General features: G+C 69.2%; 221 protein-coding genes, 1 other RNA gene, 4 pseudogenes and 2 riboswitches (2 of these 228 cut by a window edge). Of the genes and pseudogenes, 72 read left to right on the top strand and 154 right to left on the bottom strand.

Annotation, left to right across the window (positions count from 1 at the left end; translation table 11 throughout):
* A protein-coding gene (locus BM127_RS00315; protein WP_091192937.1) for a TetR/AcrR family transcriptional regulator crosses the window boundary here: on the top strand, nt 1-103 show its end. Its footprint begins 524 nt before the window's first position; the window shows 103 of its 627 coding nt (coding positions 525-627); its start codon lies off the left edge, out of view; it ends in the stop codon at nt 101-103.
* Here the strand turns inward: BM127_RS00315 and BM127_RS00320 are convergent.
* From BM127_RS00320 to BM127_RS00330, 3 genes are all read right to left on the bottom strand, one after another.
* Complete coding sequence (locus tag BM127_RS00320) at nt 87-1,112, bottom strand: DUF3048 domain-containing protein (protein WP_157829629.1); 1,026 nt, start codon at nt 1,110-1,112, stop codon at nt 87-89. The two genes, BM127_RS00315 and BM127_RS00320, sit on opposite strands and share 17 nt — an antisense overlap.
* A 139-nt stretch (nt 1,113-1,251) precedes the next feature.
* Nucleotides 1,252-1,779, bottom strand: a complete 528-nt coding sequence (locus BM127_RS00325) for a C40 family peptidase (RefSeq protein ID WP_091192941.1) — start codon at nt 1,777-1,779, stop codon at nt 1,252-1,254.
* A 5-nt stretch (nt 1,780-1,784) separates the two neighbouring features.
* Nucleotides 1,785-1,980, bottom strand: a riboswitch (cyclic di-AMP (ydaO/yuaA leader).
* 108 nt (nt 1,981-2,088) lie between these two features.
* Nucleotides 2,089-2,856 (bottom strand): SDR family NAD(P)-dependent oxidoreductase, encoded by a 768-nt coding sequence (locus BM127_RS00330; protein WP_091192944.1) that lies wholly within the window; start codon nt 2,854-2,856, stop codon nt 2,089-2,091.
* Nucleotides 2,857-2,942: 86 nt separating this feature from the next.
* Between BM127_RS00330 and BM127_RS00335 the strand changes: the two genes are divergently transcribed.
* Nucleotides 2,943-4,007: a phosphatase PAP2 family protein gene (locus BM127_RS00335; protein ID WP_091192946.1), complete on the top strand. Its 1,065-nt coding sequence runs from the start codon at nt 2,943-2,945 to the stop codon at nt 4,005-4,007.
* Between the two features lie 12 nt (nt 4,008-4,019).
* Here BM127_RS00335 and BM127_RS00340 read toward each other — a convergent pair whose 3' ends face one another.
* Nucleotides 4,020-4,436, bottom strand: a complete 417-nt coding sequence (locus tag BM127_RS00340) for an HIT family protein (RefSeq protein ID WP_091192949.1) — start codon at nt 4,434-4,436, stop codon at nt 4,020-4,022.
* A gap of 16 nt (nt 4,437-4,452) precedes the next feature.
* Nucleotides 4,453-6,885, bottom strand: coding sequence for an excinuclease ABC subunit UvrA (uvrA, locus tag BM127_RS00345; RefSeq protein ID WP_091192951.1), 2,433 nt, complete (start codon nt 6,883-6,885; stop codon nt 4,453-4,455).
* A gap of 116 nt (nt 6,886-7,001) precedes the next feature.
* Between uvrA and BM127_RS00350 the strand changes: the two genes are divergently transcribed.
* Together BM127_RS00350 and BM127_RS00355 are read left to right on the top strand one after the other, a co-directional pair.
* Entirely contained in the window at nt 7,002-8,408 is a 1,407-nt protein-coding gene (locus tag BM127_RS00350; protein WP_091192954.1) for a hypothetical protein, read from the top strand.
* Between the two features lie 9 nt (nt 8,409-8,417).
* Complete coding sequence (locus BM127_RS00355; RefSeq protein WP_091192957.1) at nt 8,418-9,290, top strand: cobalamin-binding protein; 873 nt, start codon at nt 8,418-8,420, stop codon at nt 9,288-9,290.
* A 7-nt stretch (nt 9,291-9,297) separates the two neighbouring features.
* On the opposite strand, the gene BM127_RS00360 is transcribed toward BM127_RS00355, so the two are convergent.
* From BM127_RS00360 to BM127_RS00370, 3 genes are read right to left on the bottom strand one after another with little or no spacing between them, the layout of a single operon-like run.
* Nucleotides 9,298-9,762, bottom strand: coding sequence for a GNAT family N-acetyltransferase (locus BM127_RS00360; RefSeq protein WP_139227526.1), 465 nt, complete (start codon nt 9,760-9,762; stop codon nt 9,298-9,300).
* Between the two features lie 5 nt (nt 9,763-9,767).
* Nucleotides 9,768-10,409, bottom strand: a complete 642-nt coding sequence (locus BM127_RS00365; RefSeq protein WP_091192962.1) for a response regulator — start codon at nt 10,407-10,409, stop codon at nt 9,768-9,770.
* Complete coding sequence (locus BM127_RS00370; protein WP_157829630.1) at nt 10,406-11,560, bottom strand: sensor histidine kinase; 1,155 nt, start codon at nt 11,558-11,560, stop codon at nt 10,406-10,408. Before BM127_RS00370 ends, BM127_RS00365 begins: the two co-directional genes overlap by 4 nt.
* A gap of 207 nt (nt 11,561-11,767) precedes the next feature.
* On the opposite strand from BM127_RS00370, the gene BM127_RS00375 reads away from it, so the two are divergent.
* Nucleotides 11,768-12,610 (top strand): CPBP family intramembrane glutamic endopeptidase, encoded by an 843-nt coding sequence (locus tag BM127_RS00375; protein WP_091192965.1) that lies wholly within the window; start codon nt 11,768-11,770, stop codon nt 12,608-12,610.
* 93 nt (nt 12,611-12,703) lie between these two features.
* Nucleotides 12,704-13,876, top strand: a complete 1,173-nt coding sequence (locus BM127_RS00380) for a glycoside hydrolase family 6 protein (protein ID WP_157829631.1) — start codon at nt 12,704-12,706, stop codon at nt 13,874-13,876.
* Nucleotides 13,877-13,942: 66 nt separating this feature from the next.
* On the opposite strand, the gene ssrA is transcribed toward BM127_RS00380, so the two are convergent.
* From ssrA to BM127_RS00445, 13 genes are all read right to left on the bottom strand, one after another.
* Nucleotides 13,943-14,313, bottom strand: a transfer-messenger RNA (tmRNA) gene (gene ssrA, locus BM127_RS00385).
* A gap of 76 nt (nt 14,314-14,389) precedes the next feature.
* On the bottom strand, nt 14,390-15,691 hold the full coding sequence (locus tag BM127_RS00390) for a hemolysin family protein (RefSeq protein ID WP_091192970.1): 1,302 nt from the start codon (nt 15,689-15,691) through the stop codon (nt 14,390-14,392).
* Nucleotides 15,692-15,726: 35 nt separating this feature from the next.
* Nucleotides 15,727-16,593: an amidohydrolase family protein gene (locus BM127_RS00395; protein ID WP_091192973.1), complete on the bottom strand. Its 867-nt coding sequence runs from the start codon at nt 16,591-16,593 to the stop codon at nt 15,727-15,729.
* Nucleotides 16,593-17,072, bottom strand: coding sequence for an SsrA-binding protein SmpB (gene smpB, locus BM127_RS00400; protein ID WP_091192975.1), 480 nt, complete (start codon nt 17,070-17,072; stop codon nt 16,593-16,595). The genes BM127_RS00395 and smpB overlap by 1 nt, the downstream gene beginning before the upstream one ends.
* A 27-nt stretch (nt 17,073-17,099) precedes the next feature.
* Nucleotides 17,100-18,332, bottom strand: coding sequence for a M23 family metallopeptidase (locus BM127_RS00405; RefSeq protein ID WP_091192978.1), 1,233 nt, complete (start codon nt 18,330-18,332; stop codon nt 17,100-17,102).
* Nucleotides 18,333-18,419: 87 nt separating this feature from the next.
* Nucleotides 18,420-19,331 (bottom strand): permease-like cell division protein FtsX, encoded by a 912-nt coding sequence (ftsX, locus tag BM127_RS00410; protein ID WP_091192980.1) that lies wholly within the window; start codon nt 19,329-19,331, stop codon nt 18,420-18,422.
* A 56-nt stretch (nt 19,332-19,387) separates the two neighbouring features.
* Nucleotides 19,388-20,077, bottom strand: coding sequence for a cell division ATP-binding protein FtsE (gene ftsE / locus BM127_RS00415; RefSeq protein WP_091192983.1), 690 nt, complete (start codon nt 20,075-20,077; stop codon nt 19,388-19,390).
* A gap of 59 nt (nt 20,078-20,136) precedes the next feature.
* Nucleotides 20,137-21,252 carry a peptide chain release factor 2 gene (prfB, locus tag BM127_RS00420; RefSeq protein WP_091192985.1) on the bottom strand — a complete coding sequence of 372 codons (1,116 nt, stop codon included), beginning with the start codon at nt 21,250-21,252 and terminating at the stop codon, nt 20,137-20,139.
* 108 nt (nt 21,253-21,360) lie between these two features.
* Nucleotides 21,361-22,143, bottom strand: a complete 783-nt coding sequence (locus BM127_RS00425) for a hypothetical protein (RefSeq protein WP_091192987.1) — start codon at nt 22,141-22,143, stop codon at nt 21,361-21,363.
* 60 nt (nt 22,144-22,203) lie between these two features.
* Nucleotides 22,204-23,949 (bottom strand): malto-oligosyltrehalose trehalohydrolase, encoded by a 1,746-nt coding sequence (gene treZ, locus BM127_RS00430; RefSeq protein ID WP_091192990.1) that lies wholly within the window; start codon nt 23,947-23,949, stop codon nt 22,204-22,206.
* Nucleotides 23,949-26,240, bottom strand: coding sequence for a malto-oligosyltrehalose synthase (gene treY, locus BM127_RS00435; RefSeq protein ID WP_091192992.1), 2,292 nt, complete (start codon nt 26,238-26,240; stop codon nt 23,949-23,951). Before treY ends, treZ begins: the two co-directional genes overlap by 1 nt.
* On the bottom strand, nt 26,237-28,414 hold the full coding sequence (glgX, locus tag BM127_RS00440; RefSeq protein WP_091195232.1) for a glycogen debranching protein GlgX: 2,178 nt from the start codon (nt 28,412-28,414) through the stop codon (nt 26,237-26,239). Before glgX ends, treY begins: the two co-directional genes overlap by 4 nt.
* Nucleotides 28,415-28,576: 162 nt before the next feature.
* Entirely contained in the window at nt 28,577-28,759 is a 183-nt protein-coding gene (locus BM127_RS00445; RefSeq protein ID WP_091192995.1) for a hypothetical protein, read from the bottom strand.
* 101 nt (nt 28,760-28,860) lie between these two features.
* Between BM127_RS00445 and BM127_RS00450 the strand changes: the two genes are divergently transcribed.
* Entirely contained in the window at nt 28,861-29,778 is a 918-nt protein-coding gene (locus BM127_RS00450) for a LysR family transcriptional regulator (RefSeq protein ID WP_091192998.1), read from the top strand.
* Nucleotides 29,779-29,808: 30 nt separating this feature from the next.
* Here BM127_RS00450 and BM127_RS00455 read toward each other — a convergent pair whose 3' ends face one another.
* From BM127_RS00455 to BM127_RS00500, 11 genes are all read right to left on the bottom strand, one after another.
* Nucleotides 29,809-30,243 (bottom strand): TadE/TadG family type IV pilus assembly protein, encoded by a 435-nt coding sequence (locus BM127_RS00455; RefSeq protein WP_091193001.1) that lies wholly within the window; start codon nt 30,241-30,243, stop codon nt 29,809-29,811.
* Complete coding sequence (locus BM127_RS00460; protein ID WP_091193003.1) at nt 30,240-30,731, bottom strand: hypothetical protein; 492 nt, start codon at nt 30,729-30,731, stop codon at nt 30,240-30,242. The genes BM127_RS00455 and BM127_RS00460 overlap by 4 nt, the downstream gene beginning before the upstream one ends.
* Nucleotides 30,728-31,129, bottom strand: coding sequence for a TadE/TadG family type IV pilus assembly protein (locus BM127_RS00465; RefSeq protein WP_091193006.1), 402 nt, complete (start codon nt 31,127-31,129; stop codon nt 30,728-30,730). The genes BM127_RS00460 and BM127_RS00465 overlap by 4 nt, the downstream gene beginning before the upstream one ends.
* Before the next feature lie 9 nt (nt 31,130-31,138).
* Nucleotides 31,139-31,333, bottom strand: coding sequence for a hypothetical protein (locus BM127_RS00470; RefSeq protein WP_091193008.1), 195 nt, complete (start codon nt 31,331-31,333; stop codon nt 31,139-31,141).
* Between the two features lie 53 nt (nt 31,334-31,386).
* On the bottom strand, nt 31,387-32,319 hold the full coding sequence (locus tag BM127_RS00475) for a type II secretion system F family protein (RefSeq protein WP_231263165.1): 933 nt from the start codon (nt 32,317-32,319) through the stop codon (nt 31,387-31,389).
* A 5-nt stretch (nt 32,320-32,324) separates the two neighbouring features.
* Nucleotides 32,325-33,179, bottom strand: a complete 855-nt coding sequence (locus tag BM127_RS00480; protein WP_091193013.1) for a type II secretion system F family protein — start codon at nt 33,177-33,179, stop codon at nt 32,325-32,327.
* Nucleotides 33,179-34,471 (bottom strand): TadA family conjugal transfer-associated ATPase, encoded by a 1,293-nt coding sequence (locus BM127_RS00485; protein ID WP_091193017.1) that lies wholly within the window; start codon nt 34,469-34,471, stop codon nt 33,179-33,181. Before BM127_RS00485 ends, BM127_RS00480 begins: the two co-directional genes overlap by 1 nt.
* A gap of 129 nt (nt 34,472-34,600) precedes the next feature.
* On the bottom strand, nt 34,601-35,290 hold the full coding sequence (locus tag BM127_RS00490; RefSeq protein ID WP_175507291.1) for a response regulator transcription factor: 690 nt from the start codon (nt 35,288-35,290) through the stop codon (nt 34,601-34,603).
* Nucleotides 35,291-35,312: 22 nt separating this feature from the next.
* Nucleotides 35,313-35,459 carry a hypothetical protein gene (locus BM127_RS22050; protein ID WP_157829632.1) on the bottom strand — a complete coding sequence of 49 codons (147 nt, stop codon included), beginning with the start codon at nt 35,457-35,459 and terminating at the stop codon, nt 35,313-35,315.
* A 105-nt stretch (nt 35,460-35,564) separates the two neighbouring features.
* Complete coding sequence (gene ligD / locus BM127_RS00495) at nt 35,565-36,467, bottom strand: non-homologous end-joining DNA ligase (protein ID WP_091193022.1); 903 nt, start codon at nt 36,465-36,467, stop codon at nt 35,565-35,567.
* Nucleotide 36,468: 1 nt separating this feature from the next.
* Nucleotides 36,469-37,401, bottom strand: coding sequence for an ATP-dependent DNA ligase (locus tag BM127_RS00500; RefSeq protein ID WP_091193024.1), 933 nt, complete (start codon nt 37,399-37,401; stop codon nt 36,469-36,471).
* Nucleotides 37,402-37,417: 16 nt separating this feature from the next.
* Between BM127_RS00500 and ku the strand changes: the two genes are divergently transcribed.
* Nucleotides 37,418-38,359: a non-homologous end joining protein Ku gene (gene ku, locus BM127_RS00505; protein WP_091193027.1), complete on the top strand. Its 942-nt coding sequence runs from the start codon at nt 37,418-37,420 to the stop codon at nt 38,357-38,359.
* Nucleotides 38,360-38,522: 163 nt separating this feature from the next.
* Here ku and BM127_RS00510 read toward each other — a convergent pair whose 3' ends face one another.
* Genes BM127_RS00510 through BM127_RS00520 form a run of 3 tightly spaced genes read right to left on the bottom strand, consistent with a single transcriptional unit; the run spans nt 38,523 to nt 42,468 of the window.
* Nucleotides 38,523-39,968 carry a carboxyl transferase domain-containing protein gene (locus BM127_RS00510; protein ID WP_091193030.1) on the bottom strand — a complete coding sequence of 482 codons (1,446 nt, stop codon included), beginning with the start codon at nt 39,966-39,968 and terminating at the stop codon, nt 38,523-38,525.
* The gene (locus BM127_RS00515) at nt 39,965-41,140 is read right to left on the bottom strand and encodes a CaiB/BaiF CoA transferase family protein (RefSeq protein ID WP_091195235.1); all 1,176 of its coding nucleotides are present in this window, start codon (nt 41,138-41,140) and stop codon (nt 39,965-39,967) included. Before BM127_RS00515 ends, BM127_RS00510 begins: the two co-directional genes overlap by 4 nt.
* A gap of 8 nt (nt 41,141-41,148) precedes the next feature.
* Entirely contained in the window at nt 41,149-42,468 is a 1,320-nt protein-coding gene (locus tag BM127_RS00520; protein ID WP_091193031.1) for an SLC13 family permease, read from the bottom strand.
* A gap of 117 nt (nt 42,469-42,585) precedes the next feature.
* On the opposite strand from BM127_RS00520, the gene BM127_RS00525 reads away from it, so the two are divergent.
* Nucleotides 42,586-43,287: a FadR/GntR family transcriptional regulator gene (locus BM127_RS00525; RefSeq protein WP_091193033.1), complete on the top strand. Its 702-nt coding sequence runs from the start codon at nt 42,586-42,588 to the stop codon at nt 43,285-43,287.
* The gene (locus BM127_RS00530) at nt 43,284-44,054 is read left to right on the top strand and encodes a sulfite exporter TauE/SafE family protein (RefSeq protein ID WP_091193034.1); all 771 of its coding nucleotides are present in this window, start codon (nt 43,284-43,286) and stop codon (nt 44,052-44,054) included. Before BM127_RS00525 ends, BM127_RS00530 begins: the two co-directional genes overlap by 4 nt.
* Nucleotides 44,055-44,072: 18 nt before the next feature.
* Here the strand turns inward: BM127_RS00530 and BM127_RS00535 are convergent, their stop codons facing one another.
* Nucleotides 44,073-48,944, bottom strand: a complete 4,872-nt coding sequence (locus BM127_RS00535; RefSeq protein ID WP_091193036.1) for an NAD-glutamate dehydrogenase — start codon at nt 48,942-48,944, stop codon at nt 44,073-44,075.
* A gap of 75 nt (nt 48,945-49,019) precedes the next feature.
* Here BM127_RS00535 and BM127_RS00540 point away from each other — a divergent pair, with 75 nt between their 5' ends.
* On the top strand, nt 49,020-49,487 hold the full coding sequence (locus BM127_RS00540) for a DUF2505 domain-containing protein (RefSeq protein WP_157829633.1): 468 nt from the start codon (nt 49,020-49,022) through the stop codon (nt 49,485-49,487).
* On the opposite strand, the gene BM127_RS00545 is transcribed toward BM127_RS00540, so the two are convergent.
* Nucleotides 49,484-50,194, bottom strand: coding sequence for a DUF4386 domain-containing protein (locus BM127_RS00545; protein ID WP_091193039.1), 711 nt, complete (start codon nt 50,192-50,194; stop codon nt 49,484-49,486). The genes BM127_RS00540 and BM127_RS00545 overlap by 4 nt on opposite strands.
* Nucleotides 50,195-50,300: 106 nt before the next feature.
* Between BM127_RS00545 and BM127_RS00550 the strand changes: the two genes are divergently transcribed.
* Entirely contained in the window at nt 50,301-50,990 is a 690-nt protein-coding gene (locus BM127_RS00550; protein ID WP_198554448.1) for a TetR/AcrR family transcriptional regulator C-terminal domain-containing protein, read from the top strand.
* On the opposite strand, the gene BM127_RS22940 is transcribed toward BM127_RS00550, so the two are convergent.
* From BM127_RS22940 to BM127_RS00565, 4 genes are read right to left on the bottom strand one after another with little or no spacing between them, the layout of a single operon-like run.
* The gene (locus BM127_RS22940) at nt 50,968-51,090 is read right to left on the bottom strand and encodes a hypothetical protein (protein WP_269212861.1); all 123 of its coding nucleotides are present in this window, start codon (nt 51,088-51,090) and stop codon (nt 50,968-50,970) included. The genes BM127_RS00550 and BM127_RS22940 overlap by 23 nt on opposite strands.
* A 3-nt stretch (nt 51,091-51,093) precedes the next feature.
* Entirely contained in the window at nt 51,094-52,722 is a 1,629-nt protein-coding gene (gene pruA, locus BM127_RS00555) for an L-glutamate gamma-semialdehyde dehydrogenase (protein WP_091193042.1), read from the bottom strand.
* Nucleotides 52,723-52,754: 32 nt separating this feature from the next.
* Nucleotides 52,755-53,099 carry a DUF6912 family protein gene (locus BM127_RS00560; protein WP_091193044.1) on the bottom strand — a complete coding sequence of 115 codons (345 nt, stop codon included), beginning with the start codon at nt 53,097-53,099 and terminating at the stop codon, nt 52,755-52,757.
* Entirely contained in the window at nt 53,096-54,547 is a 1,452-nt protein-coding gene (locus tag BM127_RS00565) for a WS/DGAT/MGAT family O-acyltransferase (RefSeq protein WP_091193045.1), read from the bottom strand. Before BM127_RS00565 ends, BM127_RS00560 begins: the two co-directional genes overlap by 4 nt.
* 109 nt (nt 54,548-54,656) lie before the next feature.
* On the opposite strand from BM127_RS00565, the gene BM127_RS00570 reads away from it, so the two are divergent.
* On the top strand, nt 54,657-55,079 hold the full coding sequence (locus tag BM127_RS00570; RefSeq protein ID WP_231263150.1) for a hypothetical protein: 423 nt from the start codon (nt 54,657-54,659) through the stop codon (nt 55,077-55,079).
* A 2-nt stretch (nt 55,080-55,081) separates the two neighbouring features.
* Nucleotides 55,082-56,419 carry a hypothetical protein gene (locus tag BM127_RS00575; protein WP_231263149.1) on the top strand — a complete coding sequence of 446 codons (1,338 nt, stop codon included), beginning with the start codon at nt 55,082-55,084 and terminating at the stop codon, nt 56,417-56,419.
* A gap of 7 nt (nt 56,420-56,426) precedes the next feature.
* Here the strand turns inward: BM127_RS00575 and BM127_RS00580 are convergent, their stop codons facing one another.
* The 3 genes from BM127_RS00580 to BM127_RS00590 all read right to left on the bottom strand — a co-directional run bounded on the left by BM127_RS00580 (nt 56,427) and on the right by BM127_RS00590 (nt 59,280).
* The gene (locus BM127_RS00580) at nt 56,427-57,281 is read right to left on the bottom strand and encodes a calcium-binding protein (RefSeq protein ID WP_139227528.1); all 855 of its coding nucleotides are present in this window, start codon (nt 57,279-57,281) and stop codon (nt 56,427-56,429) included.
* A 71-nt stretch (nt 57,282-57,352) separates the two neighbouring features.
* Nucleotides 57,353-58,597 carry a CpaE/TadZ family protein gene (locus tag BM127_RS00585; protein ID WP_091193048.1) on the bottom strand — a complete coding sequence of 415 codons (1,245 nt, stop codon included), beginning with the start codon at nt 58,595-58,597 and terminating at the stop codon, nt 57,353-57,355.
* Nucleotides 58,598-58,602: 5 nt separating this feature from the next.
* On the bottom strand, nt 58,603-59,280 hold the full coding sequence (locus tag BM127_RS00590) for a CpaB family protein (protein WP_139227530.1): 678 nt from the start codon (nt 59,278-59,280) through the stop codon (nt 58,603-58,605).
* 112 nt (nt 59,281-59,392) lie between these two features.
* Between BM127_RS00590 and BM127_RS00595 the strand changes: the two genes are divergently transcribed.
* A complete protein-coding gene (locus BM127_RS00595) occupies nt 59,393-59,638 on the top strand; it encodes a helix-turn-helix domain-containing protein (protein WP_091193051.1) in 246 nt (81 codons plus the stop codon).
* A gap of 10 nt (nt 59,639-59,648) precedes the next feature.
* Here BM127_RS00595 and BM127_RS00600 read toward each other — a convergent pair whose 3' ends face one another.
* The 3 genes from BM127_RS00600 to sigE are packed head-to-tail and all read right to left on the bottom strand — an operon-like array spanning nt 59,649 to nt 62,292.
* Complete coding sequence (locus BM127_RS00600; RefSeq protein WP_091193053.1) at nt 59,649-61,184, bottom strand: trypsin-like peptidase domain-containing protein; 1,536 nt, start codon at nt 61,182-61,184, stop codon at nt 59,649-59,651.
* A complete protein-coding gene (locus BM127_RS00605; protein WP_091193055.1) occupies nt 61,181-61,705 on the bottom strand; it encodes a hypothetical protein in 525 nt (174 codons plus the stop codon). The genes BM127_RS00600 and BM127_RS00605 overlap by 4 nt, the downstream gene beginning before the upstream one ends.
* Nucleotides 61,705-62,292 (bottom strand): RNA polymerase sigma factor SigE, encoded by a 588-nt coding sequence (sigE, locus tag BM127_RS00610; RefSeq protein WP_231263148.1) that lies wholly within the window; start codon nt 62,290-62,292, stop codon nt 61,705-61,707. The genes BM127_RS00605 and sigE overlap by 1 nt, the downstream gene beginning before the upstream one ends.
* Before the next feature lie 241 nt (nt 62,293-62,533).
* Here sigE and BM127_RS00615 point away from each other — a divergent pair, with 241 nt between their 5' ends.
* The gene (locus BM127_RS00615) at nt 62,534-63,193 is read left to right on the top strand and encodes an O-methyltransferase (RefSeq protein WP_231263147.1); all 660 of its coding nucleotides are present in this window, start codon (nt 62,534-62,536) and stop codon (nt 63,191-63,193) included.
* 2 nt (nt 63,194-63,195) lie between these two features.
* On the opposite strand, the gene BM127_RS00620 is transcribed toward BM127_RS00615, so the two are convergent.
* The 3 genes from BM127_RS00620 to BM127_RS00630 are packed head-to-tail and all read right to left on the bottom strand — an operon-like array spanning nt 63,196 to nt 65,250.
* On the bottom strand, nt 63,196-63,528 hold the full coding sequence (locus BM127_RS00620; protein ID WP_091193058.1) for a hypothetical protein: 333 nt from the start codon (nt 63,526-63,528) through the stop codon (nt 63,196-63,198).
* A gap of 16 nt (nt 63,529-63,544) precedes the next feature.
* A complete protein-coding gene (locus tag BM127_RS00625) occupies nt 63,545-65,080 on the bottom strand; it encodes a leucyl aminopeptidase family protein (RefSeq protein WP_091193060.1) in 1,536 nt (511 codons plus the stop codon).
* A 2-nt stretch (nt 65,081-65,082) separates the two neighbouring features.
* Nucleotides 65,083-65,250, bottom strand: a complete 168-nt coding sequence (locus BM127_RS00630; RefSeq protein WP_175507292.1) for a DUF3117 domain-containing protein — start codon at nt 65,248-65,250, stop codon at nt 65,083-65,085.
* 188 nt (nt 65,251-65,438) lie between these two features.
* On the opposite strand from BM127_RS00630, the gene BM127_RS00635 reads away from it, so the two are divergent.
* On the top strand, nt 65,439-66,242 hold the full coding sequence (locus BM127_RS00635; protein WP_091195246.1) for an enoyl-CoA hydratase/isomerase family protein: 804 nt from the start codon (nt 65,439-65,441) through the stop codon (nt 66,240-66,242).
* A gap of 9 nt (nt 66,243-66,251) precedes the next feature.
* Here the strand turns inward: BM127_RS00635 and BM127_RS00640 are convergent, their stop codons facing one another.
* The 7 genes from BM127_RS00640 to BM127_RS00670 form a co-directional block, all read right to left on the bottom strand.
* Nucleotides 66,252-66,995, bottom strand: coding sequence for a M14 family zinc carboxypeptidase (locus BM127_RS00640; RefSeq protein WP_091193063.1), 744 nt, complete (start codon nt 66,993-66,995; stop codon nt 66,252-66,254).
* A complete protein-coding gene (locus BM127_RS00645; RefSeq protein WP_091193064.1) occupies nt 66,995-67,417 on the bottom strand; it encodes a hypothetical protein in 423 nt (140 codons plus the stop codon). Before BM127_RS00645 ends, BM127_RS00640 begins: the two co-directional genes overlap by 1 nt.
* A 15-nt stretch (nt 67,418-67,432) precedes the next feature.
* Nucleotides 67,433-67,726: a DivIVA domain-containing protein gene (locus BM127_RS00650; RefSeq protein ID WP_231263146.1), complete on the bottom strand. Its 294-nt coding sequence runs from the start codon at nt 67,724-67,726 to the stop codon at nt 67,433-67,435.
* A complete protein-coding gene (locus BM127_RS00655) occupies nt 67,726-68,484 on the bottom strand; it encodes an LOG family protein (RefSeq protein ID WP_091193065.1) in 759 nt (252 codons plus the stop codon). Before BM127_RS00655 ends, BM127_RS00650 begins: the two co-directional genes overlap by 1 nt.
* Nucleotides 68,481-69,539, bottom strand: coding sequence for a succinyl-diaminopimelate desuccinylase (gene dapE / locus BM127_RS00660; RefSeq protein ID WP_091195251.1), 1,059 nt, complete (start codon nt 69,537-69,539; stop codon nt 68,481-68,483). Before dapE ends, BM127_RS00655 begins: the two co-directional genes overlap by 4 nt.
* A gap of 13 nt (nt 69,540-69,552) precedes the next feature.
* Nucleotides 69,553-72,774 (bottom strand): isoleucine--tRNA ligase, encoded by a 3,222-nt coding sequence (gene ileS / locus BM127_RS00665; RefSeq protein WP_091193067.1) that lies wholly within the window; start codon nt 72,772-72,774, stop codon nt 69,553-69,555.
* Between the two features lie 424 nt (nt 72,775-73,198).
* On the bottom strand, nt 73,199-74,233 hold the full coding sequence (locus BM127_RS00670; RefSeq protein ID WP_139227532.1) for a hypothetical protein: 1,035 nt from the start codon (nt 74,231-74,233) through the stop codon (nt 73,199-73,201).
* Nucleotides 74,234-74,426: 193 nt separating this feature from the next.
* On the opposite strand from BM127_RS00670, the gene BM127_RS00675 reads away from it, so the two are divergent.
* The 3 genes from BM127_RS00675 to BM127_RS00685 are packed head-to-tail and all read left to right on the top strand — an operon-like array spanning nt 74,427 to nt 76,922.
* Entirely contained in the window at nt 74,427-74,966 is a 540-nt protein-coding gene (locus tag BM127_RS00675) for a DinB family protein (protein ID WP_091193070.1), read from the top strand.
* 35 nt (nt 74,967-75,001) lie between these two features.
* Nucleotides 75,002-75,943: a 2,3,4,5-tetrahydropyridine-2,6-dicarboxylate N-succinyltransferase gene (dapD, locus tag BM127_RS00680; RefSeq protein ID WP_091193071.1), complete on the top strand. Its 942-nt coding sequence runs from the start codon at nt 75,002-75,004 to the stop codon at nt 75,941-75,943.
* A 10-nt stretch (nt 75,944-75,953) separates the two neighbouring features.
* A complete protein-coding gene (locus BM127_RS00685) occupies nt 75,954-76,922 on the top strand; it encodes a VldE C-terminal domain-containing protein (protein ID WP_372476562.1) in 969 nt (322 codons plus the stop codon).
* Nucleotides 76,923-76,940: 18 nt separating this feature from the next.
* Here BM127_RS00685 and BM127_RS22945 read toward each other — a convergent pair whose 3' ends face one another.
* The 3 genes from BM127_RS22945 to fdxA form a co-directional block, all read right to left on the bottom strand.
* Nucleotides 76,941-77,066 (bottom strand): hypothetical protein, encoded by a 126-nt coding sequence (locus BM127_RS22945; RefSeq protein ID WP_269212860.1) that lies wholly within the window; start codon nt 77,064-77,066, stop codon nt 76,941-76,943.
* Between the two features lie 86 nt (nt 77,067-77,152).
* Nucleotides 77,153-78,286 (bottom strand): succinyldiaminopimelate transaminase, encoded by a 1,134-nt coding sequence (dapC, locus tag BM127_RS00690; protein ID WP_091193073.1) that lies wholly within the window; start codon nt 78,284-78,286, stop codon nt 77,153-77,155.
* The gene (gene fdxA, locus BM127_RS22460; protein WP_091193074.1) at nt 78,283-78,609 is read right to left on the bottom strand and encodes a ferredoxin; all 327 of its coding nucleotides are present in this window, start codon (nt 78,607-78,609) and stop codon (nt 78,283-78,285) included. Before fdxA ends, dapC begins: the two co-directional genes overlap by 4 nt.
* Nucleotides 78,610-78,663: 54 nt before the next feature.
* Here fdxA and BM127_RS00700 point away from each other — a divergent pair, with 54 nt between their 5' ends.
* Nucleotides 78,664-79,578: a GNAT family N-acetyltransferase gene (locus BM127_RS00700; RefSeq protein ID WP_091193076.1), complete on the top strand. Its 915-nt coding sequence runs from the start codon at nt 78,664-78,666 to the stop codon at nt 79,576-79,578.
* On the opposite strand, the gene BM127_RS00705 is transcribed toward BM127_RS00700, so the two are convergent.
* The 5 genes from BM127_RS00705 to BM127_RS22055 all read right to left on the bottom strand — a co-directional run bounded on the left by BM127_RS00705 (nt 79,560) and on the right by BM127_RS22055 (nt 83,969).
* Nucleotides 79,560-80,531, bottom strand: a complete 972-nt coding sequence (locus BM127_RS00705) for a DUF389 domain-containing protein (protein WP_091193077.1) — start codon at nt 80,529-80,531, stop codon at nt 79,560-79,562. The genes BM127_RS00700 and BM127_RS00705 overlap by 19 nt on opposite strands.
* Before the next feature lie 134 nt (nt 80,532-80,665).
* Nucleotides 80,666-82,420 (bottom strand): VanW family protein, encoded by a 1,755-nt coding sequence (locus BM127_RS00710; protein WP_091193079.1) that lies wholly within the window; start codon nt 82,418-82,420, stop codon nt 80,666-80,668.
* A 9-nt stretch (nt 82,421-82,429) separates the two neighbouring features.
* Nucleotides 82,430-82,783, bottom strand: coding sequence for a hypothetical protein (locus BM127_RS00715; protein ID WP_091193080.1), 354 nt, complete (start codon nt 82,781-82,783; stop codon nt 82,430-82,432).
* Nucleotides 82,780-83,682 (bottom strand): N-acetyl-1-D-myo-inositol-2-amino-2-deoxy-alpha-D-glucopyranoside deacetylase, encoded by a 903-nt coding sequence (mshB, locus tag BM127_RS00720; RefSeq protein ID WP_175507294.1) that lies wholly within the window; start codon nt 83,680-83,682, stop codon nt 82,780-82,782. The genes BM127_RS00715 and mshB overlap by 4 nt, the downstream gene beginning before the upstream one ends.
* 5 nt (nt 83,683-83,687) lie before the next feature.
* Entirely contained in the window at nt 83,688-83,969 is a 282-nt protein-coding gene (locus tag BM127_RS22055) for a hypothetical protein (RefSeq protein WP_231263145.1), read from the bottom strand.
* 109 nt (nt 83,970-84,078) lie between these two features.
* Between BM127_RS22055 and BM127_RS00730 the strand changes: the two genes are divergently transcribed.
* Nucleotides 84,079-85,182 (top strand): hypothetical protein, encoded by a 1,104-nt coding sequence (locus tag BM127_RS00730; protein WP_091193082.1) that lies wholly within the window; start codon nt 84,079-84,081, stop codon nt 85,180-85,182.
* Nucleotides 85,183-85,197: 15 nt separating this feature from the next.
* Here BM127_RS00730 and BM127_RS00735 read toward each other — a convergent pair whose 3' ends face one another.
* The 7 genes from BM127_RS00735 to BM127_RS00765 are packed head-to-tail and all read right to left on the bottom strand — an operon-like array spanning nt 85,198 to nt 93,500.
* Nucleotides 85,198-86,244 (bottom strand): family 43 glycosylhydrolase, encoded by a 1,047-nt coding sequence (locus BM127_RS00735; protein WP_091193084.1) that lies wholly within the window; start codon nt 86,242-86,244, stop codon nt 85,198-85,200.
* Nucleotides 86,245-86,262: 18 nt separating this feature from the next.
* The gene (locus BM127_RS00740; RefSeq protein WP_091193086.1) at nt 86,263-87,549 is read right to left on the bottom strand and encodes a cytochrome P450; all 1,287 of its coding nucleotides are present in this window, start codon (nt 87,547-87,549) and stop codon (nt 86,263-86,265) included.
* A 28-nt stretch (nt 87,550-87,577) separates the two neighbouring features.
* Nucleotides 87,578-88,186 carry a hypothetical protein gene (locus tag BM127_RS00745; protein WP_091193087.1) on the bottom strand — a complete coding sequence of 203 codons (609 nt, stop codon included), beginning with the start codon at nt 88,184-88,186 and terminating at the stop codon, nt 87,578-87,580.
* The gene (locus BM127_RS00750) at nt 88,183-89,745 is read right to left on the bottom strand and encodes a peptide ligase PGM1-related protein (protein ID WP_091193089.1); all 1,563 of its coding nucleotides are present in this window, start codon (nt 89,743-89,745) and stop codon (nt 88,183-88,185) included. Before BM127_RS00750 ends, BM127_RS00745 begins: the two co-directional genes overlap by 4 nt.
* Nucleotides 89,746-89,749: 4 nt before the next feature.
* Nucleotides 89,750-90,886, bottom strand: a complete 1,137-nt coding sequence (locus BM127_RS00755) for an adenylate/guanylate cyclase domain-containing protein (RefSeq protein ID WP_091193090.1) — start codon at nt 90,884-90,886, stop codon at nt 89,750-89,752.
* Nucleotides 90,883-91,260: a response regulator gene (locus tag BM127_RS00760; protein ID WP_091193092.1), complete on the bottom strand. Its 378-nt coding sequence runs from the start codon at nt 91,258-91,260 to the stop codon at nt 90,883-90,885. The genes BM127_RS00755 and BM127_RS00760 overlap by 4 nt, the downstream gene beginning before the upstream one ends.
* Entirely contained in the window at nt 91,257-93,500 is a 2,244-nt protein-coding gene (locus tag BM127_RS00765; RefSeq protein WP_198554449.1) for a hybrid sensor histidine kinase/response regulator, read from the bottom strand. Before BM127_RS00765 ends, BM127_RS00760 begins: the two co-directional genes overlap by 4 nt.
* A gap of 103 nt (nt 93,501-93,603) precedes the next feature.
* Here BM127_RS00765 and BM127_RS00770 point away from each other — a divergent pair, with 103 nt between their 5' ends.
* Together BM127_RS00770 and BM127_RS00775 are read left to right on the top strand one after the other, a co-directional pair.
* Nucleotides 93,604-93,939, top strand: a complete 336-nt coding sequence (locus BM127_RS00770; RefSeq protein WP_198554450.1) for a DUF3054 domain-containing protein — start codon at nt 93,604-93,606, stop codon at nt 93,937-93,939.
* Nucleotides 93,923-95,125 (top strand): MFS transporter, encoded by a 1,203-nt coding sequence (locus BM127_RS00775; protein WP_091195265.1) that lies wholly within the window; start codon nt 93,923-93,925, stop codon nt 95,123-95,125. The genes BM127_RS00770 and BM127_RS00775 overlap by 17 nt, the downstream gene beginning before the upstream one ends.
* Before the next feature lie 4 nt (nt 95,126-95,129).
* On the opposite strand, the gene BM127_RS00780 is transcribed toward BM127_RS00775, so the two are convergent.
* From BM127_RS00780 to BM127_RS00790, 3 genes are read right to left on the bottom strand one after another with little or no spacing between them, the layout of a single operon-like run.
* Complete coding sequence (locus BM127_RS00780; RefSeq protein WP_231263144.1) at nt 95,130-95,891, bottom strand: FAD:protein FMN transferase; 762 nt, start codon at nt 95,889-95,891, stop codon at nt 95,130-95,132.
* Nucleotides 95,888-96,406, bottom strand: coding sequence for an FMN-binding protein (locus BM127_RS00785; protein ID WP_091193095.1), 519 nt, complete (start codon nt 96,404-96,406; stop codon nt 95,888-95,890). The genes BM127_RS00780 and BM127_RS00785 overlap by 4 nt, the downstream gene beginning before the upstream one ends.
* A gap of 4 nt (nt 96,407-96,410) precedes the next feature.
* A complete protein-coding gene (locus BM127_RS00790) occupies nt 96,411-97,820 on the bottom strand; it encodes a ferredoxin reductase family protein (protein WP_091193096.1) in 1,410 nt (469 codons plus the stop codon).
* 94 nt (nt 97,821-97,914) lie between these two features.
* Between BM127_RS00790 and BM127_RS00795 the strand changes: the two genes are divergently transcribed.
* From BM127_RS00795 to BM127_RS00810, 4 genes are all read left to right on the top strand, one after another.
* Nucleotides 97,915-98,829: a carbohydrate kinase family protein gene (locus tag BM127_RS00795; RefSeq protein ID WP_091193098.1), complete on the top strand. Its 915-nt coding sequence runs from the start codon at nt 97,915-97,917 to the stop codon at nt 98,827-98,829.
* Nucleotides 98,829-99,731, top strand: coding sequence for a pseudouridine-5'-phosphate glycosidase (locus tag BM127_RS00800; protein WP_091193100.1), 903 nt, complete (start codon nt 98,829-98,831; stop codon nt 99,729-99,731). Before BM127_RS00795 ends, BM127_RS00800 begins: the two co-directional genes overlap by 1 nt.
* 65 nt (nt 99,732-99,796) lie before the next feature.
* Nucleotides 99,797-100,018: riboswitch (cobalamin riboswitch) on the top strand.
* A 138-nt stretch (nt 100,019-100,156) separates the two neighbouring features.
* Complete coding sequence (locus BM127_RS00805; protein WP_198554452.1) at nt 100,157-102,553, top strand: ribonucleoside-diphosphate reductase subunit alpha; 2,397 nt, start codon at nt 100,157-100,159, stop codon at nt 102,551-102,553.
* The gene (locus BM127_RS00810) at nt 102,550-103,557 is read left to right on the top strand and encodes a ribonucleotide-diphosphate reductase subunit beta (RefSeq protein ID WP_217642302.1); all 1,008 of its coding nucleotides are present in this window, start codon (nt 102,550-102,552) and stop codon (nt 103,555-103,557) included. Before BM127_RS00805 ends, BM127_RS00810 begins: the two co-directional genes overlap by 4 nt.
* A gap of 51 nt (nt 103,558-103,608) precedes the next feature.
* Here the strand turns inward: BM127_RS00810 and BM127_RS00815 are convergent, their stop codons facing one another.
* Nucleotides 103,609-103,986, bottom strand: coding sequence for a YccF domain-containing protein (locus BM127_RS00815; RefSeq protein ID WP_091193102.1), 378 nt, complete (start codon nt 103,984-103,986; stop codon nt 103,609-103,611).
* Nucleotides 103,987-104,074: 88 nt separating this feature from the next.
* On the opposite strand from BM127_RS00815, the gene BM127_RS00820 reads away from it, so the two are divergent.
* Together BM127_RS00820 and BM127_RS00825 are read left to right on the top strand one after the other, a co-directional pair.
* Nucleotides 104,075-104,491, top strand: a complete 417-nt coding sequence (locus BM127_RS00820) for a VOC family protein (protein ID WP_091193104.1) — start codon at nt 104,075-104,077, stop codon at nt 104,489-104,491.
* The gene (locus tag BM127_RS00825; RefSeq protein WP_091193106.1) at nt 104,488-104,787 is read left to right on the top strand and encodes a hypothetical protein; all 300 of its coding nucleotides are present in this window, start codon (nt 104,488-104,490) and stop codon (nt 104,785-104,787) included. Before BM127_RS00820 ends, BM127_RS00825 begins: the two co-directional genes overlap by 4 nt.
* 4 nt (nt 104,788-104,791) lie before the next feature.
* On the opposite strand, the gene BM127_RS00830 is transcribed toward BM127_RS00825, so the two are convergent.
* Together BM127_RS00830 and BM127_RS00835 are read right to left on the bottom strand one after the other, a co-directional pair.
* A complete protein-coding gene (locus BM127_RS00830; protein WP_175507295.1) occupies nt 104,792-105,646 on the bottom strand; it encodes an alpha/beta fold hydrolase in 855 nt (284 codons plus the stop codon).
* A gap of 144 nt (nt 105,647-105,790) precedes the next feature.
* Nucleotides 105,791-106,900 (bottom strand): sugar phosphate isomerase/epimerase family protein, encoded by a 1,110-nt coding sequence (locus BM127_RS00835; protein ID WP_091193107.1) that lies wholly within the window; start codon nt 106,898-106,900, stop codon nt 105,791-105,793.
* A gap of 591 nt (nt 106,901-107,491) precedes the next feature.
* Here BM127_RS00835 and BM127_RS00840 point away from each other — a divergent pair.
* The 11 genes and pseudogenes from BM127_RS00840 to BM127_RS00890 all read left to right on the top strand — a co-directional run.
* A complete protein-coding gene (locus BM127_RS00840) occupies nt 107,492-108,931 on the top strand; it encodes an IS30 family transposase (protein WP_091193109.1) in 1,440 nt (479 codons plus the stop codon).
* A gap of 250 nt (nt 108,932-109,181) precedes the next feature.
* Nucleotides 109,182-110,432 carry a tyrosine-type recombinase/integrase gene (locus BM127_RS00845; protein ID WP_091193110.1) on the top strand — a complete coding sequence of 417 codons (1,251 nt, stop codon included), beginning with the start codon at nt 109,182-109,184 and terminating at the stop codon, nt 110,430-110,432.
* A 400-nt stretch (nt 110,433-110,832) separates the two neighbouring features.
* Nucleotides 110,833-111,507 (top strand): sigma-70 family RNA polymerase sigma factor, encoded by a 675-nt coding sequence (locus BM127_RS00850; RefSeq protein ID WP_091193112.1) that lies wholly within the window; start codon nt 110,833-110,835, stop codon nt 111,505-111,507.
* A 409-nt stretch (nt 111,508-111,916) separates the two neighbouring features.
* Nucleotides 111,917-112,594 (top strand): zeta toxin family protein, encoded by a 678-nt coding sequence (locus BM127_RS22060; protein WP_157829635.1) that lies wholly within the window; start codon nt 111,917-111,919, stop codon nt 112,592-112,594.
* Nucleotides 112,595-112,701: 107 nt separating this feature from the next.
* On the top strand, nt 112,702-113,262 hold the full coding sequence (locus BM127_RS00860) for a hypothetical protein (RefSeq protein WP_091193114.1): 561 nt from the start codon (nt 112,702-112,704) through the stop codon (nt 113,260-113,262).
* Nucleotides 113,263-113,425: 163 nt separating this feature from the next.
* Nucleotides 113,426-113,701 (top strand): DUF2604 domain-containing protein, encoded by a 276-nt coding sequence (locus BM127_RS00865; RefSeq protein ID WP_091193116.1) that lies wholly within the window; start codon nt 113,426-113,428, stop codon nt 113,699-113,701.
* Nucleotides 113,702-113,754: 53 nt separating this feature from the next.
* A complete protein-coding gene (locus BM127_RS00870) occupies nt 113,755-114,582 on the top strand; it encodes a putative metal-binding protein (protein ID WP_091193117.1) in 828 nt (275 codons plus the stop codon).
* Nucleotides 114,579-115,073, top strand: coding sequence for a Mov34/MPN/PAD-1 family protein (locus tag BM127_RS00875; RefSeq protein WP_139227534.1), 495 nt, complete (start codon nt 114,579-114,581; stop codon nt 115,071-115,073). Before BM127_RS00870 ends, BM127_RS00875 begins: the two co-directional genes overlap by 4 nt.
* A gap of 2 nt (nt 115,074-115,075) precedes the next feature.
* Nucleotides 115,076-116,842: a ThiF family adenylyltransferase gene (locus tag BM127_RS00880; protein WP_091193121.1), complete on the top strand. Its 1,767-nt coding sequence runs from the start codon at nt 115,076-115,078 to the stop codon at nt 116,840-116,842.
* 297 nt (nt 116,843-117,139) lie between these two features.
* A complete protein-coding gene (locus BM127_RS00885; RefSeq protein ID WP_091193123.1) occupies nt 117,140-117,808 on the top strand; it encodes a hypothetical protein in 669 nt (222 codons plus the stop codon).
* A 241-nt stretch (nt 117,809-118,049) separates the two neighbouring features.
* Nucleotides 118,050-118,328 (top strand): annotated as a pseudogene (locus tag BM127_RS00890) (integrase core domain-containing protein); the annotation flags it as partial.
* A gap of 120 nt (nt 118,329-118,448) precedes the next feature.
* On the opposite strand, the gene BM127_RS22660 reads toward BM127_RS00890, so the two are convergent.
* The 7 genes and pseudogenes from BM127_RS22660 to BM127_RS00920 form a co-directional block, all read right to left on the bottom strand.
* Nucleotides 118,449-118,973 (bottom strand): DUF4872 domain-containing protein, encoded by a 525-nt coding sequence (locus tag BM127_RS22660; protein ID WP_231263143.1) that lies wholly within the window; start codon nt 118,971-118,973, stop codon nt 118,449-118,451.
* Nucleotides 118,974-119,130: 157 nt separating this feature from the next.
* Nucleotides 119,131-119,542 (bottom strand): annotated as a pseudogene (locus BM127_RS23110) (BtrH N-terminal domain-containing protein); the annotation flags it as partial.
* Nucleotides 119,543-119,675: 133 nt separating this feature from the next.
* The gene (locus BM127_RS00900) at nt 119,676-120,272 is read right to left on the bottom strand and encodes a TetR/AcrR family transcriptional regulator (protein ID WP_198554454.1); all 597 of its coding nucleotides are present in this window, start codon (nt 120,270-120,272) and stop codon (nt 119,676-119,678) included.
* A gap of 81 nt (nt 120,273-120,353) precedes the next feature.
* A complete protein-coding gene (locus BM127_RS00905) occupies nt 120,354-121,037 on the bottom strand; it encodes a lysophospholipid acyltransferase family protein (RefSeq protein ID WP_231263142.1) in 684 nt (227 codons plus the stop codon).
* Between the two features lie 146 nt (nt 121,038-121,183).
* Nucleotides 121,184-122,386, bottom strand: coding sequence for an NAD(P)/FAD-dependent oxidoreductase (locus BM127_RS00910; RefSeq protein WP_091193128.1), 1,203 nt, complete (start codon nt 122,384-122,386; stop codon nt 121,184-121,186).
* Nucleotides 122,383-123,789 carry a cytochrome P450 gene (locus tag BM127_RS00915; RefSeq protein WP_091193129.1) on the bottom strand — a complete coding sequence of 469 codons (1,407 nt, stop codon included), beginning with the start codon at nt 123,787-123,789 and terminating at the stop codon, nt 122,383-122,385. Before BM127_RS00915 ends, BM127_RS00910 begins: the two co-directional genes overlap by 4 nt.
* Nucleotides 123,790-123,806: 17 nt before the next feature.
* On the bottom strand, nt 123,807-124,127 hold the full coding sequence (locus BM127_RS00920) for a 2Fe-2S iron-sulfur cluster-binding protein (RefSeq protein ID WP_091193131.1): 321 nt from the start codon (nt 124,125-124,127) through the stop codon (nt 123,807-123,809).
* A gap of 125 nt (nt 124,128-124,252) precedes the next feature.
* Here BM127_RS00920 and BM127_RS00925 point away from each other — a divergent pair, with 125 nt between their 5' ends.
* Nucleotides 124,253-125,263: an AraC family transcriptional regulator gene (locus tag BM127_RS00925; protein WP_091193132.1), complete on the top strand. Its 1,011-nt coding sequence runs from the start codon at nt 124,253-124,255 to the stop codon at nt 125,261-125,263.
* Nucleotides 125,264-125,274: 11 nt separating this feature from the next.
* Here BM127_RS00925 and BM127_RS00930 read toward each other — a convergent pair whose 3' ends face one another.
* The gene (locus BM127_RS00930; RefSeq protein WP_231263141.1) at nt 125,275-126,036 is read right to left on the bottom strand and encodes a transglutaminase-like domain-containing protein; all 762 of its coding nucleotides are present in this window, start codon (nt 126,034-126,036) and stop codon (nt 125,275-125,277) included.
* A 64-nt stretch (nt 126,037-126,100) separates the two neighbouring features.
* Nucleotides 126,101-126,772: a TetR/AcrR family transcriptional regulator gene (locus BM127_RS00935; protein WP_231263140.1), complete on the bottom strand. Its 672-nt coding sequence runs from the start codon at nt 126,770-126,772 to the stop codon at nt 126,101-126,103.
* A 96-nt stretch (nt 126,773-126,868) separates the two neighbouring features.
* Between BM127_RS00935 and BM127_RS00940 the strand changes: the two genes are divergently transcribed.
* Nucleotides 126,869-128,026 (top strand): acyl-CoA dehydrogenase family protein, encoded by a 1,158-nt coding sequence (locus tag BM127_RS00940; RefSeq protein WP_091193134.1) that lies wholly within the window; start codon nt 126,869-126,871, stop codon nt 128,024-128,026.
* Nucleotides 128,027-128,126: 100 nt separating this feature from the next.
* On the opposite strand, the gene BM127_RS22675 is transcribed toward BM127_RS00940, so the two are convergent.
* The 5 genes from BM127_RS22675 to BM127_RS22950 all read right to left on the bottom strand — a co-directional run bounded on the left by BM127_RS22675 (nt 128,127) and on the right by BM127_RS22950 (nt 129,648).
* Nucleotides 128,127-128,429, bottom strand: a complete 303-nt coding sequence (locus BM127_RS22675; protein WP_269800910.1) for a VOC family protein — start codon at nt 128,427-128,429, stop codon at nt 128,127-128,129.
* Nucleotides 128,366-128,533 (bottom strand): VOC family protein, encoded by a 168-nt coding sequence (locus tag BM127_RS23115; RefSeq protein ID WP_198554457.1) that lies wholly within the window; start codon nt 128,531-128,533, stop codon nt 128,366-128,368. The genes BM127_RS22675 and BM127_RS23115 overlap by 64 nt, the downstream gene beginning before the upstream one ends.
* Nucleotides 128,534-128,560: 27 nt before the next feature.
* Complete coding sequence (locus BM127_RS00950; RefSeq protein ID WP_091193136.1) at nt 128,561-129,046, bottom strand: luciferase domain-containing protein; 486 nt, start codon at nt 129,044-129,046, stop codon at nt 128,561-128,563.
* Nucleotides 129,043-129,273, bottom strand: a complete 231-nt coding sequence (locus tag BM127_RS00955; protein WP_217642303.1) for a hypothetical protein — start codon at nt 129,271-129,273, stop codon at nt 129,043-129,045. The genes BM127_RS00950 and BM127_RS00955 overlap by 4 nt, the downstream gene beginning before the upstream one ends.
* A gap of 246 nt (nt 129,274-129,519) precedes the next feature.
* A complete protein-coding gene (locus BM127_RS22950) occupies nt 129,520-129,648 on the bottom strand; it encodes a hypothetical protein (RefSeq protein WP_269212857.1) in 129 nt (42 codons plus the stop codon).
* Between BM127_RS22950 and BM127_RS23120 the strand changes: the two genes are divergently transcribed.
* A complete protein-coding gene (locus BM127_RS23120; RefSeq protein ID WP_157829637.1) occupies nt 129,601-129,729 on the top strand; it encodes a winged helix-turn-helix transcriptional regulator in 129 nt (42 codons plus the stop codon). The two genes, BM127_RS22950 and BM127_RS23120, sit on opposite strands and share 48 nt — an antisense overlap.
* A gap of 101 nt (nt 129,730-129,830) precedes the next feature.
* Nucleotides 129,831-130,002, top strand: a pseudogene (locus tag BM127_RS21725) (IS3 family transposase); the annotation flags it as partial.
* 77 nt (nt 130,003-130,079) lie between these two features.
* Here BM127_RS21725 and BM127_RS00965 read toward each other — a convergent pair.
* The 30 genes from BM127_RS00965 to BM127_RS01110 all read right to left on the bottom strand — a co-directional run bounded on the left by BM127_RS00965 (nt 130,080) and on the right by BM127_RS01110 (nt 162,695).
* Nucleotides 130,080-130,532 carry a MaoC family dehydratase gene (locus BM127_RS00965; RefSeq protein WP_091193139.1) on the bottom strand — a complete coding sequence of 151 codons (453 nt, stop codon included), beginning with the start codon at nt 130,530-130,532 and terminating at the stop codon, nt 130,080-130,082.
* 265 nt (nt 130,533-130,797) lie between these two features.
* Nucleotides 130,798-131,634, bottom strand: coding sequence for a TIGR03084 family metal-binding protein (locus tag BM127_RS00970; protein ID WP_217642304.1), 837 nt, complete (start codon nt 131,632-131,634; stop codon nt 130,798-130,800).
* Nucleotides 131,635-131,675: 41 nt separating this feature from the next.
* Nucleotides 131,676-132,452 (bottom strand): enoyl-CoA hydratase/isomerase family protein, encoded by a 777-nt coding sequence (locus BM127_RS00975; protein WP_091193141.1) that lies wholly within the window; start codon nt 132,450-132,452, stop codon nt 131,676-131,678.
* Between the two features lie 9 nt (nt 132,453-132,461).
* Nucleotides 132,462-133,616, bottom strand: a complete 1,155-nt coding sequence (locus BM127_RS00980) for an acyl-CoA dehydrogenase family protein (RefSeq protein ID WP_091195286.1) — start codon at nt 133,614-133,616, stop codon at nt 132,462-132,464.
* Between the two features lie 62 nt (nt 133,617-133,678).
* Entirely contained in the window at nt 133,679-135,661 is a 1,983-nt protein-coding gene (locus BM127_RS00985; protein WP_091193145.1) for an acetyl/propionyl/methylcrotonyl-CoA carboxylase subunit alpha, read from the bottom strand.
* A 19-nt stretch (nt 135,662-135,680) separates the two neighbouring features.
* Entirely contained in the window at nt 135,681-137,279 is a 1,599-nt protein-coding gene (locus BM127_RS00990) for an acyl-CoA carboxylase subunit beta (protein WP_372476560.1), read from the bottom strand.
* Between the two features lie 9 nt (nt 137,280-137,288).
* Nucleotides 137,289-137,987, bottom strand: coding sequence for a TetR/AcrR family transcriptional regulator (locus BM127_RS00995; protein WP_091193148.1), 699 nt, complete (start codon nt 137,985-137,987; stop codon nt 137,289-137,291).
* A complete protein-coding gene (locus tag BM127_RS01000; RefSeq protein WP_091193150.1) occupies nt 137,980-138,285 on the bottom strand; it encodes an AtuA-related protein in 306 nt (101 codons plus the stop codon). The genes BM127_RS00995 and BM127_RS01000 overlap by 8 nt, the downstream gene beginning before the upstream one ends.
* Nucleotides 138,282-139,646, bottom strand: coding sequence for an acyclic terpene utilization AtuA family protein (locus BM127_RS01005; RefSeq protein ID WP_091193153.1), 1,365 nt, complete (start codon nt 139,644-139,646; stop codon nt 138,282-138,284). Before BM127_RS01005 ends, BM127_RS01000 begins: the two co-directional genes overlap by 4 nt.
* Nucleotides 139,643-140,704 (bottom strand): phosphate acyltransferase, encoded by a 1,062-nt coding sequence (locus tag BM127_RS01010; protein ID WP_091193157.1) that lies wholly within the window; start codon nt 140,702-140,704, stop codon nt 139,643-139,645. The genes BM127_RS01005 and BM127_RS01010 overlap by 4 nt, the downstream gene beginning before the upstream one ends.
* Complete coding sequence (locus BM127_RS01015; RefSeq protein ID WP_101228981.1) at nt 140,688-142,361, bottom strand: AMP-binding protein; 1,674 nt, start codon at nt 142,359-142,361, stop codon at nt 140,688-140,690. The genes BM127_RS01010 and BM127_RS01015 overlap by 17 nt, the downstream gene beginning before the upstream one ends.
* Nucleotides 142,362-142,734: 373 nt before the next feature.
* Nucleotides 142,735-143,220 (bottom strand): MaoC/PaaZ C-terminal domain-containing protein, encoded by a 486-nt coding sequence (locus tag BM127_RS01020; RefSeq protein ID WP_269800911.1) that lies wholly within the window; start codon nt 143,218-143,220, stop codon nt 142,735-142,737.
* Nucleotides 143,221-143,263: 43 nt separating this feature from the next.
* The gene (locus BM127_RS01025; RefSeq protein ID WP_091193162.1) at nt 143,264-144,004 is read right to left on the bottom strand and encodes an SDR family NAD(P)-dependent oxidoreductase; all 741 of its coding nucleotides are present in this window, start codon (nt 144,002-144,004) and stop codon (nt 143,264-143,266) included.
* 2 nt (nt 144,005-144,006) lie between these two features.
* Entirely contained in the window at nt 144,007-145,104 is a 1,098-nt protein-coding gene (locus BM127_RS01030; RefSeq protein ID WP_091193164.1) for a BtrH N-terminal domain-containing protein, read from the bottom strand.
* 26 nt (nt 145,105-145,130) lie between these two features.
* Nucleotides 145,131-146,360 carry an acyl-CoA dehydrogenase family protein gene (locus BM127_RS01035; RefSeq protein WP_091193167.1) on the bottom strand — a complete coding sequence of 410 codons (1,230 nt, stop codon included), beginning with the start codon at nt 146,358-146,360 and terminating at the stop codon, nt 145,131-145,133.
* A 73-nt stretch (nt 146,361-146,433) separates the two neighbouring features.
* Nucleotides 146,434-147,207, bottom strand: coding sequence for a 3-oxoacyl-ACP reductase FabG (gene fabG, locus BM127_RS01040; protein ID WP_091193170.1), 774 nt, complete (start codon nt 147,205-147,207; stop codon nt 146,434-146,436).
* 124 nt (nt 147,208-147,331) lie between these two features.
* Nucleotides 147,332-148,381, bottom strand: coding sequence for a phosphotransferase family protein (locus BM127_RS01045; RefSeq protein ID WP_091193172.1), 1,050 nt, complete (start codon nt 148,379-148,381; stop codon nt 147,332-147,334).
* 134 nt (nt 148,382-148,515) lie between these two features.
* Nucleotides 148,516-149,631 (bottom strand): acyl-CoA dehydrogenase family protein, encoded by a 1,116-nt coding sequence (locus tag BM127_RS01050; protein ID WP_091193176.1) that lies wholly within the window; start codon nt 149,629-149,631, stop codon nt 148,516-148,518.
* Entirely contained in the window at nt 149,628-150,821 is a 1,194-nt protein-coding gene (locus BM127_RS01055) for an acyl-CoA dehydrogenase family protein (protein WP_091193179.1), read from the bottom strand. The genes BM127_RS01050 and BM127_RS01055 overlap by 4 nt, the downstream gene beginning before the upstream one ends.
* Entirely contained in the window at nt 150,818-151,867 is a 1,050-nt protein-coding gene (locus BM127_RS01060) for an MBL fold metallo-hydrolase (RefSeq protein WP_091193181.1), read from the bottom strand. Before BM127_RS01060 ends, BM127_RS01055 begins: the two co-directional genes overlap by 4 nt.
* Nucleotides 151,868-151,917: 50 nt before the next feature.
* Nucleotides 151,918-153,147 carry a phenylacetate--CoA ligase family protein gene (locus BM127_RS01065; protein WP_091193183.1) on the bottom strand — a complete coding sequence of 410 codons (1,230 nt, stop codon included), beginning with the start codon at nt 153,145-153,147 and terminating at the stop codon, nt 151,918-151,920.
* Nucleotides 153,144-153,938 carry an ABC transporter ATP-binding protein gene (locus tag BM127_RS01070; RefSeq protein WP_091193186.1) on the bottom strand — a complete coding sequence of 265 codons (795 nt, stop codon included), beginning with the start codon at nt 153,936-153,938 and terminating at the stop codon, nt 153,144-153,146. The genes BM127_RS01065 and BM127_RS01070 overlap by 4 nt, the downstream gene beginning before the upstream one ends.
* A gap of 27 nt (nt 153,939-153,965) precedes the next feature.
* Nucleotides 153,966-155,291: an ABC transporter substrate-binding protein gene (locus BM127_RS01075; RefSeq protein WP_139227536.1), complete on the bottom strand. Its 1,326-nt coding sequence runs from the start codon at nt 155,289-155,291 to the stop codon at nt 153,966-153,968.
* Nucleotides 155,273-156,331: a branched-chain amino acid ABC transporter permease gene (locus BM127_RS01080; protein ID WP_091193191.1), complete on the bottom strand. Its 1,059-nt coding sequence runs from the start codon at nt 156,329-156,331 to the stop codon at nt 155,273-155,275. The genes BM127_RS01075 and BM127_RS01080 overlap by 19 nt, the downstream gene beginning before the upstream one ends.
* 2 nt (nt 156,332-156,333) lie before the next feature.
* Nucleotides 156,334-157,218 (bottom strand): branched-chain amino acid ABC transporter permease, encoded by an 885-nt coding sequence (locus BM127_RS01085; protein WP_091193192.1) that lies wholly within the window; start codon nt 157,216-157,218, stop codon nt 156,334-156,336.
* Nucleotides 157,218-159,149, bottom strand: coding sequence for an AMP-dependent synthetase/ligase (locus tag BM127_RS01090; protein ID WP_091193195.1), 1,932 nt, complete (start codon nt 159,147-159,149; stop codon nt 157,218-157,220). The genes BM127_RS01085 and BM127_RS01090 overlap by 1 nt, the downstream gene beginning before the upstream one ends.
* Entirely contained in the window at nt 159,146-159,937 is a 792-nt protein-coding gene (locus tag BM127_RS01095; protein WP_091193197.1) for an ABC transporter ATP-binding protein, read from the bottom strand. Before BM127_RS01095 ends, BM127_RS01090 begins: the two co-directional genes overlap by 4 nt.
* 328 nt (nt 159,938-160,265) lie before the next feature.
* The gene (locus tag BM127_RS01100; protein WP_091193199.1) at nt 160,266-161,450 is read right to left on the bottom strand and encodes an acyl-CoA dehydrogenase family protein; all 1,185 of its coding nucleotides are present in this window, start codon (nt 161,448-161,450) and stop codon (nt 160,266-160,268) included.
* A gap of 16 nt (nt 161,451-161,466) precedes the next feature.
* Nucleotides 161,467-161,886, bottom strand: coding sequence for a Zn-ribbon domain-containing OB-fold protein (locus tag BM127_RS22070; RefSeq protein ID WP_175507297.1), 420 nt, complete (start codon nt 161,884-161,886; stop codon nt 161,467-161,469).
* Between the two features lie 26 nt (nt 161,887-161,912).
* Entirely contained in the window at nt 161,913-162,695 is a 783-nt protein-coding gene (locus BM127_RS01110; protein ID WP_232786086.1) for an enoyl-CoA hydratase/isomerase family protein, read from the bottom strand.
* Nucleotides 162,696-162,885: 190 nt separating this feature from the next.
* On the opposite strand from BM127_RS01110, the gene BM127_RS01115 reads away from it, so the two are divergent.
* Genes BM127_RS01115 through BM127_RS01125 form a run of 3 tightly spaced genes read left to right on the top strand, consistent with a single transcriptional unit; the run spans nt 162,886 to nt 165,502 of the window.
* Nucleotides 162,886-163,815: an LLM class flavin-dependent oxidoreductase gene (locus BM127_RS01115; protein ID WP_091193205.1), complete on the top strand. Its 930-nt coding sequence runs from the start codon at nt 162,886-162,888 to the stop codon at nt 163,813-163,815.
* Nucleotides 163,812-164,714 (top strand): CoA transferase subunit A, encoded by a 903-nt coding sequence (locus BM127_RS01120; RefSeq protein ID WP_091193207.1) that lies wholly within the window; start codon nt 163,812-163,814, stop codon nt 164,712-164,714. Before BM127_RS01115 ends, BM127_RS01120 begins: the two co-directional genes overlap by 4 nt.
* A complete protein-coding gene (locus BM127_RS01125) occupies nt 164,711-165,502 on the top strand; it encodes a CoA-transferase subunit beta (protein WP_091193209.1) in 792 nt (263 codons plus the stop codon). Before BM127_RS01120 ends, BM127_RS01125 begins: the two co-directional genes overlap by 4 nt.
* A 95-nt stretch (nt 165,503-165,597) precedes the next feature.
* Here BM127_RS01125 and BM127_RS01130 read toward each other — a convergent pair whose 3' ends face one another.
* The 9 genes from BM127_RS01130 to BM127_RS01170 form a co-directional block, all read right to left on the bottom strand.
* Nucleotides 165,598-166,785, bottom strand: coding sequence for an acyl-CoA dehydrogenase family protein (locus tag BM127_RS01130; protein ID WP_091193212.1), 1,188 nt, complete (start codon nt 166,783-166,785; stop codon nt 165,598-165,600).
* 17 nt (nt 166,786-166,802) lie between these two features.
* A complete protein-coding gene (locus tag BM127_RS01135; protein ID WP_091193215.1) occupies nt 166,803-167,276 on the bottom strand; it encodes a Zn-ribbon domain-containing OB-fold protein in 474 nt (157 codons plus the stop codon).
* A 2-nt stretch (nt 167,277-167,278) separates the two neighbouring features.
* Nucleotides 167,279-168,043 (bottom strand): enoyl-CoA hydratase/isomerase family protein, encoded by a 765-nt coding sequence (locus tag BM127_RS01140; protein ID WP_157829642.1) that lies wholly within the window; start codon nt 168,041-168,043, stop codon nt 167,279-167,281.
* The gene (locus tag BM127_RS01145) at nt 168,040-169,242 is read right to left on the bottom strand and encodes a thiolase family protein (protein WP_139227540.1); all 1,203 of its coding nucleotides are present in this window, start codon (nt 169,240-169,242) and stop codon (nt 168,040-168,042) included. The genes BM127_RS01140 and BM127_RS01145 overlap by 4 nt, the downstream gene beginning before the upstream one ends.
* Nucleotides 169,239-170,195 carry a beta-ketoacyl-[acyl-carrier-protein] synthase family protein gene (locus tag BM127_RS01150; RefSeq protein ID WP_139227542.1) on the bottom strand — a complete coding sequence of 319 codons (957 nt, stop codon included), beginning with the start codon at nt 170,193-170,195 and terminating at the stop codon, nt 169,239-169,241. The genes BM127_RS01145 and BM127_RS01150 overlap by 4 nt, the downstream gene beginning before the upstream one ends.
* Before the next feature lie 62 nt (nt 170,196-170,257).
* Nucleotides 170,258-171,262, bottom strand: a complete 1,005-nt coding sequence (locus BM127_RS01155) for an LLM class flavin-dependent oxidoreductase (RefSeq protein ID WP_198554459.1) — start codon at nt 171,260-171,262, stop codon at nt 170,258-170,260.
* A 60-nt stretch (nt 171,263-171,322) separates the two neighbouring features.
* Nucleotides 171,323-172,369: an NAD(P)H-dependent flavin oxidoreductase gene (locus BM127_RS01160; protein WP_091193225.1), complete on the bottom strand. Its 1,047-nt coding sequence runs from the start codon at nt 172,367-172,369 to the stop codon at nt 171,323-171,325.
* 25 nt (nt 172,370-172,394) lie between these two features.
* Nucleotides 172,395-173,543 carry a thiolase C-terminal domain-containing protein gene (locus tag BM127_RS01165; RefSeq protein ID WP_091193228.1) on the bottom strand — a complete coding sequence of 383 codons (1,149 nt, stop codon included), beginning with the start codon at nt 173,541-173,543 and terminating at the stop codon, nt 172,395-172,397.
* 86 nt (nt 173,544-173,629) lie between these two features.
* Nucleotides 173,630-174,421, bottom strand: coding sequence for an NUDIX hydrolase (locus BM127_RS01170; RefSeq protein ID WP_139227544.1), 792 nt, complete (start codon nt 174,419-174,421; stop codon nt 173,630-173,632).
* A 114-nt stretch (nt 174,422-174,535) separates the two neighbouring features.
* On the opposite strand from BM127_RS01170, the gene BM127_RS01175 reads away from it, so the two are divergent.
* Genes BM127_RS01175 through BM127_RS01205 form a run of 7 tightly spaced genes read left to right on the top strand, consistent with a single transcriptional unit; the run spans nt 174,536 to nt 181,581 of the window.
* On the top strand, nt 174,536-175,696 hold the full coding sequence (locus tag BM127_RS01175; protein WP_091193233.1) for a thiolase family protein: 1,161 nt from the start codon (nt 174,536-174,538) through the stop codon (nt 175,694-175,696).
* Nucleotides 175,693-176,856, top strand: a complete 1,164-nt coding sequence (locus tag BM127_RS01180; RefSeq protein WP_091193235.1) for a thiolase family protein — start codon at nt 175,693-175,695, stop codon at nt 176,854-176,856. Before BM127_RS01175 ends, BM127_RS01180 begins: the two co-directional genes overlap by 4 nt.
* Nucleotides 176,857-176,859: 3 nt before the next feature.
* Nucleotides 176,860-177,951, top strand: a complete 1,092-nt coding sequence (locus BM127_RS01185; protein ID WP_091193238.1) for a hypothetical protein — start codon at nt 176,860-176,862, stop codon at nt 177,949-177,951.
* Entirely contained in the window at nt 177,948-179,111 is a 1,164-nt protein-coding gene (locus BM127_RS01190; RefSeq protein ID WP_231263135.1) for an acyl-CoA dehydrogenase family protein, read from the top strand. Before BM127_RS01185 ends, BM127_RS01190 begins: the two co-directional genes overlap by 4 nt.
* Nucleotides 179,111-180,175, top strand: a complete 1,065-nt coding sequence (locus BM127_RS01195; protein ID WP_091193242.1) for a CaiB/BaiF CoA transferase family protein — start codon at nt 179,111-179,113, stop codon at nt 180,173-180,175. The genes BM127_RS01190 and BM127_RS01195 overlap by 1 nt, the downstream gene beginning before the upstream one ends.
* A complete protein-coding gene (locus tag BM127_RS01200; RefSeq protein WP_091193245.1) occupies nt 180,172-180,798 on the top strand; it encodes a TetR/AcrR family transcriptional regulator in 627 nt (208 codons plus the stop codon). The genes BM127_RS01195 and BM127_RS01200 overlap by 4 nt, the downstream gene beginning before the upstream one ends.
* Before the next feature lie 21 nt (nt 180,799-180,819).
* Nucleotides 180,820-181,581, top strand: a complete 762-nt coding sequence (locus tag BM127_RS01205; RefSeq protein WP_091193247.1) for an SDR family NAD(P)-dependent oxidoreductase — start codon at nt 180,820-180,822, stop codon at nt 181,579-181,581.
* Between the two features lie 24 nt (nt 181,582-181,605).
* Here the strand turns inward: BM127_RS01205 and BM127_RS01210 are convergent, their stop codons facing one another.
* On the bottom strand, nt 181,606-181,974 hold the full coding sequence (locus BM127_RS01210) for an AMP-binding enzyme (protein WP_091193249.1): 369 nt from the start codon (nt 181,972-181,974) through the stop codon (nt 181,606-181,608).
* A gap of 26 nt (nt 181,975-182,000) precedes the next feature.
* Here BM127_RS01210 and BM127_RS01215 point away from each other — a divergent pair, with 26 nt between their 5' ends.
* Nucleotides 182,001-182,678, top strand: coding sequence for a TetR/AcrR family transcriptional regulator (locus tag BM127_RS01215; protein WP_091193251.1), 678 nt, complete (start codon nt 182,001-182,003; stop codon nt 182,676-182,678).
* 18 nt (nt 182,679-182,696) lie between these two features.
* On the opposite strand, the gene BM127_RS01220 is transcribed toward BM127_RS01215, so the two are convergent.
* From BM127_RS01220 to BM127_RS01255, 8 genes are all read right to left on the bottom strand, one after another.
* The gene (locus BM127_RS01220; protein WP_091193254.1) at nt 182,697-183,761 is read right to left on the bottom strand and encodes an MBL fold metallo-hydrolase; all 1,065 of its coding nucleotides are present in this window, start codon (nt 183,759-183,761) and stop codon (nt 182,697-182,699) included.
* Nucleotides 183,758-184,927: an acyl-CoA dehydrogenase family protein gene (locus BM127_RS01225; protein WP_091193257.1), complete on the bottom strand. Its 1,170-nt coding sequence runs from the start codon at nt 184,925-184,927 to the stop codon at nt 183,758-183,760. The genes BM127_RS01220 and BM127_RS01225 overlap by 4 nt, the downstream gene beginning before the upstream one ends.
* Nucleotides 184,924-185,721: an enoyl-CoA hydratase-related protein gene (locus BM127_RS01230; RefSeq protein ID WP_198554461.1), complete on the bottom strand. Its 798-nt coding sequence runs from the start codon at nt 185,719-185,721 to the stop codon at nt 184,924-184,926. Before BM127_RS01230 ends, BM127_RS01225 begins: the two co-directional genes overlap by 4 nt.
* The gene (locus tag BM127_RS01235) at nt 185,714-187,312 is read right to left on the bottom strand and encodes a class I adenylate-forming enzyme family protein (protein ID WP_091193259.1); all 1,599 of its coding nucleotides are present in this window, start codon (nt 187,310-187,312) and stop codon (nt 185,714-185,716) included. Before BM127_RS01235 ends, BM127_RS01230 begins: the two co-directional genes overlap by 8 nt.
* On the bottom strand, nt 187,302-189,356 hold the full coding sequence (locus BM127_RS01240) for an acetyl/propionyl/methylcrotonyl-CoA carboxylase subunit alpha (RefSeq protein WP_091193262.1): 2,055 nt from the start codon (nt 189,354-189,356) through the stop codon (nt 187,302-187,304). The genes BM127_RS01235 and BM127_RS01240 overlap by 11 nt, the downstream gene beginning before the upstream one ends.
* Complete coding sequence (locus tag BM127_RS01245) at nt 189,335-190,915, bottom strand: acyl-CoA carboxylase subunit beta (RefSeq protein WP_091193264.1); 1,581 nt, start codon at nt 190,913-190,915, stop codon at nt 189,335-189,337. Before BM127_RS01245 ends, BM127_RS01240 begins: the two co-directional genes overlap by 22 nt.
* Nucleotides 190,912-192,726 carry an acyclic terpene utilization AtuA family protein gene (locus tag BM127_RS01250; RefSeq protein WP_091193267.1) on the bottom strand — a complete coding sequence of 605 codons (1,815 nt, stop codon included), beginning with the start codon at nt 192,724-192,726 and terminating at the stop codon, nt 190,912-190,914. The genes BM127_RS01245 and BM127_RS01250 overlap by 4 nt, the downstream gene beginning before the upstream one ends.
* A gap of 1,437 nt (nt 192,727-194,163) precedes the next feature.
* Complete coding sequence (locus BM127_RS01255) at nt 194,164-194,646, bottom strand: MarR family winged helix-turn-helix transcriptional regulator (RefSeq protein ID WP_091193269.1); 483 nt, start codon at nt 194,644-194,646, stop codon at nt 194,164-194,166.
* A gap of 184 nt (nt 194,647-194,830) precedes the next feature.
* Between BM127_RS01255 and BM127_RS01260 the strand changes: the two genes are divergently transcribed.
* The 5 genes from BM127_RS01260 to BM127_RS01285 all read left to right on the top strand — a co-directional run bounded on the left by BM127_RS01260 (nt 194,831) and on the right by BM127_RS01285 (nt 202,712).
* Nucleotides 194,831-195,433: a TetR/AcrR family transcriptional regulator gene (locus BM127_RS01260; protein WP_129478245.1), complete on the top strand. Its 603-nt coding sequence runs from the start codon at nt 194,831-194,833 to the stop codon at nt 195,431-195,433.
* Nucleotides 195,434-195,470: 37 nt separating this feature from the next.
* Entirely contained in the window at nt 195,471-197,810 is a 2,340-nt protein-coding gene (locus BM127_RS01265; protein WP_091193275.1) for an MMPL family transporter, read from the top strand.
* 1,946 nt (nt 197,811-199,756) lie between these two features.
* On the top strand, nt 199,757-200,356 hold the full coding sequence (locus BM127_RS01275) for a TetR/AcrR family transcriptional regulator (protein ID WP_175507298.1): 600 nt from the start codon (nt 199,757-199,759) through the stop codon (nt 200,354-200,356).
* A gap of 208 nt (nt 200,357-200,564) precedes the next feature.
* Nucleotides 200,565-201,023, top strand: a complete 459-nt coding sequence (locus tag BM127_RS01280; protein ID WP_157829643.1) for a MarR family winged helix-turn-helix transcriptional regulator — start codon at nt 200,565-200,567, stop codon at nt 201,021-201,023.
* Nucleotides 201,024-201,077: 54 nt separating this feature from the next.
* Nucleotides 201,078-202,712 (top strand): MDR family MFS transporter, encoded by a 1,635-nt coding sequence (locus BM127_RS01285; RefSeq protein ID WP_091193284.1) that lies wholly within the window; start codon nt 201,078-201,080, stop codon nt 202,710-202,712.
* On the opposite strand, the gene BM127_RS01290 is transcribed toward BM127_RS01285, so the two are convergent.
* Both BM127_RS01290 and BM127_RS01295 read right to left on the bottom strand, forming a co-directional pair.
* Nucleotides 202,709-203,203, bottom strand: coding sequence for a peroxiredoxin (locus BM127_RS01290; protein WP_091193287.1), 495 nt, complete (start codon nt 203,201-203,203; stop codon nt 202,709-202,711). The genes BM127_RS01285 and BM127_RS01290 overlap by 4 nt on opposite strands.
* Before the next feature lie 55 nt (nt 203,204-203,258).
* The gene (locus BM127_RS01295) at nt 203,259-203,684 is read right to left on the bottom strand and encodes a DoxX family protein (protein WP_091195306.1); all 426 of its coding nucleotides are present in this window, start codon (nt 203,682-203,684) and stop codon (nt 203,259-203,261) included.
* A 207-nt stretch (nt 203,685-203,891) separates the two neighbouring features.
* On the opposite strand from BM127_RS01295, the gene BM127_RS01300 reads away from it, so the two are divergent.
* Complete coding sequence (locus BM127_RS01300) at nt 203,892-204,263, top strand: winged helix-turn-helix transcriptional regulator (protein WP_198554462.1); 372 nt, start codon at nt 203,892-203,894, stop codon at nt 204,261-204,263.
* Between the two features lie 153 nt (nt 204,264-204,416).
* Here BM127_RS01300 and BM127_RS01305 read toward each other — a convergent pair whose 3' ends face one another.
* The 3 genes and pseudogenes from BM127_RS01305 to BM127_RS22680 all read right to left on the bottom strand — a co-directional run.
* Nucleotides 204,417-204,905, bottom strand: coding sequence for a PaaI family thioesterase (locus BM127_RS01305; protein WP_091193289.1), 489 nt, complete (start codon nt 204,903-204,905; stop codon nt 204,417-204,419).
* Entirely contained in the window at nt 204,902-205,528 is a 627-nt protein-coding gene (locus tag BM127_RS01310) for a TetR/AcrR family transcriptional regulator (RefSeq protein ID WP_091195313.1), read from the bottom strand. Before BM127_RS01310 ends, BM127_RS01305 begins: the two co-directional genes overlap by 4 nt.
* A gap of 1,634 nt (nt 205,529-207,162) precedes the next feature.
* Nucleotides 207,163-207,333 (bottom strand): annotated as a pseudogene (locus BM127_RS22680) (IS30 family transposase); the annotation flags it as partial.
* A 1,459-nt stretch (nt 207,334-208,792) separates the two neighbouring features.
* On the opposite strand from BM127_RS22680, the gene BM127_RS01320 reads away from it, so the two are divergent.
* From BM127_RS01320 to BM127_RS01335, 4 genes are all read left to right on the top strand, one after another.
* The gene (locus tag BM127_RS01320; RefSeq protein WP_091193292.1) at nt 208,793-209,023 is read left to right on the top strand and encodes a helix-turn-helix transcriptional regulator; all 231 of its coding nucleotides are present in this window, start codon (nt 208,793-208,795) and stop codon (nt 209,021-209,023) included.
* A gap of 58 nt (nt 209,024-209,081) precedes the next feature.
* Entirely contained in the window at nt 209,082-210,203 is a 1,122-nt protein-coding gene (locus tag BM127_RS01325; protein ID WP_091193293.1) for a tyrosine-type recombinase/integrase, read from the top strand.
* A 163-nt stretch (nt 210,204-210,366) separates the two neighbouring features.
* Entirely contained in the window at nt 210,367-210,588 is a 222-nt protein-coding gene (locus BM127_RS01330) for a hypothetical protein (protein WP_091193296.1), read from the top strand.
* A 17-nt stretch (nt 210,589-210,605) separates the two neighbouring features.
* A complete protein-coding gene (locus tag BM127_RS01335) occupies nt 210,606-211,790 on the top strand; it encodes an IS110 family RNA-guided transposase (protein ID WP_231263133.1) in 1,185 nt (394 codons plus the stop codon).
* A gap of 349 nt (nt 211,791-212,139) precedes the next feature.
* Here the strand turns inward: BM127_RS01335 and BM127_RS01340 are convergent, their stop codons facing one another.
* The gene (locus BM127_RS01340) at nt 212,140-212,418 is read right to left on the bottom strand and encodes a hypothetical protein (RefSeq protein ID WP_091193301.1); all 279 of its coding nucleotides are present in this window, start codon (nt 212,416-212,418) and stop codon (nt 212,140-212,142) included.
* 96 nt (nt 212,419-212,514) lie between these two features.
* Here BM127_RS01340 and BM127_RS21735 point away from each other — a divergent pair, with 96 nt between their 5' ends.
* The gene (locus BM127_RS21735; RefSeq protein WP_139227546.1) at nt 212,515-212,832 is read left to right on the top strand and encodes a hypothetical protein; all 318 of its coding nucleotides are present in this window, start codon (nt 212,515-212,517) and stop codon (nt 212,830-212,832) included.
* Nucleotides 212,813-213,673, top strand: coding sequence for a hypothetical protein (locus tag BM127_RS21740; protein ID WP_139227548.1), 861 nt, complete (start codon nt 212,813-212,815; stop codon nt 213,671-213,673). Before BM127_RS21735 ends, BM127_RS21740 begins: the two co-directional genes overlap by 20 nt.
* Before the next feature lie 441 nt (nt 213,674-214,114).
* On the opposite strand, the gene BM127_RS01345 is transcribed toward BM127_RS21740, so the two are convergent.
* From BM127_RS01345 to ychF, 5 genes are all read right to left on the bottom strand, one after another.
* A complete protein-coding gene (locus BM127_RS01345) occupies nt 214,115-215,128 on the bottom strand; it encodes a DUF4238 domain-containing protein (RefSeq protein ID WP_091193304.1) in 1,014 nt (337 codons plus the stop codon).
* Nucleotides 215,129-215,143: 15 nt separating this feature from the next.
* Entirely contained in the window at nt 215,144-215,569 is a 426-nt protein-coding gene (locus tag BM127_RS01350; RefSeq protein ID WP_198554464.1) for a type II CBASS E2 protein, read from the bottom strand.
* Nucleotides 215,550-216,701: a nucleotidyltransferase domain-containing protein gene (locus tag BM127_RS01355; protein WP_091193307.1), complete on the bottom strand. Its 1,152-nt coding sequence runs from the start codon at nt 216,699-216,701 to the stop codon at nt 215,550-215,552. Before BM127_RS01355 ends, BM127_RS01350 begins: the two co-directional genes overlap by 20 nt.
* 36 nt (nt 216,702-216,737) lie before the next feature.
* Nucleotides 216,738-218,027 carry an SAVED domain-containing protein gene (locus BM127_RS01360; protein WP_139227550.1) on the bottom strand — a complete coding sequence of 430 codons (1,290 nt, stop codon included), beginning with the start codon at nt 218,025-218,027 and terminating at the stop codon, nt 216,738-216,740.
* Nucleotides 218,028-218,408: 381 nt separating this feature from the next.
* Nucleotides 218,409-219,485 (bottom strand): redox-regulated ATPase YchF, encoded by a 1,077-nt coding sequence (gene ychF / locus BM127_RS01365; protein ID WP_091193311.1) that lies wholly within the window; start codon nt 219,483-219,485, stop codon nt 218,409-218,411.
* Nucleotides 219,486-219,788: 303 nt separating this feature from the next.
* On the opposite strand from ychF, the gene BM127_RS01370 reads away from it, so the two are divergent.
* Both BM127_RS01370 and BM127_RS01375 read left to right on the top strand, forming a co-directional pair.
* Nucleotides 219,789-220,292: a PH domain-containing protein gene (locus BM127_RS01370; protein WP_091193313.1), complete on the top strand. Its 504-nt coding sequence runs from the start codon at nt 219,789-219,791 to the stop codon at nt 220,290-220,292.
* Nucleotides 220,289-221,776: a PH domain-containing protein gene (locus BM127_RS01375; RefSeq protein WP_091193316.1), complete on the top strand. Its 1,488-nt coding sequence runs from the start codon at nt 220,289-220,291 to the stop codon at nt 221,774-221,776. The genes BM127_RS01370 and BM127_RS01375 overlap by 4 nt, the downstream gene beginning before the upstream one ends.
* Here the strand turns inward: BM127_RS01375 and BM127_RS01380 are convergent.
* Nucleotides 221,773-223,578, bottom strand: a complete 1,806-nt coding sequence (locus BM127_RS01380) for an acyl-CoA dehydrogenase (protein WP_091193318.1) — start codon at nt 223,576-223,578, stop codon at nt 221,773-221,775. The two genes, BM127_RS01375 and BM127_RS01380, sit on opposite strands and share 4 nt — an antisense overlap.
* A gap of 98 nt (nt 223,579-223,676) precedes the next feature.
* The gene (locus BM127_RS01385; RefSeq protein ID WP_091193321.1) at nt 223,677-224,489 is read right to left on the bottom strand and encodes a M57 family metalloprotease; all 813 of its coding nucleotides are present in this window, start codon (nt 224,487-224,489) and stop codon (nt 223,677-223,679) included.
* A 218-nt stretch (nt 224,490-224,707) separates the two neighbouring features.
* Between BM127_RS01385 and BM127_RS01390 the strand changes: the two genes are divergently transcribed.
* Nucleotides 224,708-225,493, top strand: coding sequence for an exodeoxyribonuclease III (locus BM127_RS01390; RefSeq protein WP_091193323.1), 786 nt, complete (start codon nt 224,708-224,710; stop codon nt 225,491-225,493).
* On the opposite strand, the gene BM127_RS01395 is transcribed toward BM127_RS01390, so the two are convergent.
* Entirely contained in the window at nt 225,490-226,809 is a 1,320-nt protein-coding gene (locus BM127_RS01395) for an MFS transporter (RefSeq protein ID WP_231263132.1), read from the bottom strand. The two genes, BM127_RS01390 and BM127_RS01395, sit on opposite strands and share 4 nt — an antisense overlap.
* A gap of 52 nt (nt 226,810-226,861) precedes the next feature.
* Between BM127_RS01395 and BM127_RS01400 the strand changes: the two genes are divergently transcribed.
* On the top strand, nt 226,862-227,877 hold the 5' portion of the coding sequence (locus BM127_RS01400) for a DNA recombination protein RmuC (protein WP_091193328.1). Its footprint extends 106 nt past the window's final position; only the first 1,016 of its 1,122 coding nucleotides appear in the window; the start codon lies at nt 226,862-226,864; its stop codon lies off the right edge, out of view.

A 227,877-nucleotide genomic window follows, 5' to 3' on the forward strand; every position in this document is an offset into this window, starting at 1 on the left:
CCCGGCGTCCGCGGCGCTCCGGGTGGAGACCGCGATCGGCTTCATCCTGGCCGGCCTCCAGCACCAGCTGGAGAGCGGCGCGGGGCCTACTTCGCGAACGTGAGGTCGCCGTTGACGGCCGGGACCAGCTCGACCCACACGTGACCGGCCGGCACGGCGAGGTCGCCGTCCTTGGTCGACAGCTCGATGGCGCCGGTCAGCCCGTCCTTGGTCCAGGTGCCCCGGATCACGCGGCCGCCGTGGAAGAGCAGCGCGGCGCCCTTGCCCTCGAACTTGGTCTCGGGAACGGGGTAACCAGCCGGGTCGCGGTAGCCGGCGTCGCCCACCTTGACCCGCAGCACCAGCACGGAGTCGGCCGGGAACCGGTCGCCCTCGGCGGCGTAGGAGTCGGTGTTGACGTAGCCGCCGTCCTGGAACTGCCACGAGGTCGAGTGCGCGCCGAAGTCGGCGGTCAGGGTGCTCGCCTTGCCGCCCCTGGGCAGGTCGGCCTCGGTGCCCCACGGCAGATAGGCCGGCGGCTCCTCCTCGACCTTGAGCCGCTTGGAGATCTCGCCGAGGCGGGCGAAGAGGTTGTAGGGGGCAGACCGCGAGGTCTCGCGGTAGACACCCGCATCGCCCTCCGTGATCCACGGGATCCCGGCACCGTCGATCCGGTTGATCGTGACCGGCGCAGCGCCACTCGTCACGACGGTCGCACCCTCCGGCACGATGCCGATGTCGCTGGCGCGCATGGAGCGCACCGGGCCGATGTTGGCCGGGACCTTGGAGTAGTAGAACGCCGCAAGGCGCGTGTATCCGCCCTCGACGAGCTCCTCGACGACCAGGTCCGCCGAGCCGAGCCCGACCTGCGGGGCGCTCGAGGAGGTGTTGTCGACCTTCGTGACGATGACCGGGTGCTTCGGGGCATTGCCCGTGCGCTCGAGACCCGTCAGCGGCCAGTAGGTCGGCTCGGGCGGCGCCTCGGTCGTCTCGGAGGAGGTGGGTTCGGACGGAGCGGCCTCGGCGGGCGTCTCCTCGTCGTCCCCGCCACCGCAGCCGGCGAGGAGCAGCGAGGCCGCGACGAGCGCGGCGACGACTGCCTTGGACGAGGACGGGTGAAGACGGTGACGCACGGGGAGCTCCGATCCAGCGGGGGTGTCGAGCGGTGGTTCTGGCACAAAGTGTGGGGGCGCGCCTTCGACGATCCGCGAAGGCGCGCCACAGGGTAGATCAGCAGGAACTGCCTACCAATCCGAGCCTGTCACCCCCTTCTCAGGCCCGGCGCAACGTGCCGCCGAACCAGCTGGACGTCCACGGCACGGCCACCCGGACCCGCTGGCCCGAGCCGGGCGAGTGCACCATGACGGCGTGCCCGCGCGACCAGCGCAGGAAGATCGCCGCGTGGTAGACGCCGCCGCTGCCGTAGAAGAACATCAGGTCGCCGGCGCGCATGTCGGACTTGGCGATCCGGCGGGTGAAACCGGCCTGGGCGCCCGACGTACGCGGCACGGAGAAGCCGGCGCGGCGGTAGCTGTACTGGATGAGGCCCGAGCAGTCGAAGCGGTCGGGCCCCGCCGCCCCGTAGGCGTAGGCGTCACCGCGCTGGCGCAGGGCGGTGTCACGGGCACTGAGCACCCGGGCGCTGACCTTGCGGGCAGCGGTGGCCTTGCTGGTGACGCCGGCCGTGCCGGTGGCGCCGTCCGCGGCGGTGGCCGGCGGGGCGGTCATCGTGGTGGCGCTGAGGCCGAGACCGGCCAGGGCGAGCGCGCAGGCTCGCGCCGTACGAGAAGTCGCAGGCATGGAGGTGTTCCTTTCCCACGCCTGTGAGGTGAGCTGTCGGGTTGGGACTGGAAAGTGCCCCGCCGCCCTGCGGCGACTTCACCCCGAGCCGACGCGTGCACACGTGCACGGACCGGCGTGGAACCTGTGGGTCCCCCACTCCTGCCCTCGTATGTTCTCGGGGGTCCGCTCCGGTCGGGCAGGACTCGGCGTTGTCCGGTGCGGGTGGGTCTCTCGACCGCCGACCAAGGTAGGCACGTCCACGGGGCAGGGCAAAACGCATCACGGCCCCGACCCGCATGTCTGCAGGTCAGGGCCGTGATCTGGGTCTCATCCGAGCTTGCGCCCACCGTCGACGTAGAGCGTCTGGCCTGTGATGAAGGACGCATCGTCGCTGCACAGGAAGGCGGCCGCAGCAGCGATGTCCTCGGGCTGCCCGACACGTCGTACGGGCGTGGCCTCGGCGTTGACGCGCTGCAGCTCCTCGGGCTCCATCTTGAGACGCCGCGCGGTGGCGTCGGTCATCTCGGTGACGATGAAGCCGGGGGCGATCGCGTTGGCGGTGATGCCGAACGGGCCGAGCTCGATGCCGAGCGTGCGGGTCAGCCCCTGGATGCCCATCTTGGCCGCGGAGTAGTTGGCCTGGCCGCGGTTGCCCAGCGCGGAGACGCTGGAGAGGTTGAGGATCTTGCCGTACTTCTGCTCCACGAACCGCGACTGGGCTGCCTTGGTCATGTTGAAGACGCCCTTGAGGTGGACGCCCATCACCATGTCCCAGTCCTCCTCGGTCATCTTGAAGAGCAGGTTGTCGCGGGTGACACCGGCGTTGTTGACGAGGATGTGGATCCCACCGAGCTCGTCGACGACGCGCTGCACGGCCGCCTCCGCGGCTGAGCCGTCCACGACGTCGCAGCCCACGCCGATCGCCCTCGCCCCGTCCGCCAGCTCGAGCCGGGAGGCGGCGTCCTGGGCGGCGGACTCGTCGAGGTCGAGGATCGCGACGGACGAACCCTCGGTGGCGAAGCGCTGGGCGATGCCGAAGCCGATGCCTCGCGCTGCTCCGGTGATGACGGCGACGCGGCGGTCGAAACGACCCATGGGGACTCCTTGAGATCGGGGTGTGCGAGGTCCAGGTGGAACGGTCCACCGAGGCTACCGGTGCCGATTGTCGCTACGGTGTGCGGATGGGTCGGGGGGAGTTCCGCGCCGCGGCCGTCGTGGCGGCCGTGATGGCCGTCCTGGCGGCGCTGGTCGCATGGACCCACCACCTGCCGCTGCGCGATCCTGACGGCGCGTCCCTGCCGACCTGGTTCCGGCTGCCGGTGATCGTGGCCTCGGCGGTCGCGCTGGACGTCGCCACCCGCTGGGTCCTGCTCGTACGTCGTGGAGGCACCGCACCCGCCGATGCCCTCCGCGCGGTGGTGGTCGAGCGCTGGAACCGCGACCAGATCCGGTTCACCGTGAGCGGGCTGGTGACCTGGTACGTCGCCTACGTCGCCTTCCGCAACCTCAAGAGCTACGTCCCGTTCGTGACCGACCGGTTGGCCGATCCCGAGCTGGCCCGGATCGACCGGTTCCTGTGGTTCGGCCACGACCCGGCCGTCCTCCTGCACGACGTGCTCGGCACGTCGTGGGCCAACTGGCTGATGGCGGCGGTCTACCTGATCTGGATCGGCCTGGTGCCGGCCACCCTGGCCATCGCACTGGTGTGGACCCGGAGGTCGACGGCCGGCGCCTGGTACGTCACCGCCATCTCCCTCGACTGGTGCCTGGGCGCTGCCCTCTACTACGCCGTTCCGTCGCTCGGCCCGACGTACTCCCGTCCCGAGTGGTTCGCCTCGCTGCCCCACACGCCCAACACCTCGGTGCGCGACACCCTGCTGGCCGACCGGATCGAGGTCCTCTCCGGCCCCTGGGACACCAACACCGTGCAGACGATTGCCGCCTTCGCGTCGCTGCACGTGGCCGTGATGGTCACGATCTGCCTGGTCGCCGAGGCGATGCGGCTGCCGATCGCGGTCCGGGCGGCCGCGTGGACGTTCCTCGGGCTCACCAGCGTGGCCACGATCTACCTCGGGTGGCACTTCTTCGTGGACGTCCTCGCCGGGGTGCTCGTCGGCGCGGCAGCCGTCGTGCTCGCGGCGAAGGCGACCGGCAATCCCCTGCGGCGACGCGACGAGCCGTGGACGTTCCGCACGTTGCCCGAGGTGTCGTCGGAGTCCGACCCGGTCCCGGGCCGCAGCGGCTGACACCCCTTCGACTCACCCGGCGCCGAGGGCCGCCCTCAGGCGCTCGGCGTACGTCGCTGCCTCGGCGTCGGCGTACTTCGTGCGGGGCCAGAAGAAGCCGCGCAGCCCGTCGCCCTTGGTGCGCGGCACCACGTGGAGGTGCAGGTGAGGCACGGACTGGCTGACGGTGTTGTTGATCGCGACGAACGAGCCCTGTGCCCCGAGCCCGTCCTTGACCGCCGTGGCGAGTCGCTGCGCGGCGGCGAGGAACCCGTCGCGCAGCCCGGCCGGGAGGTCGGGCAGCGTCTCGACGTGCTCGCGCGGCACCAGCAGCACGTGTCCCTTGAAGACCGGACGGGTGTCGAGGAAGGCGACGAGGTCGTCGGTCTCGAGGACGACGTGGCCGGGGATCTCGCCGGAGATGATCTGGCAGAAGACGCAGTCGACCATGGCGTCAGTGTGCCCGTCAGGCCAGGTGGCGGGCCAGGTAGGGGGCGGTGGCGCTGCCGGGCGCGGCAGCGACGTCGCTCGGGGTCCCCGTGGCCACCACCCGGCCACCCTGGTCCCCACCGCCGGGCCCCAGGTCGATGACCCAGTCGGCCGTGGCGACGGTGTCCAGGTCGTGCTCGACGAGCACCACGGTGTTGCCGGCGTCGACGAGGCGGTGCAGCTGGCGCAGCAGCAGGGCGATGTCGGCCGGGTGGAGGCCCGCGGTGGGCTCGTCGAGCAGGTAGAGCGCGTGCCCTCGTCGCGCCCGTTGCAGCTCGGTCGCGAGCTTGATCCGCTGCGCCTCGCCGCCGCTGAGCTCGGTGGCCGGCTGGCCCAGGCGCAGGTAGCCGAGACCGACCTCGCGCAAGGTCTGGAGGCTGCGGGCGGCGGCCGGCACGTCGGCCAGGACATCGGCCGCCTGCTCCACCGTGAGGCCCAGCACGTCGGCGATGGTCAGGTCGTGCCAGGTGATCTCGAGGGTCTCGGCGTTGTAGCGCGCGCCGTGGCACGTCGGGCAGGGCGCGTACGTCCCGGGCAGGAAGAGCAGCTCGACCGAGACGAATCCCTCGCCCTGGCAGGTCTCGCAGCGGCCCTCGGCGACGTTGAAGGAGAACCGGCCGACGCCGTAGCCGCGGTCCCGAGCCTCGGGCGTGGCGGCGAACACCTTGCGGACCGCGTCGAAGAGGCCGGTGTAGGTCGCGAGGTTGGACCGCGGCGTGCGACCGATCGGACGCTGGTCCACGCGCACCAGGCGGTCGAAGGACTCCAGTCCCGTCACGTCGTCGACGTCGATCTCCAGCTCGGTCTCCTCGGCGTCGTCGGGGGCCTGGCCGAGGTGTCGTCGCACCAGCTCGGCCAGCACCTGGGTGACCAGCGTGGACTTGCCCGAGCCGGAGACACCGGTGACCGCGGTGAGGACGCAGAGCGGGAGGTCGACCGAGAGGTCGGACAGGTTGTGCCGGCTGACGCCGCGCAGGTGGAGCCACCCGTGAGGCGTACGACCGTGGCGCTCCAGCGGCGCGACCCGCCCGAAGAGGTGCGCCCCGGTGACCGACTCCTCGACCTGCTCGAGCCCGTCGACCGGGCCGGAGTAGAGCACCTGTCCCCCGGCCTCGCCCGCGCCCGGACCGATGTCGACGATCCAGTCGGCACGGCGTACGACGTCGAGGTCGTGCTCGACGACGAACAGGGAGTTGCCCGAGCGCTTGAGTCGGTCGAGCACCTCGAGCAGGGGCTCGGCGTCGGCGGGGTGCAGGCCGGCGGACGGCTCGTCGAGCACGTAGACGACCCCGAACAGGCCCGAGCGCAGCTGGGTGGCGATGCGCAGCCGCTGGGCCTCTCCGGGCGAGAGCGTGGTGGAGCTGCGACCCAGGGCGAGATAGCCGAGACCGAGGTCGAGCAGCACCTCGACGCGCTCCACGACGTCCCTGCAGAGCCGCACCGCCACCTCCGTCTCCCCGAGCTCGACCACCGGTCGCAGCAGGGCCACCAGATCGACGAACGAGAGCGCGTTGGTCTCGGCGATGCTCAGTCCCTGGAAGGTGACCGCGAGCGACTCGGGCCGCAGCCCGGTGCCGTGGCAGACCGGGCAGACGGTGCTGCGGACGAAGCGCATCGCCTTGTCGCGCATCATCTGGCTCCTGGTGTCGGCCAGGGTGTGGCGCACGTGCTTGCGCGCGCTCCAGAAAGTGCCGTGGTAGTCGCGCCCCGTCGTGTCGTCGGCCTCGCCGCGTCGGTCGATGAGGACGCGTGGCTGCTCGTCGGTGTAGAGCAGCCAGTCGCGGTCCTTGCGGGAGAGCTCGCGCCACGGGACGTCGACGTCGATGCCGACGGCCTTGGTCACCCGCAGCAGGTTCTTGCCCTGCCAGGCGCCGGGCCAGGCCGCGATCGCCCCGTCGCGGATGCTCAGCGACTCGTCGGGGACGAGCAGGTCCTCGGCGACGTCGTGCGCCTCGCCCAGCCCGTGACAGGTGGGGCACGCCCCGGCAGCGGTGTTCGGCGAGAACGCCTCGGCCGCCAACCGCTCCGCTCCCGCGGGGTAGGTGCCGGCCCGCGAGTAGAGCATCCGGACGAGGTTGGACAGCGTGGTCAGGGTGCCGACGCTCGAGCGCGAGCTGGGCGCGCCGCGACGCTGCTGGAGGGCCACCGCGGGTGGCAGCCCGGTGATCTCCTGCACGTGCGGTGCCCCGACCTGCTGCAGCAGCCGGCGGGCGTACGGCGCCACGGACTCGAAGTAGCGCCGCTGGGCCTCGGCGTAGAGGGTGCCGAAGGCGAGGGAGGACTTGCCGGACCCGGACACCCCCGTGAAGGCCACCATCGCGTCACGCGGGATGTCGAGGTCGACGTCACGGAGGTTGTTCTCGCTCGCTCCTCGGACGTGGACGAAGTGGTCCGTCGGGTCGTGGGTCACCTGCCATTCCTACTCGCAGGGGGAAGGGCAGCGCTCGTCGGGGGCACCGGCAGGCTGTCCACAGAAGATCACGTCGCGCCGGTGGCCTGTCGGTCCCATTGCCTATAATAGAACACATGATCGACTCCTTCCTCGACCTCGACGCAGCGGCCCTTCTGGCCGCCGCGGGTGACGTGGTGCGGGAGCGACGGCTGGCCGAGGTCCGTGATCTCGAGGTGCTGGCGCAGTGGGCCGCGATCCACTCGAGCGACCCGACCGAGGGGCCGGACGGTCGCCGTGCACGCGTCCTCGGTGACGTGCTGGTCCATCTCGGCGGCGAGGGCACGCCCCGCGTGCAGGACTTCTGCCTCGGCGAGATCGCCGTGGCGCGCGGCACCGGTGTCACGGCGACCACCCACGCGATCGCCGACGTGCTGGACCTCCAGCACCGCCTGCCCCTCACCTGGGCGGCACTGCTCGACGGTCGAGCCGAGGTCTACGTCGCGCGGCGCGTGGCGAGGCTGACGCGACACCTGCCGGCGGACAAGGTCGGTGTCGTCGACGCCGCCGTCGCGCGGATCATCGCGCACGAGGCGGGCGGTCGGGTCCTCGCCGTGGCCGAGGCGAAGATCATCGAAGCCGATCCGGCGCTCCACGACGAGCGGGTGGAGGCCGAGCGGGCCCGGCGCTACGTCGGGTTCGGGCGCACCGACGAGTTCGGCCTCCGGACCGTCATCGCGCGCATCGAGGCCGGCGACGCCGTCTGGATCGCCGCGACCGTCGAGCGCGTCGCCGAGATCCTCGCGCCGACCCACCCGCACGCCCGCGCGGACGAGCTCCGCGCCGTCGCCTTCGGGTTCCTCGCCCGTCCCGCCGAGCTGTTGCAGCTGCTGCTCGAGCACACCGAACCGACCCTGTCCGAGCCCGAGACGCCGAGCCGCTCCACCGCCTTCCCCGCTGACCTCCTCGACGCCCTGCGTGGCGCCGACCTGTCACCGCTGGCACCGAGGGCAGTGCTCTACGTCCACCTCCACGAGGCGGCTCTTCGCGGCGCGGATGCCGTTGCGCGCGTCGAGGACCTCGGACCCGTCGCCCTCTCCTCGCTCTGCAGCCTCCTGGGTGGCACGAGCTTGACGGTCCGTCCGGTGCGCGACCTGTCCTCGCGCGTGCGCTCCACCTCCTACGAGCACCCCGAGTCGCTCAAGGAGCAGACCTACCTCCGGACAGGCGGCGACTACTGGCCCTACGCCACGTCCACCAGCCGCCGCGTCGACTACGACCACCCCACGGCGTACGACGACACGGGTCCACCCCGGTCACCGCAGACCGGCTCCCACAACTCCGGCCCGCTGGGTCGACGACACCACCGCTGGAAGACGCATGCGGGCTTTCGTTCGCGCCAGTGCGGCGAGGGACGCTATGTCTGGCTGACCCCGCACGGGCTGGCCTTCCTCGTCGACCACCTCGGCACCCGGCGGATCGATCCGGGCAAGGCGCAGCAGATGTACGACGCGCCGGCCGGCGTGGACCTCTACTTCACCTAGGCTCCACGGGTGCGCATCGTCTCGCTGATCCCGTCCGCCACCGAGATCCTCTTCGCGGTCGGAGCCGGTGACGACGTGGTCGGCGTGACCTTCGAGTGCGACCACCCCCCGGCTGCGCGCGAGCGCCGGGTGGTGTCCACCTCCGCGATGCCCGAGGGGCTGACGCCGAAGGAGATCGACGACTTCGTCGCCGCGGCGATGACCGCGGGCGAGGACCTCTACCGACTCGACTCCGGCGCCCTGGCCGAGCTCGACGCGGACCTGGTCGTCACCCAGGACCTGTGTGCGGTGTGTGCCGTGGACGTCGGCACCGTCGACGACGCCCTGTCCTTCCTGGGCTGCCGTGCGGACGTCGCGACCATCGACCCCCACACCCTCGACGACGTGCTCGCGTCGATCGTCGAGGTGGGGCGCCTGACCGACCGTCGCGAAGAGGCCGCTGCAGTCGTGGCCTCGCTCGAGGAGCGCCTGGCAGTTGTTGCTGCGCGGGTGGCCGGACGTCCGCGACCCCGCGTGCTCGTCCTCGAGTGGACCGACCCACCCTTCGCCCCGGGGCACTGGATCCCCGAGATGGTCACCCGCGCCGGCGGCGAGCCGACGATCGGCGTCGCCGGGACCCGCTCGAGCCGGATCACCTGGGAGGAGGCTGTGGGTTCGCGCCCCGACCTCGTGGTGTGCGCGCCCTGCGGGTTCGACCTCGACGGCAGCACCGCGCTGGCGAAGGACGTACGTCACCGGTTCCCCGACGTGCCGGTCTGGGCCGTGGATGCCGACGGCCACTTCGCCCGACCGGGTCCGCGGCTCGTGGACGGGGTCGAGGTGCTGGCGGGGATCCTGCACCCGGAGCCGGGCCCCGCGCCGGTCCACGCCCGCCGGATCTGAGGCAGGCTCAGCCCTCTTCGTCGCGCACCAGCACGACGAACTCCCGCCCGTCGCGCGCGGCCTCGAAGGCCGCGACCCGGACGAACCCCAAGGACTCGACGACCCTCAGCGCGCGGGTGTTGAACGCCGCGACGGTGACCCGGAACGCGGCGGGCGCGAAGTGGGCACGGCCGAAGTCCAGTCCCGCCGTGATGGCAGAGCGCCCGAGCCCCTGCCCGGTGAGCGACGGACGGAGGCCGCCACCGGTGTCGAGTGCCGAGTCGTCGTAGTCCCACCCGGGCACCCGCCCGTCGGGGCCGAAGGAGCGGAACCCGACCAGGTCGTCACCGGTGAGGACTGCGTGGAAGCCGACCGCGGGCGAGAGCAGCTCGTCGGGTTCAGCTCCGACCATGTCGTAGAGGTCGTAGGGAGGGTCGTAGCGCCAGGTCGCGAGGTCTTCGGCGTGCTCGCGCGTCAGCGGTGCCAGGTGCATGACGCTCACCCTCCCAGACCCGCCCGGTGGGCGAGCATGACGAGCTGGGCGCGGTCGCGCGCCTCCAGCTTGGTGAGCAGGTGGCTCACGTGGGTCTTCACGGTCGAGTAGCTCACCACGAGCCGGTCGGCGATCTCGAGGTTCGACAACCCGAGCGCCACGGCGACAAGGACCTCGTGCTCGCGCTGGGTCAGCGGCGGCAGCGTGAGCACCGCCTTCTCCGCCCGCGCGAACCGGTCGAGCATCCGCCGGGTCACCTCGGGGGCGAGCAGGGCCTCACCGGCGGCGACGACCTCGACCGCACGCACCAGGTCCGCGGGTTCGGTGTCCTTCAGGACGAAGCCGCTGGCTCCGGCACGGAGTGCTGCGACGACGTAGTCGTCGGCGGCGAAGGTCGTCAGGACGAGGACCCGGACACCCGCGGTGATCGGGCTGGAGGTGATGTGGCGGGTGGCCTCGATGCCGTCCATCCCCGGCATCCGGATGTCCATCAGCACGACGTCGGGCAGGTGGTGCCTGGCCGCCGCCAGTGCGCCGGCCCCGTCCACGGCCTCTGCGACCACCTCGATGCCCGGCTCGGCCCCGAGGATCAGGGCGAAGCCGCTCCTGACGAGGGTTTGGTCGTCGGCCACCACGACGCGGATCACGTGGCCACCTCGCGCGGGAGCACAGCCCGCACGCGGAAGCCGCCTGCCGCCCCGGAGCCGACGCTCAGGGCGCCGTCGTACATCGCGACGCGTTCGCGCATCCCGGCGAGCCCGTGGCCGTTCGACGATCCACGAGCGGACCCGCTGCCGTCGTCGGTGACGACGACGGTGAGCGAGTCCGTGCCGTAGGCGACCTCCACCTCGGCGCGCGTCGCTACGGAGTGCTTGAGGCAGTTGGTGAGGGCTTCCTGCACGATCCGGTAGGCCGCGAGGTCGACGCCCGGCGACACGGCACCACGCTCACCCGTCACGGTCAGGATCGTCGGCAGCCCGGCCTCGCCGACCCGGGCGACCAGTGCCTCGATGTCGGACAGGGTCGGCGTGGGCGCCCTCGGTGAGGTCGTCTCCTCCTCGTCGTCGCGCAGGATGCCCAGCAGGTGGCGCATCTCGGTCATCGACCGCCGCCCGGTCTGCTCGATCTCGGCGACGGCGGCCCGGGCCCGGGTGGCGTCACCGGTGTCCAGCAGCCGTCCCGCAGCGCCCGCCTGCACAACCATCACGCTCATCGAGTGGCCGAGCACGTCGTGCAGCTCGCGGGTGATGCGGAGTCGCTCCTGGGTGGTGGCGGCCCGGACGTCCACGACGGCGCGCTCGCGACGGTCGCGGACACCCGTGCCGAGCAGCAGCACCGCGCCGAAGGCAGCCGCGTTGATGACCGCGCCCTCGCTGCTGAGGTCGACGGGATCGAGGAACCACGTCAGCACGAGCGCCACTGCCACGACCGCCGCAGCCCAGTGGGCCGTACGGGTCGTCGCGTGGGCAGCCGCGGTGTACGCCGCCACGATCGGGCCGAGGGTGGCGGCGCCGACGGTGCCGTCGATCACGACCAGGCCGAGGACGCCCGCCAGCGTGAGGAGGAGCGTCACCAGAGGCCAGCGCCTGCGCAGCGCCAGGCTCCCCACGGCCAGCACCGTGAGCGCCACGGTCAGCGCACCGTCCTCGCGGTTCGCCGCGACCGACTCGGACCCACCGAGGTTGACGACCAGCGCCAGGCCCAGGCAGGCAGCGGCGAGGAGGACGTCGAACGCGAGGCGTCCCTGCGGACCTGCGGTGGCTCGTCGGAGGCGTTCGATCGTGCGATCAGCGGTCACGGTCATCGCGTCCTGCCTGGTGGGGTGCACTCACCCTAGGTCCGTCTCGAGGTGACCCGCCTCGGTCTGGAGAGTGAGAACCCCACCGGGATCCGGCTCCCCAGTACCGCTCCGGGTCGGGCCCGGGGCCTGATACCCGCGGGGCCCGGGTCGCGGGAGCGTGGCGAAGGCGGTTCCGACCGGTGCCGCACGACCCAGGGAGACCCGATGGCCATCCCCACCCAGCTCGTCCGGAGATGTCCGATCTCCACCTTCGCCGTGCTCGCCTGCGTCCTCGGATGGATGCCCTACATCCTGGCCGGGGTGGGCATCGGCAGCCATCCGGAGAACATACCTCTCGGGCCGGCCCTCGCAGCCCTGGTGGTCACGTCCTGCCAGGGACGGGAGGCGTTGCGGGCGTGGGGCCGGTCCCTGCGCCGGTGGGCCGCCTCGCCCTGGTTGTACACCCTGGCCGTCCTGGCGCCGATCGTCCTGCACGTCTCCATCGTGCTCGTCAACCACGCGCTGGGGGCGCCGCTGCCGACGGCGACGCAGCTCGGCGCGTGGCCCGAGGTCCCCGTGACCTTCCTGGTCATGCTGGTCATGGTCGGCCTCGGCGAGGAAGCGGGCTGGACCGCGTTCGCCGCACCCGTCCTGCTGCGACGCTTCGGTCTGCTCGGGGCGTTCGCGGTGCTGGCTCCCCTGCGGATCCTCTGGCACCTGCCGTTGATGATCACCGGCGACATGCCGGTAGTGGTGGGCATCCTGGGCAACGCCGGCTTCCAGCTGATCGTGCTCCTGATGGTGCGACACCACCGCGGGAGCTGGACGTTGGCCGCTGTGTGGCACGCCACCCTCAACGCGTTCGGCGGAGCCTTCTTCTTCTCCATGGTCACCGGCCCCGACCGGGACCGGCTCGACCTGCTCCTCGGTCTCGAGTACGCCCTGGTGGCGGTCGTCGCGCTCGCCCTGACCTACGTGTTCTCCGGGCGCAGCCACAGCTCGGGGGCCGTGGCTGGTGGCGCGGCCGCGGCCGCGCCTCGCAGCGAGCACCAGAGCCTCGTGGGCTAGCAGAAATGCTCAAAACGGAGCGGCGGGCGCACCGGCTCCCGCACCATGGGGCGACCGCCGACCTCGGAAGGAACCGCCGTACAGGCGCACGCCATGGACCTCGTCACCTTCGCCCGCACCCTCGCCTGCGCGATCCTCCTCGTGACTCCCGCGGCAGTGCCACAGGCCGCGACAGCCGTCGAGGCAGGGCAGCCGGGCCGAGCACCCGCGTCGTCCGAGCCCGTCTGGATCGCACCCGCCGAGCCGCACCCGGAGAACCCGACGAACCCGCTGGTGCGTCGCCTGTGGGGGGTCTACCAAGGACCGCAGGACCAGGTATGGCGTCCGTACACCCGGTCGACGGGTCGGACGAGGGAGGCACTCGCGACCATCGCCGAGCGACCGCGCGCCAAGTGGTACGCCAAGTACCTCCCGGACAACCGGGTCCGGTCGACGGTGACCGACTACGTGGCCAACTCGCAGGCCGGCAACCCCGAGACCCTCGTGCAGATGGCGGTCTTCCGGATGGCGCCGTGGGAGGGCGAGGCCTGCAAGCGGCCCACCACGGCCAAGGAGGCCGCCAGCTACCGCACGTGGATCCAGGAGCTCGCGGCCGGCATCGGGAGCGCGCACACCCTCGTCGTCATGCAGCCCGACGGTCCGTTCCTGCTGTGCGCGCCCGACCGCGCGGTGAAGTCCGAGCTGCTCACGTGGGCGACGCAGACCCTCAGCGCCCTGCCGAACACCAGCGTCTACATCGACGCCGGCGCGGCCGACTGGTGCGAGAACGGCACCGCCCAGGAGTCCTTCCGCTGCGCGAAGATCCTCGAGCTCAGCGGCATCCAGTACGCCCGGGGGTTCGCCCTCGACTCCACCCACTACACGGGTCCGGTCGAGAACATCGACCGCGGCATGGAGATCATCGCCGAGCTGGTGGCCGACGGCTACGCCGCGCCGCACTTCATCGTCGACACCGCGAAGTCCGGGCGCCCCACGATGTGGCGCGACATGGTGTCCGCGACCCCCAAGGGCCTGCGCAACAACGCGCGCACCTGCACCGGCCGCACGATGACGCGGTGCGTGACCCTCGGCATCCCGCCGACGCCACGTCCGGCCGACCCCCAGTGGGGACTGCCGGCACTGCAGCGCCAGCAGGCGGCCCAGTACGTCGACGGGTTCGTCTGGTTCGGCCGGCCGTGGCTGTTCAACCAGGCCGACCCGTTCGTGAAGAGCCGCGCCCTGGACATGGCGGCCAGCACGCCGTGGACGGCGACCGGCCCGCGCTAGCGCTGTTCACGCACGAGAGCCGCTCCGACGGGTGTCGGAGCGGCTCTCGTCTCAAGAGGGCTAGCGCAGTGGAGCTGCGGGGAATCGAACCCCGGTCCTCGAGCGTCGAACCAGGTCTTCTCCGGGTGCAGTCAGTGATGTCGCTTTTCTCGGCCCCGGCGCTCGCACAGACACGTCGCCGACAGGCCCAGTCAGGATTGAGTCCCGATCACCCCTCCTGACAGAGAGTGATCAGCAAGTCCCCTAGATGAGGCCTGGGTCCGGGACGGAGACGGGTGCCCGGTCAGACCCTTCGATCACTGCTCAGGCAGCGAGAGCGAAGTCGTTGCGCTTGGAGTTGGCAACTATAAGTTTCCAGCGATCGTTTACGAGATGACGCTGGCTTCTCGACCCGCTTCCCCTGGAACTAACGTCCCAAGTCGAAACCGATCAGCCCCTCTTGTGTTGTCAAGCAGACCGACGTGCATGGCCTGCACCCACAGTCTATCGGGCACAACCGACCAGCGGCGAACGCTATTCCGGATCGAGGGGCTCGGGAGCCCCGCCGGCGGGCGCGGGCGCATGGACGCGGATCCGGGTGATGCGGTGCCCGTCGACCTGGGCGACCTCCAGCACGTGGTCGCCGACGACCACCCGGTCGCCCTCGACCGACATCCGGGCCAGGGCGTGGAGCACGAAGCCGGCGACGGTCTCGTAGGGCCCGTCGGCGAGCTCGACCCCCGTACGCTCGCCGAACTCCTCGATGGTCACGCCGGCGTCGACGGTCTCGGGGTCGGCGGAGGCGGCGATGTCGGCGTCGCGGTCGTACTCGTCGTGGATCTCGCCCACGAGCTCCTCCATCAGGTCCTCGAGCGTGACGATGCCGTCGGTGCCGCCGTACTCGTCGACGACGAGCGCGATGTGGGCGCCGAGGCGACGCAGCTGGTCGATGGAGGGCAGGACCCGGTTGGTGCGCGGCAGCACGGGCAGGTCCCGCACGATGTCCGCGACCGTGCGCGTGCGGTCCTCCGAGTGGCCGAGCACGTCGCGCAGGTGCAGGTAGCCCAGGATCTCGTCGAACGACTCGCCCGTCACGGGGTAGCGCGTGTAGGGCTCGGTGACGATCACACGGACCGCGTCGGCGAGCGTCAGGTCGCCGGCGAGGAAGACCACGTCACCGCGGGGCTTCATCACCTCGGCCAGCGAGCGGTCGCCTGCCTCGAAGACGTCGTCGACGAGCTTGCGCTCGCCCTCGGGGATGTCCTCGTGCCCGGAGATCATCATCCGGAGCTCCTCCTCGTCGACCTCGTCGCCGGACGCGTCCGGGTTGCCGCCCAGCAGGCGCACCAGCAGGTTGGTCGAGAGCGACAGCAGCCAGATGACGGGGGTCATGACGGTGGCGAAGCCACCCAGCGGCGGGGCGAAGAGCTTCGCGACGCCGACCGAGCGCTGGAGCGCGAGGCGCTTGGGCACCAGCTCGCCGAGCACCAGCGAGAGGTAGGACACGACCAGGGTCACCACGACCAGGGACACCGTCTCGGGGGCGGGGACCCCGAGGCCCTCGAACGCGGGCGCGAAGGACGGCGCCAGCGTCGACGCACCGAAGGCCGCGGAGAAGAAGCCCGCCACGGTGACGCCGATCTGCACGGCCGCGAGGAACCGGTTGGGGTTGCGTGCGAGCGAGGCCACGGCGTGCCCGCGGCCTCCCTGGCTCTCGAGCCGGTCCACCTGGCCCGAGCGCAGCGAGACGAGGGCGATCTCGGTCGCGGCGAACACCCCGCCGACGAGGATGAAGGCGAGCACGAGCAGGACGTCGATCCAGGTTCCGGATTCCACGCGCTGAACCTATCGAGCCACCCTGAGAGGGCTCCTCAGGCCAGCAGCGCCTCGGTGTTGGACCAGCACACCGCGCGCAGCCAGTCCTCCCCCAGGTCGAGCCGCGCGAGCGCCTCGAGCTGGACGGCGTAGGGGTAGGGGATGTTCGGGAAGTCGCTGCCGAGGTGGACCTTGCCGGCGAGCCCGAGGTCCCGCAGCCGCGGCAGCAGCTCGCGCGGGTAGGCGCCGCCCATCTCCTCGAAGAACGGCGTGAACGCCATCGTGGTGTCGAGGGCGACCCGCTCGTGGGTCTCGGCGAGGCGGAGGAACTCGACGTACTCCGGCGCTCCGGCGTGCGCGATCACGAGTCGCAGTCGGGGGTGTCGCGCCAGCAGCGCTGCGACCGGCTCGGGCCCGGTGTGCTCGGTCGCGACCGGCCCGCTGCCCGCGTGCAGCACGACGGGCGTGCCGGCGTCGGCGACGATCCCCCACGCCTCGTCGAGCAGCGGGTCGGTGACGGTGAAGGCACCGACCTGGACGTGGACCTTCCAGACCTCGACCGACCGCGTGCGGGAGGCGACGTACGCCGTCACGCCGGGCTCGGGGAAGAAGGTGCCGCACACGGCGGCCTCGGGGACGCGCGCAGCGAAGTCGGCCGCCCAGTCGTTGAGGAACTCGGCCATCTCGGGCTTGTGGGCATAGGGCAGCGCGGTGAAGCGGCGTACGCCGAAGGAGCGCAGCGTCTCGACGAGCGCGTCGTCCTCGTCCCGGTAGTGCAACGGCCACGGTCGGCCGATGAGCGGCCCGGCGGCGTCGAACTGCGCGCGCACCTTGGCCATCACCCGCGGCGGGAGGAAGTGGGTGTGCAGGTCCGAGAGGCCCGGGATCCCGACCGCCTCGACGAAGGCGCGAGGGTCCGTCATCAGTCCCGGTGGCCCTTGAGCCGGCGCTGGACGGCGTCGACCTTCTCGCGGTTGGCGGTGCGCTCGGCGAGGCTGTGGCGCTTGTCGTAGGACTTCTTGCCCTTGGCCAGAGCGATCTCGACCTTGGCCCGACCGTCCTTGAAGTAGAGCGCCAGCGGGATGATCGTGTAGCCCTTGTCGGTGATCTTGCGCTCGATCTTGTCGATCTCGGCCCGGTTGAGCAGCAGCTTGCGGCGGCGACGGGCCGTGTGGTTGGTCCAGGTCCCCTGGGTGTACTCGGGGATGTGCACGCCGAGCAGCCACGCCTCGCCGTTGTCGATCTCGGCGAAGCCGTCGACGAGGGACGCGCGGCCCATCCGGAGCGACTTCACCTCGGTCCCCATGAGGACGAGGCCGGCCTCCCACGTGTCCTCGATGTGGTAGTCGTGGCGCGCCTTCTTGTTCTGCGCGACCATCTTCTGGCCCTGCTCCTTCGCCATGGATCCATTCTCCCAGAGCGTGTCCAATCAGAAGAACGGCATGGGGTCCACGGCCTGGCCGTTGGCCATGACGGTGAAGTGCAGGTGGCAGCCGGTCGACCAGCCGGTGCTGCCTTCGTAGCCGACGACCTGCCCCTCGGTGACCTGGTCGCCGACGCCCACGGTGTAGGTGGTGGCGTGGTTGTAGATCGTCGCGATGCCTTGGCCTGCCATGGCGCCGTTGTCGATGATCAACCGGTTGCCGTAGACGCCGCTGAAGTAGGACGACACGACCCGCCCGGGAGCCGCCGCGCGCAGGGGCGTACCGCAGCCGCCGCCGAAGTCGACGCCGTCGTGCAGGCCCCAGTAGTGGTAGATCGGGTGGGTGCGGTAGCCGAAGGGCGAGGTGACGTAGCCGTCGACGGGCTGGGCCAGGAGACCGGTGCTCGGGCCGGCTGCGGCGCTGCGCGCGTTGGCGCGGGCGGCACGGCGCAGGGCGGCAGCGGCGCGCTTGCGGAGCATCTCCTCGATCTTGTCCTGCTCCTTCTTGAGCCTGCGGAGCTTGGCGACGTCCTCCGCGCGGGCGGCCCGCGCCTCGACCCGGGCGTCGCGGCGCTCGATGACCAGGGACACGACCGAGTCCTTGGCGGCCTGCTGCTCGGCCTCGAGGGCCTGCATCAGCTGCAGGTGGTCGGCAGCGGCCTCACGCTGGGCGGCCACCTCGTCACGCGCGTCGGAGACCTGCTGCTCCTGGACCTCGAGGAGCACCTCGGCAGCCTTGAGCTCGTCGTAGGCCCGAGCTTCCTGGCCCACGATGACGTCGCGTACGCCGTCGCGGCGGGTGAGCTCCTCGGTGGTCTCGGCGTCCATGAGCGAGGAGAAGGCGATCAGCTCGGGGTCGCCCTCGGAGTACATGTCGGCGACGGTTGCCGCGACGCGCTGGCGCTGGTCCTCCCGGTCCACCTCGCCCTGGGCCAGCGCCGCTTCGGCGGCAACCAGCTCGGCCTCGGCCGTGACCAGCTCTGCCTGCATCTCGGCGTCGCGCTCCTGGGCGACCTCGAGCTTGCCGCGCGCGGTCGCGAGCCGGGTCTTGGCGACCGAGAGCTGCTCCTGCGCCGCACCGAGACGGGCGGCGGCCTTCTTGAGCTGCGAGCTGGACTCACCCAGGTCCTGGGTGGCGCCCTTCAGCTCGCGCTCGACCTGCTTCTGCTTGTCCTTGAGGTCGTCGGCGTGAGCCGCGGAGACGCCCAGTGCCATGACCGCGACAAGTGCTGCGGCCATGCGGCGATGAGCGGTACGGGGGAAGGAACGCACCGGGGAAGCCTTTGTGTTCGGGGAAGGGAACGCCTAGACGCTAACCCGCCCCGATCAGACTTTGAGGTATTTGCGCGTCAGCACGAGTGTCGGGAGCAACGTCAGCAGCGGACCGAGGATCGCGACCGCCCCGGCGGCGAGCCAGAACTCGTCCCAGCCGATCCACGGCACGAACTTCAGGCGGTTCTGCGAGAGCTCGGCGATGCCGAAGTACATGAAGCCCCAGAGCGCCCCGACGGCGAGCGCGACGCCGATGAGCGCGGTGACCAGCGCCTCGAGGAGGAAGGGCAGCGCGATGTAGAGCGTGGAGGCGCCCACCAGCCGCATGATGCCGATCTCCTTGCGTCTGGCGAAGGCCGCGAGCCGGATCGTGTTGGCCACCAGCAGCAGCGCTGCGAACACCAGGAAGCCTGCCGTGCCGAGCGCCACCCACTGCAGCATGTTGATGGACTCGAGGATCGGCGCCACCTGTTCTCGCATGTCGCGGACCTTGGAGACGCCGTCGAGTCCCTGCACTGCCGAGGTGATGCCTTCGTACTGCTCGGGGTCCTGCAGCGTGATCCAGATCGTCTGCGGCATGTCCTCTGCGGTGATCGCCGGGTTGTCCCCCGAGAACAGCTCGTCGCCGTAGAGCTCGCGCGCCTTGTCGAGCGCCTGCTCGCTGGACTCGAAGTGGAAGTCGTCGACCTCGGGGTTGTCCTGGACGACCTGCGAGATCTCGGTCTTCTGGGCGTCGGTCACCGCGTTGGGGCACACCGCGCTGCTGTCGTTGGTCCGGCACAGGTAGACGGTGATCTGGAGCTGGTTGCCCCAGTGGTCGGCCGCCTTCGAGGCCTGCTGGTTGAACAGCACGCCGATGCCGACCAGCGTCAGCGAGACGAACAGGGTCAGCACCACTGCGAGGTGCATGGACAAGTTGCGCCGCAGGCCCTGTCCGAGCTCGGAGTAGACGTAACGAAGCTGCATGGAGGGGAGGCTCTCGATCTGTTTGACGAGGATCCGGGGGTGAGATCCGGGGCTGATCAGTTCTGGTGGCCGTAGACGCCCTGCGCCTGGTCGCGCACGACGTGGCCGTTCTCGAGCTCGATGACGCGCTTGCGCATCTGGTCGACGATGCCGGAGTCGTGCGTGGCCATCACCACCGTCGTACCGGTGCGGTTGATGCGGTCCAGCAGCTTCATGATGCCCACGGACGTGGTGGGGTCGAGGTTTCCGGTCGGCTCGTCGGCGATCAGGATCATCGGCCGGTTGACGAAGGCGCGGGCCACGGCGACGCGCTGCTGCTCACCACCGGAGAGCTCGTCGGGCATCCGGTCGCCCTTGCCGCTCAGGCCGACCATCTCCAGCGTCTCGGGGACGAGGTCCTTGATCTCCTTGCGCGACTTGCCGATCACCTGCAGCGCGAAGGCGACGTTCTCCGTGACGGTCTTGTTGGGGAGCAGGCGGAAGTCCTGGAAGACGGTGCCGATGTCGCGGCGCAGCCGCGGGACCTTCCAGCTGGCCAGCCGGTTGATCTCCTTGCCGGCGACGTAGACCCGGCCCGAGCTGGGCCGGTACTCGCGGAGCACCAGGCGCAGGAAGGTCGACTTGCCCGAGCCCGAGGACCCGACGAGGAAGACGAACTCGCCCTTCTCGACGTCCACGGAGATGTTGTCGAGGGCGGGGTGCGGGTGGCCGGGGTAGGCCTTGGTCACCTTCTCGAAGCGAATCACGCATCGAGGCTACGTGAGGGGTGCGCGGGTTCTCGAAACGCGCGCCGCACCGGGCAGGCTCAGGCGTCGGCCTTGTCGGCTCCCCGGCGCCAGCGGATGCCGGCCTCCATGAAGTCGTCGAGGTCGCCGTCGAAGACGGCGCTCGGGTTGCCGGACTCGTGACCCGTCCGCAGGTCCTTGACGACCTGGTAGGGGTTGAGGACGTAGTTGCGCATCTGGTCGCCCCAGCTGGCCTGGACGTCGCCCTTGAGGTCCTTCTTGAGCGCGGCCTCCTCGGCCTTCTTGCGCGCGAGGAGCTTGGCCTTGAGGACGACCATCGCGGAGGCCTTGTTCTGCAGCTGCGACTTCTCGTTCTGGCAGGACACGACGATGCCGGTCGGGATGTGCGTCAGGCGCACCGCGGAGTCGGTGGTGTTGACCGACTGGCCGCCCGGGCCGCCGGAGCGGAAGACGTCGGTGCGGATCTCGTTCTCGTCGACCTCGATCTCGTCGGTCTGCTCGAGCATGGGCACCACCTCGACGGCGGCGAAGGAGGTCTGGCGGCGGCCCTGGTTGTCGAAGGGGCTGATCCGCACCAGGCGGTGCGTGCCGGCCTCGACCGAGAGCGTGCCGTAGGCGTAGGGCGCGTGGATCGCGAACTCGGCGGACTTGATGCCCGCCTCCTCGGCGTAGGAGACCTCGTAGACCTCGACGCCGTACTTGTGCTGCTCGGCCCACCGCGTGTACATCCGCATGAGCATCTCGGCGAAGTCGGCGGCGTCGACGCCACCGGCACCCGAGCGGATCGTCACGATCGCCTCGCGCTCGTCGTACTCGCCGGCGAGGAGCGTGCGGATCTCGAGGGACTCGACGGACTTCTTGATCCGGTTGAGCTCCCGCTCGGAGTCGGCCAACGAGTCGGCGTCGCCCTCGTCCTGGGCCATCTCGACCATCAGGCCGAGGTCCTCGATGCGGGACTCGAGACCGGTGAAGCGGTCGAGCTCGCCCTGCAGCGCGGAGAGGCGTCCGGTGATGCGGGTCGCGCTGTCGACGTCGTCCCAGAGGTCCGGGGCGGCGACCTGCTCGCTGAGGTCGGCGATCTCGCCGCGCATCCGGTCGATGTTGAGCACCGAGCCGACGGTCTTCATCGTCGCCTGGAGCTGCTTGATCTCTGCGTCGTAGTCGATGCCTGCCACAAGGGGCAACACTACGGCGCGGCCGTCTGGAGTGTCGAAAGCAGAGGCGGGCACCCCACCGGGCCTGTACCCGTGGTGTGCCCGCCCCTGCGGTTCGTACGCCTCCGGTCAGCGGGTGCAGAGCACCTCGGGCGTGGCGACAGCGGCGACCGCGGCCGGCGTGGCGGTGGTGCTGAGGTCGATCTTGAGGCGGAACGCGTCCTCGATGTCGAGGACGCTGTCCTCCACGACGGTGCCGACCGCGAGCGAGTGGCTGGCGCGGATCGCCCCGTCGGTGGACACGACGACAGCGCCGCTCGAGCCCGAGGCGGAGCTGTCGGTCAGGGCGTACGTCGCGCGCAGCTCGAGGCACTTGCGGCCCAGCGTGTACTCGATCGACGACGCGGCGCCGGAGAGGTCAGTGACGAGGCTGTTGCCGTAGTAGTCGGTCGCGATGAGGGCCCCGCTGCCGACGAGCAGGTTCGCGTTGGGACCAGCAGCACGGAAGGCGAGCTTCTGCCACGCGTAGACCTCGACGTCCAGCGTCGGGCTGACGCCCTTGGCGAAGCCGTTGGAGGCGGGCTTGACGACGCGGTAGGCGCGCTTGCCCGGCGTCGACGGGTCGTCCTTGAGGACGTACGTGCCGTTGTTCTTGACCTTGGCGGTGCCAGTGGCCTTCCACGACTTCTTGTTGCCGACTCGCTGCTGCAGGACGACCTTCTGGCCGGCCGCCTTCGGCGTGACGCGGCCGCGCACCTTGAGGGTGGTCTCCTTGCCGATGGCGACGGTCTCGTTGATCTTGGCGGTGACCGTCCACGCGGCCTTCGCGGGAGCGGCGTACGACGTGGTGGCGAGCGCGAGCGGGCTGAGGGCCAGGGCGGCCGATGCGGTCAAGGCGATGATGCGGTTCATGAGGTTCCCCGATGTCTGGCTGGTGGCCGGTCGGCCCGTGCACCAAGGAGACTCACGAGCTCAGCAAAAAGTTGCGTCCGGTCCCAACAAAGTTCCGGCGTGGCCCGGGACGGCCAGCACGCCTGCGTCCAGGGTGACCCCCGCCGGTGTCTCGAAGAGCACCTCGCGGGCCCCCACGTCGAGGGTCACGCCATCCGGTCCGGTGTTGACGACGACGAGCAGGTCGCCGCGACGCAGGGTGAACAGCCGCCCGTCGACGGTGCACGAGACGGAGCCGAACGACGGGTCGGTGAGCTGCGGCAGCCCACGTCGCAGCCGACCGAGGCGGCGGTAGCACTCGAGCACCACGGCGTGCCGACCGGTGGTCAGCTCGTCCCAGTCGAGGCGCGAGCGGTGGAAGGTCTCCACGTCCTGCGGGTCCGGCACCTCGGCGGGGTCCCAGCCCATCTTCTCGAACTCCGCGATCCGGCCCTCGGCCGTCGCGGTGCCGAGCTCGGGCTCCGGGTGGGAGGTGAAGAACTGGAAGGGCGTCGACGCGGCCCACTCCTCCCCCATGAAGAGCATCGGGGTGAACGGCCCGGCCAGCGTCAGCAGCGCCGCGCAGGCGAGCTGGTCGTCGTCGAGGTGCTCGGCGAGCCGGTCGCCGCGGGCGCGGTTGCCGATCTGGTCGTGGTTCTGGTTGGCGACGACGAGCCGCCAGGTGGGCATCTTCTCGGTGTCGACGGGCACGCCGTGGTCGCGCTCGCGGAACGAGGAGAAGGTGCCGTCGTGGAAGAAGCCGCGCTCGCAGACCTTGGCCAGTGCCTCGAGCGGCTCGAAGTCGGCGTAGTAGCCGGCGGTCTCGCCGCTGAGCGCCACGTGCACGGCGTGGTGGAAGTCGTCGCTCCACTGGGCGTCGAGTCCGTGGCCGCCGGCCTCGCGGGCCGTGACCAGGCGGGTGTCGTTGAGGTCGGACTCGGCGATCAGGGTCAGCGGCTTGCGCAGGTGGGCCGACAGCGCTGCCGTCTCGACGGCCATCTCCTCGAGCAGGTGCACCTCGGAGGTGTCGCTCAGCGCGTGCACGGCGTCGAGGCGCAGCGCGTCGACGTGGAGCTCCTCGAACCACATCCGCACGTTGTCGAGGATGTAGCGGCGGACCTCGGTCGACCCGTCCGCGTCGAGGTTGATCAGGTCGCCCCAGGTGTTGCGGCCCGGCTTGAGGTAGGGCCCGAAGAGCGGGAGGTAGTTGCCCGAGGGACCGAGGTGGTTGTGGACCACGTCCTGCACCACGCCGAGTCCTGCGGCGTGGCAGGCATCGACGAAGCGGCGGTAGGCGTCCGGGCCGCCGTACTGCTCGTGGACGGCGAACCAGCCGACGCCGTCGTAGCCCCAGTTGTGGGGGCCGTTGAAGGCGTTGACGGGCATCACCTCGACGAAGTCGACGCCGAGCCCGAGGAGGTGGTCGAGCCTCTCCGTCGCCGCGTCGAGGGTGCCTTCCGGGGTGAACGTGCCGACGTGGAGCTCGTAGACCACCGATCCCGCGAGCTGGCGGCCGGTCCACGCCTGGTCCTGCCACTCGTACGTCGTCGCGTCGCGTCGCGACAACCCGTGCACGCCGTCGGGCTGGCGCCGCGAGCGCGGGTCGGGCCGCGGGTCGGGCTCGTCGTCGAGGAGGTAGCCGTAGTCGACCGAGGCTGCGTGGTCGGGCACCGGCTCGGCGGGCGTCCACCAGTCGTCGTCGTCGCGGACCATGTCGAGGACCTCGCCGGCGAGGCTCAGCCGCACCCGCTGCGGTCGCGGGGCCCACACGTCGTACGGTCCGCGCATCAGGACTCCTCCGCCCGGACCAGCAGGGCGACGGGGTGCACCGCCAAGAGGTCGGCCAGACGACCGTCCGTGGAGGTGCCGGTCAGGAGGTCGTGCCACGTGCCGTCCGGCAGGTCGAGGGTGGTGTCCCCCCAGCCGCCGTCCGAGACCAGGCCGACGGGCAGCCGGGTCGCGACCGTGATCGCACCGCCGCGGTCGAAGGCGACGACGTGGTCCGCGGCGGTGCCGGTGGCGGAGACCGGCGCGTACGACTCGAACAGCTCGGGCCGCTCGCGTCGCAGGGTCAGCGCCGAGCAGGTGACGTGGAGCTTGGCGACGGCGTCGTCGGAGTCGGTGCCGGCGAGCACGGCGGCGCGGTGGTCGAAGTCGACCGGGCGCCTGTTGTCGGGGTCGACCAGGGAGGTCTCCCACAGCTCGCTGCCCTGGTAGACGTCCGGGACGCCGGGGACGGTGAGCGCGAGGAGCTTGAGCGCCAGCGAGTTGGACCGACCGGCCTCGTCGATGTGGACGCACAGCTCGGTCAGGACCCGTCGGACGGCCGCGGAGTCGAAGACCGCGTCGACCGCGGCGTGCACGGCAGCCTCGTAGGCCTCGTCGGGCTCGGTCCACGTGGTGCGGTCCCCCGCCTCGCGCATCGCCTTCTCGGCATAGCCGTGCAGGCGCTCGCGGAGGTCGGGCAGGTGCTCGGGCGTCCAGGCGCCGAGGATCGCCTGCCACAGCAGCGACCCGAAGGCGGGGTCCGGGAGCGGGACCAGGGCCAGCAGCTCGTCGAGCGCGGCCTCCCACACCTCGGGCACCTCGGCCAGCACGGCGATGCGGGCGCGTACGTCCTCGCCGCGCTTGGTGTCGTGGGTCGAGGTGGTCGTCATGGCGTGCGGCCACTCACGCTGGCGCAGTGCCATCGCGTCGTGGAAGGTCGGGGCGTCGACGGCGAAGACCGACGGGTCGGCACCGACCTCGTTGAGCGAGGTGAGGCGCGACCAGCGGTAGAACGAGCAGTCCTCGACCCCCTTGGCCATCACCATCCCGGACGTCTGCTGGAAGCGCCGCGCGGGCTGGCCCCACTCGTCGTTGAGGACCGGCTCGAGCAGGTCGAGGGTCTCGGCCAGGTCGGGGCGGTGCGCGCGGGCAGCGGCGAACGCCTCGTCGAGGTGGTGGCGGCCCTCGGGCAGGTAGGACCGGTAGACCGGGAAGCAGGCCAGCAGCTCGGCGATGGCGTCCTCGACCGGCCCCTCGGACGCGTCCTCGGCGATCTTGAGGATCTCGCGGGAGATCCGCTTGACCTCGGAGTGCAGGATCCCGTCGGCGACGGCGCGCTTGTTGTCGTGGACCATCTCGGCCCAGTCGACCGAGGTCCCACGGAGGCGGTCCTCGAGGCGGGTGAGGGGCTCCTCCCCCGCCGGGTCGGTGAGGATCCGGTCGACGAGGGCGAGCACGTCGTAGCCGGTGGTGCCGTGGGTGGCCCACGACGTCGGCAGCTCCTCGCCGGGCTCGAGGATCTTCTCGACCAGCACGTAGGCGCCGCCGGTGAGGGCCGCGAGGTCGTCGAGGTAGCGCTTGGGGTCGCGCAGGCCGTCCGGGTGGTCGACGCGGAGCCCGTCGACGAGCCCCTCGTCGAACCAGCGGCGGATCTCCACGTGCGTGTCCGCGAAGACCTCGGGGTCCTCGACCCGCACGGCGGCCAGGGTGTTGACGGCGAAGAACCGGCGGTAGTTGAGGTCGTCGTCCGCGGCACGCCAGTTGACCAGCTCGTAGTGCTGCTCCTCCAGCGTGGTCGTGCCGGGAGCGAGCGGGAAGCGCTGGTCGTGGTAGCGGACCTCGCCCGTCGCTGTCGCGATCGTGATGGCGTCCTCGTCGTCGTCGCCGATGACCGGGATCACGATCCGGCCGTCACCGGCCGACCAGTCGACGTCGAAGGCGCTGGCGTGCTCGGACTCGCGGCCCAGCCGCAGCACGTCCCACCACCACGGGTCCTCCGACGGGGTCGCGACGCCGACGTGGTTGGGGACGATGTCGACGAGGACACCCATCCCGAGCCGGCGGGCCTCGGCGGACAGGGCCGCGAGGCCCTCCTCGCCACCCCGCTCGGGGTCGACGTGGTCGAAGGCGACCACGTCGTAGCCGTGCTGGCTGCCGGGCTCGGACGCCAGCAGCGGCGACAGGTAGACCCAGTCGACGCCGAGGTCGTGGAGGTAGGTCAGCCGTCCCGCGCACGCGTGCAGGTCGAAGTCGGGAGTGACCTGGAACCGGTAGGTGCTCTGCGGCGTCTGCCGATCCGTGTGGGGCGTCATGCCGTCTCGGTACCCGTGCGCGCCGCCAGCGATGCGGCGACCGAGTGGTCCGGTGTGGCCGTCGGCTCGGCGTGCTGGCGCAGCACGACGAGGGTGTGGGTGGTGAGGTCGAACGTCGCGCCGGCCTCGAGCGTCGGGTCGGCGTCCGCGTTGCCGCCCGTGTCGATGACGACGTCCCACGCCGGGGCGTACTCCTCCGACGGCAGCGTCGCCTGCGTCGGGCCGTCGGCGTTGAAGTAGAGCAGGAAGTGGTCGTCGGTGATCGTCTTGCCGCGGGCGTCCTTGCCGGCGATCCCGTCGCCGTTGAGGTACATCCCGATCGCCTTGCCGCCCTCCCAGTCACCGTCCTCCATCGGCTGCCCGTCGAGGTCGAGCCACACGATGTCGTTGAGGCGCTCCCCGTCGCCGGTGCGCACCTCGCCGCCGGTGAAGAAGCGCTTGCGGTGGAAGGTCGGGTGCTCGGCGCGCAGCTTGGCGACGGCCGCGGTGAACTCGATGAGCGGCGTGTCGGCGTCGTCCCAGTGCACCCAGCTGATCTCGCTGTCCTGGGCGTAGGTGTTGTTGTTGCCGTCCTGGGTGCGGCTCAGCTCGTCACCGTGCAGGAGCATCGGTACGCCCTGGCTGAGCAGCAGCGTCGCGATGAAGTTGCGCTGCTCCCGGGCCCGCGCCTCGAGGATCTCCGCGTCGTCGGTCGGGCCCTCCACGCCGTGGTTCCAGGAGCGGTTGTGGCTCTCGCCGTCGTTGTTGTCCTCGCCGTTGGCGTCGTTGTGCTTCTCGTTGTAGGACACGAGGTCGCGCAGCGTGAAGCCGTCGTGGGCGGTGACGAAGTTGATGCTCGCGAACGGACGACGGCCCGAGTGCTCGTAGAGGTCCGAGGAGCCGGACAGCCGGGAGGCGAAGTCGCCCAGCGAGGGCTCGCCGCGCCAGAAGTCGCGGACGGTGTCGCGGTAGTCGCCGTTCCACTCGGTCCACTGGGGCGGGAAGCCGCCGACCTGGTAGCCGCCGGGTCCGATGTCCCACGGCTCCGCGATGAGCTTGACCTGGCTGACCACCGGGTCCTGCTGCACCATCTCGAAGAACGTGGAGAGCTTGTCGACGTCGTAGAACTCGCGGGCCAGGGTGGCCGCGAGGTCGAAGCGGAAGCCGTCGACGTGCATCTCGGTGACCCAGTAGCGCAGCGAGTCCATGATCAGCTGCACCGAGTGCGGGTGGCGCACGTTGAGGGTGTTGCCGGTGCCGGTGTAGTCCATGTAGTAGCGCTGGTCGTCCTCGACGAGGCGATAGTAGGCCGCGTTGTCGATGCCCTTGAAGCTCAGCGTCGGACCGAGGTGGTTGCCCTCGGCAGTGTGGTTGTAGACGACGTCGAGGATGACCTCGATGCCTGCGGCGTGCATGGCCTTGACCATCGCCTTGAACTCCTGGACCTGCTGGCCGGCGTTGCTCGAGGCATAGTCGGCGTGGGGCGCGAAGAAGCCCAGGGTGTTGTAGCCCCAGTAGTTGCGCAGGCCCTGGTCGAGCAGCGTCGAGTCCTGGACGAACTGGTGCACCGGCATCAGCTCGATCGCGGTGACGCCCAGCTTCTGCAGGTGGGCCGTGATCGCCGGGTGCGCGAGCCCGGCGTACGTCCCGCGCTGCTCCTCCGGCACCTCCGGGTGCAGCTGGGTGAGGCCCTTGACGTGCGCCTCGTAGATGAAGGACTCGTTGTAGGGGATCGAGAGGCGGCGGTCACCCTCCCAGTCGAAGAACGGGTTGATCACGACGCCGTGCGTCATGTGCGCGGCGGAGTCGTCGTCGTTCTTGCTGTCCTCGTCACCGAAGTCGTAGGCGAAGAGCGACTGGTCCCAGTCGATCTCTCCGGCGGTCGCCTTGGCGTAGGGGTCGAGCAGCAGCTTGTTGGGGTTGCAGCGCAGGCCCTGCGTCGGGTCCCACGGACCGTGGACGCGGTAGCCGTAGCGCTGCCCGGGCTGGACCGTCGGGATGTAGCAGTGCCAGACGTAGGCGTCGACCTCGGTGACCTCGAGCTTGGTCTCCACGAAGGAGCCCGGCTGGTCGGGGTCGGGGTCGAACAGGCAGAGCTCGACGCGCTCGGCGACCTCGCTGAAGAGGGCGAAGTTGGTGCCGCTGCCGTCGAAGGTCGCACCCAGGGGGTAAGCCGTGCCCGGCCAGTTCTCGATCACCCCTCAGACGCTACCGCCGAATGCGTGTGTGTCAGCGATCGGCCACCCCGGCAGGTGGTCCCGGTGACGACCGTCACCGGGACCCGCCGAGCGCTCGGCTGCGGCCGGCTACAGGCAGCTGCGGTCGGCTGCGGTCGGCTGCCGTCGGCTGCCGTCGGCTCAGGCGGCGACGGCGCGCTCGCGGTCGGACCGCGCGGCCCGACCCGTCAGCTGGGACTGCTCCGTGCCGCACCAGCAGGTGAACGTGACCACGATGCCGTCGGCGGAGTTGGCCACCGACGAGACCTGGCTCGGGAAGATGAGCACTCGGCTGGCGCACACCTGGCAGAAGTTGTCGAACATCGTGACCTCCTCGGATCTGTTTGTTTGCGGTACGACGATCCTCCCGCGCCTCCGTCTCTAGGGGTAGCCTCGGTTTCCAGCAACTCCCCAAGGAGATTCCTATGCTTTCGCTGCACCAGCTGCGGTGCTTCCTCGCCACCTACGAGCACGGCTCGCTGACGGCCGCCGCGGACGAGCTCGGCTACGCGCAGCCGTCGGTGTCCGAGCAGGTCCGGGCCCTCGAGAAGACCCTCGGCGTGCCACTGTTCCGACGTGTCGGGCGCGGCGTCGTACCGACCACGCTGGCCGACACGCTGCGCCCGTACGCCGAGCAGGCGATCGCCGCGGCCGAGGAGGCCCGGCGGGCGGTGCAGAGCGCCGTGTCCCTGGAGAGCGGCACCATCAGGTTCGGGATGTTCGGCGCCGCGCGGCTCTACGCCGGTGCCCAGATCGTCGCCGACGTCCTCGAGCGCTATCCCGGCGTCCGGGTGGAGCTTATCGGCCAGCACTCCAACGAGGTGCAGGAGCAGCTCCGGCGCGGGCACCTGGAGGCGGCGATGATCGCCGTCACCAGCCTCGAGAGCGAAGGGATGACGGTCATCCCGGTGGCCCGCGACGAGCTCGTCTACATCTCGGCGGACCCCGAGCGGCTCACCTCACCCGTGACCGCAGCCCGGCTCGCCAAGGCGTCCCTGATCATGCCGGAGACGACGTGGCGCTCGAGCGACTCCGTCCGCATCGTGCTGCGCCGCTTCCTCCACGAGGCCGGCCACAACCCGGAGACCCGCATCGAGGTCGAGGAGGTGGAGACCGCGGTCGACCTGGTCGGTCGCGGGCTGGGCGACTCGGTCATCCCCCGCGGGGGCGCCGAGCAGCTCATCCCCCAGCTCGCGCCGCACGTCGGCTACGTCTCGCTGCGCCCCAAGCAGTACGACGTGATGGCGATCGTGCACCGCCGAGGTGCCGTGCTCTCCCCTGCGGCCCAGGTGATGATCGAGGTCGCGACCCGGCACATCCGGTCGGTCACCGAGCCGGTCTGACCGGCTCCCTGCCGACGGTCGTCGCACCCGTCACCGCACCGTCACCGCGGCGGTGCTGCTCGCTGCCACGCTCGGGTTGTCGGGCGAGCCGGGGATCGCAAGAGGCAGGTCGAGCGGTGCCTCGAGCCGCACCGTGACGGACCTGCCGACGGGATCGACCCGCACGCCGACGTCGATGCCGGGGTACTTCGCGCCGGCATCCGCTCTCCGGAGGTAGTCACGGACCGCGGCCTCGACGGCCGCCTCCTCCTGGGCGAGGCGCACCGCGTCCACGCCGTTGGCGTAGACGTCGGTCGACCCCAGGTCAGCGCCGTACAGGGCTGCGCCGTCGGCGAGGTTGTCGAGGTCCTGGCGCTGGAGGTAGGCGGCGGACGCATCGATGACGACCACGATCGCCATCAGCAGGATGCTCGCGAATCCGATGATCAGCAGCGTCACCTGCCCCTGCTCGTCGCGGCGTCTCACCGCCGGTCCTCGTCGTCCTCGGCATCGTCCTCGGCGTCATCGTCGTCGGTGGTGCTCTCGACGTACTGCCCGATCGGGACGGTGTGGCTGGCATCGAGGGAGAAGCTGGGCCTGCCGTTCTCGCCGAAGATCGCCGGGAAGAAGGGCAGGTCGACCCCGGAGTCGACGCGGACCGTGATCACCGCCGTGCCCACGTGACAGCTGCCGGCCGGCGCCTCGCAGGTGATCGTCACGCGGGCTCGCTGGTTCGGGGCGCCCTGGTCGGCGAGCACCTGCTCGACGACTGCGCGCGCCCGCCGCTCACCGGTGGCGTCGTCCGGAGCGAGGGCGTACGCCCTGCCCGCGGCGCGCGCGGCCGCGCTGGTGGCGAACGCACCCTGCTGCACCTCGAAGACCGAGAGGATGATCCAGACCAGCGGGACCAGCAGGATGATCGCGAGCCAGATGAACTCGACGAGGGCGGAGCCCCGGTCGTCGCGTCGCGTCACGGCGTGACCACCGCCTGCTCGGCGATGGCGTGGCCCTCGACGCGGACGTGGACGCCCGGGCCACCCAGGCCGAGCACCGTCACGTCGGCCTCGACGACCACCTCGTAGCCCGGAGCACCGCCCAGTGCAGTGGGGCGGACGGTCACCGACCGGACGAACTCCTGCGACAACGCACCGTCGACCAGCTCCTGCACCTTGGCCTGCCCGGCGGGGACCGACGATCCTGCGACGGCCGCGTGTCGGGCTCCCTCGGCCGCAGCGGAGGCCAGGGTGTTGCGCACGTGGAGCACCAGCGCGAGCTGGAGGATCCCGAGCACCAGCGGCAGCAGGACCAGCAGGACGAGGACGAAGTCCACGACGGCAGCCCCGCGCTCGCCCGTGCGGGCGCGAGAGGTCACGGCTGCGGCCTAGCCGCTCACCATCGCGAAGGCCTGGCGGAGCAGGCCCATGAGCTCCTCGCTGACGAACGGCGTCAGCGCGGCGATGACGATCGCGGTCATGAGGGTCACCATCACCCACCCCGGAACGTCGCCGCGGTCGTCGCGCACCCGGCCGGCCGGAGGGTCGGGAGGGGACAGCAGTCCCGAGATGGGCTGGTGCATGGTCGTTGTCCTTTCAGGAGGCAACAGGTGGTGGATCGAGGTCAGGGGCCGGATCACGGCGTGGTGAGGCGCAGGCCCAGCACGCCTGGGTAGAAGGCGAACAAGATGGTCGTCGGAAGCACGAAGAACACGACCGGCGCCATCATCGCGATCTCCTTGCGCGCCGCGGTCTCGATGAGCAACCGGCGGCCGGCCTCGCGTACGTCGGCGGCCTGGGCGTGCAGCACGTCGGCGAGCGGGGTGCCGCGCTCCATCGCGACAGTGATGCCGGTCGCGAACCGCGCCACGATCGGCAGGCCGGTGGACTGCGCGAGGGACTCGAAGGCGTGGCCGACGGGCTCGCCGGTGCGGATCCGGGCAAGGACGTGGGCGAGGTCCTCGGACAGGGCGCCGTGGCTGCGGCGTACGACCCGGTCGAGCGCCGAGACCGGGCTCTCGCCCGCCGCCACCGAGAGCGCGAGCAGCTCCGCGATGGTGGGGAACTCCGTGAGGACCTGGCGTTCGCGGTCCTTGACCTGTGCGCTGAGCCGGTTGTCACGGAGGAAGACACCGCAGACGAATCCGAGCAGGGAGAAGACCACCGCCGACCCGACGCTGCCGACCCCGCCGAGCGCGCGGACCAGGCTGACGGCGGCCGCTGCGGCGAAGCCGACCAACCCCCACACCACCTGCTCGATGCGGAAGTCCTGCAGGCTCCGGTCCAGGCCTGCTCGGTCGAGGCGACGGCGTACGGAGGTGCTGCCCCCCAGCACCCGCTCCACCAGGTCGGCAGCCGAGCGCAGCAGCGGACCGAAGATCCCGGCCGCCGCCGACGTCGGTGACGACGAGGCCGTGCGCAGGGCGGGTCCCTGGTCGCGCACCGGCAGGTCGCGGAGGTAGGGCAGGACGCGTTGGGCGAGCTGCGGGCGGCGCAGCACGGCGATCCGCATCGCGACCATCACGACACCGACGCCGGCCAGGCCCCCGAGCAGGCCGCCCCACACCATCGTGCTCACGACAGGATCCGCTTCTCGACGGGCAGCCTGCCGATCCGCATCATCGCGGCGTAGGCGAGCACACAGACGGCGAACCCGATCCCGAGCACGAGCACCCCACCGGGCGAGGCGTAGCGGCGGATGGCCGTGGTCTGGAACGACATGAGGAGCAGCACGATCCAGGGCGCGGCCACCGCGAGCCGGGCGCCGTTGACGGTCCAGGCCTGGCGCGACTCCAGCTCCGAGCGGGTGCGGGCGTCGTCGCGGAGGAACCCGGACAGGTTCCGCAGGAGCCGGCCGAGGTCACCGCCGCCCACCTCACGGGCGAGGCGGAGCCCCTCGATCACGCGGTCCCCCACCGGGTCCGCCAGCCGGTCCTTCAACCGGTCCAGGCACTCGCCGAAGCGGCCGGTGACCTGGTAGTCGAGGGCGAACTGGGCGAAGTCGTGGCGCAGGGCCTCGGGACCGTTGGTCCCGAGCGCGGCCACGGCGTCGGGCAGGGACAACCCGGCGCGTACGGCGCTGGCGAGGTTGTCGACCGCCTCGGGCCAGACCTCCGCGAAGTCGCGCAGCCTCCGGGCCGCGCGTTGGCGCAGCACCGCGACGGGGACATAGGCCGCCATCGCGGCGAAGACGAACGCGACCGGCACCGTGCGCGAGACCGCCTGGACGACGGCGAAGGCGACAGCGAAGAGCACGGCGCAGAGGGAGACCACGCTGGCCGACGTGACGTCGCTGAGCCCGGCGCGACCGAGCAGGCGACCGAGGGCGGTGGAGGTGGGCGTGGACACCTTCGGCCGGCGCGGCAGGGCGAAGGCCGACCAGATGAGGAGGAGACCGACGCCGACCCCCAGCCCGACGAGCGCGCCCATCAGCGGCCCTCCTCCGAGGCGAGCACCTCGTGGATGTCGATGCCGACCCGCTCGTAGCGCTCCACCTGCGCCGGCACGCCGCCCGTACGACGCAGCTCGTTGCCGTGCCGCACGAAGATCGGCTCGACCTCGATGACGTCGGCCTCCACCCGACCCGGGACGGAGACGATCTCGTTGACCCGGCGTACGCCGTCCGCGCCCACACCGAGGTGCACGACGAGGTCGACGGACGTCGCGACCGTCGGCACCACGAAACGAGCAGAGATGTTGTCGCCTGCGAGGAGCGGCAGCGTGCACATCTTCACGAGCGCCTCTCGGGCGCTGTTGGCGTGGAGCGTGCACATGCCGGGCAGCCCGGAGTTGAGGGCGAGGAGCAGGTCCAGGCACTCCGCGGCGCGCACCTCGCCCACCAGGATCCGGCTCGGCCGCATCCGCAGCGCCTCCTTGACGAGGTCGCGGAGCACTATCTCGCCGGTCTGCTCGAGACCTGCCTGCCGCGTCTGCATGGCCACCCAGTCGGGGTGGCTGAACCTCAGCTCGAAGACCTCCTCGACGCTGACCACCCGTTCACCCCCCGGCACGGATGCGGCCAGGCAGTTGAGCATCGTGGTCTTGCCGGCCTGCGTCCCTCCGGCAACGAGGATGTTGAGGCCGGCACGCACCGACGCCTCGAGGAAGCGTGCGGACTGCGGGGTCAGGCTGCCGAGCGCGACCAGGTCGGAGAGCCGGTGGGCGCGGAGAAGGAACTTGCGGATGTTGACGGCCGTGAAGCCGCGGGCGATGCCCTCGAGCACCACGTGGAGGCGGTGGCCCTCGGGGAGCATCGCGTCGACGAACGGCGTCGAGATGTCGAGGCGGCGCCCGCTCGACTTGAGCATCCGCTCGACGAGCTCGTTGACCTGCGCGGTGTCGAGCCGCAGGTTGGTCAGCTCGTGCCGTCCCCGACGTGCGATGAAGACACGCTCGGGAGAGTTGATCCAGACCTCCTCGACCTCGGGGTCGTCGAGGAACGGCTGGAGCGGGCCGAAGCCCGAGACCCGGGCGACCAGCTCGCCGACCATCACGTCGTCGTCGGCGATCGGCGCGACGGCACCGGTCAGGCTGAGCTGGTCGTGGTCACGCACGACGTCCTCAGCGATACGTCGTACGACGACCGCCTCGCGCTGCGGGTCGACACCCTCGCGACGGACCCGCTCGCGCACCTGCCCGTCCAGTCTCTGCACGAGGTCGAGGTGGGCGTCCGGGCGCGGCGCAGTGGACCTGCGGTCGACCGCCAGACGATCTGCTGCCATTGGTGCCTGCTTCCCCGAGACGTGCACTGGGGACGCTACCCAGCAAGACGCACCTGGAAACAGGGGTCAGGCAAAGGTTGTGGAGAACCTCCGGGTCACCGCCGCGCGGATCGAGAACTGCCGGTGGGTTCAGGTGCCGGTCTCGAGGCGGAAGCCCACGCCCCGGATGGCGACGACGCGCTCCCCGGCGTCGGCAGCCTCGAGCTTGCTGCGCAGCCGCCCGATCGTGACGTCGAGGGTCTTCGTCGAGCCGTACCAGTTCTGGTCCCAGACCTGGTTCATCAGCGTCTCGCGCGGCACGACCTTGTCGTGGTGGGACGCCAGGACCGCAAGGACGTCGAACTCCTTGGCGGTCAGCGCGATCTCCTGGTCGCCGAGGTGGACGCGGCGCGAGGCGGCGTCGATCTTGAGGCCGGAGGCGGTGGTGACGGTGCTGCCGTCCGGGGTGACGATCGCGCTGCGGCGGAGCAGGGCGCGCACGCGGGCGAGGAGCTCGGCGAGGCCGAAGGGCTTGGCGAGGTAGTCGTCGGCGCCGACATCGAGGCCGACGACGCGGTCGAGCTCGCCGGCGCGCGCAGTGACCATGATGATTCCGCCCAGATATCCCGCAGTTCGCATCTGGCGACAGACATCGATGCCGTCCATGTCGGGCAGCCCCAGGTCGAGGATCACCACGGCCGGGTCCTCGTCGACGACGAAGGTCAACGCGTCGGCGCCGCTGGAGGCACGGTTGACCTCGTAGCCCTCGCGCTCGAGGGTGCGGATGAGGGGGACGGCGATGTCCTCTTCGTCCTCCACCACCAACACGTCGTGCGCCATGCCGAGGAGCATAGAGGGAGGGTCAGCGGTTGGGGGTCTGAATCACCATGTGACCCGAGGGTGCGACCACGCTCTGGGACGGGGAGGCCGGTGCCTGCTCGGCCGGCCCGAGCACCACGCCGCCGGCAGCCAGGAGGACTGCGACGGGGATCAGGAGGAGGCGGGTCATGTGTCCAAGGATCCGACGGTGCGATCCACACCAGACCCTCACACCGGTGACACAAAGGAAAAGATTGGGACGATTTCGGGTGCGATCGGGGATGACCGGGCAGATTCAGGCCTCGAACAGGTCGCCGTGCTCCGCGACCCGCTCCAGCACCTGGTCCATCGAGAACTGCTCGAGCGCCAGCTCGTCCTCGGCGCCCGCCTCGACCTCGTCCCAGGTCAGTGGGGTCGCGGCGGTCGGTCGCTCGCGGCCGCGCAGCGAGTACGGCGAGACGGTCGTCTTCGAGCCCGAGTTCTGCGACCAGTCGAGGAACACCTTGCCGGGCCGCTTGGCCTTGGTCATGGTGGCGGTCACCAGGGCCGGGTGCTCCTTCTGGAGGGCCTCGGCGACCTCCTTGGCCAGCGCGGTGGTGCCGTCGCTGTCCAGGCTGTCGCCGCCGCCGGGCATCGGGGCATAGAGATGGAGGCCCTTGCTGCCGCTCGTGACCGGCGTACACCCGAGGTCGCGCTCGGCGAGCGCGTCACGCACCAGCAGCGCCACCTGCGCGCACTCGTGGAGCCCCGCCGGGTCGCCCGGGTCGAGGTCGATCACCAGCCGGTCGGGATGGCGCGGGGTCCCGTCGGCGTCGACGGTCCACTGGTGGACGTGCAGCTCGAGGGCTGCGAGGTTGGCCAGCCAGGTCAGCGTCGCCAGGTCGTCGCAGATCGGGAAGCGGAGGGTCGTGTCGCCCTTGCCGGAGCGCGAGCCCGTGCTCGGCACCTCCGCCGTACGCACCCACGACGGCGTGCCGGCCGGCGCGTTCTTCTCGAAGAAGCTCGCCCCCTCCACGCCGTGCGGCCAGCGGATCCGCGTCACCGCGCGGTCCTTGAGGTGCGGCAGGAGCACCGGCGAGACCTGGGCGTAGTAGTTGAGCACCTCGCCCTTCGTCGTGCCGGTGCGCGGGTAGAGCACCTTGTCGAGGTTGCTGATCGTGAGGGTGCGGCCCTCGACGTCGACCTGGATCTCGCTCATCTCATCCCTCCAGCAGGTCGGCGGCGTCGATGTCGGTCCGGATGCCCCGGTAGGACGGTTGTCGCAGCCGGCTGATCGGCATCTTGTTGAGCGAGTCGACGTCGACCACGAGGAAGGGTTCCACCCAGAAGGTGCCGCGCGCGTCGACCGCGGGTACGTCGTCGGCGAACGGACTGGCGTCGAGGGCCCGGCCGCCGAGCTGCGCGCCGAGCAGGCGGCTGGCCGCACCACTGATCCCGCTGCCCACCCGGCCGCGGTAGAGCAGCCCGTCTGCGGTCGGCTCCCCCACCAGCAGGGCGGCGAGCCGGTCCTTCGTGCCCTCCTGCGGCCGCCAGCCCCCGACCACGAAGGAGAACCGGTGCCGGTGGGCGAACTTCAGCCACGCCTTGCTCCGCACCCCGGGCTGGTAGGTCGAGGTGAGTCGCTTGGAGACGATGCCCTCCAGTCCCTGGGCCAGGGTCGCGTCCCGCAGCATCGCGCCGTCGTCGTACGTCGGGGGCACCTGCCAGCCGCCGAGGTCGAGGCCCTGGAGGATCTCGCGGCGCTCGGCCAGGGGCAGCGACGTGAGGTCGCGGCCGTCGAGGCGCATCACGTCGAAGACCATGAAGGTGGCGGGGACGGCCTTCGCGAGCCGGGCCGCGGTGGTGGCCGAGCGGACGTGCATCCGCTCCTGGATGACCGCGAAGTCGGGCACCCCGGCGTCGTTGATGCCGATGATCTCGCCGTCGACCAGCAGGTCGCGTCCGTCCATCGGGGCAGGGCTGACGTCCGGCCACGCGATCGTGGCGTCGTTGCCGTTGCGGGTGGTCAGGCGGGCGCGCTCCGCGCCGTCGGCCACGTCGGCGAGCATCCGGACCCCGTCCCACTTCACCTCGTGGGACCACTCGTCGCCGGTGGGGACGACGTCTCCCTTGGTGGCGAGCATGGGGCGCATGGGACATGCTTACCCCATGCGAGCGATCTGGAAGGGTGCAGTCTCCTTCGGCCTGGTCAGCGTCCCGGTGAAGCTCTATGCCGCCACCGAGAGCCACGACGTCTCCTTCCGTCAGGTGCACGCCAAGGACGGCGGTCGGATCAAGTACCAGCGCGTCTGCTCGCTCGACGGCGAGGAGGTGGCGTACGCCGACATCGCGAAGGGCTACGAGACCGAGGACGGCGAGATGGTCATCCTCACCGACGACGACATGGCCGAGCTGCCGTCGACGTCCTCGCGTGAGATCGCGGTCGAGAAGTTCGTGCCCCGCGACCAGATCGACCCGCTGCTCTTCGAGAAGTCCTACTACCTCGAGCCCGAGGGCGCCGGCGCCAAGCCGTACGCCCTGCTCCGCCAGGCTCTGCTCGACGCCGACCGGATGGCGGTCGTGACGGTCGCGCTGCGCCAGCGCACCAGCATCGCCGTGCTCCGCGTGAAGGACGACGTGATCGTGCTCCAGACGATGATGTGGCCCGACGAGATCCGCGCACCGGACTTCTCCGTCGAGGCCGGCGACGTCAAGCCGGCCGAGGTGAAGATGGCGCACATGCTCGTCGAGACGCTCGCCGGCGACTTCGACGCCAGTGAGTTCGAGGACGACTACGCCGGTGCTGTCGAGGCCCTGGTGAAGTCGAAGATCGAGGGCGGCGAGATCAAGCGCACCGAGACCTCCACCAAGACCTCCGGCGAGGTCATCGACCTGCTGGCGGCCCTGCAGAAGTCGGTGGCGGCGGCGAAGACCGCCCGCGGCGAGGAGGCGGAGGACGCCGACGAGAAGCCGGCCGCGAAGAAGTCGGTCGCGAAGAAGTCGGCAGCCAAGAAGACCGCGGCCAAGAAGGCGCCGGCGAAGAAGGCTGCCGCCAAGAAGGCCCCCGCCAAGAAGACGGCTGCGAAGAAGCAGGCTAAGAAGGCCAGCTGACGCGCCCACCCCTGTGCGGTGCGTGAAGCAGGTTCTGACGACGCCGAACCTGCCTCACGCACCTCGCAGGTGGGCGAGGTGGAGTCGCCGGTGCATCAGGCAGGTTCGGGGCGCGCAGAACCTGCGCCACGCACCGCCCACCAGGGCACCGGCGCCGGGCACCTCAGGCGCCGACCGCCAACGCCCCGCCCACCCGCTCGCGCAGCAGCGCGGAGACCTCCGCGGCCACGGCGACGGCGAGGTCTCGGACGGGCTCGCCGTCGACCTCGGGCACCACGCGGTGCACGATCCCGTCGGCCAGCAGGTCGATCGCCCGTACGCGCTGCCGCTCGGCCATCTCGGCCGCGTGGTGGACGTCGCCGTGCACGATGACGCTCGCGCCCTCGGGCGGTAGCGGCGAGAGCCAGGCGTGCTCGGTGGCGATGACGGTCTGCGCGGGCAGGAAGGCCAGCGCTCCTCCCCCGCAACCCTGGCCGAGGATCACCGCCAGGGTGGGGACGCTCATCGTGGTCAGGGTCGCGATGCAGCGGGCGATCTCGCCCGCGATGGCGCGCTCCTCCGCGTCGGGCGACAGCTCGGCGCCCGGGGTGTCGATGACGGTGACCAGCGGCAGGCCGAGCTCCTCGGCGAGGCGCATGCCGCGGCGGGCCTCGCGCAGGGCGCCCGGTCCCATCGCGTGCCCGGGCGCCTGGCGCGCGCGGTCCTGCCCGACGACGACGCACGGCTGGTCGTCTATCCGGGTCAGGGCGACCATCACGGTCGAGTCGCGCTCGCCCTCGTCGGTGCCGCGCAGCTGGATCGTGCCGGACGCGCCGTGGGCGAGGAGGTCACGGAGCCCGATGCGGTCCGTACGTCGGGTGCGCTCGATGCTGTCCCACGCCGTCAGTCCGGCCAGCGGTCGGGCGGGGCGTCCGGACAGCCGACCCGGACCGGGTGCGTCGACCAGGACGGCCAACGCGAGGTCGACCATCTCGGGCAGGTCCTCCGCTGCGACGACGCCGTCGATCACGCCGACGGCCGCGAGGTTCTCCGCGACCTGCACCCCGGGACGGAACGGGCGCCCGTTGAGCGCCTCGTAGACCTTGGGTCCGAGGAAGCCGACCAGCGCCCCGGGCTCGGCGACGGTGACGTGACCGAGCGATCCCCACGAGGCGTACACGCCACCGGTCGTGGGATGGCGCAGGTGGACGAGGTAGGGCAGTCCGGCGGCGCGGTGGTCCACCAGCGCCCGGGAGATCTCCGCCATCCGCACGAAGGCGGGCGTGCCCTCCTGCATCCGGGTGCCACCCGACGCGGTGCTGGCCAGCAGCGGGAGCCCGTCGGCGGTGGCACGGCGTACGGCGGCGATGATGCGGTCCGCAGCGGCTCGGCCGATCGACCCGGCGAGGAAGCCGAACTCGTTGACCACGACGGCCACCGGCCGGCCGCGGACCTCACCGCGACCGGTGAGCACCGACTCGTCGGTGCCGGCCCTCGCGGCGGCGGCCTCGAGGACCGCGCGGTAGGACGGGTCCACGCCGGACAGGTCGACGGGTGAGTCCCAGGACGTGAAGGTGCCGGGATCGAGGACGAGGTTCAGCAGCTCGTGGGCCGACCAACGACGGGTCACGCTCCTCCACCCCCGACCCAGGCGCGGATCTCGTCGGCATGCTCGTCGAGGAGCGGCGGCGCCGCGTGGTCACGCCGGGTGACCTCGGTCCCCTCCGCGTCGAAGAACCGCAGCGGCGGGCCGGGAAGGGTCAGGTGGCCGAGCGTCGAGTGCTCGACGTCGACGAGCAGTCCCTGGCTGGCGACCTGGTCCCACTCGTAGACCTCGTCGAGGCTGCGCACCTTGCCGGCCGGCACGCCGACCTCGGCCAGGCGTGCGAGCAGGGGCTCGGCGTCCCAGTCGGCGAACGCCTGCTCGACGACCTCGATGACGCGCTCGCGCACGGCGACCCGCTCCTGGTTGGTCGCGAGGCCCTCGGCGTCGGGGTCGAGCCCGAAGCCCTCGCAGAAGCGCCTCCACAGCCCCTCGCTGCCGAGCGCGATCTGCACGGCACCGTCGCGGCAGCGGAACAGCCCGTAGGGCGCGATCGACGGGTGGTGGTTGCCCTGTGCCCGGCCGACCTCGCCGGCGACGGTCCAGCGGGTGCCCTGGAAGGCGTGCACCCCGACGACCGACGCGAGCAACGACGTACGCACCACCTGGCCCTTGCCGGTCGCGTGCCGCTCGTGGAGCGCAGCCATCACGCCGTAGGCGCCGTACATCCCCGACAGCAGGTCCGCGATCGGTACCCCGACCCGCTGGGGGTCGTCGGGACCCGAGCCGGTCAGCGACATCAGGCCGGCCTCGCCCTGGGCGATCTGGTCGTAGCCCGCGCGACCGCCCTCGGGTCCGTCGTGGCCGAAGCCGGTGATCGAGAGGACGACGAGCCGCGGGTTGCGGCGCATCAGCTCCTCGATCCCGAGGCCGAGGCGCTCCAGGACACCGGTGCGGAAGTTCTCGACCAGCACGTCGGCACGGTCGACGAGCCCTAGCAGGACGTCCTTGTCGGTGGGGTTCTTGAGGTCGAGGGCGATGGACTCCTTGTTCCGGTTGGTGCACAGGAAGTACGTCGACTGGCGCGCGTCGGGCTCGCCGACGAACGGCGGCCCCCAGCCGCGGGTGTCGTCGCCGCTGCCGGGCGACTCCACCTTGATCACGCGGGCGCCGAGGTCTCCCAGCATCTGCGTGGCGTGCGGCCCGGCGAGGGCACGGGTGAGGTCGACGACGAGGAGGTCTGCGAGCGGTCCGGTCATGAGCGGGTTCACCATCCGGGGAGGACGAGGGCGGCCCAGACGAGCAGCGGCCCGACCAGGGTGACGATGACGCCGTAGCCGAGGATCTGCTTGTAGTAGACCGGCTCGCTGATGGAGTCGGGCTTGTTGGCCAGCATCAGGGCGCCGTTGGTGCTGAACGGGCTGACGTCGACGATGGTCGACGACACGGCCAGGGCGGCGACGAACAGCGCGGCGTTGATCCCGCCGTCGGCGATCAGCGGCACGGCGATCGGGATGATCACCGGCAGCAGCGCCGTGGAGGAGGCGAACGCCGAGACGACACCTCCGACGTAGCAGAGGATCAGGGCGCCGATGGCGGCCGCACCGAGGCCCGCGGCCCACGTCCCGACGAACTCCGGCGAGCCGGCGGTGGTGAGGATCGTGGCGTAGGTGCTCACGCCCGCGACCAGGAGGACGGTCGGCCAGGCGATCTGCTTGACCGCGTCCTTGTGCTCCTGGGCGTTGAGCATGGCCAGGATCACGGCCGCGGTGATCGCGACGAAGCCGATGTTCTTGTCGAAGACCAGCGCGATCAGCGCGACGCCGACGAAGGCGAGGAGGGTGAGGACCTGGTCACGGCGTACGCCCTGGGCCTGGGTGCCGGTGGGCGCGGACGTGCCGTAGCCACGGGCCGGCACCGTGGCGCCACCGCGGTGGAGGTCCTCGTCCAGCGTGTCGGGCTCGTCGGGGTCGATCCGCATCGCCATCAGCTTGCGGCCGCCGAGGGCGACGAAGAGGATCGCGGCCATGATCGTGTTGACGATCAGGCTGGCGAGGAAGACGGTGATCTCGCTCGACGGGAGGCCCGCGTCCTCCATCACGGAGTTGGTGATCACGCCGTAGATGCTGATCGGCGAGAAGCCGCCGGCCTGCGCACCGTGCACGACGAACATGCCCATCATCAGCGGGCTGATGCCGTAGCGACCGGCGAAGCCGAGGGCGATCGGGCCGATGATGGCGCAGGCGGCCGGGCTCACCGCGCCGATGCCGGTCAGCACCGCGGTCACCGCGAACATCACCCACGGGATGAGTGCCACACGACCGCCGACCCCGCGCACCGCCGTACGCACGATGAGGTCGACCGTGCCGTTGTTGCGCGCGATCGCGAAGAGGTACGTGACCCCGATGAGCGTCAGGATCAGGTCACCGCTGACACCGGCCAGGATCTCCTTCTCCGTGAGGTCGAGGGCATACATCCCGACGAGCCATGCGGCGACGTAGGCCAGCGCTCCCATGTTGATCGGCAGCAGCGTGCCGATCACGAACAATGCGACGAGGGCGAGGATCGCCACCCATTCCGGACCCATCTCGAACCTCCGAGGTCGATGGCCGCACGGCGGTGGTCGGGGGGTGACCCTCGTCACGTGCTTGGCTCAGTGGCCTAGCCAATAGGACAATGAGCCGCGAGTCAATAGGCTGCCCGTATGAGCGAGTCGTTCCCTCCCCGGTTGCTGCGCACCCGACTCTACGAGCAGGTGGCCGGCCAGATCTCGTCGTGGATCAGTGACAACGGGCTCGCCGCCGGCGACAAGCTGCCACCCGAGCGTGAGCTGGCCCAACGGCTCGGGGTGAGCCGGGCGACGCTCAGCCAGGCCCTCGTGGCGCTCGAGGTGGTGGGTGTCGTGGAGGTACGCCACGGCGACGGGACCGTCGTCACCGCGCGGCACCAGCAGTCGACCCGCATCGTCGAGGCGATCCGCAGGCACGCCGACCGGCTCCCCGAGGTCATCGAGACCCGCGACGCGCTGGAGACCAAGATCGCCGCGCTCGCCGCGGCCCGGCGTACGGACGACGACCTCGCCCGCATCGACGACGCGCTGGCGTTCATGGAGGCCGACATCGAGGCCGGCGGTCGTGGGGTGGAGGGCGACGAGCGGTTCCACGGCGCCGTCACCGCGGCCTCGCACTCGCTGCTGCTGGCGCGGCTGATGGACGAGATCGGCGACCTCGTCAAGGAGACCCGGCTGGAGTCGCTGGGCCAGCCCGGTCGGCCGCAGGACTCGCTCGCCGGGCACCGCGCCATCGCCGAGGCGATCCGTGCCGGCGACCCCGACGCGGCCGCCGCAGCCATGCACGCCCACGTCGAGATGGTCAGCGACGTCGCCCTGCTGCGCGAGGCCCCGTGACCCTCGCCGAGGCGCTCCTGGTCGTCGCGACCGGGCTCGGGGCGGGCGTGCTCTCGTCCACCGTGGGGGTGGCGTCGCTGCTCAGCTTCCCGGTCCTCGTCGCCCTCGGGCTGCCGCCGGTCGTGGCCAACGTCTCCAACACCCTCGGCCTGATCCCCGGCGGGATCGGCGGGGTGCTCGGCTACCGCGAGGAGGTCCGGGAGGCCGGACCCATCGCGCGGTCGATCGTCATCGTCTGCGCCCTCGGCGCGGTGGCCGGTGCGGCGCTGCTGCTCGGCCTGCCGCCCGGGGTGTTCGAGGCCGTCGTGCCGTGGCTGATCCTGTTCACCTGCCTGCTCGTCGGCGCCCAGCCACGGATCGCGCGGTGGTTGCGCGCGCGGCACGACGCGCGACACGGCGAGGCCCGCGCCGAACGGCGGCACATGTCGCCCGCGACGACGGCGTTCGCGACCGTCACCGGCGTCTACGGAGGCTACTTCGGCGCCGGTGCGGGCGTGATGATGGTGGCCGTGCTCGGTCTCGGCACCGACCTCGAGCTGCGGATCGTCAACGGCCTCAAGACGCTGTCGCTGATGGTCGGCAACATCGTCGCCGGCCTGATCTTCGTGGTGGTGGCTGACCCGCGCTGGGACGTCGTGGTGCTGCTGGCGGCCGGCTCGCTGGTCGGCGGCTACGTCGGCGCCCGCATCGGGCGCAAGCTGCCCGACGCGGTCTTCCGGTGGGCCGTGGTGGCCGCGGGCATCGTCGCCGCGGTCCTGCTCTTCTGACGCGTCCCCACCGGGACGTCAGGACAGCAGGCCGCGCACCACCCGCAGCCCCACGGACAGGCGCGCCAGCTCGGCGGTCTCCTCGCGGCAGATCTCCTCCAGCGTGGCGGCCGAGCGTCCGATCAGCTCCTCGTCCGCGTTCTCCCACTCGGCCACGCGCGCCGGGGCGCTGTCGTCGGCAGCGGTGGACCCGAGGACCTGGGCGGTCAGCTGCTGGTGCACGCCGTAGAGGTCGTCGCGCACCGCGGCCCGCGCCATCGTCTGCCAGCGGTCGTCGCGCGGCAGCGCGAAGATCCGCTCGACCAGTGCCGGGAGGCCGAGCCGCTCACCGAGGGCGAAGTGGACGCGCGCCACCTCCACCGGGTCGAGGTCGAGGCGGTCGGCCGTCTCCACGATCCCGAGCAGGGCGTACGCCGGTGCCAGCCCCGCGACCCGCGAGGCGAGGTCGTCGGGGACCCCCTGGTCGCTGAGCCGCTTCTCACGGGCCCGGTAGTCGTCGAGCTCGCGGCCGCTCATGATGCTCGGCAGCTCGGCCATCACGGCCTGCACCCGCCCGCGGAAGAAGTCGACGGTGGCCTGCGAGTCGAGCGGAGGGCGACGGTTGGTCACCAGCCAGCGCGACGCGCGCTCCACGAGCGTACGCATCTCGATCCGCATCCGGGTCTGCCGCTCGGCCGGCACCTGGTTGTCCAGCGCGGCCATCTCCTGCCGCAGCGGCAACGAGCCGAAGATCTCGCGGGCCACGAAGTTGGCGCGCGTGAGGTCCGCCGGACTCGCACCGGTCTCCCCCGCCAGCCTCGGCCAGAAGGTCATCCCGGCGCCGTTGACGAGGTCGTTGACGACCTGCGTCACGATGATCTCGCGGCGCAGCGGGTGGTCCTCGATCGCCGCCTCCAGGTCCGGCTTCATGCGGCTGGGGAAGTAGGCCAGCAGGTCCTCGCGGAGGTAGGGGTCGTCGGGCAGGTCGGAGTCGATCAGCTCGTCGGCGAGCACGATCTTGGTCCACGCGAGCAGGACCGAGAGCTCCGGCCCGGACAGCGCCTGCTTGCGGTCGAGACGACGTCGCACCTGCCGCGTCGTCGGCAGTCCCTCGAGGTCGCGGTTGAGCACGCCGCGCTTCTCCAGCGCGCGCATCCACTCCTCGTGCACGTGCAGCAGCGACGGCGCGTGCGCCTCGGCGTTGGCGAGCGCGAGGTTCTGCTCGTAGTTGTCACGCAGCACCAGCTGGCCGACCTCGTCGGTCATCGCCGCGAGCAGGGTGTTGCGACCGGCCTCGTCCATCGCACCGGTGCGGACGACCCGGTCGAGCAGGATCTTGATGTTCACCTCGTGGTCGGAGGTGTCGACGCCCGCGGAGTTGTCGATGAAGTCGGTGTTCATCCGGCCACCCCTGCCGCCGGCGCCGTAGCGGGCGTACTCCACGCGGCCCAGCTGGGTGAATCCGAGGTTGCCGCCCTCGCCGATGCACGTGGCTCGCAGGTCCTCGCCGTTGACGCGGATCGCGTCGTTGGCCTTGTCGCCGGCGTCGGCGTTGGTCTCCTCCGACGCCTTGACGTAGGTGCCGATGCCGCCGTTCCAGAGCAGGTCGACGGGCGCGACCAGGATCGCCTTCATCAGCTCCGCCGGGGTCAGCGCCGTGACGTCGGACGCGAGCCCCAGCACGGCGCGGGCCTGCGCGGAGACCGGGATCGACTTGGCCGAGCGGGGCCACACACCGCCGCCCTCGGAGATCAGCGAGGAGTCGTAGTCCTTCCAGCTCGACCGGGGCAGGTCGAAGAGCCGCTGGCGCTCGACGTAGGACGACGCAGCGTCCGGGTCGGGGTCGATGAAGATGTCGCGGTGGTCGAAGGCGGCCACGAGCCGGGTGTGCTCGGAGCAGAGCAGCCCGTTGCCGAAGACGTCGCCGGACATGTCGCCGATGCCCACGGCGGTGAAGTCCTCGGCCTGGCAGTCGATCCCCATCTCGCGGAAGTGCCGCTGCACCGAGACCCACGCGCCCTTGGCGGTGATGCCCATCGCCTTGTGGTCGTAGCCCACCGAGCCGCCCGACGCGAACGCGTCGCCGAGCCAGAAGCCGTAGTCCTTGGCGACACCGTTGGCGATGTCGGAGAAGGTCGCGGTGCCCTTGTCGGCTGCCACCACGAGGTAGGAGTCGTCACCGTCGTGGCGTACGACCTCGCGCGGCGGCACCGGCTCGCCGTCGACGAGGTTGTCGGTGATGTCGAGGAGGCCGGAGATGAAGGTCTTGTAGCAGGCCACGCCCTCGGCCAGCCACGCGTCGCGGTCGGAGGGGTCGGGGAGCTGCTTGCAGAAGAAGGCGCCCTTCGCGCCCACCGGAACGATCACGGTGTTCTTGACCATCTGCGCCTTGACCAGGCCGAGCACCTCGGTGCGGAAGTCGTCGCGCCGGTCGGACCAGCGCAGGCCGCCGCGGGCGACCGCACCGAAGCGCAGGTGCGAGCCCTCCACGCGCGGGCTGTAGACGAAGATCTCGAAGCGCGGGCGCGGCTCGGGCAGGTCGGGGATCGCCGAGGGCTCGAGCTTGAAGCTCATGTACGGGTGGACGTCGCCCGCAGCCGTGCGCTGGAAGAAGTTGGTCCGCAGGGTCGCGCGGACGAGCGTGCGGTAGGAGCGGAGGATGCGGTCGTGGTCGAGGCTGACCACGTCGTCCAGAGCCTTCGCCAGGCGCTCCTCGACGGCCTCGACCTTGGCCACGCGGGCCTCGGCGTCGTGCTCGAGGGCGCGCTCGCCGCGGCCCGGGTCGAAGCGCGACTCGAAGAGCTCGACGAGCAGGCGCGTGATGTCGACGTTGCTGCGCAGCGCCTCCTCGATGTAGTCGAGGGCGAAGGGCGAGTTGCCCTGCTTGAGGTACTTCGCGTACGCCCGCAGGACCGTGGCCTGGCGCCAGGTCAGCCCGGCGGCGAGCACCAGCTGGTTGAAGCCGTCGATCTCGTTGAAGCCGTCCCAGACCGCACGCAGCGCCTCGGCGAAGAGGGTCCGCTCGTGGGGCGACAGGGTGCGCCCGTGGCGCAGGCCGAACTCGTAGATGTAGGACGGCCGGGCCAGTCCCTCGAGCGAGTAGGGGCGCTCGTCGACGACCTCCACCCCCATCGAGGTGAGCATCGGGAGCATCGTGCTGAGCGACAGGGGCTCGCCGACGCGGAACACCTTGAGCCGCGACTCGCCGCGGCGGTAGGTGCCGGCCTCGCCGTCCTGGTCGAAGAGCGCGAGGTCGATGCCCTGCGCACCCTCGATGTCCTCGATCCGGCCGACGTCGGCGGACCCGCGCTGCGGGCTGTAGTCCTCCTTGTAGGCCTCGGGGAAGGCGACCGACCAGGCCCGCGCGAGCTGGGAGCCGCGCTCCTCGCCGTACTCGCTGACCACCGACGCCATGAAGTCGTCACGCCACGAGCGCGACGCCTCGGTGAGACGGCGTTCGAGGTCGGCGACGTCTACGTCGGGGATGTGACCGCCCTTGGGCGGGTGGACCACGAAGTGCACGCGCGCGGTCGTCGACTCGTTGACGCGAGCCGTGAACTCGACGTGCTCGCCGCCGAGGTCGTCGCGCAGGATGTCGGAGAACCGCTCGCGCACGGCGGTGCTGTAGCGGTCGCGGGGCAGGTAGACCAGGACCGACACGTAGCGGCCGTAGGTGTCGCGGCGCACGAAGGCGCGCAGCTGGCGGCGCTCGCGCGCGAACATGACGTCCTGGGCGACCGGCGCCAGCTCGGCGGGCGAGGTGTGGAAGAGCTCGTCGCGGGGGTAGTTCTCGAGGGTGTCCATCAACGCCTTGCCGGCGTGGCTGCGCGGGTCGAAACCGGCCCGGCGCATCACCTCGGTGACCTTCTCGCGCAGCACCGGGATCCGGGTGACGGACTCGGTGTAGGCGGCGCTGGAGAAGAGGCCCAGGAAGCGGCGCTCGCCGACGACCTCCCCGTCCGCACCGAACGTCTTCACGCCGACGTAGTCGAGGTAGGCCGGACGGTGGACCGTCGCGCGGGAGTTGGCCTTGGCCAGCACGAGCAGCGTCTTCTCCCGCGCCTTCGCCTTCGCGATCGGCGGCAGCTTGGCGAACGCGCTGGACAGGTCCTGGTCGTGGCGCAGGATGCCGAGGCCTGACCCGGGGACGGCGCGCAGGCCGCACTCGTCGGGGGCGTCCTCGTCGGCCTCGAGCTGGTACTCGCGGTAGCCGAGGAAGGTGAAGTGGTCGTCGGCCAGCCAGGTGAGGAAGTCGCGGCCCTCGTCCAGCTCGTCGGCGGGCAGCGGCGGCGGGTCGTCGGTGAGCCCGGCGACGACGGCGAGCACCTGGGCGTGCATCTTGGCCCAGTCCTCCACCGACTCGCGTACGTCGCGCAGCACCCGCTGGACGCCCTCGGTGATCTCGGCGGCCTCGGCGTCGTCGGTGCGGTCGATCTCGACGTGCATCCAGGACTCGGCCCCGGCCTCGGACCCGCGCGAGGTGTCGGCGTGGAGGTCCTCGGCGATCGACGTCACGTGCTGCAGCGCTCCGGTGATGTCGCGGTCGACCGAGAACTGCGGGTGGACGACGGAGTGCACGTTGTGGCCGAGCCGATTGAGCTCCATCGTCACCGAGTCGACCAGGAACGGCATGTCGTCAGTGACCACCTCGACCACCGAGCGACCGGAAGCGGACCAGCCGGACTCCGCGCTGGTGGGCGTCACGACGCGCACGGTCGCCGTACCCTGCGGGCGCGACACGGCAAGCTCACGGTGGGAGGCCAGGGCGCCGAACAGATCCTCCGGCGAGCGCTCGGCGACCTCCTCCGGCGCGACGTGGCGGTAGTAGTCGCGGAGCAGGTCGCCCCACTCGGGGCGCACCTGCGCTGCCGCGTCGAGCTGATGGTCCTTGGTCTCCTCAGGCGTCGCCACGCTCCGACCATAGGACCCACCATGTGACCGTCACAACACAGGGTGGTGGAGCCCCGGTAGGCCATGATGGGCGTCATGAAGAAGCTCACCAAGACGCTGACGTACGACGCCCCGGCCGAGGCCGTGACCGCGATGCTCGACGACCCGGCATTCCGCCAGGCGGTGCTCGAGCGCCAGCGCGTGCTGCGCGGCTCCGTCGACATCGACGGCGACGTCGCGAGGATCGAGCAGGTCCGCTCGGGCGCGGACATCCCGTCCTTCGCGCGCTCGTTCGTCGGCGACGAGATCGTCATCGTGCAGACCGAGACCTGGACCTCCCCGACCGCCGCCCAGATCGAGCTCGCCATCCCGGGCAAGCCCGGCGAGGCGGTCGGCACGCTCGTCCTCGTCGAGTCCGGCGGCACCACGACCGAGACCGTCGAGCTCGCCGTCACCGTCCGGATCCCGCTGGTCGGCGGCAAGGTCGAGGGCATGATCGCCGACATGGTCAAGCACGCGCTGGACAAGGAGCACGAGGTCGGCGTGGAGTGGCTCGCGCGCTAGCTGCGAGTCCCTGTGCCGCGCACGAGCAGGTAGCCCACCATCCACAGCTCCCCCACGGTGGCGGGCGCCACCAGCAGGTCCGGCACGAGCGCCAGGTCCGGCCACAGGTAGGCCACGAAGCCGCTGAGCACGTAGCCGGCGCCGCCGACGACGAGGACGCGCCCCAGGAGACGCGGCATCGTGCCCGAGCGCAGGACGCAGATGCCCATGGGCACCAGCCAGAGGCCGAAGAACAGGTTGCCCACGCCCCAGAAGTTCTCACTGAGCTCGTACATCAGCTGGGGCGTGCCGGGGTCGCCGCCGGCTCCGCCGAGGGCAGCCTCGAGCGCGGTGGCCAGGCACGCGGCGCTGGCAAGGACGGCCACCGAGTTGAGCACGCCGAAGACGGCGATGGCGGCGGCGGCGAAGTCGTCCACCGCGTGGAACAGGCGGAAGAACCACAGCGCGGCGAGGGCCTGGAAGACGACCAGTGCCATCTCCAGTGCCAGGCCCACGCGCGCCAGCGTCTCGTGCTCGCGCAGGTGGGCCAGGGTCACTGCCGCGTCCGCGTCCGCGAGCATCGGTCGCACAACGAGGAAGCCGATCCCCCCGGCGACGGCGAGAGCCAGGTAGAGGGCGCCGGTGACACCGGCGGTGCGACGCGTGGCCCACGGCGCATCGGGTCGCGCGGTCGTGGTCGAGGCGGTGGCAGTCCGGGTGGCGCTCATGGCATTTCCTTACGTCGTAAGGGTATTCTTACGATGTAAGGTAACCACACCCGGTAGCGTCGCGCAACGGACGGACCAGACCAGCGCTCACAGGCAGGAGTCACTCGTGGCAGGACGGGGTCGACCGCGGACGCTGAGTCGCGACGGCGTGCTGTCAGCCGCCGTGCTCCGCGCCGACCGGACCGGCCTCGACGGCCTCACCATGCGGGCGCTCGCCGACGACCTGGGTGTCGAGGCGATGTCGCTCTACCACCACCTCCCCGGCAAGGCCGGGCTGCTCGACGGCTTGGTGGAGCACCTGATGACGGAGGTCGACACCGCCACGGCGGGCATCGGCACCGGCGAGGACTGGCGCGACGGCGTACGCGATCGTTGTCTGGCCGCGCGGGACGTCATGGAGCGCCACCGGTGGGGCCCCGGGCTCCTGATGTCGCGGACCGCGATCCCACCCAGCGTCTTCGCCCACTTCGAGGCGGTCCTCGCCGCGATGGTCGGCGCGGGCTTCACCCATCACCTGGGTCATCGCGCGCTCCACTCGCTGGGGAGCATGGTCCTCGGCTTCACCCAGGAGCTGTTCGCCCCGGCGAGCGACAGCGACGGCGCCCAGTCCGAGGAGGAGCTGGCCGCCATGGCCGAGCTCCTCCCGCACGTCACCGCGATGGTGGCCGCGGAGCTCCACGCAGCGGACGGCGACGTGCTGGGCTGGTGTGACAGCCGAGCCGAGTTCGAGTTCACCCTCGACCTCCTGCTCGACGGTCTCGAGGCCCACCGGCTCAGGGGTCGGAGCGCATCCTGAGCCACACCACGATCCCGAGCACCACGAACGGACCGAACGCGAGCAGGAGCACCAGAGCCTGCTCGTAGGGGTGCAGCGCACCCATGTGCCAGAGGACCATCGGTCAGCCCATGTGCGGGTAGCGGTGGTCCTTCGGCGGCACGAACGTCTCCTTGATGGAGCGCGGCGAGGTCCAGCGCAGCAGGTTGACCGCCGCACCGGCCTTGTCGTTGGTGCCCGAGGCGCGGCCACCGCCGAACGGCTGCTGACCCACGACGGCGCCGGTCGGCTTGTCGTTGATGTAGAAGTTGCCGGCCGCGAAGCGCAGCGTCTTGCGCGCCCACGCGATCGCTGCGCGGTCCTGCGAGATGATCGCGCCGGTGAGGGCGTACGGGGCGAACGACTCCATCTGCTCCACGACCTGCTCGAAGCGCTCGTCGTCGTAGACGTGGACCGCGAGGATCGGGCCGAAGTACTCCTCGGAGAACATCTGGTCGGTCGGGTCCGTCGACTCGATGATCGTGGGCCGCACGAAGTAGCCGACCGAGTCGTCGACCTGGCCACCGGCGAGCACGGTGAGGTGCTTGGTGCGCTTGGCGCGCGCGATGGCCGCCTTGTGCTTGGCGAACGCGCGGTCGTCGATGACGGCACCCATGAAGTGCGACAGGTCGGTCACGTCGCCCATCGACAGCGCCTCGGTGTCGGCGATGAGCTGGTCCTTGATCTTCGCCCAGACCGACCTCGGGACGTAGGCCCGCGAGGCGGCCGAGCACTTCTGGCCCTGGAACTCGAAGGAGCCGCGGATCATCGCGACCCGCAGCACGTCGGGGTCGGCGCTGGGGTGGGCGACGATGAAGTCCTTGCCGCCGGTCTCGCCCACGATGCGCGGGTAGGTGCGGTAGCCGGAGATGTTCTGCCCGATGGTGGCCCACAGGTGCTGGAAGGTCGGCGTCGAGCCGGTGAAGTGGATGCCGGCGAGGTCGCGGTGCGTCAGCGCGACCTTCGAGACGTCGAGCCCGTCACCGGGCAGCATGTTGATGACGCCGGGCGGCATGCCGGCCTCCTCGAGCAGCTCCATGGTCAGCGACGCGGCCAGCTGCTGGGTCGGCGACGGCTTCCAGATGACCGTGTTGCCCATCAGCGCCGGGGCGGTGGGCAGGTTGCCGGCGATCGCGGTGAAGTTGAACGGCGTGATCGCGTAGACGAAGCCCTCGAGCGGGCGGTGGTCGGTGCGGTTCCAGATGCCGGGGCTGTTGGCGATCGGCTGGTCGGTGAGGATCTGCTTGGCGTAGTGGACGTTGAAGCGCCAGAAGTCGATCAGCTCGCACGCGGCGTCGATCTCGGCCTGGTAGGCCGTCTTGGACTGCCCGAGCATGGTCGCGGCGTTGAGCCGCTGGCGCCACGGACCGGCCAGCAGGTCGGCGGCCTTGAGCAGGATCGCGCACCGCTCGTCGAACGGCATCGCGCGCCAGTCGGGTGCGGCCGCGGTGGCGGCCTTGACGGCGGCCTCGGCGTCCTTGGTCGTGGAGTTCTTCAGCGTGCCGAGCACGTGGGCGTGATCATGCGGCTGGACGACCTTGATCTCGGCACCGCCACCGTTGCGCCGCTTGCCGCCGATCACGGCCTTGAAGGACTGCTGCTTCCGCTCCATCCGGGCCAGCTCGGTGACCAGCTCCTCGCGCTCCGGGCTGCCCGGTGCGTAGGTCAGGTTCGTCTCGTTGGTCGGAGCCGGGGGGAAGGTGATCGCGTCCATGCGGCTGATCGTGTCAGAGAGTCAGCCGGGGCTCAAAGGGAGGCGAGCAGGTCGCCGATCTCCTGCGAGGCCCACCACGCGAGGTCGTCGTCGGGATCGGCGTCGTCGCGGCTGTCGACGTGCACGGCGACCACGTCGCGCCACCTCACGTCGGCGTCCTCGGTGGCCGTCTCGACGACCACGACGACCCGGCGTCGGCGGCCGTCGGGGAGACCGGCCAGCAGCTCGGCCGAGGCGTCCGCAGCAGACATCAGGGCGGCGTACTCCGTCTCCTCGCCGTCGTCCTCGGCCACGACGGGGTCCACGACCTCCGGTCCGTCCGCGGACCACTGCTCCGCGAGCCGCGTCAGCGTGCTGGGGAAGTAGCGGCGGGTCACTTCTCCACCTTCCGGCTGGCCTTCTTGCGGCCGCGGGGAGCCCGGGGTCGCGAGTCGGACGCCGAGTCCTTCAGCTCCTCGAGCGACTCGAGCACGCACTGGCCCAGGATGTCGGCGTCCGGCACGGCGTCACGGTCAGTGGTGATGCCGTAGAACACGCCACCGTCGTAGGACGTGACGCCGATGGCCAGTGGGTGGTCGGGCAGCAGCGGGTGCACGGGATAGGACTCGAGCATCCGCGCGCCGTCGGCGTAGAGAGGGAACTGCGGGCCCGGGACGTTGGTGATCGAGACGTGGAAGCCGTGCCGCAGCTCCGCGTGCGCCAGCCGCGACCCCAGTGCGTGGAACGTCGTCGGGGCGAAGCCCGCGATGCCGGAGAGACGACGGGCCGAGACGTTGCGGCCGTTGTCGCGGTGGGCCTTGAGGTCGTAGCTCACCTGGTGGAGGCGGACGACCGGGCTCGGCTCGACGATCGGCAGGTTGACCAGGTGACCGGTGATCTGGCTGCCGAGGGAGGTGGCCTCGAGCTCGTCGTCGATCACCGACATCGGCACGATCGCCTTGATCGCCTTCAGCCCGCCCATCGACTCCGCGCGCGTCATCAGCCAGCCGCGCAGCCCGCCGGCGATGGTGGCCAGGATGGCGTCGTTGACGGTGCCGCCGTGGGTCTCACGGATCTTGCGGTAGTCGGCCAGCTCGGTGCGTACGGCGACGAAGCGGCGCTGCTGCGAGAGCCGACGGTGCACGGGGGTCGAGTGCACCGGCCCCCGCCCGGCGAGCGCGTTGGCGACCTCTGCGACGCGGGCGCCGGTCGCGGAGGCCTGCCGGCCCACCGACTCGGCGTTGGCGCGGGTGGTGGACCACACGGTGCGCGGGCTCTCCAGGCTGTCGGTCACCGCGTTGAGCGCGGCCGCGACCGGTCCTGCCGTACGCCGGGGGCGCCAGTCGTCGTCGTGACCCAGGGTGGACCGGTCGGGCGAGGTGTCCAGCAGCACCTGGCCGATGTCGACCGTCTCGCGACCGTCGACCAGGATCTGGTGGCTCTTGGTGAGCAGCGCGATGTGGCCGTGGGCCAGGCCCTCGACGAAGTAGACCTCCCACAGCGGGCGGCTGCGGTCGAGCGGACGGGAGGCGATGCGTGCGACGAGCTCGCGGAGCTGGTCCATCGTGCCGGGACGCGGCAGCGCGGAGCGGCGTACGTGGTAGCCGAGGTCGAAGTTCTCGTCGTCCACCCACGCGGGGTTGGCGAGCCGGCCCGGCACCTGCTGGAGCCGCTGGCGGTAGCGGGGCACGAAGGCGATGCGGTCGGCGATCAGGTCGACCAACCGGTCGTGGTCGAAGCCGGAGTCACCCGGGTCGAAGATCTCCACCGTCGCGTTGTGCATGGGCGTCGTGGGGGACTCTGCGGCAAGGATCGCCAGGTCCCGCGGCCTGAGCCGCTCGCTCATGTGGTGCCCTCTCGTCGGTGACTCTTGTCCCGCATGGGATTCTGGCAGAGGCGGTGGCCCACGTGCGTCGTGGCCACCGTCACACGCGGAACCTTCGAAGGAGAAACCTGTGTCCGGTCGCGGCCTCACGCGCCTTGCCCCACTCGTCATGCCGGCCGCCCTGTCGTTGGTCCTGGCCGTCGGCCTGACCGCCTGCGGGTCCGACGACGCCGAGCCGTCGGGTGGCACCCAGACCTCGGACACGTCCGGCAGCACGGACACCGACGGCGACTCCGCCGCGGTGACGGTGACCCGCGAGGGCGATGCCTTCACCCCCAACGGCGAGCGCGTCGAGCTCGGGGTCGACCAGACCCTCGTCCTGACGATCACCGCCGACGAGGCCGGCGAGCTCCACGTGCACAGCACGCCGGAGCAGGAGATCGCCTACGACGCCGGCACCTCCGAGCACGAGATCACGATCGACCGCCCAGGGGTGGTCGAGGTCGAGAGCCACGAGCCCGACGTGATCGTGCTCCAGCTCGAAGTCCGCTGAGCGTGGCGCCGCTGCGCGCAGGCGACGTGATCTCGGCCCACGGGCTGGGGGGCGCCAAGGACCTGCCGATCCCGTCCGAGCTGGCGATCGCCGGCGCGGTCGCCGCTCTGGTCATCTCCTTCACGGTGCTGGCCGTCGCCTGGCGCAAGCCCCGCTACGACGCCGCGACCAGCGGCCGCCCGGCGCCGGCGTGGCTCGACCGGCTGGTCTCGTCGCGGGCACTCGCCGTCGCCGGCCGCGTGTTCGGGATGCTGGTCTTCCTCTATGTCGGTGCCGCTGCGGTGTTCGGCAAGGACTCGCTCATCAATCCGTTCTTCGGCACGTTCTACGTGCTGCTCTGGGTCGGGCTGGTGCCTGCGTCCCTGCTGCTCGGACCGTTCTTCAAGGCGATCAGTCCGGCCCGCACGATCAGCATGCTGTTCGCCAAGGTCTCGGGCGTGCCCGAGGGCGAGGGCCTGTACGCCTACCCGGCGCGGCTCGGCTACTGGCCGGCCGCGCTCGGCCTCTTCTCCTTCGTCTGGCTCGAGCTGGTCTACCCCCACTCGACCGACCTCGGCCCGGCCCGGCTCTGGGCGGCGGCCTACCTCGGCATCATGTTCATCGGATCCGCGCTGTTCGGTACGACGTTCCTGGCGCGCGCCGACCCGTTCGAGGTCTACTCCTCGCTGGTCGCGAAGCTGTCGGTCTGGGGCCGCCGCGACGGCGCGCTGGTCCTGCGCAGTCCGCTGGCCAACCTCGACACCGTGGTGCCGCGACCCGGCCTCGTGGCGGTCGTGGGCGTGCTCTTCGGCAGCACCGGGTTCGACTCCTTCCGGGAGTCGACGGCCTGGCTCAAGCTGGTGCAGTCGCTCTCGATGCTGCGGATCTGGCCCGACACGCTCGCCCTGATCACCTTCTCGGTCGGCGTCGCGCTGGTCCTGACCGTCGCGACCATGGCCACCGGCGTGAGCAGCGAGACCCCGCGACGCGCCCTGCCCAACCTGTTCGCGCACTCGGTGGTGCCGATCATCGTGGGCTACATCGTGGCCCACTACCTGACCTACTTCGTGGAGTACGGCCAGCAGACCCTGATCCAGCTCAGCGACCCCTTCAGCAGGGGCAACGACTACCTCGGCACCGCGGACCTGCAGATCAACTACTGGCTCTCCGCGCACCCGACGTTCCTGGCCGTCACGAAGGTCCTGGCGGTGGCCCTCGGCCACGTGGTCGGGGTCGTCGCGGCCCACGACCGGGCGATCAAGCTCCTGCCGCCGCGGCACCAGCTGACGGGTCAGCTGCCACTGCTCGTGGCCATGGTGGGCTTCACAGTGGGCGGTCTCTACCTGCTGTTCGCGGCGTGACCGTCCGTCAGGGAGCCGGCACCGGTCCGTAGGGCCAGCCGAGGGGCAGGTCGGCGATGATCTCGACGACCTCGCAGCTGCCGAAGGGGTCGACCACGTCCAGCGGGTCGCGCCACCCGACGAAGTAGACACGGTCGAGCGTGCCGTTCTCCTGGGTGCCGTCGTCGCAGCGGATCTTGTCGACGAACCCGTCGGGCAGGACGTAGATGGTGTCGTCGCCCTGCTCGCTGAAGACCTTGTCGGCACCCGGTCCGAGGAAGACGACGTCGTTGCCCTCGTCGCCCTTGATGAGCCAGTCGTGCCCGTCGCCGTCGATCAGCACGTCGTCGCCGGGACCGCCCTGGATGGCGCCGTCGTCACCCGCACCGCCGTCGATCCAGTCGTTGCCGGCGCCACCGACGTGCTTGTCGGAGCCCTCGCCACCGAAGAGGCGGTCATCGCCGTCGTTGCCGCCGAGGAGGTCGTTGCCGGCCTCGCCGTAGACGGTGTCGTTGCCGACGTTGGACGAGATGATGTCGTCGCCCTCGCCGCCGTAGAGCACGTCGTCGCCCGAGCCGCCGTCCATCTTGTCGTTGCCGAGGCCGCCCGCGATCCAGTCGTTGCCGGGCTGCGCGGTGATCCAGTCGTTGCCGCCGTCGCCGTAGACGATGTCGTTGTCGTTGCCGGCGTAGATGGTGTCGTCACCGCCGTAGCCGCGGATGCGGTCGTGGCCGCCCAGGGACATGATGTGGTCCGCCTTGGCCCGCCCGACAATCACGTCGTTCTGGGTCGTGCCTCGCTTGACCGGCGCCGCCAGGGCAGGCGCCGTGCACAGCGTGAGTGCGGTCAGGGCCAGCACCGTGGCTCGAAGGGGGTGGGTCACCGTGGGTTCTCCTTGGATTCAGAACCCAAACTACGACAGATCTTGAGAATTGGGGCAATTTCTGAGACAAATCACCGGGCCCGGCGGCCGGGCCACCCTCGACGCCTTTCGGTGTGATGCACCGACGCCGGGAAGATCGCGTCGGCGAGGCCGGAGAGACCCTGCACGAGCGCGGAGTCGCCGATCTCGCCCAGCGGTCTGCCGGACACCAGCGCCCGGTCCACCCCCGGTCGGTCCTCGGGCAGGAAGTGCAGGCCCGCGATGCGGCTGAACCCCTCCACCATCTGGGCGATGTCCTTCTCGGACCAGCCGATCGAGCCGCGCATCCGGTTGACGACCACCCGCACCGGCACCCCGGCGGCGCGCTCGCGCAGGTCGACCAGCCCCCGGGCCAGCCGGGCGAGCCCGACCGGGTCGGCAGCACCCACCACGACGATCTCGTCGGCCTGCTCGAGGGAGGCGAGGGTGAGGGCGTTGCGTCCGGGCCGACCCCCGAGATCGGTGCCGGCCTCGTCCTCGAGGCAGAACCCGGTGTCGACGACGACCTCGCCGGTGGCCCGGGCCCGCTCGAGCAGCTGGTCCACCTGGGCCGTCCGGACCTCGCGCCAGCGGTCCGCCCTCGGGAGGCCGGTCACCACCGCCAGGTGCTCGCCGATCCCCCGGCACACCGACGGGAAACGCTCGTCGAGCTGGCCGGAAGCGGCGAGCCGCGACGCCGACAGCAGCCCGGACACCTCGTCGAGGATGCCGAGCTGCTGCGCCACGGCCCCGCCGTAGGGGTCGAGGTCGGCCAGCACGACGCCGACCCGTCGTCGGGCGACCTCGCAGGCCAGGTTGGTCGCGATCGTCGTACGACCGGGGGCGCCGGCGGGTCCCCACACCACGACGACCCGGCCTGTGCTGGCTGCGGGTTCCGGGGCGAGCAGGACCTCGTCGACGACGGAGCCGCGGGTGTCGGCGACGTCCTCGACGGTGGTGACGACGGTCGGCAGCGTGTGGAGCTCGCCCGGGCCCACCACGGCGGTGATGCCCAGCCGCTGGGCGTGCTCGCGTGCGTCGAGGTCGTCGGAGCGCGCAGGCGTCACCGCGACCGGTCGGACGGCGTGGCGGCGCAGGTGGGCGACGCTGGCCGGGTCCAGGCCCGGCGCGTCGAGCGAGAGCACGGCGACGTCGGCCTGCCCGCTGGTGACCGCAGCCAGGAGGTCGTCGACGTCGACGCAGCGCTTGAGGACCACCACGCCGGGGTGGCCCTCCAGGTCCGCGAGGGCCGGCGACTCCCAGGCCTCCCCCGCCGCCAGGAGCAGGACGCAGATCACGGCGCTCAGCCCCGGCCGACGACGCGGACGCGGTTGTCCCCGCTCGCGGCCAGGACCATCCCCAGCGACTCCTCGTCGTCCTGCGGCACGGCCAGCACCAGCTGCCGGGAGGTCGCCGCGGCGAAGCCGTCGGAGACCACCGGCGCGTCGAGGATCAGCACGTCGGCAAGGACGAGCTCGGCCGCCGCTCGCTGACGCCGGTCCTCACCGATGACCCACACGTCGACGGTGGACCCGCGGGCCAGGTCGGTGGGGACGTGCTCGGCGGCGACGGCGATCGAGACCGCCACGGTGTCGTCGTCGGTCTCCTCCCCCAGCGCTCCGGCAGGCACCAGCTCGCCGGCGGCCAGCGGCCGGTCGAGCGTGAGCGCGGCGGGGAGCTCGTCCTCGACCGCAAGGTAGCGCTGCTCGTCGGCGCCGTCGTCGAACCGCAGCCGGGTCGCGGTGAGGTCGTCGGCCGTCAACGTCTGGCCGGCGACGAGGTCGGTGGAGGCCGACCAGACGGCGGTCATGTCGTCCGCGCCCGACAGCAGGCGCGCTCCGGCGACCACCGATCCGGTCACGAGCACGACGCCGACCCACAGGCGCGGATCGCGCCACCCTGAGGAGGCGGCGCGAGCCGCCGCCGGCACGTCGACCGCGCCCGGCTGGCGGGGCGGCTGGGGAGACACGGTGCGAGACACGTTCCGAGACACAGGACCATCATTGCCACAGACGGCCCGGTTCACACCTGTCTCTCCACAGGCACCGGCCGGCCGGCGTCGGGCGCCTCGGCGTCGGTGGCACGATGGCCCCATGCCCGAGGACCCCCGCTTCCTGACGCTCGCCGACGTCGCCGACGTGCTCAACACCTCAGGCGCGCAGGTCTACGCCCTCGTGCGCCGCGGCGACCTGCCGGCGATCAAGATCGGCGGTCGCGGCCAGTGGCGCGTCGAGCGGGCACAGCTCGAGGAGTTCATCCAGCGGATGTATGCCGAGACCAAGCAGTTCGTCGACCAGCACCCGTTCGTCGACGCGGACGCCGACACCGACCCGTCCTGAGGTGGGGTGACTACCCGACCTTGCCGTCGAGCTCGACCTCGACGACCTGCTCCTCGCCGCCCCGCACGACCGACATCTCCACGGTCTCTCCGGGCAGGTGGGTCCGGATCGCCACGATCAGGGCGATCCCGTCACTCACCGGCTGGTCGTCGACCGCGGTGATCACGTCGTCCTTCTCCAGCCCGGCGCGCGCGGCGGGCGTGTCCGGCATGACCTCGGTGATCGTCGCACCGGCCGCGTCGGTCTCCCCGCCCGTACGCACCTGGGCGCCGATGACGGGATACTCCGCCTCCCCGGTCCGCAGGATCTGGTCCACCGTCGTGCGGACCTGCTCGATCGGGATCGCGAACCCGACACCGATGTTGCCGGCCTCACCGGAGCTCCCGCCGTTGGTGGCGATCGCGGAGTTCACGCCCACCACCTCGCCGGCGAGGTTGACCAGCGGGCCACCGGAGTTGCCGGGGTTGATGGCGGCGTCGGTCTGCACGGCGTTGATGTAGGACGACTCGTCGTCGGACTCACCCGACGTCGTCACCGGTCGGTTGAGGGCACTCACGATGCCCGACGTGACGGTCTGGCTCAGGCCCAGCGGGGCGCCGAAGGCGATCACGGAGTCGCCGACGCGCAGCACCTGCGAGGCGCCGAGGGCGGCCGGCTCGAGGGACTCGGCACCGTCGACGTCGAGGACTGCGAGGTCGTAGACAGCGCTGCGTCCGACCACGGTGGCCTCGTGGCGTACGCCCTCGTGGTCAATCACCGTGATCGCGCCGTCGTCGGCAGCGGCGGAGGCCACCACGTGGTTGTTGGTCACCACGTGGCCCTCGCGGTCCAGCACGAAGCCCGAGCCCGTGGCGCCGCCGTCCTCGCCGCCGAACGCGGCCACGATCTGCACGGTGCTCGGGAGGAGTGCCTGGGCGACGGCCGGGACCGACCCGTTGTCGGCGTCGAGCGGCGCAGCGGTCTGCGTGCGTACGCCCTCGAGTCCGTTGTCGACCGTCCCACGGTTGGAGGCGAGCTGGTCCTGGAGCGCACCGCCTGCGAGGCCGCCGAGGATGCCGACGAGCAGCGCCAGCGCCGCGACGGCGGGCCAGACCCAGAGCGGCAGCTTGCGGGTGCGCGTGGGGCCGCCCTGCTGGAGGTAGTCGGGTTGTCCGTACGGGCCGGGCTGGCCGTAGCCGGGCTGGCCACCGTAGGGGCCGGGTCCGGGACCGAAGTACGCCGGTCCGGAGCCGGCGGGAGCAAAGGGCACCGTCGGTGCGGCCGGCTCGTAGGGACGCGGCTGCTCGGCCTGCGGAACCCGAGGCGCGGGCGCCGGCTCGTCGGGCGGCGGGTCCGCGACCATCCCGTACGCCTGGCCGTCGGGCTGCACGGACGGCTCGGGCTCGACCGACTGCTCGGGGCCGGGCTCGACCGGCTGCTCGGGGTGGGGCTCGGGCTGCGGGCTCCATCCGGCCAGGGGCTGGGTCGGCTCCTCGGGAGCGTGCTCGGGTGCCTCGTCGGGTGCCTGGTCGGGTGCCTGGTCGTCGGGCCTGTGCTCGTCGCTCACGGAGCAATCTTCTCCCGGATCGCCACGAGGCGCTCGGCCAGGGGCATCCGGGAGGGTGAGACCGGGCCGCGGGCACCACGGTCGTCGACCCCGGTGAGCTGGCCGGCCGGGACGGCCGGACGGCTCAGGTCGGTGACCGGCGGGCGCGGCTCGACCCGCGGGGAACCTGCGACGCCGAGCGCCAGCACCCCGACGACGCAGGCACTCGCAGCGCCGCCGCCGATGGCCACGAGGCCACGGCGCGGGCGGTGGGAGGTCGCGAACGCAGCCGGCCTCAGCGCCGAGCCGCCTGCGGCGGGCGCCAGGGCCGAGCAGCGTCCCACCAGTGCGGACTTGAAGTCGTGGGACGTCTCCGAAGAGCCGAGGGAGAGCTGCGCGAGCTGCGTCTTGACCCAGCCCTCGTGCTCGACGAGGTCACGGCAGGTGTGGCAGCCGTGGACGTGGTTCCAGCAGCGCTCCTCCTCGTCGGGCGCGAGGTGGCCGTCGACGAGGGCACTGACACGTGCTCCGAGGTGGGTCATCAGGACACCGCTCCCCGGTAGCGCTGCTGACCCGCGGCCGGCTCGCGGTGCGCGAGGGCCTTGCGGAGCATGCTGCGCCCGCGGTGGATGCGTGAGCGGACAGTGCCGAGCTTGGCGTCCATGATCTCTGCGATCTCCTCGTAGCTGAGACCCTCGACGTCGCACAGCACCACGGCAGCGCGGAAGTCCGGCGGCAGCGTGGCGAGGGCTCTCTCGATGTCGTCGTCGAAGGTCCGATCGGCAAGGGCGAGCTCCGGCGGGAGGGCCGGGCTCGTGAGCCGCTCGGCACGCTCGTCGGAGAGGGGGTCGAAGCGGATCCGCTGCTTGCGGCGGGCGCCGTCGAGGAAGAGGTTGGTCGTGATCCGGTGCAGCCAGCCCTCGAAGGTGCCGGGGGTGTAGGAGTCGAGCGAGCGGAAGACGCGTACGAAGACCTCCTGCGTCAGGTCCTCGGCGTCAGGACGGTTGCCCGTCAGTCGGTAGGCGAGGCGGAAGACGCGGTCGGAGTGCTGCTCGACGACCTCGTCCCACGTCGGGACGGCCCCCTGCGCGTCGCCCTCCACGTGGGTGGTGTCGACCTGCTCGCCCACGGGTTCCCCCTGGCTCGTGATCTTCCTCGACCGCAGCTGCAACGGTGTCGCTGTCCTTCCCGACGCTAGGTAGTCCGCCTGAGAGTTCCCTGTGAACCTCATGCGCTCCGACCAAGAACTTCGCCGGACCCGGGCCTGCGTGCGTGCAGGCCCGACGTGGCGGCGTACTGCGTCCAACGAGCGAGGTGGCGCGTGTGTTCCCGGCCACGTCGGGCCGCTGCTGCGCGATAGAGTCGCGCCCGTGCCCCACCACACTGCCTCGATCAAGCCAGCGAGCTGGACCTATGCCGAGTCGTTCGTCGCCGAGGACGACATCCTCGCCGCCGCGCGCAGCCGCGCCGAGGAGGTCGGAGTGGCTCCGGTCGGCTCCGGCGTGGGCGCCGCGCTGCGCTTCCTGGCCTCGGTCCTGGACGCCCGCGCGGTCGTCGAGATCGGCACGGGCACCGGCGTCTCCGGCCTCTGGCTGCTGCGCGGCATGCGCGCCGACGGCGTGCTGACCACGGTCGACATCGAGGCCGAGCACCAGCGTCTGGCCAAGGAGACCTTCGCCGAGGCCGGCATCCCGGCCAACCGCGCCCGCACGATCGCCGGCGCCGGGCTCGACGTCCTGCCCCGCCTCACCGACGGCCACTACGACCTGGTGTTCTGCGACGGCGACAAGCGGGAGTACGCCGCCTACCTCAAGGAGGCGCTGCGCCTGCTGCGCCCCGGCGGCATCGTGGCCTTCGACAACGCGCTGTGGCACGACCGGGTGGCCGACCCCGCACAGCGCGACGAGGAGACGGTCACCATCCGCGACCTCGGCCGCACGATCCTCGAGCACGACTCGCTCGTGCCGGTGCTGCTGCCCATCGGCGACGGCCTGCTGGCCGCCAAGAAGGAATGGGCCCCCGAAGCCTGACCTCAGCGCAGGGCCTCGAAACCGTCCCAGCCCTCGGCGACCGCGACGATGTCGCACGCCTCGATGAGGATCGGGGGGGAGCCGATGATCTGCGCTCCCGGCGACTCCGCAGCGCCGGCGGTGAAGGTGCGCTCGAACTCCGCGCGCGCCTCGGTGCTCGCGAAGACGTAGCAGCCCTCGAACCACTGGCCCGGCACCATCCGCCAGGTCTTGAAGCGCAGTCCGGCCATGCCGGTGAAGCGCGCGTGCGAGGTCTCGGCGATGTAGGTCGCGAGCTGCTCCTCGACACCGTCGGGCGCCTCGGTGAGCGACCAGCGGACCGTGAGGCCCAGCATCAGGTCGGTCCCGGCATCAGGCGATGCCCGCGAGCGGGTCCTCGGACCCGAGCCAGGACAGCAGGAGCCGGGGACCGAAGCCGCTGGGTCCGGCCGTCCACTCGTGACGGTCGGACGGTGACTCCGCCGCGGAGGCGAAGTCGATGTGGGCCCACGGCACGTCGCCCGCGAAGTGCTGGAGGTAGAGGGCTGCGGTGATCGCACCGGCACCACCGGCGGCGTTGTCGCCGTCGGCGATCTTCGACGTCACCCGCTCCTCGTAGTCCTTGACCAGCGGCATCCGCCAGAGGCTCTCGCCGGAGTCGACGGCCGCCGACTCCATGTGTCCGGCCAGGACCTCGTCGTTGGCGAAGTAGCCGCCGGTCCACTGGCCCAGCGCCACCTTCATCGCCCCGGTGAGGGTGGCGATGTCGACCAGCACGGTCGGCGACAGCTCCGAGACGGCGTACGCCATCGCGTCCGCCAGCACCAGGCGGCCCTCGGCGTCGGTGTTGTTGACCTCGGACGTACGACCGCCGAAGTGGGTGATCACGTCACCGGGACGCATCGCGGACCCGCTGACGGCGTTCTCCGCGGCCGGGACCAGGCCGATCACCCGGACCGGGCAGCCGACGTCGCGCAGCGCGGCCATCGCGGCGATCACCGCGCCACCGCCGCTCATGTCGCGCTTCATCGTCAGCATGCTCTCGCTGGGCTTGATGTCGAGGCCGCCGCTGTCGAAGGTGATGCCCTTGCCGACGAGCACGACGGTGGGCATCCGCTTGGAGGCACCGCGCGGGGTGTAGTCCATCCGGATCATCCGCGGCGGGTGCACCGAGCCGCCGCCGACGGCGAGGATGCCGCCGAAGCCCTCGGCGGCGAGCCGCTTCTCGTCCCAGACGGTGACGTCGAGCCCGGCAGCCTCGCCGACCTCCACGGCCTGCTCGGCCAGCCAGGCCGGTGTCTTGAGGTTGGCCGGCACGGTGGCGAGGGCACGCGCGCGCCACCCGGCGCCGCCCAGCGCGAGCGCGCGGGCCAGCTCGTCGTCCGCGCCGTCGTCGCTGATGTCGGCGAGCACGATGCGAGCCACGGGCCGCTCCTGCGGGCCGGTGGAGCGCCAGTGGAACGCGAAGGAGCCGAGCATCGCGCCGACGACGACGGCGCTGACGCCCTCGTCGGGGGCGATCGCCGCGAGCGAGGTGACCACGTTGGCGCGGTCCTTCGTGGCGCGGGCCAGGGCGGCGCCGGCGCGACGGAAGTCCGTGACCGAGCCCTCGCCCACCCCGACGAGGAGCACCAGGCTGACCTCGCCGCTGCGCTCGAGAGGTGCCACCGGGATCGAGGTGACCTCACCGGCCCGGCCGGTGGCGCGGGCCGCCTCGAGAGCCGCCAGCAGGTCGAGGCCGAGGGCCTCGGACGCCTCGTCGGCCCCGGGTCCGAGCAGCAGGCCGTCGGGGTCAGGGAGGACCGGGAAGGCCCAGACCTCGGCCCCGCCGATCTGGTGCGGCAGCGCGGGGCTGAGCGCGAACTCGGGCGGGGAGACCTGGGTGGGCAGCTGCGCTGTGGTGGCCACGATCAGCCGACGACGCCCTTGAGGGCGTCACCGAGATTCGTCGCCTCCTCGGCGTTGAGCTCGACCACGAGCCGGCCTCCGCCCTCGAGCGGGACGCGCATGACGATGCCGCGGCCTTCCTTGGTGACCTCGAGCGGTCCGTCGCCCGTGCGGGGCTTCATGGCGGCCATCGGCGCACCTCTTCCTGTTTCAGCCATCTTGTTCGGCGATGGAGGGCTCTTCACATGCCAATCGAGGCGGCTGAGTCGTGCCTGGCCGCCCCGATAGGCGTCGTACGCGTCCATTATCCCTCATGACGCACGTGATCGGCACCACAGGGCACACGGAGGGGTGGATGTGCGTCGGGCACACTGCTGCCATGACCATCCCCACGACTGCTCCGGTCCTCCTCGACGTCGTCGACTCGGTGGCCACGATCACCCTCAACCGGCCCGATGCGATGAACGGTCTCGACGTCGCGACCAAGGACCTGCTCCTCGCGACGGTGCAGCAGGTGGCCGGCGATCCGGCGGTCCGCTGCGTGGTGCTGACGGGCAGCGGACGGGCCTTCTGCGTGGGCCAGGACCTCAAGGAGCACCTCGCCGGCCTGAAGGGCGACGCCGACATCCCGCTGTCGGACACCGTGGAGAAGCACTACAACCCGATCATGCTCGCGCTCTCGACGATGCCGAAGCCGGTGATCGCGGCGGTCAACGGGGTCGCGGCCGGCGCCGGAGCAAGCCTGGCCTTCGCTGCGGACTTCCGGATCCTGGTCGACTCGGCCGGCTACAACACCTCCTTCGCCGGGGTCGCGCTGTCGTGCGACACCGGCTCGAGCTGGACGCTGCCGCGCCTGGTCGGACGGGCCAGGGCGATGGAGCTCCTCTACTTCCCCCGCACCGTCTCCGCGCAGGAGGCGCTCGAGCTGGGGCTGGCCACGCAGGTGGTGCCGGAGGCCGACTTCGCCGCGGCCGTCGGCGAGCTCGCCGCCCGACTCTCCGCCGGACCGACCGTCGCCTTCGGGTCCATCCGTCAGGCCGTGGCCTACAGCGCCTCCCACCCGCTGGAGGAGTCGCTCGCCTTCGAGGCCGAGAAGATGGCCCTCACCGGCGGGACCGAGGACCACCTGGCCGCGGTGAACGCGTTCGTCACCAAGGAGAAGCCGGTCTTCCAGGGTCGTTGATCGGGCGGTTCAGTCGTGGGAGGTGCGGTGTGCCCCGAGCACGCCGAGCACCTGGCGCGGCGCCTGGACGACCATCCGGTGGCGTGACGGGCGGCTGCCGTACTCGACGGTGAGCGCGGAGCCGCGGAAGCGGTGGTTGAACCACATCGTCATGGTGCCGTGGCACAGCCCACCGCAGTCGAGGGACGTCGGAGGCAGCCGCAGGGCACGGGCGAGACGGCGGGCGAAGCGCGGGTCCTTGGTGTCGGTGTCCACACCCAGCAGGGGCTGGTGGAAGCTCACCACCCGGCGGGGGTCGACCTCCTCCAGGAACGCCATCACCGCGCGGGTCTCCGGCTCGCTCGCGGGCCGTCGGCCGGACTCGTAGCTGCCGTCGAGGTCGGCCCACCTGTAGGGGAAGTTGCGGTTGAGGTCGACACCGCGGGCGTTGCGGCGGGTGCCGCGTGCGAGCCCGTCGGGGTTGTAGGTCGGGACGACCCACAGGTCGATGCCGCGGATCGCACGCCCGTCGCGCAGCGCCTCGAGGATCCCGCGGGTGTGCGGCTCGTTGCCGTGCATGGTGGAGATGAGCACCATGCGTCGCTTGCCCGGCTCCCCCAGACGCCAGGCCCGGATCGGCCGGCCCCTGACCGAGTACCCGATGGTGCGGACCTCCACGACCGCGGGACGGTCGTCCGTCACGGACGCGGCGCTCGCGGGCAGGGGCGCGGCGAATCCCGCCGCCAGGAGGACGGCCGCGGCGAGCCGCCTCATCAGACGGCGGCGGTGAGGTAGGCGTAGGTGAACACGAGGACGCCGACCGACATCCCGAGGTGTGCCAGCAGCGAGAGCCCGGGCCCTTTGCTCCAGCTGTCGCCGGTGGCCTCCGGGGCGTGCCGCCCCTTGGCGGGCAGCCACCGCGCGAGGATCAGCAGGCCGCAGACGGCCGTGATCCACCACAGCGCGATGGCCAGGATGCCGACCAGCGGGCCACCCACGAGCGTGTCCTCCGGCGCCACCAGCACGCCCAGCCACAGCACCAGCGCGAGGATCCCGGCCACGAAGTGGACCACCGGAAGTCGCCGGCTGATGGAGAACCGGCCGGCCGCGTCGTCACCGCTGAGGCGCAGACGGGTCAGGATGATCGCCACGGCAGCGAGCGCCGTGAGGATGTAGACCACGATCGGGAACGACATTGGCGGCAGTCTGCCCTAGGCGCCCGTGGCGTCGCCAGACGAGTCACCGTCGCGGTCCGGACCAGTGCGGTCCTCGAGCTCGGTCGCCAGCCGGGCCAGGAGTGCGTCGACGTCGGACATCCGGTACCCGCGGACCGCGAGCGGGAACCGCACCGTGCGGAGGTCCTGAGCCTCGATCGGGCCGTCCGTGGGCAGCGCCAGGTCGGGCCGGTCGTCGTACGCCGGTGCCATCGAGCCGCCGCGTCCCGACGCGACCATGGCGACGCCGCCCATGGCGAGCACGATGAGGAGGGCGAAGAGCCACATCATCAGGGCGCTTCCTTCGACGCGACCATGAGCGCGACCGCCTCGTCGATGTCGTCGGTCACGACGAACATGTCGAGGTCGGAGGGGTTGATCTTGCCCTCGGCCATCGCGGTGTCCCGCAGCCAGCCGACGAGCCCCGACCAGTACGCCGTACCGACCAGCACGATCGGGAAGCTGGTGACCTTCTGGGTCTGCACCAGCGTGAGCGCCTCGAAGAGCTCGTCCAGGGTGCCGAGACCGCCGGGGAGGACCACGAACCCTTGGGAGTACTTGACGAACATGGTCTTGCGGGCGAAGAAGTAACGGAAGTTGATGCCCTTGTCGACCCACTGGTTGAGGCCCGACTCGAAGGGCAGCTCGATGCCGAGGCCGACGCTCACTCCCCCGGCCTGGCAGGCCCCCTTGTTGGCGGCCTCCATCGCGCCCGGACCGCCGCCGGTGATCACTGCGAAGCCGGCCTCGGCCAGCTTGCGCCCGGCCTCCTCGCCGATCGCGTAGAAGGGGTGGTCGACCGGGGTGCGGGCCGAGCCGAAGACGGCGATCGCCGGACCGAGCTCGGCCAGCGCGCCGAAGCCCTCGACGAACTCGGCCTGGATCCGCAGCACGCGCCACGGGTCGGTGTGCACCCAGTCGGTCGGCCCCCGCGAGTCGAGGAGGCGCTGGTCGGTGGTGCTGCCGCCCTCGTCGACCTGGCTGCGGCGGGTGACGACGGGCCCCTGCATCCGGTCGTGGCCCCGGTCGTTCGTGCCCGGATCCGTCATGCCAGCCACTCCTTGAGGATCCGCTCGCAGCGTTCGATGTGCTCGGTGGGGACGTGCTCGTCCTGCTTGTGGGCGAACATCGGATCGCCCGGGCCGAAGTTGACCGCCGGGACACCGAGCTTGGTGAACTGGGCGACGTCGGTCCACCCGAACTTCGGCATGGCCTCACCACCGACCGCGTCGACGAACGCCTTGGCCGCGGGGCGGTCGAGACCCGGCAGTGCGCCCACGGCGAGGTCGGTCACCGTGACGTCGTACCCCTCGAAGAAGTCGCGGACGAACGCCTCGGCGTCGGTCTCGCTGCGGTCGGGGGCGAAGCGGAAGTTGACCTCGACCACGCACTCGTCGGGGATCACGTTGCCGGCGACGCCGCCGCGGATGCCGGTGGCGTTGAGGCCCTCGTGGTACCTCAGGCCGTCGATCTCGGGCTCGCGGGCGACGTAGTCGTTGAGTCGCGCCAGGACCGGGCCGGCGAGGTGGATCGCGTTGACGCCCTTCCAGCTGCGGGCACTGTGCGCGCGCTCGCCGGTGGTGCGTACGTCGACGCGCATCGTCCCTTGGCAACCGGCCTCGATCGCCGCGTTGCTGGGCTCCATGAGGATCGCGAAGTCGGCCTCCAGCAGCTCGGGGTCGCTCTCGGTGAGCTTGCGCAGGCCGTTGTGGACCGAGTCGACCTCCTCCGCCTCGTAGAAGATGAAGGTGAGGTCGCGGTTGGGCTCGGTGAGGTCGGCGGCGAGCTTGAGCATGACTGCGTCGCCGCCCTTCATGTCGCAGCTGCCGAGGCCGTGGAGGATGCCGTCCTCGAGGCGCGAGGGCAGGTTGTCGTTGAGCGGGACCGTGTCGAGGTGGCCGGCGATCACCACGCGCTCACCGCGCCCGAGGTCGGTCCGCGCAACCACGGTGTGGCCGCGACGGGTGAGCGTCAGGTGCGGCAGCGCGCGCAGCGCCGCCTCGACGGCATCGGCGATCTCCTGCTCGTGGTGGGAGACCGACTCGATGTCGACGAGCTGCTGGGTGAGGGTGACGACGTCGGCCGAGAGATCGAGGTGGGGCATGCGGCCCATCCAATCAGGCCTCGACCACCTCGACCGCGACCGCGGCGGCCTCGGCGTACGACACGCTGGTCGCCAGCGTCTCCTCGGCGATCAGGGCCTCGTGGGTCCGGGCCGCATCGAGCGTCGCGGCCGGGGCACTGATCGTCAGCGCGATCCGGTCGCTGACCTGAAGCCCTGCGTCCTTGCGGGCCTGCTGGACCGCGCGGACCAGGTCGCGGGCGGCGCCCTCGGCCTCGAGCTCGGGCGTCACTGCGGTGTCGAGGACGACGAAGCCGCCGCGCGGCAGCATGCCGATCACGGTGTCGTCGGCCGACGTTCCGGCAACCGTCTCGAGGGCGTACTCCCCCTCGGCGAGCGCGAGCCCGCCTACAGTGACCGTGCCGTCGTCGGCGACCGACCAGTCACCCGACTTCGAGCCCTTGATCGCGAGCTGGACGTCCTTGCCGAGGCGGGGGCCGGCGGCGCGGGCGTTGACGGTGAGCCGCTGCGAGACGCCGTACGCCGCCGCCTCCGGGGCGTCGGCCGCCAGCAGCTCGACCCCCTTGAGGTTGAGCTCGTCGGCCACCAGCGTGCCGAAGCCGGACAGGTCGGCCTCGGTGACCACCGTGAGCCTCGAGAGCGGCAGGCGGTTGCGGAGGTTGGCGGCCTTGCGCAGCGCGGAGCCGGCCGAGCAGACGTCGCGGACGGTGTCCATCGACGCCACGAGCGCCTCGTCGGCGGGCAGCTCGTCGGCGGCGGGCCAGTCGGTGAGGTGCACCGAGCGCTCCCCGGTGAGACCGCGCCAGACCTCCTCGGTCGTCAGGGGCATCAGCGGTGCGGTGACCCGGCAGACGACCTCCAGCACCGTGTAGAGGGTGTCGAACGCGTCGGCGTCCTCGTCCCAGAAGCGCTCGCGGGAGCGCCGGATGTACCAGTTGGTCAGCACGTCGAGGAAGCTGCGCGTCGAGTCGCACGCGGAGGCCACCTCGTAGTTGTCGAGCTGGTCGGTCATCGCGGCGACGTAGTCGCGCAGCTTGGCCAGGATGTAGCGGTCCATCGGGTGCGCGCTGTCGGTGCGCCAGCGCGCGTCGTACCCACCGTCGCCGGCAGCGTTGGCGTACAGGGTGAAGAACGACCAGCTGTTCCACAGCGGGATGAGCACCTGTCGCACCGAGTCGCGGATCCCCTGCTCGGTGACGACGAGGTTGCCGCCACGCAGGATCGGGCTCGACATCAGGAACCAGCGCATCGCGTCGGCGCCGTCGCGGTCGAACACCTCGCGCACGTCGGGGTAGTTGCGCAGCGACTTCGACATCTTCTGCCCGTCGTTGCCCAGGACGATGCCGTGGCTCAGGCACGTCGCGAACGCCGGACGGTCGAAGATCGCGCCGGCCAGGACGTGCATCGTGTAGAACCAGCCGCGGGTCTGGCCGATGTACTCGACGATGAAGTCACCCGGGAAGTGGTGGTCGAACCAGTCCTTGTTCTCGAACGGGTAGTGCACCTGGGCGAACGACATCGAGCCCGAGTCGAACCAGACGTCCAGGACGTCGGTGACGCGGCGCATGGTGCTCTTGCCAGTGGGGTCGTCGGGGTTCGGGCGCGTGAGCTCGTCGACGAACGGGCGATGCAGGTCGGGCGTGCCGTCCTTGTCCACCGGCAGCCGGCCGAAGTCGCGCTCGATGTCCTCGAAGGAGCCGTAGACGTCGATGCGCGGGTAGTGCTCGTCGTCGGACTTCCACACCGGGACGGGCGAGCCCCAGAAGCGGTTGCGGGTGATCGACCAGTCACGGGCGTTCTCCAGCCACTTGCCGAACTGGCCGTCCTTGATGTGCTCGGGCACCCAGCGGATGTCCTGGTTGAGCTCGATGAGCCGCTCCTTGACCTTGGTCACCTCGACGAACCACGACGAGACGCCCTTGTAGATCAGCGGCTGCCGGCAGCGCCAGCAGTGCGGGTAGGAGTGGTCGTAGGTCTCGCGGCGCACCAGGACGGTGCCGGGGGTGACGGAGCCGGTCTCCCCCTCCCCGTTGGTCGCGGCCTTGAGGTGGTCGATCACGTGCAGGTTGGCGTCGAAGACCTGCATGCCCTCGTAGTCGGTGACCGGGAAGGTGAAGCGGCCGTCCTTGCCGACCGGCATGACCGCCTCGATGCCCTCGCGGTCGGTGACGACCTTGTCGTCCTCACCGAAGGCGCCGGCGGTGTGCACCAGCCCGGTGCCGTCCGTGGTGGTGACGAACTCTGCGGGCACCAGGCGGAACGCGCGCTCGTGGCCGGCGTAGTAGCTGAACGGCGGCGCGTACTCCAGGCCAACCAGCTCGGCGCCGGTGTGACGCGAGACGATCGTGGGCTCGTCGGTGTCGGGATAGAGCTCGCGCTGGTACGACGCCAGGCGGGCGTCGGCGATCAGGTAGCGCTCCGGGCTGCCGGTCGGCGCGGCGGACTCCACGACGACGTACTCGATGTCCTCGCCGACCATCACCGCGAGGTTGCTCGGCAGGGTCCAGGGGGTCGTCGTCCAGACGAGGACCTTGACTCCCTTGAGCGGCCCTTCGGTCGTGACGTCGTACCCGACGGTGACAGCCGGGTCCTGGCGCATCTGGTAGACGTCGTCGTCCATCCGCAGCTCGTGGTTGGACAGCGGGGTCTCGTCCTGCCAGCAGTAGGGCAATACGCGGAAGCCCTCGTAGACCAGGCCCTTCTCGTGCAGCTGCTTGAACGCCCACATGACCGACTCCATGAAGTCGGGGTTCATCGTGCGGTAGTCGTTGTCGAAGTCGACCCAGCGCGCCTGGCGGGTGACGTAGTCGCGCCACTCACCGGTGTACTTCAGCACCGACTGGCGGCAGGCCTCGTTGAACTTCTCGATGCCCAGCTCGACGATCTCGTCGGTGGTCTTGATGCCGTTGAGGCGCATCGCCTCGAGCTCGGCGGGCAGTCCGTGGGTGTCCCACCCGAAGCGGCGCTCGACCTTGCGGCCGCGCATGGTCTGGTAGCGCGGGATGAGGTCCTTGACGTAGCCGGTCAGCAGGTGGCCGTAGTGCGGCAGGCCGTTGGCGAAGGGCGGGCCGTCGTAGAAGACGAACTCGTTGCCGCCGTCGGTGCCGGCGTCACGCTGCTCGACGCTCGCGCGGAAGGTGTCGTCGGCCTCCCAGTAGGCGAGCACCGCTTCCTCGATCGCCGGGAACTTCGGGCTGCTCGCGACGGTGGTCGCGGCCCGGTCCTGGGTGGTGTGGGAGACCTTGGGGTACGTCATGGCTCTCTCTCGCTGGTTGAGGAAGGACGAGGTCCTGTCTCGAAACCCGCGAGGACGCCCACCCCCGACGGGAGCTGACGCGGTACCACCTCGCTTGGAGCCCTTCGGCTCCCGCTCAAACCGGCTGTGTCGGGCCGGACCCGCCGGGTTCTAGTGAGGTGCCGGCCGGATCGCCGTACCCGTTCTTCCCGTGGCTCGCCGCTGATGACGGCTCAGACGCCTGCGGTGATCGTACGGCGCGGGCTCGTGTGCCCGCCAATCGATTGGCGCGTCGCGGCGGGAGATGGCCCGCCCCGCCGGGGTAGTCCAGTGAATTCTGGCTCGCGCGCCCCGGTAGTGCAGTGAGGGATGGCTGTGGATCGGCACACGGAGGGGCCATCCCTCACTGGACTACCCCGCGCGGTTGGGGCCCGGCCACGCGCCGTCAGGCAGCACGCCGGTAGCGGAGGTAGCGCTTCTTCTGCCACTCGGCCAGCGCTCGCCGCCGTGCGACCGTGTCCGTGGGCGTCCACCATGACGGCGGGTCGACGGTCCATCCACGGCTCTTCCGTGTGCGGGCTCGCGCTGCTGCATCGACCAGCCTGCGAGCGACGCCACCGGGGTCGTCCCAGTCCGTCGCGAACATCGCGACCGGCTCCAGGCCGAGAGCACGGAAGTCCGCGTCCTGCCGGTTGTCCTGGGAGGCTCCGACGAGGCTGAGGTGCGAGTCACCGTGGTAGAGCCCGACCAGGCCGGTCGTCGGGTCGATGAGGTCCGGCGTGCCGACGTGCCGGCCGTCGAGCGTGAAGACAGGGACGTTGCACCTCGGGCGCGGCAGACAGGCCAGCCGCGTCCACACGCCTCGCATGCCCGTCTCGCGGGGCGACCACGAGTTCTCGTCGGCCTCGACCAGTGCGTCCCGGGCCTGCTGGATGCCTGTGACGGGCCCGAGCTGTTCGACGTACGCCGCCACCTCCGCCAGGGACACCAGGTCCGAATAGCAGGCCATGTCGAGCGCCTCGATCGCCGCACCCAGACAGTCGGCGTACCTCATCTCGAACGTGACTGATCGCACGGCGTGCGTGACGGGAAGCCCGTCGACGACCACGATCTCCGCCGGGTGGAGGAACTCCTGGCTCACGTCGAAACCAGGCTGGGACCTCACGTTGCGCCGCGCCACCACAGTCACCGGCCGCGGCCGCGTCCCGTCCCAGGTGCCGTCGAACCACGCCGCGCCCAGCCAGGCCAGACCGGCCCAGCCCGTGATCGCCTCATCCGCCTTGAGCACCACACTGGCCTCCACAGCTCGCTGCGCGGGTGTCACCGGCACGTCGCTCGGAACCCACAGCCCGCAGCCCGTCTTACGCCATCGTCGGCCACGTGCCTGACCACGCTTCGGTCCGAGCACGCCTTCAGGGTCGACCCGCACCGGTGCGACCAGGCCGGGCCGCTGCTCGTGGAAGGGCGGTGGGATGAACACGTACGGAACCTGCCCCGTCAGCAGGGCCCGTACCGGTCGTCCACAGGGCAATGGGGGCCACAACCGCTTGGGGTAGTCCAGTGGAAACTGGCTAGGAAATCGGCCCGGCACCAGCCAGAACTCACTGGACTACCCGAGAGGGACAGCCACAACTCACTGGACTACCCCGGCGGTGCCACGCTTGGGTGAGTCCATGGCATACCCCGGATACGACGGCATGTGGCTCCCCTCCGACCAGGACCCGCGGATGCAGATGGGCCCGACGCGCGGCGAGCGGGAGTGCCTGGTCGGCTATCTCGAGCACTACCGCCAGACACTCGCGCTCAAGTGCGACGACCTGAGCGCCGAGCAGCTGGCCACGAAGGCCGTACCGCCGTCCAACATCTCGCTGCTGGGGCTCGTGCGCCACATGGCGCGGGTCGAGCAGAGCTGGTTCCGCCGGGTGATCGAGGCGCACATGGAGATCCCGCGCCTCTTCCAGGAGGAGGACGCGGGCTTCGACCTCCCGGCCGTCGACGACGACCTGGTCCGCGACACGCACGCACTGTGGCAGGGGGAGATCGCCCACGCCCGCGAGGTGCTGGACCGCACCGACCTCGACACCGTGGTCGACGTGCACGGCGAACCCACCGAGGTGCGCGACATCATCGTCCACATGATCGAGGAGTACGCCCGCCACTGCGGTCACGCGGACCTCGTGCGCGAGTGCGTGGACGGTCGCGCCGGGCAGTAGCGCCCGGGGTGGAACCACCTCCGTACGCTGGACCCGTGACTGCTGCTTCCGGCTTCGGCCTCGCCACGCTCTCCGGCGACACCGTCCTCGACGTCTGGTTCCCCTCCCCCGTGCTCGGCGCGACGGCGGGCGACGCCCCGGCTGAGCTGACGGCGCTCGAGGGCCGCGACGACGCCAGGGACGTACGCAGCGAGGTGCGGCTCGTCGAGATCGCGGACCTTGCCGACGCACCCGCCTCCACCGAGGACGTGTGGCTGCGGCTGCACCTGCTCTCGACGCGCCTCGTGCAGCCGCACGGCATGTCGATGGACGGCGTCTTCGGCCTGCTCACCAACGTGGTGTGGACCTCCGCCGGACCCTGCGCGGTCGAGGGCTTCGAGGCCACACGGGCCCGGCTCCGCGCCACCGGGCAGCACGTCACCGTCTTCGGTGTCGACAAGTTCCCGCGCCTGGTCGACTACGTCATGCCCAGCGGCGTACGCATCGCCGACGCCGACCGCGTGCGCCTCGGCGCCCACCTGGCCGAGGGCACGACCGTGATGCACGAGGGCTTCGTGAACTTCAACGCCGGCACCCTCGGCACCTCGATGGTCGAGGGCCGCATCTCGGCCGGCGTCGTGGTCGGCGACGGCTCCGACGTCGGCGGCGGTTCCTCGATCATGGGCACCCTGTCGGGCGGCGGCAAGGAGGTCATCTCGGTCGGCCAGCGCTGCCTCCTCGGCGCCAACGCGGGCATCGGCATCTCGCTCGGCGACGACTGCGTCGTGGAGGCCGGTTGCTACGTCACGGCCGGCACCAAGGTCACCGTCAAGGACATGGACGGCAAGCCGCAGGTCGTGAAGGCGGCCTCGCTCTCGGGCGTCGACAACATCCTCTTCCGTCGCAACTCGGTCAGCGGCGCCATCGAGGCGGTGCCGTGGAAGGGCGGGTCCGACGGGGCTGGAATCGCCCTCAACGCCGCCCTGCACGCCAACTAGCGCAGGTCCCGTGCCCTTCCTGCGTTCGGCGACCATCGGTGCGGTGGTCGCCCTCGGTGCGGTGGCGACCGCGCTCGTCCTGGTCGACCGCGGCGGCGTCCCGTCCATCCTCGACTCCAGCGGCTGCACCGCCGAGGTCGACGGTCACACCGTCGACATCGAGCTCGAGCAGGCCGAGAACGCCGCGCTGATCACGGCCGTCTCGATCGAGCGCGGCCTCCCCGCCAGGGCGGCGAGCATCGCCCTGGCCACCGCCTTCCAGGAGTCCAAGCTCTACAACATCGACTACGGCGACCGCGACTCCGTCGGGCTCTTCCAGCAGCGACCGTCCCAGGGCTGGGGCACGGTCGCACAGCTGACGGACCCCGTCTACGCGACCAATGCCTTCTACGACGCGCTGGTGAAGGTCGAGGGCTACCGCGAGATGGACATCACCGTCGCGGCACAGGAGGTGCAGCGCTCAGCGTTCCCGGACGCCTACGCCGACCACGAGGACGACGCCCGAGCCCTCGCCTCCGCGCTCACCGGCAACTCGCCCGGGACGATGTGGTGCGACGTGCCCGGCGACGCAGACGAGGCCGCGGACGACCTCGACGAGCAGGGGCTGGTCACGCGCGCCGCTGCCGTACGACGCGACCTGGAGGAGCGCTTCGGCCCCCTGTCCCTCGGCGGCTTCGAGCCCGAGGGCGTCTCGAGCGGCCACATGGAGGGATCTGCTCACTACGAGGGCCGCGCGATCGACATCTTCTTCCGCCCGATCAACGCCGAGAACCAGCAGCGGGGCTGGGCGTTGGCCACCTACCTCGTGGCCAACGCCGACCGCCTCGACATCAACACGCTCATCTTCGACGACCGGATCTGGCACGCCGGCTCGCGCTCGGACGACGGGTGGACCGACTACCGGGTCCCGTCGTCCTCCGGCGGCGACCATGCGATCCTCGAGCACCGCGACCACGTCCACGTCGACGTCATCGACTGAGTCGATCCGGCTGGGGCGTCACCCCCGCGAGGCGAAGACCTCCTGCTGCATCAGCGGTCGCACCGTGTCGCGGAGCGCGCCCCCGCTGACGTAGTCGCGCAGCGAGTCACCCGTCAGCGCGTTGCCGAGGGCCGCGACGATCATGCCCTGGTCGAGCGAGAGGCACTCGCGCCGTCACAGGGGTCTGTCAACCCCTGCGCCTGCAGGCCGGGGCTGGTGAGGCCCGTGGGTCAGGCGGTGAGGCGTGCGACCGCGGCGGCGACGCGCTCGTCGGTCGCGGTGAAGGCGACCCGGACGTGCTCGCGACCCGACGGCCCGTAGAACTCACCGGGGGCGACGAGGATGCCGCGCTCGGCCAGCCACGCGACGGTGTCCCAGCAGGCCTCGGCGCCCGCTCCTGTCCGGCGCTGTGCCCAGAGGTAGAGCGACGCCTCGGAATGGTCGATGCGGAAGCCCGCAGACTCCAGCGCACCGCGCAGCGCGGCCCGGCGGGTGGCGTACCTGGCGTGCTGCTCGGCCACGTGGTCGTCGTCGTCGAGCGCGGCGATCATCGCGTGCTGCTGGGGGCCGGGCATCTGGAGGCCGAGGTTCTTGCGGACCGCGAGCAGCTCCCCCACCACCGCCGGGTCGCCGGCGACGAAGGCGCAGCGGTAGCCCGCGAGGTTGGAGCGCTTGGAGAGCGAGTGGACGGCGAGGATGCCCGTCAGCGAGCCGCCGTTGACCCGGGGGTCGAGGACCGACAGGGGCTGCTCCCCCTCCCAGGCGCACTCGATGTAGCACTCGTCGGAGACGAGGAGCGTGCCGCGCTCGCGGCACCAGTCGACGACCTTCCGCAGGTGCTCGATCGGCAGCACCCGGCCGCTGGGGTTGGCCGGGCTGTTGAGCCACAGCAGGCGCGGCGTGCGCGGCCCGAACGCCGTGAGCGAGTCGGTGGCGAGGCTGTCGGCGCCGGCGAGCGCCGCACCCACCTCGTAGGTCGGGTAGGCCAGCGCCGGGTAGCCGATCAGGTCGCCCGGGCCGATGCCCAGGTGGACCGCCATCGAGCCGATCAGCTCCTTGGAGCCGATGACGGGGAGCACGCCGTCGAGGCCGAGGCCGGTCACGCCGTGGCGGCGCGCCAGCCAGTCGATCGCCGCCTGTCGCGTGGCTTCGAGGCCGAGGGTCGTCGGGTAGCCCGGCGCGTCGGCTGCGGCTCGCAGCGCGTCCTGGACGACGGCGGGCGTGGGGTCGACGGGTGTGCCGACCGAGAGGTCACAGACCCCGTCGGGGTGGGCGCGCGCCGTGGCCGCGAAGTGGGTGAGCCTGTCCCAGGGGAAGTCCGGGAGCCGGCCGGAGACCGGGCCCCTGGCCTGGGAGGAGGTCACTCGTCGTGCTCCTGCGGGGGCAGCGCGGCGACGAGCGCGTGGTCGGCGTCGATGACGCCCATCTTGGCGGCGCCGCCGGGCGAGCCGAGGTCGTCGAAGAAGTGCACGTTGGCGTCGTAGTAGCCCTTCCACTCCTCCGGGGTGTCGTCTTCGTAGAAGATGGCCTCGACCGGGCACACCGGCTCGCAGGCACCGCAGTCGACGCACTCGTCGGGGTGGATGTAGAGCATCCGCTTGCCCTCGTAGATGCAGTCGACGGGGCACTCATCGACGCATGCGCGGTCCTTGAGGTCGACGCACGGCTGGGCGATGACGTAGGTCACCGGATCCTCCTGAGGGGGCACGGGGTGGGACGCGGTCAACCTTAGTATCTCGACATGCCAGACGCGCCGGAACCCCAGTCACACGAGACGGGCATGGGCCGTCACGGCCTCGGTCCGCACGTCGTCGGGCAGCGGATCGTGGTGCGCCACCTGCTCCCCGACGGCTCCGCGACCGACGTCCTCGGCACCTGTACGGCGTGGGGCGACGGAGCGCTCACGCTCGACCGCGACGGCCACGGCCCGGTCGTCGTCGCGCTGTCCGACGTCGTCACCGGGAAGCCCGTCCCGCCGCGCGCGTCCGTGCGGGCCCGGGTCCCGGCCCGCGACATCGAGCTGCACACGTTCGCCGGTTGGCCCGAGGTCACCCGCGAGCCGATCGGCGAGTGGGTCGTGCGGAGCTCGCCGCCGATCGGCGGACGGTTGCTCAAGCGGGGCAACTCAGCACTCGCGATGGGCGACCCGGGCACGTCGCTCGACGAGGCGTCGACGCGCGTGCGGTCGTCGTACGAGCTCCTGGGACGTACGCCGCTCGCCCAGGTGGAGCGTGACGGCGAGGTCGAGAGCGGGCTCCGCGGACTCGGGTGGGAGGCCTTCGGCGTCGGGGACTCGGCGACCATGCTTGCCGGTGTGGCGGGCGCGATGCGGGCGCTGCACCGAGGATCGGCCGAGGAGCCCGAGGTGATCGAGCAGGACGACCGCCTCACGGTCCGCCTGCGGGACGGGGCCGTGTCCGGCGAGGCCTCGCTGGACGGCGACTGGCTGTGCCTGCACTCGCTCCACGTCGAGCCCGCGCAGCGCCGCCGCGGGTGGGCGACGAGCGCCATCGGCGAGCTGCTGGACTGGGGTGCCTCGCGCGGCGCGCGCACCGCGTGGCTGCACGTGGAGAGCGACAACGAGGCGGCGCTGGCGCTCTACGAGCGGCTCGGGTTCAGGACCCACCACCTCAATCGCTACCTCGTCTGGCGCTGATCGACCCGGTTGAACAGGCGCTGAGCCGCGACGAGGGTGCGCACCCAGAGCAGCCGCTGGAGCGCCACGACCACCATCCCGGCGACGACCATGCCCAGCAGGTTGACCGCGAGCTGCGCCGCCGAGCCGCGCATCTCCGAGGGCGCCCAGACGCCGATGGCCAGCGCGAGGTTGCCGACCGCGGGGATCGTCGTCACCGAGATGAAGACGCCGACCATCGCGTTGGCGCGGGCCGTCGTCATCGCCAGCACCCCCGCGGCGCCGGCGATGAGGGCGACGATGAACGACCACCGGTCGGGGTGCCAGATGAAGCCCGTCTGCGGACGCGGACGCGTGACCATGTCGGCGGTCACGAGGCCGGTCAGGCCGGCGAGCAGACCCAGGACCGCGACCACGACGATCGAGATGAGGATCCCGGTCGCCAGCAGCCGCAGCGCCCCGACCACCAACCGGAACCGGCCGAAGACCAGGCCCACCGCCACCGCCGCGACGGTGCCGAACTCGGGCCCGACGACCATGGCGCCGACCACCAGCACCGCCGAGTCGGTGATCACCGCGATCGCCGCGAGGAGGGAGGCCAGGACGAAGAAGATGTAGTAGGAGACGGTCGGCCGGCTGGCGGCGTAGCACTGCTCGATCACGGTGTCCCAGATGACGGCATCGTCCGGATCGCCGGGGGCCGCGCGCTCGAGCCGTCGGGCAGCGGCGAAGGGCGTCGCCGTCGGCGTGGTGACCACGATCCCTCCGGACTCGTGGAGGCCGAGCTGCTTGAGCCGGCCGATGACCTCGCCGGCGAGCTCCCGCGCCACGTCGCACTCGATCAGGTCACCGACCGGCGACAGGGACGCGCCATGGTGGACGGTCAGGTTGGCGGACCGGTCCTCGTGGAGCAGGAGGTCGACGACGTCGGCGCTCAGTGCGGTCGGGACGTTCAGCCGCAGGTGCACCAACATGGCGGGAGCCTAGACCGCGCGGGCACGTCGATCCGCCGCGGACCACCGCTCGTGGGACGTCGAGCTCGGCCGCATCGGCGACCACCGCGACGTGCTGCGGATCCCGCGCGACCTGCCCCGGCTGACGCCGTAGGTCACTCGTCGACGGCGTCGGGGTTGGTGCAGATCACCGTGTCGCTGGGGGTGTAGGTGGTGTTGAAGACCTCGTCCTCACGCGTCTCGGTGTTCTCGCCGACCGGCGTGAAGTAGCGCACCACGTCGATGTCGAAGCCGCCGTAGCCCTCGTTGGCGTGGCAGGTCAGGCTGTCGATGCGGCGCGTCTCGGGCTGGGTGAGGTTGTAGCGCTCGCCCGTGGTGGTCGTGATGTCCCACCACTTCGTGGAGTACATGCTGACCGTCGCGACGCCGGACGTCGTCGGGGTCGACGGCGTGACGTTGGCCTGGATGAGGACGCCGTAGGGCGTGTCGTTGCGGAACTGCAGGTCGACCGCACCCCAGGCGACCGTCGCCTCGCGACCGACCGGGTAGCGGTCGATGTAGAACGAGTGCGGCTTGTGCTCGACGTCCTCGAGGCCCGCGAAGAACATCGCGTTGAAGGTCGTCGTGGCCATCTGTGAGACGCCGCCGCCGAGGTCCTGGATCAGGATCCCGTCGCTGATGACGTAGCCCTTGGTGAAGCCGTTGGCCTCGGTGCGCTCGCCGACGGTGCCGTTGAGGGAGAAGGTCTCGCCGGGCTTGAGCAGGGTCCCGTTGACCAGCTCGGCGGCGCGGCCGATGTTGATGTTGCGGTACTCGGCGTAGGGGAAGTATGTCGTGAAGCTCGAGACCTGCTCGGTGACCCGGAGCGCCCGGGCGTCCTTCGTCGTGAACGCCGGCTTGGCGACCTTCGCGGTGAGCGCGAGGGTGCGCTCGCCCTGCGGCTTGGCGACGACGCCGAGGAAGCCCGCCTCGAGCTCGGCCGGGTCGAAGGTCACGCCCGGCCTGGCCGGGATCACCTGCGGGCGGCCACCGACGAGCGCGACGGTGGCGTCGACCGGAGCGCCGCTGGTGACCCTGGAGGCGACGACCTCGGAGAGCGCCTTCGCGTCGAGGGTGGGGACGAGCTCGCCGTCGGTCGGGACGAGGCTCAGGGCGGCGGAGTAGTCGGCCGGGAAGACCTTGACGTTCGACCCCTGGAAGCTGAGGGTCACCGGCGCTGCGACCGCGGGAGAGGCAAAGGTGTCGAGGGCCTCCTGGACGTCCCCCTCGTCGATCGCGGGCACGACGTCGGACATCTCCAGCGCCACGGGGGACGGGTTGTCCTCGAGGAAGACCGCCTGCAGCGCGGCGAGCGTGTCGGCGGGGTCGAGTGCGGCACCGGTGCGGGCCCTCGTCGTGTCGACCTGGTTGCCGGAGAAGGCCACGGCGCCGTCGCGGGCGGGGGTGCCGTGCTGCTCGTCGAGCCCGACCACGTAGGCGTTGAAGGCGGCGGAGTCGACGGTCGTCTCGGCCTCGTAGGTGTCGCCACCGGTGAAGTAGTTCCAGAGGCGGACCGGGTCCCAGCTCTCCTCGCCGCCGGCCTCGGCGACGGAGGCCTCGTAGTCGACCGCCAGGCCGACCGCGGCGGGATCGATCGCGACCGGGGCGCCCTCGACGGTGGTCGCGATGTCGCGGGCCACCTTGTCGGCCAGCCCGGCCTGCAGCACCTGTGCGGCCTCGTCCTGGGAGTGCCCGCCGATGCGGACGCCGGAGACGGTCGTGTTGCGGGCGACCTTGTCGCCGGCGACGTAGTGCGCGGCGACGTACAGCCCTCCGAAGAGCACCACGAGCCCGAGCAGCAGCCAGACGACGACGGACGCGCCCGCCTTGTCGCGGGGCTGTCCGTCGGTGCCCTTCGGGTTCTTCGCCACGCCGCGAGTTTAGGTGGCCGGACCCCGAAGCCCGTGATCCTCGGCGTGGTCACGGCCGGCGAGCACGGTCGCCAGGGCGGCGACCAGCAGGACCAGCGAGCCCGCCATGAACGACCAGCCCGGAGCGTCGGCGGCGATGAGGAAGCCCCCCGCCGGACGGGCCAGCGCGCCGCGCAGCACAGCGAGGCACCACCCCACCGCGAAGGCGACGCGTACGACGCCGGGCGGGAGCCACGCGAGCACGACGAGGCCCGTGCCGAGCGCCAGCGCCAGCCCCCACCAGTGCTGGTGCAGCAGGGTGCCGGCCGCGCCGGACACCGCGCCCACCGCGAGTGCCGGCACCGCGGCCAGCAGGGTCCTCACAGACCGGCGAAGAGGTCCTCCTCGAACCCGTCGGCGTCAGTGGGGCCGGCGGTGCCCCTGACCAGGCGGTAGAACTCCTCGGCCCACCACGCGTGGCCGCTCTCGGCCCCGGAGAAGAAGCCCCCCTCCGTCTCGACCTGTGTGTCGTGCTTGGCGAGGGCGTCCATCTTGCGCTGGACGGTCTTGGAGCCGTCGACGCGGGCGCTGATCAGCTCGTCGGGCGTGACGAACGGCGGCAGCTTGCCGTCGGGCTCCATGCCCTTGAAGGTCTCGGTGTCGCCGGACTCCCGCAGCTCACGCAGGCTCGCGCGCATCCGCGACTCGCTCATCGCCGTCCAGTAGATCTTCGCGATGTCGTGGGGCTCGCCGAGCTCGCGCTTGTAGGAGGGCGCGGCCGCCAGCTGGGCGGCGTACATCGCGACGCGGTGGGCCTGGATGTGGTCGGGGTGCCCGTAGCCGCCGAACTGGTCGTACGTGACCAGCACCTGCGGCCGGACCTCGCGGATCACCTTCACCAGCTCGTCGGCGGCCTCGTTGAGGTCGGCCGTCCAGAAGGCGTTGTCGGGGATCTCCTCGGCCGCGACCGCGTGGCCCTCCTCGTGCCAGGCCATGCCGGAGTCGTGGAAGCGGCCGAAGCCGCCGAGGAAGCGGTGGTCGGTGACGCCGAGGACCTTCATCGCCTCCTCGAGCTCGCCGCGACGGTGCTCGCCGAGCCCGCCCTTGTCCTCGAAGGCGAGGTAGGACAACGCCGGGACGAGCACCTCGCCCATCTCACCGGCGGTGCAGGTCACGAGGGTGACGCCGACGCCTTCATCCACGTAGCGGGCCATGGTGGCTCCGGTGCCGATGCACTCGTCGTCGGGGTGGGCGTGCACGAGCAGGAGTCGGTGGTCAGACATGTTCCTCAGCCTAGGTCGGGGCGCTTGATCCGCTTGGGCGCCATCGGGAGGCGTAACGGCGGAGACGGGGCTTCCTGTTCCTCGCCCTCGTCCAGCCAGCCGTCGTGGGTGTCGACGAGGACCTCCAGCATGAAGGCCGGGGCGTCGCTCACCACCGCCCACGGGTGCCCCTCGTCGTCGTCCTCGCCCGCGAGCCGCTCCCGCTCCGCGCTCGCCTCGAAGCCGTCGGCCCGCAGCCGCGCCACGACTGCCCGGGCGTCGTCCTCGTCGAAGAAGATGGCTCTCACGGGGACCATTGTCCACCTGCCGCGGGTGACAGTGGAGCCCGCAGACGGACCCAGCGTCGCGGGGCTCCACTGTCGATGACGCGATCCACCCGTGGCTAGGGTCGAGCCCATGTCCACCGCCTCGGAGTCGCCCTACGTCCAGGGCGTGCATCTGCAGCGCACCGACGAGAACGTCCGCGAGATCGCCGCGCTCTCGGAGGTCCTGGGCGAGCCGGCCGGGCTCGACGGGGTGCTCGCGGACCTGAAGTACGACGTACGGCGGGCGCGGGTGCCGCGACTGCTGGGCCGGGCAGTGCGGGAGGCCTACCGCTGGGACGCCTACGACGAGCGGGACGAGCTCTGGTACCCGCAGGGCATCTCGACGAGCGCCGACGCCTCCGACACCGAGGACATCGGGGGGCGCCGCATCGTCGTGACGACCTGGTACAGCACCGGCAAGGACGGCATCAAGCGCGGGTCACGGGTCACCTTCGTCGACCTCGACTCGGGGAAGTACCGCCACGTGCTGCTCGTGTCACCGGTCTTCGACAAGGCCGGCCGGCTCACCCTGAGGCCGATGAACATCCACGCGGGCGGCATCGTCTGGGCCGGGCCCTACCTGCACATCGCGGCCACCAACCGCGGCTTCGTGACGGCGCGGGTCGACGACATCATGCGCGTGCCCGGCGACGACGACCACCCGGACAAGCTCGGCATCGAGGGGTCGAGGCTCTACTCCTTCGGCCACCGCTACGTCCTGCCGGTCCGCTTCACCTACCAGGCCTTCACCGACGAGGGCCACGAGAAGCTGCGCTACTCCTTCCTCTCGCTCGACCGTCGCTCCGAGCCGCCGGCCCTCGTCGCCGGTGAGTACGCCCACCACCCGGACGCCACCACACGGCTGGCCCGCTATCCCCTCGACCCGCAGACGTGGCAGCTCGCGGTCGGGGACGACGGGTTCTCCCGGCCGCTCGCCATCGACGACGGCGGGGTGCGGCAGATGCAGGGCGCCGTGATCGCGGCCGGTCGCTTCCACGTCACCGTCTCGCACGGCCCCTGGATGCCCGGGACCATGTGTGCCGGCGAGCCCGGCTCGATGAGGATGCGGCGCTGGGCGCTGCCGATGGGCCCCGAGGACCTCAGCTACTGGCCGTCCACCGACCGGCTCTGGTCGGTCACCGAGCACCCGCGGCGGCGCTGGATCGTGGCGATGGACCGCGCCTGGTTCGACTGACCTGTCACCCCGCGATCACCGGGGCCGCACCCATCCGGTGACCTGCGGAAGCCCGCCGACCCAGCCCAGCGTGACGGCGTACAACGCGCGTCGTCCACGGGCACGCGGCTTGTGGTCCCACTTCCCGGAGCCCGCGCACGGCAGGGCGCTGTCGCGGCAGGTCCAGCCGTGGAGGAAGACCACCGTGCGACCGCCGCGGTCCTCCACCAGGTCGGCGCCGCCGGGACCACAGAGTCCGGTGGTCGCCGTGTCGAGCAGGAGGCCCGACTCGGCCGCCGACCAGTCGAGCAGACTGGTGGAGCGTCGCCAGGAGGTGCGGTAGCCGCAGCGCGTCCAGTCACCCTCGGACGCGAGCATGACGTAGCCCTCCGGCTGCCGGGTGAGGACGGGGTTCTCCAGCACCCCGGCCGAGCGCACCAGCTCGAGGCTCGTCGCGCCCGGCTGCACCGACTGCCCGTCGGGGGTGAGCGCGACGATGCGGACCGTCGAGGGGAGCCGGTCGGTCTTGTAGAGCAGGTACGCCGTCCCGTCGGCGTCGCGGAACCACGACGGGTCGATCACCCCGGCCCGCGGCAGCGTCGGGTCCCGGGGCAGCAGCGGGTCCTGCGCCGCAGGGGCCGCGGCATAGGACGGGCAGACCAGCGGGGCCTTGCCGACCGGTCGGAACGGACCGCGCGCCGAGTCGGACCGCGCGACGCCGATGCACCGACCGTGCTCGCCCATTCCCTGCACCGGGGTCGCGTAGTAGAGCAGCCAGCGTCCCTCGACGCGCGCCACGTCGACGGCCCACACGCCGCCCTCGCGCGACCACGACGGTCGGTGGGTCAGGACGGCGGCTCCGCGCCGCCACGGACCGTCCGCGTCGCGGGCCCACGCGTGCGGCACCCGGTCACCGGTGGCGTAGGCGACCAGGCCGTTCGGCGTGTCCACCACGGCGGGGTCGGGGAAGTCGACGTCGAGCACCGGGACCGGCACCGGCTCGTCCGCCGCCGCGGGGACGGCGTACGCCAGGACGGACAGGAGCAGCAGCACGAGCAGGCGAGCTGCTCCCCGGGTCGGCACCGGGGGACGGTATCCCGCTCAGGGCCTCAGCGTGGCCGGAAGTGTCTCGAAGCCGCGCAGGATGCGGGTCTCGCGGCGTCGGGCGCCGGGATCGAGGCGCAGGTCGGGGTAGCGGTCCCAGATGGCTCGGAGGCCGACCTCGCCCTCCATCCGCGCGAGCTGGGCACCGAGGCAGTGGTGCCGCCCGGCCGAGAACGCGATGTGCTCGCGCGCGTTGGCGCGGCCGACGTCGAAGCGCAGCGGGTCGGCGAAGACGTCCGGGTCGCGGTTGGCGCCGCCGAGGATCGCGGTCACCATCGACCCGGCCCGTACGGGCTGGCCGACGAGCTCGGTGTCGCGCAGGGCCATCCGACCGGTGAGCAGGACCGGCGGGTCGAGGCGCAGTGCCTCCTCGACGACGTTGGTCCACAGGGACGGGTCGGCGACCACGCGGGCGCGCTCGTCGGGGTGGTCGTGCAGCAGCGCGATGCCGTTGCCGAGGAGGTTGACCGTGGTCTCGAAGCCGGCGGCCAGCACGAGTCCGGCCGTCGCCTTGAGCTCGGACTCGTTGAGGCCCTCGCCCTCGTCGCGCACGGTGACGAGCTGGCTGAGCAGGTTGTCGCCCGGGTTGCGCCGCAGGTTGTCGAGATGGGTGCCGAGCCAGGCGTCGAACTGTGCGAGCGCCCGCGAGACCGACCGGTAGCGCCGCAGCCCGAGCCCCAGGTCGAGGCTGGGCGCAGCCGCCGACCCGAAGTCCAGGACGCGGCCGCGCTCGTCCTCCGGCACCCCGAGGATCTCCGCGATCACCGTCACCGGCAGCAGCGCGCAGTAGGCCTCGACGAGGTCGACGCTGCTGGTGGCACGCGCCTCGAGGGCGTCGAGCAGGTCGGCGGCGATCTCCTCGGTGCGCTCGCGCAGCTTCTCCACCGCGCGCATGGTGAAGACGCGGGTCACGAGCTTGCGGTAGCGCGTGTGGTCGGGCGGCTCGGTCACGAGCAACGACGGCGGCTGGACGGGGTGCAGCGTGCCGGGCGCCGCCCATCGGGCGACCTTGCCGAGCATGCCCTCGTTGTTGGGCAGGCCGGTGCGGAAGTCGTCGCTGGTGAGCAGCTGGCGTACGGCGGCGTGGCTGGTCGCGACGTGACCGATCCGCGAGCGGTAGAGCGGGCCCTTGCCGCGGATCTCCTCGATCAGGTCGAAGACCTCGTCGGTGCCCTCGGCACCCACGCGGATCAGCTGCGCCTGCAGGTCGCCCTGGTCGGCGGCCCGGCGCAGGAACAGCGTCGGCAGGCCGTGGGCGATCGCCCAGTGCACCGTCGACCTCATGCGGTGAGCGTAGACCGGTGCTGCCCGGTCACAGCAGTCCGTGGAGCCGGTCCTCCGTCCAGGCGGGCGACATCCCGTCGAGCTGCGCCAGGTAGGAGATCCGGGACGTGGCATCGAGGTCGAACCCCTCGGCCAGGCCGACCAGGAAGGTGCGCACGTAGGCCTCGGACGGCGGGTTGACGCGGTGATCACGCGACGAGCTGAGGGTGAGGAGCCGATGACCGTCGAGCGTGCCCAGGTCGAGCACGACGTCATAGACCTGCGAGAGCCCGTGGAAGGTCGGTCCGGTCTCAGCGAGCACCAGGGGCAGCCCGACCGGGTGGCGCGTCTCCTGGGCGACGATGTCGATGAGCTGCTCCAGGCGTACGAGGTAGGCGCGCGCGTGCACGGCCCCGTGGGTGCCGGGGGCGTAGAAGGCCGTCCCTCCTCCCCACACGCTCGACTCGCCGGCGAACCGCACGCGACCGGGGAGGGTGATCGCGCGGTGCTCGCGGGGCGGGGTCGGGTCGCGGCAGCCCTCGTACTCGCGTGCTGTCCCTCGCGGCACCCCTCCCCTCACGTAGCAGGCGAGTCGCGCGGACGACAGGTTGGAGCCGAACGCGGCGTACCACACCAGCGTGTCGGCGGCACCGCTCACGTCGGCAGGGCCTCCTCGGCGGTCGCCCGCTCCCCCTCCTCCAGCAGCACGGACGTTGCGTCCTGGTAGATGCGCCATGCCTCGGCGGGACTGTCCCCGATCGCCGTCATGCCCAGCCGCCCGCACTCGGTGACACAGCTGATGAGGTGGAAGACGACCCCGGTCTCCCGCGAGTGGTCGAAGTGCAGCCGATGCCGTGCGACGACGTCGAACACGTCCCGCGTCGTGAGGGCCCGCAACCGGTCGTCCTCCAGGTGGTCGGTGGCCACGAGGTACTTCGCGGCACCGGACGCCGTGCGATAGACACCCGCGTCGCCGTCGTACGCGCCACCGGCCAGGAACTGGAGGGTGAGGAACGGGTGCGTGGTGCCGCCCTTGCGGAGATTGAGCTCGATCGCATAGGCGTCCCACTCGCCGGTTGCGTCCTGGACGGCGACGAAGTCGACCGCGAAGCGCCCGAGCACGCCCTTCTCGGCCAGGCTCCGGCCGATCACGAGCGCGGGCTCGGAGATCTTGCGGGAGTAGGCCGGGTCGGCGGGGAACACGCAGCCGAGGTACTGCTGGCCGCTCGCCCCGCCGAGCAGCTGGTCGTGGGTGGACAGCAGCTCGACGCTGCCGTCGGGGAGCACCCGCATCTGCACGCTCGGGCTGGTCAGGGTCGCACCAGTGATGCGTTCCTCCACCACGCCGCCGAGCCGCTCGAAGGCAGCGAGGAAGTCAGCCACGTCGAGACCGACCGCCTCGGGCTGCATGGCCAGGAGGCGCGTGCGAAGCACCTCTGCCTCATCGGGGCCCCCTGACGCGGGGGCGCCGGTCAGGTCCACCGACGCGTTGCCCGAGCCGGAGACCCCCTCGTTGATCTTCACGATCACCTCGGTGAGCGATGGGCGGCGGACCCGCATGTCGGTGAGGGCGCCGACCAGGTCGTCCACTGTGGCGAGGTCCTCGGACCCGACGGGCGCCCGGACGTCCAGCTCGTCGAAGAGCCGTCGGCACCCCGACTTGCTTCCGAGCGGTGCGAGCCGGGGGTCGGACCCGTAGACAGGGACCCCAAGGGTGAGCGCCACGTCGCGTTCGAGCTCAGTGGTCGTGTAGGGGATCAGGTGGCAGAGATCGCGGTCGGGGATCAGGTCACGGATCTCGCGCAGCACCCTGGGGCGTTCGAGCAGCTTGGCGCTGAGGGGTCGCGGTGACGCGTCTCCCACCGAGACCAGGCGCAGGCGACGGCGCGCGTGGCTCGGGATGATGCCCGGGAGCAGCCCCAGGTAGTAGTCGACGATGTCCTCCTCGATCGGCGAGGAGGTGACGTAGACGAGGGTCAGCATCGGCTGACGCAGCAGCAGGAGGAGGAAGAGCGCCCGTTCCTCCATCGCCTGCATGAGGGTGCCGCTCCCTGCCGTGGTGCGCTCGAGGCTGATCGAGGGCACCACCACGGCGGACTCCATGGCACGGTCGCGGCGCATCGCCTCCCACACCTGCGGCATCCTCTGCTGCAGCGTCTCGTAGGCGACGTAGCGCTCGCGCTCGTCGAGGTCGGACAGCGAGGTCGTCGTGGTCATCTGCTCAGCTCCCTGTGCTCCGGGCCAGGACGTCGTGCACCCTGACCGGCCGACTGAATCCCTTGGGCTGCACGTCCCCGACCAGCTCGGTCGCCACCCGCTCCTCCACCTGCGCGAGGATGCGATCGGTGACCAGCACCTGCCATGCAGTGGCGTCACTGCACAGCCGCGCGGCGAGGTTCGTCACGCTGCCGATGGCGGCGTAGTCGGAACGGCCCGGATAGCCGATCCGCCCGAGTGTGGCGTAGCCCTGAGCGATGCCGATCCCCAGGGCGAGGTCGTGGCCGCGGCGTGCCCACCCGACGGACAGGCGTCGTACGTCGTCGCGCACGGCCAGCGCCATCGCGACGCCGGAGCCTGCCGGGTCGGGGTCCTCGACGGGATCGCCGAAGAAGACCATCACCCCGTCACCGGTGAAACGCTCGAGCGTCCCCCTGTGCTCGTCGATCCGCGCTCCCAGGGCCAGGTGGTACTCGGCCAGGACGTGCATGACCTCCTCGGGCTCGGAGGCCTCCGCGAACGACGTGAATCCGCGGACGTCGCAGAACACGACGACGATCTCGCGGCGGTGGCTGGCCAGCATCTCCTCGTCGTTGACGACGATGTCTGCCAGCTGCGGCGAGAGGAACCGTCGTAGTCGACCGACCCTCTCGAGCTCGGACACCTGGGCCGAGACGCGCGCCTCGAGCTCGCGGTTCCAGCCGGCGATCTCCCCGGCCTGGCGCCGCACGGTGTCGTGGTAGGACTTGAGCCGGGCCAGGGACCGCACCCGCGCCAGCAGCTCCGCCTGGTCGAACGGCTTGGTGATGAAGTCGTCCGCACCGGCCTCCAGCCCCTCCAACCGCTGGGCGGCGGCGCCTGCGGTGATCATGACGACGGGGAGGAACGCGGTCCGGGGGTCGCGACGGATCCTCCGGCAGACCTCGCAGCCGTCCATCCCCGGCATCTGCACGTCGAGCAGCACGACGTCGACGTTCTCCGACAGCAGCAGGTCGAGGGCCTCCTGACCGCCGGCGGCGGTGAGGACGTGGTAGCCCCGGGGCGAGAGCACGGCGTCGAGCAGACGCAGGTTCTGCGGTTGGTCGTCGACGGCCAGGACGGTCCCCTGACCTTCTGTCTCGACCGCCCGCTCCTCCGTCACTCCGCTCGCCTCCCGAGGAAGTGCTCCACGTGCGCGGGCAGCGCCCGTGGGCTGATCGGCTTCTCGAGGTAGCCGTCGAACCCGGCTCGCCGCGCGCGGTCCCGGTCCTCGGCCATCGCCAAGGCGGTCACGGCCACGACGGGCACCCCGGCGGGAAGGACGTCCTCGCGCAGTCGGCGCAGCGTCTCGTGCCCGTCGATGCCCGGGAGCTGGAGGTCCAGCAGCACCAGGTCGGGCGGCTCGGAGGCCGCTGCCTCCACGCCGAGCTCGCCAGTGGTCGCCGACCCGACGGTGTACCCGGCATGCTCCAGGACGTCTCGCACCAGCTTGAGGTTGAGGTCGTTGTCCTCGATCACGAGCACCCGCGGGCTCACAGCGAAGCCCCTGCCACCGCATCGAGCCCGGGCAGCCGGAGAGCGTCGAGCAGGTCGTCGCGGCGCACCGGCTTGAGGAGGTAGGACGCCGCCCCGAGGCGCAGGCCCCTCGGTCGCTCGTCGATGATCGAGGCCACCACGACCGGGATGGCGCTCGTCGCCGGATCGGCCTTGAGCCGCGTCAGCACCTCCCAACCGTCCATCCGCGGCAACCGGATGTCGAGCACGACCGCTGCTGGGCTCGCTGTCCGGGCGAGCGCGAGTGCCTCGATCCCGTCCCTCGCACGCAGCACCCGGACCGGCGATGCCGACAGGTACGCCGTCATCAGGTCCAGGGACGCCCGGTCGTCGTCCACCAGCAGCACCGTGCTCATGCCGTCCGGCGCATGCTCGGTCGCCGACTCCACCGCCGGCAGCGGCACGCGAAAGGCGAAAACGCTTCCCACGTCCGATTCCGGTTCCAGCCACAGCGTGCCCCCGAACAGGGCCACGATGCGGCGCGAGAGGGTCAAACCGAGTCCGGTCCCCTCCTCCTTGGGCGCGTCCCGGTGCCCCTGCTGGAAGGACTCGAAGATGCGCTCCCGGTCCGCAGGCAGCACGCCGACCCCGGTGTCGGACACGCGGATGACGACGTCGGCGTCGTCGCGTGTCGCCGCCACCTCGACCTTTCCTCCGTCGGGGGTGAACTTCACCGCGTTGGAGACGAGGTTGAGCACCACCTGCTTGAAGCGCAGCTCGTCGGCCCAGACGATGCCGACCTCCTCGGAGACGTGCAGGCGGAGGTCGATGGCGTGTGCCGCGGCCCGGTCCCGGACCAGGGACAGCACGTAGTCGAGGCAGGCACGCACCGACATCAGGCTCGGTTCGAGAGTCATCCGGCCGGCCTCGACCTTCGACAGGTCCAGGATCTCGTTGAGCAGCTCGAGGAGGTGCCTCCCCGACGTCCAGATGTCCCGGAGATATTCTTCCTGGCGTGGGTTGAGCTCGCCGAACATCCTGTCCAGGAGCACCTCGGAGAACCCGATGACCGCGTTGAGCGGAGTCCGCAGCTCGTGCGACATGCTGGCAAGGAACTCCGACTTGTGCCGGCTGGCGATCTCGAGCTCGGCGCGTTTGGTGTCGAGCTCGCCGAAGAGCCGGGCATTCACGATCGCCAGGCCGGACTGGTTCGCGAAGGTGCGCAGCAGCTCCGGCGTGTCGATGCCGAAGCCACCCCGCGCGCGCCGCCTGATGACCAGTGCTCCCACGAGCTGCGCCTGGCGCACGAGCGGCACCGCCAGCAGCGAGTGCCACCCGTCTGCGAGCAACACGTCGAGGTGCTCGTCCCGGGAGATGGCATCCAGGTCGGGCACCTCCAACGTCCTGCGCCCGACCGCCGCACGGCCCACAGGCGACGTGGCGCGGTGGATCTGCAGTCTGCGCAGCCGTTCGGTGAGCTCTGGGCTCCCACCAGCTGTGGCCCGGACCCGGAAGCAGTCGTCGGCAGCGTCGTACTCCATGATGGAGCCGCCGTCCGCCCCGGTCAGCCGCACGGCGCCGCTGACGATCCCGCCGAGCACCTCGTCCAGGTCCAACGTCGAGCTGACCGCGTCGCCGATCTCCCGCAGCACCTCCAGCTGGACCACCTTGGCCGCCAGCTCGTCGCTCCGGGCCCCGAGTGCCGCGACGAGCTCGACCTGGCGTACGACGATGGCCGCCTGGGCGGCGAAGGCGCTCAGGACGTCCACCTCGCCCGCGTCGAACGGGTGGGCCTCGGTGCGCCAGACCGAGAGGATCCCGATGACGTCCCCGTTGAGCAGCATCGGCGCGGACATCAGCGTGCGGAAGCCACCGAGGTTCTGGAGGTCGAACCGTCCGTAGCCCGGGTCGACCAGCACGTCGCGGATCTGCTGCGTCCGCCGGTCCCCTGCCACCCGGCCGATCAGGCTGTCGCGGGTCAGGCCGACCGGGTGGTCCTCGACGTAGCGGCGGAACGCCTCGGGGACGTCACCGGTGATGCGGGAGAGTCGGAACGCCCCGCCCTCCAGCAGGTAGAGCTGGGCGACCTGCGCGCGGCACAGCCGGCCGGCCCGGTCGATGATGGTGTCGAGCACCTCGCCGGGATCGGCCCCGGTCCGGCCCAACGCCTCCAGGATCTCGCGGGTCGCCTCGGCCTGTCGCTGGGCGTCGAGCAGCCGGCGGTCTGCGTCCACACCGCCGTTGTCTTCCTCCGCCGGGCCCTCGCCCATCGCACCGTTCACGACCACACGTCCTTCATCGGAGTCTGCTCCGCCGCACGGTCAGTGGCAACACTGAAGTGAGGGACGTCTAGCCACCCGGACCACCCTGCCTAGGCTCGTCCCCATGTGGCTGCTCATCGATCTCCTGCTCGTCGGCGTCTTCGCGGTGATCGGCCGGCTCAGCCACTACGGCTCGCTCACCCTCGGGGGCTGGTGGACCACGGCCTGGCCGTTCCTGGTCGGCACCCTGCTCGCGTGGGCGGCACTGACCGCCACGCGGCGCAGCCCGGCGGCGATCAGCTCCGGCGTCGTCGTGTGGCTCGGCGCCCTGGTCGGCGGGATGGTGCTGCGCCAGACCAGCGGACAGGGCACCGCGACGGCCTTCGTGGTCGTGGCGACCCTCGTCCTCGGCGCGCTGCTGGTGCTCCCTAGAGTCGGTGCACGTGTCCGAGGCCGATGACCGATCCCGCAGCCGTGTTGTCCCGTTCGGCCTGCTGCTCGCGGCGGTCGTCCTCGTCTCGATCAACCTGCGTCCCGGTGCGTCCTCCCTCGGTCCGGTCCTCGAGGAGGTGCGCGAGGGGCTGGGCATGAGCGCCGGCGTCGCGGGTGTGATGACCGGGCTGCCCGGCCTCTGCTTCGGACTCGTCGGTGCTCTCGCCGTCGGCTTCGCCCGCCGCGTGGGGATGACGGCCGGCATCGCGATCGGCCTCGCCGTCGGCGCGGCCGGTCTCCTGCTGCGCGTCACGACCGACAGCGTCCCGACCTTCCTGGTCTTCACGGTGGTCGGCCTGGCCGGCATGGCCATCGGCAACGTCCTCGTGCCTGCCTGGATCAAGGCGCACGGTCACGCGGTCGCCCTCATGACGGTCTACGGCACCGGCCTCGTCGTGGGCGGCACCATCGGCTCTCTGGCCACGGCGCCGGTCACCGAGGGCACGGGCTCGTGGCGGGCGGGTCTCGGCATGTGGGGCGTGCTGCTCCTGGTCTCGGTGCCGCTGTGGGCGTGGCTGGCCCTGCGCGAGCACCGCTCTCCCTCCGAGCACGCCGTCAGCGGAGCAGCGCCCAGCGGACGCATCGTCCACTCCCCCACCGCGATCGCACTGACCGTGCTCTTCGGCGTGCAGTCGATGCATGCCTACGTCCAGTTCGGCTGGCTGCCGCAGATCTACCGCGACGCCGGCATCTCCGCCTCCTCGGCCGGCGCCCTCCAGGGACTGCTCTCGAGCGTCGGCATCATCGGTGCGCTGGCCATGCCGACGGTGATCGAGCGCGGGCGGGGCCTGCGGCCGTTGATGGTGTCGTTCGGCGTGATGCTCGCGCTCGGCTACACAGGCCTGCTGGTCGCTCCGGCCACGGCGCCGTGGCTCTGGGCCCTGATGCTCGGCTTCTCCGGGCTGGCCTTCCCGACGGCGATGGCACTCATCACCGCGCGCACCCGGCACCCGTCCGTCACCGCACAGCTGTCGGGCTTCGTGCAGCCGGTGGGCTACGCGCTCGCCGCCACGGGCCCCTTCGTGGTCGGCCTGATCCACGAGGCCACCGGCAGCTGGTCGTTGGTCATCGTGCTGCTCGCGCTCACCGCGGTGCCGCTGACCCTCGCCGGCCTGCGCGTCGCGAACCCGACGTACGTCGACGACGAGATCTGAGCCTTCAGGACACCGTCTCGGCGCGGCCGTCGGCCCAGACGACGATGCCGGTGCGCAGCCGTGAGCGCAGCCAGTCCGGGCCGTCGACGCCGAGGGCCAGCGCGGTCGTGGCGTCGATGTCGACGCTGGTCAGGCGGGCGCCGATGACGGTCACCGACGCCAGCGCCTCCTGGGGGCGACCCGAGCGTGCGTCGACCACGTGCGCGCCGCGGTGGGCCGACCCGGAGGTGGCGACCGCTCCGCGGTGGACGGGGACGCGTGCCACGAGCCGGGTCGGGTCGAGCGGGTGCTCGATGCCGATCAGCCACGGCTCCCCGTCCGGGTCGGCGACGTGGCAGACCATGTCGCCGCCGGCCGAGAGGCACACGTCGGTGTCCGCGAGGGCGAGGAGCGGGGCCACCGCGCGGTCGACGGCCCAGCCCTTCACGACGCCGCTGGGGTCGAGCCGGCGTACGCCGTCCCGGTCGGACAGGCAGACGTCGAAGGCGCCGCCCGACGAGACCCGGGCGTCGTCGCCGAGCCGGAGCACCTCGGCCACGCTCTCGTGGCACTCGGCCAGGGTCACCTCGCCGCGGCCGAGGCGCGAGACCTGGCTGTCCGGACGCCACGTGCTGAACACCTCGTCCACCCAGCGCAGCTCGGTCAGCGCCGCCTCCCACGCCTGCTCGCCGAGCTGGTCGTCGGCGTGCCGGCCGCGGAGCGCGAGGCTGATCGGCATCCCCATCACCTGCTCGACCCGACGGGTGGGCGCCGCCACGCCGGTCACAGCCCGGCCTGGTCGAGGGCGCTCTGCAGCGACTGGAGGTAGCCCTCGCTGGTGTACGTCGCCCCGCTGACCATCGCGACCGAGTCGCCCTGCGAGTCGAGGGTGTCCTGGACCAGCTGGGGCAGCGAGAAGTTGCTGATCTGGAGGTCGCGGCCGTCCTGGTCGGGATACTGCAGGACCGAGACGTTGGTGATCGTCGAGCCGCTGACCTGCAGCTGGACCTGCACCGGGCCGTAGCGGGTCTGGACAGCGTCGCCGACGACCGTGGTCGAGGCCCCGTCCGTCGTGGTGTCGGTCGGGGTGTCGGTCGGGGTGTCCGTCGGCGGGGCCGCGCCGCTGCTCGTCGTGCCGGAGCCGGAGCTCGTGCCGGAGGCGGTCTGGCCGGTCAGCGAGGTGGAGAAGGCGCCCTCGCTGCCGGTGCCGGTGGCCATGACCGACGAGGTGGAGGTGTGGTAGCCGAAGAGGACGACCACGGCGGAGAGGGTGCTCAGCACCCAGAGGACGATGCGCTTCACGATGTCACCAGCCGAAGTTCTCGAGGTGGATGTGGTGCTCGGGCACGCCGGCGGCGCGGAGGTCGCGGAGCACCAGCTCGGTCCAGGGCCGGGGGCCGCAGACATAGACGTCGCGCTCGACGACGTCGGGGACCCAGGAGGTCAGGGCGGCCAGGTCGGTCGGGGCGTCGACCCCGTGGCCGAGCCACGAGTCCGGACCGCGCCGGCGCCCGGCCAGGCCCCACACGACGAGCCCGCGCTGCCGGGTCAGCTCGGCCAGCTCGTCCACGAAGAGCGGGGCGGACGACGAGCGGTAGAGGACCAGCGCCTCGCCCGGGGCGTACTCCAAGGCCTCGGCCAGTGCCCGCAGCGGCGTGATGCCGACGCCTGCGCCGATCATCAGGAGCTTGCGCCGGCTGCGGGCGCGGGGACTGAGACGGCCGTACGGGCCCTCGATCCAGGCGCGCGAGCCGACCACGAGGCCGGCCACCGCCGCGCTGCCGTCGCCCACGTCCTGCACGGTGATCCGCAGGGAGCGGCCGTCCGGGGCGGCAGAGAGCGAGTAGGGGTTGGCGCGGCTGCGGCCGGGGCGTCCGCCGAAGCGCCAGGTGAAGAACTGGCCGGCCTCGACCGGGAGCCGGTCGAGCGCGCGACCGGTGACGTGCACCGAGACGGTGCCGTCGCCCTCGGGCACGATCGCGGCGACGCGGAGGTCGTGGCGCAGGTTGCGCCACACCGGCAGCCCGACCCGCCACACCAGCACGCTGCCGGCAGCGGCGATCCACGCGGACCACCAGAAGACCTGGCGTCCTGTCGAGGACGTGAAGTCGGCGCCGGTCCAGAGCTGGTGCGGGATGGCGAGGCCGACGCCGAGGTAGGCGTAGAGGTGCATGAGGTGCCACGACTCGTAGCGCAGCCGGCGCCGGGCCGCCTTGATGCTCGTCACCACGACCATGACCAGGCAGACCGTGGCTGCCGTGGCGAGCAGCATGCCGGGGTAGTTGACGACGAGGTCCCACAGGGTGCGCGGCATCGAGGTCAGCGACCCGCCGGCGTAGCCCCACGTGATGGTGACGATGTGGGCGAGCATGAGGTTGAACGACGTGAAGCCGACGAGGCGGTGGATCCGGGCGAGCTCGTCCTGGCCGAAGGCCCGCTCCAGCACCGGCACCCGCGCCATCAGCACGACCTGCGCGAGGAGCAGCACCGCCGAGGCCAGGCCGGTGATCCGGCCCACGGACTCGAGGCCGGAGGCCCACCCGCCGAGGTCGCCGATGCCGCCGCCGGTCACCCACCACCAGGTCACCAGGAGGAGCGACAGCCACAGCGCGCTGCCGGCCAGGAGGCGGGTGACCGCGTCACGGCGGGCACGCACGCCCAGACGTCGTACGACGTGCGGCTGCGGAGTGGCGGTCGGGGCCTGGGCCAGGGTCATGGGTCGAGAGTCGTCGTCCCGGCTGGCACCGGCGTGGGGATGACCTGTGCGGATCCTGTGAGTGCGTCGGACACCCCTCTGTCAGGATCTGCCCGTGGAGCAGTGGGTGGTCGTCGTCGGTGGGACCAACATGGACGTGGTCGCCCGCACGTCCGCGCCGCTCGTCGGCGCGACCAGCAACCCCGGCCACACCCGCATCTCCCCCGGCGGCGTCGGTCGCAACATCGCCGCCTGCCTCGGCCTGCTCGGTGCGCCGGTGCGGCTGGTGTCGGCCGTGGGCGACGACGCGTTCGGCGACGCGGCGCTGCGGGTGACCGCGGCGTGCGGCGTCGACATCGGTGCCGTACGTCGCGTGCCGGGGGCCACCGGGACCTACACCGCGATCCTCGACGACCGAGGCGAGATGGTGGCCGCGGTGTCCGACATGGAGGTCATCGACCGGCTCGAGCTCGACACCCTCCACCTCGACGACGCGGCACTGGTCGTCGTCGACGGCAACCTCGCCCACGCTCAGGCGGCCCAGGCCGTGGCCGCCGCGGCGCACGCCGCGGCTCCGGTCGCCTTCGAGCCGGTGTCGGTCGCCAAGGCCGCGCGGCTGGCCGACCTCGTGCGCGACCTCTTCCTCGTCACGCCCAACACCGACGAGCTCGCCGCCCTCACCGGACGGCCCACTGCGGACTGGCCCGCCGGTGTCGCCGACCTGCACGACCGCGGCATCGAGCACGTCTGGCTGCGCTCCGGTGCCGAGGGGTCGTGGATGTGCAGCCGCGGTCTCGACCCCGTCCACCTGCCGTCCGTGCCGGCCACCGTCGTCGACGTCACCGGTGCCGGCGACGCGATGCTCGCCGCCTGGATCGCGGCCTGGCTGCGCGGCGCCGACCCCGTCGCCGCCGCCCGCGAGGGCCACCGGGCAGCAGCCGCCACCATCGAGAGCCCCCACACCGTCCGGCCCGACCTCGCGGCCGTACTCGCCGCCGACGCCCACGACCACGACCACCAGGAGTCCTGATGCTGACCATCACCGACGAGGTCCGCGACGCACTCGCGTCCGGACAGCCCGTCGTCGCGCTGGAGAGCACGATCATCAGCCACGGCATGCCCTACCCGCAGAACGTCGAGATGGCGCGCACCGTCGAGGGCATCGTCCGCGAGGGCGGCGCAGTGCCGGCGACGATCGCGGTGCTGCACGGCAGGCCCACGATCGGGCTGTCGCCCGACGACCTGGAGCTGCTGGCCTCCGACGACTCGGTCATCAAGGTCTCCCTCCGCGACCTGCCCTACGTCGTGTCGCGCGGCCTGCACGGCGCGACGACCGTCGCCTCGACGATGCGGCTCGCGGCCCTCGCCGGCATCGGCGTCTTCGTCACCGGTGGGCTGGGCGGCGTGCACCGCGGTGCGGAGACGTCGTACGACGTGTCGGCCGACCTCACCGAGCTCTCCACGACGTCCGTCGCCGTGGTCTGCGCGGGCGTGAAGAGCATCCTCGACATCGGGCTGACGCTGGAGAAGCTCGAGACCCTGGGCGTGCCGGTGCTCGGCTACGGCACCGACGAGTTCCCGTCGTTCTTCTCCCGCTCGTCGGGCTTCGGCGCGCCGATGCGGGTCGACTCACCGGCCGAGGTGGCGGCCCTGATGGCCGCGAAGTGGGAGCTCGGCCTGAGCGGTGGCGTCGTCGTCGCCAATCCCATCCCGGCCGAGTCGGAGATCCCCGCCGACGAGATCGGCGCGATCATCGACCGCGCGCTCGCCGACATGGACGCCCTGGGCATCCGAGGCAAGGACGCGACGCCCTACCTGCTCGGACGCATCGTCGAGATCACCGACGGCACCTCGCTCATCGCCAACATCGCGCTCGTGGAGCACAACGCGCAGCTCGGTGCCGCGATCGCACGGGAGTACGCGGCTCGCTGAGCGTGATCGCCGCACCAACACGCCGACACAAGATGTGGTCCCCCACTTGTCGACGAGCCCTACATATGGTGGTGCACGCAGCTGGTTCGGTGCGTCATCCAGACGTGTCGAGGCAAGAGGGAACCCGGTGTGAGTCCGGGACTGCCCCGCAGCGGTGAGTGGGAACGACCGCCGTCACACAGCACTGGATCACCCGATCTGGGAAGCGACGGCCAGTAGGGGTCGAACGGATCAGTCCGTGAGGCGTGCCCATGAGTCCGAAGACCTGCCAGCGCACCGCACCCGTCCGGGTGCGGTGGTCCGAGGCCTCGTGGGAAGGCCGGTGGGCACGTACGACCCTGCCCGGGCCCCGCCCGTCGGCAGCGGCGTACCTTCCCTCCTCCTCCTGCGACCCCGGACCCCGTCCGTCTCGCGAGGAGAGAGAAGTGACCATCACCGAGTCACCGGTGCGCACCGCCATGCAGGTGCGCAAGAGGAACGGCGACGGCGAGCCCGTCGACGTCAACAAGATCGTCCGCGCCGTCGACCGGGTCAGCGCCGACCTGGCCGACGTGGACCCGATGCGCGTCGCGACCCGCACCATCAGCGGGTTGTACGACGGCGCCACCACCGCCGAGCTGGACCGGCTGTCGATCCAGACGGCCGCGGAGATGATCGGCGAGGAGCCGCAGTACTCACGGCTCGCCGCGCGCCTCCTGGCGGGCTACATCGACAAGGAGGTCCGCAACCAGGGCGTCATGTCGTTCAGCCAGTCGGTGGCGCTCGGCCACGCGGAGGGGCTCATCGGCGACGACACCGCCAGGTTCGTCAAGGACAACGCCCGCAAGCTCGACTTCGCGATCGACGACGACGCCGAGCGCCGCTTCGAGTACTTCGGGCTGCGCACCGTCTACGACCGCTACCTGCTGCGCCACCCGTCCAGCCGCCTGGTCGTGGAGACGCCTCAGTACTTCCTGCTGCGCGTCGCCACCGGCCTCGCGCAGAGCCCCGGGGAGGCGATCCGCTTCTACCGGCTGATGTCGTCGCTGGCCTACCTGCCGAGCAGCCCGACGCTCTTCAACTCCGGCACCCGCCACACGCAGATGTCGTCGTGCTACCTCGTCGACTCCCCCGTCGACGACCTCGACTCGATCTACTCGCGCTACGCGCAGGTCGCCAAGCTGTCGAAGTTCGCCGGCGGCATCGGCATCGCCTTCTCGCGGGTCCGCTCGCGCGGGGCGCTGATCCGCGGCACCAACGGGCAGTCCAACGGGATCGTGCCGTTCCTGCGCACGCTCGACTCCTCGGTGTCGGCGGTCAACCAGGGCGGGCGCCGCAAGGGCGCCGCGTGCGTCTACCTCGAGCCCTGGCACCCGGACGTCGAGGAGTTCCTCGAGCTGCGCGACAACACCGGTGAGGACGCCCGGCGCACCCACAACCTCAACCTCGCCCACTGGATCCCCGACGAGTTCATGCGGCGCGTCGAGGCCGACGCCGACTGGTCGCTGATCGACCCCGACCAGGCACCCGAGCTCCCCGACCTGTGGGGCGCCGCCTTCGACGAGGCCTATCGCCGCGCCGAGGAGGAGGGCCGCTACGTCCGGCAGGTCAAGGCGCGCGAGCTCTACGGCAAGATGATGCGCACCCTCGCGCAGACCGGCAACGGCTGGATGACCTTCAAGGACGCCAGCAACCGCACCTGCAACCAGACGCGCGACACCCCGGGCGGCCCGGTCGTCCACCTCTCCAACCTCTGCACCGAGATCATCGAGGTGTCCTCCGACGGCGAGACGGCCGTGTGCAACCTCGGCTCGATCAACCTGGCGCAGCACCTGGTTGCGACAAGCTCGACCGACCGGGCTCGTATCGACTGGGACAAGCTGCGCGAGACCGTGCGCACAGCGGTGCCGCTGCTGGACCGCGTCATCGACGTCAACTTCTACCCCAGCGTCGAGTCGGCGGCCTCCAACCCGCGCTGGCGCCCCGTGGGACTGGGCCTGATGGGCCTGCAGGACGCCCTCTTCGCGATGCGCCTGCCCTTCGACTCGGCCGAGGCGCGCGAGCTCTCGACCCGGGTGCAGGAGGAGATCTACCTGACGGCGCTCGAGGTGTCGGTCGACCTGGCGCGGCGCCACGGCCCGCACCCGGCGTACGACGAGACGCGCGCCGCCGCGGGCGTCCTCCAGCCCGACCACTGGGGCGTGACGCCGACCCAGACCGAGCGGTGGGCCACGCTCCGCGCCGACATCGCCGAGCACGGTCTGCGCAACTCGCTCCTGGTCGCCATCGCGCCGACGGCGACCATCGCGTCGATCGCGGGCTGCTACGAGTGCATCGAGCCGCAGGTGTCCAACCTGTTCAAGCGCGAGACGCTCTCGGGCGAGTTCCTCCAGGTCAACGCGGCCCTCACCCGCGAGCTCAAGGCCCGCGGGTTGTGGACGCCGGAGGTGCGTGAGGCGATCAAGCGCGCCGAGGGCTCGGTGCAGGGAGTCACGGAGCTGCCTGCGGACGTGCGCGAGCTCTTCCGTACGGCGTGGGAGCTGCCGCAGCGGGCGCTGATCGACATGGCGGCCGAGCGGTCGGCCTACATCGACCAGAGCCAGTCGCTCAACCTCTTCATCGCCGGGCCGTCGATCGGGAAGCTCTCCTCGATGTACCTCCACGCCTGGAAGGCCGGCCTGAAGACGACCTACTACCTGCGCTCGCGACCGGCGACGCGGATCCAGCAGACGACCACGTCCGTCAACGCACCCGTCGAGACCACTCCCCTGACCACCCTCTCCGACGACGAGGCGCTCGCCTGCTCGCTGGAGAACCCCGAGAACTGCGAGGCCTGCCAGTGAGTACGACCCACCTGCTCGACCCCGGGATGAACCTCACCCTGCGTCCGATGCGCTACCCGCACTTCTACGACCGCTACCGCGACGCGATCAAGAACACCTGGACCGTCGAGGAGGTCGACCTGCACTCCGACCTCAAGGACCTCCAGCGGCTCAGCGAGGCCGAGCGCCACCTGGTGTCGCGACTCGTCGCCTTCTTCGCCACCGGCGACACGATCGTGGCCAACAACCTCGTGCTCAACCTCTACCAGCACATCAACTCGCCGGAGGGTCGGCTCTACCTCTCGCGCCAGCTCTTCGAGGAGGCGGTGCACGTGCAGTTCTACCTGACCCTGCTCGACACCTACGTCCCCGACGAGACGGAGCGTCACGAGGCGTTCGCGGCGGTCGACAACATCCCGTCGATCAAGGCCAAGGCGGACTTCTGCTTCCAGTGGATCGACTCGGTCTTCGACCTCGACCAGCTCGAGACACGGGAGCACCGCCGGAAGTTCCTGCTCAACCTGATCTGCTTCGCCGCGGTCATCGAGGGGCTGTTCTTCTACGGCGCGTTCGCCTACGTCTACTTCCTGCGCTCGCGCGGCTTCCTCAACGGCCTCGCCTCCGGCACCAACTGGGTCTTCCGCGACGAGTCGATGCACATGGCCTTCGCCTTCGACGTGGTCGACACCGTGCGCGCCGAGGAGCCGGAGCTCTTCGACGACGAGATGGCCGCGCAGGTGCGGCAGATGCTGATCGACGGCGTCGACGCCGAGGCACAGTTCGCCGAGGACCTCCTCGCCGGCGGGGTCGCGGGACTGTCGACGGCGGACATGCGCTCCTACCTGGAGTACGTCGCCGACCGCCGGATGGAGCGCCTCGACCTGCCGATCATCTACGGCTCGAAGAACCCGCTGGCCTTCATGGAGCTGCAGGACGTCCAGGAGGTGTCGAACTTCTTCGAGCGGAAGGTGTCGGCCTACCAGGTCGGCGTCACCGGGGCGGTGGGGTTCGACGAGGAGTTCTGACCGGCGCGCGTGCGGCGGTGGTGGCCCCGGACCCCTGCGGTCCGAGGGCCACTACTGCGGCACGGGCACGATGTCCTTGCCGAGCGGGGCGAGCGAGATCGGCACCATCTTGAGGTCGGCGATCGCGAGCGGGATCCCGATGATGGTGATCGCCAGCACGATGGCCGACCCGATGTGGGCGAGGGCCAGCCACCAGCCGGCCAGGACGAACCAGATCACGTTGCCGAGGAACGATCCGACGCCCGCCGACTCCTTGGCCACGATCGTGCGGCCGAACGGCCACAGCGCGTAGGTCGCGATCCGGAACGACGCGAGCGCCCACGGGATGGTGATGATCGGCAGGCACAGCAGGAGTCCGGCCACGATGTAGCCGAGGAACAACCAGAAGCCGCCGAAGACCAGCCAGATGACGTTGAGGATCAGGCGCACGACCTGATTCAACCAGAGCCCGATGGCCGCGGCACGAGTCAGCCGCGGTGGAGCACGTGAGAAGTGTGCGCGTGCTTGGATCGACTCCATGGCCTCCCGACTGACCGAGATCTCGCTCGACTGCCACGACCCCGACCTCCTGGCTGCCTTCTGGACCGCCGCGCTCGACTGGGTCGTCCTCGACGCCGAGGACGGCCTGGTCGAGATCGGTCCGGTCCGCTCCGACGACAGCGCCCTCCTCGACGCCGTCCGCTCGGGGCCTGTCGCGCCGACGATGTTCCTGGCCGCGGTCGAGGAGGGCAAGGAGGTGAAGAACCGGATGCACCTCGACCTGTCCCCGATCGACCGGACCCGCGACGAGGAGGTCGAGCGGCTGCTGGCGCTCGGCGCCTCGCGGACCGACGTCGGGCAGACCGGCGAGGAGTCGTGGGTGGTCCTCGCCGACCCCGAGGGCAACGAGTTCTGCGTGCTGCGCAGCCTCGCGCCCGGCCACTTCTCGTTGTGACCAGCCGAACGACCGCCGACCTCGTCTCGTCGTACGTCCGCAGCCTGCGGTGGCAGGTCCCGCTGGCCCTCGTCGCCGTGCTCGCGCTCTGGGCCTTCGACGTGGGTGGCGTGCGCGACGTCGGACCCGGCCGGATCCTGCTCCTCGGCATCGGCTGCCTCGTGGTCCTGAGCCCGCTGCTGTGGCTGCGCTACGAGTTCACGTGGGAGCGCGACCGGCAGCTGGCCGTCCTGCTCGGGTGGTCGATCGCGTGGCTCGTCGTCGGGACCGTGGTGATGCTGGCGCTGGCCGGCTGAGCGATCAGGCGCCCGCGTCGTGCGCCATGAAGTCGCGCAGCACCCGCGCGAACCGGTCGGGATCGTCGAGGTGCGGGAAGTGGCCGGCACCCTCGAACAGCTCGACGCGGCACCCGGGCACGGCGCGCTGGGCGCTGATCGCGTGCCACGCGGGGATCATCCGGTCCTTGGAGCCCCACACGATCAGGGTCGGTGGCGGGGTCACGGCCCCGAGGTGGTCGTGCGCGCTGATGCTCTGGCCGCCGAAGTCGATCACGGCACGCGTGGTGGCGAGGAAGGCGCGGCGGCTCTCCCGGTCACCCAGGGACGTGAAGCCGCGCCAGATCGCGCCGATGTCGGCGCCGGGCTTCCACCCGACCTTCTGCGCCCCCCGTCCCAGCGCCTCGACCTTCTCGAGGACGGGCGCGGACGCGATGACACTGAGCACCTGCTCCGCGCCGGGGAGGGTCGCCGAGCGCAGCACCAGGTTGACCTCACGCCCGAGGCCGCCGCTCGAGACCAGCACGAGGCGGTCCACCCGGTCGGGGAACAGGTAGTAGAACTGCATCGCGATCCCACCGCCGAGCGAGTGCCCGACGAGGGTGACCCGCTCGATGCCGAGGTGGTCGAGGAGGTCGCGGAGCGTGGCCGCGTGCGAGCTGAGCGAGTAGTCGCCGGTCGGCTTGGCCGACTCCCCGTGACCGAAGAGGTCGGGCACGACGACGCGGTGGTCGTCGTCGACCCGGTCGACGAGCTCGGCCCACTGGCCCTGCGACCCCAGGATGCCGTGGATGAACAGCACGACGGGGCCGGAGCCACTGTCGACGTACGACAGCTCGTGGCCGTGGAGCGCGACCGTCTGCGGGGCCAGGCGAACCATCGTCGTCCTCGGGGTGGTGGGGGTGGTTACCCCACGGTAGTCCCGCCCGGACCACCTCGGGCCGCACTGGGGCGAAGATCACCCACCCGTGGGCTGCTGCGCGCGCCGTGCTCCTCGGCCGTGGCTCGCGCAGCAGCCGAGCGGTCAGCCGCGCAGCCTGGACAGGTTGTCGTAGCTGGACTGGGCGTACGCCAGCGACTGACCGGGGTTGGTGGGGCTCCCGGCGTTGTCCTGCTCCCACATGGGGTTGTGGTAGCCCTTGGCGCCGACCCCGCCGAGGAACGCCCGGTAGTCGATGTCACCGGCGCCGAAGGGCACGATCTCGTAGCCGTTGGGCGTGCCCGGGCGTGCGTCGCCGTCCTTGGCGTGGAACAGCGGGTACCGCATGGGGCCGTAGGAGTTGACGGTGCCCAGCGGGTCGAAGATGTCCTGCACCGACGAGCCGTCGGGCGCGGTGTAGGTGTGGTGCTGGTACTGCGCGACGTGCGCCCAGAAGATGTCCATCTCCAGGAAGACATAGCGGGAGTCGGTGTTGTCCAGGAACCACTCGAGGCGACGGACGCCCGACGAGCGGGTCGGACGGCCGTTGGCGTCGAGCGGTCCGCTGTCGAGCAGGAAGCTGTAGGCCGGCGAGTGGTTGTGGGTGTAGAGCTTGAGTCCGTGCATCGTCATCGCGCGCTCGCCGAGGATGTTCCACCGCTCGGCCGCGGCCTGCCAGTCGGCCAGGTAGGCCGAGCTGGTCGGGTCGCTGCCCGTGCCGATGTGTGCCATGCCGAGGATGTTGGCCGCCTCGCAGGCGGCGTCGAAGCTCGCCAGGGTGGCGTCGGTGAGGGTGCTCGGGATGCTGCCGTGGTTGCCCTCGGCCTCCAGCCCGCTGTCGTCCAGCCACTGCTTCAGCAGGGCCGGGGCGGGCGTACGTCCACCTTCCGCGTTCACGTTCTGGGTGTAGCCGGCGAACTCGATCTGCTTGTAGCCGATCCGGGACAGCTCGGCGAGGACCTCCTTGAACCCTGAGGCCAGGTCGGTGGTGCTGGGATCGCGGTTGATCGCGTCGCGGACGGTGTAGAGGATGATGCCGAGCTTGCCCGGCGGGATCAGGCGCCCGTTGCCGGCTGCGGCGGCCGGGGAGCTCAGCGGGCCTGCCAGCGACGCCGCCGCGACGCCGGTCGAGGCCGCCATGAACTGGCGCCTGCTGAGGCCGAGCCTGCGGATCAGTGCGGGTGTCTCGATGGACCTGACGTCAGGGGTGTTCATGAGGCTCCTCCGGGGGTGGATCACGGGCGACGAGGCCACGTGTGGCGCACGTCACAGGGTCATCCTGCGAAGCTACGGAGTTATGCCCTCGGACGTCAACCTTTTGCTCGTAGTTCGACAAAAGTCGTCATGAGGGCATGCCAGCAGGCCCGTACGCCAGCGTCGCCGGCGAGCGGGTGTGGAGACCGGGCGTCACGCCCGTGATGTCCGACGTCAGACGTTGAAGCGGAACGATCATGCGGGGTTTCGGCGGTAGTTGGGCATCGTTGGCGACGACCGGAAACGTGGGCTGACCTGCAGAAACGCGCTCGCGCGACCGTTGGACGTCATCGACCAGAATCGGTCTTAGCCGGACTTCTTGCGGACTATTTGCGGACTCACGCGACCTCGAGCCAGCGCCGTCGCTCGCGCGAGACTGCGGGATCGTCACGGACGTATTCCTGACGACCTCCGCGTGCTCTGCTGCCGAGGTCCCGATGCGTAAGTCACTCGGAAGTCCCCTCCGCTCCATCGCCTGCGTCACTGTGACGGCTCTGCACAGGGCGAAATCAACCGGTCGTCGCAACACCTCGATCACGGAGGAGTTCGGCGATGGCAACGGCAGACTGGAGCAAGAAGACCAGCGACGTACCTGAGGGTCTTCGCCGGCAGTGGCGCGCTGACCGGGCGCTGCGGCCAGCTATGCGCTCGCCCGGGCGTCCGGATCCGTCCCGGGTGGTGCAGCGGCAGTTCTGGCGGCTGATCGCTACGGGCATCACGTCGGCAGAGGCGGCGCTGGCGGTTGGCGTGTCAGTGCCGGTCGGGACCCGCTGGTTTCGCCACGCTGGCGGTATGCCGCCTATCTCACTGGCCGAGCCCACCGGCCGCTACCTGAGCTTCGAGGAACGCGAGGAGATCGCGATCCTGCATGCCCGGGACCAAGGTGTGCGCCCGATCGCCCGCGCGATCGGGCGTGACCCCGCGACGATCTCACGCGAGCTACGCCGCAACGCTGCAACTCGTGGCGGGAAGCAGGAGTACCGGGCCACGGTGGCCCAGTGGAAGGCGCAGCAGGCGGCCAAGCGCCCCAAGACCGCGAAGCTGGTTGAGAACCCGCGACTGCGTGAGTATGTCCAAGATCGGCTCGCTGGCGACGTTCGTCGTCCTGACGGCACGATCGTTCCCGGTCCGACGCCGCCTGCGTGGAAGGGCCTGAACAAGCCACATCGGCAGGATCGACGGTGGTCGACAGCGTGGAGTCCGGAGCAGATCGCGCATCGGCTGAAGGTGGAGTTCCCCGATGATGAGTCCATGCGCATCAGCCACGAGGCGATCTACCAATCGCTGTTCATCGAGGGCCGTGGCGCGCTCAGACGCGAACTGGTCACGTGTCTGCGCACCGGCCGTGCGCTTCGGCAGCCGAGGGCCAGGTCGCAGAACAAGCCCGGTGGGCATGTCACGACCGACGTGGTTCTCAGCGAGCGTCCTGCCGAAGCCGAGGATCGCGCCGTCCCCGGTCACTGGGAGGGCGATTTGATCATCGGAACCGGGAGGTCGGCGATCGGCACCATCGTCGAGCGCAGTAGCCGCTCAACGCTCCTGGTTCACCTGCCACGGATCGAGGGGTGGGGCGAGAAGCCGTACGTGAAGAACGGACCATCGCTCGGCGGCTACGGGGCAATCGCGATGAACGCCGCGCTGACAGCGTCAATGACCAAGCTGCCCGAGCAGCTACGAAAGACCCTGACGTGGGACCGCGGCAAGGAGCTCTCGGGCCACGCACAGTTCGCGTTGGAGACCGGCACGAAGGTGTTCTTCGCCGACCCCCACTCGCCCTGGCAGCGGCCAACGAACGAGAACACCAACGGTCTGCTGCGCCAGTACTTCCCCAAGGGAACCGACCTGTCCCGCTGGTCTGCTGAAGACCTCGAGGCCGTAGCTCACGCGCTCAACAACCGGCCCCGCAAGATCCTCGGATGGAGGACACCTGCCGAGGTCTTCGAGGAGCAACTACGCTCCCTCCAACAGCCCGGTGTTGCTACGAGCGGTTGAACTGGCCCAGTGAACGAACGCGAGGGTCACCGAGCGGGCTGCGTGCTCCGAGATGTGTGCACATGAGTCAGGATGCCACTTCACGAGGCGATACTGGCTTCGAACCAGTCCGCCCGCACTTCGGCGACATGTGCTCTGACCAGCATTCTAGGGCGCTGACCTGCAAGTTTACGCGTTTCCGCCTCAGTCGCTGGCGGACTCTTGCGGACACGAATACCCTTCTGGTGGACACGAACTCGAGGGAACGCCTGTGGCGCAAAGTTCCGACCGACGTAAGTTCGGACAGATCACGAAGCTGCCCAGCGGACGCTATCGGGCTCGCTACGCAGACCCCGATAGCCGCGAGACCGCCGTCGGAGAACCGCTTCGTTACAACGCGCCTCACACCTTCGAGTCCAAGGACGATGCAGAGGCGTGGCTGGTGGATGAGCGACGCATGATCACCGCGGGGTCGTGGAATCCCCCGTTGGCGCGACGGGCAAGCAGGCTTGCCGCGCCGGTGACAGTCGGCGACTACGCACCGCGCTGGCTTGCGGGCCGGAAGGTGAAGGGGCGCCCGCTCGCCGAGCGCACTCGCGACCATTACCAGGACCTGCTCGATCGCTTCATCCTGCCGACCTTCGCCGACGTCGGGCTCAAGGATGTCAGTCCTGAGGCGGTCGCCGAGTGGTATGACACTGCCGCCGACACGCCTACGTACCAGGCGCACGCCTACTCGCTCTTGCGCGCGATGATGCGCACCGTAGCCGACCCAACCAGGAACTGTGGCGCCGCGCTGATCCCATTCAACCCATGCGGCATCTCTGGCGGCGGCTCGTCCGGAACCAAGCGACGCATCCGCCCGGCCACCGCCCAAGAAGTAGCCGCCATCGTGGCGGCCATGCTGGAGCGTCACAGGCTGATGGAGCTGCTCGCCGACGGCTGCGCGCTCCGCTTCGGCGAATTGGCTGAGCTTCGCCGCTCGGACATCGACATTCCCCAAGGAGTTATCCGGGTCCGCCGCGGCGTCGTCCGCTCTAGGTCCGCCGGTGTCATCGCCAAGGCTCCCAAGAGCGAGGCTGGCATCCGCGACGTCCCGATCCCACCACACATCATCGAGGCGGTGCGGGAACACACGAGGCATCACGCCGCGCCTGGCGCTCAGGGGTTGATCTTTCCCGGGCGCAACACTGAGCACCTGTCCCCCAGCGCCTTCTACGGCAAGGTCTCCAAGAAGCGTCGTGGCAAACTATCGACGAGGGGATGGGGCTGGTACGAAGCTCGTCGCGTCGCTGGCCGCGAGGACCTTCGCTTCCATGACCTCAGGCATGGAGCCCTGACCGAAGCCGCCCGGCACGGCGCCACTCTCGCCGAACTCATGGCACTCGGTGGACACTCGACCAACCAAGCGGCCATGCGCTACCAGCAGGCCGCGTCCAGTCGGCTTGCCGAGTTGGCGCGCAAACGTGCGGAAGCTCGCGGCTGGACCGCCAGCGAAGCAGCGGCAGCAGACGAGATTTGAATCCGAATCCACTACTAGGCGAAAGATCGCGACTTCGACTCTCGATGGGCACGCAAGCGCAGATGTCATGCGACGTCTGGCCTGACCTGACCAGCAGACTTACCCGGTACTCCCTCGGCTTCGAGCGCGAAGCGGCCTCTCAGCTACCGACTGCGCGCCTCGCATCCCTCAGGTAATGCAAGATGCTGCACATCCCCTTCCCATGTTGTCCCCCGCCAACACCCGATAGGGAGGGTGCAAACTGCAGGGGCCCGCCGTCCACAGCCTCAGGCTCTGGCTGTCAGCGGATCATGCGGCAGACCCGTTCCTGTCGGAGAGGTCAACTAGGATCCTGCCATCGGGCAGGCGAGTGCCGTTGTCACATGTGAGACCAACCGAGAGGGGGACGCAGGTGCCATCGGTGAGTCCGCTGCACGACTTCGCCGAACGTGCGACCGCGTTGCTCGTGCGCATGGCCAGTGATCCCGACCCGGCGTTGGCAAGCGCATACGACGAGCTTCTCTTCGAGCCCCTGTACCGAGTGATTCGGCAAAGGGGCACGAGCCTGGCAATGCAGGCGGCAAAGCGGATCGGCCCAGACGTGACCGTTCCGGCCGTCCAACCGGGCGACCTAGACGCCATCGCGATCGAGACCACGGTGTCGGCACTGGAACGAGCCCGGAACTCGGCGGGACGGTTCGTGGCCGAACGTGGTGATGGGGCGAGCTGGGCGTTGGGTGCCGCTGGGACCGCCTACATCGATGTGGTGCGCGACTTCTACGGTGTCCGGCGCAAGCTGCAGGCCGTCCCCGTCGACCCGCAGTCCATGACGGAGGTGGCGGACACACACCGCACGGCGGTCAGTCCGGAGCAGGTGGTCGAGACTCGTGCCGCGTTGGAAGCGGCATTGAGCCGGCTCACCCCCGAGGAGCGGTATGTCGTCCTGGCCCGGAAGCAGTTCGGTCTCAGCTATGCGGAAATCGCGACGTACCTGTTCGGTCAACCCGATGCCACCCGACGAGTCGACAACCTGTGGCAGTCTGCGCGCCGCAAGCTGACTGAGGCGGAGCGCGCGTGGAACGCGGCTGATGAGTGACCGGGATCCGTCCTCGGAGCAGGCCGCAGGCCTGACCGCGGCGGATGGGAGCGCCGGACGACCTCTGCCGGCCCAGCCGGCCACGGGTCCCTCTCAACGATGGCGATCGCTGGCCGAGCTCGAACGAGCGACCGTCCTCTACCGTCCCACGTGGTGGCGCACTGACATCGATGCCATGGCGTTGCTCACGAGCGGGACGGCCCCGGGTCGCCTTGGTCTGGTGTCGGCGAGGGCGGCTTCCGGCATCGTGACGACTACGGACGTCTACGGCGACGGTCGCGGCGCCGGTGGCTACCTTGCGCTCCGGCGGCCCGTGCACGCCGCCATCCTGGCGGACTGCGTACCGGGGGTGTCGACCGATCCGTTTACGCGTGTGCCGGATCGCACGTCGCCGGAGAGCCGACGACCGATGGCCTTCTTCACGATCGGGGCACCCGGTGCCGGGAAGACGTCCATTTTGCGCAGCATGGTCGAGGCGTTCCGCGTCGACGTTTTCCGCAACGCCGGGGACGCATCCCCGTTTCCGGAAACCGGCGACCTTGGGGCCGACGCCGGCGACCGCGCCACCTCCCTCCCGGTGCTTGCGCCGTACAGCGTCATCGATGCGGACCGCGTGCGCCAGGCACTGCCCGAATACGCGTACGGACTGGGGTCGCTGGTGGTGCAGCAGGAGTGTTTCGACGTCACCTACGACCTGGTACTTCCCGCCGCCATCGACCGCGGTGAAGACATCGTCTACGACACGATCGGCCGACCGGCTTCGATGGACGCGGCCGTGGACCGGCTTGCAGACGCCGGGTACGACGTGCATCTGATCCACGCGGCGTGTCCCGAGGACGTGTGCCGTTCGCGCACGGAGCACCGCGCGCTGCGCGACGGTCGCCTCGTGGACCCCGCGATGCTGGCCGAGGCGATCCAGGACGCCCGGGAGTCGCTTGCGTCTTTGACGCGAACGGGCCAGCTGGCCGGATGGCTCGACGTGGAGACGTCGGACGGCGACTCGCCGCGACGTGCCGGCGGTTCGCCACCGTGGGAGTCCGCTTTCGACCTCTGGCTTCAGGAGCGCCCCCGTGGCTTACCCGCTTGAGGGGCAATTGTCGGGTACCAGTGACTCGGTGCGCACCGGTATGCCACTATGCGATTTCCCAAGTCTTCCAATTTGTGTGCCGAGTCCTCGGCGCGCACACTTGATCAATGGGGGTCGAGATGAGCGGCATTCGCGGAACCTCGGACGGTGGCGACACAGTCCGTGCCGATCCGGCGGTCCGAGACGCGCTCGCTCGGGCCTCCTATGCGTATGACCGCACCCTCCTCGAATACGAGGACGCACTGGTGACCCAGGACCAGACCCGACGCACTTTCGCGTCCGCGCGCTTGGCTGAAGCCACCCGAGACCTCGCCGCAGCGCAAGCCGCACTCGCTGCCGCGCGCGTCGCGCCGGAACACACCAGGGACGCCCGCGCATCAAAAGACCGCGAAGGCCGACTCACCTTTGACGAGCTGTTGAGCGATCCGACCCAGCAGCTCGACTCCACGAGTGCAGTCCTCGAAAGCATCCTGAGGTATCAGATCGCGCCGCAAGCCACCGCGTCGGCCGCAGGGAACTGGGTGCCGCAGGCGCCCTCCGAGGTCCGCACTGCAGAGTACGTGCGGCAGCGCCTAGGGGCTTCCACAGCTGCATCCACGGCCGGGCGTCCGGCCCGCTACGCGCGTCACGGCCACTTCACTCCGGGCCGTCAAGCCGCGGCCGGCTGAACAGAAGCCTTACCTCCTCTCCCCGAGCCTGGCGTGGCCGGTGCCGTCGCGCACCGACCCTCTCCCCGCTCGGACGACTGCGCCGAAGAAAGTTCGAACGCGACCTAGGGAATGTTCGTCCTCGTTGCCTATGACCTAGTGACGGGGCAAACACGAACACTTCATGGGAGGCATCATGCCGAAGCCGGACAACCACCTGGACCTGGTCGTCGTCGTATCGGGCGCGGTGCAGAACGTCCGCATCAACATGCGTGAGCGACTCGAGCACGCTGTTCGCGAAGCCCTCCGCGAATCCGGGAATGAAGGACAGCCGCCCGGCGAGTGGGAGCTGCGCAGCGAGGCCGGGGAGCTACTCGACCTGGAGATGACTGGAGAACAAGCTCGACTGCAGGACGGGGCCACGCTGTTCCTCAGCCCCCGCGCCGGCGCGGGAGGGTAATTGCGCCCGGCGTCCATCTGCTTGTCAGCCCCGCATCGACCTTGGAGAGCCGCATGACGATCGAAGAGGCCGACACATCGAGTGCTTCCGCCCAGAGCGTCGACACTTCGCGTGGACCACTGCTCGTGCCGCACGAGGTGTCGCGAGCCAAGTTCCACCAGCAGCTGGAACGGTTCGAGACCAATCGGAACGCCTTTGCCCGGCGAGGCTGGCTGCTCCTTGACCACGGCGACTTGTGGGTCGAGGTGGGGTTCTTGCACCAGGTGCCGATGGCGTCACTGTCCGTGCCGGTGATGACCGCGTGCGTGCGCATCGACTACTGGAACTTCGACCTGTGGCCGCCGTCAGTGATGTTCGTGGACCCGCTGACCCGTGAACCTGCGCCGCCATTGGTGAGGGCGCCGGACAAGGTGTCCGACACCGAAGTCCGCGATGCTCTGATCGACGGCCATCCCGAGACTGGGATGGCTTTCTTGTGCATCCCCGGCATTCGGGAGTACCACTCTCACCCGCAGCACAACGGAGACGACTGGTTGTTGCATCGTGGGCTTCACGAAGGCGATCTCGCCGTGCTGTGCGACCGCATCTGGCGCCGGATGGCACGTAACGTCGTGGGTCTGGACATCGCCGTCAAGCTCCTTCCGGTCGGCAGCCGCCTCGACTTGACGTTGCTTCAAGGGGACCCCGATGCGCTGCAGCGACAGATGCAAGCCATCCAAGGTGACGCTGTCGCGGCAGCGCCTCCGATGTCGCCCGCCGCCGCCGAAGAGCCTGCGCACGATGCCTCGATCGGACCCCTCCCCTCCGCGGTCGACCTTCCGGGCGACGACTTGGCGGCTGCGCCGGCGCCAGAACCCATCCAGGAGGGCGAACAGGCGTGAAGCTGACTTCAGTAGAACGAGTCCTCATATCCATGCGGGTGCTGCAACCGACCCTCGACTTCCTCGCCGAGCGTGGCGCACAAGGACATGAGGGGTTTGTGGTCTGGGGCGCGCGACTACGCGACCAAGGAACCACCCTCGAATTCACCAGCCCCTACGTTCCTCATCAGACGGCCCACACGACGACCAAGGGCCTGCTGGTCACCGTTGACGGCGCCGCACTCGACCGGATGAACAGGGCGTTCTATGCACGCGGCGAAATAGCCGCCGGTCAGGTGCACTCCCACCCGACGGACGCCTACCACTCCGAGACCGATGACCACTTCCCCCTGGTAACCCTGCGCGGCGCGATCAGCCTGGTCGTCCCCGACTTCGCCCAGCACGGGCTCGCCTCGTCGGACCGGTGGGCCTGGTATCGCCTCCTCGGACTCGGTGAATGGGAGAGCCTGCCCCCTCACGTGCAAGTCGCGATCACGGAAGAGGACGCTTAGCCATGGGACTTCCCCCGTTCTTCTCCCGCGTCGCCGACGCGCTGCGCCCGGTCACGGACGTCGACCCCGCCGTGCTGGCGAGCAAGCTGTCCGACGTCACCGTCGAACTGCACCTCCCGGACATGACCGACACCTCGGCTGTTCGCGACGCCGCGTTGATGGCCGGCAACCTGCTTGCACGCCTCTATCCGACGCTCGAGGTGCACGCCGCCCCGGCCAGCAGCCTCGCACGTGAGGTTGCCGCGCTCGCCAAGACCATCAACCCGGACATCGGGCTCATTATCGTCGATGCGTCCGGCACCGCAGACGTCGAGTTCGAGGACGCATCTGCGACGTCGAGCTCGCAAACAGACGCCGGCGCGCTCGGACGGCAGACATCTGCCACGAATGGGACAAGGGTCGCCCTCGTCATCGGGTGGCGCGCCCAGGTCCAGAGCAACGAAGACGAGCGGCCACGTACTGGCGTGCCTCCCCAGGTCCCGAGCGGTCGCGTGGTCCACGTCAACGCGTCGGGATGGGTGGCAACGGTCGACCATGCCGAGGACGAGAGTGTCGAGGCGTCCCCAGTGCCAGGGACTCCCCTGGCCTGGCTTGCCGCGGCTGCCCTCGGGGTCGGCGAAATGTTCCGAGCCGTCTTCGCCGACGAGCTCGGCAGCCGCGGGCGACACCACGCGCAGCCAGGCCGGTTGTCCATGCTGCCCGGCACGGCTGCCACCGCCGTTCCCGATGGCGGCCCGCCTCAAAGCGAAGACCCTCGCCTCAGTGCGCGAGGAATCGACATCGGTCACGTCCATCTGGCCGGAGCTGGTGCTATCGGCGAAGCATTCGCGCTGGCTCTGCGCGCCTCGGAAGCTACCGGGCGTCTCACCGTGGTGGAGCCGGAAACGGTCACGCTGTCGAACCTTCAGCGTTACGTGCTCACCGATGCTGCATCCGTCGACGTGCCCAAGGGCGAGATCATCAGGAACCTGTTCGCCGGCTCTGACGTGTCAGTGGAGATCGAGGAGGCACGGTGGGGTGATCGCTCCAGTCATCTTGGTGTGCAGAAGGTCGCGGTAGCGCTCGACTCGGCACGGGATCGCATCGCCGTTACGTCTACCTTGCCGCAGGCCGCGTACAACGCTTGGACTCAGGTCGCCGACCTGGGTTGGTCACGACACGAAGACTTCGGCACCGCTCCATGCCTCGCGTGCCTGTACTACCCCACAACGGCGCGACCTAGCGACCATGAACTGATCGCAGCAGCCATCGGGCAGCCGACTCTCCGCGTGCTGGGATATCTGGTCTACAACCAGCCCATCGGCTTCCCGCTTCCGCACGTGCCAGCCATTCCGGACCTCCCCGCCAATCAAGAAGACGTACTGCATTGGATCCAGGTCCCGTTGATCGACGACCTCTTGGCGGCAGGTGTCATTAACGAGGAGGAACGGGACCGTTGGGCTGCCAGCACCGTGGGTGCGCTGTATCGCGACGGTGTGTGCGCCGGGGGTGTTCTGCCCGTTGGGAACCTGCCAGGCGAGGTGTTGGTGCCGTTGGCACACCAGTCAGCCTTGGCTGGCTTCATGCTGGCGGCGGAAGTGCTAACCGCCTCGGAAGAACTGCGCGGCGAGCGCGACGCAGCAGTCGAGCGCCGCTTCGATGTCCTTCGCGGCTTCCCGCAGGTAATCGCCCGTCCACGAGAGCGGACCCCCGGGTGCCTGTGTTCCGACCCGGACTACGTACGTGGCGCCATCCGACTACGGAGGCCACCGCAGACAACCGACAGTTAAGCCGCCTGAGCCCACTGTTCGATCTCAGCGATGGCCGTCGGGCCTGCTGCACGGATCGGTGCCATGGTGTCCGTGCCGGAGCGGTTCTGTACCAACAAGGGCAATGTGCACCTTCACGCTCAAAGCGCCTTGGTAGACCTCGCCTGCGAACACAGAATAGGGAGTGTGCACGAGCTCGGCCGGCGGTCTATCAAACCGATCCAGGAGGCTGGCGGTTCCGCAATTGCGGTTCGTCCACTCGGTGTGCACGTTGCGTGAGATTGTTGCGCGAACATTCCCTCAGCCCGAAGGCCGCCCGTGAAGCACGCACCAACCGTCCTGCTCGTGCTGCTGGCGACAAGCCTGGCCGCGTGCGCCGCTAACGAGCACCGCACCGCTGACTCGACCGAAAGCGCCATGGAGAAGTCTGATTCGGGTCCGGCCGATGAGGCTAGGGGCGCCGACCCGGATGAGAACTCGCCTCAAAGCGAACCGGAGCCGGCGGCTAACTGTCCCGTCGGCACGTGGCTGGCTGGTGACGACGACCTCGACGACTACTTCGACTCCGCCGCGCTAGCGATGGCGAAGTCGATGCCCAGCGAAGCCGAAGTCGTTACGCCTACCGATGCAGACACAGAAGCCAGCGGCAACCTCACGATCACCTTTCGAGCCGACCACACCTACCAGGTTGAGATCGACAAGCTCGTCAACGCCGCGCCCGCAGTCGGATACTCCAGCAGCTTCACGGGGACCGAGACGGGAAAGTGGACTGGTGACGCATCCGCGATCACGATGACGTCCACTGGTGTGACCGTCGAGGAGGCCACGCAAACCGTCGGAGGGAAGACTCAGCCGATGGACCCAGACCTGCTCGGACCGAATGGGGGCTCGGGGCTCAGCTGGGGGGAGTTCAACATCATCTGCGAAGGGTCAAACCTGACGTCTTCTAGCAAGGGTGGTGCCGTGCTGACCATCCACGCCAGTTAGGCAGGTAGCCGGCCGACGCCAGGAGCGACCTGCGGCCTGGGCGCCCGCAACTGCAACCTCCACCCGGAGGAACGCGCCTCGCGGTTCCCGCAAGCGCCCGCCGCCAGCGGCCCCCGCGCCGACAGATTGGCCTCACTCGGCGGGCCGGGCGACCTGCTCTTGCGGGAGTTGCGTCGAGATCACGTCGTCCGCCGATACCAACATCGGGACGGTGCACTCCCCCGCTCAAAGCGCGCCCGTAGATGGCGCCGGTCAGTACCTCGTCGTGAGGTACACCCAGCGGCTGGCCGAGGCTGGCGCTGTCGCGTCCGTCGGGTGCACGGGCGACTCCTACGACAACGCCCTGGCCGAGGCCTTCAACTCGCTGTTCAAGGCCGAACTGGTCCGCAACAAGGGGCCGTGGAAGAGCATCGACGACCTCGAGATCGCCGTCGCGGAGTACATCGACTGGTTCAACCACCGCAGGCTCCACGGCGAGATCGGACTCGTCCCACCCGCTGAGCACGAGGGCAAGTACTACCGGCACAACCCCGCACCGGCTACCGTCGGCGCGTCAGTTCAGAGCCTCCACTGAACCCGGCACGCGACAAGCCTCGCGGTGGTGCTCGCGTGCTGCGGTCGCTGACTTGCCTACGATTGGTCACCCATCTCTGAGTTCGCCCGCCGCTTTGCGCATCCGAGAGATGGCATGGTTTTCGTCGCTGGGGATCGTCGCGGCGAGCTCAATCACCCGTCGCCAGCGGTCGAACGTCGCTCCGTCGCTACGGCCGGCCGCAGCGAGAGCCGACCACGTGTCCGCGTAGCGCAGGAGCGCGGTGCCGGCCTCCGCGATCTCAGCGGACCCAGTTAGCCGGGCCACGTCGGCACAGAACTGTGCCTGCAACCGGCGGAACAGGCCGCCGCCGGTCCCTGCCTTCTCCACAAAGGCGTGGAGCGATCGCAGTGCGACGCCCAGTTCCGGTTCGGGCATGAGCCCCGGCCACCGGTCGACATCCTCGGCAAACACCGCGACTCCACTGATCCCCGCAGCAGCAACGGCATCCGGCGGCAGCGCCGACGAATCCGGGATAATCGCGGTTAGCGCCGCTTGCATGCTCTCGACCGAGGCGACGAGGGCCGAGGCCGCGGTCGGGCGGAGATCGGGCAGGATCTGGGGCCAGTTCACGAAGTACGTGGTGTGCCTTGTGGGCACGGTGGAACGAACGTGACGCGCGCGCCCGCGCAAGAGCCTCGTAGGGGACTTCCTGCACCTCGGCTCGGTCGTTGTCCACCACGAAAGCCGTCTCGGTCTCGTCGTAACCGATCACGACGATGTCATGCCGAGTCATCTGAAGGCGGACATTGAGGTAGGGCAGCTCAGCAATGTCCGCCCACATCAGCACGGGACGGCCTTGCTGGAGCTCCCCGCGGACCCAGCCCCAACCGATCACGGGGTCGTCGGTGCCACAGACGTAGGCCTTTACCCAGCCTCGTAAGAAGGTCGACCTCAAGGTCGCTGCTATGCCCCACAAGATAGATCGGCGGGGCAAGCCCGGGTACCCGGAGGAAGGTGAAACCCAGACCACCGCCCATCCCGAAGACCAGACCTTCGCTCGGTACCTCCTCCCAGCCGAGACCGGCCCACTCTAGGAGGTCTCTCAGCGCTCCGGAACCGCAATGACCGGCCTCACGGTGGGGATAGTCCAGCAGGACCCGCCGCGGCTCCGGCTGTCGGGGTAGGAACTCAGCTGACATGGCAACTCCTGGATCGGCTCGCAGCGCTCTGTGCGTACGCCGGTGGGTCGGGCGCGGCGGGTTCCGCGACTCTACATTTCGCTGAGGCACGCAGGGGCTCGCGGTCGACGGCGGTCGTGACGGCTGGTGCAGGTCACGATTCGAGGGACAGGAACCGGACGGCGACTTCGGAGATCTTGCGCGCCGTCGCGGTGCGGTCCCACTTGGGGAGCGCCAGATGACTGACCGTCAGGCGCACCATGGTGTCGGCCGCGTCGATGACGTCGTCTGGGGGAAGACTCGGGTAGCTCTCCGCCACCCATGCGGCTAGGGTGTCGGAGGCGAGGTCGTGAAGCCGCGCGGATGTCGTTAGCAGCGGGAGCATCCCTGTGGACGCCTGACTGCCCGCATCCAGGTCGCGGTTGGAGATGAGCACTGCCTTGAGCAGGGGGCTGCGTTCGGCCTCGTTCAAGGTGTAGTCGACGGCTGCTGCGATGCCGCGTTTCGCATCGCCGATGTGTGCCTCCAGCGCCTTCTGGATGCCCTCCAGGAAGCGCGAGGCCTCGCGGAGCACGAGGGCTTCTCCAAGGCCGGCCTTGTCACCGAACTCCTTGTAGAGCGCCGCTCGCGACACCCCGGCACGATCCGCCACCTCCCCCATGCGCACCCGGTCCCAGCCGCGGTCGACGATCAGGTCGTGGGCAGCCTCGAGGACAGCTGCGCGCATATGCTCCCTGAACCGTTCGCGCATGGAGGGTCCCCGCATGTCAGAGAGGTTAGCGATTCGTGTCTAGCGACCGACTCGCGTCACTGACCTGGACACGCCCGCACGCTACTTAGCGTGCTCGTCGGCCAGTTGGTCGACCATGACGGCGAGGGTGTCCTGAAGCCTCTGCACCCCTACAGCGACTGCCGTCGCCCTCGGCAACTCTCGGAGGTCCTCGAGTTGCACCGGGTCCCCGACCAGCAGGGTGACCCGACGGCGGCGGCGGCCCAGCACCACCCTCCCTTCGTAGGCTGGCACGATCGTCTGCACCCCCCATTGAGCAACGGGAATCAATGGAGCCGACGTCTCGAGTGCGATGCGCACGGCCCCGGGCTTGAGCGACATCAGACGTCCATCCGGTCGCTTCGTGATCGATCCTTCTGGGTAGATGACGACAAGGGCGCCACGGTGTACGGCTTCGATCGCGGCATAGATCCCAGCTCGGCCGTTGGAGCGATCGACCTCGACGTGGCCGGCCGACCGGAACCACCAGCCGACTGCTCTACTGTGAAACAGGCTCGCCTTGGCCATGAACCGGGGGGTCCGGCCCTGGGCGAGGATCATCTCCCCCAGGAACAGCGGGTCGGCCTGGGAGACATGGTTGGCCGCCAGCACCGCGCCTCCCGACCCGGGCAGGCGCTCCGTACCGCGCCAGTCCGCTCTCCTGCCCAGCAGCAGCAGCAGCGGTTTGCAGACGAGCAACGCCAGCCACCACGCAGGCCCGCGGGCGTCTCTGGGGACGCGTCTCACGCCCGCGGACCGACCCGAGTCACGCAAGTCCGGAACGATAGGCAGGACTCCCATCGCCGTCCAGACCGTCGACCTCCAAGCCATCCTTGCTCACCTCGGCGGGCAATGGCTCGATGGTGACCACGACCAGCGGTCACTGCGGCTTCTCACACCGCCACCTCCGCTGTCAGGGCGGCCATGTCGACCGCGGTCGCCTGGGTGAGCATGCGTTTGGTGGTCATGAAGTCTCGGGGACGGTTGACACAGTCAGCGGCTATCGGCTCGCCCTTCCGGAGGTAGTAGCAGGTGAAGTCGCGGTCACGGGTCAGGTCACCGCTTAGGGCGATGTCGTCATAGCCGGTGTTGAGTCCCGCGATCTGGAGCTTGAGGTCATACTGGTCCGACCAGAACCACGGGAGCGCCGCCACCTCCTTGTCATGTCTACAGATGGTCGCCGCTGCCACCTTGGCCTGCTCCACTGCACTCGGGACCGACTCCAGCCTGATTCGTCGGCCGTAGCGGGGGATGTCCTGCGACGTACAGTCCCCGGCCGCCACGATGTCAGGGTCGCTGGTGCGGGCGTGGGCGTCGATGACGATGCCGTCGTCCACGACCAGGCCGGCTGCCTCGGCGATTTCGATGGTGGGCTCGATCCCGATCCCGACGATCACAAAATCCGCTCGGACCGACTCGCCACTGGCCAGCACCACCTCTCGCACGCGGGTGTCGCCGACCAGGGCCTCCACCGAGGCGTTCGTCCTCACGTCGACGCCCTCTTGTTGGTGGATCCGCGTAAAGAAGGCCGACACCTCAGGGGCAGTGACCCGCTCGAGGACCCGGTCTGCGGCCTCGAGGACTGTGACGTGGAGGCCCAACGAGCGCAGCGAGGCGGCGGTCTCCAGCCCGATGTACCCACCACCCACGATGACGGCGTTGCGCCCGGGGATCGCGTCCTCGCGGATCCGCTCCACGTCCGACGACCGACGCAGGGAGTGCACCCCGTCGAGCTCGGCACCCTCGGCGCGGAGACGTCGGGGGTGCGCTCCCGTGCACAGAGCAAGAGCGTCATAGGACAAGCGGTTCCCGGTGCGGAGCACGAGCTCTCCCGCCGACCGGTCGATCTCCTGCACGCTGGCAGTCACGCGCTCGACGTCCTGCTTGACGTAGAAGTCCTCCGACCGGATGGCCAGCTCCTTCAGCGAGCACTTCCCGGCCAGATATGCCTTCGACAACGGAGGCCTTTGGTACGGCAGCGCCGACTCGTCACCGACCAGCACGATCTCACCCGACCAACCCTCTCGGCGGAGGCTGGTGACCAGCTGCACCCCGGCATGGCTGGCGCCGACCACCACCGCGCGCCCTGAGCTCATCCGCTGCCCTTGGGGGTGAGCTCGACCATCAGCTTGCTGATGCCGCGAACAAAGTTGGACTGCACGTACTGCGGCTCCCCGACCACGTCGATCCTCTCGAAGCGCGGGAGCAGCTCCTCCCAGAGGATCCGCAGCTGCAGCTCGGCCAACCGGTTGCCCATGCACCGATGCACGCCGAAGCCGAAAGCGATGTGGTTGCGGGCGTTGCGACGGTCGATGATCAGCTCGTCCGGCCGCTCGAACACCGTCTCGTCGCGGTTGCCAGACGCGTACCACATCACCACCTTGTCGCCCTTGCGGATGAACTGACCGTTCAGCATGGTGTCGGTCTTCGCGATCCGCCGCATGTACGCGAGCGGCGTCTGCCAGCGGATGATCTCCGAGACCATGTTCGGGATCAGGTCCGGATTGGCCTTCAGCTTCTCGAACTGGTCGGGGAACTGATTGAGTGCAAGAACTCCGCCGCTCATCGAGTTGCGTGTGGTGTCGTTGCCGCCCACGATCAGCAGAACAAAGTTGCCGATGAACTCCATCGGACGCTTGATCAGGTCCTTGGTGCTCTCATCGCTCTGCAGCATCGTGACCAGGTCGAACCCGGGCTCTTCGCCGACCGCGAGCCGGGCGGCCTTGTCGTGCCAGAGTTCAGTGAGTCCTCGCGCCATCTCGAGCATGCCCCGGAACAGCTCGTCAGTGTCGGTAGTGGCGGGGCCGCCGTTGGTCTGCTCCATCGAGGTTGCCAGGTCCGACCACTCGACGAGCTTGTGGCGCTCCTCGAAGGGGAAGTCCAACAGCGTGGCCAGCATGCGGGCGGTCAGATCGATCGACACCGTGCTCACCCAGTCGAACGGTTCGTTGACGGGCAGGTTGTCCAGGACGTCCCTGACGCGCTCGCGAATGAGGTCCTCCATCTCGTGGAGGTTCTTCGGTGCGACGACACCTTGTACGGCGCGCCGCTGTATGTCGTGCTTGGGTGGGTCCATGGCGATGAACATCGCGACGTCCATGAACCGCGGGGGTGTTCCGATGACGATGAGAGGCTCGGCGGAGAAGACCTCGTGGTTCTTGTCCACCGCCATGATGTCGGCGTGACGCGTCACCGACCAGAACGGGCCGAAGGGACTGTGGGGCTGGTAGTGGACCGGAGCCTCGTTGCGCAGACGTTCGAAGTAGGACGCCCACCGCCCCTGTCGGTAGAGGAACGGGTTGCTGAGGTCGATCTCGGCGAGGGGGACCTCTTCGACCGGCGGGATCCGGGCCTCGACGAACATCGGCCCGTTCGCGCCGGTGAGCCAACGCCGGCCCTTGTCGTAGAGGCGCGCGCCCTGGATCTGTCGCTCCAGGGGGATGGCGGACTCGACCTTCGTTTTCACTGTTTCTGGGATCTTCACTTCTGGGAACTTCATCGGGCTTGACCCTCCTGCTACATCTGGAACTCGGGCAACTGCACCGTCAAGCCGTCCCACGATTCGCAGACCTTGACTTGGCACGACAGGCGAGACGTCGGCTGTCGCTCGGGGTTCATCGACAGCATCTCCTCCTCCTCGGGACCGGACCGGCCGACCTTGTCGGCCCAGGCGGGATCAACGATCACGTGGCAGGTGCCGCATGCGGCCTCGCCGCCGCAGTCGGCATCGATGCCCGGGATGGCGTTGTTCGTCGCCACCTGCATCAGCGAGCTGCCCTCCTCGAGCGGGGCCTCGTGCTGCTCCCCATCGTGCGACATGAAGGTGACCATTGCCATCGACAATTCTCCTGCCTTTGCCTACCGAATAGACGTTTCGATGATGATTGTTGTCGACTGTCCACGGCAAAGCCATGTCGTATCGTGTCAGTATGTTGTGAATTCGGATCACGTGAGGATTGCCTGTGAGGACAGACGAGCCAGGCGTCCCGTCGCTGGCCTTCGTGCAATTGCTAAGCAGTCCGGCGATCGACGCGGACGCCGTCGAGCGTTTTCGCGTCATCATGGCGCGCGAGGGAACCGGTGAGCTGGCTCTCATCCAGACCCAGGGCGAGGCACCGCTGCGGTGGTTCCGCGAGGTCTATCCCGACCTCGACGTCGAGCAGGCCACCCGGCTCGGGATCGCCTGCGCAGAACACGCGCAGCTCACATCCTTCGGACCGTTGAGTGTCCCGATGGTTAGCGCGTGCACCGTCGAAGAAGTCGTGGAGCTGCTGGCCTATCTGCCCTTGATCACCAACGCGGTCACCACGCAGTTCCAACCGCAGCAGGACGACCTGACGATCCGGCTGTCGGGGAACGCAGGCGATCCCGATCTCGACTGTCTGGTCGTCACCTACTGCGGACTGGCACTCATACGTTTGATCGACCTGGTGGTCGTCGAGGCCTCGGAGGCAACCATGCACAGTCACTGGCCGGAGCCGAGCGTGCTACCCCGAGAGGCCGAGAGCCGGTCCCGGCTCGACTTCGACGCCCCCTTCTCCTACCTGCACATGCCCGCGAGGACGCTTCAGGCTGCCTGCCGCTTTCCCGACCCGATCTCCTACGGACTCGCCGTCACCGAGCTCCAGCAGGCGCTCGCGCGCCGAGCCGACACCCCGGAGTTCACCCGCAGAGTCTGGGCGTTGCTCGACGACGGGTCCGGGGCAAGGACGATTCAGTCCGTCGCGGACGAGTTCTCGATGTCCTCGAGCACCCTGAAACGGCGCCTCGCCGCTGAGGGGACCAGTTTCCGCGAGCTGCTGCAGCAGTCGATGGTCGACCGCGCCAGGAAGCGGCTTCTCGACCCCTCCACGTCGGTCGGCGAGGTCGCCAACGAGCTCGGCTACAGCGATCTCACCAACTTCTCGCACGCCTTCAAGAAATGGACCGGCAGCTCACCGAGCCACTTTCGTCGTGAGCACGAGGTCCGTTGAGGCGAGAGTGCTCAGTCCGAGCTCCCTGACGGGTCCACGGGTGCATGCTCGGTGGCCTCTCTGGCGTCGGCAGGAGCAATGAAGGCGTCGTCGGCAACCCCGACGCCGGGGGCCATGCGGCCGTAGGTCAGGTCGAGCGCCGTCAGGATCCGGTCCAGCGGGAGGTCGTCGAAGCTGCCGTGGTCCCGCACGTACTCCATGTGCCGGGTGCCGTCGGACGTGAAGGCGTGCATGAGCGCGTCGCTCTGTCCGTCGAAGTCCACCGGGGGCACATCGAAGCGCTCGCACAGCTCGACATCGAAGGCCGGCGTCGCCTTCAACCATCGCCCGTCCAGGTGGACGCTGCAGTACCCGTGGTACACGAAAAGGTCCGTGCCACCCATGACGGCCCGCAAGGTATCGGTCTGCAGGTGGTTGCGGACGTCGGCGAAGCCCAGCCGGGCAGGGATGCCCGCGGCCCGCAGCGCCGCGGTCAGCAGCACCGCCTTGGGAACGCAGTAGGCGCGGCCCGTCTCGAGCACGTAGCTGGCCCGGTAGTGCTCACGATCTCGGGCAACCGAGTAGGGGTCGTACCAGACTCTGTCCCGAACGGCCGCGAAGAGCAGGCTCGCCCGCTCACGCGGGCTCGACGCGCCGGCGATCACGTGCTGTGTGAAGTCGCGCACCGGAGCGCTGTCGTGATCGAGGAAGAAGGTCGCCTCGAGGTGCGGTCCCGCCGTCGGCGTCATCGCCGCCGCCAGGCGGTCGTCGGCCTTCCCGACTTCGACGTCCATGCTTCGGCCTCCTCTACCCACGCGGCTGCGCACGGTGCGCGCCGTCCACACGCTGGAGCGGTCCTCATCGGACGCTCAAGTAACTGTCGTCGTCGATGCCGAGCCCGACGCTGTCAGCGAGATCGCGCAGGATCAACCAAACTTGGTGCGCGATCCGCGCAACGACCTCGTCCTGCGACTCGTCGTGGTGGTCGAGCCACCAGATGATCCCGGCATCGACCATACCCATCAGCCCGGCCATGACCCCGTCCGGAAGGTCGACCTCGACCTCGGGGGTGCGCAGGTACGCCGACGCGGCGGCCACCACCTCCCCCAGGAACCGCGTGCGCCCCAGCCTGGCCCGATGCGTCTCCTTGTCCTGCTGGCGCACAGCCATGAAGCGATAGAGGTTCGGATGCTCGGCCGCCCACCCGAGTGCAGCCCCGATCACACCCCGGATGATGGCAGGGGCGGTGCCACTGACCTGCATCGCGGGCCGAACGGTGTCGATGAGTTGGTCCGCCGCGAACCGCAGCACCTCGCCGGCGAGATCCGCTTTGCTGTCGAAGTGGCGGTAGACGTGAGGCCGCGCCACGCCTGCGTGTTCGGCGATCTGAGCGGTGCCGACCCCGGCGCCGTACTTCTCAATCGCGTCAGCCGCCGCCACCACTATCTGTTCGCGCCGCGGAGCTCGATGGGAGTCGTGCGCAGTGGACCGGCGCACGACGGCCGTGTCCACCCACCTCGCGAGATCCACGACCGCAACATAACTCACGGCGCTGGCGCGGGTACAGGACGTACCCGTAACCTGCGGTACAGGTTGTACCCGGTACCCATTAGCTCTGGAGGACCCATGCCCGGCCGCCGTTCGCCCTGGATGACCCAGGATCTCGACGACTTCCGCCAGCTCGCCCGCACGTTCTGCGAGAAGGAGATCAAGCCCAACATCGAGCGGTTCATCGACCAGAAGCGCGTCGACCGCGAGCTGTGGATCCGCGCCGGCGAGCTGGGCCTGTTGTGTACGTCGATCCCGGAGGAGTACGGCGGGGGCGGCGGCACGTTCTTCCATGAGGCGATCCTCATCGAGGAGCAGGCTCGCATCGGTGACAGCAGCTGGGGAGCAGCGCTGCACAGCGGCATCGTCGCGCACTACCTGCTGCACTACGGCACCGAGGAGCAGAAGCAGCAGTGGCTGCCCAAGATGGCCTCCGGCGAGGTCGTGACCGCCATCGCGATGACCGAGCCCGGCACCGGTTCCGACCTCCAGGGGATCAAGACCAAGGCAGTCCGAGAAGGCGATGACTACGTCGTCCACGGCGCGAAGACCTTCATCACCAACGGCTATCACGCCGACATGGTGCTGGTCGCCTGCAAGACCACCCCCGATCAGGCCGCTGCCGGCGTCTCGTTGGTCATCGTGCCGAGCAGCTCCGAGGGCTTTCGGCGCGGTCGGGTCCTGGACAAGATCGGCCTGAAGGGCCAGGACACCTGCGAGCTGTTCTTCGATGACGTACGCGTGCCTGCCGGCAACCTGCTCGGCACCGAGGAGGGTCAGGGCTTCATCCAGCTCATGATGCAGCTGCCGCAGGAGCGGCTCATCGTCGCCGTGAGCTGCGCCGCGTCGATGGACTTGATGCTGGACCTGACGCATGAGTACACCCTCACGCGCGAGGCGTTCGGCAAGCCGATCTTCGGATTCCAGAACACCAAGTTCAAGCTCGCCGAGGTCGCCACCGAAGCCCGCGTCACCCGCGCCTTCATCGACGAGTGTCTCGACCTGCACGTCAAGGGCGAGCTGGACATCCCGACCGCCGCGATGGCGAAGTACTGGTCCTCGGAACGGGCTCAGCAGGTCGCTGACACGTGTCTGCAGCTCCACGGCGGCTACGGCTACATGGAGGAGTATCCGATCGCGCGCGCGTGGACAGACCTGCGGATCAGTCAGATCTACGCCGGCACCACCGAGATCATGAAGGAGATCATCGCCCGGTCCCTGCCGAAGCCCGGCTGAGCCGCCGGGCCGCCGGGCCGCCGGGCCGCCGGGCCGCCGGGCCGCTCGGTCAGAGACACAGGGGCCGGATCGGGGCGAAGACCAACGACGGATCGGCGAGTCACTCCTCGGTCGCCATCACGTCGACGTAGAACTCGATCTGGTGCCCGTCGGGGTCGGCGATGTAGAGCGAGTGGGTGACCGTGTGGTCGCTGGCCCGCTGGATCGGCACCCCGTGCTCGGTCAGGTGACGCACGACCTCGCGCAGGTCGTCGTCGCTGTCGGCGACCTTCAGCCCGAACTGGTACAGCCCCACACAGCGCCCCGGAGGCATCGGCGCCGCCGCCGAGCCCACCTCGATCAGCAACAGCTCGTGGTGGGTGCGTCCGGAGGAGAACGCCGCCGCGGGGACCGGCAGTGGCACTCCCCGCGGATCTCGTTCCACCCGAGCACGTCTCGGTAGAACCGCCGGGACCGATCCAGGTCGCGGACATAGAGCAGCGGGTGGCCGAACTCGTGGATGCGCATGATGGTCGGCTCCGATCTCTCGGCCGGTCAGGCCGGACCGCTCCGTGCGTACTCGAACGATGCGGTCACGATCCGGGAGACCAGCTCTGCCTCCTCCTCATCGCGGGGTGCGTAGACCAGCACCGCGCCCGAGGTGATCAGGCCGCGGCGGGCGACCGGGTGTTGCTCCGCCCACCCTGCCTCGACCACGCGGGAGGCGACAGCGGGCGGCAGCACCAGGTGAAGTGAGTGGTCCAGGGCGGGGTGCAGGTGAGCGAACTCGGTGCCCACCATGAAGGCCTCGGGCGGGCCCTGCGCGGCATCTGCCGGCAGGGTCATGGCGCGCGCTCCGGGGACCGAGATCATGCTGGGGCGCCAGACCACTCCCGGCAGCAGCTGGGCGAGCCTCTCCTCCAGGAGACGGCGCGGCCGATCGTCGTCAGGTTGCTGGTCGAGCTGGGTGTGCGGATTGCTCGGAGTGGTGCGCGGCCTGGCCCCGGCGCGGGCGGGCAGGTCGACCAGCGAGCCGGTCACAGCGTGAGCACCGGGCCGAGCACCCGGCCGAACTCGCCACCCGCGGAGGCGAAGAAGGCAAACAGGGCCAGCGCGGCGCCCGCGAGGGATAGCTCCTTGAGGAACTGGGTTTGCCCGTTCACCTTGCTCACCGGGTCGGTCTCGCGCCAGGCTCCCAGGTCGGGCCAGACGCCGACGGACGCCATGAGGCCACGCAGGATGATCACGGCACCGGTGAAGGGCACCATCAGCCCAGCCGCCGGCACACCCCTGCTCACCGCGTGGTCGGTCATCATCTCCCGGCGCCCAGGAACATCAGCGCGAAAGGGTCCGGCCGATGGGGACGAACGTCCACGAGACCCTCCTCGTATGGAAGTATGCCTTACTCTGTGGTAAGCGACTCTAGGGTTCCTTCCCAGTCACGTCGTGGCAAGGGTCGAGGGGTCCGGCGACTCGTGGGTCGCGGAGGTTGGCTGCATGGACGAGAGGGAGAGCTACTGACCGATCTTCCACCGCGCGGTCGAGTTGATCAGGGGGCGCTGGAACGGCACGATCATCCGCGCACTGCCGACGGCGTGGAGCGCCTCGGCGAGATCCGCTCGAGAGTTCCCGGGCTCACTCACCGGCTCGTCGCCCAGCGGCTTCGGGAGCTCGAGCGCGAGGGCGCGGTGGAACGTGCCTACACCGCCGCCACTACACGCTGACGGCCGGGGGCCACTCACTGGCGCCGGTGATCGAGTCGATAGCCCCGTGGGCTGTCACGTGGGGGGCCTCCCAGATCCGCGGCGCACGGCGAACAGCCGCCGACAACGCAGCCATAGAGTCGTTCTTCGCGCTGCTGCAGAAGAACGTCCTCAACCGACGAGCATGGCCGACGCGTGAGGAGCTGCGGATCGCCATCGTGACCCCGCCCCGGACGTTTGACCCCGGTCGAATACGAGCTGATGATGAAGCCCTACGCGACCCAAGCGGCCTAACCGACACTCTCCACCCCATCGTGCAGCAGTCCCTACCGTCTAATGGTGACGCCGCGCCCGGCCGTGCCGATCCCAGGTCAAGCGAAGAGAAGGACGAGATGCCCCGCGACACACGCCGGCTTACCATGACCCTCAATCTCGACTGTGTGCTCGACGACGAGCTGCTTGCCCGTCGGGAGATCGCGGATTTCGCCGAATCGCACGTGCGAGCGTAGGCGACTATCGACCGGGACCGGTGCCGGAAACCTCACCCTTTCGAGTCCGTAGTTCAGTCGGGCACCCGGCGTCTCGAGCGCGAACACCTGCGACGCGAAGTGGGAGAGCAGGCTCAGGGTGAGAAAGCCGTGCGCGATCGTCTTCCCGAAGGGCCCCGCAGCGGCCGCGTCCGCATCGACGTGGATCCACTGGTAGTCCAGCGTGGCGTCGGCGAAGGCGTCAATGCGGGCCTGATCGACCACGAACCATTCGCTGGTGCCGATGTCGGTAGCAGCAGCCGCGGCGACGTCGTCCAGCGTGGTGAAGATGCGCATGCCACTACGATAGTCGGAACCTCGGGTGGCGCTGGCAGGTCTCCAAGCCGCGGACGCCCAACCATACGGGATCCACCTTCGCCCGGTGCAGGGAAGGAACTCAGTAGTGGTGTTTCACCTCAGCCTGACGCACCGGGATCCGCCACCGGGCCCGACCCAACCTGTCACCTGATCGTGCGGCAGACCCTCCCCCCGGCGCTATCAATCTGTCCTTCCCCGACAGTGGTCTAGGGCCGGGCACCGGCGGGCGTAGTCCGGTTCTTCATCAGTCGTGCCGTTCATCCCCAAGGGCGGCTGCCTGTTCTGCGGGACGCCCAAAGAATTGGCCCGCGCGCCGGCCGGCGCCGGGGGGGCCAGCGAAGGCTTGCGCCATTGACATCCACTCCGCCGCGACCGCGCCCTCGGCTGATACGTCAGTGTCGCCAGGGTGACGCCTCTGCGTGACGACGAGACAGAAATCGAGTGCTGACCCGGTGACGCGGTTCTTCGCTCCCCGTTCACCCCATACCCACAACTCTCCAGAAGGGCCGGTGATCTCGACCCGGACAGGGACCGCAGGGATCGGTCGCCCGTGCGCCCGAAAGCTGTTCGGCAGGGTCCGAACTCCGATGTCCGCAATATGTCTGAGCCTATCGGTCGCGACCGTCTCCGCACCGAGCGCGTCGCGCACGTCCTGCCCATGTGCCCATGTCTCCATCAGCCGAGCAGTGACGAAGGAGAGCACGCTCATGGGTGGCCCGAACCAAGGAACCCGAGTCTGCCGATCGACTGCACGCAGTGAGTGCACCATCTGCACCCGCGCCTGAACGAAGCCGCTGAGCAGCTCAGGTACACCGATCGTCTGCCCGGGCATGTTCGCACGGTCTACGAAAGCGATCGGATCCGGCTGTGCCTCCGCGAGCAACTGGGTAAACGCCGCCCGGTCGGTGAGTGCGAGATACGCGGCGTTGTCTGAGAACGTCAGGTGGCTCACCTGATCTCGAACCGTCCACCCTTCCGCGGGCGTCGCCTTCTCCCAGGCAACGACCGGCAGAGGCAGCAGCATGCTCATCAAGCAGCCCGTTTCGGCGGCGACATCACGCAGCAGAAGGTCGAGCTGCACGCAATTGTCGTCGACACCACCGGCGCTCGGACGGCCCGTGCTCATCGGCCCTGCCATTGCGGTGGGCGCTTCTCGCGGAACGCCCGTGGACCTTCCTGTGCATCAGCGCTCAGATAGACAGGCTCCCAGATCCGGTCCGCCTCATCGAGTGCGTCATGCCAACCACGATCTGCTGATGCATACACCATCGCCTTCGATGCAGCGACGGACAGCGGGGCGTTGGCGGCGATCCGCTCAGCCAGCTCCTGAGCCGCCTCGCGCAGCTGTGCGGCAGGGACCACTTCGTTGACCAGCCCCACCTCCCGCGCTCTCACAGCGTCGATGGGATCGCCCGTCATAAGAAGCTGCATGGCCACGCGGGGTGGGATCAGCCACGGCAAGGGAGCCGCCCAGGGCGACCCGCGGCCAACTTTCACTTCCGTCACGGCGAAGCGCGCGTTTGCGGCGGCGACTACCAGGTCGCACATCTGCGCCATGAGGAAGCCACCCGCGTAGGCCACACCATTAACGGCCGCGATGGTGGGTTTGTCGACAGCAACGGTGCGGCCGAAGTATGGAATGAAGTCCGGCGGAGGCGGCCCCAGCCTCTGCTCGGCCATCTCCTTGAGGTCCCCTCCGGCGCAGAAGGCCGCGTCACCTGCTCCGGTAAGAATCATGACCTTCGCTTCAACATCGGAGTTGAAACGGGCGACGGCCTCGAACAAGCCGGCGCGGATAGCGGAGTTGATGGCGTTTCGTGCGTCTGGGCGGTTCAGCGTCACCCAGGCGGCTCCGTTGACGACTTCGTAGGTGACAGCGTCATCGTGCGGGTTGGTCATCGTGAACCCCTAGTAGGAACTGGGCAGGCCGAGACTGTGCCTGGCGATATAGTTGAGGATCATTTCTCGGCTGATCGGCGCGGTCCGCATGAGTCTCATCGAGCCCCATAAGGTGGCCAACCCGTACTCTGTGGACAACCCGTTCCCGCCGTGGGTCTGGATGGCCTGGTCCAATGCTGCCATGCCTGCTTCGGCAGCCGCGAACTTCGCCATGTTGGCGGCCTCTCCGGCCAGGGGGTCTCCCTCGTCGTGCAGCCAGGCGGCCCGCTGCGTCATCAGGCGAGCAAGATCCGCGTTGATCTTCGCAAGCGCCAAAGGGTGCGCGACGCCCTGGTGTGTGCCGATCGGAACGCCCCACACCTGGCGTCCTCGGGCGTACTCCGCCGCCTTGGCCAGGGCATATCGAGCGATGCCGTTGCCCATAGCTGCCCCCATGATCCGCTCGGGGTTCAGGCCTTGGAAGACCTGGCGTAGACCGTCGCCCTCTTCCCCGATCAGGCTCTCAGCAGGAAGGCGGACATCGTCGAAGAAGAGGGTGAACTGCTTGTCCGGTGCCGTCATCTCCACCGGAATGAGCGTCTTGGTAAGGCCGGCGGCATCGGTGGGTACCACCAGGAGGCTCAGCTTCCCGCGGCCCCTGTGGTCCGTGCCCGTTCGTGCGACGACGAGGATGGCGTCAGCCTCGTCCACACCCGAGATGTAGTACTTGGTGCCGGACAACACGTAATCGGTACCGTCGCGACGGGCCACTGTCGAGATGTTGTGCGAGTTCGAGCCTGCGTCCGGTTCGGTGATGGCGAACGACATGATGGACTCGCCGGTGGCCAGACGTCGGAGCCATCGCTCTTTCTGCTCCTCCGTGCCGAAAGTCTGAATCACCGAGCCGCAGATCGCAGGGGACACCACCATCATGAGGAGTGGGCAGCCGGCAGCGGTCAGCTCCTCGGCCACGATCTGCAGCTCGTAAACGCCGGCGCCCCCGCCGCCGTACTCCTCTGCCAGATTCACCCCCAAGAAGCCGTGCTGTCCCGCAGCCTTCCAAAGGTCCGTACTCTTGGCTCCGGACTTCGAGGTTTCGACGAAGTACTCGTGACCGAACGACCGTCCAAGCTTCGCCACGGCCTCTCGGAGAGCGGTGTGCTCACCGGTTTCACGCAAGTCCATCTGGTGCTCCTTGTTGACATCGGTTAGTGGGTGCAGAAAGCGCACGTCTGCGGCGAGGCCGCCTAGTTCTCGTTCTCCTCGATCACCACGAGCACCTCGCCGTCATGCACTGCTGACCCCTGCTCAACCGTGACTTCGCGGACGACGCCCTGATGCGGACTCGTCATGGTGTGCTCCATCTTCATGGCCTCAAGGACCAACAGCGGTTCTCCAGCAGCGACGTCGTCGCCGACAGCAACGAGCACCCTCGCGACGGTGCCCGGCATCGGCGCCATGAGGGAGCCGCCGGGGGCGGCTGACGCCGTGGAGGGGAAGCGCGGTGTCCGGGTGAAGGAGGTGTGGCCGAGGCGGCCATCCACATGGACGGTCGGTGAGTCCCCGTGACCGGAGATCTCGACGTGGAAGGTTTCGCGGAGACCGTCAACCTCGAGAACAACTCGTTGGGGCGTGAGCACACTGACGGCCAGCTCAGGTAGGTCGTCATCGTTGACGTGTGCGCGAACAGTTCCACGGTCCAGTACGTAGGCGACCCGGTACTGTGCTTCTTCGGCCTCAAAGCTGATGGTCTGCGGCTGCGAGCGGTTGTTCCGCCACCCGGAGGGAACGGTGCGCTGTACCGACGCCGCCGCCCGTTTGCGCTCAACCAGAGCCAGGGTCGCCACGACCGCATGCAGGCGCTGAGCGTCCGGTCCGGCCAGTGGTCGGCCCAGGTCGACGGCGGGGTGCCGGGTCAAGAATCCAGTGTCAGTGTGACCGGCCACGAACTCGGGATGCCGCAGGATGCGGACCAGGAGATCCCGGTTCGTGACCAAGCCATGGATGCGGGCGTTGGCGAGTGCCGCACTGAGCTTGCGTATCGCCTCCTGCCGGTCCGGCGCCCAGGCAATGACCTTGGCCACCATGGGGTCGTAGTACTGACTGACCGACGATCCGACTTCCACGCCACTGTCGATCCGGACCCCCGGAACCTGCCCGAGGTCGAAGGTGTCGAGCGTTCCGGTCTGTGGCAAGAATTGCTGCAGCGGGTCCTCGGCGTAGAGTCTTGCCTCGACCGCATGGCCGGTGATGACAGCGTTCGACACCTCGGCGGGAAGCGGTTCGTGTTGGGCGACCATGAGCTGCAGGCGGACCAGGTCGAGCCCGGTGACCAGCTCGGTGACCGGATGTTCGACCTGGAGCCGTGTGTTCATCTCGAGGAAGTAGTACTCACCTTGACCGTCCATCACGAATTCCACGGTCCCGGCACCGACATAGCCAACGGCCTTGGCCGCCGCCACAGCGTCCCTGCCCAGACGCTCGCGTAGGTCTTCATCCACCGCGGGCGAGGGGCATTCCTCGATGATCTTCTGATATCTACGCTGGATCGAGCACTCGCGCTCGAACAAGTGCGCAACGGCGCCATACGTGTCGGCCAGCACCTGCACCTCCACGTGGCGAGGGGAGACCACGAGTCGTTCCAGGAACACGGTCGCGTCGCTGAAGGCAGCAGCGGCCTCCCGCTTGGCGGCGGCGACGGCTTCGAGTAGGTCGCCGGGATCCAGCACCGTGCGCATGCCACGCCCCCCACCACCCGAGGACGCCTTGACCAGTAGGGGGTAGCCGAGGTCTTCAGCCGCCTGACGGACCGTGTTCGTGTCCAGATCGGTCACGTCGGTCCATGGCAGCGTAGGGACGCCGACACTGGCCATGATTGCCTTGGCGGCGAGTTTGGACCCCATCGCCTCGATCGCGTCCGGCGGCGGACCTACGAACGTGAGTCCGTTCTCGGCGCAGAGACGGGCGAAGCCGGCGTTCTCGGACAGGAACCCGTAACCAGGATGAACGGCGTCGGCGTTCACCCTGAGGGCGGCATCCACCAGGAGATCCGGACGCAGGTAGGTCTCCGCCGGGCTCACCCCTGGCAGCCGTACGGCTACGTCCGCCTCGGCCACGTGGCGCGCGTCCATGTCGGCGTCGGAGTAGACGGCGGCCGTGCTGATGCCCATGTCGCGACAGGTACGGAAGATCCGTCGTGCGATTTCACCGCGATTCGCGACCAGGACCATGCTTATCGAAGACAAAGGTTCACATCCTGAATACGCCGTAGCCGCGCTGGCCACGGACTTCGTTGTTGTGGATCACGGACAGGCAGATGCCGAGGACAGTCCGCGTATCGCGCGGGTCGATGACGCCGTCGTCGTACACCCTCGAGCTGTTCGCCAGCGCAGTCTGCTCGCGCTCGATCTGCGACTGAACGGTCTCGCGCATGACGACGTCGGCAGCCTCGTCGAACGGGAGACCCCTGTCGACCGCTGATTCCCTCGCGACGATGGACATCACGCCCGCGAGTTGTTGAGGTCCCATGACGGCGGTCCTGGAGTTGACCCAGGAGAAGAGGAAACGCGGTCCGAAGGCTCGGCCAGCCATGCCGTAGTTCCCCGCTCCGTAGGAGACTCCTATGTTGACGGTGAGATGCGGGACTCGACTATTGGTCACCGCGTTGATCATCTTGGCCCCGTCCTTGATGATCCCGGCTTGCTCGTAGGTCTTGCCGACCATGTATCCCGTGGTGTTCTGGAGGAACAGCAGTGGGGTGTCGATCTGGTTGGCGAGTTGAATGAACTGAGTCGCCTTCTCGGCCTCCTCGTTGAGAAGCACGCCTCTCGCGTTGGCCAGCACACCCAACGGGTATCCGTGGATGGACGCCCATCCCGTGACAAGCGAGGTGCCATAGAGCGGCTTGAATTCATCGAACCTGGAGCCGTCGACGGTCCGGGCGAGGACATCGCGTGGGTCGAACGGCACCTTGGGGTCCGAGGAGGGGATGCCGAGGAGCTGTTCGACCGGGTAGAGGGGCTCGTCGGGCGGCTCGCTAGGACTCGAGCCCAGTCTGCGCCAGTTCAGACGGCGCACGATCTCGCGACCGATGCGGATCGCGTCGAGTTCATCCTCGGCCAGATAGTCGGCGAGTCCGGAGGTCCGGGCATGCATCTCCGCGCCCCCGAGCGACTCGTCGTCCGACTCCTCGCCGGTGGCCATCTTCACCAGGGGCGGTCCCCCGAGGAACACCTTGGATCTCCCGCGGACCATCACCACGTAGTCGGACATGCCGGGCATGTAGGCACCGCCAGCTGTCGCGTTGCCGAAGACGAGCGCGATCGTGGGTAGCCCGGCGGCGGAGTGATCAGTCAGGTCCCGGAACATCCGCCCGCCTGGAATGGCCACTTCGGCCTGGGTCGGCAGGTCGGCTCCGCCCGACTCCACGAGCGTGATGACCGGCAGCCGGTTCTCCTTCGCGATCTCCATGGCACGGAAGACCTTCTTGAAGCTATGGGGGTTCAGGGTCCCTCCGCGCACGGTGGGGTCGTGGGCGATGAGCATGACCTCGACGTCCTCGATGACGCCGATGCCGGTCACCACGCTGGCGCCCACCGTGAACTCGGTGCCCCACGCCGCAAAGGGCATCAGCTCCAAGAACGGCGAGTCCTCATCCAACAGCCATTCGATGCGTTCGCGCGCGAGCAGCTTTCCGCGAGCGCGTAGGCGCGCGACGGACTTCTCGCCTCCGCCAAGGAGTGTCGCCGAGCGAACCTCTGCGACCTCGTCGAGGCTCAACCGCATCTGGTCCAAGTTTTGCTGAAACTCGATGGAGGAGGTGTCTACTCGATCGGGCAGTACCTGCACGGTTCTCCCTTACTTCTCAGTACGTGTTCTGTCGAATGGGTCTGGTGCGATGCTCGACGAGCGGCCATCGGCAAGGACCCCAGTGAGAAGGATCCCCATGACGTCGTCCACCACGCGCTCCAAAGGGAACTCACCGCTGGGCTGGTACCACTGTGGAACCGAGTTGAGGCCTGCGAAAATGAACTTGACCACGGGACGCACAGGGACGTCCCGGAAATCTCCCGAGGCGATGCCCGACCTCAGGATGGAGGCGAGAACGTCCTCATACCGTCGTCGAGCCGCCGCCAGGTTCGCGGGCGCCGTCTTGGACATGAGCACGTCGCTATTGTCGGCGAGAGCCTGGCCCTCTACGGTCGTGCAGACACGACTGACGTGTGTGTGCATGAACTCCCGCAGCCGTTCGGCAGGTTCGCCTTCGCTCACCTCGGCTGGTTGGGAGTCGACCGCAGCGATCAAGAGTTCGGCGAGCAGGTCGCTCTTGGACGATACGTAGTAGTACAGGCTGGCCTTCGACAACCCGACCTTGTCGCCGATCCTCTGCAGGCTCGCGTCGTGATAGCCGCGGATCGCGAACTCCTCGGCCGCCGCCTCGAGAATCTCCACACGCCGCCGGGTCTGACGCAGTTCCCTGCGTCTCTTGGCCGGCGTTTCTCCGCCGGCCGCGTACTCCGGGGCCTCCGACGCGTGTGCATCGGCCTGCTCAGACATCGATCTCCATGAACAGGAGCGCCTCGCCCATGGCTTTGCCCTGAGCGTCCACCCGAAGCGAGGTCGTTCCTCCGCCGCCCAATGCGGAGGTCAGGATGAAATTGAGCGCCCCCAAGTTCGGCAGCTCGTACCGCTTCACCTCGCCGAGGCAGACTCCGGCGAAGTGATGGGCAACCCGTTCCGCCGTTACCTCCTTGACGAGCAAGGGGTAGTCCGAGCGGTCAAGTGCAATGAGTCCTATGTTGACGGAGTCGCCTTTGTCCCCGGACCGTGCGTGCGCCACATCGATGAGTCTCATACGCCATCTCTCACAATCACTTGAGGGTCCACCACACTCTTGGGGACCAGGGTCGGCCAGTAGGCCATCACACGGCTCGGCCTCATCCGTCCCCCGGCCAGTAGACCGGTGAAGCCGGGCGGGCCCATCACCAGAGGGGCGATCTCGGCCGCGAACCTGCTCACGGTGTCTGGGTCGTCTGCCCAGATCGAGACCCGCAGGACGACCTCGGACTGGTCCGAGCCCGCCGGCGGAACTACCCGGCCGTGAACGGAGTTGTATCCGACGAGATCGGTGCGGATCGCTCGGAGGGGCAGGCCAAGGTCTTTCAGTCGCGTCCGCAGGACAGAGTCCGCCAGTTCAGCCTTGGCGATCGCGTCAGGCCACGCATACGTGATCATCGCGGCGCCCTGGAACCCGTCCGAGTAGGCCATCGACACCTTCAACGAGTCCGTCGGGGGCCGGCCCCGCGCGCCTGTGACTTCGACTCGGTCCGGGCCGACCTCCTGCACCTGAAGGGCGGTGAAGTCGGCCGTCACCTCGGGCGACAAGTACGTTGCTGGGTCACCGAGCTCGTACAGCAGTTGCTCGGTCACGGTAGCGGTGGTCACCGCGCCCCCGGTCCCCGGGTGCTTGGTGACGACGAAGGTGCCGTCGGCGCTCACCTCGACGATGGGGTACCCGACATGCGCGAGATCGTCCATCGTGCGCCATCCACCCTGGAAATTGCCGCCGCTGGCCTGGGCGCCACACTCGATCGTGTGCCCGGCCACCGTGCCCGCCGCAAGCAGGTTCCAGTCATCCCACTGCCAGCCGAACTCATGCACGAGAGGACCCAGAACCAATCCGGGATCCGTGCAGCGTCCGGTGATCACAACGTTCGCTCCATCGGCCAGAGCGCGTGCGATCGGTTCAGCGCCTAGATAGGCGTTCGCACTGGCGATGCGGTCTCTGACCTCGTCAAAGGACGTGCCGGTGTCCAGGTTCTGCAACGGCACGCCTTCACTCTCCAGGTCGTCCAGCTGCGCCATGATGTCATCGCCGGTGACGACGCCGACCCGCAGCCCGCTGATCCCTTTGCTCGCTGCGACATCGAGCAGAGCCTGGGCACAACCCTGGGGGTTGACTCCCCCGGCATTGGCAACCACCTTGATGTCTCGTTTTAGGCACTCCTCCATGATCTCCGACATGAGATCGACGAAATCCCGCGCGTACCCGGCATCGGGGTCTCGCTCGTACTGCTTGCGCAGGACAGACATGGTGATCTCGGCCAGGTAGTCCAAGGTCAGGTAGTCGATGTCACCACCTCGTACCTGGGCTACTGGCGCAGCGGGACTGTCACCCCAGAAGGCCTGTCCGTTCGCAATCCTTACCGTGTTCAACTCAGCACTCCTTCTCGTCGACTGCTCTCCGGCTCAGGGTTCTGCAGGGTGTCGTAGAGCAGCATTCGCAGGGTGGTCACGATGTCGTCGACGCTGCACCCCCGCGATACGTCCGCAAATGGCCTCGCGAGGCCCTGCAGGAAGGCCCGTGCCCGTGCCCCCCCCAGTTGCTCCGCCACTTTGTAGGCAATGTTGGCCGAGTCGAGACTGGGGAAGACAAGAACATTGGCCGCGCCAGCCAGTGCGCCGGTCGCGTTCTTGCGCTCCGCCACAGCCATGGAGACGGCTGAGTCGAACTGCAGTTCTCCGTCGACGGCCTCCTCGGGAAACCTCCGTCGGAAGAGAGTGACGGCGTCGCGGATGCGCTGGACGTGGAGGGACCCAGAACTGCCCCGCGTGGAGAAGGACAGAAAACCGATACGCGGCTCGGTCCTCATCAAGGCTCGCCAGGATCGGGCCGTGGCGGCCGCGATGTCGGCGAGCTGATCGACGGTGGGCATAGGGGTCACCACAGCATCCGCGAAGGCGAGCGTGCCTCCAGATCCGACGTCCGGTCGCTGAGTGTCGAGAAAGATCGCTCCACTGACGGTGGATCGTTCCGGCGCCAGCCCGATGCACGAGAGACCGGCACGGAGCATGTCCGCACTGGTGGTACGCGTTCCTCCGATGGCTGCGTCCATCCATCCGCACCGGACCAGCGTCGCACCCCAGGCAGCGGGGTTCGACAGCGTCGCGCTGCGAAGGTCGGACGCCGGGCCCACCTGACGCTCGAAGTCGCGCACCAACTGTTCGCGGACGGCGGGGTCGCTGACGTCGAGCGTGTCGATTGCACCCACGTCGATGCCCTGGTCTCGGGAAGCACGCTGGATCTCCGACCGCTTCCCGAGGAGCACCGGTCGGCAGAGGCCGGTTTGCGTCGCGAGGGCCGCTGCTCGCAGCATCCGTGGCTCGTCACCTTCGATGAAGGCCACTCGCGACGACGACGAGACGTTCTCGATGTCTCTCCACGCGCCGGTACTCGAACCCGCGCTCGGAGCCAGTTCAGGCCGTGGGACCATAGCCTTTGAGGTCCATGGACTTCGCGTAGGCGTCCTGCAAGACGAACTTCTTCACCTTGCCAGCCGGCGTCAGCGGGTACTCGGTGACGAACTCGACGTATCGAGGAACCTTGAAGCTGGCAAGTTGTCCCCGACAGTAGTCGATGAGTTCGGCCTCCGTCGCCTCGTGATCTGCCTTCAACTGGACGACCGCGAGCCCGACCTCGCCGTACTTCTCGTCCGGGACGCCGACGAGATAGGCGTCCTGAACGGCCGGGTGGGTGCGCATGAATGCCTCGACCTCTGCGGGGGCGACGTTCTCGCCTCCCACGATGTACAAGTCCTTGAGGCGTCCGGTGACGTAGTAGAACCCATCCTCGTCGCACCTGACCATGTCGCCTGTGTGCAGCCAGCCGTCCTCGTCGAGAACCTGAGCGGTCTGTTTGGGCATCTTGTAGTAGCCCTGCATGACGTTGGGGCCCCGAGTGAGCAGCTCGCCGTCGAAACCCGGGCCCACCTCTTCTCCAGTGTCCGGGCCGATGATCTTCGCCTCGCAACCTTTCGGGCGGCCCACCGATCCCACTCGCTGTTCGAAGGGGTCTTCCTTGCGCGAGATCGTGATCAGTGGGGAGCTCTCGGTCATGCCCAGACCGATGATGATCGTCATCCCGAAGGCCTTCTCGACAGACCTGCTGACCTCGACCGGGCACGGCGCGCCCGCCATGAACGCCATCTTCATGGTGCTGTAGTCGTACTCCTGGAGGCTGGGATCGTGCAACAGGGCGATGTAGATGGTCGGAACCCCACCGGTGTGCGTGCACTTCTCCTCGGCCAGGATGCGGAGGGCCAGTGCGGGGACGAATCTGTCCATGGAGATGAGGGTCGATCCCCGTTGAAGTGCACTCAGCAGGCCCAGGACACAACCACCATTGTGGAAGAACGGGATGGGAATGAGGTACCTGCTGTCATCGTCGAGCTCCAGAGACTCACTGAAGTGCAAGGAGTTCGTCAGGAGGTTGGCGTGTGACAAGAGGCACCCCTTCGGGTCTCCTGTGGTGCCGGAGGTGTACATGATCATGAGCGCGTCGTCGGGCTTGACGTCCGCCGTGATCCTGAACAGGTCCTCGTCGGTCATCGCTTGCCCGCCATCCACCAGGGCGTGGAGACTCAGGGCTCCCGGCAGGCCCGGTTCCTCCCCGACACAGACCACGTCGCGCAGCATGGGGAACCGGTCGAACCGGTGTGCACCGCTGCTTTCCAACTCAGGGGCAAGGTTCCTCAGAGCCTGCTCGTAGTCGAGGTTGAGGAACCGGGGGGTGTACACCAGGACCGCCGCGTCCGACTGGCGCAGCAGGTATTCGAACTCGGCCTCCCGGTAGAAGGAGTTCGCCGGGACGAGAACGGCGCCGAGCATCGCGGTCGCATGCTGGAACAGAACCCACTCGGGTCCGTTCGGGAGCCACAGGGCTACGTGATCTCCGTGGCCGACACCTCGCGCGTTCAACCCCTTGGCGATGGCCAATGCCTGTTGGTAGAGCTCCTCGTAGGTCAGCCGCGTCACGCGCGTGCCGTCGTCCTGATAGCAGACGAGTGCTTCCTGCTCGGGATTGTGAACCCGCGCAACCGTCAGCCGGTCCGCCAGCGTTTCCCCGCCTGGCTCGTAGGTCGCAATGGGCAAGGCACTTTCCTTCCGTAGTGGAGCTTTCGACGTCGGTTCCCTCAGCAACACCGATCCGACCAAGGGTGAGACTGCAACTCTTTCGAACGCTGGTCGATGAACCTACCGTCGGTCAGATCGCGAGGTCAACCCCCAGAACGGGATGTGGTCACGGGTGGTGACTTCCCTCTCGTGGGCCACGACCGCCGTACCGAAGTCGCCGCCCCCGCGGCCGTACTCCTCGTCGATGGCGAGTTGCTGTAGCCAGGCGGCACCGGCGTAGTCAGAAAGAACCGCGTGCTTAGGAATGCGCCTCGGGAAGGGGCGGGTAGTGCGGTGCGGGCGATGGTCTGGTCGACCCAGGCCAGCGGCCGTGGACGCGCTTGTGCAGCCCTTACGCGGTCCTCGCTCCGAGGTAGACGGCCGTGGTGACGCGGAGCACGAGCTTGTCGTCCTGGTTGCTGAGTGCGCCTGCGAAGGTGACGCGGCCGCGATGCTTGTCGGGCTCGAAACGTACATCGTCGATCACGGTGTGCCCCGTAAGGACGTCCCCGGGGCGAACCGGGCGAAGAAACGCCACGTCATTCATGGCGGCGCCCGCGATGACGCGCCACGGCTGCGTGCGGCTGTCCACCCACAGCCGTTGGTAGATCGAGAGGGTGTGCAGCCCGCTGGCGATGAGGCCGCCGAACTGGCTCTCGGCTGCCGCGCGAGGGGGATCGAGGTGGAAGAACTGCGGGTCCCACTGCGTCGCGAAAGCGATGATCTCGCTTTCGCAGACCGTGTGGGATCCGAGCTGGATCACCTGGCCAGGCGTGAGATCCTCGGCGTGCACAATGTGGCTGTTGTCGTCGGCGGTCGCACCGACGTCCCGGCTCACAGTCCACCGATCCGGGCGACAGAACTCGCGGTGCCTGCGCGGATCATCGAGCTGCCATCCGCATGGACCCGTCGATACGGATAACCTCGCCGTTGAGCATGCGGTTCTCGATGATGTGGCAGACCAGGTCGGCGAATTCCATCGGGTCGCCCAGCCGCGCCGGGAACGGCACCTGCTGGCCGAGCGACTCGCGTGCCGCGTGGGGTAGTACCTCGAGCATCGGGGTGAGGAAGAGCCCGGGCGCGATGGCCATGACGCGGATCCCGTGGGTCGCGAGCTCGCGCGCCATGGGCAGCGTCATGCCGACGACGCCCGCCTTGGAGGCGGAGTACGCCGCTTGGCCGATCTGGCCGTCGTACGCCGCCCCGGAGGCGGTGTTGACGATCACTCCGCGCTCACCATCCGGGCCGGCCTCTCCCTCACTCAGCGCCTTGGCCGCCAGCCTGGCGACGTTGAAGGTGCCGGCGAGGTTCACCTGCAGCACCTTCAGAAACACGTCGAGCGAGTGCGGCTCACCCTTGGACAGCACCTTGGTTGCTGCCGCGATCCCAGCGCAGCTGACGGCTCCGGCGAAGCCGCCCAGCTCAACCGCAGTATCCACAGCGGCCTTGACCTGGGCCGAGTCCGTGACGTCGGTCGGTGCGAAGGTGGCGCCTGCGGGCGCCTCGCCCGTCAGGTCCGCGGCGACTACCTTGGCGCCGCGCTCGAGAAGCGCCAGCGTGGTTGCCCGGCCCAGTCCAGAGGTGGCGCCGGAGACGAGGAAGGTGCGGTCGGCGAAGTCCATGGTCAGGACAGCCTCGCCAGCTCCGCCGCCGCTGAGCGCATCTCAGCGACTGCCTGGTCCTCGCGGGTGGGTAGCGTCGCGGCGAGCTCGTGGACCCGTCGCCAGCGCTCGAGCGTCGAACCGTCACTACGCCCCGCCGCAGCCACAGCCGACCACGTGTCGGCGCATCGCAGCAACGCAGTGCCGGCCGTGGCCACCTCAGCGCAGTCGGTGAGTCGCGCCACCTCGAAGCAGAACGCCGCCTGCAACCGGCGGAACAGGCCACCCCCGGTCCCGGCCTTCTCCACAAAGGCATGGAGCGCGCGGAGCGTGCCATCGAGTTCCGGTTCCGACATGACTCCCGGCCACTGGCCGACATCCTCGGCGAATGCCGCAACTCCACGGACTCCGGCGGCAGCAACAGCATCCGACGGCAGCGCCGATGTGTCCGGGATGATCGCGGTCGCCTCTGCTTGCATGTTCTCGACCGAGGCCACGAGTGCCGAAGCCGCGGTCGGACGCAGCTCGGGCAGGATCTGCGGCCAGTTCACGAAGTACGTCGTGTGCCTCGTGGGCACGGGGAACGACCGCGACGCACGCGCCCGCGCAAGAGCGTCGTAGGGAACTTCTTGCACCTCGGCTCGGTCGTTGTCCACCACGAACGCCGTCTCGGTGTCGTCGTCGTAGCCGATCACCACGATGTCGTGCCGGCCCATTTGCAGGCGGACATTGAGGTAGGGCAGCTCGGCGATGTCAGCCCACAACAGGACGGGACGGCCGTGCTGGAGTTCGCGACGGACCCAGTACCAACCGGTCCCGGGATCGTCGGTCCGACGCACCTCGACCTCTGCACCTAGCCTCGTAGGAAGGTCTATCTCGAATCCATCACTGCGCCCGACAAGGTAGACGGGCGGGGTGAGCCCGGACATCCGTAGATAGGTGAAGCCGAGGCCACCGGCCATCCCGAAGACCAGACCTTCGCTCGGCACCTCCTCCCAGCCCAGACCAGCCCACTCCACCAGATCCCTCAGCGCTCCGGATCCGCAGTGCCCTGCCACCCGGTGGGGATAGTCCAGCAGAATCCGGCGCGGCTCCTGTGCGAGGTTGTCCTGAGTCGTCATGGCATCTCCTACAGGCCGTTCTGACGCTACTCGACCCGCGCCGCCGCCTGGCGGCGGAGCTCGGACCGGGCGAGCCCGTTCTTGTGGACCTCGTCCGGCCCGTCGGCGAATCGGAGCGTCCGGATGGAGGCGAACATCGAAGCGAGGGGGAAGTCCTGCGACAGGCCGCCGGCACCATGCACCTGGATCGCCTTGTCGAGGATCCACTCGACCGTGGCGGGGGTGGCCACCTTGATGGCTTGGATCTCGGCGTGGGAGCTCTTGACGCCGGCAGTGTCCATCAGCCACGCGGTCTTGAGCACCAGCAGCCGCAGCTGCTCCACCCGCAGGCGAGACTCGGCGATCCAGTCGCGGATGATGCCCTGGTCTGACAGCGGCCTGCCGAAGGCGACACGGTCGTCCGCGCGGGCGCACATCAGCTCGATCGCGCGCTCGGCGACTCCGATCGACCGCATGCAGTGGTGGATCCGGCCCGGCCCCAGGCGCTTCTGAGCGATGGTGAACCCGTCGCCCTCGCTGCCCACCAGGTTCCCGGCCGGCACCCTGACGTCGTCGAACGAGAGCTCGCCATGGCCGCCGTGCTCGTGGTCGTCGTACCCCAGGACCGTCAGGCCCCGGTGGATCCCGAAGCCGGGGGTGTCCCGCTCGACGAGGATCATGGACTGCTGCCGGTGCCGCTCGGCGTCCGGGTCGGTCTTACCCATCACGATGAAGATCTTTGCGTTGGGGTTCATCGCGCCCGTGATCCACCACTTCCGACCGTTGATCACGTAGTGGTCGCCGTCCCGGACGATGCTGGTCGCAATGTTGGTGGCGTCGGAGGAGGCGACCGAGGGCTCGGTCATCGCGAACGACGATCGGATCTCGCCGGCGAGCAGCGGCATCAGCCAGCGCTCCTTCTGCTCCTGGTTGGCACACATCGAGAGAAGCTCCATGTTGCCGGCGTCCGGAGCGGCACAGTTCATCGCCGCCGGTGCAAGGTGTGGGCTGCGACCCGAGATCTCGGCCAGCACGGCGTATTGCACATTGGTGAGCCCGGCGCCTTGGTCCCCGGGAAGGAACAGGTTCCACAATCCTCGCCTGCGGGCCTCGGCGCGCAGCTCGCCCATGATCGGTGCCGAGTCCCACGCCCACCGGTTCTCGAGCTCCTCCAGCTGCTCGTCGAACACGGCCTCGGCCGGATATACGTGCGTCCGCATGAAATCCAGCAGCTCGTTCTGGAGCTCCTCCGTCCGCGAATCAAGTCCGAAATCCATCAGCTCTTCTCCTTGTGTGCGTTGGGGCCTACGTCCATGAATGGCTCCTTTGCGGATTCCGACGAGGTCGTGTTCATGTCTGCGGTCCTCCCGCGACGTAGAGGACCTGTCCTGACACGAAGCCGGCGCGCTCGCTGACGAAGAACGACACGGCGTTCGCGATGTCGTCGGGCTGGCCGACGCGGCCGACGGGGATCTCCTGGGCTGCGGCGGTCTTGAAGTCCTCGAACGACATGCCGATGCGAGCCGCTGTCGCGGCGGTCATGTCGGTCTCGATGAAGCCGGGCGCGATCGCGTTGGCGGTGACGCCGAACTTGCCCAGTTCGAGGGCCAGGGTCTTGGTGAACCCCTGGATGCCCGCCTTGGCGGCGGAGTAGTTGGCCTGCCCTCGGTTGCCCAGAGCTGATGTGCTGGACAGGTTGACGATGCGTCCCCAGCCGGCCTGGGTCATGAACCCCTGGGCGGCGCGAGCCATCAGGAACGAGCCGCGGAGATGCACGTTGGTCACGGCGTCCCACTCCTCGACGGTCATGCGGAAGAGCAGGTTGTCGCGGATGATGCCGGCGTTGTTCACCAGGACCGTCGGCTCACCCAGGTGTGCGACGATCTGCTCGACGCCGTACTGGACGGCCTCTTCGTCGCTGACGTCGACGCGGACCGCCAAGCCACGACCGCCCGCCGCCTCGATCTCATCGACGACGCCCTGACACGCCGACTCGTCGAGGTCGGCCACCGCGACAGCGAGTCCATCGGAGGCCAACCGGCGGGCGATGCTCGCGCCGATGCCGCGAGCCGCACCGGTCACGATCGCTATCCGGTTCATCGTGGTGGAGGTGGATGTAGTCATATGGCACCTTCTGTGACGTTGACGTTGACGGTGACGACGAAGATCTTCGGAGCGCGGCTCGGACCGCGCCACGGTGCGCGGCTTGGGCGAAGGGCGTCGGCTCTCGCGACGGTATCGTCCATGCTCACGGGCGCCCGAGTGCTCGGCGGGCAAGCTGCAAGTACGGTTCCACCGCGTCCCCGGGCGAGTCGTGCGCCTGTCCAGGGTCGCCCGCGGCACGCATCCGGTGGTCGATGCCTGCGGAGACGACGGCGATCTTGTAGTAGGCCAGCGCCATGTGGAAGTCCCAGTGGGCGAGGGTGACGCCGCCTGCGGCCTCGTACTGCGCAGCAAGGCTCGGCACGTCCGGGAGCCGCGGGCTCGACCACGCACCCGGGGCGCCGAGAATGAGATCGAATCCCGGGTCGCGGTAGGCGCACATCATCGCCACGTCGGCGATCGGGTCGCCGAGGGTGGACAGCTCCCAGTCCACGACCGCGGCGACCCGCACCCGGTCGGCAGGCGAGTCGGCGCCCAGGTCCACGATGGTGTTGTCGATGCGGTAGTCACCGTGAACGATGCTGCTGGCGTCCTGTTCGGGTACCGCGGCGGCGAGCCGACGGCTCACGTCACCTGCCAGCGCGTTCAGCCGATCGACTCCCACGATCTCCCACTGTCCGGACCAGCGCTTGAGTTGACGCTGAGCGTAGCCGCCTGGTCGTCCGAGCCCTGACAGTCCCACGGCGTCGTAGTCGACGCGGTGCAGGGCGGCGAGCGTCTGCACCAAGCGATCGGCGACAGCGCAGACCGTCGCGTCGTCCAGTTCGTCCAACTGATTGCGGGTCTGCACGCACAATCCCGGGACGAACTCCGCGATGGCGAAGGGGGCGCCGATGACGGACTCGTCCTCACACAGGGCCACCGTCGGCGCCACTGGGACGTCGGTCTGCAGCAGGCTCGCCGTGACGCGATACTCCCTCGCCACGTCATGAGCCGACGGCGTCCGACCGGCGCGAGGCGGAGTGCGCATCACCCAGCGCCGGTTGCCGTCGGTGAGGAAGTACGTCAGGTTGGAGCGTCCACCGGTGATCAGACGGGAGCTGAGTGGACCGGCCACCAACTCGCCGGCTCCCTCGATGATCCGCGAGATGGAAGCGAGCTCGGCACTGCTCAGGACCGTCGAAGACGCCCTCACGCGATCTCTCGCTCTGCCGGTTCGTTGACCCAGCCGCGGCGGGGAGACGCTCGCTCGCGGCGTACGGGCGGGCGACGGAACGGGTCGAGTTCGCCCACACTGCTCGACAGTGTGTGGAGCCGCAGATCAACCATCTACCGACTCTTCCCAGCGTCTGTCGCCTCGTACGGCAGATCGACCAGGTCGGCGAGTCGGCCCCGGTGCTCGCCCGGATGTCCCAATGCGAGCTGGGCGGCCTTGGCGCGCTTCAGGTACAGGTGGACCGGGTGTTCCCAGGTCATGCCGATTCCGCCGTGGAGCTGCAGCGCCTCCTCGGCAGCTGTCACGGCGAGGTTGCTGCAGTAGGACGCGGCGATGGCGGTCGCGACCTCGGCGTCGCTGTCGTCGGCTGCCAGCGCCGCGGCGGCGTACCGGGCCGTTGCCGTGCCCGACTCCACACTGACGTAGAGATCGGCGAGTCGGTGCTTGAGTGCTTGGAAGCTCCCTACCGGCCGCCCGAACTGCCGGCGTTCGCGCAGGTAGTCCACCGTGCCTGCCAGACACCACGAGGCAACACCGACTTGCTCCGAGGCAAGCATCGCGGCGCCCGCGAGAAGGGCTGCGCGCACGCTCGCGGCGGCGTCGCCCCGCACCCGCGAGCCCGGGGCAGCGTCAAGAACGATGTCCGCGAGCTGTCGGGACATGTCGAGGGAGGGGACTGCTGCAACGATCGCCTCGGACACGGGAACGGCATAGATCGCCAGCCCGTCGGCCTCGTCTACCGGGATCAGGAGCACGTCCGCCTCGAGCGCTCCGGCGACGCTGGACACGGAACCGGTCACCGTGCCCTCAGTCGCGGCGAGCCTGGGCACCGGCCCGTACGGCGCGGTGGCGAAGGGCACCGCGAGCGCCGCCGTCGTCACACCCGCCGCCAGCTCGGCCACCACCTGGTGGCCCGACCCGGTGACGGCGATGGTCGCGACGACGGCACTGGTGAGGAAGGGGACCGGGGCCGCCGCCCTGCCCAGCTCCTCACACACGGTGGCGGCCTCGCGCGCGGATGCTCCGAATCCGCCTTCGGCCTCGGGGATCAGGAGACCAGCGAGTCCGAGGTTCTGGGCCAGCGCCCGCCACAGCGGTTCGACGATCGTTCGGTCACCGTCGTACATGGCGGTCACCGCCGACGGACCCAGGCGGTCCTCGAGCAGGTCCCGGACCGTACGCCGGAGGTCGTCCTCGACGTCGGTGTACAGCAGGTTCAGCTCAGTCACTTCGCCAACTCCCTGAACGGAACGTCACGGTCGACACGGTGCTCCGGCGGCAGACCGAGCACGCGTTCGGCAACGATGTTGAGCAGGATCTCCGAAGTGCCGCCCTCGATCGAGTTGCCCTTCGCTCGCAGGTAGCGATACCCCGGACCGCGTCCGAGGAAATCGACCTCCAGCGGGCGCCGCAACGTCCAGTCGTCGTAGCGCAGGCCCTCTTCACCGAGCAGCTCGAGCTCCAGACCGCTGAGTCGCTGGGCGAGCCGTGCGAAGGACAGCTTCATCGCCGCGCCCTCCGGGCCCGGCTGACCCACCGCGAGCTTCTGGCGCAGTCGCTGACCGGTCAGGCGAGCCGCCTCCGACTCCACCCAGAGCTCCATCAGGCGGCCGTGCAGGTCGGGCCGCCGCCGGGCGGGGTTGGCCCGCCACGACTTCGCGACCACTCCGACCATGCCGCTCTCGCGCGGCACCGGTCCCCCGCCGATGGCGACACGCTCGTTGTTGAGCGTCGCATTGGCGACCTTCCACCCCTCGCCGACGGCCCCGAGGCGCTGGGAGTCGGGAATCCGGACGCCGGTGAGGAACACCTCGTTGAACTCGGACTCCCCGGTGATCTGCCGAAGTGGGCGCACCTCGATCCCGGGGTCGGTCATGTCGCAGATGAAGTAGGTCAGGCCCGCGTGCTTGGGAACGTCGGGGTCGGTGCGTGCAAGCAGGATGGCGAGCTGGGCGTTCTGCGCCGACGACGTCCACACCTTCTGGCCGTCGACGACCCACTGCTCACCGTCTCGAACGGCTCTCGTGGCAACCGCGGCGAGGTCCGACCCGGCGCCGGGCTCGCTGAACAGCTGGCACCAGACCTGCTCGCCTGTCCACAGCGGACGCAGGAAGGTGTCGAGCTGGTCCTCGGTTCCGTAGGCCATCAGGGTCGGGGCGGCCATGCCGAGCCCGATCACGTTGATCCGCGGATGGTTGTCGGGGGCGCCCGCCTCGGCGAACCTGGCGTCCACCTGCTGCTGCAAGTCCGGCGCGAGGCCGAGTCCACCGCGACCTATCGGGAAATGGACCCACGCGAGGCCCGCGTCGAAGCGAGCGCGCAGGAACTCGACGCGGTCGGTGGTCACGGGGTCGTGCTCGGCCAAGAAGGTCGTGACCTTCTCGGACAGCTTGTCCGCGACATCGGTCTGGGTGTTCATCGCTCCTCCGGGTCAGCAAGGTGGGGGTTCGGGACGTGGTAGGAAGGCACCGACGAGTCCGTGCACCGCTCGAGACGCTGCTGGGCGGCCAAGAGCTTGAGGTGGGCGTCGGTCTCCAGCACGGCAAGCATGGCGTTGAAGACGTCAAGGCTGGACAATGCGAAGCCGCGGCGGGTCCACGGAATCTCCGCCGCGACCTCCGCCGCGGTGCGGCAGCCACCGGCGACCAGGTCCTCGCACAGGCCCAACCGCTCCTCGTGGTGGGCCAGCAGTTCGTCGATGCGTTGGTGCGTACTGGTGGTTGCCGGCCCGTGGGCAGGCAGCAGCCTCATGTCCGGCAGTGCGCGTACCTTGGCTAGCGAACTGAGGAACTCGCTCAACGGCAGCGGCGAGGGCACGGGCTCGAAACCGATCGACGGCGTGATCGTGGGCAGCACGTGATCGCCCGAGAACAGCAGGCCGGAGGCGGCGTCGGCGAAGACGTAGTGCCCGCGCGTGTGCCCCGGCGTGGCGAGGGCAGCGAGCGTGCGGCCTTCGATGGCGATCTCGACATCGCCGTCCAGCCACTCGTCGGGCCCGTCCCACAGTTCGGTTTCGACGCTGTGGCCGGCGGACTCGGTGCGCCATCCTTCTGCCAGGTCGGTGGCGCCGGCTTCGACCAGCCGCCGATACTGTGAGTCGACGACGCTCTTTCCCGAGTTGAAGTACTCGATGGCGTCGCGGTCTCCGATGCCCAGCGACACCCGGGCGCCGAACTCACGTCGTATGGTCACGGCTTGCGTGTAGTGGTCGCGGTGGGCGTGGGTGACGAGGAACCGGGTGATGTCGCCGACCTCATGGCCCAGACCGTGCAGCGCAGCGTCGAGCGCGCGCCGCGACTCGTCCAGCGCCCAGCCCGCGTCCACGCACACCGGGCCGTCGGGAGTGCGGATGAGGTAGACGTTGACCGCCCGGAGAGCGTCGTTGGGCAGCGGCAGTGGGATCCGGAACACTCCCTCGGCGACCGGCTCTGCGGTCGGCTCGGTCCATGTCGCGCGGGTGCTCATCCGAGCCCCTCCAACCTCGTATCTGTGGACACGGCGTGACGGTGATCGCCTCATGCCTGCCAGATCTCTCGAGCGTCGACAAGCTGCGGGGTCTCCGCGTCGACCTCCGGGACGATCTCGATCTCGGCGCGCAACTTGATCTCGTCGCGCAGGGTGCGCAGCAGGTCCCCCTGCTGTTCTTCGGAGAGTGGCTCGACGATCTCCAGCGTCAGCGTGTCCTGCCCCGCCACACGTCGGATCACCAAACGTCCCACGCCGAGACCATGACGCGATAGTGCAGCCCGGACATGGTGCTCGTAGACGAACATTCCCCTGACCTTCACGCCGGGACCGACCCGTCCGAGGACCCCTGCGATGCGCGCCGACGTGCGGCCGCACTCGCACACCTCGCTGCTGACTACGCGGGTCAGGTCGCCGGTGGTCAGGCGCACGAAGGGGTAGGTGGGCGAGAAGGTGGTCACAGCGACCTGGCCGATCTCCCCTTCGGGAACCGGTTGGCCGGTGGCCGGGTCCAGGATCTCGATCACCTTGTCCTCGGTGAGGTGCATGCCGGCGCGAGCCTCGCATTCTCCGGCGATATAGCCGAGATCGGCGGTCCCATAGAGTTGGGAAACATGTCCCCCGCGCGACTCCAGCACCGCGCGCTCGTCCTCGGTGAGCTTCTCCGCAGCGACGCAGGCCGTCTTGAAGCGCCAGTCGGCACGTTCGACCAGCATCCCCAGGAACGAAGGTGTTCCCATATAGCCGGTGACCGGCAGGTCTTTGAGCAACCTGGCTTGTTGTTCGGTGTTGCCCGTGCCCGCCGGGACCACCACGCAGCCGAGCGACAACGCACCGGATTCGAAGGCGTGGCCGGCAGGCGTGAGGTGGTAGGCGAACGTGTTGAGCACGATGTCGCCGCGCGTCAGTCCGCCGGCTCTCAGGCCCCGGGCGAAGCCCCCGATGTCGGTGGTGCCCAGCTGTGCGTCGTAGATGGGACCTGGCGACATGAAGATCCGCGAGCTGGCACTCAGGTCTCCGATGAAGAACCCGCCGAAGGGCGGATCCTCCACCTGCAGGGCCGCCAGATCGCTCTTGGCGACGGGTGTCAGCCGGGTCAGCACGTCGGGCGTGCCGAAGTCGGCTGGCGACACGTTCGACCCTTCCAGCCGCCGTCGCCACGCCGGTGCCGCGTCCCATAGGTTGGCCAGCAGCGCGGTGACCCGCCGTTGCTGGTCCACGCGCCGCTCCTCCGGGCGGCGGGTCTCGTCGGGATCATGGAGAGTTGGGGAGTCGTTCATCCCAGCCACCTCTTCCTGCGTCGATAGGTCTTCACGTCTCGGTAGCTCTTGCGTTCGCCGACGCCGCTGAGGCCGAGGTAGAACTCCGCGACGTCCTGGTTCTCACGGAGTTTGTCCGCAGGGCCTTCGAGCACGATGCGACCGTCTTCGAGCACATAGCCGTGGTGTGCGATCTGCAGGGCCGCCTCGGCGTTCTGCTCGACGAGGACGACGGTCACGCCTTCTTCCCGGTTGAGCCGTTCCACGATCTCGAAGATCTCCGCCACCAGCACCGGCGCGAGACCGAGACTGGGCTCGTCGAGCAACATAACTCGCGGATGCGCCATCAGCGCGCGGCCGATGGCGAGCATCTGCTGCTCACCCCCTGAGAGGAAACCCGCCCGCTGGCTGCGGCGGTCGGCCAGCCGAGGGAAGTAGCTGTAGATCATCTCCAGCTCGCTCCGGCTGCTGCGCATGGAACCCGCGGTGTATCCCCCCGCAAGGAGGTTCGCCTCGACACTGAGATGCTCGAAGACACGACGTCCCTCGAGCACCTGCACGATGCCTTGGCGCACGATGTAGTCGGGCGAACGCTCCCGTAGGGAGTTGTCCTCCCAGGTGATCCGACCGCGGACCACCTCGCCGCGTTCGTGAGCAAGGAGGCCCGAGATCGCCCGCAGCGTCGTCGTCTTTCCCGCACCGTTGTTGCCCAGCAACGCCACGATCTGACCCGCCGGGACGGTGAGGGACACCCCCTTCAGAACGAGGGCTACACGGTTGTAGACGACTTCGACGCCATCCAGCTTCAGCATCCTCGGGCCTCCTATGCTCGCAGTACGTCAGCTGACGTCGGGCTCGTTGGACACGGGGGGGCCGGTGACGCAGTCGCCGATCCGGTCCCAACTGCCGTCGCGGATCTCGTAGATGTTCACGGCCCGATTGCCCGAGTGGTCCTTCTCGCTCATCGTGATCGGGCACGCGACGCCGTATCCCTCGTAGCCGTCGATGGACTCCAGCGCCTGCTTCATTACCTCGCCGGTCACCTCGCCGTCGTCGCCGACGATCTCGAGAGCCTGACGGATGCCCTCCTCGATCACCGTGGCGATGTAGAGACCGTTGCCGTACAAGGAGTTCTCCTCGAGCACGGGGTTGGGGTCGGAGCCGCTCTCCTCCCAGTAGTCGCGCAGCATCTGTACGGCCTCGGGCTCGTCGGAGGGCAGCGTGGACATGGACGCGCCGAACTTGCCTTCCATGCATTCCGCTCCGGCGCCGTTGATCTCGTTCTGGGTGATGGCCCAGTGCCAGGCGCCGACCGGCAGGTCCGGAGCCTGGTCGCAGAGACCCTTGAGCAGCAGCACCGCCTGACCGAAGATGGCGGCGTGCAGCACGACGTCGGCGTCGAGAGCGACGGCGCCACGCACCTGGGCGTCGACGTCGGCGGCGGCAGCGGGGATGACCACCTCGCCGGCGAACTCGGCGCCGAGGCTCTCAGTCGCGTTCTTCACTCCCTCGCAGTACTCACGGCCCGGCGGAGGCTCCCAGGCAACGCATCCGATGCTGATGTCGCTGCCCAGCTCGTCGACCTGCTGTTGCACTGTTGCCGTCGCCTGGTGTGCGTAGAGTGGACCGGCAGGGAAGGCGTAGGGGAACGCCTCACCGTCGAGCGTGTCGAGGTTGCCCTGGCCGGGGAAAATGATCGGGATCTTGGACTGCTCCGACACCGGCGTCAGGGCGTCACTCAGGGCTGTGCCCTCGACCGCCACCATGACGGCCCCGGACTGCTGGAAACGGGCGAACGCCTCAAGTGCTGGGGGCACCTCGTACTTGGTCTCGATCTCTTCGATCTTCACTTTCCGGCCATTGATGCCGCCGTTGGCGTTGACCATCTCGAACCAGTCGTTCACCGCCTCGCCGACGCCCTCCCCCACGTTGGCGATCGGGCCCACGCGAGCTCCGGCGACACCGATCACGATGTCTTCACCCGAGCTTCCCTCGCTGCTCTCGCCGCCGCCGTCGTCCCCACACGCAGTGGCGAGCAAGGCCAGCCCGAGTGCGAGCGAGACACTCTTCGCAATTTTCCGCTTCACAGCTTCTCCAATCATCGGTTCGATCGATAGTCCGAGATGTGCACGCGCAGGGCGCCCCCTCAGTACGAGAAGGGCCACATTCGGAAGTAGTCCTTGATATTTCGGAACAACCCGTAGAGCCCACGAGGCTCGAGGACCAGGAAGAGCAGGATGGCGACACCGAAGAGCATGGTGAGCAGGTGCACCTCCACGCTCGCCGAGAGCTCGATGCCCACGGCCGGCAACAGGTCACGCAGCCAGATCGGCAGCATCGTGATGAAGGCGGCGCCGAGAATCGAACCCGGGATCGAGCCGAGGCCCCCGACGAGGATCATCGCCAGATACTGCACCGACAGCGCGAGGGTGAAGACCTCGGTCGAGACCAGGCCGGCGTTGTAGCCGTACAGCACCCCGGACAGTCCGGCGATGGCCGAGGAGATGAAGAAGGCCAGCAGCTTGTAGCGCAGCGGGGACACCGCTGAGCCGGCGGCCGCGATGTCCTGGTCACGGACCGCGATCATCGCACGCCCGGAGCGCGATCGCATGAGATTCTCCACGAACATGACGACCACTGCCAGGGTGATGAAGACCAGCAAATACTTGCCCGTCGGCGTCGTGGTGTCGAAGGGCCCGATCTCGATGGGCTCGAAGATCACGATGCCTTGGAACCCGCCGGTGATCCAGGTCCAGGACGACAGGATCCACTGCACGATGTACTGGGCCGCCAGCGTCGCAATGGCCAGGTAGAGGCCCTTCACCCGCAGCGAGGCGAGCCCGAAGATCAGCGAGAACACGCCCGCGGCCACCATCGCCGTCGGAATGGCCACCCAGAACGGCGCATCCGCGCGCGACACGAGCAGCCCGCTGGTGTACGCGCCTACGGCGGCGAAGGCGGCGTGACCGAGCGATATCTGGCCCGCGTAGCCCACCAGCACGTTCAGACCGGTGGCGCCCACGGCAGCGATCCCGACCAGCGTCAAGACGACGAGCCAGTACGGCGAGGCGACCAGTGGTACGACTACGAAGGTGACCGCCAGGACCGCCAGGATCCAGATCCTGCGGTACGGCGTTCCGTAGACAGCGATCTCCTCGGCGTACTTCTCGTGGAACCGACCGGTCTCCATGGCGATGAGTGCCACTGTCAAACCCTTTCGATCTCGGGCCTGCCGAACAGGCCGTAGGGACGAACGAACAGCACGAGAAGCAGCATGATCAGCGGCGCCACGGTGCTGAAACCAGCACCCAGGTCGTCATTGAGGTAGCCCGCGGACAGGCTTTCGACCAGGCCGACAGCGATTCCGCCAATGACGGCGCCGACGATCGACTCAAGGCCACCGAGGATGACCACAGGGAAGATCAGCGCACCGAGCACGACCAGTCGGCTGTCCACACCCAGCAGTGAACCCCACACGTAACCGGCGAGTGCCGCGATCCCGCCGGCCATCGCCCAGGACACGGCATTGACCAGGCGGATGTTGATGCCCAGCGATTGGGCGGCGACCCGATCGTCAGAGACCGCCTGCATCGCGAGTCCGAGACGGCTGCGAGAGAAGAAGAAGCCGAACGCGCCAAGCAGGATCAGCACCATGACTGCGGACCAGAACGTGATCGTGGGAATGGAGATGCCGAACCATTCGTAGCGTCGCTGGTCGATCAAGCTCGGGATCGAGCGGAGACCGTCGCCCCAGATCATCGGCACCAGGCCGCGGATGATGGACCCCAGGGCGATGGTGGCCATCACCAGGGCGAGCATGGACTCGTTCTGCAGCGGTCGCAGCGCGAACCGTTCGATTCCTGCGCCCACCACCATCATCACCACGACGGTTGCCGGAACTCCCAACCAGAACGGAACGCCGACATCGGTGAGCAGCCACGACACCACGAACGCACCGAGGACGACCACCTCGCCCTGCGAGAAGTTGATGACTCCGCTGCCCTTGACGACCACGACGAAACCCAACGCAAGGAGCGCATAGAGCATCCCGGTGAACACGCCAGAGACCATCAGCTGCGTGAACTCGCTCATCAGGCCGGCACCCCCTGCACGGATTCGACCGGGACATCGACCAACGTGAGCTGGGTATGGATGCGCGCCTTGCGGCCGTCACGGTAGGTGACCTCGGCGTCGACATCGACCTCTGTGCGATCGGAGTAGAGACCGTCGATGATGAAGGCGTAGTTCTGCTCCACCTGGGCGCGACGTACCTTTCGAGTACGCGTCATCTCAGCGTCGTCGGCGTCGAGCTCCTTGTGGAGGATGGCCAATCGGGGCACCCGCATGAAGGTCGGCATCTCGGAGTTCACCCGCGCGGTCTCCTCCCGGATCAGCTCGATGACCTCCGGGCGCTGGGAGAGGTCGGTATAGGTCGTGTACGGGATCCGTTGGTTCTCGGCCCACTTGCCGACCACTTCCCCGTCGATGTTGATCAACAGAACAGGGAACTCACGCCCGTCGCCGAAGCAGACAGCTTCTCGCACGTACGAGGAGAACTTCACCTTGTTCTCGATGAAGGTGGGGCTGAAACGCTCGCTCGAGGTCAACGTGGCCACGTTCTTGGAGCGGTCGACGACGACCAGGTGACCGTCGTCGTCCAGGTAGCCCTCATCACCCGAGCGGAGCACATCGCCGATGAATGCCTCGTCCGTGGCCGCCTGATTCTTGTAGTAGCCCACGAAGACGCTCGCGGATCGGTGCGCGATCTCACGATTCTCCGTGATGACGATCTCGACGCCAGGTACCGGACGGCCCATCGTTTCGGGCTTCATCTTGTCCCAGTGAGTCGTGGTGATGCCGACCTCCGTCTGGCCGTAGACCTGCTTCAGCGGGATGCCGAGGGCGTGGAAGTACTTCATGACATCGATGCCGAGCGCGGCGCCACCGGAGTAGATCCGCTCCGCGCGGAGCAGACCCAGATGGTCCCGCAGCGGACGGAACACCACGAACTCAGCCACGGCGACCTGGGCTCGAGTCCACCCGCCCGCCTTCTGTCCGCGGTACTCGCGTTCGGCGCGTCGCTGCCCCACCTTCATCCCCCAGTGGTAGATGGAGCGCTTCAACCAGGTGGCCTCCCCGATCCGGACCTCGATCCACGAGAGATAGTCCTCCCACATACGTGGTGAACCGAGCAGCTGATGTGGCCCTATCTCTCGGATGTCGTTACGCAGCGTTTCCGGCCCTTCGGCGAAGTTGAGCCGGTAGCCCTCCATGATGTGGCCCGCGGTGGAGAAGTAGCGTTCGCCCGCCCACGCCAGCGGCAGGAACACTAGCCGTTCGTACTCAGGCTTCATCGGCTCTGCGAGGAAGAAGTTCTTCACGCCTGCGATGACATTGAGATGGGTCATCATCGCGCCCTTCGGCTCCCCAGTAGTTCCCGAGGTGTACATCAGAATCGCGATGTCGGAGTTCTTGCCACGCGCCACGCTCTCGCGGTACTCGTGTGGATTGACCTCGGCCCGTCGAGCACCCATGGCGAGAACCTCGTCGAAGGAGATCGCCACCTTGGAGTCATAGAGCGACATTCCCCGCCCATCGCAGTAGACGATGCGCCGGAGTCCCGGCAGCTGATGCTGCATTTCGAAGAGCTTGTCGGCCTGCTCCTGGTCGCGCACCACCACCACCGGACACTCCGCGTGCCCCACGATAAAGGCCACTTCCTCCGGAGACGACTCCGGATAGAGGACTACGCCGGCACCCTGCAGCGACTGAACAGCGAGGTCGGTGATCAGGTGCTGCGGCCAGTTGTCGCCGATGATCGCCACGTTCTCACCCGGTTCCAGGCCGAGTTCAAGCATGCCAAGGGCCAGGTGCTCGATGCGCTCGCCGTACTGTCGCCAGGTCATCGGCTTCCAGATGCCGCGATCCTTCACTCGGAGCGCGACGGTGTCCGGGGTGTCGACGAGACGCTGCAACAACAGTTGCGGCATGGTCTGCTCGGGGTAGGTCACCGTCTCGGTCATCGGCCGGTCGCCTCGCCGGTCACGGCCTCAGCGGGCGCACCGATGTAGGCGGCGATCACCGCCGGGTCGGCCCTTACCTGCTCCGGCGGTCCTTGAGCGATGAACCGCCCGAAGTCGAGCACCGAGACCCGATCCGAAATGTCCATCACCACTCCCATGTCGTGCTCGATCAGGATCACGCTGATCGCCGATTCCTGACGCAGCTCGAGGATGTAGCGCGCCATGTCTTCCTTCTCCTCGACGTTCATGCCGGCCATCGGCTCGTCGAGGATCAACAGGCGAGGCTCCTGGGCGAGGGCGCGACCTAGATCGACACGCTTCTGCAGTCCGTAGGGCAGGAGGCCCACCGGGGTGTTGCGGATGTGGGGCATGTCGAGGAAGTCAACGATGTCTTCCACGGCCGCGCGCTGCCGCAGCTCCTCGCGCTTGCTACGGCCGTAGAAGATGCCGTTCGACAGAGCCCCGCCCTTGAGGTGGCGGTGCCTGCCCAGCATGAGGTTGTCGATAACACTGAGGCCCTGGAAGAGTTCGATGTGTTGGAAGGTGCGCGCGACCCCCAGACCAGCGACGCGATGCGCGGGCAGCCCCGTGGTCTCTCGACCGAACAGAGAGATGTTTCCCTCCTGGGGCCGGTAGAACCCGGTGACGCAGTTGATGAGCGAGCTCTTCCCGGCGCCGTTCGGCCCGATGAGCGCGGTGATCTCGCCGGCGGCCGCATTCATCGACACATTCGAGAGCACAGTGAGGCCGCCGAAGCGAAGTGTCACTTCGGTGACCTGGAGCGTCATTTCCGGACTCCGGTCCACAATCAACTCCCAGGCTGTTTTTCGACTAATGAGTCAGTGATCGAAGTATCGTGGCGATCGTCACATTAAGCAAGGGTCTGGCGCCATCACGGTGTGAGAAAACGACCCGATCCCTACGCGTGACCATCTCCGGGCGGGGCTCGCCCCTTCTAGGTCGCGGCGGACCTCGCCGGCACGATCGATCGATAGACGAGATGGAGAACGCTGTCTCCTCATACAACGACTGGTCCAGCCCATCTCTGGGCGCGCGGCGGCAGTCGTACCAGCACCACCGCGCGTGCCCGTCGGGTTCAGGGTGACGCTGTCAGGGCTACGCCCACATGCCGGCCGATGCTCCCCACTTGGGCGAGCGACGTAGTTGCTGCGCGACGATCTTGCGCTGGACCTGGGTGGTGCCTCCGCCGATCATGAAGAGGCGCGCATCGCGGTACAGCCGTTCCACTTCGTACTCGCGGCAGTACCCGTAGCCACCGTGGATCTGGACGGCGTTGCTGGTCACCTCGTTCGCCAACCGGCCGGCGACGAGTTTGCCGATCGAGCCTTCGGCGATCGACGGTCTGCCGGCGTCGGAGAGGGCGGCCGCGTGCCGGTACAGTAATCGACATTCCAGGAGAGCGGCGCCCATGTCAGCCAACATCTCGCCGACGGGTGCGAGGTCCGCGATCGGGCCACCGAAAGCCGTTCGCTGGCCCGCGTACGCCGAGGAGAGTTCCAGGGCGCGCTGCGCCATGCCGGCGGTCATGGCGGGAATGGCCAGGCGCTCATAGTCGAGCACATCCATCGCAACCTGCCAGCCCTCGCCGACCTCGCCAAGTCGGTCGGTGTCCTCGACCCGTACGTTGTCGAAGACGAGTTCGCACGTCGGGGACGACCGCAGCCCCATCTTCTCCAGCACGCCGGTGACACTGATCCCTGGAGCATCCATCGGAATGACGAAGGTCGTCAACGTCTCCTTGACCCCCGTGCCGCCGGTGCGGCACAGCAGGAGCACGGCGTCGGCGATGCTGGCGTTGGTGATGAACATCTTCGTGCCGCTGATCCGCCATCCGTCGCCATCACGGACTGCCTTGGTGGTGATGTTGGCGACGTCGGAGCCGGTGTCCGGCTCGGTCACGGCCCAGGAGGTGATGAGCTCGCCTGCCGCGATCTTGGGCAGCCAGCGTGACTTCTGCTCATCGGTGCCGAACGACATCAACGCCCGGGCGGTCAGGTAGGTCGGCATGGTAGACATGGCGAGGCCGGCGTTGTGGTAGGCGAAGGCGTCGACCGCCTCGTGAAGGGCCAGGCTGCTCGGGCCCGTACCGCCGTACTCCGGCGAGATCACCGTTCCGTACAATCCGATGCGACCGACTTCCAGCAACAGAGACCTGATTAGCTCCATGTCCTGGGGGTGCGCGTCCAGTTCGCTGCTGCGTGGCAGCACCTTGTCCCGACCGAACTTGTGGATCACTGCAGACCAGTCGGACGTGGCCTCGTTGTGGGTATGGGTGGACATCTTTGTCTCCTCGGTTCTAGTTGTCGTGCGCGGTGAAGCGCAGTTCGGTCCACGACTCGCGGTCGAAGTAGGTCGCCGCGACCCGCATACCGATGCTCACTGCCTCCGGCGGGCCTTCGATGCGAGCGGCGATCCTGGGCCCGTCCTCAAGATCGACGACGGCGATAGCGAATGGGAGGTCGGCTTCGAACGCCGGGTGGAACGTGCGGTGCAGGACGATGAACGAGTACACCGTGCCGACTCCGGACAGCACCTTTTCCTCTCCTCCAGGTTGCCCGCAGTAGGGGCACGAATCGAGCGGAGGAAAGCGAACCTTGCCGCAGGCCGCGCATCCCGGCAACCGTACTTCGCGTTCGGCCAGGCCCTGCCAGTAGGCGGCGCTGTCGGGATCGACCTGGGGAGCTGGCGGTTGGGCGTACTCAGTGGGGTTGGACACGGATTCTCCTGGCTGATCAGCTGGGCTCAGCGCCCAGTGAATTGGGGGGTGCGCTTGGACTCGAACGCGTCGAGACCCTCGGGGGCGTCGGAACTGGTCAGGCAGTAGCGGGCGGTGACCTCGCGCTCCAGGCGCATGCCGCCGGGTATTCCTGTGCCTTCCCAGTACGCGGCGTTGAGGACCTGCTTCGCGTTGCGTACGGCCAGCGGCGACTTGGCCGCCACCTGCTCGGCGAATCGGAGGCCAGCCGCCACCAGGTCGTCGTCCTCGACGACCTGCGAGACCAGGCCCCACTCCAACGCCTCCTGTGGCTTGAGCATGCGACCGGTGAAGATGAGTTCTCGCGCCCGGGCGGGTCCGACGGCGCGCGGCAGCAGGGTGAGGACCCCTCCGCCCCCCATCTGACCGAACGGGAGGTGGGCGTCACCGATCCGCGCGGACGCAGAGGCGAGCGCCAGGTCGCACGAGAGAACCAGCTCTATTCCTCCGGCGACCGCTATCCCGTTGACTAGGGCGATGTAGGGCTTGGGGTACTGGCTGATAGCGGCGAACGTCTCATGGATGTCGGCCAAGAACTGCGGAAAGTCCTGGGTGTCGCGCTGGAGCTGTTGGTACTTCTTCATGTCGCCCCCAGCGCTGAACGCACGTCCGGCGCCGGTGACCGCCACGACGCGGACCTCGTCGTCGTGTCCGAGCTCGTCGAAAGTGGTTCTCAGGTGCCTGACGGTGTCCCAGTCCAGCGGGTTCATCTCATCGGGGCGGTTCAGGGTCACCAACGCCATCGCTCCGGGCCCGGAACTCAACGCCATCCGTTCCACGAGCAAGGTGGACGTCTGGGTGGGTTCCGAGTGCGTTGCTGTCACTGCTGGCTCCTTCGGTCTGTCGCATCGCATCGTCGATGCTGCGTGCGTCCGCCCTAGCGCGGCCGTCCTGCTGCAGCTAGAGTCTCAACCTGTCGGTCGAACGTCAACCCTATGGTCGTATTAGAAAGGAGCGCGCGTGACGCAACCGCTGCACTTCGGGGTAGGGATCAACAACTTCGGGTCTCCCCTGCGAACTGCGAGCGACGTGATCGGCTCTGCAGTGTTGGCCGAGGAACTCGGGTACTCGTCGGTGTGGTTCGGCGACCACTTGAGCTTCCACGTCCCGGTGTACGAGTGTCTGTCGATGATGGCGGCCACCGCGGTCGTCACCCGCAAGGTGACGGTCGCGTCGGGCGTCCTGCTCGGCGTGCTGCGGCATCCCGCATGGGTCGCCAAGTCCGTAGCCACCATCGATGCACTCAGTGAAGGGCGGGTACTCGTCGGTCTCGGCGTGGGGGGAGAGAATCGGGCGGAGTTCGGGCTGGCCGGCGTACCGTTGGCAGAGCGTGGCCGCAGGACCACCGAACTGATGAGGTCGCTGCGCGAGATGTGGCTCGCTGACAACCCGCATGGCCTCCAGCCCCCTCCGGTGCAGAGCCGGATCCCGCTGTGGCACGGCGGACGAGCGGACGCCGCACTCGCCCGCACGGCTCGGTTCGGCGATGGCTGGCTAGGGGCTTTCGTGACGCCGGAGCGCTATGCCGAGCGGTGGTCGGCACTGGGCTCGCTGGCGGCCGACGCCGGTCGCGCGCCGGAAGAGTTGACCCCCGGCCTACACGTCTACATCCGCGTGGACGACGATGCCGACCGCGCGTGGCGCGAGGCCAGCGCCTTCATCGGCGACGTCTACGCCATAGACCCTGAGCCCATGCGCCGCTACTGCATAGCCGGCAACGCCGATCAGTGCGCCGAAGAGATCGCCGCCTTCGTCGAGGCTGGCGTCACCCACGTGATCTGTCGGATCGCCGGAAGCGACCTGGAAGACCAGATGGCCCGGATCATGGAGGTGGCCGCGCGGGTCCGCGCACGGTTCGAGCCGGCCGTGACAACTGAGGAGATGGCATGAACCGACGCAGCAAGGTGATCGACGTTGCTTCCGCAGCAGACCTGGTGAGTGACGGCGACCTAGTGGCGATCGGCGGCATCCACGCGCACGCGGCGCCCATGCCGATCATCCGCGAGCTCGCCCGCGCCGGACGGCGCAATCTCCGGCTGCTGCCGAACGTGTCGGCCGGGCTCCCCGTGGAGGTTCTCATCGCCGCCGGGACCGTCGCCGAGGTCTACACGGCATACGTCGGGCTGGAGGACTTCGGGCTGGCGCCCGCGTTCCGCGCGGCCGCCGAGAGCTCCACCATCGTCGTGCACGACGTCGACGAGCCGTTCACGATCTATGGGCTCAAGGCGGCGGCGGCGAACCTCCCCTTCATGCCACTACCGCGCGGCCACCAGTCCACCGGCACGCGTTCGTTGTCACCGGAGCTCTTCCGCACCGTGGTGGACCCCTACTCCGGCAACGAACACGTCGCCATTCCTGCCATGCGACCGGACGTCGGCATCGTGCACGCTCCTCGCTGCGACCGCTTCGGCAACGTCTTCTTCGACGGTCCGATCTATCAGGACGACCTGATCCTGCGGGCGTCGAGGACCGCAATCGTCGTCACGGACGAGATCGTGCCCGACGACTACGCCGCGTCCGGCCGGCACAAGGAGGTCACCGTTCCGAGCTTCATGGTCTCGGCCGTGGTCGCTCTCCCCTTCGCTGCGCATCCCACCTCCTCGGCGGGTCACTACGGGCGCGACGAGCGGATGCTGGAGGACTACGTGCGCTCGCCGGAACAGTGGATGGCGCGCTACGTGAGCGAAGCACATGATCACCACCAGTACTTGGAGCGCGTGGGAGTGGAGCGCCTCGTCGGCACCCTGCGTGTCGACCACAAGCCGCGCGCGGACAGGAGCCAGACATGACCGAGACGTGTACGACCAGCGAGTTGATGGCCGTCACCTTGGCGCGCGGTTTGCGCAACGAGGAGTGGGGTGCCTGTGGCGCCAACTCGGAGATTCCGATGGCGGCCTTCCAGCTCGCCCGCCTCATGCACGCCCCCGACCTCAACTGGCTCAGCGGCGGCGGCGGTGCGATCAACTCGGCGGCGCCACTGGTGAAGTCGACTGCCGACCCGGTGACCCTCGACAGCGCGGAGCACTCCTTTCGGCTCGAGGACATCGTCGACTTCGAGCTCGGTGGATGGCGCAAGGCGCCCACCGTGGGGATCTTCGGCGGCATGCAGGTCGACCGCCATGGGAACGTGAACATGGTCGGTATCGGACGCGACTACCCGAAGCTACGGGTCCGCGGTCCAGGAACGGTCGGGTTGGTCTTTGCGGCCTACTTCACGCGCACCATGATCTTCGTGCAGCGCCACGACGCCCGGATCTTCGTCGACGAGGTGGACCATGTCAGCGCACCCGGGCGCACGGCTGCGCGTCGAGAGTTCTGCGACCCGCATTCCGACGGCCCCCAACTGGTGGTGACTCCGCTGGCGGTCTTGGACTTCGGCGATGACGACACGCTCCAACTCAAATCGGTGCATCCTGGGCACACCCCCGACGAGGTCCGTGAACGCACCGGGTTCGACCTGCCGTCGCCGACACCCGGCGAGGTTCCCCTGACGCCGTCGCCGACCGACGAGGAACTCACCATGCTCCGCGAACGGGTGGATCCCGGCGGTGTGCTGCGACGCCTGCGCCTGGACTGAGGCGAACGACCCTCTTGCGCAGCGGTCGGCGGCCCGTTCGGGCCGCCGGCCGCTATCGCGGATCACCGTGCCGGCGCCGCGGCACGGGCCACCCACTACACCTTGAGGCCGAGGCTTCGACCGATCAGCATCTGCTGGACCTCCGAGGCACCTTCACCGATGGTCATCACCCGGGCGTCTCCATAGAGTCGCGTCACCGTCGAATCCATCATGAAACCCGCTCCCCCATGCAGCTGCGTGGCGTCGTAGGCCACCTTGTTGCAGATCTCGGACGCGACCATCTTACAAATCGCCGCCTCCTGCTCGTAGGGGTGGCCATGGTCCATCTTCCAACAGGCGTCGTAGGTGATCGATCGGGCAGCTGCGGTTGCCGCAGCCATCCGAGCGACCTTGAATCCGACGGCCTGGTGGTCGCCGAGTCGCTGGTTGAACGATTCACGCGTCTTGACGAATTCGAGCGTGGCGTCAAGGCACCCCTGGGCGATACCGACCGAGGCCGAGGCGATCGGAAGTCGGGCCCAGGTAAGGAAGCCGAGCGCCTCTCGGTATCCGCGACCGACGTCGCCCAGGAGGGCATCTGGCCCCAGGCGGACGTCGTCGAAGTACAACGGGTGCGTGTCGGAGGTACGCCAACCAATCTTGTCGTAGGCGGGACCGACCTCGACTCCCGGCGTATCCAGAGGGACCAGGAATGCCGACACCTCGGGGCGACCGGGCCGGCCGGGACCGGTGGCGGCGAAGAGGATCACGTACTTCGATCGCGGCGTGCCCGGGTTGGTGATGAAGGCCTTCGATCCGTTCAGGCGCCACCCGTCGCCGTCCCTCACGGCTGCGGTTCGGATGTTGCCGGCGTCGGAGCCACCGCTGGGCTCGGTGAGACCGAAGGAGATGAAGATCTCCCCACGCGCTGCCCGGGGAAGGATCTCCTTCTTCTGGTCGTCGTTGGCGAGCCGTTCGAACAGCGCGCAGGCGATGCCTTGTACGTGCGCGCTGGCACCGACTCCTCCGTCGACCCGAGAGATCTCCTCGACGGCGAGGCAGAACGAGGTGATGTCGGAACCGGAGCCGCCGTACTCCTCGCTCACGCGTAGCCCGAAGACGCCCAACTCCCCCAACCCGTCGACGATCGATTCGTCGAACACGGCGTCGATGCTGCGCTGCGCGACGGTGGGCGCGAGCACGCTGGTGGTGAAGTCGCGCAGCACGGTTCGCCACGAGCGGTGGTCGTCGGTGAAGCACCAGGGGATGTCGAGCTCGATCCCCTGCTGTGAACTGTCGGGCATGGTCACTCCTTCGTGAATCAGTCGGCTAGGGCCCAATGGAAGTCGGTGACGAGCCCAGAACGCTCGTCCCCGAAAACGGCAGTGACGGCGGCACCGATGTGCATCCGCTCCAGCGCCACGTGGTAGTCACTCAGATCTATCCCCTGGAGGAGGTTTCCGATGGCTGTGTCCGCGCCTTCGGGGCGCGCGTAGACCAGGGCGTACGGCGGCTCCGGATAGCCCGGAAAACTCGTGTACCCGATGGTCGCGGCCTCGACGACGGCGCGAGGCCCCACGTCCGGCCAGTCGTCGGACGTGGGGACGAAGCATTCCTCGCAGAAATCACGGGGAGGCACTCGGATCCGGCCGCAGGAGGGACACGGTGACGCCGTCAACACGCCACGATCCCGCACGGTGGTGAGGAACCGGCTCGCCGCCGGTCCCGCCGCATGCCGGAAATCGAGGTGCCAGGCCCCCGGGATCACCACATGACTGGTCAGGGCGTCGCTCATGGTCAGCTCCTCTTCACGAAGCCATCGAGTTGCTCGCGGACGTTCGGACTCGTGGTGATGTGGTCGAGAAAGAGCTCTCGTTCACGCGACATGGCGGCTGCTGGCGGCTCATCCTCGGCGCAGCGGGCCATCTCCCGGACCGCGGTCATCGCGACTCTGTCCCGTGAGGCGAGCCGGTTGACGACGCGGTCGAGCTCGGACGCGAATTCTTCCGGCGGCACCGCCAGCGCGGCCAGGCCCCATGCTCGAGCCTGGTCGCCCGAGATCATCTCCCCGCTCTGCAGGAGCCAACGGGCGTATGCCCGAGGCAGGGCACGGACCAGCCGGACCGAGCCGCCGGCACCGGGCAAAAGAGCGTGCTCCAGGTGCCGGTCCCCGATGCGGGCTTCGGTGGAGGCAAGCACCACGTCGCACGCCAGCAGCATCTCGCAGCCGCCGGCGACCGCGTACCCTTCGACGGCCGCCAGACTCGCGAACGGGCCCGCTTCGATCGCATCGAGGACCTCGCTCAGCCGTGTCACGTAGGCCTCCAGTCCCTTCCGGTCGCCGATCAGGCCACGCACGAGGTCGAGGTCGGCGCCTGCGCAGAAGTGCCCGCCGGATCCACGAACGACCAGCACCGACGCGTCTGCACGCGCCATTGCGACTGCGCGCTCGAGCCCCTCGATGATGCCGAAGTCGATGCAGTTACGCACGTCGGGCCGGTCCAGCCGCGCATGCACGACGCCACCGACACGATCGATGAGTACCTGTCCTACCCGGGTCACGAGTCCTCCCCTCGAAGTACGGCTACGCCCGCGAACTGGATCGAGCCGCCAGCACCAGTCACAACGGCGGTGCGACACCCGTCAACCTGATGATCCCCGGCGCGCCCGCGGACCTGGAGCGCCCCTTCGGCGAACCGTACGAGGGCGCTGACACTGATGGGAGCCGCGCAGAGCACGCCGCCCGAGGGGCACACAGGGATCTCGCCGCCGCGATCGAACCGGCCCTTCTCCGCATCGGCGATGCCCTGGCCCGGTTCCGAGAACCCGAGCGCCTCGACGGCGATCGGCTCCATCGTGGCGAAGGGGATGTAAGGCTCCGCGACGTCGATCTGACGAGCCGGGTCGGTGATGCCCGCCTGGGCGTAGGCGTCCGCCGCGGCACGCGAGAGCTCGAGGAACGAGCCGTGATCGTTGTCCCCGGCGGCGCCCATCTTGTCGCCCAGGAAATAGGTGTTGGAGCGGGCCGCGAAACCGTCGATCCACGCCACCGGTCGGGCCATCGTGGCTGCGCACTCGGCCGAAACCATCACCACGGCGGCGCCGCCTGAGGTCTGGGGACAGGCCATGTCGCGCCGGATCGGTGCGAACAGCAGTGGGCTGGAAAGCACCTCGTCCGGGGTGACGGGCTTCCGCAGCTGCGCTAAGGAGTTGAGTGCTCCGTTGTTTCGCAACCTCGAGGCGACCTGTGCCCATGCCTCCTCTCCCCGGCGCAAGCCGATGCTATGGCGATGGAGATAACGCTGGGCCTGTAGCGCGGACATCGAAATTGTGTTCAACGGCAGGCGGGCCTCGTAGGCCGGATCCCAGATGAGGTTGAGGACATGCTGTGCCGACTGTTGGGAGTCGCCCATCTTGTCGGCCCCGACCACCAGAGCGCATTGGGACTCTCCGGCAGCGATGGCCCACCAGGCCATCTGCACCGCAGACGTGCCAGTGGCTCCACCGGTCTGCACCCTCACCACTCGCTTTCCGCGAGCGGCGAGCACGTCGACGAGCTCCTGCTCGGGATGTCCGATGCCGTACAGGGCGTCCGGGCCTTGCGAAAGCACCACCAGATCGACGTCGGCCATGCTCACATCTGCGTCGACCAAGGCAGCGACGGAGGCATCACGAATGAGTCCGAAGAGGTCGGTGTCGGGTCGGCGAGTGCGCATCGGCGTCATTCCGACTCCCACGACGCCGGGTCTAGTGAGGCTCATAACGGCGCCGCCAGCACGGTGAGCGAGTGCCCCTGTCCGGCCCGACCGTACGAACAGTGCGCAAGTGCGCTCACAGCCCCGCGCTCGACTGCCTCGGCGGCGCACACGATCCGTTCGAGTCCGGCAGCATAACCGGCGTTGCGGCGGAACAGCCCGCCTGAGGGCTGCAGGTGCGGCAACCCGCCCTCGATGACGGCGTCGGCGACCTCGCTCGGCTGCCCCAGACCGAGCGCGCTGGCGGCCATCACCAGACGGAACACCGTCCGGTCGGTGGTCTCCACGACCTCGGCATGGGCGGGGTCACTACCGGTGCGCGCCAGTATCCGCTGCCGCAGCCTGCCCACCGGGTCTGGATGCTGCTCGAGAGGCAGCGCGCTGTCGGTGGCGAAGTCGACAGCCTTGATCTCCACGCGCGCCCCGTCGGCCGAGACCAGCACCGCCACTGCGGCCCCGTCGACGGGGGCGACGTGCGCCGCCCTGAGCGGGGTGAACCAGAGCCGGTCGTCGTCGGCTTTGTCGGGGGCCAGGAACGCCGTGAGGGAGTCGAAGCGGTCGGCGCTGAGTCCGTGGGCTTCCAGCCAGCGAGTGACCGCCAGGGCCTCGGCCGCCAGCGGGTGCGCGCCGACGGGTCTGGAGAACACCGGCTCGGGGTCGGGCGAGACGGCATTGAGGGGATCGGACTCTGCGGGGCTGTGCCAGGAGACGACGAGTACCGCTCGGTCGGCTCCCGAGGAGACGCGCCACACCGCCGAGGCGAGTGCGACGCTCGGATCGTCGACGACCTTCGTCTCGTCTCTGAGATAACCCCCCGCCGGCCCGGCGATGTGCATCGACGAGATCAGCCGGCCGTCCCAGGCGTCGGAGCCGGCGAGCACCACGCCGGTGACGTCGGCTCTGCTCAGACCTGCGTGGTTCAGGGCGGCCCGCGCCGCGAGGTGGACTCCGAGCGGCACGTCGAGACGCTCCGGCCCACTTCCGCACGCCGCGACCGCCCAGCCGGCGAGCCCCACCACTGTCACGCCGCCCCTCCGGGGGCGAGGAGCTCCATGATGGCTTCGACGTTGCCCTGCAGCTGCGCCACATCCAAACCGAAACTCGGGGAGTAGAGCAACGTCTGCTCGTACAGTCCGTCGAACCGCTCGTGCAGCTGCTGGGGGACCTCGTCCGGGGTGCCGGCCACCGCGAACAACTCCACTACGTCGTCGGGAACGGCGGCGATCATGGCGTCGATGTCGCGTCGCGACCACGCTTCGCGAGCATCCGCCGCCATCGACTCGAGGCCGTGCACGGCGAACGCGGGCAGATAGGTGCGCACGACGGCGTAGAAGCCGATCTGCGCCTTCGCCCAACGCAGCGCCACGTCGGGATCCTCGTTGATGCTGCAGATGACGTAGCCCGCGATGGGCACCGAGCGGCTTCGGTCAGCGCGAGCTGCGCCGTCGTCGAGGGCCGGACGCACGACGTCCTCCACGTAGCGGCGACTGAAGATCGGATGCCCGACCAGACCGTCGGCCACAGACCCGGCTGCCCGGACCATCCGCGGGTTGACGCCGGCAAGGTAGACGGGAATGTCGGCTCGCAAGGGCGGGCGCACCGCCGCAGTGGGGGTCAGGGCGAGATGATAGAAATCCCCGTCGTGTAACACGCCGGTGTCGTCCATCGACCACAGTCGGCGCAGCAGCGGAACCAGCTCCTCCACCCTCCGCGCCGGAGCCGTCGGATCGCTGCCGTGCCAATCCCGCTGCATCGTGCGCGTGCCGGTCCCCAGACCCAGGATCAGGCGCCCCCGGCTGAGCTCATCGAGGTCACGCGCTTCGGCGGACAGCACGAGCGGCGAGCGCCCGACCGCGTAGGCGATCGCGCTGCCGAGGACCACACGAGAGGAGACCATCGACATGGCCGCCAGGGATACGGTCGCCGTGCGCTCGTAGAACTCGGTCGTCCAGACCGAGTCGAAGCCGGCGGCCTCGGCGCGACGGGTCACGTCCTGGACCAGGTCCAGGTCGCCCCCGAGCAGCACCAGGCCTCTGCTGCGCCCTGGGGACGGAGTCGGCACCGCTGTGTCTGCCACGGAGAATCGTCATACTCCGACGGTGCTGGTGGGCACGAGGCCGCGCACGAGTTCCTGGAGGACTTCGCTGGCCTCGCGCGCCATCTGCGGAACGAAGGTGGCCGCGTCGACGACGTCCTGGATCCCGCTCGCAACCTGTCCGGCCGCGACCAGGCCCTTCTCGAAGTCGCCGGTGGACTGGGCGAGCTGCAGCGCGTGGTCCTTCCACTCGGTCAGCTCGTCGATTGTCATCTCTCCGTTGGCGACGATCTCCAGCAAGCGGTCAGTGGCGGCGGTGCGAAGGCCGCGCGCCGGACCGTACACGCCAGGGAACACGACGTCGTCGCCCTCTCGCGCGTCGACGATGAACTGCGCGACCGACGGGTGCCAATCGGTGTTGTCGGCGGAGGCGATGAACCGCGTGCCCATGGCGACGCCCGACGCACCGAGGGCCAGTGCGGCGGCCAGGGTGCGCCCGTCACGGGCACCGCCCGACAGGAGGACGGGCACCGACACCGCCGCCGTGACGTTCGGCAGCAACACGAAGGTGTGCACGGGAGAGTGGTGCGTATGGCCGCCCATCTCGTATCCAGAGGCGATGATGACATCAGCCCCTGCTTCCTCGGCCTTGATCGCCTGGCGCGTGCTGCCCACCTTGTGCTGGTGGATCAGGCCCGCGTCCTTGATCCGCGATGCGAAAGCCCCCGGGAAACCGGCGCTCGTGGTGAGCACCTTCAACTGCTGACCCACCTTGCTGTCGGCTTCACGGGCCGCGATCACGGCGTTGATGTAGGCCTCCGTGATCGGCAGGACCTTGCCATTGTCGTCAGCGCCGACAGGGACATTGACCGCGAACGGCTTGTCGGTGAGCTCGGCGCACGCGGAGATGTGGCTACGCATGATCGCTGCGCCCTCGCTCGGTTCCTGCGACATGCCCGGCATGCTGATGGTGCCCATACCGCCGGCGTTGCTCACAGCCGCAGCCAGGGCCACGGTCTTGAAGGGGCCCATCCCCTCTTGGATGATCGGGTGCTCGATGCCCACGAGCTCGGTGTAACGGGTAGGGAGAACAGACATTTCGGCTCCTAGAGAAGTCAGAGGTCTAGCGGTCGGCAGTGAGGATCAGAGCCGATCCGTCGTTGAGGGCGCCGGAGGTGACCACGGCAACCTCGTGACGAGGCGCCTGGCGCTCGCCACATCGGCCCTGCACCTGAAGCACGGCCTCGGTGATCGTGTTCATGCCGTGCAGGTATCCCTCGGCGAGCAACCCGCCGTGGGTGTTCATCGGCAGTGAGCCGTCGATCGCTGTCGCGCCCGAGCGGATGAACTCGCCCGCTCCCCCACGCTCCGCGAGACCGAGCCCCTCGATGGTCATCAGCACCGTGCTGGTGAAGCAGTCATAGATCTCGGCGACGTCGACGTCTCCCGGACCTATCCCCGCTCGACCGAACAACTCGTCGCGCAGCAGGTAGCCGTAGTTGTGGGTGAAGTCGTCGGTCAGCAGCTGGTCGCCGATGTCGAGGCCGGGACGAGGTCCGGCCGCATACGCACCCGAGGCGACCCGGACCGGGGGGTGGGCGAGGTCGCGGGCACGGTCGAGTGTGGTCACGAGGAGCGCGCACGCCCCGTCGACCTCGGTGGTGCAGTCGGCGGCACGGAACGGGTCGGCGATCCACGGGCTGTTGAGGTAGGCGTCCATGTCGAGGGGCTTGCGCAGGATCGCACGGTCGTTCAACTCCGCGTAGGCGCGCTGGGCGATGGCTACCGCCGCCAGATCCGCCTCGGTCGCGCCGACCTCGTGCATGTAACGACGTGCCCACATGGCGATGTACATCAGGTAGGCGTTGTAACCGATCGGGTAGCGGAACTGCGCAGCGCCTCCGGCGAAGGCGCCGCTGCCGACCCGGATTCCGGAGCGGCCGTTGAGTGCGCGGAAGACCAGGACCGCCTCCGCCTGTCCGCTCGCCACGGCGGTGGCGGCCTGATAGGTGATGATGCTGGGTGACTGACCGCCCTGTTGGAAGTCCAGCACATAGCGCAGTTGCGGCAGCGCCAGCGCAGTGGCGACCGCCTCGCAACTCACCGAGTCGTTGAGCACCGAGAAACTCGCCACGCCGTCGACGTCGTCCTTGGACATGCCGGCGTCAGCCAGGGCGTTCCGGGTGGCTTCGGCAGCCAACGACAAGACGGTGCGGCCCGAGTCGCGGGACAGCGATGTGTACCCAACTCCGGCGATGGCCACCTCACGCATGCGCGTTCCTCTCTCACGTACTCTATTGATTGGTAAATGTTCAACCGAAGAGATAGTTTATGTCCTGACGGTCGAGTTGTCTACGCTCAGCGGCCGTTCGTTCCGGGTTCTCGCCAAGGCAGCGCTCCCAGTGGCACCGGCGCCGCACCGGGCCGCACCACCACCGCGGTACCTCCGGCCCCGTCGGAGACCAGTCTTGCGCGGACGGGTTCGCGAACCGCGTGTGCTCGCGCCGCGGCGAGGACCGCCGCCGCGTCCGCGTGCTGCTCGCACAGTGACAGGTGATAGCGAGTCGGCGGCAGCAGGCGCGGCGTCCACTCCGCGCTGTGGAGGACCTCAGTCGGGCGGACCCAGACGGAGTCGACGGCCTCCCCCTGGTCGTGCTCCGAGATCTGCCCGGGTGGACTGGCGGCGTAGTAGAAGTAGGTGTCGAACCGGCGCGGTGCGCCCTCGGGAGTGATCCACCGGTCGTGGAAGGCGAGGGACCCGGGATCAAGACGGAGCGCCCTCTGGTCGAATGCCTCGGCGAGCGACGCTCCACTCGCCAGCGCGGCTCGAACGGCACGCGCGTGCTCGACACTCGCGGGGGCGCCGGCGCCGTCGATGGCCAGCAGGATCAGCGCCTCCTCGCAGGTTTCCCGCACCCCCGCGACGAAGGCGTCGTCGATGACACCGGCGACCTGCTGCGGACCTGTCAGGGGGAGGCGCTGGTCGCTGTCGTCGACACTCCCACCCGGGAAGACGAACCGGTCCGGCGCGAACGCCGCTTTCGACGTCCTGCGCAGCAGCAGCACCTCCACCCCTTCCGGTCCGTCGCGGACGACGACCACGCTTGCCGCTCGTCGCGGGGTCACCACCCCGCCGTCAGCACTCACCATGCCCACTCTCCCATCCATGTAGACGGATATCGACTTATGGGTCGAACGATTGTAGAGTCTTGCACAACCGGCGGAGCGCCACGAGAGAGTGGCGCAGAGTGAAGGAGCAACCTGGTGAACGAGGTCGTGATCGTCGATGGTGTCCGCAGCCCCATGGGCAGACGGGGAGGCGGTTTGGCCGACGTTCATGCGGTCGACCTCCTGGCGCACGTGCTCAGCGCGATCGTCGACCGCACCTGGATCGACCCGGCAACGGTTGACGATGTGATCGGCGGCTGTGTAGGGCAGGTCGGCGAACAGTCCACCAACGTCACTCGCAACGCGTGGCTGGCGGCGGGGCTTCCCGTATCGGTGCCAGCGGTCACCGTCGATCGCCAGTGCGGCTCGAGCCAGCAGGCGCTGCACTTCGCCGCCCAAGGGATCGCCGCGGGCACCTACGACGTTGCCATCGCGTGCGGCGTGGAGTCGATGACCCGGATCCCGATCGGCTCCGCTGCCACCTTTCAGGGCTCTCCCTACAGCGACCGGCTACTGGCAGCGCATTCCTTGGTCTCGCAGGGCGAGTCGGCCGAACTGATCGCGGAGAAGTGGGGATTCTCCCGCTCAGACCTGGACACGCTGGCCGTGCGCTCCCACCGCACCGCCATCGCGGCACGGGACGCAGGAGTCTTCGCGCGCGAGATCGCCCCCGTCCAGGTGGCCGGGACACTGGTGGACCACGACGAGGGGATCCGCGAACCCGACCCTGACCGCATCGCCTCGCTGAAGCCGGTCTTCAAAGAGGACGGCGTGATCACCGCGGCGACCTCCTCCCAGATCACCGACGGCGCTGCGGCGCTGCTGCTGATGAGCGGGGACCGCGCGCGGGAGCTGGGCATCACGCCCCGCGCGCGGGTGGTCTCGATGGCGCTTGCCGGCGACGACCCCGTGATGATGCTGACGGCGCCGGCGCCGGCCACGCGCAAGGCCCTCGATCGAGTCGGTCTTGTTGTGGATGACCTCGATGCGGTCGAGATCAACGAGGCGTTCGCAAGCGTCGTTCTGGCCTGGCGCGACGAGCTGAACATCTCCAAGCAGTGGTACGACGAGCACGTCAATGTGCATGGCGGGGCGATGGCCCTGGGGCATCCCCTCGGCGGGTCGGGCGCGCGTCTGATGATCAGTCTGATGTCGGTGCTCGAGGAGCGCGGCGGTCGCTATGGACTGCAGACCATGTGCGAAGGCGGCGGCCAGGCCAACGCGACGCTCATCGAGCGCTGGGGGGCCGCGCAATGACCGACACGTTCGTCGCGGGCACGGGCATCGCAGTCTTCGACCGCGCCCCCGCCACTCGATCCGCCGACCAGGTCGAGCACGCCGTACGCGCTGCACTCGCGGATGCCGCCGTCGGACTTGATCAGATCGACGCCGTCTATGTCGGCAACGCCGCGAGCGGCCTGCTCACCGGCCAGGAGATGATCCGCGGTCAAGTACTTCTGCGCCAGTTCGATCTGCGTGGTGTGCCAGTCGTCAACTGCGAGAACGCCTGCGCGAGCGGCTCCACTGCGCTGCACCTCGCGGACACGGCGCTCCGCGCCGGCCGGGCCGGCACCGTGCTGGTCGTCGGAGCGGAGAAGATGGCCAGTGAGGACAAACAGCGCCCGATGATCGCCTTGGCCGCAGCGGTGGACCAAGAGCGGCTGGAGGAGGAATCCCCCGACGTCCGAGGCAGCGGCTCTCTATTCATGGACATCTACGCGCAGTTGGCGCGTGACTACATGGATAAGCACGGGGCCACCCCCGAGGACTTCGCCGCGCTGGTCGTGAAGAATCGGCGTCACGCCTCCCACAACCCGGTCGCCCAGTTCACGGCCGCCATCACCGTCGAGGAGGTCCTCGACTCCCGGCTGATCAACGACCCCCTCACCCTGCCGATGTGCTCACCCATTGGCAACGGCGCGGCGGCGGTCATCCTCACCGTCGAGCCCGCGCCCGAGGCCACGACGGTGCGGCTGCTTGCCTCCAGCCTGGTCTCCGGTCGAGGACAGCACTCCGAGCCGGCCGTCGCTCATGCGGCGCGGTTGGCCTTCCGTCAGTCGGGGGTCTCACCCGGCGACGTGAACTTGGCCGAGGTGCACGACGCCACCGCGCCTGCCGAGCTGATCGCGCTAGAGGAGCTGGGCCTGCTCGCCCCGGGAGAGGGGGTCTTCGCGGTGCGCAAGGGACGGCTGAGCGTGGGAGGCGACCTGCCGACGAATCCCAGCGGAGGCCTGGTCTGCAAGGGCCACCCCGTGGGTGCTACCGGCGTGGCACAGGTGGTCGAGGTGGCCGACCAGCTCAGGGGTCGCGCCGGCGGGCGCCAGGTCGAGGGCGCCCGGATCGGGATCACCGAGAACGCCGGCGGGTGGCTGGGCGGGGACGTCGCGGCGGCCGCCGTGCACCTCCTGGGGCGGTGACCGTTGAGCGACGCGGCCCGAGCGGGCGCCCACGGGATCGCCTTCGAGCGCTCCCCCCGCACCACCCGGTACCTCGACCCGTCCCAGAACTGGGCGCCCGCCCAGATCACCAGCGAGATCCGGCGTGACCCGTTGCTGGGCACCACCGGTCGCCTCGCTCACTTCGTGGGATTCAGACCTCAAGCGGAGGACTTCGCAGAGCTTGCCGAGACCACTCGCGAGATCTGCCCCTTCTGTCCCGAGCGCCTGGAGGTCGTCACCCCGCAGCTTCCTCCCGATGTCTTCGCCGAGGGACGTCTGAGCCGGGGAGAGGCGACCCTGGTGCCAAACCTGTCCCCCTACGACGCCTTTAGCGCGGTGACGGTGATCTGCGCCCAGCACTTCGTCGCGATCGATGCGTGGTCGCCTGACGTCCTGCGCAACGCCATCAGTCTTGCCGGCGATTATGCGAAGGCGGTGCGCGAGGCCGGGAACGACCTGCCGTTCACACTGCTGAGCTGGAACTACATGCCGCCCGCCGCGTCGACGCAGATCCATCCCCATCTGCAGGTGATCGTCACCGACGAGCCGGGAGAGAACGTCAAGAGGCGGATCCGCGCGCAGCGGGAGTACTTCGAGCGTTGGGGACGCCCCTATTTCGACGACCTGGTCGAGACCGAGCGTGCCTTGGGTGAGCGTTGGGTGTACGACAGCGAGCACCTGACGGTGCTGACCGACTTCGTATCACTCTCGGCGCTGTCGGACGTGCGCATCGTCTTCTCGGACCATCAGGTGCTCGACACCCTCGACGACGCGGCCTTGGCCGACTTCTCCACGGTCACCGCGCGGCTGCTGAGTGCACTCGGGGAGACTGGCATCTCGAGCTTCAACATGTCCTTCTTCCCGGCCACCCTGGATGCCGCCGACGGCGGGCGGCTGCACGCCGTACTCACGCCACGGCTGTCCTTCTCCCCCGCACTGCACGCGAACGACATCGGCGCGCTGAACCTGCAGCTGGGCGAGCCCTACATGGCGCGTAGCCCGGAGTACCTCGCCGCCTCGCTGCGGCCCGCGTTCGGCCAGGCATCCCGGTACGCCCCTTCAGGAGGGTCATGATGGACTTCGCCGAATCCGAACTTCACCGCGACATTCGCGCTTCGGTGCGCGCCATCGCTGAGAAGTACGGCCATGCCTACTACCAGCGCACGGCCGCCGAGGGGTCGCGCAGTGAGGAGCTGTGGAACGAGGTCGCAGAAGCCGGGTTCGTCGGGGTGAACCTTCCCGAGGAGTACGGCGGCGGCGGGCTAGGGATCAGCGAGCTGGCGATCGTCGGCGAGGAACTGGCCGCTCACGGCTGTCCGCTGCTGCTACTGGTCGTGTCGCCCGCGATCTGCGGCACGGTGATATCTGCCTACGGCACCTCCGAGCAGAAGCAGCGTTGGCTGCCCGACCTGTGCTCGGGGTCTGCCAAGATGGCCTTCGCGATCACCGAACCCGAAGCCGGGAGCAACAGCCACCAGCTCGCCACCCGGGCCAGCCGTGAAGGCGAGGAGTGGGTGCTCAACGGCACCAAGCACTACATCTCAGGCGTGGACGAGAGCCGTGACATCCTGGTCGTGGCCCGCACGGGGCGCACCGACTCCGGCCGCGGACGGTTGAGCCTCTTCGTCGTACCCACGGACGCGGCGGGGCTGAGCATGCACCCGATCCCGATGCAGGTCAACGCCCCGGAGAAGCAGTTCACCCTCACCTTCGAGGACGTGCGGTTGCCCGCCGACCGCTTGCTGGGCGAGGAGGGCGAGGGGCTGCGGCAGATCTTCGTCGGGCTCAACCCCGAGCGCATCATGACAGCCGCCCACGCCTGCGGACTGGCTCGTTACGCGCTTGACAAGGCCGCCCGCTATGCGCAGGAGCGGGTGGTGTGGGGCGTGCCCATCGGTGCACACCAAGGGGTGGCGCACCCGCTCGCGGAGGCCTCGATCCACCGCGACCTGGCGTGGCTGATGACCCAGAGGGCGGCTTGGCTGGTCGACGCAGGCATGGACCCACGAGAATCGGGAGTCGCCGCGAACAGCGCGAAGTTCGCCGCGGCGGATGCCGCCGGGGAGGCACTGGACCGCGCGATCCAGGTGCACGGCGGCCACGGCCTGTCCACAGAGTTCGGCCTGGCGGACCTCTGGGGCTTCGTGCGACTGCACAAGACGGCGCCAGTGAGCCGCGAGATGGTGCTCAACCACATCGCGCAGCAGGTACTGCACCTGCCGAGGTCGTACTGATGTGGCAGGCAGCGCTGCCGGTGCTGAACGGGATCCGGGTCCTCGACCTCAGCCTGCAGCTGCCCGGACCGTACGCGACCCGACTGCTGGCCGACATGGGTGCCGACGTGCACCGGATAGAGCCGCCGGGCGGCGACCCGGCACGTGCCTTCCCCTCCCTCTACACCGAGGTCAACGTCGGCAAGGAGGTGGAGGAGGTGGATCTCAAGTCGGACGCCGGTCTTCGCCGCGTCCTCGACCTCGCACGTGACTGCGATGTGTTGGTCGAAGGCTTCCGACCCGGAGTTCTCGCACGTCTGGGCCTGGGCTACGAGGCGGTGGCACAGGCGAACCCAGGAGTGATCTACTGCTCGATCTCTGGATACGGCCAGGACGGCGAGCGTGCCGACAAGCCCGGTCATGACCTCACCTACCATGCCGACGCCGGCACGCTCGCCCAGGACGGACCCTCATCCTCAAGCGTGCCACCACTCCCCATCGCCGACCTGGCCTCCGGGCTGATGGCGGCCACGACCATCAGCGCCGCTCTCGTGGGTCGCGCAGACACGGGCGCGGGCGCCCATCTCGACGTGAGCATCGCGGACGTGATGGCCTCCTGGACCTTCCCCGTCGCGCTGTCCCGCGCGGCTCGCGAGGTAGACCTGTTCGGTTCCACTCCGCACTACGGCGTCTTCGACACCGCCGACGGTCACCGGGTCGCGCTCGGGATCGTCCACGAGCAGCACTTCTGGGAGCGGTTCTGTGACGAGTTCGACCTCGCCGACGAACGCAGCTCCACCTTCGAGGAGCGCCAACGCGACCATCAACGCCTGCGGCGCAGATTGGAAACACTGTTCGCCGGCCTCACGGCCGCAGAGGTCATCGCCCGAACGACGCAGGTCGACGTGCCCGCGGCCATAGTCCAACGGCCGGAGGACGTGCTGGACAGTGCTCCCTTCGAGCGTCGAGGACTCATCCGCGGCAGTGGATTTCGTGGCAGGTACGCTCACCCGGTACGTTTTGCGACGACCTCCACAGCGGCGTCCCCTGAAGGAGATTCGTCCACCCCAGGAGCGACACCATGATCCACCCAGCCACCGAGCCCGACGCCGGGGGGCCGCCGTTGAGCCGAGTCGCGCGCAAGCGCAACCAGCGCATCGATGCGATCTTGAACGTCGCCGCCCAAGTGGTGGCCGAGCACGGCTACCACAACACGTCCCTGGAGATGATCGCCGACCAGGTTGATCTCACAAAGGCGTCGCTATACCACTACTTCGACAGCAAGGACGACCTCTTCAGCGCCTGCTTCCAGGCGGTCGCAGAGAAGACCATCGCTCGCCTCGCGGCCGTCGCCGACGCGGCGCCGACCCCACTGGACGCGTTGCGCGACCTGATCCTCGAGCAGTTGGAGATCTTCGTCCACGACGACCCCGACATGGCGCGCCTGTTTCTGCAGCACCAGGATTGGCCGGAGTCGATGCGCGAGAAGCAGCGGCACTGGCGCAGGCTCCACGAAGACATCTTCGTCGCGGTCGTCGAGGATGGCGTGGCGTCGGGCCAACTGCACCCGCGCGATCCGCGGGTCGCCCTGCACTGCATGCACGGTTCGATCAACTTCGTCCCAATCTGGTTCCGTCCGCGGTCAGCGGCCGAGGACAAGAAGGCTCTGTCTCTCGTCAGCGAAAGCATCCTCGACATTTTCCGCTAACAGCCCGAAAGGCTCTGATTCATGACGCTCGACCAGTTGTTCGGCCTCGCTGGCCGCACCGCCCTTGTCACCGGAGCCACGCGTGGGATTGGTGAGGCGATGGCCCAGTCGCTCGACGCTGCAGGCGCCCGAGTGATCCTCGCGGGCCGGGACCGGCAACGACTCGACCAGGTGGCCTCGGCGCTCGAGCACGACCCCGTGGTCCTCACCGCCGACCTGCAGGACCCCGACGGGCCGACGAGCCTCGCCCGTGAAGCGCGTGCCTCGGCCGGGGCAATCGACATCCTCATCAACAACGCAGGAGGATCCTGGAACCAGGCCCTCAGCGACGTGGACGACGAGAGCTGGGATCGCACCCTCCGAACCAACCTCACCGCTGCCTTCGCGCTCACCCGCGAACTGGCTCCAACGATGGCCGAGCGTGGCTGGGGTCGGGTGGTGAACGTGGCGAGCGTCATGGGGTTGGTCGGCGACACCCACTCCAGCGCCTACGCGGCTAGCAAGGGCGGCATGATCGCCATGACCCGCTCACTGGCGGCCGAGCTCGGGCGCGACGGGGTCACCGTCAACACCCTGTGCCCGGGCTGGGTGGAAACAGACCTCGTCAGCGACCTCCACTCCGACGACCGGTTCCAGCAGCGCGTCGTGCGGCGTACCCCCGTCCGGCGTTGGGGGGTGCCCGCCGACATGGCTGCTGCCGCCGTCTTCCTGTCCGGTCCTGGATCGGCGTTCATGACGGGACAGACCCTCGTGGTCGACGGCGGTCTCTCGGCGACCTGGTGACGCGGCAAGCCGGTCGCTTGGGAGTCAGCGGCCCACTGCTCGCTCTCCTCCGCCGTGCCGCTGCCGCAGCACCGTCTTCAGCACCTTGCCGGTGGCCGTGCGAGGCAGCTCGGGAACGAACTCGATCCGGGTGGGGCACTTGAAGTGAGCGAGCCGGTCCCGGGTATGCGCGACCAGTTCCTCGGCCGTTGCCTCGGCGCCTTCCTCCAGCGCGACCACGGCCACAGGGGTCTCGCCCCACCGATCGTCGGCGACCCCGACGACGGCCACCTCACGCACCGCGGGGTGCCGGTAGAGCACCTGCTCGACCTCGATCGGGTAGACGTTCTCGCCGCCGGTGATAATCATGTCCTTCTTGCGATCGACCAGGGTGATGAAGCCCTCCGCGTCCATGCGGCCCAAGTCGCCGGGGACACACGATGACGTCGATCGTGCCGGGACCGTTGCCCGCCACGGCCCGTGGCCGGCGCACCAAGTCAGCGCTCGTGCAGGCTGGGCGCCAACTCTTCGAGGAGCACGGCTTCTCCGCCGTCGGCATCGACGCCATCGCCCACGGTGCCGGGGTCTCCCACGGGACGTTCTACACGTGGTTCGACTCGAAGGAGGCGTTGCTGCGCGAGATCGTCACCGGTGTCGCCGAGGACATCTTCGCCGCGACCTCGATCGGGACTCGCCTTCCGCCGTATGCGTGGTACGCCCGCATCGAGGCGGCGAACCGGTCCTTCCTGAGGGCCGTGACCCGTCACTCTCGGATCTTGCGCGTGCTGGACTCCCAGGCGGATGTCCGGGAGGACTTCCGGGAGCAGCGACTGGAGATCCGGGAGTCCTTCGTCCGGCGCGGCATGGAGGGGTTGGTCCGCATGCAGGAGCTGGGACTGGCCGATCCGCTGCTGCCGCCGCGGGCGACGGCCAGCGCCCTGGGCGCCATGGTGGAGTCCTTCGCCCACTTGTGGCAGGACCCGGTTGAGGGGTTGGACGAGGCGGAGGCCGTCGACGTCCTCACTCGCTTGTGGGCCGGGGCGATCGGCCTGGCGCCGCAAGCCTGGCCAGGCGGAGACCGAGCGGGCACGGCGGCCACCGAGGCGCTCAACGAGTGAGCGGCGGGCAGTGCCCAGTCAGCGCTGCTCCCAGCGCCACGGGGTCTCGCGGCTCCGCGCCACCCGTCCCCTGCTCTCCAGGAGGACCAGGTGCGCCAGGGTCTCCGCGATGGCCGCTCGGCGCATGAACCCGGAGATCTCTGGCCAGGGGCGCGACCAGGTCAGCGACGCGGTGAGCTCCCAGGTCGTCGGTGCCGTGGTGAGGGCGGTGTGAATCTCCTCCAGCCGTGCGTCGTGGTGGCCCAGCAGCGTCGACACGCGCGCCGCGAGGCCTGCGAAGCGGTACTCGTGCGCGGGCAGCACCTCGTCCAGCTCGTGGTCCAGTCCGCCGACGCGTGCCAGGGAGTCGAGGAAGTCGGCGAGCGGGTTGCCGCTCGACTGCGCGTGCACCCCGATGTTGGGCGTGATGCGAGGAAGGACGTGGTCCCCGGAGAAGAGGACGCGACGCTGGTGCTCGTGGAAGCACAGGTGGCCGGGCGAGTGGCCGGGCGTGTGGACAGCTCGCAGATCCCAGCCGGGCAACGGCAGCCGGTCGCCGTCTCGGATGAGGCGGTCGGGCTCGGTCTGGCGGACGTAGGCCGCGATCGGCAGAGAAGCGCGGGACAGGGTCTCCAGCTCGTCGTCGGGTATCCCGCAGTTCCGCAGCAGCGCGGCCATGTCGTCGAGCAGGTCGGTGATGCCGGCCCCGTACCGCGCGGGCAGCAGAGCCGCGTCGTCGGGGTGGAGTCCCACCCAGGCACCGGACGCCTCGCGGATCCGCCCCGCCAGGCCGTAGTGGTCGGGATGGATGTGCGTCACCATCACGCCGCGGACGTCGCCGATGGCGTGCCCGGCCGTCGCCAACCCGTGGGTCAGGGCGAGCCAGGCGTCGTCGGTGTCCCACCCGGCGTCGATGAGCGCCAGCCCGTCGTCCAGCTCGAGCGCGTAGACCAGGACGTACCGCAGCGGGTTGTCGGGGATGGGGACGGGGATCGACCACAGCCCGGGCTGGACCTGTTCCACCGGGGGCAGTAGCTTCTCCGCCCACGACCGCTTCTGCTCGGTGCCGGTGACCCGAAACGGGCGGGCCGTCTCGGCGGTCACAGGCCGATCCTCTTGCTGATGACTTCGTTCATGATCTCGTTCGTCCCGCCGCCGATGCCCAGGATCCGCGCGTCCCGGTAGTGCCGCTCGACCTCAGACTCGCTCATGTAGCCCATGCCGCCGAAGATCTGCACCGCCTCGTTCACCACGAAGTCGCAGGCGTAGACGGCCGTGTTCTTCGCCATCGACACCTCGGTGACGACGTCCTCGCCGGCGAGGTACCGCTGCGCGACCGCCCGGGTGTAGCACCGCGCGACGTCGACCTGGCGGGCCATCTCGGCGAGCTTGTGCCGGATCACCTGACGCGAGGACAGCGGCCGCCCGAACGTCTCCCGGTCCCGCGCCCACCCGATGGCCAGATCCAAGGCTCGGGCCGCGGTGGCGTAGGCCTGGACGGCGAGGCCGATCCGCTCGTTCTGGAACTGTTGCATGATCTGCACGAAGCCGGAGTTCTCCGCGCCCACGAGGTTCGCGGCCGGGACCCGGACGTCCGCGAAGGACAGTTCGGCGGTGTCGCTGCACCGCCAGCCCATCTTGTCCAGCCGGCGGGACACGGTGAACCCGGGCGTGGCCTTGTCGATGACCAGCAGGGAGACCCCGGAGTGGCCGGGTCCGCCGGTGCGCACCGCGGCGGTGACGAAGTCGGCGCGGACGCCGCTGGTGATGAAGGTCTTCGCGCCGTTGACGACGTACTCGTCTGCGTCGAGGACCGCCCGGGTGCGGATGTTGGCGACGTCGGAACCCCCGCCCGGCTCGGACACCGCCAGCGATCCGATCAGCTCCCCGGCAAGCGTGGGGCGGACATAGCGCTCGACCAGCTCGGGGCCGCCGTTGGCGGCGATGTGTGGAAGCGCGATGCCCTGGGTGAACAGCGAAGCACACACACCGGTGGATCCGCCGCCGTTCAGGATCTCCTCGGTGATGATCGCGGAGTCGATTGCGTCGCCGCCGCTGCCGCCGACTTCCTCGGCGAACCCGACGCCGAGGAGACCGACGTCGGCGGTCTTACGGTGCAGATCGCGGGGCAGCTCGCCGGACTGTTCCCACTCGTCCATGTGCGGTGCGATCTCCCGGGCGACGAAGTCGCGCGCCAGCCGCCGTAGCGCCACCCTCTCGGGTGTGCGCCACGGGTCGCCGGTGGGTGTGGTGATATCGGTCTGCGTCACAGTCGTCCTCCTCCGCTCGGTGCGTCCGCCGCAGTCAGCCACGCTGGCGGGCGTTTGTCCAACCGTGCGGCGATGCCCTCCCGCGCTTCGTCCGAGGCGAACCTCTCGGCGGAGACCGCTGCCATCCGCCGGAAGTCCTCCTGCAGGTCCGGACCGGGGAGGTCTCGCAGCAACTGCTTGGTGATCGCCAGTGCCTCGGGGGCACCCTTGCTCAGCTGCCCGGCCAGCGTGTCGACCGTCAGGTCCAGCTCGTCGTCGTGGACCGCGCGATCCAGGAGGCCGACGTCGCGGGCGCGCAGCCCGTCGAAGTTCTCTCCGGTCAGGAACAGCTCTCGGGCGGCGCGGCGGTCCATCCGGCGCAGGCAGGCTACGGCGATGACGGCCGGGGCGACGCCGATGCGGACCTCGCTGAACCCGAACGTCGCGCCGGCCAGTCCGACCGTGAGGTCACACGCCGCGATCAGGCCCATCCCGCCCGCGCGTGCAGCTCCGTTGACCCGCGCGACGACAGGTGCGGGGCTCTCGTAGATCAGTGTCAGGATGTCCGGCAGGCCGACCGCCGATGGCGCCGCGCCCGTCCGCTGCTCTTTGAGGTCGGCACCGGAGCAGAACACGGTGCCGGTTGCCGTCAGCACGACGACTCGCGTCCGTTCGTCGGCGGTGACGAGCGCCAAGGCCGCGTGCAGCTGTTCGACCAGGTCGCGTGACAGGGCGTTGCGATTGTGCGGGGAGTCCAGGGTGACCTCCGCGACCGGCCCGTGGTGGCGGACACGGACCAGCTCCTCATTAGCCACGGAAACGCTCCCGCAGTTCGTGCTTCTGGATCTTGCCGGTCGCCGTCTTGGGCAAGCCGGTCAGGACCTCGATGCCCTTCGGGACCTGGAAGCCCGCCAGTTGCTTGCGGCACAACGCTGTCAACCGATTTGAGAGAGCGCTCGGGTCGACGGCGGGGTCGACGGCGACGACGACCGCTGTCACGGCCTCGCCCCATCTGTCGTCGGGTACGCCGATGACTGCGACCTCGGTGATCTCCGGGGAGCTGAGCAGCACCCGCTCCACCTCGACGGAGGAGACGTTCTCCCCGCCGGTCTTCACGATGTCCTTGAGCCGGTCGGAGAACCAGACCACCCCCTCCTCGTCGAGGTGCCCGATGTCGCCGCTGTGGAACCAGGCGTGGGCGAAGGCAGCGGTGTTCGCTTCGGGGTTGTTCCAGTAGCCGCTCATCACGTGTGGACCGCGGTAGACGATCTCCCCGGTCTCTCCCCGAGGCAGCAGGTCCCCACCCGGTCCCATCATCCGGGTGTCGACGGTCACGACCGAGGGACCCCACGAGGCGCTCTTGGTGTCCTGGTGCGCCGGCCACTGAAGCACCGTGGCCGGCACGCACTCCGTCTGCCCCGAGCCGAGCAGTACGTCGGCGTTGGGGAAGGCGGCGGCTATCTGACCGATCCGCTCCTGCGGCATCGGAGCCATGGCGTACATGCACAGCCGCACCGAGGACAGGTCTCGCTCGTCGAGCCTCGGTGTGGCCAGCACCGCGGCCCACATCATGGGCAGCAGCAGCAGGTGCGTGGCCCGGCTGCCCTCCACGATGTCCAGGTAGGCCTCAGGCTGAAAGCCAGGGGGCAGGATCGCGGTGCCGCCGGTGAGCAGCACAGGCAGCAGCAGCGTGTCCAGTGCCGTGGTGTGGAACAGCGGCAGCACGATCGGGGCCACGGAGAACTCGTGCCCGTGCCGGTGCCCTACCTGCAGCGCGCTGCTGAGTGCCGCCACGTGAACGGCGAGGTGGCTGGTCAGGACGCCCTTGGGACGGGCCGTCGTGCCCGAGGTGTAGAGGCAGTGCAAGGTGTCGCGGTCCTCGACCACCACCTGCAACGGGGTCGGGTCCGCGGCCACATCGTCCCAGCGCAACGCGGTGCGCCCGGCCACCGAGTCCGACGTGTCCCCGGTGACGACCACGGTGGTGACCTGCGGCAGATCGGGGAGTATCTGTTCGAGGAGCGGAACGAATGCGGGGTCGGCGACCACAGCACGCACTCCTGCGTCGGCCAGGATCCACGCCACCTCGTCCGGCGGCAGCATCAGATTGACGGGCAGGGCGACGAGTGCGGACTTGGCACACCCGAAGAACGTGGCAACGAACCGCCACGAGTTGCCCAGCAGGAAGGCCACGGGCTCCTGGCGCTCGAGGCCGGTCTCGAGCATGCCCCGCCCGAAGGCCTCGGCGGCGGCATCGAGACGTGCATAGGTGATCTCCTCGCCGTCCTGCACGATGGCGGTGCGGTCGGGGAACTGGAATGCCGAGCGCGTGAGCATGTCGCCCACCGACAGTCTGGTCGCCAGGTTGAACGCGAGGGGATCGACCCCAGACAGATCAGGACGCATCGCTGTTCCCTTCCTCGGTGTCGGCGACGACGGCGAGCGTCGCGCCTGTCTCTACCTGCGCGCCGACGTGAACGTGCAGGGCCTGCACCACTCCGGCGACGGGCGCCACCACGGGGTGCTCCATCTTCATGGCCTCCAGGACCAGCACCAGCTGACCGGCGTTGATTCGCTCGCCCTCGGTCACGGCCACCCGGCTTACTGTGCCCGGCATCGCAGCGGTGAGCGACCCGGGGGCCACCTTCGCGGTGGGTTCGGGGAAACGCGCCTGCTCGACCAGCGTCGTCGAGCCTTCCGGTCCGTCGACGTACGAACGGTCACCCTCGACGTGCACCTCGTACGTGGCGCGCAGCCCGTCGGCCTCGACCTCCAGCCGGACCCGGCCCGGCCGCAGGACGTCGGTGCCGAGCACCGTCAGCGGCACCGACGCCGCATCAAGGTCGGCGGTGATCCCGCTCCGGTCAAAGCTGTAGCGCACCGTGCCGGCGTCGAAGACCGTCGTGTGCGGCGCTGTCGGGTTGTTGCGCCAGCCCGATGGCAGGCCTGCGAGCGCCGGCGCGGCACTTCGCCGTAGAACGGCGCCGGCCAGCGCCGCCACGACGGCATGCCGGCGACGTCCCTCGTCATCGACCAGCGGTGCGGCGAGCACGTCGAGGCCGTGCCGATCCAGAAACCCGGTGTCGGTCTCGCCACCGAGGAACGCCTCGCTGCGCAGGACGCGGACGAGGAGGTCACGGTTGGTCGTCAGTCCGTGAAGCCGTGCGCGTTGGATTGCGCCCGCCAACGCCAGCGCTGCCGAGGTCCGGTCCGGCGCCCAGGCGATCACCTTGGCGAGCATCGGGTCGTAGTGCACCCCGACCTCGACGCCCGAAGCGACGCCGCTGTCCAGCCGAACTCCCGGTCCGGTCGTCAGCCGGAACTCGGTATCGGCGGGGACGTGGAAATCCTCGAGCCGCCCCGACTGGGGCAGCCAGTTGCGGGACGGGTCCTCGGCGTAGAGCCGTACCTCGATCGCGCAGCCGGTCAAGGTGGGCGTCAGTGCCTCCGCGGGCAGCGGGCGGCCCGCCGCGACGTCGAACTGCAACCGGACCAGGTCCAGCCCGGTGACGGCCTCGGTAACGGGGTGCTCCACCTGCAGACGGGTGTTGACCTCGAGGAAAAAGAAGTCGCCCCCGTCGTCGAGCAGGAACTCGACCGTGCCCGCACCGACGTAGTCGATGGCGCGCGCGGCGGCGACGGCCGCCTCCTGCAGCCGCTCACGCAGGTCCGGGTCGACCGCGGGGGACGGTGCCTCCTCGACCACCTTCTGGTGGCGGCGCTGGATGGAGCACTCGCGCTCGAAGAGCGCCACCGTGTGCCCGTGGCTGTCGCCGAAGATCTGAACCTCGACGTGCCGGGGCCGTTCGACCAGGCGCTCCAGGAACACGGTGCCGTTACCGAACGCGGACGCTGCCTCGCGGCCGGCACCCGCGACAGCATCCGCGAGGTCGCTCGGGTCGCGTACCTCCCGCATGCCGCGACCGCCGCCACCGAAGGATGCCTTGACCAGGAGCGGGTAGCCGATGTCGGCAGCTGCCTTCTCCAGCTCCACCCCCACGAGGCCGGTGGCGTCCACGCTGGGCAGGGTCGGCACCCCGGCCCGCTGCATGAGCTCCTTGGCGGCAAGCTTGCTGCCCATGGCGTCGATGGCCTCGACGCTGGGGCCCACGAAGACCAGGCCCGCCGCCTGCACCGCCCGGGCGAAATCTGCGTTCTCGGACAGGAACCCGTAGCCCGGGTGGACGCAGTCCGCGCCGGCTCTCACCGCCGCGGCCACCACCAGGTCGGCATCCAGATAGGTCTCGGACGGGGTGTTGCCCGGTAGCCGGACGGCTACGTCGGCGTCGGCGACGTAGGGGGCGTCGGCGTCGGCGTCGGAGTACACCGCGACAGTGCGCAGCCCCATGGCCCGGGCGGTGGCGAACACTCGGCGGGCGATCTCGCCGCGGTTGGCCACCAGGACGCTCCTCAGTGTGCGTTGGTCGGTCACAGGCGGAACACCCCCCATCCGTCGTGCAGTCCACTGACAGGTGCGTTGTGAATCACCGACAGCGCCAGCCCGAGGACCGTGCGGGTGTCGCGCGGGTCGATGATCCCGTCGTCGTAGACCCGGCCGGAGAGGAAGAGCGCTACCGACTCGGCCTCGATCTGCTGCTCCACCGCGGCCCGCATCGCAGCCGCGGCCTCCTCGTCGTAGTCGCGGCCACGGGCCTGCGCGCTGGCTCTCCCGACGATATCGAGCACCCCTGCCAGCTGCGCCGCCCCCATCACCGCGCTCTTGGCATTGGGCCAGGCGAACAGGAAACGAGGATCGTAGGACCGCCCGCACATGCCGTAGTTCCCGGCGCCGTACGAGGCGCCGATGTTCATCGTCAGGTGCGGCACCGTGCTGTTGGAGACAGCGTTGATCATCTGCGAGCCGGCCTTGATGATGCCGTTCTGCTCGTACTCGGTGCCGACCATGTAGCCGGTCGTGTTCTGCAGGAACAGCAGCGGGGTGTCAACCTGGTTGGCCAGCTGGATGAACTGCGCGGCCTTCTGCGCGTCCTCCCGGAACAACACGCCACGGGCGTTGGCCAGCACGCCGATCGGATAGCCGTGGATGCTTGCCCACCCGGTGACCAACGACGTGCCGTAGAGCGGCTTATGCTCGTCGAAGCGGCTGCCATCGACCATCCGGGCCAACACGTCGCGGGGGTCCAGCGGCTGGCGCAGGTCCGCGGGGGCGAGGTCGAGCAGCTCCTCCGGGTCGAACAGCGGGGGGTCGGCCGGCTGGGACGGGCCGGGCCCGGCCTTGCGCCAGTTGAGACTGCGTACGATCTGCCGCCCGAGCCGGATCGCGTCGAGCTCGTCGACGGCCAGGTGGTCGGCACTGCCGGAGGTGCGGGCGTGCATCGACGCTCCGCCGAGGGACTCGTCCTCGGCCTCCTCCCCGGTGGCCATCTTCACCAGCGGCGGCCCGGCGAGGAACACCTTGCTGCGGCCCTCGATCATCACGACATGGTCGCTCATGCCGGGCACGTAGGCGCCGCCGGCGGTGCTGTTGCCGAAGACCAGGGCGACGGTAGGAATGCCCTGCGAGGACAGTCGGGTCAGGTTGCGGAACGCGCGCCCGCCGGGGATGAAGATCTCCGACTGGGTGGGCAGGTCCGCCCCCCCGGACTCGACCAGGCTGATGAACGGCAGCCGGTTGGTCTCGGCGATCTCGTGCGCGCGCTGGGTCTTGCGGAAGGTGTAGGGGTTGCTCGTTCCTCCCCGCACCGTCGCGTCGTTTGCCGAGATCATCACCTCGACGCCTTCGACGACACCGATGCCGGTCACGACGCTCGCCCCCACGGGGAAGTCGGTGCCCCACGCCGCGTACGGCGACAGCTCGAGGAACGGGCTGTCCCGGTCCAGCAGCAGCTCGATGCGTTCGCGGACGGTGAGCTTGCCACGGGCCCGGTGGCGGGCCACGGCACTCTCGCCGCCCCCCAGGTTGGCCTGTGCGCGCAGCTCGCCCAGTTCGGCGAGGCGATCGAGGAGCGCGGTACGGTTCTCCGAGGCGCGGTCGGCGAGGATGGTCACGTTCTTCCTTCCGGTAGCAGGGACATCGGGACATCGACCAAGCGAGAACGCAGCCACTCCCCCACGGCCTTGGCCTGGGGATCGAACCGAGTGCTGGCGGCCACGCCCTCGCCGAGCAGGCCAGGCAGCTGGAAGATCAGCGCGCGGAACCCGGGCAGCCGTTCACGGGTCACCGGCAGGCCGGAGGCCTCGGGCAGCAGCTCACGCAGCCGCTCAGCGGTGAGGAAACTCGACAGCCAGGCGTAGCCCTCGTCGCTGCGGGCGTAGACGCCGAGGGTCGCGGCACCGCCCTTGTCGCCACTGCGGGCGCCGACGACGCACCTCAGCGGGACGCGCCGCGTGGGTCCAGCGGCCTCCGGGCCACCGCTGTGGCCCGCCGGCTCCACAGGCCCCGGCGACTCACCCTCCGGCGTACTGCGCGGCTGCGGCCGCGTCGAAGGGACCCTCTCCGTGCCGCCGTCAGGCAGGCCGACCACGTGAGCGACGTCATCGACCCGCACCCATGCGGGCGCGTAGACGCCGTAGGCCGACGGGCTGGGCGGGGCGCCTGCGGCGAAGAAGCCTGGGACGGTGGCCAGGGCCAACTCGATCACGGGCACGGTGAACTCCTTGCCCACCTTGTTGCGGTCGGGGTCCTTCACGGTTACCTGCAGCACGGCGCTGGCCTCTTCCTCGGCCTCGGCGTCCGGGGAGTCCGTGCGCGCCAGGGTCACCCGCGCCTCGGCCACCTCCGCCAGCACGGGCGCCAACTGTCGACGCAGCAGATCGGCCTTGCGGTCGACGTCCAACCCGGCCAGCGGCAGGGTCATGGCGTTGCGGAAGCCACCGAGACGGTTCGTCGCCACCTTCAGCCACTCTCCTGGACGCAGGCCGCGTGCCCCGGTGACCTCGACGCGGTCGCGCGCGACCTGGCGCAACCGCAGGCCGTCGAACCGGGTGACGACGTCAGGTCCACCGTAGCGGCTGCCGGTGAGTTCGTAGAGCAGCTGCTCGGTGACCGTCTCGACGGTCACCGCTCCGCCGGTGCCGGGGTGCTTGCAGATGACCGCCGTGCCGTCCGCGGCGATCTCGGCGAGTGGGAAACCAATGTGGTCCAGGCAGCCGGGGTCAGCATCGAGCAGCTCGGCGAAGAAGCTGAAGTTTCCACCGGTCGCCTGCGTGCCGCATTCGAGCACGTGTCCGGCAACAGTGGCGCCGGCCAGCGCGTCAAGGTCGTCGGCGCTCCAGCCATGGTGCCAGGCGGCCGGGCCGACGACGAGGCTGGCATCGGTGATGCGTCCGGTGACGACGACGTCGGCACCGGCCTCCAATGCTCGCACGACTCCCCAACAGCCGAGATAGGCGTTGGCGGTCAGTACGTCAGGGAACTCCCCGTTCACCGGCACCAGGTCGCCGTCCGCCGGTGGCCGCTCGCCGACCCGCAGGCGGCCGGCAGAGCCAAGCTGGGCGAGCCGGGGCATCAGGTCGTCACCGCTGACGGTAGCGACCCGGACCGGGACCCCCAGCCGAGCGCCGAGCTCACCGACCGCGCCGGCCAAGCCCCGCGGGTTGAGCCCGCCGGCGTTGCTGACGATCCGCACCCCCCGGCTGAGTGCGTCAGCGAGGCAGTCCTCCAGCTGGGTCAGGAAGGACCGGGCATAGCCCGCCGCCGGGTCGGTGGAACGCTGGCGGCCGAGGATCAACATGGTGAGCTCGGCGAGGTAGTCACCGGTGAGGACGTCGACGTCACCGCCGTCGAGCATTTCGCGCATCGCCGACATGCGATCGCCGTAGAAGCCGGAGACGTTGGCCACCCGCAGCGGCGTGCTCACCGCAGCGGCTCCCGCCCGGCCCCGGAGGGGTCAGCGAAGGCCTGAATGATCCCGGCACACTGCCAAGCCGCCGCCACACGCGTGGTAATCACCGAATCGTGTCGGCGCCGCCGTGGGGGGACCAGGAAGTACGGATCTTGCGGCGCACCACTGATGAGGTCCGCCGCCGCAATAAACGGGTCCCATGTCCAGGTCGGGCCGCAGGGGCCGAGCAGTAACAGCCGCACCGGCGCTTCCGGCATCCTCGCGCCGCCCCCATCCCTTGGGTAAGTTGTCGACCATGCAGTTGGGAAAAGCAGGCTAGTGCCGATCCGCCATGCGTGTCAACGCTCAAGATCAAGGTGCCGGTGGTTGTACCGACGAACCGACAGATGCAGTAGCCGAACGAAATTCGTGGCCGAGAAGATCTTTCCCGGCCACGGTTCCCGCGGAACCCGTGAGCAGGTTCGATCAGCCAGGACCTGTGCCGGGACGCGGCCGGTGTAAGTGGTGACGGGTCAGGAACCCTGCCATGGGTCTCGATCCGAGCTGCCACCGCTCGCGTGGGGTAGTCCAGCACGAACGACAGGGTGATCTGCCGGTCCCCCTCGTCAAAGTGCGACTTCAGCAGGCCGGTCGCCATGGCTGTGCCCCGCAGGACGCTCCCGTCTCGGGATTGAGAATGACAAGCCCATTTGGCCCCACTGTGCTGCCCCCCAACTGGGGCCACTTCAGGCTGGCACACTCACGGGATGGGATAGTGCTCCGGACAGGGCTTGCGGGACGCGAGTGCGCCTGCACGTCCGTTGATCAGTGAGTTTCCCGCGTGAGGTTCGTCAATCGGGACGGCGAATGTGCTCGGCCGAAAAGCGCGCCGATATAGCCGCCGATGAGAGCAAGAAGCCTGCTGCGAGCAGCCGCGGCCCGACCCAGGGGCTGGGAGCCCGTCGTCTATATCTTGCTCGCCACCACCATGTAGTTCTCGACCTCCGGGTTGAACGTTCACCTCTCCGCGCGGAGTCCGCCCCGGGGCAACTCGACTTCGAGGTCGGTAGGGGCTGTTGCTACGCGAGGTACTTCTCAAGCGCGCGGAAACCCCGGCGCGCTTCTCGCCTTAGCCGCAACTCGGTCACCAACCTGACGGGAGTAGCTGGCGACTCCCGCACCCAATTGTGATACACCTCGACGCCCCCGTACCACCAGCTGCCACAGGCAACGAGTCCACCGACAAGCCACCACAGTAGGTACCGGGTCACGTCCAGGAACGTTTCGGCCAGATAGTGCCGTCCGTGCCCATTGAGGTCCACCCGCTGCACAGCCCACCTCCCTTGGGTGGCTGCCTGTCGCCTGCGACGTACGTTCGGCTCGGGGGCCAAGACGGGTCGGCCGACGTGAAGAACAGGCCTTGCGCGTGAGACTACGCCGGAATGCATAGGAGGAAAAGGGTAGTGGTGGGAGTCAGGCGAGGTCCGAGACAAGAACAATGATGTGGCGAAGCAGTGGGACCGCGATCGACTGCTCCTCGGCGGTGAGGGATGTCCAGGCCACCGCTAACCGGTCGGCAACCAGGCCTCGCTTGGCGGCCAGGAGTTGCTCCCCGCGTTCGGTGAGCGTGAGTACGCGTCGGCGTCGATCGTCTGCGGCTGGGATGCGGCACAGCAGGCCGGCCGCTTCCAGCCCGGCGGCCTGTTGGGTGACCGTGGGTTGGCTCAGCAGCGTGTATGCCGAGATGGCGGCGATGCCCTCGCGGCCGCAAGCCTGCACGGCGTCCAGCAGCACCAACTGTGGCACGGTGACGTCGTCGAAAAGCGGCTGAAGTCGGCCCCTGGTCCGCCGAGCGACTGCGAGCAGGGCCAGCACCGCATCGGCGAACTGTTCCCCGTCAGTCGTCGTCTGGTTCCGTGCGCGGTCGACGTCGACCGCTTCGCCATCAGCACCCATGCGCGCTCCCCTAGGTCGATGCCGCCGACTGACAGGACCGGCCGCCGAAGGCGGATCAGCAGTCGCGTGTGCCGTCACGCTACCGGCCGCCGGCGGCGGCTACCGCTCACCAAGGCGTCGGGCGAATGTCTGCGTGCTCACTGGGCAATGTTGCTCATTGGGCAGGCCCGGTCATACTGAGGGAGTGGATCGTGGGTTGCGGGACCTCAAGCGGGAGGCGACGGCACAGGCGCTGGCTGAGGCGGCCTTCGAGCTGACCCGTGAGCGCGGGCTGTTCGGGTTTGTCACTGCGGACGTCGTGGAGCGGGCGGGCTACTCCCGGCGCACCTTCGCGAACCACTTCTCCTGCAAGGAGGAGGCCGTCGCCGCGGTCGCGTTCGGGGGTGTCGACGACGCCAGCGCGATCCTCGCCGACCTGCCAGAAGACCTGCCACTGCTCGATGCCCTGTTGTCCGTCATGAGGGATCAGTTCACCGCGGACACCTTGGTGAGGATGCGCGAGCTGATGGCCATGGCACGGCAGTACCCAACCCTCGAGCCCTACGTCCTCAGCGTTCAGCAACGCATGCGCCACACCGCCCAAGAACTCCTGGGATCCGCAGCCGGGGACCGCTATCCCGCCATCTACGTGCCGCTGCTGTTCGGCGCCGTCTATGGCGCCGTGATGGCCGCTCTGGAGGGAACTCTCGACGTGCACCTGGACGGCGAGAACGACGCCACCCCCGCATCGATGGACTACGCCTCGTTCCTCGACCTCACCTTCGACTACCTGCGCCACGGCCTCTAGCCACCGCCGCCCCGCCCCTCAAGGAGACCCACAACCCATGTCCACATTCTTGTACCGGCTCGGACGAACCGCATTCGGCCGGCCGTGGCTGTTCATTGCCGGTTGGGTGGCGGTCCTCGCCGCGGTCGTCGGTGCCGTGGCCATCAACGGGGTGAACGTCAGCTCCGAGATGAAGATCGAGGGCACCGAGGCCCAGACCGTGCTCGACCGCGTGGCCGATGAGCTTCCCGCGGCGTCGGGAGGCCAGGCCAGCGTCGTGTTCACTGTGCCGGGCGGTGAGCGCCTCGACACGCCGGAGCGTCTTGCGGTGATCAGCGGCACCGTCAGCGACGTCTATGACCTGGAGAAGGTCGTGAACCCCCTGGACGCCGCTCTGGGTGCCGGGGAGCAGGGCGGACCGGGCACTGATCAGGAAGGTGCACCGGCCGATCCCTCAGCCGGGTCGGAGCAGGGGCAGGCGCCTCCCTACCAGCCGCTGGTGGTGGACGGGGCCCCGGTGCCGGGCGTGTTGGTGTCCTCGGACGGGCAGGTCGCGCTGTTCCAGTTCCAGTTCACGGTCGCCTCGACCTCGTTGACCGATGACGACGTCACCTCGGTGGTCGAGGTGGTGGAGCGTGCCGAGCAGGGAACCGGGATCACCGTGCTCCCGAGCGACTCGCTCAAGGCCATCGAGATCCCGGTCGGTATTGGTGAGGTGATCGGTCTCGCCGTCGCCGCTCTCGTGCTGGTGCTCACCCTGGGTTCGCTGATCGCGGCCGGTCTGCCCCTGATCACCGCGCTGGTCGGCGTCGGCATCGGCGTGGGCGGCGCGTACGCGCTCTCCACGGCCGTCGAGATGAACTCCGCCACCCCCGTCCTCGGTCTCATGGTCGGCCTCGCCGTGGGCATCGACTACGCGCTGTTCGTCGTGAACCGGCAGCGACGGCTGATCCTCGACCGAGGACTCACCGCGCAGGAAGCAGCCGGCAGAGCGGTCGGCACCGCGGGGAGCGCCGTGTTCTTCGCCGGCCTGACCGTCCTCATCGCGCTGACCGCGCTGACCGTCATCGGTATCGCGATGCTGTCCACGATGGCACTGGTCGCGGCGTCCACGGTCGCCCTGGCCGTGCTCATCGCCCTGACCCTGCTGCCCGCGCTGTTGGGGCTGGTCGGGGAGCGGATCTGCTCCGACAAGGCCCGAGCCCGACGCCGCGCCAAGGTGCACGCGGAGTCCCACAGCGTCGCCGACCACTGGGTAAAGGGCGTGATCAGGTTCCGGTGGCCCGTCATCGCCGGCGTGGTCGCGATCCTGGGCGTGGCGGCGATCCCCGCGGCCAGCATGAACCTGGGCATCCCCACCGGTGCGACCGCGAACCAGGACACCGCCGCCCGGCAGAGCTACGAGGCCGTCTCCCAGGGCTTCGGTGAGGGATTCAACGGCCCCCTCCTGGTCACCGCAGAGCCCACCGGCACCGCAGACCGCGTCACTCCCGAGCTGACCGCCAAGCTCCTCGCCGAGTTCCAGGGCCGAGACGACATCGTGCTGGCCGCGCCGGTCGGCGTCAACGAGGCCGGCGACCTGGCCGTGTTCAGCGTCATCCCCACCTCCGGCCCCAGCGACGAGGCCACCAGCGACCTCGTGAACGCGCTGCGCGAGCCCGACAACGACATCGCCCAGACCAATGAGGTGCAGCTCGGCGTCACCGGCTTCACCGCCATCGGCATCGACATGTCCGACAAGCTCGCCGACGTCCTACCGCTCTACCTCGCCATCATCATCGTCCTTTCCGTCCTGATCCTGATGCTGGTCTTCCGCTCGATCGTCGTCCCCCTCAAGGCCACCGCCGGCTTCCTGCTCAGCATCCTGGCCACCTTCGGCGCCACCACCGCCGTCTTCCAATGGGGCTGGCTCAGCAGCCTCTTCGGGTTCGACACCGGCGGCCCGCTGATGAGCTTCATGCCGATCATCGTGACCGGCATCCTCTACGGGCTCGCCATGGACTACGAGGTCTTCCTGGTCTCCTCGATGCGCGAGGCACACATCCACGGCCAGCCAGCCCGCCAGAGCGTCGTGCACGGCTTCGACCAGGCCAGCCGCGTCGTCGTCGCCGCCGCGATCATCATGGTCGCGGTCTTCTCCGGCTTCATCTTCAGCCACGACATCATGATCAAGCAGATCGGCTTCGCACTCGCCGCCGGCATCCTCATCGACGCCTTCATCGTCCGGCTGACCCTCGTCCCGGCGCTCATGGCCGTCTTCGACGAGCGAGCATGGTGGCTGCCCCGCTGGCTCGACCGCCTGCTGCCCGACCTCGACATCGAGGGCGACAAGCTGCTGACCATGCTCAACCAGCAGGCCGAGGCCACCGACCGACAAAACCTCGAGGTCCGCAACTGACCGGACTGAGGCATCCAGAACCGAACGTTGTCCCAGGCCTTCTTGGAGGCCTCGCCACGCCACCGCGGTCTACCGGCAGTTCCCGAACGCGATCGACCACCAATCCCTGGCGCCTCGATCACCGAGGATCGCTCATCCAGGATCTCGGCGGTACTCGACCCAGCGCTCCAGCATGCCCTCCGTCTCGCCGCGCAGGAACGCAATGAACTGTGTCGCCTCGGCCGATCGGTGGCCACCGCCGTGCGCGCCGAGCTCGACCGCGGCGGACGCCACCACTGACGCCCACTGGCGGACGCCACCACTGACTCCCACTGCTTGAGAACCGGGATCCAGGCGGCCACGATCATGCCGCACACCTCGCCGTCACTGACCCGGTAGAGCTCCGCCCTCCTCCCGGGTTCCCTCTCCTTGACCACCATCCGCGTCGCGGTGAGATAGCGCACGACTCCCGAGATTGCGGCCGGACTGACCCGGACCCCGTCCGCGAGCGCGGCGGCGGAGTAGCGGTCAGCGTCGACGGCGAGCATGTAGGCCAACACCCTCGCGGCCATCCGCGGGATCCCGGCTTCGTTCAATATCAGGGCAATGCGCTCGACCACCCGAAGCAGCCCCTCGCTCTCGTCCTGCCAGCGGCTCGGCATCATCTGCTCACCATCGCTCATCGAGCCAGGCCCATCCGGCTGAGCCCGTTGGGATGCCGATCGCGGCTCGGCGGGGCTTCTGCCCGGCGTCGAGATCGTCCCCGCACCCGGGATTGCCCGTGTCTGGCGCGGTCGCGGACGCCGGGCGCCCGAACTCCGCCGGAGCATGCGACCTCCGCGTCACCTGAGATGCTGCGCGTCCAACTCGCCCAAGGAAAGGAGCCCCGCCCCTTCGTGTGGCTTTCTTCCCCGGGCGCTCCAGCAACCCCCGGGCCGATTGGCCGCGAGCCCGCGTGGTGGCGTCGGCCTCCCGAACCAGGCACGGCCGACCGTGGTCCCAGACGTCGAACGGCCCGGGACGTGGGGCAGCCCTCAAAGAACCGCCTGCGAACCGCAGATCCTGGAGGCGTTCGGGCTGTCGGGGCTGTCTCAAGGTCGGTGCCAGCCCCGGCGCCTCCAGGTCCGGGGCCGGGCGGAACGGGCAGGCCCGTCGTCGAGCTGCGCTGGATCGGGTTCGCGGAGGTACTCCTCAAGGTCGCCCAGCCCGCGGGCGATGTCTCGACGCAGCCTGCGTTCGGCCAAGAACCGGAGGCGGGGCGCAGGATGGTCGCGAACCCACTCGGTGTACATGAACTGCCCCATGCACCAGCATGCACCGAACGCGACGCTGCCAGCCACCAGCGTCCACCACACGACTGCCAAGACATCCCACAGGGCGTTCCCCAGCTGTTGCCATGCCGGGCCGTACGGATTCCCGTATGTCACCTCACCCACCTCCAGCCGTGGCGGCCGAACCCGGGGATCGCGATCACCCGTAGGTAGCGGTCGGTGCCAGCCTACGCCGAAATACATAGGAGGAAAAGGGTAGATGCAGAGGGTCCAGCCGCCCACGGCGCTACGCCTCCCCTGCACTGGCATGCTGTTGGATACCGATGGCGTTCATCGCCGGGCGTTGCCGCGTCTGGCTGAGCGAGTTCGGGAAACCACCAAGAATCGGCGCACCCCAGCAGTGTCGTCTCCGCTTTGAGTCGTCGTTGCCCCGATGTCGTGGGGACCACGTATGCGGCCTCGTTGCCCTTTGAGCACCATCGTCCGACACTGTCAGGATGACGGCACCGGCCTCGAGGCGGTGACGCGGTCGCTGACCAGCGACGCACAGGCTGGACTTCATGAGGAGTGCCACGCCACGGCGCGTGTCCGCTCTCCGAGCCCCCAGCCCTTCGACGGCGGCCTTTGGACGGAAAAGCTAGGCAGGTGGGGTATGGAGCAACCTTCTGGTGGAACGGCGGCAGTGGAGCGGCGGCCGTGAGCCCGGTCCGAGCACGACCAGGGCGCCGGCCGGGGCACAGTTCGACACGCGAGGAGATAGCTCGGGCAGCCCGCGAGCAGTTCGCCGCTGGAGGCTACGATCGCGTCACGCTGAGGGCGGTCGCAGCACAGGCGGGCGTGGATGCCGCCCTCGTGGCGTATTTCTTCGGCTCGAAACGAGAGTTGTTCGACGAAGTCGTCAACCCTTTTTCTGATTCGTCCGCGCTCATGGCTCGACTCCTGGAGGGGGACCCGAGGCTCGTCGGCGAGCGCTTGGCAAGACTGGTGATTGAGGCACTCGATGATACGGGCCGGCGAGAGCGCATCCTTGGAACCATCCGCACCGCGGCGGTCGAAGCCGACACCGCTCGCAAGGTTGGCGAGAAGTTCACCACTGAGCTGCTGGAACCGGTCGTGTCCCAGCTCGGGGTCGCGCAGGCGCCATTGCGCGCCGCGCTCGTGATGTCGCAGATCCTTGGCCTCGCCTTGGCTCGCCACGTCGTCGGCCTCGAGGATCTGACCTCTGCAAGCCAGGACGAGCTGGTGGCCGCGCTTGCTCCCACGTTGCAGCGCTACTTGGTTGGCGACATCCCCTGACTGGCGTCCGGCTGTCCCCAAACATCGCCCCTTGCGATCTGCGGCGGATGGAACTGCTGAGCCGCTTACACCTGGAGCAGTAGCGCTTATCCCGGCGTCGCTCCGGGCTCTGGCCACGCGAGACTTCACGGGTGGGTGCGCTCGCCGTCGCCAAAGCCGTTATGGTTGGTACATGCAATCAGTTGGATCGGAGACCGACCTGGCCTCGGTGGAGTCCATCGAGCAGGAGCTGACCCTGTTGGTGCGTCGTGCCCAGAAGGTGCACTTGCGCGGCGGCCCGACAGAGCAGGTCGTGGAGAGGGCCGCCTACGGGATCCTCGCGTGGCTCCATGACACCGGCCCGCTGCGGTCCAGTGAGCTCGCAGCGCACTTCCACCTGGACGCCTCGACGATCAGCCGACAGGTCGCGGCCCTGGAGCAGGCCGGCCTGGTCACGCGCGAACCGGACGCCGATGACCGGCGCGCTCTCCGGCTGCGGCTCACCGATCGAGGCAAGAAGGTGTTGAGCACGACGCGGGCGGAACGACGCGGCGTCGTCCGGGAGCTGCTGCGGTCGTGGTCGCCCGAGGATCTGGCGCGCTTCGCGTCCCTGCTGGCGGCGTTCAACGCCGGTCTCGACGAGCATCTGACCGGGGATCCGCACACCGCGGAAGGGGGCCAGCGATGAGTACGGCATCCTCCCCCGGAGCCGGGTGCCCCCGGGGCACCCGGCGAGCAGGTGATGCCGGAGCTGACGCACCGGCAGATCCTCACCGTCCTGGTCGGGCTCATGCTCGGCATGCTGGTCGCCGCCCTGTCCCAGACGATCGTGGCCACCGCGCTGCCCACCATCGTCGGCGAGCTCGGCGGTCAGGACCAGCTGGCCTGGGTCGTCTCGGCCACCCTGTTGACCTCGACCGCCTCCACTCCCATCTGGGGCAAGCTGTCGGACCTGTACGGCCGCAAGATCATGTTCCAGTCCGCGATCGGGATCTTCCTGGTCTCCTCACTCGCCGCCGGGTTCGCCCAGAACATGGGGCAGCTGGTGGGGTCCCGGGCCGTCATGGGACTCGGCGTCGGCGGGCTGATGGCACTGTCCCAGGCGATCATCGGCGACGTCGTCAGTCCCCGCGAACGCGGCCGCTACCAGGGCTACATCGGCTCGGTCTTCGGCCTGGCCACCGTCGCCGGGCCCCTGCTGGGTGGCTTCCTGGTCGAGCACCTCTCGTGGCGATGGACCTTCTGGGTCGGGATCCCCATCGGCATCGTGGCCCTGGTGGTGACCGAACGCGTCCTGAAGCTTCCGTTCCCACGCCGCCGGCACGCTATCGACTGGCTGGGGGCGTTCTTCATCGTCGCCGGGATCAGCGCGCTGCTGCTAATGCTCTCGCTCGGCGGCAAGGAGTTCGCCTGGAACTCGGCCTGGACCTACGGGTTGACCGCGGTAGCTCTAACCATGCTGGCGCTCACGGTCTGGCAGGAGCGCCGGGCGGCCGAACCGATCATGCCGCCGCGGCTGTTCGCCAACCACACCTTCGTCATCACCAGCCTGGCCGGCTTCGCGGTCGGGGTCGCCATGTTCGGCGCCATCATCTTCTTGCCGCAGTACCTGCAGATCGTCAAGGGTGAGTCCCCCACCGCCTCCGGCCTGCTGACCCTTCCGCTGATGGTCGGCCTGCTGGCCACCTCCATCGGATCGGGGCGGCTGATCACCCGCACCGGCCGCTACAAGATCTTCCCCGTCGTCGGCCTGCTGGTCGCCGCCGTCGGCCTGACGCTGATGAGCCGGCTGTCAGTGGACACCTCGCTGTGGCTGGCCGGCGTTTTCATGTTCATCACCGGCGCCGGCATCGGCATGGTGATGCAGGTCCTCGTGCTGGCGACCCAGAATGCGGTGCCCCATGCCGACCTCGGCGTCGCCACCTCTGGAGCCACGTTCTTCCGCTCCCTGGGCGGCGCGATGGGGGTCGCGGTCTTCGGCGCCCTGCTCACCCATCGGCTCCGCGACACCATCCCCGCGCAGCTGAAGGCGGCCGGGGTGAGCGCCGACCAGATGCCCGCCGGCTCGGCCACCCAGGGCAGCCCCGAGCAGATCGCGGCGCTGCCCGAGCCCATCCATCTCGCGGTCACCACCGGGTTCGCCGAGGCGCTGCAGACCACCTTCCTCGCCGCCGTACCGTTCGCGATCCTCGGGTTCGTCATCCTGCTGTTCCTGCGCGAGACCCCGTTGCGCGAGACCCGGGGACACACCTCGGGCGAGGATCTCGCCGCCGCGTTCGAGACCTCGGTCGACCCCGACGCACATCTCACCAACGACGAAGACGCCCCACGGCCCGAGAACCCCCCGCCCCCGGAGAGACCACCCCACCGTCGCTAGGCAGGCCCGGTCCCCCCGGCGTCCGCGCCCCCGTCGACCGCGAGGATGCGCAGCGCCTCGTCCGCATGGGCCTCCATCCGCAGCTCACTACGGATCACTCCCCGCACGCGCTGGTCGGAGCCGATCACGAAGGTGCTCCGCCGCGGCGGCAACCCGGGAAGATTCCGCTGCGCACCGTAGGCGGAAGCCACGGCCCCGTCGGCGTCGGAGAGCAATCGGTACCCCAGGTCATGCTCGGCGTCGAACTGACGCTGACGAGCCACGGAGTCGCGGCTGATCCCGACCCTGGTCGCACCGGCCGCCTCGAACTCCGCAGCCAGGTCACGGAAATGGCAGCTCTGCGCGGTGCAGCCTCGACTCATCGCCAACGGGTAGAAGAACAGCACCACCGGCCCGGCCGCGAGCAGCCGACTCAGCCGGACGGGAGTCTCATGCTGGTCGGGCAGTTCGAAGTCCGGGGCAAGGTCACCGACGCCTATCAGGCCGCTCATCGAGGACTCCCTCCGGCCCGGGCGCTTCGGTTCGGGTCGTGGTGCAACGGCGCGATCAGCCGAAGTCGAACAGCGGGTCGGTCAGTGTGAGGCCCAACTCCGGGCCGGCCCAGCCGAACAGGACCAGCACCATCAGCGCCGCCCCGGCCAGCGCCAGGTCCTTGAGGAACTGGGTCTGTTCCATCATCCGCTGCTGAGGATCTTCGACGCCCCAGGGGCCGTGCATGATCACGGCCGTGGGAACCAGGAAGACCACCAGGAACAGGGCGCCCAGGTCGCCCCAGGCGCCCAGCAGGACCATCAGTGCGCCGGCCACGATCAGCAGCCCCGTCCCGAAGACCGCTGCCGGGGCGAGCGCCTGGGGAACCCCGCGCGAGGCGGTGTACTGGGCCATCATCTTGGTTTTGGTCAGGTGCCCGAAGCCCGACATCAAGAACAACACCGCAAACAGGATGCGCCCCACCAACACGACTACGTCCACGCTCAGCCACCGACCTTCCACGCCGGGTGCGGAGCAGGACCGTGGCCGCCCGCTCCATGGGCTTCATCCTAGGCCGCAAACTTACGTATGGTAAGTACTCTTCGTAAGTGACGTTGGAGTGGGTGTGCCCTGCGGCGACGTGACCGCGGCGGGCGTGGTGTCCGGCCAGAGGTTCCTCGCGACGAACCGAAACGTCATGATGGACCAGTGACGCAGCAGAGCAGCACTTCTGGACAATGGCCGCCCGGCCACTGCCTCGGCCTGCAGCAAGCGCTGGAACTCATCGGCGGCAGATGGACGGGCAGCATCCTGCTCGCAGTGCTCTCCGGAGCCCGGCGGTTCAGCGACATCCGCGTCGCCGTGCCGGGCGTCTCGGATCGGCTGCTGTGCGACCGGCTGCGCCGGCTCGAGGCCGAGGGACTCCTCGAGCGTCACTCCGCCACGGATCCGGGCCTGGTCGGGTATGCCCCGACCGAGGCAGGGCAGGCGCTCGTGCCCGCGCTACGCGCGTTGTCGGAGTGGACTACGCATTGGAGAGGCGGGACCGGGCGCGAATCCGACACCGGGCCCGACCGTTGAAGAGAGCGCCGTCCTGGGCTGGCCGTGCCACTCAGGTTGTACCAACCGCTGCCGAGACTCCGAGGAAACCCGCCACCAAGATCGGCACCCACGGGACTGCGGAACTTCGGAACACTAGGCGTCGGGAAGTACGGCGCCCGACGATGTCCCCCGTCATCGCGGCATGCCCTGGTTGAAGTGAGTCACGTCCACAGAAAGGAAGAGGGCCGAGGCGGAGGCGACACGTGACCCTCCGAGCTGCTTCATGTCGGCTTCCATGAAGAGCTTGCGCCCTTCTGTCCGGGTGACCCTGGCCGCGAGATCGTAGGTGGTGCCGAGGATGACCGGTGAGTCGTAGAGCACCTCGAGCTTGCGGGTCACCGCAGGACCGCCCGTGAGGTAGAGCAGGAACCCGAAGAGGTCGTCGAAAACGGTTGCTACGGCACCGCCGTGGGCGATCCCGGGTGCGCCCACGTGACGTTCATCGAAGACATGGGTCGCGTGCACCTCCTCGCCTCGACGATGGACGGTGAGGTGGTGGCCGTGCGGGTTGTCGGGGCCACAGGCGAGGCAGTGGGGGTGGTGTGGCGGAAGTTGAGCACCATCAGCGTGCGGCCGGAACTTCTCGTTCCAGCCGGCGAGGAGCTCCTCCATGCTGCTCATAGCGGCTCACCCCGCCGCTGGTCGCGACTGCCAGGTGTCGCAAGACCGTCGAGGACCAGCTCGCTGACCGCGGAAGAGAAACGCGCTGCGTCGGCGGATGGGTCCGCGGACGGCCCCTCCACGGCCGCGCTGAGACCAGCGACGGTGATGGCACCGAAGACGCTCAAGGCCACGGCGCCCGGATCGGCGACCTGGCGCAGCGACCCGTCGGAGACACCCTCAGCCAATAGTTGCTCGATCGGTTCGTAGAAGGCAGTCCGCAGTGCCGCTGCCAACTCGGGCAGCCGGGTCGCGCGTCCGAGGTCGCCGACCAGTGCCCGACACAAGGACGGGTGCTCGAGCATCACCCCCAGCTGCGCTTGCACAGCCGCCTCCAGTCGGGTCCGCGCGTTCTCCTCGCTCGCCACCGCAACACCGACGGCTCCGGCGATCATGTCCAACAGGTCGCCGAGGAGAAACTCCAGCACCGCGTTCTTGCCGTCGAGGTGGTAGTAGATCGTGGCCTTGGGGATGCCCGTGGCCTCAGCGATGTCTTCGATCTTGGTGCCGTCCAGACCACGCTCCGCGATCAGCTCCGCCGCCCCGTAGAGCTGACTGGCCAACTTCGCCGGAAGCTTCCTCATCCCACACGTCTCCGTTCGGGTGCCGTCGATCTCAGTGAGGTCGCGTCTCTCGACCTGCGCGACATCGTATGTTGTACTCACGGTACAAACCAAGGGTTCAGGAGATGACGCGGCCAACCGAGCGACCTCCGGTGGCCGGCACGCTCGTTGCCCCCGAACCCGCTGGCCGTGCTCGACCATCCATCACAGCTGAGGGTCGCGGATGAAGGAGCGACCGCGAAGGAGGTGTTCGATGAGCGATCCCGTTAGCGGACTTCGGATTTCACACGTCATCCGCGAAGGAGCAATGCGGCACCGCGGGCGGTTCTTCATGCGGCGATGTGCCTGGTGGTGCGAGTCCAGCAGCTGAGAGACGATGCCTGCATGCTGGAGACACCGCCTGGCGTGCTGATCCTCGCTGGCGAGTTGAAGCGTCTCGGCTGGACAAGTGAGTCTTCGTCGGTGGGTCGGTCGCTACCGGTGATTATCACGCCAACATCAGCGATCTCGACCTCGTCGCATGGGCCACCGGTCCAATCGATTGCCAGCGGCGCGCCGCGCTGGAGCGGATTCATCGCTCGCTCGACCGAGGGGCGGCAAATAGGGCCCTGTTGGGCTGCGCGTACGTTGATGTCGACCGCCTGTGCGATCTCGACGCGGCACACGCCACCTGGACCCACGGCGCTATGGTCGAGCGCGCCTGGTCCCCGGTGGCAAGGGCTGAGGTCGTCCGCCACGGCTATGCCGTGTTCGGGAGGCCGCCGCAGACACTGCTGCCGATTGTCGACGACCAGGACATTCGGCGGGCGGCTCGGGCAGAGTTGACCGGCTACTGGGCGAAGGCTGCCTCTAGGCCGTGGTGGTGGGTCGACCGAACCATGATCGACCTCGGCCTGACCTCGATGGCCAGGGGTCGTCACGCGCTTCGCACGGGACAACTGTTGACGAAAACCGCTGCCATCGAAGCCGTCGACGCCCCACCGTGCTCATGGATCAAGCAGGCTTCACCGTCTCTGGCATGCCCGTGCACCTGGACCGCGACCAGGCCATGGAGTTGCTGACGATGCTCGCGGACGAGATGCGGCAGGCCATTGGCGATGATGAGCTGCCGGCGGATCCCTCCACGGTCTAGTCGCACGCCCGCCGAGGGGTGCACGACGGCCCCGCCTGGAGGGGGCAACCAGGGGGGCCGTCTGCACGAGGGGTGACGCCGCCACAGTGCACCACGACCAGCCGGGTGTAAAGGCCCCTTATGCCTGCCCGGACGACGGCCGCCCCATGGCCCGAGCACCCGCCATCGTGAGCGCTCGGGCCTACGTCTGTAGGCACTCATGAATGCCCACGGATGTGCCGGATCTGTACCCAGTGCGGTCGAAGCTATCCGCGTACTTGCAGCGCGAACATGTTGCCGGGTCGAACTTCCCCCGGACAGGGTGGTCGAGCACGACCGTGTTCAATCTCGGGTAGGTGGGCGACAGGTTGAACGTCATCTCGTACGACTCCGGGCCGATGCGCTCGTCGCAGCCCTCGACGAAGTACGAGGTGTCCGTGCTGTGTCAGCCTGTAGCGGGTGCGTTCGTCACGAGTAGCAGGTCCCCGCGGAGCGCACCGCGGAGTACTGGCCGGGGTTCAACCGGTGGATGTAACACCGCTTGTTAGAGCAACAGTAGGTGCTCGTTGAATGCTTCGGTCGGGGTCTTCCAGCCGAGGGTCTTCCTTGATCTGGTGTTGAGTGCGTGAGCGACCGCTTCAATCTCCTTTGCCGACCACACCCGAGACACGTCCGTGCCCTTGGGGAAGTACCGGCGCAGCAGACCGTGGTGTTCGCTCGTCTCGTATGGGGATCGCTACTGGAGCGCGTGCGAACCGGCGGACGTCCGCGACCCGCTACCTGACGACGTCGAGCAGCCCGCCCTCACCGCGAGGACCTCGACGTGTCCGGTGAGCTGAGCTCGCTCCCTGGGCACAGGCAGCCCCCGCATCAGCGCGATCGACCAGGAACCACGGCCGCTGACCTGACATAACCCGAGTTGTTTAACAACGACGTCGAGTTTTCAGACTTCGCTGCATCTCGACAACTCGACTTTCCACATTCCCGAACTCACCAGATCCCTCGCACCTCATGCATCGTCGGACATAGGCGCCGGGCGGGGCGTCTGGGATCGGCTCTTCATGATTGTCGACAAAGCTGATCGGGTGCGTCGCGGCGCCCACGGTGTCGACCACGCTCTGAGCCGGTAGTCACACCCCTGCCCGCCCGCATCACGCGCATCGAGACAGTCATCGGTGCATACCTCCTTGGCATGAAGGTGTCGCAGCGGTTCCACACGTCGACCAAACGCGCTGTCCACAGCCCGCAGGGCACGGAGCCCACCTCGTTCTGCAAGAGGTGTATGTCGAAAGGGGGTCAGGACGGGCGGGACGGTATCGACACCTCGAAGATGCGGGAAGGCTGAAGGCGTCAAGTACGCGAACATGACGGAGGGTGCAGCGCTTCGATGCGAGCGTGCATGCGGGTCGTCGCTGTCATGGGCAGACGGTGTGACGACTTCCTCAGCTTGCGGTCGCACACCGCTGAGGCGGACTTCTGGACGCCGTCGAGCGTCGAGTTCCAGGCGCTGACACCGGAAGCCCACGCTGTTCAAGGCCCACGCTCCCCACAACCGTCTCGCCGGCGGTGGATTCCTCCCCGCTTCGTTACGCCGCGGGTCACCAAGGCAACGCTCTTTCACCTGCGCGAACGGCATGCGTCCTCCCCCGCCCGTCCTGGGACGGGCGAACTGAGGACGGGCGCACAATGGTGCTCCCCTCGTGCACACTGGCGACATCAACGACTGTCCATTGAACTCCGCACTCCGGTTGTCACGGACTCGAGCCGTGGCGGATCTAATGACCAAACCCGCAGGTCAAACCGGTCATGCTGAATCAGCAGGACCGTGGGCTGCGAGAGGCAGCCGGCGCGCATGCTTCAGGACCTCCCGAGCGAAGCAGTGGGGCAGCGGCACCGGCCACAGCCGGTCGGGTACGGCGGGCGGACCAGCCGATCTCGGGGTCCTCCCAGGAGACGAAGAGCGCCCAACGTCTTGTTCGCCAGCTCCGCATCAGCGGCGTCGACCAGACGACGCCGGGACAAGTCAGCAACGCGGCGCGCCACGTCAGTCTCGGTCATCGGCGCCACCCATCGCTGATCGCCGATCATCGACAGGATTGCCACGCACACCTGCCTCGAGAGGCAGGGCTGTCCTGCTTCCGACCCGACGGTCGCGACCAGCCAGGAGTCATCCCATGACCGCTCAGCCCACCATCGCGAACCCACGTCCCAATCCCGGCGACGAGATGCTCACCCTGCACGAAGCCTGCGCCTTCCTTCGCGTCCCCGAAGGCACGCTGCGGTACTGGCGCCACCTCGGCGCCGGGCCGCGCAGCTTCAAGGTCGGTCGCCACGTCCGCTACTGGCGCGCCGACCTCGTCCTTTGGCTCACCGAGCAGACCAACCGTCCACAGGATCACCGCTAGGACAAGACGCTGTCGGATCTCAGAGAGACGATGGAGCAATCCTGGAAGGAGCTTCACCATGGCGGGAAACATCGCCAAGCGAGCCAACGGCAAGTGGCGGGCGCGGTACCGCGACGAGGCCGGCAAGGAACACTCGCGGCACTTTGACCGCAAGATCGATGCCCAGCAGTGGCTGGACCAAGTCACGTCGACGGTGATCACCGGGACGTACGCCGACCCCAAGGCTGGCCGAATCACGTTCGCGGCCTTCTTCGGGGAGTGGTCGGCCCGCCAGGTCTGGGCACCTGGCACCGTGCTCGCGACGTCGCTGGCGGCGAGATCCGTGCCCTTCGCGGAGAGGCCGATGAAGCAGGTCCGTCGATCGGACGTCGAGACCTGGGTCAAGCAGATGAACGCCGCCGGGCTCGCCCCCGGCACGATCAAGACGCGATACGTCAACGTCAGATCGGTGTTCCGCGCCGCCGTGAAGGACCGGGTGATCGGTTCCGACCCAACCGAAGGCGTACGCCTCCCCCGCGGCCGTCGCGCGGACATGGCCATGTCGATCCCCGTACCGGAGGAGGTGGGGCAGCTCATGGCCGTGGCTGACGCGCGGTTCAAGCCATTCATCGCCCTCTGCGCATTCGCCGGCCTGCGGCTAGGCGAGGCCGCCGGTGTCCAGCTCGACGACGTCGATTTCCTCCGCAGATCGCTTAAGGTTTCCCGCCAGGTGCAGCGGGTCAACGGCGGAGCAATCGACGTGCGGCCACCGAAGTACGGATCAGAGCGCGTCGTCTACCTGGCTGACAGTCTCATCAACGTACTCGCCGAGCACGTCACCGCTCACAGCACCGGCGGCAAGGATCGGTGGCTCTTCGCCGGGGATGGCAACGACCCGCCGCATCAGAACACCGTCAGCTACTGGTGGCGCAAGACGTTGCGAGACGCCAACCTGTCGGGCATCAAGCTCCATGACCTGAGGCACTTTTACGCCTCCGGCCTCATCGCAGCCGGGTGCGACGTAGTGACCGTCCAGCGATCGCTCGGCCACGCGAAGGCGACGACGACCCTCAACACCTACGCGCACCTCTGGCCCACCGCCGAGGACCGTACGAGGAAGGCAGCGGAGTCGATCATGTCCGCGTCGCTCGGTGAGCCAGCCGCTTCCCTGGCCAAGTTGGTGGCGCGTCCGGCCGAGTGAGCTGTGGCGCCGGCTCGCAGACGCACTTCCCCGCGAGTGAGCCGGTTGCGCGTCACAGCGGCTCAAGACAGACGCACGCACTCCGTCGCGGTCGTTCGATGCAGGCGCGCGCCGAAGAGTGTCGCCTAATCGCCCATCCCGCGCTTTGGGGAAGACTGGAGCAATGATTGAAGAGGCATGGGACCGGGCCGACGTGTCGGACTGGCCCGTGCGTCGCGTCGAACAGGTCGGGTCTACAGAGAACCTGTGGCTACTCGACCCATCGACGAACGAGGAATGGCTTCACAAGGACACCGTCGTTCCTGCTAACGGTGTCGAGCAGGGCGAGGACTGGGCGGAGGTCGTATCCACCCGAGTAGCAGCGGAACTAGACGGTATGGAGTGACCACTCAGGGCTGCTGAATGGTTGCGGGCCGGGGCCTCGCTCACACATGTTCGTGGGTTACCGAGCAGGGGCCACCTGCTCGGCCTATCCGACAGTTGTGGGAGGCCCCGGTGTTTACAGAGCGTACGAGTGTTGGGCTCGACGTGCACGCACGGTCAGTTGCGGCAGCAGCGATCGACGGCGTCACGGGCGAGCTTGTCCAGGCGAAGCTGACTCCGTCGCATGAGCACATCCGGTCCTGGGTCCAAGCCCTTCCGGGCCCGGTGGCCGTGACCTACGAGGCCGGCCCGACCGGCTTCGACCTCTACCGGGCACTCACCGGTGCAGGAATCCGGTGTGAGGTCGCCGCACCATCGAAGCTGCAGAAGCCGTCGGGCGAGCGGGTCAAGACCGACGCCAAGGACGCGATCCACCTGGCCCGGCTGCTGCGACTCGACGACATCACCGCGGTCGCGATCCCCAGCGTCGACCAGGAAGCGGCTCGCGATCTGGTGCGGGCGCGCGAGGACTGCCGCGGCGACCTGATGCGTGCGCGGCACCGGTTGTCGAAGTTGTTGCTGCGACACGGGATCGTCTACTACGGCGGCCAGGCGTGGACCGGCAAGCACGACGCCTGGCTACGCCACGACGCGCTGCCGCAGTTGACCACGCGCGCGACTCGGCTGACGTTCGACTCCGACTACGAGACCGTACTGACGGTCAAGGCTCGCCGGGACCGGCTCGACACCGCGATCAGTGAGATGGCCGCTGATTCCGAGTTCACCGACATGGTGCACCGACTCGGATGTCTGCGTGGGGTCAGCACCCTGACCGGGTTCGCCCTTGCGGTCGAGATCGGCGACTGGCACCGATTCACCGGCAACACCATCGGGTCCTTCGTCGGACTGGTGCCCAGCGAGCATTCATCCGGCAGCTCGCGGGTGCAGGGGCCGATCACCAAGGCCGGGAACACCCACGTCCGGCGGCTGCTGGTCGAAGCCGCCTGGCACCACCGCGCCCGCTACACCGTGGGCAAGACCATGCGCGACCGCTGGGAACTGGCCCCCGCCGCAGCAAGGGCACGTGGCGACGAGGGCAACCGGCGACTCCACCACCGCTGGGTCAAATTCATCGACCGTCGCAAGAAGAACACGATCGCCAACGTTGCGATCGCCCGTGAGCTGGCCGGCTGGTGCTGGTCCCTGGCCGTGCTCGAGGAGTAGGCAACCCGATCTGCTCCGCCGTCCAACGGGCCGGTGGCAGCGCTCGGAGCGACCCGCGCAACACCTATGAGCAACGGACACCACGCCCGCGACGCTCGATGCTAGACACGCGGTTCTGCTCCTGCCGAAAGCACCGTCCTGCGGTACCCAACCCGCGCATATCAGTCTGACCGCGCGTCGCCAAAGACACGCTCACCAACCCAGACGACGACGAAGCACGAGGCGCCCGCCCCGAACAATCGGGACGGGCGCCTCACCCTGCCTCTTGACAGAACGTCACTACATATCAGGTGTTCCGTGCGCGACTACGAGCCTCTGTTCACGACAAGGCCGGCGAGGGTCGCTCTCGCTATCGGTTATTCCTGACGCTCACGATCTCTGGGAAGGTCCAGTCGTACTTGAGGCGGCTGGCGCCTCTGGCTACTTCCGACACGTCGAGGGTGAGCCCGGCGTTGACCCAAATCGTCCAGACGTCCGACGGCCGGGCCATCACCTGATCAATATTCGCAGCGCGCTGGCTGACGTCGGATCGCCCCTGGGGTTCGCTGGTCCAGCCGAGTTGGATGCATTTGATGTGTTCAGCGGCTACCTGGTCCTGGATGCCCTCATCGCCAACCGCGATCGACACGAACAGAACTGGGCGATTCTTGCTCCTCGCGTCAACGACGCATGAGACCTTCTCGCACCGTCTTACGATCACGCGAGCAGCCTTGGCTACAACGTCATGGACGAGCGCCGTGACGCCTGTCTCGCCGCGCCAGAGGTGCTGAGGCGATGGGTGGAGAAGGGGACGGCGTATCGATTCGAACACAGCGGCCGTCCCGAGTCCCTAGTCGCGCTCGCGATGAATGCGCTATCCCTCGCGTCAAGCCAGGGAGCAGACTGGTGGACGGAGCGCATTGAGAGCCTGAGCCTTGAATCAGTCAGTTCAGAACTTCTGGAAGGCAGGATCCCAGACATGTCCCCGAGCGCAGCTAGGTTCGCTCACGAACTGCTCGAGACGAACGTGGGGAGGTTAAGAGATGCAGTCCGCAACCGCTGACCCAGCGCTGCACCCGTCGTCGTTCGTCAGCAGCTTGCTCGTGCTGTGGCAAGACCCATCGAACCGACGGTTCGTACCGATCGGCCGGTTCGCCTTCGATGGCGAGAGCTATTCGTTCGCGTACACGCGCGCTGCAGCAAAGTTGGCGACCTTCCGACCACTTCCCGGCATGCCTGATGTGGGTCGTCTGTACACCAGCGCGCGCATCCCAGCACTTTTCAATCAGCGCGTGATGAGTTCCTCCAGGAGTGACTTCCCCAGCTATGCACGAGGCATCGGCCTTGATCCGGCGACCGCGACGCCCTGGGAGCAGATCGTGCATTCGGGTGGCACCCGGGCGGGTGACACTCTCCAGTTCATGCAGCTCCCAACGGTCAAGTCGGGACGGGCGCGGGCTCGCTTCTTTGCGAACGGGGTGAAGTACGTACCCAACGCAACGCTCACCATGGACGGCCGAACGGTGTCAGTGTCCGAGGACCAGCACGAGCGGGCGATAGGAGCGCTGGAGCCCGGTGACCGACTGCGGCTCTTGCGCGAGGACAACAACCCAGCAGACCGATACGCGTGCCTCATCGCGTCATCGGTTTCGGACCTGAACTCAGAGTCAGGGCACACCCCGCCCAACGGTGTTCAACCGCTACCCCTGGGTTGGGTCCCGCGCGTCTTGTCTGAAGACATCTGGTCGCTCCTGCGCGCAAGCCAAGTGTCCTGTTCTGTGATTCGGGTTGGCCCGCCTGGCTCGCCGTCGCATCAGCGCATGGTTTTGGATCTGGACCATCCGGCTACGCCCGGATTTCAGTTCGACGCTCGCGGCGACTGGCAACCTGTAGTCGACCGTTAGGAGCGCGACTGCGCGGTCGACGGGAAGGTTGCAGGCCCGCGTTTGCCTGGGCGGCGAGTCAATCCGCCGCTTGCTGGGGTCACCTCAACCGCGAAATCTGCCGAGATGAGCGCGGTCCGCACGTCTCATCGTCGGGGTCAGTTCCAACGGACCCTGGCGTGGGACTTGGCCCGCAGGAAGGCGCGCGTTTCTGACGCCTTCTTCCTCGCCAGCAAGGACCGGGTCGCTCGGGTTGCGCTGTTCACTAGGCGTAACGGCTTCTCGCCTGCCGTCACGAAGTCGGCCTCGGTCGTGCCGTTGCCTTGAACGAGTGTGACCAATGGCAGATACGGCTTCGATCGACTGCGTCACCCGGCTTGAGGCCCGACCCTGAGCCCATGCTCGGCGGACCTCGCCCCGGCCCGTGGCAGTGGTAGACGCCATCTCGCGCTATCGCCTGGCCTATTCGACGCCGTCGATTGCGCCGAGTTTCTTGAGCAGCGCTTTGACATCTGCCGACACGACCGGCGGGTGCTGTGCGGGGAATGTGGGCGGCTTCCCGGTCGACCTGCCCCAGGTAACAGTCGGGTCAGGTAGTTGCGGCTTCGGTTTCGGGAATTGAAGATCGGGCCAGGGTTGCTCGGGATCATTGAACAGGGCCTGGTCAGCTTGCCGTGCGAGAGCCCGGGTCACGACCGAGGCGACCTCGGGGGTCAGGGTGGTCTCCGCCTTCAGAGGTTTGACCGGTTCCGCGACGAGCAGCCGTGTCGGACTCAGCGGCATCCACAGCGGTGACCCCGCGGGGATCAGTCCGTTCCAGTGGGAGCCTGTGGGGTTCAGGGTCACCACGGGCGAGTCGCCTGAGATGAGGGTCGGGCCGGGTGCGGTCAGAACAGCCCAGTGCCAGGAGGTGACCTGCGTCGCAACCTCGTCGAGCTTACGGATCATCGTGCGGAGTTTTGAGGCTCGTGTGTCCTGATCGCTTTGGAGGCCTACCCACGCCTGGCGAGCGATGCGAAGGTACCGGGCGCGTTCCGAGTCGGAGAGTGCCAGCAGTTCGAACTCTTCGGATTTCGAGGCCTCGAGCAGGGCGAGCATTGCTCCCAGGTGGTCGTCGAAGTGGTCAAGGTATGCGAACACGGTCGGGGTGCGGATGAGCTGAGCGACGGTGAAATTGACGACCGTGGGCTTGTCGACGTCGCGGAGTTCCGCGCCGGCACGCAGCGCGGCCAGGGTGACGCCGACGGGTGCTTCGATGTGGTCGGCGAGCCAGGTCTCCACGATGTCGGTCTCTGCGCCGTCGGTGCCGGCGAAGTTGTAGAAGCGTTTTCGAACTGCGCTGTTCGACACCGCGAGACGGCGTGCGGTCGTGGTCCCGCGGTCAAGGACAGCGATGTGGTCCTCGGCGTCAGCCCATCCGCGCAGGTAGGTACGGGGCACGACGTGCTGGTGCTTCTTAACCTTGCCGGTCGCCATGACTGCTCCCTCGGCCTACAACTTGGCCGTGCCGGGCGGGTGCGGCGCTTCTGAGCCGAGCCAGAACCCGGTGGTCATCCAGGTCTCGTAGAAGTACAGCCACTCGCTGATCCAGGGGACGATCAGGTCGGCGATGAAGTGCTGCGTGCCGACGAAGTCGTCGCCGTAGTACAGACACAACTCGTCTCCCGGGTAGACGTGCGGAAGGCCCTGGCCCGGACGGGTTTCGAGTTCCGGGTCCATCACCGTCACCTTGGGACGGCCACGGTGCTCGTAGCGGATCCGAACGGTGTAGCTCACGCTCATCGGCGTCGGCTGCAGCGTCACGGACCAGAGGAGCCTGTTGGCCTTGACCGTCGGCGCAGTCTCGTCGGGGAACTGCGTCTTGAGGCGGACGGCCTGCTGGGTGACGCTGATCTGCCTACCGCGGGGCCTGGCCACCGAAGAACCTGTGGTCCTGGACGGCCGTCGTGGTCGCCGCGGTGGTGAGGAGGCCGCCGGTGGCGAAGTGGACGTTACCGGCTTCGCGGGCCAGATTCGTCCGGGTGCCCAGGACCTTAACGGCCTGTTCGACGGGGGCGCTCCCGAAGGCCTTCGCGACCCGCTGGTGCAACGCGACCGTCCCGTTGGTCTCTTCGATGAAGCCGGCGAGGTCCTGCTCGACGGCCGCGCGCCATGCCTCAAACTTGAGGCGGCGGATCTCGTAGTCGTTCCACTTGTCTGCGAAGTTCTCACCTTCGCAAGCCGGGTTCTCCACCCAGTAGTCACCGTTTCGCATCTCCACGTGCGCCGGCATCCGCTGCACGGCACCCATCGTGGCGGCCAGGAGGTCCTTCTCGCCGAGGTAGGAACGGGCGGCCAATGTCGTGATGAGGCTGGAGGGCGGGCGGTCGTCGTGGTCCTCACCGAAATAGATATCGCGGTGACGCTTGAGGATCTGGACGACGCGGTGCAGTGGCGTGCGAACCCGGTGCTTAGGGACGGCCTCGACGGACCCGTACGTCTTCGAGAGCATCACGCGGCCCTCCTCGAACTGTTTGGCACACTGCCCTCGGAACCAGTTGACGTAGGCCTGCGGGTCGGACTTCTGCCACAGCCGCAGGTTGCGGTCGGTCAGCTCGATTGCGGTGTCAGATGCGGCCGCGGCGTCCGGGATGCAGGGCAGGACATCCATGTGGAAGTCGTCGTAGTGCAGGCACCAGGAGCGGCGGCCCTCGGAGACCTTGCGCGGACTCTCGCAAGCCTGCCCGTCGTGCTCGGCGTGGTAGTCCGCCAAGAGGTCTCCGATCCGATCCTTGAGCTCCTGCTGGGTGATGGAGGTCTTCGCGGTGTCGAGCTTGGAGACGAGGTCAAGGTCGTACTCGACGTGGTCGCCGTGGGGCCGCACGACGGTGCCGAGGAGGAAGCTGCCCTGGACGTACACCTCGGCGTTCGCTTCGGAGAGGCGGTCTCCAAGATCGTGGTAGCAACGCTCGGCTGCGTCGAAGGCCTCGTCGGTGATGTCGAGTTGCTCGATCGTGGTGTCGATGAGCTGGGAGATCTGCTCGTCCTGGGTCGTTGCGAGGGTGGTCATGACGGCTACTTTCAGTCGGCTCTGAGGGGTCGCTGATCAGGCGGTCTCGAGGGTCAGGGCGTAGGCGCCATCGATGCGATCGTACACGCGCAGCGGAGCGTGCGCTCCCCGCATGTGGGCGCGCCCGATCTCGACGGCGCCGGCCGCGCAAACGGCGAGGATCACGCTTATCGGCTGGTTGCGGTGCTGCTCCTCGAGGGTCGCGAGGACTTCACGCCACATGTCGATGAGGGCGCCGAGGTCTTCGGCGCTGCGCAGGATGCTGGGGCTGAGCCCAACGCCTTCGGCGCGGATGTCGTAGCGAGGCCTGGCCCGGAGTTCGTCGGGCAGCGCGTTGATGTCTACCGGCCCGCTGATGCTGAAGGTGACGACCGGGTCACCCTCGCCGGGGGTGGTCGTGACGACGAAGGTGAGGTTCTCGGTCGGACCTGTTGCGTACCAGCCCCACCCTTCGTCGCGGCGGCGGTTGTGAACTGTGACGTTGGTGACGTCGTCGAGCAGGACGCCAAGCTGGACGAGGATGGGGATTCGTGCAAGCGCGAAGACCGAGATGTGGTCGATCTGTCTGGTCTTGAGGTGGTTCTTCAAAGGTCGCAGACGCTTGCGGAGCGTGAGCTGGGTCGAGTCCCAGTAGGTAGCGGCGCTGATGTCCTCGCCGTCGTACACGCGGAGGTCGACCTCGCAGTTCTGGCTGTCGTCGTGCAGGCTAAAATCGGGGAACCTCTGCTCGTCGAGCAGCGCACTGACCACGGCCTGCTTGCTGAAGTCGACGGCCTGGTCGCGGATGTCGCCGGCTACCCGGATGACAGTGGTCTTGGGCTTGCGCAGGAGACCTGTCAGCTCGCGGACATCTCGCTCGTGCTGGGCCTTAAACGCACGCAGTTGCGCTTCGCCGTAGGTGGACCACAGCTCGTGGGTGTCGATGATCTTGTGCTCGCCGGCGCACAGCAGCATCAAGTTCTCCGCCTTGGCTCGCTCCTCCGGCGACTTCGGGCTGTTCCCACGAGGTGAGCCGTCCTCGTCGGTGGCGCCGACGATATGCGCCAGTTGACCGGTGAACACGACCTGGCTGGTGGTGTCGTCCTTGGCGAGGAACTCCTTGCAGAAGGTGCACCGACCACCTGCACCCACCCACACCCGACGAACATCGAGGTCGGAGACCTTGACCCGCTTCCCGTCGCGGTCGACCGCCTTGATCGGGGCAGCACCCTTTTTCGACGCGGCGTTGTTGGTGGTCTTCTTGGCCGCGGTCGTTTTCGCTGCCTTCTTCGCAGTCGTGTCCGCGGTCTTCTTCGCCGCGGGGCTGGAGGCGTTCGCCATCTCCATGATCCTGAGGGTGTGGTCGGTGCTGAGGGTGGTCCGCGGCCCGAGCGGCAAGCCGCACGCTACGAACGTCTGTTCGATTCACATTAGCACTCCGCCCATGCGAGTGCCAAAGATGTTTCTGCGGAGACCAGCGACGAGAGAAGTCCCCGCGGCCCAGGTGACCAGCGGGACGTAGCCACACTCGGTCGTCGAGCGCAGGTCGGCCGCTTGCGCGTCGCCTGCCGTTGGAGGTCGTCATCGAGGGCGGGTCGCTGGCAGCACCCGGGGTCTGGAGATCGGCCATACCGATGGGCAGATCTAGCCCATCATGCCAAACTTCTTGCGGACTCTGCGCGGACCGGGAGGGGGTAAACCCACTCTGACCTGCGGTTTTGCCTTAATTCAGACGTTGAAGCGGAACTCCACCACGTCGCCATCGGCCATCACGTAGTCCTTGCCCTCCATGCGCACCTTGCCGGCCTCCTTGGCCTTCTGCATGGTGCCCAGCGCCATCAGGTCGTCGAAGGAGACGATCTCGGCCTTGATGAAGCCCTTCTGGAAGTCGGTGTGGATGACTCCGGCGGCCTCGGGCGCGGTCGCGCCCTTCGGGATCGTCCAGGCCCGCGTCTCCTTGGGGCCGGCGGTCAGGTAGGTCTGCAGGCCGAGGGTGTCGAAGCCGACGCGGGCGAGCTGGTCGAGGCCAGACTCGGTGATCCCCATCTCGGCGAGCATCTCGTGCGCCATCTCGTCGTCGTCCATCTCGGCGAGGTCGGACTCGAACTTCGCGTCGAGGAAGATCGCCTCGGCCGGCGCGATGATGGCGCGCATCCTGTCCTTGAGCGCCTCGTCGGCGAGCTCGTCGGCGTCGCAGTTGAAGACGTAGATGAACGGCTTGGCGGTCAGCAACGACAGCTCGCGCAGGAGCGAGCGGTCGATGTCGGTCGCGATGATCGGCGTGCCCGACTCCAGCGCCTCCTTGGCGGCCTTGGCGGCCTCGAGGTTGGCGACGAGGTCCTTGACCTTGCGCGACTCCTTCTCGAGACGCGCGATCGCCCGGTCGACGGTGTCGAGGTCGGCGAAGATCAGCTCGGTCTGGATCGTCGAGATGTCGTTGGCGGGGTTGACCTCGCCGTCGACGTGGGTGACGTCCTCGTCGCGGAAGACGCGCGTCACCTGGCAGATCGCGGAGGACTCGCGGATGTGGCTGAGGAACTTGTTGCCGAGGCCCTCCCCCTGGGAGGCACCGCGGACGATGCCGGCGATGTCGACGAACTCGACCGTCGCCGGCAGCAGCTTCGCCGATCCGAACACCTCCGCCAGCTTCGCGAGGCGGCCGTCGGGGACGCCCACGACGCCGACGTTGGGCTCGATCGTCGCGAACGGGTAGTTCGCCGCGAGCACGTCGTTCTTGGTCAGGGCGTTGAAGAGGGTCGACTTGCCCGCATTGGGGAGACCGACGATGCCGATGGTGAGAGCCACGGGCGGGGAGTCTACGGCGGCGACGGCCGGCGGCACGAAACGCGGCCCCGGGCACGGCAGAGGGCCCGGCCGACCGGCCGGGCCCTCCTCACGACGGGCGTCAGGGTCGTGTCAGGAGCCGTAGACCGTGCGCGCGCCCTGGCGGTCGGTCTCGGTCATCGAGAGGTCGCTCGACGACCCGTTGCACTGCGGGTAGTGCATGATCGACGCCGCGTCGTAACGGCGTCAGCGGGCGCCAGTCGTTGTCCTCGAAGCAGGTGTGCGCTGCACGAAGTCGCCTCACCTCCCTGCAAGACTCGGCGCATGACGGACACAGGGGGTACGCCGGTCCTCCGCGCGCCGGCCCATCAGGTCTCGCCGCGCGCGGTCGCGTTCTGGACGGTGTCCGCGCTCATCGGCGACGCCGTCCTGGTGCTGGGTGCGCTCCTCGCCTGGCTCCTCGTCCCCGGGATGCCCGGGTGGGTCGGCCTCCTCGTCCTCCTCGTCGCCGCGCTCGCGGTCGCGCACGTCGTGCTGATGCCACGGATCCGCTTCCGCGTGCACCGGTGGGAGGTCAGCGACACCGCGGTCCACACCCGCGAGGGGTGGATCGGCCGGCAGAGCCGGATCGCGCCGATCAGCCGGGTGCAGACCGTGGACTCGCGTCAAGGGGCCCTGATGCGGCTCTTCGGCCTGGCCTCGATCACGGTCACCACCGCGTCGGCGGCCGGTCCGCTGACCGTCAACTGCCTCGATGCCGACACCGCGCGCGAGGTGGTGGCCAGGCTCACCGCGATCACAGCCGCCACCGAGGACGACGCGACGTGATCCCCTCCCCGGGCGACGGCTGGATCCGGCTCAGCCCGCGCAAGCTCCTGCTCGACCCCTTCAAGGCGGTCGGCCAGGCGATCGTCCCGGTGGTGGTGGCGCTCATCGGCATCAGCCGGAGCGACATGCGGTTCTGGCCGTTCATCGTGCCGATCGCGATCCTCGGGCCGCTGGTCCTCGGCGCGATCCCGTGGCTCACCACCCACTACCGCCTCACCGACACCCAGATCCAGGTCCGCCGCGGCCTGCTCAACAAGTCGACCTCCACCGCACCGCTCGACCGGGTGCGCAGCGTCGACCTCGAGGCCTCGCTCCTGCACCGGATCCTGGGCCTGCAGAAGGTCGAGATCGGCACCGGTGTCGACGACGACCGGATCACGCTCGACGCCCTGGCTGCGGTCGACGCCCACGCCCTGCGTACGACGCTCCTGCGCCGCCGCGAGGTGGGCCAGGTCCCGACTCCACTCGATCCCCGGGAACCGGTCCCGACCCCGCTCGACCACCAGGGATCTCTGCTCGCGCAGATCGACTGGTCGTGGCTGCGCTTCGCGCCCTTCAGCCTCGCCCGGCTGGTCCTCCTCGCCGGCGCGGTCGGCGTGCTCTCCCAGTTCGGGGACGACCTGCCCATCTGGAACGAGGAGACGGCCACGTCGCTGTGGGAGTGGATCACCCAGTTCGCCCTGGCGGCCGTGGCCGTGGTGGTGGCCATCGGTGCGCTGGCCACCTGGGTCCTCGTCTCGGTCGCCGGCTACGTCGTGCAGTGGTGGAACTTCCGGCTCGTGCGCGAGCACGGCTCCCTCCACCTCACCACCGGACTGTTCACCACCCGCTCGATCACGGTCGAGGAGGCGAAGGTGCGGGGTGTCGAGATGACCGAGCCCGTGCTGATGCGCCTGGTCGGCGGTGCGGAGCTCTCGACACTGGCCACCGGCGTCGAGGACGGCGTCACCCAGGTGCTCCCGCCGTGCCCGCACGACGTGGCGATCAGCGTCGGCGCGGCCGTGCTGGAGCACACCGGACCGCTCACCGACCCCCTCGTCGCGCACGGTCCGCTCGCGCGGCGCCGGGCCTGGCTGCGTCAGGTGCGAGCGTCCCTGGTGCTCATCAGCGGGGTCGCGGTGGCCGTGTGGTGGTTCGACGAGCCGTGGTGGTGGACGGCAGTGGTCGCCCTCGTGGTGCTCGCGGTGTCTGCGCTGGCCGGCGAGTCGTCCTACCGACACCTGGGCCACGCCCTGGCCGACCGCCACCTCGTCGCCGGAAGCGGCGTGCTGGCGCGGATCCGCACGGTGCTCGAGACCGACGGCATCATCGGCTGGGTCGTCACGCAGTCGTGGTGGCAGCGCCGCATCGGGCTGGCCGACCTGACCGCGACCACGGCCGCGGGCGCCGAGCGCGTGCTGGTGCGCGACGTACGCCTCGACGTCGCCGTCGCGCTCGCCGACCGCGCGACCCCCGGGCTGCTGACCGACTTCGTCGAGGCCTAGAACCAGGCCTCGCGCATCTCCAGCGTGGTGGTGTCGGCCGAGGCGAGCAGGTCGAGCATCGGCGCCACCTTGGGCAGCTCCCAGCGGAAGAAGTAGCGCGCCGCGGCCCGCTTGCCGTCGTAGAAGTCGCCGACCTGCTCCCCCACCGCGACGAGCTGCTCGAGCCACATCCACGCGATGACGACGTGCCCGGCGGCCTCGAGGTAGACGGTGGCGTTGGCCATGATCTTCTCGGGATCGCCCAGGGCGGCGAGAGCGAAGGTCACCTCGCCGAGCCGGTCCACCATGGCCTTCAGCGCGGCGGCGTGGGACGCGGCCTCGCCGCCGAGGTCGGTGGCACGCGCCACCGTCTCCTCGATCCGCCCGGACAGCGCGAGCAGCGAGGCCCCGCCGCCCCCGAGCACCTTGCGACCGAGGAGGTCCATCGCCTGGATGCCGTGGGTGCCCTCGTGGATCGGGTTCAAGCGCTGGTCGCGCCAGTGCGCCTCGACGTCGTAGTCGCGGGTGTAGCCCGAGCCACCGAGGACCTGGATCGCCAGGCTGTTGCTCTCCTGGCCCCACTGCGAGGGCCACGACTTCGCGATCGGCGTGAGCACGTCGAGGAGCTGCCCCGTCGCCAGGCGCTCCGCGTCGTCGACAGCGGTCGCCTGCTCGTCGAGCAGGCGCGAGCAGTAGAGGTTGAGCGCCAGAGCCCCCTCCACGTAGGACTTCTGCGCCAGCAGCATGCGGCGCACGTCGGCGTGCTGGATGATCGGCACCTGGGGCGCGGCCGGGTCGGGACTGGCGAGCGGGCGTCCCTGCGGCCGCCCGCGGGCGTAGTCGAGGGACTTGAGGTAGGCCGTGTAGGCCGTGGTCGTCGCCGACATCCCGACGCCGAGGCGGGCGGCATTCATCATGTGGAACATGTAGGAGAGGCCCTTGTGGGGCTCCCCGACGAGGTAGCCCACGGCACCCGCGGCGCCGCCCGGCGTGTAGGTGCCGCCGCCGAAGACGGGAGCGGTGTTGACCGTGCCGCGGCTGCCGAGCTTGTGGTTGATGCCGGCGAGCGCGACGTCGTTGCGCTCGCCGATCGTGCCGTCGTCCGCGACGAGCCACTTCGGCACGATGAACAGCGAGATGCCCCGCGACCCGGCGGGTGCGTCGGGCAGCTTGGCCAGCACCAGGTGGACGATGTTGTCGCCCATCTCGTGGTCGCCGCCGGAGATCCACATCTTGCTGCCGAAGATCCGGTGGGTGCCGTCGTCGGCCGGCACCGCGCGGGTGATCACGTCACCGAGGCTCGACCCGGCGTGCGGCTCCGAGAGCGTCATGGTGCCGAAGAAGCGGCCCTCCAGCATCGGCTGGACCCAGCGCTCGACCTGCTCGGGGGTGCCGTGGGCGAGCAGCAGACCGGCGTTGGCGACGGTCAGGAACGAGTACGCCGCGGTGCCGATGTTGGCCGCGGTGAACCACGCCATGCACGCCGACGCGACGACGTGCGGCAGCTGGAGCCCGCCGACCTCCTCGTCGAGGGTGAGCCCCATCAGGTCGGCCTTGGCGAACTTGTCGAGCGCTGCCTCGATCTCCGGGATCAGCCGCACCGACTCGCCGTCGAAGGCCGGCTCCTCGGTGTCGCTCTTGCGGTAGTGCGGCGCGAAGTGCTCGGTCGCGAGCCGTTCGCACAGCGCCAGCAGGGCGGCGTACGACTCCTTGTCGTGCTCGGCGAAGCGGGGCCGCCGGCTCAGCTGCTCGACGTCGAGCCACTCGAAGAGCAGGAACTCGAGGTCACGGGCGGAGAGGATCACAGACGTGGGGGTGGACACGCGCCGACGCTACCCGTCCGGACCTGCGGCAGGCACGACGAACGCCCCCTCCGCTCGGGACGGAAGGGGCGTTCGCCACTGCTGGTGAGGCTACGCGATCAGGAGCCGTAGAGGGTGGCTGCGCCCTGGCGGTCGGTCGCGGTCATGCTGAGGTTGCTCGACGTCCCGTTGCACTGCGGGTAGTGCATGATCGAGGAGGAGTCGTACGGCGTCAGCGGGCGCCAGTTGTTGTCCTCGAAGCAGGTGCCGGCCTCGGGGCGGGTGTGCTCGTGGCGGAAGCCCAGCGTGTGGCCGAGCTCGTGGCCGATGATGTTGGTCGGCGTCCACGAGCCCGAGCTCCAGATCGAGTCGTCGACCAGGACGTTGCGCGAGCGCTTGGGCGAGCTCGGGAAGAAGGCCCGGGCGATGTACTGCGAGGTCTGCACGGGCTCGACCGAGAACAGCACGCTGTTGTTGCGGGTGGTGCAGCTCGCGTCCTGTGCGGGCACGTGCACGAAGTTGATCCTGGAGGAGGCGGCCTCCCAGAGGCCGGCGCCGCTGGTCATCGCGTTGACGACGTCGGTGTAGCGCGAGCCGAACTTGGTGCTCACGCAGTAGGTGAGGTTGCCGACCTGCGAGGCCGACCACTTGTCGTCGACGCCGCCGACGGTGTTGACGACGAGGCCGTTCTCGATGGCCTTCTCCGACCCGCCGACCATGCGGTCGTAGTAGGCCCGGAGGTCTCCGGCGGTGGCGACGGGCTCGTCACCGTTGACGATGTACTGCTTGTCGGCGTCCTGGTAGGCCGAGGCGTGGAACTCCGAGAACGTCGGGATCTCCGCGTCCGTGGCGGCCAGGGCCGGCGAGGCGAGAGCCGCACCGAGAAGGGCCGAGGTTCCGAGGGCGAGTGCGCCGAGTCGACTGCGCTGCATGCTGTTGTCTCCTTGATACCGGGGGGATGGACACGCGCGGTCCCGGAGTCGAGCAGGCAGAGCTGCAGAAAAAGTGGAACGTGTCGCACGAAGCTCCCGAGACCAGTGCGCTTGCCGATGAACCTCCACCATGCGATGCCCATCTGTAAAGGGTTTCCTGCGCAAAGCCTTCACAGCCCGACGATCTGCGCTGCCCTTCCACTCCTTAGGGTGGAGGGGTGCGACTCGCCACCTGGAACGTCAACTCCCTCCGCTCCCGCATCGACCGCGTCGAGGCCTTCGTGCAGCGCCACGACATCGACGTGCTCGCCCTGCAGGAGACCAAGGCCCGCGAGGACCAGCTGCCGCTGATGGGCCTGCAGGCGCTGGGCTACGACATCGCGGTGGCGGGCCTGAACCAGTGGAACGGCGTCGCCATCCTCTCGCGCGTCGGCCTGGAGGACGTCGAGGTCGGTTTCGCCGACATGCCTCCGTACGGCGACCCTGCTGCCGCGGAGGCCCGCGCGATCGGCGCCACCTGCGGCGGGGTGCGGGTCTGGTCGCTCTACGTCCCCAACGGCCGCAAGCCCGAGGACCCGCACTACGTCTACAAGCTCGACTGGCTGGCCCGGCTCCGCGAGAGCGCGCGCGGGTGGCTCGACGTGCCGACGGCACTCGTCGGCGACTGGAACATCTGCCCCACCGACGACGACGTCTTCGACGTCTCGCAGTTCGCGAAGTCGACGCACGTCACCCCGCCCGAGCGCGCCGCCTTCCAGGGGTTCCTCGACGACGGCTGGATCGAGACGACGCGTGCGCACGCACCGGGCTACACCTACTGGGACTACTACCGCCAGCGCTTCGAGCGCGACCGGGGTCTCAAGATCGACTTCGTCCTCGGCTCGCCTGACCTCGCCTCGCAGGTGACCGGTGCCTTCATCGACCGCGACGAGCGCGACCCTGCGCAGGGCACCGGATCGCCCTCGGACCACGCACCGGTGGTCGTCGACCTCGACCTGTCCTAGCCGACGGGCACCGGGTCGGGAGCTGCCGCGGGAGTGGGTGTCTTGCGGATGGCGTACGACATCACGCCGGCGAGCGCGCACAGCCCCGCGGCTGCGTAGAAGGCCGGGTCGTAGCCGCCCGTGACGTCGCGGATGACACCGGCGCCGGTCGCGGCGACGGCGGCACCGACCTGGTGGCTGGCGAAGACCCAGCCGAAGACGATCGGCCCGGCGGCCGCGCCGAACCACTCACGGCACAGCGCCACCGTGGGCGGCACGGTCGCCACCCAGTCGAGGCCGTAGACGATGATGAAGACCCACATGCTGGGCGCGACGTGCGGCGACATGAGGGCCGGAAGCGTCATCAGTCCGACCCCGCGCAGCACGTAGTAGCCGACCAGCAGCAGGCGCGGATCCACCTTGTCGGTGAGCCAACCCGACGCGATCGTGCCGACCACGTCGAAGATGCCGACGACCGCGAGCAGCGAGGCCGCGGTCGTGGCCGGCATGCCGTGGTCGTGCGCTGCGGGCACGAAGTGGGTGGCGATGAGGCCGTTGGTCGTCATCCCGCAGATCGCGAAGCCGCCGGAGAGCAGCCAGAAGGTACGGCTGCGGGAGACGTCGCGCAGCACGCCCAACGCCCGGCCCGCGCTGGAGCCGACCTGCTGGTGGGGCGGCGGACCCGGATCGGCGTCGGTGGCACCGTAGGCACGCAGGCCCATGTCGGCGGGGTGGTTGCGGAGGAACAGCAGGACCAGGGGGATCACGGCGAGCGAGGCGCAGGTCGCGAGGAGCGCTGCCGTGCGCCATCCGTGGTTCGTCGCGAACCACGCGACGACCGGCAGGAAGATCAGCTGGCCGGTGGCGTTGCCGGCGGTGAGGATGCCGCTGACCAGGCCGCGGCGCGCGACGAACCAGCGGCTGGTGATGGTGGCGACGAACGCCATCGACATCGAGCCGGTGCCGAGGCCCACGAGCAGCCCCCAGCAGAGGATCAGCTGCCACGGCTCCGTCATGAAGACCGTGAGCCCGCTGCCGACCGACACCATGACGAGCGCGAAGGTGACGACGGGGCGCACGCCGAAGCGGTCCATCAGCGCGGCCGCGAACGGCGACATCAGGCCGAAGAGCATGAGGTTCAGCGAGACCGCGGAGCCGATCAGCCCGTGCGACCAGCCGAACTCGTCGTGCAACGGCTCGATCAGCACCCCCGGCACCGACCGGAAGGCGGCAGCGCCGACCAGGGTCACGAAGGCGACGGCCGCGACGACCCACGCCCAGTGCAGGCCGTCGGGTCGAGCGTCTGGTCCCGTGGAGACGGGGCGCGTCGTCGTCACGTGGACCAGTGTCGTCCACGCCACTGTCGGTGCGCGCGTCCATGCTGGATCCATGGACACCTTCCCCCTCCTCCTGGTCCTGGCCCTCGTCCTGGCGATCGGCCTCGGCCTCGGTGCGCTGATCGGCGTGCTGTGGTCGCGCAGCCGCCCTGCCGACGACCCGGCCATCGCCGCGCTCCAGCAGCGCGTGGCCGAGCACGCCGTCGTGCAGGACGGGCTCGAGCGGCTGCAGGACCAGCTGAGCGACTTCGCCCACGACCGCGTCGCGTGGCAGGCCCAGCTGCACCAGCAGGTGGCCGACATGCGGCACTCGACCGACGTCCTCCGGCAGGAGACGTCCACCCTGGCCACCGCACTGCGCAAGCCGCAGGTGCGCGGCCAGTGGGGCGAGCTGCACCTGCGTCGCACCGTCGAGCTCGCCGGGCTCGTCGACCACTGCGACTTCGCCGAGCAGGTGCGCATCGAGGACGGGCGGCTGCGCCCCGACCTGGTCGTGACGCTGGCCGGCGGACGCACCATCGCGGTCGACGCCAAGGCGCCGCTGGCGGCCTTCCTCGACCTGACCGGGTCCGACGACCCGGCCGAGCACGACCGCGCGCTGGTCCGCCTCGGCGAGCACATGCGCACGCACGTCGCCGACCTCGGCTCGAAGCGCTACTGGGAGGCGCTGGCGGGGACGCCCGAGTTCGTCGTGCTGTTCGTGCCCGGGGAGGCGATCCTGCAGGCCGCACTGCAGGCGGTGCCCGACCTGGTCGAGCAGGCCGCGGCCAGGAACGTCGTGCTCGCGACGCCCTCCACCCTGATCGCGCTGCTGCGCACCGTCGCCCAGGGGTGGCAGCACGAGCTCCTCAACGCCCAGGCCCACGAGGTGCAGCGGCTCGGCCAGGAGCTGCACGCCCGGCTCGGGTCGATGTCCGGCCACCTCGACAAGGTCGGGCGCTCGCTCAACGCCAGCGTGCAGGCCTACAACCAGGCGATGGGCTCGCTCGAGGGGCGGGTGCTCGTGTCAGCGCGCCGCTTCGCGGAGCTCGGCGTGACCTCCGACGAGCTGTCGGAGCCGCGCCAGGT

This window comes from Nocardioides alpinus (genome assembly GCF_900112035.1).
Lineage (GTDB): Bacteria > Actinomycetota > Actinomycetes > Propionibacteriales > Nocardioidaceae > Nocardioides > Nocardioides alpinus.

Excerpts from the sequence above, each read along its gene's own strand:
- BM127_RS00325 (WP_091192941.1), bottom strand. The coding sequence starts at position 1,779 with ATGCCTGCGACTTCTCGTACGGCGCGAGCCTGCGCGCTCGCCCTGGCC.
- BM127_RS00330 (WP_091192944.1), bottom strand. The coding sequence starts at position 2,856 with ATGGGTCGTTTCGACCGCCGCGTCGCCGTCATCACCGGAGCAGCGCGA.
- BM127_RS00335 (WP_091192946.1), top strand. The coding sequence starts at position 2,943 with ATGGGTCGGGGGGAGTTCCGCGCCGCGGCCGTCGTGGCGGCCGTGATG.
- BM127_RS00340 (WP_091192949.1), bottom strand. The coding sequence starts at position 4,436 with ATGGTCGACTGCGTCTTCTGCCAGATCATCTCCGGCGAGATCCCCGGC.
- BM127_RS00350 (WP_091192954.1), top strand. The coding sequence starts at position 7,002 with ATGATCGACTCCTTCCTCGACCTCGACGCAGCGGCCCTTCTGGCCGCC.
- BM127_RS00360 (WP_139227526.1), bottom strand. The coding sequence starts at position 9,762 with ATGCACCTGGCACCGCTGACGCGCGAGCACGCCGAAGACCTCGCGACC.
- BM127_RS00375 (WP_091192965.1), top strand. The coding sequence starts at position 11,768 with ATGGCCATCCCCACCCAGCTCGTCCGGAGATGTCCGATCTCCACCTTC.
- BM127_RS00380 (WP_157829631.1), top strand. The coding sequence starts at position 12,704 with ATGGACCTCGTCACCTTCGCCCGCACCCTCGCCTGCGCGATCCTCCTC.
- BM127_RS00395 (WP_091192973.1), bottom strand. The coding sequence starts at position 16,593 with ATGACGGACCCTCGCGCCTTCGTCGAGGCGGTCGGGATCCCGGGCCTC.
- smpB (WP_091192975.1), bottom strand. The coding sequence starts at position 17,072 with ATGGCGAAGGAGCAGGGCCAGAAGATGGTCGCGCAGAACAAGAAGGCG.
- BM127_RS00405 (WP_091192978.1), bottom strand. The coding sequence starts at position 18,332 with ATGGCCGCAGCACTTGTCGCGGTCATGGCACTGGGCGTCTCCGCGGCT.
- ftsX (WP_091192980.1), bottom strand. The coding sequence starts at position 19,331 with ATGCAGCTTCGTTACGTCTACTCCGAGCTCGGACAGGGCCTGCGGCGC.
- BM127_RS00425 (WP_091192987.1), bottom strand. The coding sequence starts at position 22,143 with ATGAACCGCATCATCGCCTTGACCGCATCGGCCGCCCTGGCCCTCAGC.
- treZ (WP_091192990.1), bottom strand. The coding sequence starts at position 23,949 with ATGCGCGGACCGTACGACGTGTGGGCCCCGCGACCGCAGCGGGTGCGG.
- treY (WP_091192992.1), bottom strand. The coding sequence starts at position 26,240 with ATGACGCCCCACACGGATCGGCAGACGCCGCAGAGCACCTACCGGTTC.
- BM127_RS00445 (WP_091192995.1), bottom strand. The coding sequence starts at position 28,759 with ATGTTCGACAACTTCTGCCAGGTGTGCGCCAGCCGAGTGCTCATCTTC.
- BM127_RS00450 (WP_091192998.1), top strand. The coding sequence starts at position 28,861 with ATGCTTTCGCTGCACCAGCTGCGGTGCTTCCTCGCCACCTACGAGCAC.
- BM127_RS00470 (WP_091193008.1), bottom strand. The coding sequence starts at position 31,333 with ATGCACCAGCCCATCTCGGGACTGCTGTCCCCTCCCGACCCTCCGGCC.
- BM127_RS00475 (WP_231263165.1), bottom strand. The coding sequence starts at position 32,319 with ATGGTGTGGGGCGGCCTGCTCGGGGGCCTGGCCGGCGTCGGTGTCGTG.
- BM127_RS00480 (WP_091193013.1), bottom strand. The coding sequence starts at position 33,179 with ATGGGCGCGCTCGTCGGGCTGGGGGTCGGCGTCGGTCTCCTCCTCATC.
- BM127_RS00485 (WP_091193017.1), bottom strand. The coding sequence starts at position 34,471 with ATGGCAGCAGATCGTCTGGCGGTCGACCGCAGGTCCACTGCGCCGCGC.
- BM127_RS00490 (WP_175507291.1), bottom strand. The coding sequence starts at position 35,290 with ATGGCGCACGACGTGTTGGTGGTGGAGGACGAAGAGGACATCGCCGTC.
- BM127_RS22050 (WP_157829632.1), bottom strand. The coding sequence starts at position 35,459 with ATGACCCGCCTCCTCCTGATCCCCGTCGCAGTCCTCCTGGCTGCCGGC.
- ligD (WP_091193022.1), bottom strand. The coding sequence starts at position 36,467 with ATGAGCGAGATCCAGGTCGACGTCGAGGGCCGCACCCTCACGATCAGC.
- BM127_RS00500 (WP_091193024.1), bottom strand. The coding sequence starts at position 37,401 with ATGCGCCCCATGCTCGCCACCAAGGGAGACGTCGTCCCCACCGGCGAC.
- ku (WP_091193027.1), top strand. The coding sequence starts at position 37,418 with ATGCGAGCGATCTGGAAGGGTGCAGTCTCCTTCGGCCTGGTCAGCGTC.
- BM127_RS00515 (WP_091195235.1), bottom strand. The coding sequence starts at position 41,140 with ATGACCGGACCGCTCGCAGACCTCCTCGTCGTCGACCTCACCCGTGCC.
- BM127_RS00520 (WP_091193031.1), bottom strand. The coding sequence starts at position 42,468 with ATGGGTCCGGAATGGGTGGCGATCCTCGCCCTCGTCGCATTGTTCGTG.
- BM127_RS00525 (WP_091193033.1), top strand. The coding sequence starts at position 42,586 with ATGAGCGAGTCGTTCCCTCCCCGGTTGCTGCGCACCCGACTCTACGAG.
- BM127_RS00540 (WP_157829633.1), top strand. The coding sequence starts at position 49,020 with ATGAAGAAGCTCACCAAGACGCTGACGTACGACGCCCCGGCCGAGGCC.
- BM127_RS00545 (WP_091193039.1), bottom strand. The coding sequence starts at position 50,194 with ATGAGCGCCACCCGGACTGCCACCGCCTCGACCACGACCGCGCGACCC.
- BM127_RS22940 (WP_269212861.1), bottom strand. The coding sequence starts at position 51,090 with ATGGTCCTCTGGCACATGGGTGCGCTGCACCCCTACGAGCAGGCTCTG.
- pruA (WP_091193042.1), bottom strand. The coding sequence starts at position 52,722 with ATGGACGCGATCACCTTCCCCCCGGCTCCGACCAACGAGACGAACCTG.
- BM127_RS00565 (WP_091193045.1), bottom strand. The coding sequence starts at position 54,547 with ATGAGCGAGCGGCTCAGGCCGCGGGACCTGGCGATCCTTGCCGCAGAG.
- BM127_RS00595 (WP_091193051.1), top strand. The coding sequence starts at position 59,393 with ATGCCCGAGGACCCCCGCTTCCTGACGCTCGCCGACGTCGCCGACGTG.
- BM127_RS00605 (WP_091193055.1), bottom strand. The coding sequence starts at position 61,705 with ATGACCCACCTCGGAGCACGTGTCAGTGCCCTCGTCGACGGCCACCTC.
- BM127_RS00620 (WP_091193058.1), bottom strand. The coding sequence starts at position 63,528 with ATGCTGGGCCTCACGGTCCGCTGGTCGCTCACCGAGGCGCCCGACGGT.
- BM127_RS00630 (WP_175507292.1), bottom strand. The coding sequence starts at position 65,250 with ATGGCCGCCATGAAGCCCCGCACGGGCGACGGACCGCTCGAGGTCACC.
- BM127_RS00635 (WP_091195246.1), top strand. The coding sequence starts at position 65,439 with ATGACCATCCCCACGACTGCTCCGGTCCTCCTCGACGTCGTCGACTCG.
- BM127_RS00640 (WP_091193063.1), bottom strand. The coding sequence starts at position 66,995 with ATGAGGCGGCTCGCCGCGGCCGTCCTCCTGGCGGCGGGATTCGCCGCG.
- BM127_RS00645 (WP_091193064.1), bottom strand. The coding sequence starts at position 67,417 with ATGTCGTTCCCGATCGTGGTCTACATCCTCACGGCGCTCGCTGCCGTG.
- BM127_RS00650 (WP_231263146.1), bottom strand. The coding sequence starts at position 67,726 with ATGATGTGGCTCTTCGCCCTCCTCATCGTGCTCGCCATGGGCGGCGTC.
- BM127_RS00655 (WP_091193065.1), bottom strand. The coding sequence starts at position 68,484 with ATGACGGATCCGGGCACGAACGACCGGGGCCACGACCGGATGCAGGGG.
- dapE (WP_091195251.1), bottom strand. The coding sequence starts at position 69,539 with ATGCCCCACCTCGATCTCTCGGCCGACGTCGTCACCCTCACCCAGCAG.
- ileS (WP_091193067.1), bottom strand. The coding sequence starts at position 72,774 with ATGACGTACCCCAAGGTCTCCCACACCACCCAGGACCGGGCCGCGACC.
- BM127_RS00675 (WP_091193070.1), top strand. The coding sequence starts at position 74,427 with ATGGCATACCCCGGATACGACGGCATGTGGCTCCCCTCCGACCAGGAC.
- BM127_RS22945 (WP_269212860.1), bottom strand. The coding sequence starts at position 77,066 with ATGATCGTCGCGGCCCTCGGCAACGCGCTGACGGGTGACTCGCTGCGC.
- BM127_RS00700 (WP_091193076.1), top strand. The coding sequence starts at position 78,664 with ATGCCAGACGCGCCGGAACCCCAGTCACACGAGACGGGCATGGGCCGT.
- BM127_RS00705 (WP_091193077.1), bottom strand. The coding sequence starts at position 80,531 with ATGTTGGTGCACCTGCGGCTGAACGTCCCGACCGCACTGAGCGCCGAC.
- mshB (WP_175507294.1), bottom strand. The coding sequence starts at position 83,682 with ATGTCTGACCACCGACTCCTGCTCGTGCACGCCCACCCCGACGACGAG.
- BM127_RS00730 (WP_091193082.1), top strand. The coding sequence starts at position 84,079 with ATGTCCACCGCCTCGGAGTCGCCCTACGTCCAGGGCGTGCATCTGCAG.
- BM127_RS00740 (WP_091193086.1), bottom strand. The coding sequence starts at position 87,549 with ATGAGGTCGACGGTGCACTGGGCGATCGCCCACGGCCTGCCGACGCTG.
- BM127_RS00750 (WP_091193089.1), bottom strand. The coding sequence starts at position 89,745 with ATGACCACGACGACCTCGCTGTCCGACCTCGACGAGCGCGAGCGCTAC.
- BM127_RS00770 (WP_198554450.1), top strand. The coding sequence starts at position 93,604 with ATGTGGCTGCTCATCGATCTCCTGCTCGTCGGCGTCTTCGCGGTGATC.
- BM127_RS00790 (WP_091193096.1), bottom strand. The coding sequence starts at position 97,820 with ATGACCCTGGCCCAGGCCCCGACCGCCACTCCGCAGCCGCACGTCGTA.
- BM127_RS00800 (WP_091193100.1), top strand. The coding sequence starts at position 98,829 with ATGCTGACCATCACCGACGAGGTCCGCGACGCACTCGCGTCCGGACAG.
- BM127_RS00820 (WP_091193104.1), top strand. The coding sequence starts at position 104,075 with ATGGCCTCCCGACTGACCGAGATCTCGCTCGACTGCCACGACCCCGAC.
- BM127_RS00830 (WP_175507295.1), bottom strand. The coding sequence starts at position 105,646 with ATGGTTCGCCTGGCCCCGCAGACGGTCGCGCTCCACGGCCACGAGCTG.
- BM127_RS00835 (WP_091193107.1), bottom strand. The coding sequence starts at position 106,900 with ATGAACACCCCTGACGTCAGGTCCATCGAGACACCCGCACTGATCCGC.
- BM127_RS00840 (WP_091193109.1), top strand. The coding sequence starts at position 107,492 with ATGGCAACGGCAGACTGGAGCAAGAAGACCAGCGACGTACCTGAGGGT.
- BM127_RS22060 (WP_157829635.1), top strand. The coding sequence starts at position 111,917 with ATGGCCTTCTTCACGATCGGGGCACCCGGTGCCGGGAAGACGTCCATT.
- BM127_RS00860 (WP_091193114.1), top strand. The coding sequence starts at position 112,702 with ATGGGGGTCGAGATGAGCGGCATTCGCGGAACCTCGGACGGTGGCGAC.
- BM127_RS00865 (WP_091193116.1), top strand. The coding sequence starts at position 113,426 with ATGGGAGGCATCATGCCGAAGCCGGACAACCACCTGGACCTGGTCGTC.
- BM127_RS00870 (WP_091193117.1), top strand. The coding sequence starts at position 113,755 with ATGACGATCGAAGAGGCCGACACATCGAGTGCTTCCGCCCAGAGCGTC.
- BM127_RS00880 (WP_091193121.1), top strand. The coding sequence starts at position 115,076 with ATGGGACTTCCCCCGTTCTTCTCCCGCGTCGCCGACGCGCTGCGCCCG.
- BM127_RS00900 (WP_198554454.1), bottom strand. The coding sequence starts at position 120,272 with ATGCGCGAACGGTTCAGGGAGCATATGCGCGCAGCTGTCCTCGAGGCT.
- BM127_RS00910 (WP_091193128.1), bottom strand. The coding sequence starts at position 122,386 with ATGAGCTCAGGGCGCGCGGTGGTGGTCGGCGCCAGCCATGCCGGGGTG.
- BM127_RS00915 (WP_091193129.1), bottom strand. The coding sequence starts at position 123,789 with ATGAAGTTCCCAGAAGTGAAGATCCCAGAAACAGTGAAAACGAAGGTC.
- BM127_RS00920 (WP_091193131.1), bottom strand. The coding sequence starts at position 124,127 with ATGGCAATGGTCACCTTCATGTCGCACGATGGGGAGCAGCACGAGGCC.
- BM127_RS00930 (WP_231263141.1), bottom strand. The coding sequence starts at position 126,036 with ATGGACGTCGAAGTCGGGAAGGCCGACGACCGCCTGGCGGCGGCGATG.
- BM127_RS00940 (WP_091193134.1), top strand. The coding sequence starts at position 126,869 with ATGCCCGGCCGCCGTTCGCCCTGGATGACCCAGGATCTCGACGACTTC.
- BM127_RS23115 (WP_198554457.1), bottom strand. The coding sequence starts at position 128,533 with ATGCGCATCCACGAGTTCGGCCACCCGCTGCTCTATGTCCGCGACCTG.
- BM127_RS00955 (WP_217642303.1), bottom strand. The coding sequence starts at position 129,273 with ATGGTGCCCTTCACCGGTGCCGTGATCATCCTGCGTGGCCTCATGGCG.
- BM127_RS00965 (WP_091193139.1), bottom strand. The coding sequence starts at position 130,532 with ATGCGCATCTTCACCACGCTGGACGACGTCGCCGCGGCTGCTGCTACC.
- BM127_RS00975 (WP_091193141.1), bottom strand. The coding sequence starts at position 132,452 with ATGACCAACCCGCACGATGACGCTGTCACCTACGAAGTCGTCAACGGA.
- BM127_RS00980 (WP_091195286.1), bottom strand. The coding sequence starts at position 133,616 with ATGGACTTGCGTGAAACCGGTGAGCACACCGCTCTCCGAGAGGCCGTG.
- BM127_RS00985 (WP_091193145.1), bottom strand. The coding sequence starts at position 135,661 with ATGGTCCTGGTCGCGAATCGCGGTGAAATCGCACGACGGATCTTCCGT.
- BM127_RS00995 (WP_091193148.1), bottom strand. The coding sequence starts at position 137,987 with ATGTCTGAGCAGGCCGATGCACACGCGTCGGAGGCCCCGGAGTACGCG.
- BM127_RS01000 (WP_091193150.1), bottom strand. The coding sequence starts at position 138,285 with ATGAGACTCATCGATGTGGCGCACGCACGGTCCGGGGACAAAGGCGAC.
- BM127_RS01010 (WP_091193157.1), bottom strand. The coding sequence starts at position 140,704 with ATGGTCCCACGGCCTGAACTGGCTCCGAGCGCGGGTTCGAGTACCGGC.
- BM127_RS01025 (WP_091193162.1), bottom strand. The coding sequence starts at position 144,004 with ATGGACTTCGCCGACCGCACCTTCCTCGTCTCCGGCGCCACCTCTGGA.
- BM127_RS01030 (WP_091193164.1), bottom strand. The coding sequence starts at position 145,104 with ATGACGACTCAGGACAACCTCGCACAGGAGCCGCGCCGGATTCTGCTG.
- BM127_RS01035 (WP_091193167.1), bottom strand. The coding sequence starts at position 146,360 with ATGGATTTCGGACTTGATTCGCGGACGGAGGAGCTCCAGAACGAGCTG.
- fabG (WP_091193170.1), bottom strand. The coding sequence starts at position 147,207 with ATGACTACATCCACCTCCACCACGATGAACCGGATAGCGATCGTGACC.
- BM127_RS01055 (WP_091193179.1), bottom strand. The coding sequence starts at position 150,821 with ATGAACACCCAGACCGATGTCGCGGACAAGCTGTCCGAGAAGGTCACG.
- BM127_RS01060 (WP_091193181.1), bottom strand. The coding sequence starts at position 151,867 with ATGAGCACCCGCGCGACATGGACCGAGCCGACCGCAGAGCCGGTCGCC.
- BM127_RS01065 (WP_091193183.1), bottom strand. The coding sequence starts at position 153,147 with ATGAACGACTCCCCAACTCTCCATGATCCCGACGAGACCCGCCGCCCG.
- BM127_RS01070 (WP_091193186.1), bottom strand. The coding sequence starts at position 153,938 with ATGCTGAAGCTGGATGGCGTCGAAGTCGTCTACAACCGTGTAGCCCTC.
- BM127_RS01085 (WP_091193192.1), bottom strand. The coding sequence starts at position 157,218 with ATGAGCGAGTTCACGCAGCTGATGGTCTCTGGCGTGTTCACCGGGATG.
- BM127_RS01090 (WP_091193195.1), bottom strand. The coding sequence starts at position 159,149 with ATGACCGAGACGGTGACCTACCCCGAGCAGACCATGCCGCAACTGTTG.
- BM127_RS01095 (WP_091193197.1), bottom strand. The coding sequence starts at position 159,937 with ATGACGCTCCAGGTCACCGAAGTGACACTTCGCTTCGGCGGCCTCACT.
- BM127_RS01100 (WP_091193199.1), bottom strand. The coding sequence starts at position 161,450 with ATGTCCACCCATACCCACAACGAGGCCACGTCCGACTGGTCTGCAGTG.
- BM127_RS01110 (WP_232786086.1), bottom strand. The coding sequence starts at position 162,695 with ATGGCGTTGAGTTCCGGGCCCGGAGCGATGGCGTTGGTGACCCTGAAC.
- BM127_RS01120 (WP_091193207.1), top strand. The coding sequence starts at position 163,812 with ATGAACCGACGCAGCAAGGTGATCGACGTTGCTTCCGCAGCAGACCTG.
- BM127_RS01125 (WP_091193209.1), top strand. The coding sequence starts at position 164,711 with ATGACCGAGACGTGTACGACCAGCGAGTTGATGGCCGTCACCTTGGCG.
- BM127_RS01130 (WP_091193212.1), bottom strand. The coding sequence starts at position 166,785 with ATGCCCGACAGTTCACAGCAGGGGATCGAGCTCGACATCCCCTGGTGC.
- BM127_RS01135 (WP_091193215.1), bottom strand. The coding sequence starts at position 167,276 with ATGAGCGACGCCCTGACCAGTCATGTGGTGATCCCGGGGGCCTGGCAC.
- BM127_RS01145 (WP_139227540.1), bottom strand. The coding sequence starts at position 169,242 with ATGAGCCTCACTAGACCCGGCGTCGTGGGAGTCGGAATGACGCCGATG.
- BM127_RS01160 (WP_091193225.1), bottom strand. The coding sequence starts at position 172,369 with ATGTCTGTTCTCCCTACCCGTTACACCGAGCTCGTGGGCATCGAGCAC.
- BM127_RS01165 (WP_091193228.1), bottom strand. The coding sequence starts at position 173,543 with ATGCGTGAGGTGGCCATCGCCGGAGTTGGGTACACATCGCTGTCCCGC.
- BM127_RS01170 (WP_139227544.1), bottom strand. The coding sequence starts at position 174,421 with ATGGTGAGTGCTGACGGCGGGGTGGTGACCCCGCGACGAGCGGCAAGC.
- BM127_RS01180 (WP_091193235.1), top strand. The coding sequence starts at position 175,693 with ATGACCGACACGTTCGTCGCGGGCACGGGCATCGCAGTCTTCGACCGC.
- BM127_RS01190 (WP_231263135.1), top strand. The coding sequence starts at position 177,948 with ATGATGGACTTCGCCGAATCCGAACTTCACCGCGACATTCGCGCTTCG.
- BM127_RS01195 (WP_091193242.1), top strand. The coding sequence starts at position 179,111 with ATGTGGCAGGCAGCGCTGCCGGTGCTGAACGGGATCCGGGTCCTCGAC.
- BM127_RS01200 (WP_091193245.1), top strand. The coding sequence starts at position 180,172 with ATGATCCACCCAGCCACCGAGCCCGACGCCGGGGGGCCGCCGTTGAGC.
- BM127_RS01205 (WP_091193247.1), top strand. The coding sequence starts at position 180,820 with ATGACGCTCGACCAGTTGTTCGGCCTCGCTGGCCGCACCGCCCTTGTC.
- BM127_RS01210 (WP_091193249.1), bottom strand. The coding sequence starts at position 181,974 with ATGGACGCGGAGGGCTTCATCACCCTGGTCGATCGCAAGAAGGACATG.
- BM127_RS01215 (WP_091193251.1), top strand. The coding sequence starts at position 182,001 with ATGACGTCGATCGTGCCGGGACCGTTGCCCGCCACGGCCCGTGGCCGG.
- BM127_RS01235 (WP_091193259.1), bottom strand. The coding sequence starts at position 187,312 with ATGCGTCCTGATCTGTCTGGGGTCGATCCCCTCGCGTTCAACCTGGCG.
- BM127_RS01240 (WP_091193262.1), bottom strand. The coding sequence starts at position 189,356 with ATGGGGGGTGTTCCGCCTGTGACCGACCAACGCACACTGAGGAGCGTC.
- BM127_RS01255 (WP_091193269.1), bottom strand. The coding sequence starts at position 194,646 with ATGGGTGCTGATGGCGAAGCGGTCGACGTCGACCGCGCACGGAACCAG.
- BM127_RS01265 (WP_091193275.1), top strand. The coding sequence starts at position 195,471 with ATGTCCACATTCTTGTACCGGCTCGGACGAACCGCATTCGGCCGGCCG.
- BM127_RS01285 (WP_091193284.1), top strand. The coding sequence starts at position 201,078 with ATGCCGGAGCTGACGCACCGGCAGATCCTCACCGTCCTGGTCGGGCTC.
- BM127_RS01290 (WP_091193287.1), bottom strand. The coding sequence starts at position 203,203 with ATGAGCGGCCTGATAGGCGTCGGTGACCTTGCCCCGGACTTCGAACTG.
- BM127_RS01305 (WP_091193289.1), bottom strand. The coding sequence starts at position 204,905 with ATGAGCAGCATGGAGGAGCTCCTCGCCGGCTGGAACGAGAAGTTCCGG.
- BM127_RS01310 (WP_091195313.1), bottom strand. The coding sequence starts at position 205,528 with ATGAGGAAGCTTCCGGCGAAGTTGGCCAGTCAGCTCTACGGGGCGGCG.
- BM127_RS01320 (WP_091193292.1), top strand. The coding sequence starts at position 208,793 with ATGACCGCTCAGCCCACCATCGCGAACCCACGTCCCAATCCCGGCGAC.
- BM127_RS01325 (WP_091193293.1), top strand. The coding sequence starts at position 209,082 with ATGGCGGGAAACATCGCCAAGCGAGCCAACGGCAAGTGGCGGGCGCGG.
- BM127_RS01330 (WP_091193296.1), top strand. The coding sequence starts at position 210,367 with ATGATTGAAGAGGCATGGGACCGGGCCGACGTGTCGGACTGGCCCGTG.
- BM127_RS01335 (WP_231263133.1), top strand. The coding sequence starts at position 210,606 with ATGGTTGCGGGCCGGGGCCTCGCTCACACATGTTCGTGGGTTACCGAG.
- BM127_RS21735 (WP_139227546.1), top strand. The coding sequence starts at position 212,515 with ATGGACGAGCGCCGTGACGCCTGTCTCGCCGCGCCAGAGGTGCTGAGG.
- BM127_RS21740 (WP_139227548.1), top strand. The coding sequence starts at position 212,813 with ATGCAGTCCGCAACCGCTGACCCAGCGCTGCACCCGTCGTCGTTCGTC.
- BM127_RS01345 (WP_091193304.1), bottom strand. The coding sequence starts at position 215,128 with ATGGCGACCGGCAAGGTTAAGAAGCACCAGCACGTCGTGCCCCGTACC.
- BM127_RS01355 (WP_091193307.1), bottom strand. The coding sequence starts at position 216,701 with ATGACCACCCTCGCAACGACCCAGGACGAGCAGATCTCCCAGCTCATC.
- BM127_RS01360 (WP_139227550.1), bottom strand. The coding sequence starts at position 218,027 with ATGGAGATGGCGAACGCCTCCAGCCCCGCGGCGAAGAAGACCGCGGAC.
- BM127_RS01370 (WP_091193313.1), top strand. The coding sequence starts at position 219,789 with ATGACGGACACAGGGGGTACGCCGGTCCTCCGCGCGCCGGCCCATCAG.
- BM127_RS01385 (WP_091193321.1), bottom strand. The coding sequence starts at position 224,489 with ATGCAGCGCAGTCGACTCGGCGCACTCGCCCTCGGAACCTCGGCCCTT.